Here is a 228,116-nt window from a genome sequence, read left to right as displayed (position 1 = left end):
CGCCGCGATCCCGGCCGCAGCGCGAGGTCCTGCGCGGCGCCGGCGAGTCTGCCGTGCAGTGGGACCACATCGACCGCGTCGAGGTCACGCAGCAGGCCCGCCGTCCGGTTGATCTCGCCGACGCCGGGCAGGAAGACCAGGACGTCACCGTCTGTTCCGGCCAGCGCACCCCGCGTCGCCCGCGCCACCTGCCCCTCGATCCGCTCGCGCGGCAGCGACGGCACGTATCCGATCTCCACGGGATACGCGCGCCCACGAACCTCGACCACCGGGGCGGGCTCCTCGTCCCCGCCGAGCAGGATCGCGAGCCGATCAGCCGCGACGGTCGCCGACGTGGCGAGTACCCGCAGATCGGGCCGCAACCCCGACCGCGCGTCGAGCAACAGCGCCAACAACAGATCCGCGTCCAGATGCCGCTCGTGACACTCGTCGAGCACCACCGTCCCCACCCCGCCCAACTCGGGATCCTGCTGCAACCGCCGCACCAACAACCCCGAGGTCACCACCTCGACCCGCGTCCGCGCCCCCACCTTCCGATCCCCCCGCACCGCGTACCCCACTGTCTCCCCCACCCGCTCCCCCAACAACGCCGCCATCCGCGCGGCCGCCGCCCGCGCGGCCAACCGCCGAGGCTCGGCCACCACGATGCGCCCCGCCGACCCCGCCGCCAACGCCAACGGCACCAACGTGGTCTTACCGGTACCCGGCGGCGCGACCAGCACCGCGACCCCGCGCTCAGCCAACGTCGCGGTGATCCGCTCCAGCTCCGGTCGCACCGGCAGGTCGGGAAGTTCAGGAAGCTTCATCACCGACCAGTCTGCCGCCTTCGCGGCATGACCAAGCTACCGACTATCCGGTCACCCAGCCTGCCTGGAAATCGCACCGCGCAAACGCAGTTGACCTGCGCAAAGATCGCCCCTACTATGGAGCCACCAACCCAGTCCTCACGTAGGGCTGGGTCTTTTTTTGCCCGGCTCACAGAGAGTCGGCAGCGGAGCGCTCGTTCACACTGCAACTTCGGTGGGGGAATCATGCGGGTCGGCGTGTACATCGATGCATTCAATTTGTACTACGGCATGCGAGGAATCTGCGGCCGCGGAACCTCCGGCTGGCGTTGGCTCGACGTGCGCGCGGTCGCAGAATCCCTGTGCGGTTGGCAGGGATCGACGGTTCATCGCGTGGTCTATTGCACGGCGCGAGTCGATCCGAAAGACAACCCTGACGCGCACCGCGATCAAAGCGTGTATCTCAATGCGATCCAGGCGAACGGGTCCATCGATGTCCTCGAGTTGGGTCGCTATGTCGCCTGGCCGAAATCAGCACCACTCGCACGCGCGAACAAGTCGGGCAAGGCTGAGCTGATCATCGCGAACGGAAAGCAGCAGTGGTCGACAGATCTACCGATCCGCCCCGCCACCAACCCGAATGGCGACGACGTCCTGATGGCGACGGTACGAATGCGCGAAGAGAAGGGTTCTGACGTCAACGTGGCCACCCACCTGCTGACCGACGTATTCTGCGGGCAGGTCGATGGCGCGATCGTGATCTCCAACGATTCCGATCTGGCGCTGCCCGTACACACCGCACGACAGCATGTGCCGGTTGGGACGGTGAATCCCAGTTCGCGACAACTCGCGGGCGCACTGCGTGGCACCGCGACGGAGGGCGCCGGCAGACACTGGTGGGCGCGGCTGTCCGCTCAGCACTACTACTCGTCACAACTCGCAGATCCGGTGGACAACCACTGGCGGAAACCAACAGGCTGGTAGGCGTAGCCGTCTACCTTCCCAGGTGACCTGTCGCTGGTTACGCTGCGGGAGATGAGCATAGAGTTCGCGTTGACCACGCTTGTCATCGTCGCCACGCCGGGGACGGGCGCCCTTTACACGCTCGCGGCCGGGCTTTCCCGGGGAACGAGGGCGAGCGTGATCGCCGCCTTCGGGTGCACCGTGGCGATCGTTCCGCACATGCTCGCGGCGATCACGGGGCTGGCCGCGCTGTTGAACACCAGCGCGGTCGCGTTTCAGACCTTGAAGTATCTCGGTGTCGCGTATCTGCTGTACATGGCGTGGAATACATTGCGGGACAAGGGCGTGCTCGCGATTTCGGAGGAGAGCACCGAGGTGGAGCCTTCGGCGCGACAGGTCGTCACCTCGGCGGTGCTGCTGAATATCCTGAACCCGAAGGTGACGATCTTCTTCTTCGCGTTCCTGCCGCAGTTCGTGCCGACCGGAGCACCGAACGCGCTGGGTCGCATGCTCGAGCTCAGTGGGCTGTTCATGCTGGCGACCTTCGTGGTGTTCGCGGGCTACGGAGCAGTCGCCGCCGCGATGCGCACCTATGTGCTGTCGCGCCCGGTGGTGGTCCGGTGGATGCGGCGGGTGTTCGGCGTTTCCTTCGTCGCTCTCGCGGGGCGACTCGCGGTGCAGAACCAGTAGACACAGCAGTGCGGGCCCCGGAATCCGAGGCCCGCACCGACGATCGAAAGAACTAGCCGCGGCGTGCGGCCACAGCGTCTGCCAACCGGTCGAGCTGGGTGGCGGTGGTGTTCCAGTCGATGCACGCGTCGGTGATGGACTGGCCGTAGGTCAGATCGTCGGCCTTGCCGAGGGTCAGGTCCTGGCGGCCCGCGACGAGGAACGACTCCAGCATCACGCCGACCACGCCCCGCTCGCCCGCGGCGATCCGGTCGGCGATATCGGTGACGACGTCGACCTGCTTGTTGTGGTCCTTGTTGCTGTTGCCGTGGCTGGCGTCGACGACCAGGCGCTGAGCCAGCGAGGACTTCTCCAGCCGCAGCTTGGCCTCGGCGCAGGAGGCGGCGTCGAAGTTGGTGCCGTTGCTGCCGCCGCGCAGGATGACGTGGCAGTCGGGGTTGCCCGAGGTGCGGATCAGCGCGGAGCGGCCGTCGAGGTCGGTGCCGGGGAAGACGTGGCTGGCGGCGGCGGCACGCACACCGTCGACCGCGACCTGTACGTCACCGTCGGTGCCGTTCTTGATGCCCACCGGCATCGACAGCGCCGAGGACAGCTGCCGGTGCACCTGGCTGGCGGCGGTGCGGGCACCGATCGCGCCGTAGGAGACCAGGTCGGCGATGTACTGCGGGGTGATGGGGTCGAGGAACTCACACGCGACCGGCAGGCCGAGGGCGGTGATGTCGACGAGCACCTTGCGGCCGATGCCGAGGCCGGTGTTCACGTCGAACGAGCCGTCCAGGTGCGGATCGTTGATCAGACCCTTCCAGCCCAGCGTGGTGCGCGGCTTCTCGAAGTACACGCGCATCACGATGTGCAGCCGGTCGCCGAGCTCGGCGGCCTTCTCGGCCAGCTTGCGCGCGTATTCCAGCGCAGCGGCGGGGTCGTGCACCGAACACGGGCCGACGATCACCATGAGGCGGTCGTCGTCGCCGTTGAGCACGTCGACGGTGGCCTTGCGGCCCGAACGTACGACGTCGGCGAGGGCATCGGTGATCTGGTGAACCATGCGGACCTCGGCGGGCGAGCGCAGCGGGCTCACGCTGAGGGTGCGCTGGTCATCGAGATCAGAATGCCGCGAGTCGACATCGGCTGCGGTGGTCATGAGATGTGGGTCCTTTGCGTTAAGAGGCCGACCCACGGAAATCGCTACCGTCGAGCCGGGCGTTATCCGGCTCGAGGTGGAGGAAGTCAGCGCGCAGGGTCGCAGACCGGCCCACCCAGGGCCGGATAGCTAAACCAGAAATATGCGCGCTGCATGGGATGGACTGTACCACCGGTAAAACGTCGAAAGGTCTGCCACGGTTGCCCGGAGTGTGGACCGTCACATCGCGGCGCCCGCCCGCGTCGACGAGCAGGTGCTCGGCCGACCCGCGCACCTTCGCGCAGCGGGCGGCCGAGCACGGGCATCTGTTCCGTTGATCAGCCCCACTGACCGGGGACGTAGTCACCGGCGGGAGTGTGGGCGATGGCGTTGAGACGGTTCCAGGCGTTGATCATCGCGATGGCGGCGATCAGGGCTGCGATCTGGTCGTCGTCGTAGTGCTTGCGGACCTGGGCGAAGGTGTCGTCGCTGACGTGGCCGCCGTCGGCGGTGCGGGTCGCTTCCTCGGTGAGGGCGAGGGCGGCCCGTTCCGGCTCGGTGAAGACGTTGGCCTCCCGCCAGGCGGCGACCAGGTTGATCCGCACCGCCGATTCGCCCGCGTGGGCGGCATCCTTGGTGTGCATGTCGACGCAGTAGCTGCACCCGTTGATCTGCGAGGCCCGGATCTTCACCAGCTCGTAGGTGGACTTGGGCAGCGGCGAATCGTCGATGACCTTGCCCGCCATGATCAGTCGCTTGCTGAAGCTCGTGGCGATGGCGTTGCCGTAGAGGTTGAAGCGCGCTTCCATGATGACTCCTTCGTCGTGGGGTTCATAGAGACGACGAGGGAGCCCTTCGCAGTGTGACGCGGTGTGACCGCGATCACGAAATCAGATCAGGCCGCAGAGCTTCTCGGAGAGCTCCCACAGTTCGGCCGCCACCTTGCGATTGCGCGCCGTAGGCGCGCTGCCCGCACGGGCGGGGTAACCGCGCAGGCCGAGGAAACCATCGGGGCCGTAGAACGTGCCCGCCTTCACCGCGCCGGTGGCGGCGAACAGTGTGGGTAACGCGCCCTGGTCGGCGTCCTGGGCGAGCATCCGATTGCCCAGCCACATCACCGCGTCCTGGAGGGTCTCGGTGTGCGACATGAGTTCGGTCGCGGCGTAGCCCGGGTGGGCGGCCACCGAGATCACCGCGGCGCCCTCACCGGCCAGTCGACGCTGCAACTCGAAGGCGAACATCAGGTTTGCCAGCTTGGATTGACCGTAGGCGAGCCAGCGGTCGTAGTGGCGCTGCTCCCAGTTGGGGTCGGCCAGATCGATCTTGCCGATGCGGTGCGCCACGCTCGACACCGTCACCACCCGATCGGTGATGCGGTCGAGCAGCAGGTTGGTGAGCGCGAAGTGACCGAGATGGTTGGTGCCGAACTGCATCTCGAAACCGTCGGCGGTGCGGCGCAGCGGCAGTGCCATCACACCCGCGTTGTTGATCAGCACGTCGACGCGTTCGATCGAATCGGTGAAGGCGCGCACCGAATTCAGGTTCGCCAGGTCGAGTTCACGGACTTCGGTCTCGCCGCGCATCCCCTCGGCCACCCGCTGCGCCTTGGCCGTATCGCGACAGGCCAGGATCACTCGCGCGCCCGCCGCCGCCAGCGCCCGCGCGGTGGCGGCGCCGAGACCACTGTTGGCACCGGTGACGATGATCGTGCGACCGGTCTGGTCGGGCAGGTCGGCGACAGTCCACTTACTCACTGGCGGAAGTCTAGCGACGCAGGGGGAATGCGCGAATCGGCAAGAGCCGGTGCGTAGTTCGCGCCCGCCGTCGTCACGACTGGGCCAGTACCTCGTCGTCGGTCATCGCGGCGACCTCGAGATACATCGCGGCGACCAGTTCGAGTCGGCCCGTGTCGCCGGAGTCCCTTTCCCGCTCCGACATGCGCGCCGCGAGGCCCTCGATGGTGCGGGCGGTGAAAAGGTCGGCCACGACGGTGTCGGGGGCGTCTAGCCATTCGCGGATGCGGGCCACGGCGGTGGTGGCGAGCACCGAATCGCCGCCGAGGGCGAAGAAGTCGTCGGTGACGCCGATGCGTTCGGTGGCGAGCACCTCCGCGACGACCGCGACGAGTGCCCGTTCGAGATCGGTGCGCGGCTCGACGAATTCATCTGCGCTCTCGTGCTTTTCGAGCACCGCGCGGATGGCCTTGCGGTCCGGCTTGGCGTTCGGGGTGAGGGGCAGTTCGGGGAGCAGTTCCAGGCGCGTCGGCACCATGTAGGACGGGACGAGGTCGGCGGTCGCGGCGAGCACCGTCTCGATGTGCAGGGTTTCGCCCTGGCTCGGCACCACCAGGGCGACCAGCTTCGGCGCGGCCGTCCCGACCACCGCGGCCACGGCGTGGCGGACACCGGGGACCGCGCGTAGGGCGCTCTCCACCTCGCCGAGTTCGACGCGGTAGCCACGGATCTTGACCTGATGGTCGGCGCGGCCGAGGAATTCCAGACCGCCGTCGGGCAGGTAGCGGGCCAGGTCACCGGTGCGGTACCAACGCAGACCCTCGTGGGCGACGAAACGGTCGGCGGTGCGCTCCGGGTCGTTGCGGTAGCCGGCGGCCACGCCGTTACCGCCGATCCAGAGTTCGCCGCTCACCCAATCGGGGCAGTCGTTACCCGCAGGCCCGACGACGCGGCACTGCACATTGCGCAAGGGGGTGCCGTAGGGCACGGCGGTCCACTCGGCGGGGACCCGCGCGTCGACGACCTCGCAGATGGTGGAGTGGATCGCGGTCTCGGTGGCGCCGCCGAGACCGGCGAAACGGCTGTTCGGGGCCACTGCGGCGAGGCGTGCGGGGAGCGCGACATCTACCCAGTCGCCGCCGAGGATCACCGCGCGAAGCGATGTCAGCGGCTCGGACTCGGCGGCGGTGGCCGGCGCGGCGGTGAGCAGCATGTCCAGCAGGCTCGGGACGCAGTTGAGCATCGAAATACGGTGGCGGCGAATGAGTTCGACCCATACGGCGGGGTCGGTGCGCTGCGCGTCGTCGACGGTGACCACCGCGCCACCCACCGCGAGCAGGCCGAAGATGTCGTAGACGGAGAGGTCGAACTCGAGGGCCGACAGGGCAAGCGCGCGGTCGGCCGGGCCGAGGCCGAAACGCTCGTTGAGGTCGTCGATGGTGTTCATGGCGGCGCGGTGCGGCACCTCGACGCCCTTGGGCTTGCCGGTGGAACCGGAGGTGAACAGCACGTAGGCGATGTTCTCCGGGTCTCCGAAGACGGGGCGCGCCAACGGTTGCGGGTGGGTACGGGCCTGCGCCAAGTCGATCGCGCGAGCATCGGGGATCTGCGCACCGCCGACGGTGAGCACGGCGACCGCGTCCGCGGTGCCGAGGATCTCGGCGCGACGAGCCGCGGGCTGATCGAACCCGATCGGCACGTACACCGCGCCCGCCGCGAGCACGCCGAGCACCGCGACGATCTGGTCGGGACCCTTCGGAAGCTGCACCGCGACCGAATCACCAGGGGCCACACCGGCTTCCCGGAGCGCACCGGCCACCGCCAGCGCGTCGGCTGCCAGCTCGCCATAGGTCAGCTGCCCGGCAGGCTCCCAGAGCACCGCGGGCGCGGACGGATTCGTCGCCGCGTTCGCGAAGAAGCCGGTGTGCAGCAGCCCGCCGCTCACCGGCCCCGCGGTGGCGTTCACGCGCGCCCGGGTAGCGGCCTGCTCCACCGGAATCCGCACGCCTGCCTCGGCCTGCCACCCCGCTCCCCCGGCGAACCGAGCAAGTCCGGCCGAATCCGCCGCCGCGCCAGCGGGCACCACCGGCAGCGTCGCCGAGATCTCCGGCGACCGCGCGGGCTCGACCGCCGTCCGTTGCGCGCCGTCGGACTCGGCCGACGCCTCGTCGAACTGGCCGCCGAGGCGTTCGATCGCTTCGATGTAGCGGGCGAACATGGCGTCGACCATGCCTGCCGGGAAAGCGGATTCGCGGATGTCCCAGTTCAGCAGCAGACCGCCGCGGACCTCGGTGATCTGGGCGTCGAGCAGGACCTGCGGGCCCTGGGAGATGATCCAGACGGGGTCGCCGAAGGTGTCGGTGACGATGTCGGGGAAGAGTTCGCCGAGGTTGAGGGCGCTGGTGTACACGATGGGTGCCAGCACCGGTTCGCCGCGATGACGGCCGAGGTCGCGCAGGACCTCCAGGCCGGAGTACGCGGAGTGCGCGCCCGCTTCGTGCAGGCGTTGCTGGAGCGCGCGCGCACGATCGGCGACGGTGGCGGGCTCGGTGACGTCGACTTCCAGCAGGACCGAGGAGGTGAAGTCGCCGACGACGCCGTCGACCTGCGGGTGCACCGGTTCACGGTGGAACAGGGGCAGATTCAGCAGAAAACGGCGCTGGGCCGACCAGCCGCCGATGGTTTCGGCGAATACCGAGGCCAGCGCCATCGCCGGGGTGATCCCACGGGCATGGGCAGCGTCGAAGACCTGCGCTTTGGCCTGCGGGGAGAGCCAGCGGTGCAGCCGGATCGTGCGATTCGGGTCCGCGGTGTGCTGGGCGAGCGGGAGTTCCGGGGCCCCGGGCAGCTCGCTCAGGCGTTCTTGCCACCAGGCGCGGTCACGGGTGCGCTCGTCGGCGATGGCGCTCGGTCCCTGTGGGAGGACGGCGTGGGCCTCGACGCCGTCGCGCCGGTGCTCGGCCAGGTACTGACGGAAGGTGTATTCCTGCGGCGGCAGCGGTTCGCCGTGATAGAGCCGGGCGAGGTCGGTGATGAGGATGCGGTAGCTCATCGCGTCGGCGGCGAGCATGTCGACATCGAGGTGCAGTCGGGTGCGACCGTCGGCGAGGCGGGTGAGCGCGATATCGATCACCTGCCCGTCCTCCACCGCCATCCGCTGATGCGTGCGCGCGTCGCGCAGTTCCACGAGTCGCTGCTCGGCCTCGTCGGCGGATGCCTCGCGCAGGTCGGTCACGCCGAACACCGCGCGGCCGGGCCGGTCGAGAGTCTGCTGGGTGCCGTCGGGCAGGAACCGGGTGCGCAGCATCGGATGGCGCGCCAGCAGTTGTTCGACGGCCCGCTCGAGCCGTTCCGGATACACATCGGCACCGTCGAATTCGACATACAGGTGCGCGGCGACGCCACCGAGCTCCTGCGCGTCGGACCGGCCGATCCAGTACGCGTGCTGCATGGGCGCGAGCGCGAAAGGCGTCCCGTCGTCGGGGACGATCACGGATTCGCCGGCGACAGCACCGAAGTTGTCGAAACTTCCCGATCCAGCCGGGTTGTCGACCGGCGTGGCGGAGTCGGCCACAGTCGACGGATTGTCGCTTGCCGCCAGGTCATCGGGGTCGGCGCCGTTGAGGAGGGCGTACCAGGCGTCGACGGTGGGGTGGGCGGCCAAAAGCGCGAAGTTCACGGCGATGCCGCGTTTGCGCCAGGCGCCGGCAAGCTTCATCGTGCGGATGGAGTCGAGGCCGAGCTGGATCAGATCGTCGGCCTCGGCGACGGCGTCGGGGGTGAGATCGAGGTGACGGGCGATCGCGGCGCGGATCTCGGCGCGGTCGATCCCGGCGCCGCCTGCGGGTGCTTTCTCCATCTGCCGATCACTCCTTGCTCGCCGTCCATCCCGGACGGATTCGGTACTGCCCGGCGGCAGCCTACTCCATTGAGATAGGGTTGCCTAACCTTTGCAAGTGTAGCGAGACTCGAGTGAGGCAGTACGTGACGTCGACATCGGCAACCGGCCACCGCGAGGGCTACGTCCCATTTCCCGAAGCCGCCGCCCAGGAGTACCGGGCAGCGGGCTATTGGACCGGGCGCACACTCGGCGATCTACTGCGCGATACCGCACGCGTCCAGCCTCAGCGCCCCGCCGTGCTCAGCGACGCCGGTACGCAGACCTACGCCGAACTCGACGCCGCCGCCGACCGGATGGCGCACGGGCTGCTCGCCCTCGGGATCAATCCCGGTGACCGCGTGATCGTGCAGCTGCCGAACATTCCCGAATTCGCGACGGCCCTGTTCGGCGTGCTGCGTGCCGGAATCATCCCCGTTCTCACCCTGCCCGCACACCGCCGCGTCGAGATCGAGCACCTGGCCGCGCTGTCCGAAGCGGTCGCCTATCTCATCCCCGACCAGCTCGGCGACTTCGACTACCGCGAGCTGGCCGCCACGGTGCGCCAGGCGGTGCCGAGCCTGCGGCATGTGCTGGTCGCCGGTGATCCGGGCACCGGGGCGCTCGACGCCGACGGAAGCACCGCCGGGTTCCTCGCCCTCGATTCGGTTGCTCGCGACGGCGATTCGCTGCCCATCGTCGACCCGGCCGAGATCGCGGTGATGCTGGTCTCCGGCGGCACCACCGGCCTGCCGAAGCTGATCGCCCGCACCCACGACGACTACGTCTACAACGCGACCGCCAGCGCGAAGGTCTGCGAGCTCGGCCCCGAGGACGTCTACCTCGCCACCCTGCCCGCGGCCCACAACTTCCCGCTGGCCTGCCCCGGCATCCTCGGCGCCGTCGCGACCGGCGGCGCCGTCGCCTTCACCCTCGACCCGAGCCCCGAGGCCGCCTTCGCCGCGATCGAGAAGCACGGGGTAAGCGTCACCGGCGTCGTGCCGCCGCTGGCCCAGCTGTGGAGCGCGGCCGTGGATTGGGAAGAGGCCGACCTGAGTTCGCTGCGCCTGTTGCAGGTGGGCGGGGCGCGACTGGCCGAGGTGAACGCCCGCGAAGTCGAGCCCGCGTTGCAGTGCACCTTGCAGCAGGTGTTCGGGATGGCCGAGGGGCTGCTCAACTACACCCGTCTCGACGACGACAAAGAACTGGTGTGCACCACCCAGGGCCGACCGCTGTCCCCTGCCGACGAACTGCGCATCGTCGACGCCGACGGCAACGATGTGGCCCCGGGCGAAGAAGGCGAACTGCTCACCCGCGGCCCCTACACCCTGCGCGGGTATTACCGTGCGCCCGAACACAATACGCGCGCCTTCACCGCCGACGGCTTCTACCGCAGCGGCGATCTCGTCCGGCAACTACCCAGCGGCCACCTGGTCGTGAGCGGCCGGATCAAGGATGTGATCAACCGCGGCGGCGAGAACATCTCCTGCGATGAACTCGAGGAGCATCTGCTCGCCCACCCCACGGTCCGCCACGCCGCCGCGGTCGGCCTGCCCGATGCCTCGCTCGGCGAAAAGGCCTGTGTCGTCCTGGTTGTCACCGGCGAACTGCCGACGCTCGGCGAGATCAAGACCTTCCTCACCGAACGCGGCCTGGCCACCTACAAACTCCCCGACCTCGTCCGCCAGGCGGATTCACTGCCCATCACCGCAGTCGGCAAGATCGATAAAAAGGCCTTGCGTGCCATGCACGGTTGACGGTCCGAAAACTCTTGCCGACAGCGTCTTCCGGGACAACTGATTTCGCGTGAACATGGGTAACTCATCGGGAACGCCCGGCCCTGGCTACGGCCCATACCGTCGGCCCGGTGCGCAAGCCCTGCGCACCCCACGGCCGGCAGAGGTCACGGAGAGGCGGTAATAGCCTTGACCACGTAAGGCGCTACGCTGCCCAGCTTTTCGCAGGTCTCCTCGAACTCACGCTCGGGGCGCGACTGCCCCACGATTCCCGCACCGGCGCGCAACCACGCGCCTTCGCCGGTCTGATAGATCGCGCGCAGCACCAACGTCGCCTCGAGCGCGCCGGTCGGCGAAACACAGACCACCGCACCGGAATACAGCCCGCGCGGATCGTGATCGTTGCGGAATACCGAATCGACGCCGGCCCGCTTGGGGATGCCGGACGCGGTCACCGACGGGAACAGCACCTCGAGCGCGTCCCACGCGGTGCGGTCGGCGGCGAGGGTGCCGCGCACGGTGGATGCCAGGTGCTGCACGCTGCCGCGCTCGCGCACCGCCATGAAATCGGAGACCGCCGGCGTGCCGGGCACGGCCACCTCGGCAATCTCGGCGAAGGAGGTCTGCACCGAGATCGCGTGCTCGACGATCTCCTTCGGGTCGGCCAGCAGTTCGGCGCGGGCGGCGCCGTCGGCCTCGGCACCGAGTCCGAACGCGCGCGTGCCGGCCAGCGGTTCGGTGGTGACGATGCGATCGTCGTCGACCGATGCCACCAGCTCGGGGCTGAACCCCGCCGCTTCGAGCCCGCCCAGCCGCAGCAGGAACGAGCGGGCGGGGGTGTTGCTTGCCCGGCCGAGGCGATAGGTCGCGGGCACGTCCACCGCGAACGGCAGCTCGACCTTGCGCGACAGAATCACCTTCTGATATCTGCCGGACCGGATTTCGGCGACCGCCGTGGCGACCCGCTCCTCGTAGTTCGTCGGGTCCACCCGCACATCGACCGGTGTCGGGACAGGCAGGTCGACGCCCTGCGAGCCGGCGATCAGATCGTGGATATCGCACGCCTCGTTCGGGGTGGCGCCGCTGATCCGCACGCCGGTGGCATCGATGCGCACCTCGATCCGCGGAATCATCAGGTGCGCCAAGGAGGTCAGCGGATTGAGATGGTGGGTCGCCGCCAGCGAGTAGGCGCAGAATTCGAAGCCGATCCAGCCGTAGGTGTTGCGGCCGTCGATCGGCAGGGTCGCCAACGCGGTGTCGATGACGGTGGCCGGACTGCCGGACCACGTGCGAGCGGTGGTCTCACCACCCCAGGTGGTGCGCAGCTCACCGGCGTCGAGCTCCACGCTGCCGAGCGGATCGGCGGCGAACACCCACACACCGGGCTGCTCGTACATCACATACTCACCGAATCGATCAGAGACGGCCAGACGTGACATCGCTGCCGCCGGGTCGGTCACATACTCCACCCGTACGGGCTGTTCCGTCGACGACAACGATCCTCCAAGGTAAAGCTGACCTAACTTTTCTTGGTTAGGTTAGCATTACCTCGCCGTTTAGCCAGACTCGTACTGGGTATTGTTCGCCACTCCCGCTCCACACCGAGCAAACCTCCAGCACTGTAGCTCGCGCCGGACATCCGCCTCGCCGCGCGCGCCACGCAACGCGCTGTAGCCCAAGTTCGATGCGCCGAACCAGATCTGCGGCTTGAATGGAGCAATGATCGACAAAGGTGGGCGGCGCGGCCCGCAGGCAGACTCGGTGGTCGCCCTGGTCGACGCGGCCTCCGCCGTCGAACGCGAAGTGATCGGCGACTGGCTGGCCCAGGGTGGTCTCGACAGGGAGATCGACTCCACGGCCCCGGTGACCCAGCTCGACCTCGACGCGAAGGCCATCACCAAACGCCTCGTCGGCAGGAAGGACGACCCGCTGGTCGTGCCGGTCCGGGTGCTGTGGCTGCCGCCCGAACGCGACGGTGTGCGCCGGGTGACCTTCGCCGACCTGGTGATGCTCACCAACCCGCGCAAACCCAACCGGCTCGTCCAGCGCAGGCTGCTGCGCACCGAACCGGACCGCCACCGCGTGCTCGTCGGCGCGCCCGCCCGGCTCAGCGCGCTACGCACCAACAACCCAGAGGCCGCGGCGCTGCTGCGCGCGGGCTCGGCCGACCCGTTCGCGCGCGCGGTGGTGCGCGCCGCGGTGGTCGCGCTCGAACGCGCCGAGCGCACTGTCATCGGCGATCGGTACAAGGTGCCCCAGCTGGTGGCCGAGGAGATCCTCGACTCCCCGGAGTTCCAGCGCAAGCTCGACTACATCGCCGACGAGATCGGCTCCGAACCCGACCAGGTCTATCGCAACGCGGAGAAGGCGCTGCGCGAGCTGGTCGCCGCGCAGAGCAGGCTGGTCTCGGACCTGTTCACCCAGGCGATGCGCCCGGTACACGCCTCGACGTGGAAGGTCGACACCGATCTGCGCGGCCTCGACGCGCTGCGCAAGCTCAACCGCAAGCACCCGCTGGTCTTCCTGCCCTCGCACCGCTCCTATGTCGACGCGTTCGTGCTCGGCGATGTGTTGGCACGCAATGATTTTCCGCCCAATCACGTGATCGGCGGGGCGAACCTCAACTTCTGGCCGATGGGTCCGATCGCGCGGCGCACCGGAACGGTGTTCATCCGGCGCAGCTTCGGCGACGACGAGGTCTACAAGGCGGTCGTCGAGGAGTACTTCGCCTACCTGCTGGCCAAGCGCTTCAATATGGAGTGGTACTTCGAGGGCGGGCGCACCAGGACGGGCAAACTGCGCCCGCCGCGCTACGGACTCCTCAATTATCTTGCCGCCGCGGTGCGTTCACGTCGCGTCGACGATGTGATGCTCGTGCCGGTCTCCATCACCTATGAGCGACTCAACGAGCTCGGCGCGATCGCCATCGAACAGGCGGGCGGCAAGAAGAAGGCCGAGGGAATCGGCTGGCTGGCCAGATATGTGCGCAGTCAGCAACATTCGGCCGGCCGTGTGTATGTCCGCTTCGGCGAAGCCATTTCGGCGCGCGAGCGACTGGGGGTGCACGGTGATCCGCTCGACCAGCGACCGGTGACCATCCCGCTGCGCGACACCGAAACCGGTTCGGCCACCGTTCCCGACGAGAAGACGCTGGCCGACGCCGAGCACAAAGCGGTGCAGCGCTTGGCCTTCGACGTCGCGGTCGGGATCAACGAGGTCACCCCGATCACGGTCAACGCACTGGTCACCCTGGCTCTGCTCGGCGTGCACGAACGAGCGCTCACGCTCGGCCAGGTGCGAACGGTGCTCGACCCGGTGCTCGGTTATATCGTCGGTCGCAAACTGCCCAGCGGCGAGCTCACCACGCTGCGCGATGAACAGGGCCTGCGGGTGGTGCTCGAACAGCTCGCGCTGGCGGGCGTGGTCACCGTGTATCGCGGCGGGCTGGAACCGGTGTACGCGATCGAACCCGGCGCGCATCTCGAGGCGGCGTTCTACCGCAACAGCGCGGTGCACTGGTTCGTCAACCGCGCCATCCTCGAACTGGCCGCCCTCACCGCGGTGGAGCAGCCGGGTGAGGACCCGCTGCGGTCGGCGTGGAAGGCGGCGTTCGCGCTGCGCGATCTGCTCAAGTTCGAATTCTTCTTCCCGGAGCGCAAGGAGTTCGCCGACCAGATCATCGAGGAGGTGCGCATCATCGTGCCCGAATGGGACGAGCACACCCCCGACGATCGGCTGGATCGCCAATTCCTCGGCGCTGTAACCGAATCCGGGTTCGTGATGGCCCATCGCGTGCTGCGTTCGTTCTTCGACGCGCAGTTGGTGGTCGCCGAGCGGCTGGTGGCCCGACCTGCCGACGCGCCGATCGATCGCAAGGAATTCATCGACGAATGCGTGGCGGTGGGCAAGCAGATGCTGTTGCAGCAGCGTCTGAACAGCCCCGAGTCGGTATCGTCGGAACTGTTCACCAGCGCCTGGAAACTGGCCGACAACCACGGCCTCATCGCGCCCGCGGTCGAGGGCGCCGAAGCCGAATTGATCGACAAGCGACAGGAATTCGCCGATCAGCTGCGCGATCTGGGTGACCGGATCGCGCGGGCGGCCTCGCTCGATCCGTCGAACAGGAACACGAACTGATGAGCACACTCGCCGACGCCGTGGCCGCGATCCGTTCGGGTCCGCAAGGTGCGCGGATCGCCGCGGTGTTCGATTTCGGGGGCACCGTTGTCGACGGTCTGCCGCGACGTGGGCTGGTGGGCAAGGTGTTCCGGCGCGGTGAGGAGCGCATGACCACCCTGCTCGGCGGTATCCAGCGCGGCGGCAACGACGGCGACTACGGACGATTCCTGCAAGCCGTCGAACGGACGTGGGCGGGCGCGTCGGAGACCGATCTCGACCAGCTCGGCCGCAAGGCTTTCCGCAAGGAGATCTACGGGCGGCTTTTCCCCGAGGCATGGCACCTCGTACGCGCCCACCAATCGGCCGGTCACACAGTGATATTGGTCAGTGAGCTCACGCGATTCCAGGTGCGTCCCGTCGCTGAGCAACTCGGCATCGACACCGTGCTGTGCACCGAACTCGCCGTCGAGGACGGCGTACTGACCGGCCGACCGGCGGGCGCGCCGCTGTGGCGTACCGGAAAGTCCACGGCAGTAACCCGATTCGCCCCGGATCTCGAGATCGGCTATGTCTACGCCGACAGCGTGACCGACCTGCCACTGCTGGAACTCGCCCAGCGACCGACCGTGATCGACCCCGACCCGGCCCTCGCCGCGATCGCCGCCGACAACGGCTGGCCCACCCTGACCTTCCGCCTGCGTCGAGCCCCACGCCCCCTCGACTACCTGCGCACCATCGTCGGATTCGCCGGACTCATCGGCGGCGCGCTGGTCGGCGTCCTTCGCAAGTCCTACACCGGCAATCGGCAGACCATGGCCGACGCGCTCATGCACGACGCCACCACCGCGACCCTGCGCGCCATCGACGTCCAACTGCGCGTGGTCGGCGCCGAGAACGCCCGCGCGCCGCGCCCCGCGGTATTCCTGTTCAACCACCAGAGCCAGTTCGACGTGATCATCGTCCCAAAGGTCCTCGACGGCGCGGTGACCGGCATCGGCAAGAAGGAACTGCGCAATCATCCGCTGTTCGGTCCGCTGATGCGGTTCGTCGGCGTCACCTTCATCGACCGAACCGATACCGAGCGCGCGAAAGCCTCACTCGCCCCCGTCGTTGCGACCCTGCGGGACGGCCTCTCCATCGCCGTCGCACCCGAGGGGACGCGCTCGTTCACTCCGGGTGTCGGGCCCTTCAAGAAGGGCGCGTTCCATATCGCCATCCAGGCGGGGGTGCCGGTGATCCCGGTAGTGGTCCGCAACGCGGGCGAAATCGCCTGGCGGGATTCGCCTGTCGCCCGCGCCGGCATCGTCGACGTGGCGGTGCTGGCGCCGATCGATGTCTCCGGCTGGGACCCCGCTGACATGGACGCCGAGGTGGAAGGCGTCCGGCAGCTGTTCGAGAACACGCTGCTGGACTGGCCCCGAGCCTGAACCGGCCGGGCGCGGGGGTGCGCCCGACCGGATCCTCAGCTCTCGAACAGCTGTTGCCCGAGATAGTGCCCCGGACCGGGGACACCGGGCGGGATCACGAACACGGCCGACCCGATGGGTGTGGTCCATTCGTTCAGCGCATCGAATTCCGCCAGCCGCGCCTGCACCGGCAGGAACTGACGGTCGACATCGCGTTGATAGGCCACGAACAACAGGCCCGAGTTCGACACCTGCCCCGGCGCCGGGTTCTCGTCGTAGTTGAACCCGCGACGCAGGAACCGTTCGCCGTCGTGGGTGTGTCTGGCCCGCGCCACATGCGACGACGGCGGGATGACCGGGATGCCGTTGCGGTCCACCGCGGCGAGATCGGGCTCGTCGTGTTCGGCGATACCGGTCAGCGGCGCGCCGTCGGCGACCCGGCGGCCGACGGTCAGTTCGCGACCGTCGGCGTCGAGTTCGTCCCAGGTGTCGAGGTCCATGGCGATCCGGCGCAGCACCAGGGAGGTGCCGCCGGCGAGCCACGGCATCGACGCGCCGTCATCCCAGACCAGTCGGTCGAAGTCGACCGTGCGCGGGGCGATGTTGACGGTGCCGTCGACCTGACCCATGAGATTGCGCATGGTCTGGCCTTTCGGCGCGTCCCGGAATCCGCGCTGCACCCACCGCACCCGCACCAGCGATTTCACGTGCTTGGACAGCACCCGCACCGCGTGCGCGACCGTCGTCGCCTCCTCGGCGCAGACCTGGAGAACCAGGTCGGCGCCGGTGTAGGCGGGGTCGAGCCGGTCGATGGGAAACGGCGGGAGCTGGCGCAGCCACTCCGGTCTCCGCTCGGTGAGCCCTGTGACGGTGAACAGCTCGGGTCCGAAGCCGACGGTGATCGTGAGCCGGGCCGGTCTGGCGGCGAGTTCCGGTTCGGTGTCGGCGAGCGCGGGCAGGCCCATGGTCAGGCGCGCCGCGTCGTCGGTCCAGATGCGGAGCAGCCCGATCACGTCCTCGCGACCGACGCCCGGCGCCAGGTCGAAGCCCGCGAAGGCCACGTGTCCTGGCGGTGTCGTCGCCACGCCCGCCTGATGGGCGCCGTAGAACGCGACGCTGTCCAGCGCCTCGTCCCGAACGGCGTCCGGGCGAGCGAGTTCGGCCGTACCCCAGGCGACTCCGGCCGCGCCCGCCACCGCCGCTCCCCCGCCGAGCAACCGTCGGCGAGAGAGTCCGGGCCGCGAATCAGCCACCGTGCATCGGGTTGTCGGTGCCCGGCGTGTAGTTCTCCTTGCCGCCGGCGAAATCCCGCACCTGTGCGGTGACGACGGTGCTCGAGCCGTCGGCGAAGGTCAGCGTGAGCGAGGTTTCCGAGCCGGTCCGCAGCGGCTGCTTCAGGTCCATGAACATCAGGTGCTCGGCGCCCGGCTTCAAGGTCACCTCGCCGCGCGCCGGGATGGTGATGCCACCGGCCTTGGGACGCATGGTCTTCGCGCCGGTGCTGTCGGGCACCACCTCGTGGATCTCGACCCGCTCCGAGGCCGGGCTGGTGGCGGCTACCAGCGTCATCGGGGCGTCACCGGCATTGCGCAGGTTGCCGAAGGCGGCCGACATGCCGGACTCGGCGGCCTTGATCCACTGGTCGCTCATGGTGATCCGGTCCCCCACCGCCACCGACGCGGGCGGGGCGGGCTCGGAATCCGAGCAGGCGGTGGCGAATACGGCGAGGACGGCACAGGCGGCGGCAGCGCCGATACGGCGGGCGCGCAGGTGGGCATGCGGAAAGACGGACATGGGAGAACTCCGATCATCGGGGTGAGGTGTGCCCCGGACCGGCCTGTCCGCACAGCGAATCATCCACCGGAACGGCGGAATTCGTCGGCGTTGTCCTAAGCCGGAACGGGGTCGGATGTGGTCGCGCCCACCACGGGCGGACCACGCAGCCCGATGTCCGGTCGTAGGAGGAGCTGCCGGAGCACCGCACGCTCGTCGGCGGCGGGTAGCCGGACCGGACGCTCGGCGGGGCTCGCGACCCCGGCCAGCACGAGGATCAGCTGCCGCACGCCGGTGATCGCCCTGCGCACACCGACCTCGGCGGCGCGAATCGCGATGGCTCCGACGGGGATCGCCACCAGGTGAGCGAGCACCATCGCGCCCGAAATGGGGTGGTGCTGGAAATGCCCCAGCGACAGCGCGGTGTGCCCGACGCACTGGCCGACAGCCAGCACCACCATGGTCGACATCGCACTGTTTCCCCGCGGCAGCGCGGTGACGACGACACCGATCAGGGCGCACGCGGCGAACAACAGCGTCAGGGCGGATCCGGCGGGAACGCCGGTGGCGCCACCGAGTCCGTGCGCCAGAATCGCGACGGCGCCGGACGCGGAACCCACTGCCGCGCCGCGTAACCGCGCGGTGTGATCCGTCGGAGAGCCCACCCCGCCATGCTACGACCTTCTGTCGTAGGTACAGGACTCAGGGCCTGTGACCAGGGCTTCGACGATGCGGCGCAATCCAATTCGACCGAGGGCTTGACATTAACAATGGTTCAGGTTTGATGCTTGTCTCACCACCGAATGAGGGAGAACGTCATGAGCACCGTCACCGCCACCTCCACCTACACCGTTCCCGCGCTGAACCGGCCCGTCGCCGTGCTGGGCGCCGCTGCCGTCGCCGTGGTGCTGAATCTGATCGTCTGGGCCATCGGCGCCGCCGCCGGCGGGTCGTTCATCATGACCGATCAGGGCAAGGCATCCAGCGTCGCGCCCGGCGGGGTGATCATGATGTCGGCCGTGCCGCTGCTGATCGGACTGACCGTCGCCGTGCTGGTGTCGTACAAGTGGACCGGCGTGCTGCGGACCGCCGCCGTGGTCGGGTCGGTGCTGTCGCTCGCGACCATCGCGCTGACCGTGTCCACCGACTTCGACACCGCCTCCACCATCGCCCTGTCGGTGATGCACGTGGTGCTGGTGCCGGTCATGGTGATCGCCCTGGAAGGCGTGCGTCGCGGCATCACCGCGAAGTGACCCGAACACACAGCGAAGGCCCCGCCGAAACCGTCGGCGGGGCCTTTCGCGTATCGAGTTCTAGACCGAGCGGCCGAACAGCAGCTTCCACGGCATGAGCGCCGACTCGAGCTGCACCTTCAGGCTCATCTTCGACGCACCGACGGTGCGCTCCTCGAAGCGGATCGGCACCTCGGCGATCGTGTAGCCCTTCTTGATCGCGCGGTAGTTCATCTCGACCTGGAACGAGTAGCCGTTGCTGCGGATCGAGGCCACGTCGATCGCGCGCAGGGTGTCGGCCTTCCAGGCCTTGAAACCGGCGGTCGCGTCCTTCACTCCGAGGCGCAGGATCAGGTTCACGTAGAAGTTGGCCCAGGCCGACAGGGCCTTGCGGTACCACTTCCACTCCGCGGCGGTCGAACCACCCGGCACGTAGCGCGACCCCAGCGCTACGCCGACATCGTCGGAGCTCAGCTTCTCGAGCATCGACGGGATCACCTCGGCGGGGTGCGACAGATCGGCATCCATCTGGATCACCACATCGGCGCCCTCGTCGAGCGCGGCGGTGATGCCCGCGATGTAGGCGCGGCCGAGGCCGTCCTTCTCGGTGCGGTGCAGCACGCTCACCACATTCGGCAGCTCAGCGGCCAGTTTGTCGGCGACGTCACCCGTGCCGTCGGGTGAATTGTCGTCTACCACCAGCACGTGCAGATCGGACACCGGCAGAGCCGTCAGCCGCTCCACCGCCACCGGCAGATTTTCCCGCTCGTTGTAGGTCGGCACAACAACGGTAACCCTCAAGGGTCGCCCTCCCTGCTCACCTGGATAGCCCCGCGGCCCAGGATGCGGGCACGGGGCATGTCATCGATTCGTTATGACGGTACTCGATGGTCCTGACGCTTTCCTGAGTGGCCGTGCGGGCGGCTCACCACAGTCGGCCCGCGTGGACCAATGCGTCGATGATCAGTCCGACGCCGAACACGACGAAAAGCACCCTGATCGTCGGCGGCCCGAAACGGGTGATGCCCCGCACGAGCAGGCGGTAGACCCGCCGCGCGCGCGGCGTTCGCCGCATGGCCAGAGCCAGCACGACCAGTGGCAGCACCAGGGCGACCGCGCAGTAGGCCGCCACGATCACCGGCCACGCCACCGGCAGCGGGCGCTGCGCGGACAGCAGTGCGAGGGCCGCGAGATAGGGCACCGAGGTGGGCACCTTCGCCAGACCCAGCGTGAACCCGATCACCCCGAGCAGCCACGGATATCTGCGCACCGGCTCGATCCAGCGGCCGCCGGTGGACGTGGTTGTGTCGACCGGAAGCGCGGCGACCGCGATCAGCACGAGACCGATCACCAACTCACCCCAGTAGCGCAGGGCCGGGGTCAGCTCGAAGTCGAACAGCCGGACCAGGAAGTCGATGCCGAGCACGGTGCACACGCCGAAGGCCACCGAGACCGCGAAGACGCCGCCGAGGAAACTGAGCACCCCCGTCATCGGCGAACGCCGGGTCAGCCTGGCGTCGGCGACCACGGCCGTGGTGATCGCCACCAGCAGCACGTCGAGCGCATCGAGCAGAGCGAACCCGAATAGGGCGAACAGTCGATACCCATCCATGTCGTGGCCGACCCTACTCGCCGGTCATATTCGGTCGCCGACCCGTCAGTCACACCAGCACCACACCGGCTTTGCAGCGAAAGCCCTTGACCTGCGTAGTCTCGAGATCGATTCGTCCATCTGGACGGGACTCTCCCGCAATCGGCGCTCGGTCGTTACGCTTTTGAGCACCGGCCGTGCCGGGATCCGCGATCGTGAAGGGGCAGACATCGTGGCAGAAATGTCTTTCGACCCGTCAGCGCTCGACGCTTATCAGCGTGCGGCAGCTCGGGTTTCCGAACTTCTTGGCACAGCGGCCAACGATACGACGACCGCGGCCGGGGTCGATCTGTCCGGGCTCGGCGTGCTCGGGCGCGAATTCGCCGCCGCCTGGACACAGGCAGCGGGCGAACACGCTTCGACGCTGAGTACCGCGGGCAATCTGGTCACCGCCTATCAGGGCATCTTGAATCGCTTCGGCGACAGCGTGACCGGGATCGACACCGGGCTGGCGGGCGATCTGCGCGCGGTCGAGAGCGAGGTGGCGTGATGCGTACCAAGTCGCTGGCCACCGAGACCACATTGAGCACGATCACGCCCGCCGAGGCCGAGGCGAAGATCGCGCCGGTGATCGCGCTGCTCGAAGTGCCGTTGCTCGAGTTGCGTAGATCGTTGGGCAGTAATACTTCCGCCGATCCCGATGCGTCGGTGGTCGCCGCGCTGACGTCGGCCTCCGCCGCGACGACAGCTACCGAGGACCCGCATCGGCTCGGGCTGTACGCCCTCGAGTCGACCGAGACCGCCGCTCCCGCCACACCCGCGCTGCGGCAGACCGCGACCGAGGTCTCGGCCGCGGCCGACCGTGGGACCCGATTGAGTTCCCTGCTCGGGCAGGCCCATACGACCCAGTCGACCGCGGCCGCCAAGGTCGACGCGATCATCGCCGACTTCCGGGCCAAGGCGAAGAAGGCCGCCCCCGCGGTGAACAGCAACAACCTCGACGCCATCGTCGCACTCGCCGAAGAGGCGATCTCCGAAGCGGTCGGGGTGGTGGGTAATGCCAGCACCGAGATGGATCAGTACACCCGAGACACCAAGGGGCTCACCAGCGATCTCGGCGGGACCAACGGGGTGACCGTGCCCGTCGGCGCGACGGAGGTGGCGCCCGGCGTCTACGTACTCGGCACCGGCGGGTCCGACACGTCGTCCTGGGATGACGACTCGTCGTGGGATGACGACGACGACAACATCGATCCGGCGACCGCGGCGCAGATCGCGTTGCAGGAGGCCTTGATCGACGGCGGGGTGTCACTCGGGACCGCGGCGATCGATGCCGGCGTCACGTTCGGTACGCATCTGATCGACAAGATCGCCGAAGTCGCGATGCACGGACTCGACAAGGGTTCCGAGCTGGCGACGACCGGAATCGACACTCTCGCCGCGAATGCCGCAGGCACCGAGGGCGCCACCTCCTCCACGACGCCCGCGGGCACCACACCCACCGCACCGTCGACCAACGGCGGCGGCACCGGCACGAGCACCCTGTTCGGCGGATTGGGTGGCGGCACCAGTACCGGCGGCGGCGCGAACAGCGGTGGCGGCGCGAACAACGACAGCGGCGCTTCGGCGAAGCCGGAAGCACCGGCCCCGGCCGCTCCCTTCCAGAATCAGACGCCGAAAGCCGAACAGCCCCAACAGGCTCCGAGCACACCCGCGCCCGCGCAGCAGCCGATGCAAGGCGGGGTGGTGCCGCCCGGCGCTCGTCCTGCGCAGGATCAGGAGACCGAGAAACCCTCCGCCGCGCCTAAACACGGGCAACCGGGAGTCGTCCCGGCGCCGGCGTAGGACGCCCGCATGGACAATCCGTTCGGTGCCTACTTCGCGTCGCCGGATGCCACGTCGCCCGGCCGCCGTCGCCCGCAGGGTAAACGGCGGCGCAGGCGACGCCGCGAGGCCGAGCCACAGACGATCGGCACGAACCCCGAGACCTGGCCGCCGCCCGACCCGGAACCGTTCGACGACGGCCCGTTCCAGCCCGCGCCGGTCGAACCGGTGTATCGAAATCCCGACGACGACGACGGGTTCACCGGCGACTGGAACGACTGGAACGACGCCGACGTGCCGGTCGAGCCGCAGCGCGGTGACGATGTCGACTGGAACGACTGGGCCACCGCCACCGCGACCGAACAGAGCGGCGACCATGTCGAGATGCCGGTATTACCGCGCCTCAAGGACTTCGGCGGCGGCGGCCGGATCGCGCGGCGTCCCCGCAGGAACTTCGACGACGAACGCTACGACGAAAGCGGTGGCAGGGTGAAGGCCGCGGCCGCGATCAAAGGCATCATCGGAGCCGTGGTTTTCGTCGTGGTTCTCGGCTTGGCCGCCACCATCTTCCTCGGCCCCGCCGACAAGCCGACCACCACGGCACAGGCCGCTGTCTCCGGCACGCGGGCAACGACTTCCACCGTGGTGCCCCCACTGCCCGCACACGCCCTGTCCGGCTGCGAATCCTTCCGCACCCCCTCGATCACCATCAGCGCGGAACGTGGCGACACCGCCAGCCCCGAGGGCGCCATCCTCGGCTTCGAATACAGCTACTACGTCGACCGTGACGCCGCGAAGGCCCGTTCCTTCGTCACCGACAACGCCCATGTGGGCAGCGCGTCGGCCTTGGCCGAGGGCATCGGTTCGCTCCCCCTCGATGTGAAGTACTGCGTCCACATCACCAAAGCCGACGCCGCCGACGCCACTCTCTGGAACGTGACGATCCACCAGAAATGGCCGGGCGACGCCACCACCGAGAAGATCAACCAGGTCATGCGCACCACCGAGGTAGCGCCCGGTCGTCACCGCATCACCAGCATCGACCACCGCATCTGAGCAGGTCCGCTGACGCGAAAGTCCCCCGCACCGGAATCGGTGTGGGGGACTTTCGGCGTGGCGACCCTGACGGGACTCGAACCCGCGACCTCCGCCGTGACAGGGCGGCGCGCTAACCAACTGCGCTACAGGGCCTTGCTTGTGTGTATCGGGGAGCGATATTACCCGGTGGGCACCGGTTTCGGTAACCGAACAGGTCAGGTGGCAAATCGGCCGTTGACACTGACGTCAACGTCAATAACACTTGTGACGGTGACCACAAGCGAGGCGCAGGAGCGGGCGCGGTCGGCGCGCAAGGACAGCGCGGGACCGCGACGGGGCGAGTTGCTCGACGCGGCGGCACGGTGCTTCGCCGAACTGGGATACGACCAGACCTCGGTCGAGACGATCACGACGCGGGCGCGCGTCTCCCGGGCGACCTTCTACGCGTATTTCGCCGCCAAGGACGAGGCGTTCGCCGCGCTCACCGAGCGGGTGTGCGCGCAGTTCCTCGACTCGCAACTCGTGGTGGACGTCGAGGTCACCGCGCCCGCCGAGGTCATCGGGGCGACCACACGGGCGTTCGCCGAAGCCGTGTTCGCCAACGGCGCGCTGGTGGCGCTGATCGAGCACCGGGCGGGAATCGATCCCGCGATCGGCGCGCAGTGGTCTCGGGTGCGTACTCGTCTGCGCAAGCGGTTCACCGCGTTTCTCGAACGCGACGAGGTGCGCGGCGGGATCGATCCGTGCGCCCCGCCGACGCGGATCGTCGAGACCCTCGCCGACGCGCTGCTGATCGGCGCCTCCCGGCTCGCCGGAGCCGATCACCACCGCCGCGAACAGTTCATCACCGACCACATCGCCATCGCCGAACGACTGATCGGCTTCACCGGCCAGATCAGCGAACCCGCCGCCGAATTCGAGGACATCCAGTGAAACTGCTGATCGCCAATCGCGGCGAGATCGCCCTGCGCGTCATCCGCACGGCCACCGAACTCGGCATCGACACCGTGGCGGTCTACGCCGACGACGATGCCGACAACCCCGATGTGCACGCGGCGGGCGAGGCGATCGCATTGGCGGGCACCGGCGCCACGCCCTATCTCGACCAGTCCGCGATCCTGGCCGCCGCCAAGGAATCCGGCGCCGACTACATCCATCCCGGCTACGGATTCCTCAGCGAGAACGCCGCATTCGCTCGGGCTTGCGCGGCCGACGGCGTCACGTTCGTCGGGCCCGATCCCGCGGTGCTCGACCTGTTCGGTGACAAGTCCTCGGCCCGCGCGACCGCCGTGGCCGCGGGTGTGCCCGTCTTGCCCGGCACCGAGGGACCGGCCACCGTCGAGGAGGTCCGCGCGTTCTTCGATACACACTCCGGCGCGATCATGATCAAGGCCCTGGCCGGGGGCGGTGGGCGTGGCATGCGGGTGGTGCGAGCGGCCGAGGAGATCGACGACGCGTATCGGCAGTGCGGTGCGGAGGCGCAGCTCGGTTTCGGTAACCCTGCGGTGTTCGCCGAGCTGCTGCTCGAGAACGCCCGGCACATCGAAGTGCAGATCGTCGCCACCGGCGGCAGGGCGCTGGCGCTGGGAGACCGCGATTGCAGCGTGCAGCGCAGACATCAGAAGCTCCTCGAAATCGCTCCCGCGCAGGGGCTTTCGGAGACGCTGCGCAGGGACCTCCACCTCGCGGCGGCCCGGCTGTGCGCCCACGTCGGGTATCGCGGACTGGCGACCGTCGAATTCCTGGTCTCCGATGCCGAATTCGTGTTCCTCGAGGTCAATCCGCGCATCCAGGTGGAGCACACCGTGACCGAGGAGGTGACCGGGGTCGATCTGGTCGCCGTTCAGCTCGCGATCGCCCGGGGCGCACAGTTCGACGAGTTGGGGTTGCCGCGCGGAATCGTCTGCGACGGAACCGAATCCACCGGTGATCCGGCCGCCGCGGACGGCATCGCGATCCAGGCCAGAGTGAACATGGAGACGATGGCGGCCGACGGTTCGGCGGTGCCGACCGCGGGCACGCTGACCGCCTTCGCGCCGCCGACCGGGCCGGGCGTGCGAGTCGACACCTTCGGCCGCTCCGGGTCGACCCCGAGCCCGCGCTACGACTCGCTGCTGGCCAAGGTGATCACCCGCACCCGCGGACAGTCCTTCCCCGCCGCCGCCCGCAAGACCGCGACAGCGCTCGCCGAGTTCACCGTCACCGGTATCAGTACGAACATCGCCTTTCTGCGAGAGATCCTCGCCGACAGCACCTTCCAGTCCGGCCGGGCCACCACCGGTTTTCTCACCGAGCGACTGACCGACCTGGTCGCGGCGGCACAGTCCGATCAGCCCGAGGTCGCGGTCACCGCGGTCGAGCTGTATCCGGGTCAGGAAGCCGTGCGCGCGCAGCTCGCGGGCACGGTGGTCGAGGTGGCGGACGAGGGCGTCGACATCGGCGCCGGTGGTCAGCTCGTGGTGCTCGAGGCGATGAAGATGCAGCATGTGCTCGCCGCGCCGGATGCCGCCAGGGTCGTCCGGGTGCTGGTACGCCCCGGCCGGGTCGTGGCGCCGGGCGATCCGCTGGTCATCATCACCCGGACCGGCGCCGACGGAACCGGCAGCGCGCACACCGATCTCGATCCCGGCCGGGCCCGCGCCGATGTCGACGAGATCCGGGCCAGGCACCGGGTGACCCTCGACGAATCCCGCCCGGCGGCCGTGGAGAAGCGGCACCGGATCGGTCGGCGCACCGCGAGGGAGAACATCGCCGACCTCGTCGACGCGGGCAGCTTCGTCGAGTACGGCGCACTCACGTTCGCCGCCCAACGCACCAGACGCAGCGAAGCGGACCTGATCGCCAACACCCCCGCCGACGGCCTGATCACCGGCCTGGCGACCATCGGCGCCGAGCACTTCGACCATGCCGAGGCGGTGGTGATCTCCTACGACTACACCGTGCTCGCGGGCACCCAGGGCAAGAACAACCACGCCAAGACCGACCGCGCCTTCGAACTGGCCGAACGCAAACGGGTTCCGGTCGTGCTGTTCGCCGAGGGCGGTGGCGGCAGGCCGGGCGACACCGACTGGACCGGCATGGGCCTCGAGGTGACGACCTTCCGCGCGCTCGGCGCCCTGCGCGGGAAGGTGCCGCTGGTGACGATCGTGTCGGGCCGCTGCTTCGCGGGCAATGCCGCGCTGGCCGGCTCCTGTGACGTGATCATCGCGACGCCGGACGCCAATATCGGCATGGGCGGTCCGGCGATGATCGAGGGCGGCGGGCTCGGCGCCTACCGCCCGGAGGACATCGGCCCGATCGACGTGCAGCGACGCAACGGCGTCGTCGATCTGGTGGCCCGCGACGAGGCGCACGCGGTGGCGCTGGCCAAGCAGTACCTCGGCTACTTCCAGGGTCGGGTCGAGGATTTCGAAGCGCCGGACCCACGGCTGGCCCGACACGTGGTGCCGGAGAACCGCTTACGCGCCTACGACATCCATCGCGCCATCGACGCGATCGTCGACGTCGACTCGGTGCTCGAGCTGCGGCCGGACTACGGGGTCGGCGTCGTCACCGCGCTGGTGCGGGTGCACGGCGAACCGTTCGGCTTGATCGCCAACAGCAGCCATCACCTCGGCGGCGCCATCGACGCCGAGGCCGCCGACAAGATGGGCGATTTCCTCACTCTGTGCCAATCTTTCGGGCTGCCGATCGTCTCCCTGTGCGACACACCGGGTTTCATGGTCGGGCCCGAGGCGGAGAAGACCGCGACGGTGCGCCGGTTCAGCAAGTTGTTCGTGCTCGGCGCGCAGCTGAGCGTCCCGTTCGGCACCGTCATCCTGCGCAAGGGCTATGGACTCGGCGCGATGGCGATGACGGCGGGCCATTTCCGCGCGCCGAACTTCACCGTCGCCTGGCCCACCGGCGAGATCGGTCCGATGGGGTTGGAAGGCGCGGTTCGGCTCGGCTTCAGCAAAGAGCTCGCCGCCGTGGCCGATCCGGGCGAGCGCGAGACCCTCTTCCAGCAGTTGCTCACCCTGGCCTACCAGCAGGGCAAGGCGCTCACCGCCGCCACGGGCTTCGAACTCGACGATGTGATCGACCCCGCCGACACCCGCACGTGGATCGCGACCCTCGTCAACAGCCGGGCGCGCGCCGGATCCTGAACACCGGACCGGCGTGCGGGATGCTGCTCGCCGGTCCGTGTGATTGACATTACATTTCCCTTCAACGATACTAAGCAAGCGCTCACTCACTTGAAGTTGACGTCAAGTTCTAATACATTCACCCCTGCGGATTCACCGAGGGGCCTGATCACCGTGTACCGACAGATCCCTTCGAAAGGACTTCTCGTGAGAGTTACCGACAAGGTGGCCATCGTGACCGGTGGCGGCGCGGGCATCGGCGCCGCACTGGCCGCCGCACTCGCCGCGGCCGGTGCGAAGGTGGTGGTGTCCGACATCGACGAGGCCGCCGCGCTGGCCGTGTCGGAGCGGATCGACGCCGACCACCCCGGCGCCACCGTGGGTGTCGGCGCCGACGCAGCCGACACCGAGGCGATCAGAGGTCTGATCGCGGTGGCGCGGAATCACTTCGGGCCGGTCGACCTGTACTTCGCCAATGCGGGCATCGTCGGCGCCCCCGGGCTCGACGTCACCGACGACGACTGGAGCCGCGCCCTCGAGGTGAACCTGCGCGCCCACACCCGCGCCGCGCGGCTGCTGGTGCCCGAATGGGTCGAACGCGGTGCGGGCTACTTCATCAGCACCGCTTCCGCCGCGGGGCTGCTCACCCAGATCGGATCGGCCACCTACTCGGTGAGCAAGCACGCCGCGGTCGGGTTCGCCGAGTGGCTCAGCGTCACCTACGGCGACCAGGGTGTTCGCGTCAGCTGCCTGTGCCCGATGGGCGTCAACACGAAACTGCTCTACGCGGGCCGGGACTCGGGCGAGGAGATCGGCGCCACCGCGACCCGGGCCGTCGTCTCGGCGGGCGACGTCCTCGAACCCGCCGCGGTGGCCGACATCGTGCTCGCGGCCGTCGACGCCGAGGAATTCCTGATCCTGCCGCATCCCCAGGTGCTCGACATGTACCGCCACAAAGGCGCCGATTACGACCGCTGGCTGCGCGGCATGCGCCGCTACCAGTCGTCGTTGCTGACCGAAACCCACTGAGCGAGAGATCAAGTCATGACACTGTTCGATCTGAGCGATCGCGCGAAGAAGTACTCCGAAGAACTGCTCGACTTCATGGACGCCCACGTCTACCCGGCCGAGGCCGTGTACGACGTGCAGATGCGCGAATCCGGCGATCCCCATTTCCAGCCGCCCATTGTGGAAGAGCTCAAAGCCGAGGCCAAACGACGCGGACTGTGGAATCTCTTCCACCCGCACCCCGGCCGCGGCCCCGGCCTGACCAACCTCGAATACGCGCCGCTGGCCGAGATCATGGGCCGTAGCCATCTCGCGTCCGAAGCCTGCAACTGCAACGCCCCCGACACCGGCAACATGGAAGTGCTGGAGCTGTTCGGCACCGAGGAGCACAAAGAGAAGTACCTGAAGCCGCTGCTCGACGGCACCATGGCCTCGGCCTTCGCGATGACCGAACCGCGGGTGGCCAGCTCCGATGCCACCAATATCGAACTGTCGATGGTGCGCGACGGCGAAGAATATGTGCTCAACGGCCGAAAGTGGTTCGCCACCAACGCCTTGCACAAGAACTGTCGCGTGATGATCGTGATGGGCAAGACCGATCCCACCGCGGCGCCGCACCGCCAGCAAACCATGATGGTGGTCCCGATCGACGCGCCGGGCGTCACGATCATCCGCGGGCTGCCGGTGTTCGGCTTCCAGGAACGCGAAGGCCACGCCGAGATCGACTTCGCCGACGTGCGGGTGCCCGTCACCGATGTACTCAAGGGCGAGGGCGAGGGTTTCGCGATCAGCCAGGCCCGGCTCGGGCCAGGCCGCATCCACCACTGCATGCGCAGCATCGGCATGGCCGAGCGCGCACTGGAGATGATGTGCAAGCGCGCGCAGGCGCGGGTCACCTTCGGCAAGCCGGTGGCCGAGAACGCCAATATTCAGGACTGGATCGCCGAGTCGCGCATCGACATCGAGATGATCCGGTTGCTCACGCTCAAGGCGGCGTACCTGATGGACACCGTCGGCAACAAGGCCGCGCGCACCGAGATCGCCGCGATCAAGGTGGCCGCGCCGAACATCGCGCTCAAGGTCGTGGACCGGGCCATTCAGGTGCACGGCGCGGGTGGCGTCACCGACGATTTCCCGCTCGCCGCCGCCTGGGCGCACCTGCGCACGCTCCGGCTCGCCGACGGACCCGACGAAGTGCACAAGCGTGCCATCGCACGTCAGGAACTGAACAAGTACCGGGAGCGCAACTGAGATGACCGGACTGGAAGAGGAGCACTGATCAGATGAAAGCCTGGCAGTTGGCCGAACTCGGCGAACCACGGGAAGTACTGCAGTTCAACGACATCGACGACCCGGTGGCGGGAGAGGGGCAGCTGCTGGTGCGCGTTCTCGCGACGCCGGCCAACTTCCCCGATGTGCTGTTGTGCCGTGGGCAGTATCAGATCAAGCCGCCACTGCCGTTCACCCCTGGCGTGGAACTGTGCGGCGAAGTGCTGGCGGTCGGTGCGGGTGTGGACCGGTTCGCGGTCGGTGATCGGATCGTCGGCACCGCCGACCTGCCCGGCGGCGCGTTCGCCGAGCTGGCCGTACTCGATGCCGAAAACGCCTTCCCCGCACCGGAATCCCTCGACGATGCCGAGGCTTCGGCGTTGGTCATCGGCTACCAGACGAGCTGGTTCGCGCTGCACCGCCGGACTCGGCTGCAGCCCGGCGAGACGCTGCTGGTGCACGCCGCGGCGGGTGGCGTCGGCAGCTCCGCGGTGCAGTTGGGCAAGGCCGCGGGAGCACGGGTGATCGGTGTGGTCGGCGGACCGGCGAAGGCCGACTACTGCCGCGAGCTCGGCGCCGACCTCGTGATCGACCGGCACACCGAGGATTTCGTGCCGCTCGTCAAGGAGTTCACCGGTGGTCGCGGCGCCGACGTGGTCTACGACCCGGTCGGCGGCGACGCCTACGCCAAGTCCACCAAGTGCATCGCCTTCGAAGGTCGCATCCTCGTGATCGGCTTCGCCGGCGGCACCATCCCCCAGCCCGCGCTCAATCACGCGCTGATCAAGAACTATTCGATCATCGGTCTGCACTGGGGTCTCTACAAGCAGTACAACCAGCAGGCGATCCACGACTGCCATACCGAGCTGACCCGGCTCGCCGCGGCAGGCCAGGTGAAACCGCTGATCAGCGAGCGACTCTCGTTCGCCGATGTCCCCGACGGGCTCGGCCGTCTCGGCGACGGCAGCACCGTCGGCCGCGTCGTGTTCCACCCGTGAACGCCGGTATATAACTACACCATGGAACGATCCGCGGACCCCGACAGCGAGGGCGCGCTGCCCTCGATGGCACGCACCTCGCTGTTGCGCGACCTGCCCGCCACCCAGCGCGGACTGCGTACGCGGGACGCGCTGATCGCGGCGGGCCGGAAGGTGTTCGAGCGGATGGGATATCTCGATACCCGGCTCATCGACATCACCCAGGAAGCCCACTGCTCGTCGGGGACCTTCTACACCTATTTCGCCAGCAAAGAGGAGATCTTCGCCGCGATCCTCGAGCACGCCCAGGAAGACATGATGCATCCCGGGATGCCGCATGTGACGGGCGAGGACGACCCGGCCTCGATCATCGAGGCCGCCAACCTGGCCTACTTCGAGGCCTACAAGCGCAATGCGAAGCTGATGGGACTGCTCGAGCAGGTCGCCCAAATCGACCCCGAATTCAGCAAGCTGCGCCAGCACCGTGCCGATGCCTTCATCGGCCGCAATGCCCGCGGCATCGCCGATCTCCAGCGACGCGGCCTGGCCGACCCCGACATCGATCCGATGCTCACCTCACGCGCCCTCTCGGGCATGGTCAGCCGCATGGCCTTCAACTACTTCGTCATCGGCGACGGCGAGTTCGACGGCAGTCGGATTCCGATGGAAGAAGTTGTCCACACCCTGTCGCGACTGTGGACCAACGCCCTGCGGATGCCGGTCACGAGCTGACCGGCTCGCGCCGCCCACCTACGAAAAAATCCCCTCACCGTGTACTTCGGTGAGGGGATCGAAGGTGGCCAGAGCCGGGATCGAACCGGCGACCTACCGCTTTTCAGGCGGTCGCTCGTACCAACTGAGCTACCTGGCCGGAAGTACCGGATTGCTCTGGTACTACGTGCGACCCTGACGGGACTCGAACCCGCGACCTCCGCCGTGACAGGGCGGCGCGCTAACCAACTGCGCTACAGGGCCATGCATACCTGCAGTACTACTAGACACAGTCCGAAGACTGTACCCCCTACGGGATTCGAACCCGCGCTACCGCCTTGAAAGGGCGGCGTCCTAGGCCGCTAGACGAAGGGGGCTCGTTCCGAATCTCTCCGGGGCGGCTTCAACGTTTCCGTTGGGAGCTCGCATAGCTTATGACAGGTGTGCGCAGAGTTCCAAATCGCCTGGTCAGGCGCCCAAACCGAGGTCATCCAGGCGTGCTTGCTCCCGCCAGCCCTCGGTGCGGAAAGTCTGGATCCACAGCGGGGTCGCCATCGCCTCCACGATAACCTCCAGCACCTCGGCGAAGCGGGCACGCAGGTCGGCGGCGGAGCCGTTGGAGATCGGGTCGACCAGATAGCGCTGCCCGGCCAGCGCCGCGGACAGGGTCCGGGTGAAGCGGTCGGGATCGGCGTCGGCGCGCAGCTGTCCGTCGTCGATGGCGCGGACCGCGAGCACGCGAGTGGCTCGGCCGACGATGCGTCCGCCGCCGTTGCCGGTGTCGCGATGGAAGTCGGGTTCGATCACGAGGCGGTACTCCGCTTGCACGATGGTGTCGTGCTCGAGCCGAAGCGCGATCTCGTCGACCATGCCGTGCAGTACATCGAGCGGACCGAGGTCGGCGCGCGCCAGCCAGCGCTCCGCGCAGATCCGGTACCGCTCGACCGCGGTCTCCAACACCGCGCGCGCCAGATCTTCCTTGGAGTCGAAGTGGAAGTACATCGCGCCCTTGGTGGCACGCGAACCTTCCAGAATGCGGTTGAGCGATGCCGCGGCATATCCACTCTTCCCGAACTCGACGGCCGCGGATTTGATAATTGCCGCGCGTGTCCGGCGCGCCCGCTCTTGCTGCCGTGCCATCCTCGAAACGCCTCCGAACCTTCTCGACGCCGGCGGTCGAATACAGACCGCTGGTGCGAATTGTGGTTTTAATTCAAACTTTCGGTATGAAAGACTCGCGGTGCCTCGCACAGCGGCCCCGCCACCGGTGAGAACCGCCTCCTCCTGCGGCGACGACTACCCCTTTGCCGGGAGTTCGCGCACCCATCGCGATCACCTCGGCCTGCAATCTGTCGATGAATTACGAAACGCCGCACCCTGCACCGGAGCCACGGAAAACGCGGCACCGGTGATTGTTTCGAAATTCACCAGGCGATCACCGTACCCGCATTCCCGAGACGACACGCGGCGATTGGTGTACCTATCCGAACATCCGGTCCGGTTATCCACATCAGCAAACGAAGCGCAACCGGAATGGTTAGTCCGGGTACGAATTCCGTAGGCGCGCAGCCCGGTTGACCGGCTCATCGGCGCCGCCGAAGTTCGCCGAACGGTCGCGAGACCGGCGCCCACCGTGGACCACTCCATCGCTCCTGCACCCCAGCTTGTCGAAAGATGTTGCGATACAACAATATTCGACAACCATACGCAACCCATAGCGCGAACGGTGCTGGGCACCAGGTGTTTACCGAGAATCGTCGCGGACGCCCCCGCCGTTACCGGCCGCCACCAGCGGCGATCAGATGCCCGCAACGCGACCGAGGACCACGGTTCGGCCCTTCGGCACCGCGTCCGCTAGACTCCGCTGCGCGCCCCTTTAGCTCAGTTGGTAGAGCTGGTGACTTTTAATCACTAGGTCGTAGGTTCGAGTCCTACAGGGGGCACCACCAACTACCACCGTGACCATCGTCACGTGGCGACGCGCCAAGCGCAGACGCCGCCGAAAACCGTCGGGTTCATCGACCTGTGCACCTACTCTGAGCGCGACCCGGGCCCCCGGGCGCCCACAACCTCAGGCGGAGTGAGATGACTTCCTTCGACGAATTGCTCTCCCAAGTACCCATCGCCCAGATCGCCGACCAACTCGGCGTCGACCAGGCGACCGCGACCACGGCCGTGCAGGCCGCGCTGCCCACGCTGCTCGGCGGCCTCCAGGTCAATGCCGCCGAGCCACAGGGCGCGGCGTCTCTGCTCGGCGCGCTCGACAACCACGGCGGCCTCGTCGAAGGCGACGGCGCGGTCGATCTCGGGCAGGTGGACGTCGGCGACGGCGAGAAGATCGTCGACAACGTCTTCGGTGACGAGAAGAACACCGTCATCAGCGCGCTCGGCGCGGGCGGCGGGACCGGCGGCAACGATCTGATCGGCAAGCTGCTGCCGATCCTGGCCCCGATCGTGCTCGCCTATTTGGCCAAGCAGCTCACCGGCGGCGGCGCCACGGCACCGGCGCCCCAGCAGACGCAGGCCTCCGGTGGCGGTCTCGGCGATCTGCTCGGCGGTCTGCTCGGCGGCAGCAGCAATAGCGGCGGGCTCGGCGGAATGATCGGCGATGCCCTGTCGAAGAACGCGGGCGGTGCGCTGGGCAGCGTGCTCGGCGGCCTGCTCGGCGGCAAGCGCTGAGATGTTCATCTACCTGTAGTTAACGTCGCGAGGCCCGCAGCGATAGTCCCTATGCTGCGGGTCGAACACCTAGACTCGTCAGCAAGACCATCGGATCTACTGACGAGTTGTGGCGTTGCTCAATATCGTCGGAAAACCGCTCTGTTGCGTTTCGCATCACACCTACGGTGCCGTAAGGTATGGCCGCATCGCGACGTTCGACCGCAAGCACGACAGCGAAGGGTTTTTACATGGCAAGGGATCTGACTCAACTCGAACTGCTCACGGAGTTGGAGCCGGTTGCCGAGGAAAACGTCAACCGGCACATGTCGCTGGCCAAAGAATGGCATCCGCACGACTACGTCCCGTGGGACGAGGGCCGCAACTTCGCCGCCATGGGCGGCATCGATTGGGATCCTGAGCAGTCCAAGCTCAGTGAGGTCGCCAAGGCGGCCATGATCACCAACCTGCTCACCGAGGACAATCTGCCGTCCTACCACCGTGAGATCGCGGAGAACTTCTCCCAGGACGGCGCCTGGGGCACCTGGGTCGGTCGCTGGACCGCCGAGGAGAACCGGCACGGCATCGTGATGCGCGACTACCTGGTTGTCACCCGCGGCGTGGATCCGGTCGCCCTCGAAGAGGCGCGCATGATCCACATGACCAACGGCTTCGCCTCCCCCACCGAGGTCGACGCGGGCTTCCTGCACTCGGTCGCCTACGTGACCTTCCAGGAACTGGCCACCCGGGTGAGCCACCGCAACACCGGCAGGGTGTGCGACGACCCGATCGCCGACCGCATGCTGCAGCGCGTCGCGGCCGACGAGAACCTGCACATGATCTTCTACCGCAACCTCTGCGGCGCGGCGATGGACCTGAGCCCCGACCAGACCATCGAGGCGATCTCGCTGATCGTCGAGAACTTCCAGATGCCCGGCGCCGGGATGCCGAACTTCCGTCGCAACGGCGTGCTGATGGCCAAGCACGGGATCTACGACCTGCGTCAGCACCTCGAAGAGGTCGTGCAGCCGGTGCTCAAGAAGTGGAACGTCTTCGATCGCACCGACTTCACCGCACGCGGCGAGGCCACCCGTGAGCGCCTGGCCGGCTTCCTGGAGAAGCTGGGCGAGGACGTGCTCAAGTTCGAGGAGCAGCGCGACCGGATGCTCGCGCGCGAAGCCAAGAAGCGCGAGATGGCCAGCGTCTAGGTTTCACCACGAAAGCGCCGCCCACCGGGTTTCCGGTAGGCGGCGCTTCTGTCTGTCCGGGGTTACTTGATCGGCAGGGCGCCGTCGGCGCTGCCGACGTCGGTGATCTTCCAGTCCTTGCCCGCGTCGACGGTGATGTTGTAGGTCACCGTGTTGCGCAGGCCGTCGGGGTTCTGCGCGTTGGTGGTGCTCACGTCGACGAAGGCGGCGACCTTGTAGACCTCGCCCTCCTGCGAGAGCACCTTGGCGGTGATCGGCGCCGCGGTGGAGGTCCACTTCAGCGGGATGATGATCTGCTCGAGCTTGTCGCCGGTGGCATCGAACTTGTTCGACAGTTCGGGGGAGGTACCGGCCTTGAGCTCGGCGACCCAGGCGTCGACGTCCTGATAGTTCAGGGTGGCCGAGCCGACGGAGTAGTCGAGCGCGATCTGCTCGGCCTTCGCGTTGTCGGCGGCCTGGTCCTTCATGTCGGAGATCTCCGAACGCGCCGAGCCGAGCAGCACGCCGAGCACGAGGGCGATGATCGCGAGGACGGCGATCACCGCGCCGCCCACCAGCGACGAAACGCGCACGGCGACCGTGCCCTTGGTGGGCGTGGCAGGGGTTTTCGTCAGGTCGGTGGCGTCTTCGTTGCTTTCGGCCATGAGCGTCTTCTCCGATTACGTGGGGACAGCGCACCGCCGGAGGCGACGATGCCAGCAGCGTAAGGCTACTGAGGTTTCGGAACCGTTCCGGACACGGCGTAGCAGGTAAACGGTGTCGGCGGGGTCGCAGTGGCGGCGATGACCCGGTGATAAGCGTTCGGACGCGAGATCGATCACATCGGGGCGGATGAGACAATCATTCGCGTGACTACCACGCTGCCCCAGGCGCCCACCGCGCTGCGGATCGGGCCCTACCCGGTCGACCCGCCGGTTGTGCTCGCGCCGATGGCGGGCATCACCAACCGTGCCTTCCGCCGGTTGTGCCGGGAATTCGGTAGCGCGACCTCGATCTACGTGTGCGAGATGATCACCGCACGCGCGGTGGTCGAGCGCAACGAGAAGACCCTGCACATGATGTCGTTCGACGACGACGAGCATCCGCGCTCGATGCAGCTCTACGGTGTGGATCCCAAGACGCTCGGCGAGGCGGTGCGGATCATCGTCGGCGAGGGCTGGGCCGACCACATCGACCTCAACCTCGGCTGCCCGGTGCGCAAGGTGACCAAGCTCGGTGGCGGTTCGGCACTGCCGTACAAGCGCAGGCTGTTCGCCAACATCGTGCGCGAGATGGTGGCCGCGGCCGAACCGGCGGGTGTGCCGGTGACCTTCAAGTTCCGCATCGGCATCGACGACGACCACCACACCTACCTCGACACCGGCCGCATCGCCGAGGCCGAGGGCGCGGCCGCCGTGGCGCTGCACGCGCGCACCGCCGCACAGCTGTACTCGGGCGCGGCCGACTGGTCGGCCATCGCACGGCTCAAGGAAACCGTCACCTCCATCCCGGTGCTCGGCAACGGCGACATCTTCACCGCCGACGACGCGCTGCGGATGATGGACGAGACCGGCTGCGACGGCGTGGTCGTCGGCCGCGGCTGCCTCGGTCGGCCCTGGCTGTTCGCCGAACTCAGCGCGGCCCTGCGCGGCGAACCGATCCCGGAGGGGCCGACGCTCGGCCGCGTCGGGGAGATCCTGGTCCGCCACGCCACCCTGCTCACCGAGCACGACGGTGAGGACAAGGCCATGCGCGATATCCGCAAGCACATGGCCTGGTACCTGATGGGTTTCCCGGTCGGCTCGCAGCTGCGGCGCAGCTTCGCCACCGTGTCGAAGCTGTCGCAGATCGAGGATCTGGTCGGACAGCTCGACCCCACCGTGCCGTTCCCCACCGACGCGCTCGGCCCGCGTGGGCGGCAGGGTTCGCCGCAGACCAAGGTCGTGCTCCCCGAGGGCTGGCTCGACGACCCGGAAGACGACACTGTTCCGGCCGCGGCCGATGTGATGCACAGCGGCGGCTGATCAGGCGCCGATAACGGGTCGACATCAATTCGTAAGCCGTCGCTGTTTCGGCCGTCCACACCCGCTCGAACAGGGCTTTCCTGAGCCTGGCGAACCATCTCGATCAATTCGTCGGCGATTCCGCTGTGCACTGGAGTGGCCACTCGTGGCGGAATCGTTATCATTGCGGGATCGTTCGACTCTGGTTCGATCGGAGCCGGCCGATGACGCGCAGGCTGCGCCAGATAGAGGAGTGAGGTTCGTTGGTGGGTGACGATCGGCGCGGGCGTACGCCCCGGCCTGGAAATCGCGCCCCCTGGGAGCGCTATCCGACGGCCGAACCCCCCGAGCAACCTGATACCGGCTCTCGACGTTCCCGGCACGCGGACGCGGTGCCCGACGCCAACAACGCCGCGCCGCTGACGGTGGCCGATCTGGTCAACCGCGTCGACAGCGAACGCACCAGGCGCGGCAGACGGGTGCCCCCCGCCGAGAGCGCCGAGCCCGGCTCGCGCGCGGGCCGTCGAGCCCGCGAGCAGGCGCCGCGTCCCACCCCACGTCCCGACATCGCCCCCCGCACCGACGGCTCCCCCGTCGTCGACGACATCGCGGGTAAGCCGCCACACCGCGCCGAATCCCCCGCCGACCGCACCGCGACCACCGCGCTACCCGCCCAGGCGAAAGAGCAGGCACGTAAGGCTCCCCCGGCGCGGCGCGTGGCCGCCGAGCCGGTCGATCCGCCCACGGACATCCTGCCCACGGTCGCCGCCGCGGAGCCCGAGCGCGCCAGGCCCGTGAAAACCGCCTCCGCCGCACCGCCGCGTCGTCCGGGCACCGAAGGTCGGCGTAGCAAGCAGGCTCGAATGGCGGGCCGGGTCTCGCTGACGTTCGTGGCGGTGCTCGCCCTCGTCATCACCGGCGGCGGCTGGAGCTACCTACAGGCCACCAGCAACAGCTTCACGCAGGTCTCAGCTCTCGACGGCAGCACCGAAGACGTCCTTGACGCCAACCTGCAACTCGGCGACGAGAACTATCTGATCATCGGTACCGATACCAGGGCAGGCGCGAACAGCAATGTCGGTGCAGGTTCCACTGACGACGCCGAAGGCGCCAGGGCCGACACAGTTATGCTGGTGCACATTCCCAAAGATCGTTCGAGGGTCGTTGCGGTGTCGTTCCCCCGGGATCTGGACGTCAGCCGTCCCAAGTGTGAGGGCTGGGACAACGCCAAACCAGGCTACACAGGTCAGTTCTTCCCCCCTTTTGACGGAGACAAGCTCAACGCGGTCTACGCACTCGGGGGCCCCAAGTGTTTGGTCGACGTCGTAAGAAAAATGACCGGGCTCAGCATCGGTCACTTCATCGGCATAGACTTCGCCGGATTTGAAGCCATGGTCGATGAGATCGGCGGAGTCGACGTCTGTTCGACCAAACCGATTATCGACGGTGTCCTCGGTACCGTACTCGAGTCATCCGGAGTCCAGCACATCGACGGGTCAACCGCACTCAACTATGTGCGGGCAAGGCACGTGGTCGGTGAGGAACGCAGCGACTACGACCGCATCGCCAGGCAGCAGAAGTTCCTGTCCTCGCTGTTGCGGACGGCATTATCCGGCCAGGTCCTGCTGGACCTCGGCAAGCTGAACCGTTTCATCGGCGCGTTCCGCGAACACACCTTCGTCCACAAGGTCGAACCGCAGGACTTGCTGTTGCTCGGCCGATCCATGCAAAACTTGAACGCGGGCGCGGTAACCTTCATCACAATTCCGACAGCGGGGACCACCGCCTACGGCAACGAGATCCCCCGCGAATCCGACATCAAGGCGATCTTCCGATCGATCATCGATGCTCAGCCCCTGCCCGGAGAGAAGACCGCACCACCGGTCAGCAGTACTCCGACGCCGCCTCCGACTACTCCGCCCGCCCTGAACGCCGTATTGCCCAGTTCGGTCTCGCTGCTGGTTTCCAACGGTTCAGGCCAGATCGGAGCCGCCAACCGTGCGGCCACCAAACTCGGCAATCAGGGCTTCAGCATCTACACCACCGGCAACTACGCCGACGGCACCGCCCCCAACTCCAAGGTCCGCTTCGGACCAGGCCAAGAAGCAGAGGCGGCCACCGTGGCGAGCTCAGTGCCTGGCGCAAGTCTCGAGGAAGCGAGCGATTTGGGTGGCCTCATCGAGGTCGTCCTCGGTGCTGATTTCAACGGCACCATCCGACCCCCGACCGAAGTCGGCGCACAACTTCCTCGGGTCCCAATCGGCAAACCGTACAGCGCGGGGCCAGTCGCGCTGCCCTCCGACCTCGAGCACATGAATGCCGCCGACGAAACCTGCTCCTGACATCCGCGCAACCTCAACTGGCGGAACATCTTTCGTGACTACAGTCGATTATTTGGATACACTCGGCCGTGTCATCGGTGACCGATGACACCGATTGGGAGGGGATTCCATGATCAAGAAATTGGTCTTCTGTGTCACGACAACGGCTGCGGCAGTAGCGCTACTGGCCGCTCCAGCTCAGGCGAAACCGGACTGGGGCCACTACTGGCACAAGTACCCGAGCTTGCAGGAGTGCGAGGTCCAGGCGGAGCAATTCCGTAGCACCGGCACACGTGCCAGCGCTTGCGAGTACGACGGTGGCGGCAGTTGGCAGTTCTGGACTTAGCCGAGTAATTCCGACTCTGATGCCCGCACTCGCGGGCATCAGAGTCGGTCCGGGCGCTGACCTGCCACGACACTGCCATGCGGCATTAACCCAGTGTTGGGTGACAGCTGTCCGGGTACCCACTAGGGTCAGCAATCATGCGTGTCATCTACAACGAGCAAATGGCCGACCTCGCCAACCTCCTCGGCGAGATGGCCGGTCTCGCTGGCCAGGCCATGGAACAGGCCACCCAATCACTGCTGCAGGCCGACCTGAGCCTGGCCGAGCAGGTCATCGGTGAGCAGGATCGGATCTCGGTGATGATCACCGAGGCCGAGGAGAGGGCCTTCGCGCTGCTCGCACTGCAGGCACCCGTCGCGGGCGACCTGCGTCAGGTCGTAAGCGCGATCCAGATCGTGGGCGACGTCAACCGGATGGGCGCGCTCGCGCTGCACGTCGCCAAGGTGACCCGCCGCCGCCACCCCGCGCACGCCCTCCCCGAGTCGGTCAACGGCTACTTCGCCGAGATGGGCCGCATCGCGGTAAACATGGGCGCTGGTGCCAAAGAGGTGCTCGAGACCCGCGACCCTGAGCGCGCCGCCCAGCTCAACCAGGACGACGAAGCGATGGACGACCTCCACCGCCACCTGTTCACCCTCCTGATGGACCGCGACTGGAAGTACGGCGTAGCCGCCGCCGTCGACGTCACCCTCCTTGGCCGCTACTACGAGCGCTTCGCCGACCACGCCGTGGAGATCGGCCGTCGCGTCATCTTCCTGGTAACGGGCGTTCTCCCTAACGACGAGGACGTCGAAACCAGCTGAGTAAGAATATAAAAGGCCCGTGCATATCGCACGGGCCTTTTGCTTATACGAGCTGCCCAACCGCAGCCATCGCTTGGTGGCCGGGGCTGCTGCAGGATTGGGTGACAACGGTTAAGCAGCCTGTCGGACTGCTGGGGACATGATGGTTTCGAATTCGATCGGGGTCAACCGCCCGAGGCGGGTCTGTCGACGCCGGCGGTGGTAGGTGCGTTCGATCCAGGTGACGATGGCGATCCTGAGTTGATCGCGGGTGTCCCAGCGCTGCCGGTCCAGCACGTTGCGTTGCAGCAGGCTGAAGAAGCTTTCCATGGCCGCATTGTCACCGGCCGCACCGACACGGCCCATGGATCCGACCATGCGATGGCGATTGAGCGCGTGGACGAATCTCCTCGAGCGAAACTGACTTCCCCGGTCGGTGTGCAGAATGCAACCGGCGACATCACCTCGCCGGGCGACGGCATTGTTCACCGCGGCCACCGCCAGCCGGGACTTCATCCGCGAATCGATCGAGTAACCGATGATCCGGTTGGAGTACACGTCCTTGACTGCACACAAATACAGCTTCCCTTCACCGGTCCAATGTTCGGTGATGTCGCTGAGCCACAAACGATTCGGTCCCTCGGCGGTGAAGATCCGCTGTACCAGATCATCATGGACCGGCGGCCCAGGTTTGCTGTTCTTGCCGCGCCGGGGCTTGCCGAACGCGCTCCACCACCGATTGCTCGAGCAGATCCGCCATGCCGTCCGCTCGGCCATCGATTCACCGACTTCGCGGGCCTCATCGGCCAGAAATCGGTAGCCGAATTCAGGGTCGTCGCGGTGGGCATCGAACAACGCGTTGGCCCGGTACGCCTCGGCGACCTCGCCGGCCGAGACCGGATCGGCCAGCCACCGATAGTAGGACTGGCGAGCGAGCTGTAGCACCCGGCACGTCACCGCCACGGGGATCCCCTCGGCGGCAAGCTCTTTCACGAGCGGGTAGAGCCTTTTCCCGGTATCTGAGCCTGTGACAGATACGCCGCAGCGCGCCGCAGGACCTCGTTCTCCTGCTCGAGCAACCGTATCCGGCGGCGAGCATCCCGCAGCTCGACCGACTCACTGCGAGTGGTCCCGGGCTTGTTCCCGTCGTCGACCTCGGCTTGGCGCATCCATTTCGACAACGTCATCGGATGGACCCCGGAAATCGGCCGCGATCTGATCCAACGTCACGCCGTCGTCGCGGTTGCGGGCGACCCGCACGACGTCGTCGCGGAACTCTTTCGGATACGGCTTGGGCACTGCGACATCCTCTCAGGCTTACCTCTCGGCAAGCCATCTTGGTTGTCACCTACCCCTGCAGCAGCCCGCCAACGCAAACCTTCCCGTACACAGGTCTGGCCTGATTGCCGAGATGTAGATGTCCTCGCCGTTGAGCAGCACGGCACCCTCGACACGGGTGTTGGGGGTTACCTCGTGCCTGTGTTTGAGCGGGCGCAGCACGGTCATTTTCACATTCGCCACGGTGTGGAAGCTGCCGTAATAGATGTGGAGGTCTGACGCCTCACACCGGTCGGAGACTCCGCTGTGCGCGCCGACTCCACACGCTCGGCTGAGCGGACGGCCCGGATCGCGCTGACCTGTGAGCGAGTGAGGAATCGCGGCTCAGCAGCACTCCTTCAACGGTGCCACAGCCACAAGCAACAGCTATTTCCTCAATGCCCACACAAGCAGATCAGGATGGCCGAGTAGATCGCTCGGGGTAAGGGTGCCGGGCGTCTGCTTCCGAGTTTCTGGATGCCGGTCATGGGTGACTCGTCGTCTTTGCCGCTCTTGGATAGCCAGTTCACGCGAAGTCGATTTGGCACGCTGGTCGATTTGTTCGAATCGATCCTGAATACGTTTCACGGCTGATGCGTGCTGGTCGGCGATAGCTTCCAGCCGGGCAATCGGATTCATGACTGGACCTCCTGTTGCTCGCTCGTAGCCGAAATGGGGGTCGTGAAGCGCAGGTCTCGGCGGTGTTCGCCCTCGCTCTCGGATTGCGGGCGGACCGGTGGTAGCCCCATGAGTGAGGATGGCTGGGAACTGCTCGCCGGAGCAGTGGCCGGAGTGCCACCACCAGACGGAGTGCCACCACCAGACGGAGTGCCACCACCAGACGGAGTGCCACCACCAGACGGAGTGCCACCACCAGACGGAGTGCCACCACCAGACGGAGTGCCACCACCAGACGGAGTGCCACCACCAGACGGAGTGCCACCACCAGACGGAGTGCCACCACCAGACGGAGTGCCACCACCAGACGGGGTATCACCACCAGACGGAGTGCCACCACCAGACGGGGTATCACCACCAGACGGCTTTCCACCGCCGCCGTCGGCAGCAGCGGCACCGGCGGTCGTCTGGTCGTCCATTTTGTCGACGGAGTCGAGCACCGTCGCGATGCCTTGGCCGCCCGACTTGATGGCCTCGCCTCCGGCCTTGATGATGTCGTCGACATCATCATCCAATGAGCCGATAGCCTTGATCAGGTCAGGAATGTTGCCGGTGATTTTGCTAGCCGAATCAATTACGTTTGCGATGTCTCCTGGCCGCCACACGCCAGCCGTGCCCATGTCTTTAGTTCCGCCAGAACTATTCTGGTTTGCCGACTGCTGGTTTGCCGACTGCTGGGTCGTCGACTGCTGGTTTGCCGACGGCTGAGTCGTCGACTGCTGGGTCGTCGACTGCTGGTTCGCCGACGGCTGGGTCGCGGCACCAGTACCAGCCGCACTATTCATCTGGCTCGCGACCGTCTGCAATGACCCCGACACGGCACTGTCGGTTGCTGTATTCAAACCTGAGACGAGTTGAACCTTGTTCTCGACATCGGGTTTGAACACCGTGTTGAGCCATTGAGTCGCGTACTGCTGAGGATCAAGCGACATCGGAACCACCGCCCGGGTATTCAGGAAGGATCGCGCGTAGCTTCGCTGCTGCCTCTTCGGAGGTCGATCCGCCGAAACCGTTCTTGGCGTACTCCACCAGTTGGCTGACCTGCTGAAACGATAGGCCGGCGACGTTGTCGCTGAGGCTTTGCTCGATCGCGGAGGCCTTCTGCGAAACCATACGCTCGAGGGTGTCGGCCGCCACGGTGACGGTGTTCGCGGTGAGGGAAAGCGACTCGGTGTCAGCAGATAGACCGACGCCCAGCTGCGACTGCGCCTGCGCCGCTGCTGACGATCCCGTCGATTCGTTCCAGACCGAGTCCAACTGGGTGACCTGTGACTGCTGATCCACGGCAAGGTCATTCAACGTCGCCGTCAGCTCGTTGCCCAGGGCGGTCGCATAGGTGCGAAGCGCTTCCACGCTCATACCCTGCTGTTGCTGATAGCTATCGATCAGCGTGCTCGGACTGGTCTCGTTCGGATACTTTCCGGTCCAGTCCTGATACAGAGACATGAACTGTCCAAGGGTATCCAGTTTGTCGAGTCCCTGAGCCAGGATCCGGTCGACATCGCTGCCGCCCTGAGCCGCCTGCATTATTGTGCTCCTTCGATCGAGTTGATACCGGCAGCCGTTGTACCGTCCGAGTCAGCGATCACGTTCGCGCTTGTGGCTAGGCTGCTGCCGTTATGCTCGACGGCGGCCGCCCAGCCGGTCACCCGCACGCCGATAGCTTCCATCGCTGCCTGAATCTGCGCCCCATGATCCTGGTAGTCGCGGCCTGCCTGCGCCGGAACGAATTCAGCGGCGGCACTGGTCAAACGCCCTGCGCTTGTCCACAGCAGCTGGCTGGACGCATTCTGGCCCCCCGCCAGCAGATGGACACCTTCACTGTTCATCTCCATGACAATCCCCTTACCGCGCAGCTGTTCGGTTCGATCGGTCGCACGCATCCTCCGAGAGCAGGCTGGGCGCGCGCCCCGTGACGGCTGAGACCGACTTCCTGGTGGTACTCATGACGTTGTCCCCCGAGATCTGTTGTGTCACTAGGTATGACGCGGCAGACTCGGAAGTGGTTCCCTCGATTCCGAATAATCTTCGGAACCGGCCGCCGACGAACGGGGGTGGCAGCGAGTTCAGAGCCGGGTGTGGCACTCGATGGACGATCGTGTCGTGCATGACAGCCTGCTTCCTCGCCACAAGCGTCATGTCGACTGCCGTGCAGGAGAGTTCGCTCGGCTTTCGCCGAAACTGGAGTGAGGTTCGTCATGGAGGAAGCCGCCGAGCACGCCCGTATCGAGCGTTTGCAAGAAGCCTTGCTGCGGATTCGGGGAACTGCCTCTTCCAGCGATCAATCGGTCACTGTCGAGGTGGGCGCCAATGGGTCGCTGCACGATATTCAGCTCAGCGAGGTCGGCCTGCGCTTGGATCCAAAACTGCTGGTGGAACTGATTATCGGCTTACACAGACTCGCACACGCCGAAGCCAGCGACGTCATGCGTGCAACAGTCGAAGACTTGCAGGCTGAAACCGCGGCGGAAGATGAATCCGAGCCGATAGGCAACGATCTCGACAGCCCGGACATCGAGCCGGACGCCCAGCCACCGGCTTCGCCGGAGCCCTCGTCACCGGCCGACGAACAGCCGCGAGAGGAGAACCCACCGCTGGCAACAGATCCCCTTCCGAACGAGGCGCCTGAGCCGCCGGATCCCAGCCCCGATTCGCGAGATCAAATCCACGACGTACCGCCGGTTGCCGTTGCACGCAGGGGAGATTCAGAAGGTCGGATGGCGCATGTGATCCGGCCGCATGAGCCTCCTGGCGATGGCGGCATCTACGACCTGATAGGGCCCGGTGAAGACAACCCCTACGCGACCGTCATTGCGAGTCCACCGTTGCCGAGAAGAGTCCCGTCGCCCCGTCCGACGTCCTCGACGTCAGATCTCGATGCCTCCGATCGACCGGTGCCACAACCAATCGGTCCGCCCTGGCACGACACGACCTTGTTGCCCGACCCAGCATTGCCGCCTAATAATGACTACCCGAAATACGACTATCCCGGATACGACGATCTGGAGTACCGCTACTCCTGGGACAACTGAGGGCCTCTAGATCCGAGTAGTCGGTCAACGGCTACTTCGACGAGATAGGCCGTCAACAGCGACTGACCACTCACGAGCGGCCAGATCCGTGACGTCGCTACCGACCCGAGTGCTCACACCGGCCAGTAGCGCGTGCGCGTCTGCCTGTGCCATCGGCCCACGCCTTCTCTACCGTACGGTCCATGTTTCCAATGAGGCCTGCTCCTTCTGGGCACGATCAGCTGAGCTTTGCGCGCTCCAGCGAAGCCGCTCAACCCGGTCCCAAATCCAACCGACCTCGGCCCCGTACGCCTCTCGCAGACCGGCGCAGGCAATTGCAGGTCAGACAATCCTTGACATTGCGCGGTCACCTATCGCTGGCGCCGGAGGAATTCGGTTTCGGTCAGGGCCGTATTTCAAGATCAGCGGAGAAAGCGCGTGCATCTTCAGCATGCTGACCGTGGCCATCCGTGGGCTCGCAGAATTTATTCGCGAGCCTACGGACGGGCCGGAATTCAGACTGCAGGCGATAGCATCGCTACCCAGCCGCTGTTAGTGGTCGTAACCCCAGGCACTGTGCTGAGTCGCCCAATCGGAGCACCCGACGCCGTTCTCGCACACACGGAGGCTTATATTCAGGGGACGAGCGCCGCCCTCAGAAAACATCACGTCCTGGGCAAGCTGGCTGCTACCGAAGGCAACCGTCTTTACCTCACCACTCCCCTTCATCTTGAATTCGGACCTGGCCTCAAAACTGCACGCTGCACCAGAGTTGTCGTTTCGGCCGGTCTTTACCAGCCAGTTGTAAGCGTAGCCATCCATCGGAACTCCCCCGATGGATACGACATCGGCGCTCCACGTGCACGGCCCATAGCTCTGACTGACCACCGGGCTCGCAGACGCACTACCCGCCCCCAAGAGCACCCCAGCCGTCATCGACGCAATAGCCAGACCAGCCGCAGAGAATGCGCGAAAGTTCTTCATTTCCGACCTCCATAATTTGTCTTCATTGGGCATGAAAAACATAACCCGACCACAGGCTTACTCAACAGGAAGTATCATCGGCAGAAAGAGCGGAAGTTTATTCGCCACACGATCGAGCGGTGTGCAGATCTGCCGGTCGAGCACCAGCAAGGTCAGCATTCCGAAGCAATAGCAGCGTTGTACACATAATATCTGAACCGACAAGGCTGTACGCACGCATGGGAAATCAGCCCCGCTGCCGTCGGCATGATAGAGGCCGATCTACCATCCGCAGCAGAACTTCCCCTTCCTCGTCCGTCAATTGCAGCGCACTGGTGAGCCGCCTAACGGATTTAATGTGCGGATATCTGGTGCATCCGCGTTCGATGTTCCGCAATGCACGCACACTCAACTGCGCCTTGTCCGCCAACTCCTCTTGACTCAGATTAGCGCGCAAGCGGTACTCCATAAGCGCGCTCGCAATTAACTCCATCTTGCCCTCCTCACCACTAGCCGCATACTGCGTCGTAGCGACACAGCTCAGCGCCTGAGCCTTACGAATCGCCGGGCCCCGCCTGTCCAGTAGCGATTCTCCAGACCAACTCGATCGACTGACTTCCGTTGCCTTACAATCAAATTAGACGGCTCAAGAGCGTCTTCGGTTCCGTCGCAAGATGATTAAACATCATGACCGTTGTCACATTGCAATCTATTCAACGAAAAGGTATGGATGCCCGAGTCCGAGGCGTCTAGGTGCGCGAATTCACCTGCCTACTAGAGGCGGCCGTTGCAGTAGCTGCGCTTTACCGCAATTGCTGTCCTGTTCCTCCATCAACGAGAAAAGCCCCCGCACTCCCTTTCAGAAGGAGTGCGGGGGCTTCCCGGTGTGATTTAACCGAAGCGGCCGGAGATGTAGTCCTCCGTGGCGCGCTGGGTGGGGTTGGAGAAGATCTTCTCGGTGTCGTCGATCTCGATCAGGCGGCCGGGCTTGCCCTGGGCCTCGAGGTTGAAGAAACCGGTCTGGTCGCTCACCCGCGCGGCCTGCTGCATGTTGTGGGTGACGATGACGATCGTGAACTCTTTCTTGAGCTCGGTGATCAGGTCCTCGATCGCCAGGGTGGAGATCGGGTCCAGCGCCGAACACGGCTCGTCCATCAGCAGGACGTCGGGCGAGACCGCGATGGCGCGGGCGATGCACAGACGCTGCTGCTGACCACCGGAGAGGCTGCCACCGGGCTTGTCGAGCCGGTCCTTGACCTCGTTCCAGAGGTTGGCGCCCTTGAGCGAGCGCTCGGCGACCTCGTCGAGTTCCTTCTTGTTGCGCACACCCTGCAGCTTCAGCCCGGCCACCACGTTGTCGCGAATCGACATGGTGGGGAACGGGTTCGGGCGCTGGAACACCATGCCGATGGTGCGACGCACGCCGACCGGGTCAATCGAGGAGCTGTAGATGTCCTCGCCGTCGAGCAGCACGGCGCCTTCGACGCGGGCGTTGGGGGTCACCTCGTGCATGCGGTTGAGCGAGCGCAGCACGGTGGACTTGCCACAGCCGGAGGGACCGATGAAGGCGGTGACGCTGCGCGGCAGCACCGTCAGTTCCACATTCGCCACGGCGTGGAAGCTGCCGTAATAGATGTTGAGATCTTTGACGTCGATCCGCTTGGCCATCTGAGTATTCCGTTCGCTTCTATCGGTTCCGGGTGAGCAGCTTGTTGACGCCGGCGGCAGCCAGGTACAGCAGTGCGATCATGAGGATCAGCGTGAACGCCGCACCCCAGACACGTTCGCGGCCGGCAGCCTCCGGGTTGGCCAGCTCTTGGTAGATCAACAGCGGCAGCGAGGCCATGTTGCCGTCGAAGATGTTCTGGTTGATCGACTTGCTGTAGCCGACCAGCACGAGCACCGGGGCCGTCTCTCCCATGACGCGGGCCACGGAGAGCAGGATGCCGGAGATCATGCCGGGCGCCGCAGTGGGGATGACAATCCGCAGGATGGTCTTCCACTTCGGCACACCGAGTGCGTAGGAAGCCTCACGCAGCTCGTCGGGCACCAGCTTCAGCATTTCCTCGGTGCTGCGCACCACCACCGGCAGCATCAGTAGCACTAGCGCCAGCGAGACGGCGAAGGAGCTCTGCGGCATGCCGAAGGTGGCGATCCAGAGCGCGAAGATGAACAGCGCGGCGACGATCGAGGGCACACCGGCCAGGATGTCGACCATGAACGTGGTGACCTTGGCGAGTCGACCGCGACCGTATTCGACCAGGTAGACCGCGCCCATGATGCCCAGCGGCACCGCGATGATCGAGGCGACCAGCGACTGCACGATCGTGCCGTATATCGCGTGGTAGACGCCGCCGCCGGTCTGATCCGGCAGGATGCCCTTCTGCGAGTTCATCCACCAGTCAGCGGACGCGACCGCGGTGATGCCCTTGGTGACAACGAGTCCGAGCACCCACACCAGGGGGATCAGCGCGATGACGAAGCAGAGCGTGACCAGGCCGGTGGCGACGTTGTTCTTGATCCGCCTGCTGGTGCTGACCTCACGAAAGGTCCGAGCCTTTACCGGCTTGTCGAGCGAAGTTGTGGTCATCAGCCGTTCACCTTTCCACCGGAGGCCAGGCGGGCCAGTGCGTTGACGACGAAGGTCAGCGCGAAGAGAACGAAACCCGCGGCGATATAGGCGCCGGTCGGCAGCGGCGAGCTGAATTCCGACGCAGCCGAGGCGATCTTGGAGGCGAAGGTGTAGCCGCCGTCGAACAGCGACCAGGTGCCGGGCACCGACGCCGTCCGCAGCACGACGAGCACGGCGATCGTCTCACCGAGCGCGCGACCGAGGCCGAGCATGGAACCGGCGATCACACCGCTGCGGCCGTACGGCAGGACAGTCATTCGCACGACTTCCCACTTGGTCGCGCCGAGCGCCTGCGCTGCCTCGATGTGGGCACGCGGAGTCAGCGAGAAAACCTCGCGCGACACCGAGGTGATGATCGGCAGGATCATGACAGCGAGCACTACGCCGGCGGTGAAAATCGTGCCGCCCCCGCTGATCGAGATTCCGCCTTCGGTGTGGGAGAACAGGAAGAACCAGCCGAGGTTCTCGTTCAGGAATTCCTGGACCGGCACAATCTTGGGTGCCAGCACCAGGAAGCCCCACAGACCGAACACGATGGACGGCACCGCAGCGAGCAGGTCGACCAGCATCGTGAGCGGCTTACCCAGCCGCGACGGCGCGTAATGCGTCAGGAACAGCGCGATACCGACACCGATCGGCACCGCGACGACGAGCGCGAACACCGAGCTCAGCACCGTGACCATGAACAGGTCGCGGATACCGAAGCGCAGGTTGTTCGCGTCACCGGTCGAGAATTCGGTACTGGTGAAGAAGTTGACCTCGTCAGCCCTGATCGAGGGGACCGCGCGGATCAGCAGGAACAGCGCGATCAACGCGATGGCCGCGACGATCGTCGCGCCGGCCGCGGTGGCCGTCCACCGGAAGATCGTCTCGGCGTTCAGGCGGCCGGTACGACCCCCGTCAGGGGCCTTGTCGATTTTCGGTTCGGTCGGCATATTCGCAGTATCTCCGGCCGCCCGTGGGCTCGTCGAGTTCGACGGGCCCACTGCGGTCACCTCAGGGTGCATGGTCATGGCCAGGACGCGATCAGGAAATGGCGTTGATCGCGGTGGTCAGCTTGGTCTTGAACGCGTCGGGCAGCGGCACGTAGCCCGCCTCGGTCAGACCGTTCTGGCCGTTGGTGACCGCCGAGGTCAGGAAGGCCTTGACGGCCTTGCTGGTGTCGGCGTCGGCGTACTTGGAGCACACGACCTCGTAGGTGGCCATGACGATCGGGTACGAGCCCGCGACGGTCGGCTTGTAGAACGAGCTGGTGTCGAGGACCAGGTCGTTGCCCTCACCCTTGACCTTCACGCCGTCGATGGCCTTGGCGGCCGACTCGGCCGACAGCTTGACTGGGTCCTTGCTCGCGGAGGTGATGATCTGCGCGATGGACAGGTTCTGCGCCTTGGCGAAAGACCACTCGTTGTAGGTGATCGAGTTCTTCGTGCTCTTGATGGCGGCCGAGGTGCCCTCGTTGCCCTTGGCGCCTTCACCGACGCCACCGTTGAAGGACTTGCCGCCGCCCTTGCCCCACGCGCCGTCCGAGGCCGCGTCGAGGTAGAGCTGGAAGTTGTCGGTGGTGCCCGACTCGTCGGAGCGGAAGATCACGGCGATCTTCTCGGCCGGGAGCTTGGCGTTCGGGTTGAGCGCCTTGATCTCGGGGGCATCCCAGGTGGCGACGGATCCGTTGAACACCTTGGCGGCGGTCGGGCCGTCGAGCACCAGGTCGGTGACGCCGTCGACGTTGTAGGTCACCGCGATCGGGCCGAAGACGGTCGGCAGGTTCCACGCGGGGGCGCCACAACGCTCCGCGGCCTTGGCCGGCTCTTCCTTCTTGGAGCTCAGCGCGGAGTCGGAGCCGCCGAAATCGGTCTGGCCACCGATGAACTCGTTGACGCCGGCGCCCGAGCCGCTCGAGGTGTAGTTCAGGGTGAAGCCGTCGCAGTTGTTCTCGTAGGCCGCGACGAAGCGCTCCATGGCGTTCTTCTGCGAGGAAGCGCCCGACGCCTTGAGCGCCTTCTTGCCACCACAGGCAACGCTGGTGTTGGCGGCGTTGCTGGTGTCGCCACCGGTGCTGTTGTCATCACTGCCACAGGCGGCCAGGGTCATGGCGCCCACGGCGAAGACGCCGACCAGGGCACTGGTGCGCTTGAAGTTCACTTTTCCTCCGACAATGCTGGGTGTCTCGCTCGGTCCCTCACCGGCCCGAGCGAGGCTGGGTGGTGCGGGCGATCCCCGAAGGAATGCGCGCACCAGGCGACGACTGTGCCGCCCAGAAGTAACCTAAGGTCGCCCGGTTGACAGTGGGCCCGACGTGGGTTAACGGAAAATGAACAGCCCGGCGCGATCAATGCGGCGAATGTGACGTTAGCCCCAGTTTTACTCGCACGTACCCGGTCATCCGCGCAATATTCTCCTCGCGCACCAGAATTCACCTCGCGTGTGAGGTGGATCGCATCAGGGCAGCGCGTACGCGACGTCGATATGGGCGGGTGCGAAGCCGAGCTTGGTGTAGGTGTGCACCGCGGCGGTGTTGTCGGCTTCGGTGTAGAGCAGGACGTCCGAGGATCCGGTCGCGCGCAGGTACCGCAGACCGGCCAGGGTCAGCAGTCGGCCGAGGCCACGCCCTTGCGCGGACGGGTCGACCCCGACCACGTACACCTCACCGGCGGGGGCGGCGTCGGGGTGCTGTTTGGTCCAGTGGAAACCGAGCAGCCGGCTCGGATCGGCGGCGTCGAAAGCCAGAAAGAGACCGGACGGTTCGAACCAGGATTCCGCGCGCCGAGCGGCGATCTCGCGCTCGGTCCAGCCGCCCTGTTCGGGATGCCAGGCGAACGCCGCGTTGTTCACCCGCAGGATTTCGAGGTCGTCGGCCGGGCCCGCGTAGGTCCGCAGGATGAGGTCTTCGGGGACCTCGAGGTCGGGTAGCTCCGGGGTAGCCAAGGATCGGCGCATCTGCCACAGCTCACGGGCGGTGACCAGTCCGAGGCCGGTCGCCAGCGCCTTGGCCGCGGGCAGGTCGCCGTGCGCCCACACCCTCGCGCCCGCGCCGCCTTCGGCCAGCGCGGCACGCACCAGATCCGCGCCGATGCCTGCGCCACGCGCGGCCGGGTCGACGGCCACCTCGGCCATCGCGGGGTGTTCGTCATGTGCCGCAACAAGATTCGCGTAGCCCACCAGCTCACCGGCGCGGACCGCGAGCAAATGCCTGGTCGAGGGGTCGACTTCGGCGAGAGAGAGCACCGCCTGCTCGGAGACCGGGGCCACGCCGTCGACGTCAGCCGCGCGTTCGAGCAGTGCGCGCACCGCGCTCACGGTGTCGGGGTCGACCTGATCGGTCCAGGTCAGGGTTGCTGTGTCCGACATCGCGTCCTCCTCGAAGCGTGGCACGGTCACCGTATTGCGCCGCGCCGACGAGCGCTACTGCGCGGAGCCGTTCACCGGTGCGAAGGAGTCGTCGCCGTCGATGTCCTCGTCGACGAAGGTCACCACCTCGCCCTTGGCGGCGGCTGTCCGAGCCGGGCGCACAGCCTTGTAGCCGACGTTGCGCACGGTGCCGATCAGCGACTCGTACTCGGTGCCGAGCTTGGCGCGCAGGCGTCGCACGTGCACGTCGACGGTGCGGGTGCCACCGAAGAAGTCGTAGCCCCAGACCTCTTGCAGCAGTTGGGCACGGGTGAACACCCGGCCCGCGTGCTGAGCGAGGTACTTGAGCAGCTCGAATTCCTTGTAGGTGAGGTCGAGCGGGCGACCACGCAGCCGGGCGGTGTAGGTGCCCTCGTCGATCACCAGCTCACCCAGGGTGATCTTGCCGGTGTTCTCCGGGCTGGCGACCCCACCGTTGCGTCCGACCAGCAGCCGCAGGCGCGCATCGAGCTCGGCGGGGCCGGTGCCGGGCAGCAGGATGTCGTCCAGGCCCCAGTCCGCGTTGACGGCCACCAGGCCGCCCTCGGTCAGGACCGCGACCACCGGAACCGAGGACCCGGTGCTGCCGAGCAGACGGCACAGACCGCGCGCGGCGGCCAGGTCCGTTCTCGCGTCGACCAGGGCGACATCGGCACTACTCGCCTCCAGCAGGGACGACACCTCGGTCGGCGCGGGCCGGACGTTGTGCGCCAGCAGCGTCAACGACGGCAGGACCGCGTCGGGGTTGGGGTCGGAGGTCAGTAGGAGCAGCTCCATGGGGCTCTCCTCCTATCTCGTTGCTCCGCGGACGACAGCAGCCGCGTAGCTACGTCGCCGAAACACAGGTTAAGTCGTGTGCAACATTAGCGCCTCCACAGCCACTACCTCGCAACACGGCGTCCGTTTTGTGTCCTTCGCGCTCGCCCTGGTCGCGGGCGGGGCCCGCGACCCTCGGCGCCAGCCGCTAGTGTCACATCATGCGCAAGCTGATCATCGGGCTTCTCTGCCTGGCCGGTTTGGCGGTGGTCATCGATTTCGGCGCCGCCGCCTATTCGGAGTACCACGTCTCCCGTCAACTGCGGGCGGGCGCGGATCTGTCGGCCGACCCGGAAGTGACGTTCCACGGATTCCCGTTCACCGCGCAGGCGATGAGCGGCCGCTACGACGACGTGACGATCCGCGCCCGCGGCGTGCGCCCCGACATCCCCGGCGAGGTCGGCATCGAGGCCAAGCTGCAGGGCTTGCACGCCCCCGCGAGCGAGTTGCTCGACGGCGCGGCGCGCAAGGTGCAGGTCGACCGGATCGACGCGTTGATGCGGTTCGAGCCCACCGAGCTCGGCAAACTCTTCGGCATCCCGGACCTGCAGGTCCACACTCCGCCGGCCGACAAGTCCGACGGAACCGGCGGCTCCGGCGGGTCGGGCATGACGACCGCGGGCGTCCTCGTCCTGAAGGGCACCCTGCCGACCGCCGCGAACGGGCGCGTGCTCCCCGTCGGCGTCACCCCGTCCAGTTCGGCCACCCGCGTGCCGGTGCAGATCCAGGCCGACCTGTTGCTCGAGGGCGACAAGGTCCGCATCCAGGCGACCGGTTTCTACACCGACACCACCAGCACCGCCGACACGACCGCCGCGGTGACCACCGATTCCAAGATCCCCGAGACCGATCACGCCGCTGTCCTCGCTCGGTTCAGCCGTACGATCGATATCAAGGAGTTGCCGTTCGGTGTCGCACCGACCGAGGTGTCGGCGCTCGGCGGCCAGATCGTCGTCGAGGGTGTCGGCCGCAACGTCACCATCGACCTGGACCGATTGCAGCAACCATGATCGAGATCGTCATCCTGGCCGTCGTCATCGCGGCCGCCGTCGCGGTCGGCTTCGTGCTGTCGCGTAAGCAGGGGCAGGTTCGTCCCGCCGCCCTCGACCCCGAGACCCCACAGCGCGCACTGCTGCTAGACGCCGCCGGTGTGACCGGCGAGGCCCCCGCGGTGCTGCACTTCTCCGCCGACTGGTGCGGCCCGTGTGACGCGGTCCGCCGGGTCGTGGCCGGCGTCACCGCCGAGCTGGCGGAGTCCCCGAATGCCCCGCGCGACATCGAGATCGATATCGACGCCGATCCCGCACTGGCCCGCGAGCTCAATGTCCTGTCCCTGCCGACGACTTTCGTCTTCGACGCCGAGGGCAAGGAACGCTTCCGCATCTCCGGCGTCCCGAAGGCGGGCGACCTGCGTACCGCCCTCGAGCCTCTGACTGTGTGATCAAGCCCCATATCCAGGGGGGCCGAGACATTCTCCGGGGAGACCGGGTAAACTACTTCTCGTGCAAACCGACCACGAGCTGATGCTCACCCGACGCCGCACAGTTGACCTGTGTCGCCTCGGTGGTTGTTGCTGCCTGTGCTGCTGAACGATCGGCTCGTTCTCTCCCGAGATTTCTGACGTCGATCTATGCCCGCCGCGCGAGTGATCCTCATGGATCCCCCGGCGAACAGGTAGATCCCCCTGGAAGTGCTCATCTGAAGCGCAGGAGTTCGCACAATGACCGATTCTGATCCCTCACCTCGCGTAGACGTCCGAGGGCCGCGTTTCGTGGCCTGGATCACCACCGGCGTCCTCGTCCTGGTGCTCCTCGTCAGCGCCTTCTCGGCCGTCGCCGCCGCGATCCTGATCGGCCTGCAGGCCGTCGTGTTCGCGATCGGCGCGATCGCGGGCCCCGCCAAGCACCCTTACGGCCGGATCTACGCCGCGCTCGTCGCGCCGCGCAACGGTCCGCCCACCGAGACCGAGCCCGTGCCGCCGCTGCGTTTCGCGCAAGCGCTCGGCTTCGTGTTCGCCGGTCTCTCCCTGCTGGGCTTCGCGCTCGGCTCCTCGATCGTCGGCGCGGTGTTCGCCGGCTTCGCCCTGTTCGCGGCGTTCTTGAACGCGGCGTTCGGGGTCTGCCTGGGCTGCCAGATCTATCCGCTGGTAGCTCGCTTCCGCCGGTCAGCTCCACACATTGGCGGAACTGGCCGCCCCTCCGTGGTTACGCAGGCTGCCTCCTCCGGGCCTGATGCCAACTCCGCCGCTCCGGCACCGAACTGACCCCCTTGCACGTCTCTGAAAGGAACAACATGGCTCGCTCCGATGTCCTGGTCTCCGTTGACTGGGCCGAAGAGAACCTCAACGCCCCCGGCGTCGTCTTCGTCGAGGTCGACGAGGACACCTCCGCCTACGAGGGTGGCCACATCGAAGGCGCCATCCGCCTTGACTGGAAGACCGACCTGCAGGATCAGGTCCGTCGCGACTTCGTGAACCAGGAGCAGTTCTCCGACCTGCTCTCGGCGCGTGGCATCGGCAACGATGACACCGTGGTGCTCTACGGCGGCAACAACAACTGGTTCGCGGCCTACGCCTACTGGTACTTCAAGCTCTACGGCCACAACGACGTCAAGCTGCTCGACGGCGGTCGTAAGAAGTGGGAGCTCGACGGTCGTCCGCTCTCGCGTGACGCGGTCTCGCGCCCGGCCACCCAGTACAAGGCCGCCGCTCCCGACCTGAGCATCCGCGCGTTCCGTGACGAGGTCATCGCGGCCATCGGCACCAAGAACCTGGTCGACGTGCGCAGCCCCGACGAGTTCTCGGGCAAGATCCTCGCCCCCGCGCACCTGCCGCAGGAGCAGAGCCAGCGTCCCGGCCACATCCCGGGCGCGATCAACGTGCCGTGGAGCAAGGCCGCGAACGAGGACGGCACTTTCCGCAGCGACGCCGACCTGGCCGAGCTGTACAAGGACGCGGGCCTGGACGGCGAGAAGGAAACCATCGCCTACTGCCGCATCGGCGAGCGTTCCTCGCACACCTGGTTCGTGCTGCAGGAGCTGCTCGGCCACCAGAACGTCAAGAACTACGACGGCAGCTGGACCGAATACGGTTCCCTCGTCGGAGCGCCTATCGAGTTGGGAGCGTAATCAATATGTGTGCAGCACCTACCCAGGGTCAGGCCATCCCGGCCGGCGTCGATGTGGAGAAGGAAACGGTCATCACCGGCCGTGTCCTGAGCACCGACGGCCAGCCCGTCGGCGGCGCGTTCGTGCGTCTGCTCGACGGCAACGGTGACTTCACCGCCGAGGTCGTGGCCTCGGGCACCGGTGATTTCCGCTTCTTCGCCGCGCCGGGTTCGTGGACCCTGCGCGCGCTGTCCTCGTCGGGCAACGGCTCCGCCGAGATCAGCCCCGAGGGCGCGGGCATCCACGCTGTGGATGTCGCGGTCGCGAAGTAAGAAAGCTCACAACGGCCCTGGTAGTTCCTGTGCGGGAACTACCAGGGCCGTTTTCGTATCCGTTGCCGGGAGTAGCTAGACTCCGATTGTGGTCATCTTCTTCGAGGTACTCCTTGTTGCCGTGTCGATTCTCATCGGCTGGTTCGGCCTTTACGTCCTCTACCGCCTCTTCACCGAGTCATGAGCGGGCTCGCTGGCGAAGGTAACGAACCGGCCGAGCGAGCGAGCAACGAGCAAGGCGCTCCGGCCGAGCGTCGTAGTGGCGACGAGGCAGTGAATGTCGCGGCGGAACGGGCCAAAGAGACCGGCGCCCGCAACATTTCGGTGCTGCCTGGTCTTCCCCTGCCCGAGGACACGGCCAACCTGCGCCTCGGCCCCGACCTGAACCACGCCATGCTCGCCCTGCTGCCGCTGGTCGGCGTGTGGCGCGGCGAGGGCGAGGGCAACCACCCCGCCGAGGGCGACTACCGCTTCGGCCAGCAGATCATCGTGTCCCACGACGGCGGCGACTACCTGGCCTGGGAATCACAGACCTGGAAACTCGACGCCGAGGGCGAGTACGCCGGCCCCGACCTGCGCGAGAGCGGCTACTGGCGAGTGGGCGGCGAGGGCGCCGACGAGCTGCTCGAGCTGCTGCTCACCCACAGCAACGGCGTCATCGAGCTGTACTACGGCCAGGCCCGCAATCATGCCTCCTGGGAGCTCGCGACCGACGTCTCCATCCGCAGCACCTCCGGCGTGGTGGTCGGCGGCGCGAAGCGCCTCTACGGCATCGTCGACAACGGCGACCTCGCCTACGTGGAAGAACGGGTAGACCCCGACGGCGCGCTCGTCCCCCGCCTGTCGGCGCGGCTGGTCCGCTACATCGGCTGAGATTCTTCGCGAACGGCCCGTCCAGATCGTTCTGGGCGGGCCGTTCTCGTCCTGACATGGAGCGACCCCCGAGCCTTTCCACTGCGTTCGATGAACGCGATGGTCCCGGTTGGATCGTCCGGGGGCTCGGGGGTCGGGTGACTGCCTGGGATTCGCTCAGCGCACCGCTGGGGAATCTCCCGCAGTGGAGCTGCTAGCGGGCAGCCACCTCACGCATCCGATGAACATACATTCTTCAGACCACCTCCTCTCTTGTGTACTGATGAATCTAGCCCCGCTCGGCGCGGTCGGCAATCGAATTAATTGTGATGCTGACCTGGGTGTATGCGTCAGGTCGTCGAGGATGTGGCGGTGTGGGGATATTCGATGTGGCAGGCGCCGGTCGCATCCACGGTGACGACGGTGTCGGCTCCGTGCCCGACCGGGAGCTGGTGGGTGACAACTACAACGGTGCGCTCGGGGCCGACGAGGCCGCTGTCCACATCGAGCAGTTCGCGCAGGAGTCGATCGCCTTCGGCGGCGGACAGGTGTTCTGTCGGCTCGTCGAGGAGCAGCGTGTGCGCGGGGGCGACGAGGGCGCGGGCCAGCAGGATGCGTCGACGTTGACCACCGGATACGGCGGCCGCACCCGCGGTGAGCGAGGTGTGCAGACCGTCCGGCAGCGAATCCAGCCACGGGCCGAGACCGACTGTGCGCATCGCGCTCTCCGCCTCGTCGAGGGTGAGGTCGCCACGTGCCACTCGCAGATTCTCCAGAAGCGAGGTGCCGAACAGGTGCGCGTCCTCCGCGAAGAACGTGACCCCGTCCCGAGGCGTATCGAACAGGCCCGCCCACGCCATCAGCAACGTCGTCTTGCCCGCCCCGCTCGGCCCGACAACAACCACCCGCGACCCCGTGGGCATCGGTATCCGCCTGGCTGTGGCCACCGGTCCCTCGTCAGCGACCTCCGACCGCGCGCATTCCCGAATCCCCAGAGATCCCCGGTCGACGTCAGCCGGAGCAGCCTCGACCGCCGCCCACTCGCGGCGCTCGCTCCCGCCGCTGTCAGCGCCGACAGCGCCGCGGGTTCCCGCCGAGATCCCGCGGAGGCGATGCAGGGCCGCACGGGACGTGGTGAGGGTGGTCGCGGCGGCGGGAAGCGCGCCCACGGCTTCGAAGGCCGACAGCGGGACCAGCACCAGGATCGTCAAAGCCATCGGGGTCATGCCGCCGGCAAGCCCACCGGTCGGCCCGTACACGGCGATGCCGACCAGCAGCGCACCGAACGTGCTGACCCCGATCGACAGCGGAGTGGCCGCGGCCGCCCACGCGCTCCGCGAGGCAGCCGAATCCTCCGCGATCACCGCACGCTGAGAAGCCTTGTCCGCCACTACGAGGGCCGCGTCCAGCCGCCCCGCGACACGGAGCTCGGCGGCGTGATCGAGCACCGTGAGCCCCTCGGCGGTGAACTCGGCCCGATCGACCCGCACCGCCCGCTCGGCCTCTCGCGCGGCCACCGCCGACATCCACGGCGCGACAATCCCCGAAACACCCAGCGCGACAGCGAGGATCACCGCCGCCAACGGCGAGATCGTCGCGATCAGCCCCACGGCGGCCAGCGACAACACCACGGCGACGGCCACCGGCACCAGTACCCGAACAACCACCGCCCCGAGATCGTCGATATCGGCGCCGATCCGGACGAGCACATCCCCGCGCCGCAGCCCTCGACCCGAGCCCGATGGCAGGTCAGCGCGGCTCCGGTCTCGCCACCACCAGACGTCCGACTGCGCCAGCGTGCGATACACCGAGGTCCGGGCCGTTGTCATCGCCCGCAGCGCCACATCGTGGGTGGCCAGTCGCTCCAGATACCGGCACAGCCCCCGCGAGATACCGAGCGCCCGCACCGCGACCACCGCGACGCTCAGATCCAGCACCGGCGGCATCTGCCAGGCCCGCGCGATCAACCACGCGGCCAGCGCGGCCAGCCCGAGCCCACTGCCCAACGCCGCCACGCCCCAGGCGATCGCCACCGCGACCCGCGCGGGCGACAACGCGAGCAGCCGCCACATCTCCCGCAGATCGCCGATCACGAGACCTCCACCCCGTCCCCGCGACCCGCTGACTTACCGGAGGAGCCCACCTCGCGCCGTGCCTCCGAGTCGGCGCCAGGCGGGGGTTCGCTCGCTGCCACAGGATCTGAGGCGTCGACCGTGCGGGCGGAAGTCGGCCGGATGGTGTCGGTGCCAGGTGCGGAACTGCGCGTAGCCACCGAATCCGGCGTGACAACTGCAGGCGTGCGACCCGCGACGACCTCGATCACCACATCGCCCGCTGCCAGCACGGTCGGACGGTGGGCGACGACCACGACGGTCGCACCGGCGGCGGCGTAGTCGCGCAGGGTGGTGAGCACACGCTGCTCGCTCTCGGGGTCGAGGTGGGCGGTGGGTTCGTCGAGGAGCAGGATCGGGCGGTGAGCGGCCAGGACGCGGGTGAGAGCGAGGCGTTGGCGTTGTCCTAGGGACAGGCCGGTGCCGTTCTGACCGACGACGGTGTTCCAGCCGTCGGGGAGCTCGGCCAGCACGCTCTCGAATCCCGTTGCGGCGCTGACGGCTCGAAGATCATCGGCGGTCGGGTCCGGGATGGCCCCGAGCAACTCGACATTCTCGCGCAAGGTCCCGGGAACCAGCACCGGCCGCTGCGGCAACCAGGCGATCCGACTCCACCAGCTGTCGAGGTCGAGTTCACGAACATCGGCGCCGTCGACGAAGACCGCGCCTTGATCGGGTTCGACCAGCCCCAGAATCGCTTGCACCGTGGTCGATTTCCCGCACCCGTTCGGCCCGGTCAGGACGGTCACCAGTCCGGGTTCGAGCACCGCCGTCAGTTGATTGGGCGCGACTCCTGTCCTGGCGGCAACAGACAAACCGCGCAAGGTGATTCGCGCCGGCCCGACACCCCTGTCAGGAAGTCCGGCCACGGCCGTCCGGCTGCCGGAGGCGATGACCTCGCCCCAGGCGGCACGAGGAGGCGCCGACTCGGCCCGCCGGGGCGGTTCGAGCACCGCGAAAGCCCGGTCAGCCGCGGCCATTCCGTCCTGCGCCGCATGGAACTTCTCCCCCACCTGCCGCAGCGGCCAGTACACCTCCGGCGCGAGAATCAACGCCACCAACCCGCTGTACAACGCCATCTCCCCGAACACCAACCGCAGCCCGATCGCCACCGCGATCAACGCCACACTCAGCGTCGCGAGACTTTCCAGCACCATCGAGGACAGGAAGGCGATCCGCAGCGCGCGCATGGTCCGCTGTCGCAGCGAATCGCCCAGGGCCTGCACCTGATTCACCATCGACGGACCGTCCGCCCCCTCGCGGCCGAGGGCGCGCAGGGTGGGCATGCCCGCGAAGAGGTCCAGGATCTGGTCCGACAACCGGGTGGTCGCCGCCAGCGTCGCCTCGGCCCGCCCCTGGGTGAGCAGCCCGATCAGCACCATGAACACCGGGATCAACGGCACGGTGATCACCGCGATCAGCGCCGAGGTCGGATCGTGCAGGGCGATGACCACCAACACCACCGGCGGCACCAGACAGGCCAGCAGCAGCGCGGGCAGATAGCCGGTGAACCAACCGCGCAAACCGCTGAGACCGTTGCCGACGACGACCGCGATCTCCGTTCGCCGCACGTCCAGTTCCCGCGGCGGCAGTTCGGCGCCTGCCCGCAGCACCGCCGTCTCCAGCTCCGCGACCACCGCGCTGCCGGCTCGATGGGCCAACCGCGCCTGCCACCAACTCGCCACTCCCCGCACCGCGACGGCTACCGCCAGGACAGCCAATTCCGTGGTCCACGCACCGAACTCACGCCGGCTCGGATCCGTGATGACCCCGGCGAGCACGCGTCCCAACACGATGGCGATCACCACGATCGTCGCCGTGATCACCAGCGCCAGCGCGACAGCGATCACCAGATGCGGCCGCGCCGACCGCGCGTACCGCCACAACCGCGGATCCACCGGTCCGCGCCTCGACCGTTTCGGCGTCCCCTCGCCCGGCCCCGGTCCATCCTGCGACAAGCTCTCCGACACCACAGCGTCCGACCTTTCGCGAGCGACCATTTCCCGAGACAGGGCCGACGCCATCGGTCAGCCCTTACCGCTGCGCGGCAAACCCACCGGCGGCGGAATCTGTTCGACCCGAATCCGCTGCCGGAATACCCAATAGGTCCACCCCTGATAAATCAGCACCACCGGCGTCGCGATCACCGCCGCCCAACTCATCACCTTCAACGTATACGGCGTGGACGACGCGTTGTAGATGGTGAGGTCGTAGAGCGGGCTGATGGTCGAGGGCAGCACATTCGGAAACATCGACCCGACGATCAACACCGTCACCGAGACAACAGTAAGTGTGGTGCCGACAAAGGCCCATCCGTCACGCCCCGCGATATTCGTCACCGCGGCGAGCACGAGTCCGAGCACGGCAGTCGCCAGCACGATCCAGGTCCACCCGGCGCCGTAGGCGAGCTGAGTCCACAACCCGAATCCGCCGACCACTACTACAGTGGGAATCAGCAGCGACTTGGCAATTCGCACAGCGTCGGTCCGAACCTCACCGGCGGTCTTGAGCACCAGGAATACCGCACCGTGGAGCGCGAACAGCACAGCGGTAGCCAACCCGCCGAGCAGCGCGTACGGGCTGAGCAGATCCCCCACCGATCCGACCATCTGCTTCTCCGCGTTCAACGGCACGCCACGCACCATATTCGCGAACACCCATCCCCAGAGCAGCGCCGGAATCCACGACCCGATCCCGATCCCGATATCGCACCAGGCCCGCCACTGCGGATCATTGATCTTGCCCCGGTATTCGATCGCGCACACCCGCAGGATCAACGCGACCAGCAGGAGCAGCAGCGCCAGATAGAACCCCGAGAACATGCTGGCGTACCACTCGGGAAACGCCGCGAACAGCGCACCGGCGGCGGTGATCAGCCACACCTCGTTGCCGTCCCAGACCGGCCCGATCGTATTGAGCACCACGCGCCTGCGCGTATCGGAGCCCTTACCGAGAATCGGCATCAACATGCCCACCCCGAAGTCGAATCCCTCCAGCACGAAGTAGCCGGTGAACAGCACGCCGATCAAGAGGAACCAGAACTGTTGCAGACCCATCGTCGGCTCCTAGTACGCGAAGGAAAGTTGGGGAGTATCCGAGTCGGTCGAACTCTCGGCATGTGTCTGCGTGTCCGGCCCCGCCACGACGTACCGGCGCATCAGGTAGAACCACACCAGCGCGAGCGCGCCGTAGAGCAGGGTGAACACCGCCAGCGAGAACAGCACGGTCGTGGCATCGTGTTCGGAGACCGCCTGCTGCACCGTCATCCGAATATTCGGGTCGCCGGTCGGATTGGGCGCCACCGCCCACGGCTGACGCCCCATCTCGGTGAATACCCACCCGGCGGCATTGGCCAGGAACGGCGTGGGGATCGCGAGCAGGCTCAGCCAGGAGAACCACCGCTGATTCGGCACCCGGCCACCGCGCGTCACCCAGAACCCGGCCAACAGCAGCAGCACCGACCCGCCTGCCAGCCCGATCATGGCGCGGAAGGACCAGTAGGTGACGAACAGGTTGGGCCGGTAGTCGCCGGGCCCGTAGGCGACGTTGTAGGTCTTCTGTAGATCGACCACGCCGTCGAGCGTCACCCCACTGAATTCGCCCTTGGCGAGGTAGGGCAGCACGTAGGGCACCTCGAGCACGTGGATCACGCCGTCGCAATTGTTGTGTGTGCCCACGGTGAGAACGGAGAAGTCGGGGTCGGTCGCGGTGTGGCACAACGATTCCGCCGAGGCCATCTTCATCGGCTGCTGCTCGAACATCAGCTTGCCCTGAATATCGCCGGTGAAGATCAAGGCGACGCCGGAGAGCGCGACCACCACCAGGGCGAAGCGCCCGACCGGCCGCCACATTGTTTGCGCCTCTTCGAGTTTCGCCGGATCGGCACTGCGCGCGTTGCGCACCATCCACCAACCCGCGATGCCCGCGACGAAAGTTCCCGCGGTGAGAAAGGCGCCCGCCACCACATGCGGAAACGCGGCCAGAGCCGTGTTGTTGGTCAACAGCGCCCAAATACTTTCCAGCTCAGCGCGTCCGGTCTCCGGGTTGTACCGAGCGCCCACCGGATGCTGCATGAACGAATTGGCCGCGATGATGAAGAAGGCCGATGCGTTCACCCCGATGGCGACGATCCAGATCGTCGCCAGATGCACCAGTCGGGGCAGCCGGGTCCACCCGAAGATCCACAACCCGATGAATGTCGACTCCATGAAGAAGGCGATCAGCGCTTCCAACGCCAGCGGCGCACCGAAGACGTCGCCGATGAAGCGGGAGTATTCGCTCCAGTTCATCCCGAACTGGAATTCCTGCACGATGCCCGTCGCGACCCCGAGGGCGAAGTTGATCAGGAACAGCTTGCCGAAGAATTTGGTGAGCCGGTACCAGCGCTCATTGCCCGTGACCACCCAGGCGGTCTGCATCATCGCGATCAGCGGAGCGAGTCCGATGGTCAGCGGGACGAACAGAAAGTGGTAGACGGTCGTGATCCCGAACTGCCACCGGGAGACATCAAGGGTGTCCATCCGACCTCCACCGATCTACTACGACAACTTGTAGTAGATGGTACGCCGGGATTCACCCCGTTCGAGCGTGACAACCGCCACGGCACGCGGAAACCGTTCCCGCAGGGGCACGCCCACCCGTGCCCCACACAGGGATCACCAGTCCCCGATTGTCCCCGGCCGTTCGATGCCGAGATCGACCATATCGATGATCTCCTGGGCATTGTCGGGCGCCGACATGCGCACGCCGTCGAGCTGGTTCACTCGCGCGGCGAGGGTGATACTCGACAGCAGCCAGATGCTGTCACAGTCGAAGAGGTCCGCGGTGAACAGCGTCTGGTACTTGCACTCCCAGCCCGCCTTCTCCGCCACGTTGAACAGCGCGCGCTGCGTGACGCCGGGCAGCACGCCGCTCTTGGCGGGCACGGTGATCAGTTGCTTGCCGCGAGCGATCACCACCGACGAACGCGGCCCCTCGAGAACCTTGTGTTCGGTGCTGTGGAAGATCACGTCCTCGGCGCCCATACGCCGGGCGAACCGCAGCGCGGCCATATTGGTCGCGTACGACAGCGTCTTCGCGCCGAGCAGCTGCCACGGCGCCGCCTGCGCGAGGTCGACCGAGATGCCACGCGCCAGCGACATCACCTTCACGCCCTCGGCGCGCGCCGTCTCGACCCGCGCGGGCACCGGGGAGACGAGCACATACGCGGTGGGCTGCGGGTCCTCCGGCGCCAGTTCCGAGCGCGGCGCGTCGAATTCCGAGTCGCGACCGCGCGTGTAGATCAGCCGCAACATTCCTTCCTCTTCCGAGCCCCATTCCTTCACAGCCAGCTCTACCGCCGTGCGCCATCTCGACAGTCCCGGCTCCGGTAGTTCCAGCGCCTGCGCCGAACGACGCAGCCGCGCCAGGTGGAATTCCAGCGCGGTGGCCGTGCCGCCGCGCACCAAAATCGTTTCGAATACTCCATCGCCGCGAAGGGCGCCGATGTCGTCGGCATAAAGCGACGGCACGTTCGCGTCAGCGACCGTCCCGTCGAGTGTCACAAGAACCCGTTCTCCCATGCGCCGAGCGTAGGCGTTATCGCTCTGTTATGCCTATGGCTGCAGCGAATCGAGCTCGCGACGCGCGTCGCGAAGAAGACCGCGTGCGGCGCATGTCGGCAGACGCGCCTACAGTGGGTGTCGTGTCACAGGTCGTCGTCCCCAGTCCTGTTCTCCATACGCCGGGTGCCGTCGCGGGTGTTCCCGACACTCCGGACGCCGCGGTCGCCTGGCATTACGGTGACCCTTTCGGTGAGCAGAAGGCTGCCGCGCAGCAGGTCGCGGTCGTGGACCGCTCCCACCGCAGCCTCGCCACGATCACCGGCGCCGAGCGCCTGAGCTGGCTACACACCATCACCAGTCAGCACATCGCCGCGCTGCCCGACGCGCACAGCGCCGAGACCCTCGACCTCGATCTCAACGGCCGAGTCCTCAATCACTTCGTCCTCACCGACCTCGACGGCACGCTGTGGCTCGATACCGAGGCCGACCGCGGCGCCGAACTGCTGGCGTTCCTCAAGAAGATGGTCTTCTGGGCCGATGCCAAGCCGGAGGACGCGCCGGATCACGCCGTGCTGAGCCTGCTGGGCCCGCGCGTGGACACGCTGCTCGACGCGCTCGGCATCGCGGAACTGCCGGAGACCTACGTCGCCGTGGCGCTGCCCGGTGGTGGATTCCTGCGGCGGATGCCGGACTCCTTCGATCTGATCGTGCCCCGTGCCGAGCTCTCGACGTGGTGGGCCAGGCTCACCGCGGCGGGAGCCGCTCCGGCGGGCATGTGGGCCTACGAGGCGCTGCGCGTGGCCGCGCTGCGGCCCCGCATCGGCATCGACACCGACGAACGCACCATCCCGCACGAGGCCCGCTGGATCGGCGGCATCGACGAGCACGGGGCCGTCCACCTCAACAAGGGGTGCTATCGCGGCCAGGAAACCGTGGCCAGGGTGCACAACCTCGGCAAGCCCCCACGCAATCTCGTGCTGCTGCACCTCGACGGCTCGGCCGACGAGCGCCCGGCGACCGGTGACGACGTGACAGCCGCTGGCCGCACCGTCGGCCGCCTCGGCACCGTCGTCGACCACTACGAACTCGGCCCGATCGCCCTGGCGCTGATCAAGCGTTCGGTCCCCGCGGGCACCGAATTGGTGGTCGGCACCATGGCCGCGGCCATCGACCCCGACTCGATCCCCGCCGACGACACCGAGCAGGCGGGGCGCGCCGCCGTCAACCGGTTGCGCGGGCGATGAACCGTCCGGTCATGCGCGTCGGCGATACCGGCCGCGTCGAGGCCGTGTGCGTCGTCCACGCCGAGATCGAGGTGCGCACCCGCGTCGGCCGCACGGCCATCGACAAGCGTCCGGTCGACGGCCGGGTCGCCGTGGCCGCGCTCGGCCTGCACGGTGACCACGTCTGCGACACCGCCCACCACGGCGGCATCGACCAGGCCGTCTACGCCTACGCCGACGAAGACGCCCGCCGCTGGGCGAGCGAACTCGATCGCGAACTGCCCGCAGGGTGGTTCGGCGAGAACCTACGGCTGACCGGTCTGCCGGTCAGCGACGCGGTGCTCGGCGCGCACTGGGCGATCGGCGACACCCTGCTCGAGGTCAGCGCGCCGCGGGTGCCCTGCGCGACCTTCCAGCAGTGGTCGGGCGAGCAGCGGTGGGTGAAACGCTTCGCCCTGCGATCCGACACCGGCGCCTACTTCCGGGTTCTCACCGAGGGCACGATCGGTGCGGGCGACGAAGTCCGCGTCGTCCACGTTCCCGAACACGGCATCACCGTGCGGGATCTGTTCACCGGCGCCGACCCCGCGCGCCTGGAACGCCTGCGCGCGGAGGAACCGACCATCTCCGCCGACGTGCGCATGCAGATCGACCGCCACACCCGAACCCGCACCGACGTCACCGTGGAGGCCCGCGCATGAGCGTCGAACTGGTCGAAGTCGTCCGTTCCGGCTTCCGTGAGTGCGTCCACCGCGGATCCGTCGTCATCCTCGACGCCTTCGGCACCCCCACCCTCGAACTCGGGGAGATCCACGGCCCGATCTTCCCGCGCTCCACCAACAAACCGATGCAGGCATTGGCCCTGCTGCGCAACGGTTTCGACCCCGTCGACGACGACGAGCTCGCCATCGCCACCGCCTCCCACTTCGGCGAGCCCGACCACATCGCCCTGGTCCGTCGTCTGCTCGACCGCTTCGGCTTCACCGCCGAAGACCTCGCCTGCCCACCCGACCTGCCCTTCGAGGAAAAGGCCCGCGCCGCCGCGATCACCGGCGACGGCCAGAGCCCGCTGTACATGAACTGTTCGGGCAAACACGCCGCGATGCTGGCGACCTGCGCGATCAACGACTGGCCGCGCACCGGGTACCTCGAGATCGAGCACCCGATCCAGCAAGCGGTACTGGCCACCGTCGCCGACGTCACCGGCGAACCGGAGACCGATCTGGGTATCGACGGCTGCGGCCTGCCGATCGTGCCCGTCTCGCTGATCAACCTCGCGCGCGCCTTCGCCGGCTTCACCACGGCCGAGTCCGGTACCGCGCCGCGCCGGATCGCCGACGCCGTTCGGGCGAATCCACGAGTGATTTCCGGCACGAGCGGGCCGGATCTACTGGCCATGTCGGCAACCCCCGGACTGTTCTGCAAGATCGGCGCCGACGGCGTGCACGCGGGTGCGCTACCCGACGGAAGGGCCTTCGCGTACAAGATCGAAGACGGTCACGATCGGGCCCGGATGCCGCTGACGCTGGCGATTCTGCGCGAACTCGGCGTCGAGTGGACCGATCAGCACACCCGGCTCGCGGCCACCGCGGTGCTCGGCGGCGACGCCAGAGTCGGTGTGATCCGCGCGATTCCGGGAGTCTTCTGAGACCGGGCAGTCTGGGCGAAGTAGGGGCAAACCGGGGCGCTTCGACAGGTCTTCACCCACTCCTGGGAGCGCGACGCTCTGACACACGCTAAAGTGTCTGTCAGGAAGAGTATTAATTCGAACGGGGCCGCCAACAAACCCCAGGCCGCCCCGCAGTGACGCGAGGGGGTCAGCCATGGGCCGTGGCCGGGCTAAGGCAAAGCAGACCAAAGTCGCACGTGAGCTCAAGTACAGCTCCGCGCCGACCGACTTCGCGAGCCTTCAGCGCGAGCTGTCGGATAGCGATGCTCCGCCCTACTCCCAACCCAGGAGTAGTGCAGTGCTGTCCGATGAGCATGATGCGGACGAGTCGCCGTCTCGTTGGAACGACGAGGACGACGGCTACGACAGCTGGCGCCGCTGACCTGACAGCGACGAAGGGGGAGGCCTGAGGGCCTCCCCCTTCCAGCCGTTCTCAGGTGAGTGACGACAGGCTCGTAGTAGCAGTTACGGCGAATACCTGAATACACGACGAGCGTCCTGTGCACACACAGGACGCTCGTCGTGTTCGCCGCCTCGAGGCCCCGACCACCCCGAGCCGACGGGCACGAACCCTCCAGCTATGGGTTAGCCACTCGGTGGCCGGAACAAACCCGGGACGCACACGAGCCGGGCCGCTCATCGCGACCCGGCTCGGTGGTAAATCGAAAGATCAGAACCTGGGGTGATCGCCCAGCAGCACCGCACGCGGCGCGGCGACATCGGCGGCCTTCTTGACCTGGCCCAGCGTCCAGCAGTCGATGTGGCGGGCAGTGAGCACCGCCAGCGCGCGATCGGCGTCCTCGGGCGCCACGATCGCGACCATGCCGACGCCCATGTTGAACGTCTTCTCCATCTCGATCCGCTCCACGCGTCCGCGCTGGGCGATCATCTTGAACACCGGCGCCGGGTTCCAGGTGCCACGATCCAGCTCGGCCACCAGGCCCGCGGGCAGCACGCGCGCCAGGTTGGCGGCCAGGCCGCCGCCGGTGACATGCGAGAAGGTGCGCACATCGGTCTCGGCGATCAGCGCGAGGCAGTCCTTGGCGTAGATACGGGTCGGCTCGAGCAGTTCCTCACCGAGGGTGCGGCCGAACTCCTCGACGTAGCCGGTGAGCGACATCCGGTCGATGTCGAGCAGCACCTTGCGCGCCAGGCTGTAGCCGTTGGAGTGCAGACCCGAGGAGCCCATCGCGATGACGACATCGCCGGGACGCACCCGGTCGGGGCCGAGCACCGCGTCGGCCTCGACGACGCCGACGCCGGTGGCGGACAGGTCGTAGTCATCGGGATCCATCAGACCCGGGTGCTCGGCGGTCTCGCCGCCGAGCAGCGCGCAACCGGCCTTGATGCAGCCCTCGGCGATGCCGGACACCAGCTCGGCGACCTTCTCCGGGATGACCTTGCCGATGGCGATGTAGTCCTGCAGGAACAGCGGCTCCGCGCCACACACCACCAGGTCGTCGACGACCATGGCGACCAGGTCGAGCCCGACGGTGTCGTGCTTGTCCAGCGCCTGGGCGACGGCGATCTTGGTGCCGACACCGTCGGTGGAGGCGGCGAGCAGCGGCTCCCGGTATCCGCCCTTGAGCGCGAACAGCCCGGCGAAGCCGCCGATACCGCCCTGCACCTCGGGTCGGCTGGCCTTCCTGGCCAATGGTCCGAACAATTCGACGGCGCGGTCACCGGCTTCGATGCTCACGCCTGCCGCAGCGTAGGAAGCGCCTGCACCGCTGGGTGTCTGTTCAGTCATTGTGGGGGAAAGCTCCAAACCGAATCGGCGGATAGATGCCTAGTAACTCTAAGTGATCCGCCCATCCCGTCGTCGTGCGGCTCTCGCTCCTTGCCCAGTCCGACGCAGAGCGCGGCCCCAGCATCTGCCCGAACCGCTGGCCCCGTCAGCCATCGCGTCAGCCCGGAGGGAGATCCAGACCGTTCGTCAGTTCATCGAATCCGCCGCCCATCAGATTGTCGGCGCCCCGCATCTCCTGCGCATAACGCCTGAGCGTATTGGCCAGATCCACCATATCGGCCAGCAAAGTGGCCCGCTGCTGCGTCAGCACCGCGACGTATTCCGGAAAAACCAGGCTCGCATCATCAACCCATGCTGCGCCGCCCTGCCCGATCGCATCGAGCGGAGCGATGGTCTTCCGATGAAACGTCGCCCACACTTCCGTCTCCAGATAGCCGGCGGCCGCTTCGATATCTTCAGGGCTTGCCGATAAGTTGCTTTCAGGCTCTGGTGCCACGATTACCCCTCCCCAATCTGTCGTGCACGCGCTAGACTACCCGCCGTCACTCGTTGAGTCCAGACATAAGCCCTGGGGGGTAAAGCAATGCAATTCGGCGACGCACGCAACTGGAAGCATGAGAATATCGAGTCGCTAGGACGGGACCTCAACAGGTTTTATATTGCACAGAATATTGCGTATCTAGGTTTGCAAGATGTTCGAAATAGATTATCGGGCTGGTCCGGACCGTCGACGACCGCCGCGTTTCAAAGAATCGACGAATTGATACGGATCACCCAGGGGCAGGAGAACCGAAATATCTTCGCCCACACCAGATTTGGCGAGATCAGCACCAAGGTCGAAGAATTCGAGCTCGGTATCAAGAGGTTGCTGGAAATTGCTGAAACATCCGGCTACGACCTGATGGACGACGGGACAGCCATTCGTAAAGAAGGTTCGTCGAGCACTGGCGCCACCCAGGAAGAACTCGAGGTCAGTGCCCGCGCCTATGTGTCGGATGCAGATGAGCAGGACCTGATAGCTACCGATCTCCTACGCGGCATGGTGGAGTGATGATCGTAATGCGCAAGAACGGGTGGCCGCCAATTCTGGCCGCTGTCGCGATATCACTCGTATCGACTTCGTGTGGAAATAGCGAGCCGTCTTCTATGACGGAAAAGACGCTCTTCGCGTATTCCACTGCGGAGTCGGTCGTCGTCAACGACGGGCCGACGGAGGTGGTGCGACATAAGACCCGAATGGGCTCGCGGTCGAGTCCTGCCTTCACCTCCGATTCTCGGTTCGTGAGCTGGGTCGTGGAAGCAGCGGGCAGCGGCCTCGTCAACGTACTGGCAACGGGTAACGGCGAATTGACCACGGCGCGTTGTCGGTGCGATCGGGTCGTCGCGGTCGCCGACGGCGCCCTTGCCTGGTTGGAGAAACCGACGGATACACGCCTGCCCGAGCACGTGATGCGGTGGAACCCGGCGGAGGAGACCTCGGCGCCGGAAATTTGGCGCACGCTGCCGGTGTGGTCGGTGCCGCGGACGGATGAGGAGTACATGGCGCGGCAGAGCTTCCTCATCGATTCGTTCGACGATCGACTGTTGCTCAGTGGCACCGCCTTCGCACGAGGCGACTTCAGTGCGAGCAATCTACTGTTCGAGCTGGCAGCGGACGGCTCGATCAAGCAGCTCGGCGCGCTCGACGGCATGACCGCCCAAGTCGACGGTGTCTACAGCCCCGATGGCAGCTCGGTTCTGCTCTACAGCAACAACGACGTGGACAGTAGCTGCGTTACCGCACGGATCATGACTGTCGATCTGATTACCGAGTCTCGACAGCATGCCGATCCCGCCTTCGGCGGATGTGCGTCCGTGAAATGGGTCCGCTGGCCCACATCGGGACCGGTGGCCACCGTTTCCGATAAGGCGACGGGCTACCAGCAGTGGCAGCGGCGCGATGCCGTCTGGCAATCGAGTACGGCATCCGTCGCCGACACGATGACGTCACCCGGCGTGGTGGTCGAGCTCTCCCCCACCCGCGAGCTACACCTGGTGCGGGAGGGGGAGAGAACACTGCTCGGCAAAGCTGTCGACACTGTCACCCTTGCCGGAGCCTGATTCGAGCCTCGCTCGTCAGTCGGACGCTCCCGAACCGATCTCGGCGCGGCGGCGTCGCTGTTCGACCGGGTCGGGGACCGGGACGGCGGCGACCAGGCGGCGGGTGTACTCGTGTTGGGGGTTGCGCAGGATCTGTTCGTTGTCGCCTTCCTCGACGCAGGCCCCCTCACGCAGCACCATGATCCGGTCCGCGAGCTGGTCGACGACGGCGAGGTCGTGGCTGATGAACAGACACGCCCAGCCGCATCCACGCTGCAGTTCGGCGAACAGTTCGAGTACCGCCGCCTGCACCGAGACATCGAGCGCGCTGGTCGGCTCGTCGGCGACGAGCAGATCCGGGTCGAGCACCAGCGCCCGCGCCAGGCTGGCCCGCTGACGCTGTCCGCCGGACAGTTCGTGCGGATACCGATTCTCGGTGCCCGCGGGCAGCCGCACGTCGTCGAGCATGTGCCGCACCCGCGCGCGGACGCTCGCCTTGTCGCCGATGCGGTGTACGACCAGTGGCTCGGCGACGCATTCGCCGACGGTCAGGCGCGGGTTGAGCGAACCCGCCGGGTCCTGGAACACGAACCCGAACCGCCGCCGGATCGGGCGCAGTTTGCGCTGGGACAGATCCGCGATGTCCTGCCCGCGAATCAGCACGTGCCCCTCGCTCGGCCGTTGCAGCGCGGCCACACAGCGCCCGATGGTCGACTTGCCCGACCCCGACTCGCCGACCAAGCCGAGGGTCTCCCCCGGCCTGATCCGCAAGCTCACGCCGTCGACCGCACGAAACGCCGGCCGACCGAACGGCCCGGGGAACGTGACGACCAGATCCTTCACCTCGAGCACCGGCTCGACGGTCCGGTCGATCGTGGGCCGCTCGATGGTCGCCGCACCGAGATGCGGAACGGCATCGAGCAGCGCCCTGGTGTAGTCGGCCTTCGGACTGGCGAACAGTTCGTGCACCGGCGCCTGTTCGACCACCTCGCCCGCGCGCATCACCACCACCCGGTCGGCGAGGTCGGCCACCACACCCATGTTGTGGGTGATCAGCACGATCGCACTGCCGAGTCGATCGCGCAGATCGCGCAGCAGTTCCAGGATCTCGGCCTGCACGGTGACATCGAGCGCGGTGGTCGGCTCGTCGGCGATGATCACCTTCGGTTCGCACGAGATGGCGATCGCGATCATCACGCGCTGCTTCTGCCCGCCGGAGAGCTGATGCGGGTAGTAGTCGACCCGATGCTCGGGATCGGGCAGTCCGACCGTGCGCAGCAGCTCGATCGCCTTGGCCTTGGCTGCTTTTCGGCCCATGCCGCTGTGGGCGCGCAGGGCCTCGCAGATCTGGAACCCGACGGTGAACAGTGGGTCGAGCGCACGCGCCGGTTCCTGGAACACCATCGACACCTCGCCACCGCGCAGGGCGGTGAGCTGTCGCTCGGTCATGGAGGTGACGGGCCGATCGCCGATGGTCACCAGCCCGCGCACCGAAGCCGAATGCGGCAGCAGCCCGATCGCGGTGCGCGAACTCACCGACTTACCCGACCCGGACTCGCCGACGATCGCGAGCACCTCGCCGGGGAACACCTCGTAGGACACATCGCGCACCGCGTTCACGGGTCCGCTGTCGGTCGAGAAGGTGACCGACAGTCCCGAAACAGCCAGTGCGGCGGTCTTTTCACTCATCGACTGTGTCCTTGTCTGCCGAGGTGACCGCACGCCTGGTGCGCAACAGCGGGTTCAGCGTTTCGTCGAGGCTCTCGCCGACCAGCGTCATCCCGAGCACGACCAGCACGATCGCGGTTCCGGGGAAGATCGAGGTCCACCAGATGCCGTTGGAGACATCGTTGAGCGCCTTGTTCAGGTCGTAGCCCCATTCGGCGGCCTGGGTCGGCTCGATGCCGAACCCGAGGAAGCCGAGCGCGGCGAGGGTGAGGATGGCGTCGGCGGCGTTGATCGTGACGATCACCGGCAGCGAGCCGGTGACGTTGGACAGGATGTGGCGGAACATGATTCGCGCCGTCGAAGCACCGGTCACCCGGGCGGCGTCCACATACGGCTCGGTCTTCACCGCGACCGTCGCGTTGCGCACCACCCGGAAGTACTGCGGCACATAGACAACCGTGATCGCGATGGCCGCCGACAGCATGCCGCCGAGACTGCTCGACGTACCACCGGCGACGACGATCGACACCACGATGGCCAGCAACAACGACGGAAACGCGTAGACGGCGTCCATGATCAGCACCAGCGTCTTGTCGATCCAGCGCCCCACGAACCCCGACAGCAGGCCCAGCGGCACGCCGACCAGCAGCGACAGCGTCACCGAGATCGCGATCACCAGTAGCGCGGTGCGCGCGCCGAACAGCACCCGCGAGAGCACATCCTCGCTACGCACCGACGTACCGAACCAGTGCTCGGCCGACGGACCCTGCTGCGGCACGAAAGCCACACCGTCAGCAGAGTTCTGGGCCAGTCCGTAGGGTGCGAGCAACGGCGCGAACGCCGCCACGAACACGAACGCACCGACCAGCACCAATCCGGTGATGAGCGTGACTCGTTGCAGCCCCGATGTTTTCGACAGCAGCTCGGCGCCGGGTAGACGCCGACGTTGCACAGCGGTGGTCATCTAGAACCTCACCCTCGGGTCGATCAGCGCGACGATGGCGTCGACGACGAAGCTCATCACCGCGACGACCAGCGCGATGAACGCCACGATGCCCTGCACCGCGATGAAGTCGCGCGCCCGCAGATACTCGGCGAGCTGATAGCCCAAGCCTTTCCATTCGAACGTGGTCTCGGTGAGCACCGCACCGCCGAGCATCATCGCGATGCACATGCCCATCACCGTGATGATCGGGATCAGCGCGTTGCGCACCGCGTGCCTGCCGGTGACCACCCGCGTGGACAGCCCGCGCGCCCGCGCCGCCTCGACGAAATCACTGCGCAGCGTCTGGATCAGGTTCACCCGCACCAGCCGCAGGAAGATGCCGCCGGTGAGCAAGCCGAGCGCCACCGCGGGCAGCACCGCGTGTTCGAGCACGTCGAGCACATAGGACGGTTCGCCGTAGAGGATCGCGTCGATGATCAGGATGTTGGTCTTCGGCGAAACATGTTGCAGCGCGAGCTCTACATCCGTGCTGGCACGGCCGCCGACCGGGAACCAGCCGAGCCACACCGAGAAGATCAGCTTGAACAGCATGCCCACGAAGAACACCGGCGCCGCGTAGGCCAGCACCGCGGAGAACCGCAGGAAGGCGTCCGAGGCTGTATCCCGATGTGTCGCAGCGTATCTGCCCAGTGGCACACCGACGGCGAAGGCGACGAGCAGACCCCAGAAGACGAGTTCGAAGGTGGCGGCACCATAGGTGATCACCACATCGCTGATCGCCTGATTGTCCTGTGTCCGTCCGAAGTCTCCGTGCAGGAAGCCGGTGATGTACTCCCAATACTGCGTCAGGATAGGGCGATTGAGCCCCGCGGCTTCCTTGCGATCCTCGATCTGGTCCTGGGTCAGTCGGCCACCCATGGCCGCGCTGATCGGGTCACCGATCACCCGCATCAGGAAGAACACCACTGTCACCAGCAACCACGCGGTCGGCAGAATCAGCAACAGCCGAATCAGCAGGTACCGCAGCAAAGCCACCTGGCGGGAACCCCCGCCGCGCATCCACCCGAAACGCTGCGCCCGGATCGGTGATCCGGGCGCAACGGCAACGTCACTCACTTGCCTAGGACCGTGAACCGGAACTTGAAGGAGCCGTCGAGGGTCTGATCCACACCGCTGACGCCCGGCTTCGACACCGCGACCTGCTTACCCGAGAGCAACGGCAGGGTCGGCAGATGGTTCTGCGCGAGATCGGTCTGGATCTTCTTCAGCAACTCGATCCGCTTGGTCGCGTCGGACTCGGTGGCCTCGGCGGTGAGCTGGGCGTTGATGCCGGGGTTCTCGAAGTGCGACTGCAGGAAGTTGTTCGGGCCGAAGAACGGCGTCAGGTAGTTGTCGGCGTCCGGGAAGTCCGGGAACCAACCGAACTGGTACATCGGGTACCCGTCGGAGGCCCGCTCCTTCTGGTAGGTCACCCACTCGGTGGACTGCAGGTTCACCTTGAACAGACCCGAGGCCTCGAGCTGGGACTTGACCGCCGCGTACTCCTCCGAGGAGCTGGAGCCGTAGTGGTCGGGGTTGTACTGCAGGTTCAGCGTCACCGGGGTGGCGACGCCCGCTTCGGCGAGGTACTTCGCGGCGGCGACCTTGTCGGGCTTGGCGCCGTAGAGATCCTTCAGCGGCTCGGCCGACCCGGCCATGCCCGAGGGGACGTAGCCGAAAGCGGGCTGGTAGGTGCCCTTGTAGACACCGTTGGCCAGCGCCTCACGGTCGACGGAGGACGCGAATGCCTTGCGCACGGCCAACTTCTGCGCCGACGTATTGCCCGGCATGGTGTTCATGTTGAACACCACGTAGCGCAGCTCGCCGCCGGGGCCGTCGGTGACCTTCACCTTGGAGTCGGCCCGCAGGGAGTCGATGTCGGTGGGGGTGAACGAGCGGTAGCCGACATCGATGGCGCCGTTCTGCAGGTCCAGCTTCAGGTTGTCGGAGGTGGCGTAGTACTTGGTCGACACCGTCGCGGTCTTCGGTGCGCCGAGGATGCCCTGGTAATCGGGATTGGCCCGGTATTCCACCAGCTTGTTCTTGTCGTAGCTGGAGATCGTGTACGGGCCGGAGTAGCCCTTGGCCGCGACGACCTCGTCGTCGGTGGCGACCTTGTCGGCCGGGAACACCGCCTCGTCGACGATGGGGCCCGCCTGGGTAGGCAGGATGGTCGGGAAGGTCTGATCGTTGGCGACCTTCAGGGTGAACGCGACGGTGAGATCGTCGACCACGTCGGTCTTGTCGAGATTGCCGAGCAGCGACGCGGGACCGTGCGGATCGTTGATCTTCACCATCCGGTCGAAGGAGAACTTCACGCTCTTGGCGGTCAACGGGTTACCGCTGGCGAATTTCAGTCCGGATTTGATCTTGCAGGTGTAGACCGTCGGAGTGGTGAATTCGCACTTTTCCGCCGCATCGGGTTCGGGCGTGGTATCGCCCGGTGCGAAGTTCAGCAGATACGAATAGATCTGGTTCTCCACCAGCAGCGAACCGTTGTCGTACGCCGCGGCCGGGTCGAGCGAGAAGATCTTGTCGGTGGTGCCGACGACCAGGCCCGCACCGGAGCCCGCTTCATCGGTGCGGCCGGAGCCACAACCGGCCAGCGCGGCGGCGACAGCGGCGGTAATCCCCACCGCGGCAATTCGTTTCGCGCGCATGCTTCGTGCCTTGTTCAACATCAGGTCCCATTCTCGAACGCCGCGCAGTCGTCGCCCCCGGATCACAGGAGCGACGACTACATGGTGAGCTAGCGATATAACGAGGGACCGTACAGGTGAACCATTACCGCCCAGTTTCAAATGGTCCGAATTATTGCCGCCATGTTATGAACTAATCTTACGAAATTACCGGTTACCGGAATTACCTTCGTACACAACACAAAAGGGGCCGACCAGGTTTATCCTGTCCGACCCCTCTTGGGAGGTGTTGGTGCGACGCGTCTTACGGTCGACGCGCGTCAGGGACGACTGAGCGCATCCACATTGGCGTTCTCGCCGAGCAGCTTCGACTCGGCCTTGCCCGAGAGCATCCCCTCGAGCACGTTCTTGCCGATCGCGGCCTCCGGCGGCAGTTCGATCGGGTAGTCGCCGGTGAAGCAGGCGGTGCACAGGCGCGAGCGCGGCTGTTCGGTGGCGGCGATCATGCCCTCGGTGGAGACGTAGCCGAGGGTGTCGGCGCCGATGGACCGGCGCACGTTCTCGACCATGTCGGCGTAGCTGTCGTCGGCGCCGGTGCCGTTGGCGATCAGCTCCGCGCGCGAGGCGAAGTCGATGCCGTAGAAGCAGGGCCACTTCACCGGCGGCGACGCGATGCGCACGTGGATCTCAAGCGCACCGGCCTCGCGCAGCATGCGGATCAGCGCGCGCTGGGTGTTGCCGCGCACGATGGAGTCGTCGACGACGATCAGCCGCTTGCCGCGGATCACTTCCTTCAACGGGTTGAGCTTGAGCCGGATACCCAGCTGACGAATCGTCTGGCTGGGCTGGATGAAGGTGCGGCCCACATAGGCGTTCTTCATCAGGCCCTGGCCGTAGGGAATGCCGGAGCCCTGGGCGTAACCGACCGCGGCGGGCGTGCCCGACTCGGGCACCGGGATCACCAGATCGGCGTCGACCGGATGCTCCTTGGCCAGCTTGCGGCCGATCTCCACGCGGGTGGAGTGCACCGAACGACCGGCGATCGTGGTGTCGGGACGGGCCAGGTACACGTACTCGAAGACGCAACCCTTGGGTTCGGGGTTGGCGAAGCGCATCGAGCGCACGCCCTCGGAGTCGATGGCCAGCAGCTCGCCCGGCTCGATCTCACGGACGAACGCGGCGCCGACGATGTCGAGCGCGGCGGTTTCGGACGCGACCACCCAGCCACGATCGAGTCTGCCCAGTACCAACGGGCGCACACCGTGCGGGTCACGCGCGGCGTAGAGGGTGTGCTCGTCCATGAAGGTGAGGCAGAACGCGCCGCGCAATTGCGGCAGCAGCTCCATCGCGGCGGCCTCGATGCTGGAGTCCGCCGAGGCGTGCGCCAGCAGCGCGGTGACGATGTCGGAGTCGGAGGTGGCGCCGGTCATCTGCGGGCGGCCGTCGATCACACCGGTGCCGATCAAGCCGAGTTCGCGTGCGCGACCGGCCAATTCGGCGGTGTTCACCAGGTTGCCGTTGTGGCCGAGCGCCAGGCCGGAGCCGACCGAGGTGGTGCGGAATATCGGCTGCGCGTTCTCCCAGGTGACTCCACCGGTCGTGGAGTAGCGGCAGTGTCCGACGGCGATATGCCCCGGCATGGCCGCGAGGGTCTGCTCGTCGAAGACCTGGGAGACCAGGCCGAGATCCTTGAAGACGAGGATCTGGGAACCATCGGAAACGGCGATTCCGGCCGCCTCCTGCCCGCGATGCTGCAGGGCGTACAGGCCGTAGTAAGTGAGCTTGGCCACGTCTTCGTCGGGAGCCCAGACGCCGAAGACGCCACACTCCTCGCGAGGGTCGTGTTCGATCTCGTCGGGGGTATTGGGCGTGGGGACGATCGTGGGATCGACGTCGGTCACCGTTTGCTCCCTGTTCGGGCGGGCTGGGGGCACTAGTCAGTCTACGGGTGATTCATGGGCAGGTACTACGCGCGCTCGCATCCCGGCAGCAATCCACCGGTCACGAACCCGCCGATAGCCACAATGAGCTGTTACGGTGCGGATCGTGACGACGGACGACAGTGCACACGTTGCAGCCGGTGGAACCGGGTCGGATAGTGAGAACACCAGCGCGAAGCCGAGTGATCCCGAGCAGACGCCCGCAAGCGAAGCGACGTTCGCCACACCGATCCTCGGTCGGCGTCACTGGGCTCGGATCGTGCTCTCGCCGACCGCGGTGCTGACCCTGCTCACCGCGCTGCTCGGGGTGATGTATCTCGGCTATATCGCCGACCCGGAGGAGAATCTGCACGACTTCCCGATCGCGCTGGTCAACTCCGATGTCGGCGACGTCATGGGTTCGGGCGAGCAGACCAAGCAGGTCAATTTCGGCAAGCAGGTCGCGGACGCCCTCGTCGCCGGTATCCCCGCCGACAAGGTAGCCCTGCACGTCGTCGGAAAATCGGAGTCCGAACAGCTGCTTCGCACCGGACAGATCTACGGCGCGATCGTCATCCCCGGCGATTTCAGCAAACGCCTCGGCATTCTCGGTCAGGGCAGCATCGTGCCCGGCGAGATGGAACGGCCGATCATCACCCTGCAGGCCAACCCGCGCATGGGCGCCTACGGCGTTGGGATCATGCAGCGCATCGGCGACCAGGCGCTGACCGAGGTCGACAAACAGGTCGGCCGCCAATTGACCGAGCAGGTACGGGCCACCCTGGCCGAGACGCCGGCGGGCGCACCGCCGCCGCAGGTGTCCGGCGCGGCGATGCTCACCCTCGAGAGTCCGATCGATGTGGTCGAGCAGGACTTCCGTCCGCTACCGAGCGGCACCGGCATCGGGCTGACGGCGTTCTTCTTCTCGCTGCTCCTGCTGCTGGCAGGCATGGTCGGGGCGATGGTGATCCACACGATGGTCGATTCCCAACTCGGTTTCCTCCCCACCGAGTACGGCCCGTGGTCGGTGCACAATCCGCCGACCCCGATCTCACGCTTCCGCACGCTGCTCATCAAGTGGGGGATCTCGGCGCTGGTCGCGGTCATCGCCTCGCTGATGTTCATGCTGGTAGGCAAGGCGGTCGGCATGCCGATCGACAATCCGCTCGCCCTGTTCCTGTTCTCGGTGCTCGCCATGATCGCGGTCGGCTGGACCGCCCTGATGACGCTGGCCGCCCTCGGCACCGCGGGGCTGCTGGTGAACCTGACGCTGTTCGTCATCCTCGGCCTGCCGTCCTCCGGCGGTACCGTCCCGATCGAGGCGACCCCGACCTACCTCGCGTGGCTCGCCGAATTCGAGCCGATGCACCAAGTGTTCCTCGGCGTCCGCTCGATCCTGTACTTCGACGCCGGCTACGCGGCCGGTCTCGACCGCGGCATCTGGATGTCGCTGCTCGGCATCACGATCGCCGTCGTCGCGGGCACGATCGTCACCCGCTACTACGACTCCAAGGGCCTGCACCGCAAGCACACCACCGCCGCTTGAGCCCCGACCCGGTTGCCGCTACCCGGCAGCCGGGTCGGAGTGCGCGGACAGCGGCACGATCGGTAGCCACCCCGCGATCTCCCCCGCCCTGGTCCCCGAGGCCGTCAGCGCACCGGACTCGGCCGCCGCCTCGAACGTCAACAGCCCCGTGGCCAGCAACAACCACGTCCGCGGATCGGTCTCCACCACATTCGGCGGGTTCCCCCTGGTATGCCGAGGCCCCTCGATGCACTGCACGGCGACGAACGGCGGCACCCGAACCTCCACCGAATGCCCCGGCGCACTCCCCGCCAACGCCCGCACCGTCCCCTTCACCGCGGCCCCCAACTCCCGCCGCCCCGGCTCCGGCAACGCCGGATCCCGCAACCACTCCCCCACACCCAACACCGCCGCCCGCACCTGCGCGGGATCGACCACATTCCGTCCAGCCATACCTCGAGACGCTACCGAGGGCCGGTGACAGTCCGGCACCCGAGCATCAGCGACGCCGAACACCTGAGCGGGACCGAGTCCGCCGGCTGACACGGCAACACCGCCGACCGATCGAATGCCCGGCGATGCCGGAACGTGGACCGCGTCGTACATTCGTCCTATGAGTGTCACCGGTCCCCTCGAGCCGACCACGTTGCGATTGCGCAGTGCTGACGGGCTCACCCTGGTCGCCGACAGCTTCGGTGCGGAGAACGGCCCGTTGGTCGTGATGCTGCACGGTGGTGGACAGAATCGGTATTCGTGGAAGCGGACCGGGCGGGCGCTCGCGGCGGCGGGGATGCGGGTGGTCACCGTGGACGCGCGCGGGCACGGTGACAGCGATTGGTCGCCGACCGCCGACTACGGCAGGACCGCGATGGTGGGCGACCTGCACGCCGTCCTCGAACAGCTAGGCGCGACACCGGACGCGGGCGCGGTGGTGGTCGGGGCGAGCATGGGCGGGATCACGGGGCTGCTCGCGACGGCGAAACCGGGCGGCAGCGCGATCCGCGCGCTCGTTCTGGTCGACATCGTGCCCCGCTCGGAATCCGCGGGCGTGAGCCGCGTGATGGACTTCCTCGGCAAGCACCGCGACGGCTTCGACACCCTCGACCAGGTGGCCGACGCCGTCGCCGCCTACCTGCCGCACCGTCCGCGCCCCGACAACGCCGACGGTCTCCTACGCAATCTGCGCGAGCGTGACGGTCGCTGGTACTGGCACTGGGACCCGGACCTGATCAGCGACGTCAACGAAGACCCGGACGCCCGCATCGTCGAGATGGAGGCCGCCGCCGAGGCCCTGACCATCCCGGTCCTGCTGATCCGCGGCGGCAAGTCCGATGTCGTCAGCGACGAGGGCGCCGCGGCCTTCCTCGCTCTCGCACCGCATGCCCGCCTCGCCGAGATCAGCACGGCCGCCCACACCGCGGCGGGCGACGACAACGACGCCTTCACCGAGGCCGTCGCCGGTTTCGTCGCCACGGCCTGAGCCGCGCTAGCGCCTCAGCCCGTCGACCCACCGGGCTGCGGTGGGCGCGAGCGCTCCCCCGGCGTTGATCGCCAGATGCAGGAGCGCGGGTGCGGTGGCACTGCCCGACCGACGGCGAAGTTCGGTGAAGACGAGCCCGGCCAGCGTGGTGGCCGCGACCGTCGGGAGTACCGGGTCTTCCGCGGCTCTCGCCGGTTGGATGTGCCAGAGACCGAAGTCGACGGCGCTCATCGCGCGAGCCGGTGCGCCGACGCTCTCGGCGAGCAAGGGATCGAGCGTTCCCCGGAAGATCGCTTCCTCGGCCAGGACGGTACCGACCGGGATGTGGAGGGCTATCCATTCGAGGGTCGAGGTTTCTGGTGCGCGGACGGCGATTTCGAGCGGGAGACGTCGCAAGGACGGGATAGCCAGGGCAACGCCGTACCCGATGAGGACGATGCCCGCGCTCCCGAGTCCCCACCGGAAACCACTGGGCGACAACCAGTTCGGACTACCACGAAAGAGCTTGGTATATCCCGTCGCGAAGGCCGCGTTCGCGACGGTACGGCCGCGCAACGGCAGATCGAGAGCGGGCAGGACCCGGTTGCTCCACAGCAGCGGAAGGATCAGCGCCGCAGCACTGTCGAGTCGCCTCACTTCACCTCGCGCTCGTAGGTTTCCGCTGATTCCAGTGCGGCACGGATCCTTTCGATGACAGCGCCGTCCACCCCGGGCGGTGCCGCGACGGCCAACCATCCGTCGAGAACCAGGCTCCCGTACCGATGCCCGTGCCCGTCGACGACCCCCTGCGCGTTCGTGAGATCGGCCGTGACCTGCCAGAACGTCACGAAAGGCGCCCACCGCATCTGGGTCGACACATCGGAACCGCGTGGCTCGCTCAACCAATCCGGTTGGGTGAAGATCAGATCGGCCGACCACCACACGATCGGGTCGGAGGGATGTTGCAGGTAGGCGATGCGAGGTTCGCGCCACGGCTCCGCACTGTCGAAATCCGTCGCGTCATCGGCGAAGCGAACCACGAGCCCGTCCGCGTACACCGGCGCCACCTCGGGCGAGCCCGGATCGCGGCGATCGACGAACTGCCGCCACAGCCGATTCGAGTTCGGCGGGCCGACCCACAATGCGCCATCGACCTCCTCGCGCAGTTCGGCCAGCCCGTCGAAGGCCTCCTCCGACCCCTGCGAACCGAGACTCTCCCCGTAGACGAACAGCTTCGGCCGATGCCCTTCCGGCTGCGCCGACCATCGCGCGTACACCGCGTCGAACAGCTCCCGGCTGGCCGAGGCCGCCTTCTCCCGGTCCGACAGGAACGAGAGCACGCTGGGCAGATACGAGAACTGGGTCGCGACGATCGCCGTATCACCGCCGTAGAGGTATTCCACGGCCGCCGCGGCCATCCCGTTGACCCACCCGGTTCCGGTAGTCGTGACCACCACCATCGCCGCACGATCGAAGGCGCGGGTCCGCTCGAGCTCGGCGACGGCCAATTGCGCCGCCGTCTGCCCCTTGGCCATCGACTCCAACCCCACGTACGCCCGAACGGGTTCGCGCGCCGGTTTCCCCGTCACCTCGGTGATCGCGGCCGCGCTCGGACCGTTGGACACGAACCACCGCCCCTCGAACCCCAGCGTCTGCCACGGCGCGAGCGACTCAGGACTCCCCGAACGCTCCGGCGCGACCGGCTGCACCGCGTGCGGCGTGGTCCGGTCGTTGCGCACGCTGAACGCCGAGTTGGCCACTGCGAAGAACGCCTGCGAGGCGACGCCGTTGACGATCGTCACCGTGAGAACGACCAGCACCAGCAACCCGGCGGCCGGCGCCAGTTCTCGCGGCACCCGCACCCACCGATTGAGCTGACGAGCCAGCCCGAGCACCAGCACGCGCACCGTCCGATACGCGGCCACCACGGCCACCCCGACCGCCACGCTGAGCAGCCCGGTGCGCAGATACGCGGGCGTGGTGGTCCCGGCCATCCCCATCAGCGAGGTGATCTCACGCTGCCACCGCGCCGACTGCACCAGCATCACCGCAGCGACCAGCGCACACCCCACCAGCAAGGTCGCCTTGAGCACGTATCGCACCCGATCGGACGGGCTCGGAATCGGAATCCGAGACCGCACCCACCGCCGGAACACCCATTCGAGCACACAGCCGAGCCCGTACCCGATCGCGGCGTTGATCCCGCTGATCAGACCCTGGAACAGCCAGTCGCGCGGTACCAGCGATGGCGTCACCGACAGCCCGAAGAACAGCGTCGCCAGCACCAATCCGACGTAATTCAGATCGACCACGGCCTCCACGCGCCGCACGACAACGCCGCCGCGCGCACGCAGCATCGCAGAAGTCGAAGCGCGCTCGGTCACCGCCTCAGTATGGCCGCCGCTACCGACAATCACCGGATTTGTCACTGCGGAGCCGCTCACAAACTACGTACCGCGCTCGAGTAGTTGTACGCGCGATCGCGAAGCCGCGGCTGAGCACACTGAGAACCATGAGCACTAACACCAAGCCGAAGAACACCTCGGCCTACATGGCCCAGGCCGCGATCGCTTTCGCTGTCAGCCTGTTCGGGACCGGCGCCGGAATCGCCTACCTGCCGTTGGACGGCTGGCAGCGCGCGTTCCTGGCGATGTCGGGCCTGTTCCTGGTGACCAGCTGCTTCACCCTCGCCAAGGTCGTGCGCGACCAGCAGGAGACCCAGTCACTGATCGGCCGGATCGACGAGGCGCGGCTGGAACAGCTGATCGCCGAACACAATCCGTTCAAATCGGTGTCGTGAACCGAGCCACGCGGCGCCGATCGAGGGGTTCGGCGCCCGTGGTCCGTCACTTCAACTGACGCTCGGTGGCCATGGATTCCTCGATGAACGCGCTGATCCGGGCCGCCAATTCCGGTGTGTAGTCAGGCGGTTGGGCCACCGCGGCCCAGGCGTCGGGCAGCAGATTGCCGTAGTTGTGACCGTGTCCGTCCGAAACCGTCTGCGCGCGCGGCAGATCCGCCGCCACCTGCCAGAACGTGACGATCGGGTACCACGACATCGCCGGTGACACATCGGGTCCGCGCTTCTCCCGCAACCAGTCCGGACTGCTGAACAGCAGATCCGGCGACCACCACACCACCGGATCGGAGGCATGCTGCAGGTAGACGATGCGCGGGTCGTTCCAGACCGGCGTCGGCCGGGCGAGCTGATCGGCGCTCGCGGCGAACCGCACCGACATCCCGTCAGCGTAGATCGGGGTGATCTCCTCGGTGCCGGGGTCGCGCCTGACCACGAATTCCGACCACAGCCGGTTGGAGTTGGGCGGCCCCACCCACAACACGCCGTCGGTGCGGTTGCGGATATCGGCCAGACCGGAGAACGCACCCTCCGAGCCTTGCGACCCCAGGCTCTCGCCGTAGACGAGCAGCTTGGGCCTGGCGTCTTCGGGCAGCGCCGACCAGCGGTCGTACACCTTGTCGAACAGCGTGCGCCCCATGGTCATCGACTTGTCCCGGTCGGACAGGAACGACAGCGCGCTGGGCAGATACGAGTACTGGGTCGCCACCAGCGCGGTGTCGCCGTTGAACATCAGCTCGACCGCCTCGGCGCTGGCCGTGTCGACCCAGCCGGTGCCGGTGGTACTGATCACCACGAGCACTTCGCGTTCGAAAGCCTTGGTGCGCTCCAGTTCGGCGACGGCCACATCGGTCTGCGCCTCGACGCCGTCCGCGGATTCCAGGCCCGCGTAGACCCGGATCGGTTCGCGCGCGGGCTTTCCGGTGACCTCACCGATCGCCAGGGCGGTCGGCGCGTTCGCCACGAACCATCGGCCCTCCGACCCCAGCGTTTCCCACTTGGCCAACGACTCGGGACTGCCGGAACGTTCGGGCAGCGTCGGCTGGACCGCGTTCGGCGAGGTATGACTGTTGCGCGCGCTGAACGCCGAGTTGGCCACGGCGAAGAAGCCTTTCGCCAACACACCGTTGAACAACAGCACCGCGGCCACCAGCACGACGATCGCCCCGAGCGGCCGCGCGAACGAAGCCGGAATCCGCACCCACTGGTTCAGCGCTCGCGCCACCGTGCGGACCAGCCGAACCACCAGACGCGAGATCCAGATCAGCAGACCCACCACCACCGCGCCCAGCAACACCGTGCGCGGATACCCGGCGTCGGACACCGGTTCCATGCCCATCAGATCGGTGATCTGGCGCTGCCACTGCGAGGACTTGATGCTCATCAGCACCGCGAAGACCAGGCACGCCACCACGATCGCGCCCTTCACCGCCACCAGCAGCCAGCCGGGCCGCCGGCTCCAGGCCGAGGAAACCTGGGCGGGCCAGGTGATCCGGGGCGCGATCCACTTGCGCCAGATCCAGGACAGCGCGCAGCCGAGCCCGTAGCCGATCGTCGCGTTGATCCCGCTGAGCAGTCCCTGGAAGAACCAGTCACGCGGCAGCAGCGAGGGCGTCAGCGACAGTCCGAAGAACATCGTGGCCACGACCAGGCCGACGTAATTCGGATGAAAAAACCTCTCCACCAGGTGAATTCCCCTGACGAAGAGGTTGTTGTGCGCGGGGTCCTCGCGCGCCGCGGACAGAGAAGTCGAGCCCGTACTCTCAGTGGTCAAGCTCGACTCCTCGTCCGATCGATCAGGCGGTATGCGCTCCGAACAGCTTAGGCAGCGTGCCTTCGAATGCCTCTCGCAATTCGGCGAGTGTCACGGAGAACTGCCCCTGCACCTCGACCGAATCCGAACCCTGGTCCACCACGCCGATGCGCACCCACGGCAGCTGCCGCGCGTCGCACATCTTGGTGAACCGGGTCTCCTCCGAACGTGGCACCGCGACGAGCACGCGCCCCGCCGACTCGGAGAACAGCTGCACGAACGGGTCCGAACCCTCGGGAAGCACGATGCGGCAGCCGGTTTCGCCTGCCAGCGCCGCCTCGATGACGGTCTGCGCCAGACCACCCTCGGACAGGTCGTGCGCGGCGGAGATCATGCCGTCGCGCGAACCCGAGGTGAGCACCTCCGAGAGCAACTGCTCACGGGCGAAGTCGACCTGCGGCGGCACGCCACCGAGGTGATCGTGGACCACCTGCGACCAGATCGAGCCGTCCAGCTCGTCGCGGGTCTCGCCGAGCAGGATCAGCGACTCGCCCGGCTCGAGGCCGAGGCCGGTCGGGATGCGGCGGTGCACATCGTCGATCACGCCGAGCACGCCGACCACCGGGGTTGGCAGGATGGCGTCCTTGCCGGTCTGGTTGTAGAAGCTCACGTTGCCGCCGGTCACCGGAATGCCCAGCGCCGCACAACCATCCGCGAGACCGCGCACGGCCTGCTGGAACTGCCACATCACGCCCGGATCCTCCGGCGAACCGAAGTTCAGGCAGTTGGTGACGGCCTTGGGGGTGGCGCCGGTGGTGGCGACATTGCGGAACGCCTCGGCCAGCGCCAGCTGCGCACCGGTGTACGGGTCGAGCTTGGTGTAGCGGCCCGACGCGTCGGTGGCCAGGGCGATGCCGCGGCCGGAGGACTCGTCGATGCGGACGACGCCCGCGTCGGCGTGCTCGGCCAGCACGGTGTTGCCGCGCACGTAGCGGTCGTACTGCTCGGTGATCCACTTGCGGCTGCACAGCTGCGGGCTGGCGATCATCGTGAACAAGGTCTCGCGCAGCTCGTCGCCGGTCTTCGGCCGGGTCAGGGTGGCGGTGGTGTCGGCGATCAGCGCGTCCTGGGTGTCGGGACGCTGCACGGGGCGCTCGTAGACCGGGCCCTCGTGGGCGACGGTGCGCGGCGGCACGTCCACCACGGTCTCGCCGTGCCAGGTGATGACGAGGTGGTCGCCGTCGGTGACCTCACCGATGTCGGTGGCCAGCACGTCCCACTTCTTGCAGACGGCCATGAACGCGTCCACGTTCTCCGGCGTCACGACCGCGCACATGCGCTCCTGCGATTCACTCGACAGGATCTCGGCGGGGGTCATGTTCTTGGCGCGCAGCGGGACCCTGGTCAGGTCGATGTGCATGCCGCCGTCGCCCGCCGCGGCGAGTTCGGACGTGGCACAGGACAGCCCGGCGCCGCCGAGGTCCTGGATGCCGACGACCAGCCCGGCCGCGTACAGGTCGAGACAGCACTCGATGAGCACCTTCTCGGTGAACGGGTCGCCCACCTGTACGGCGGGCAGCTTCTTGCGGCCGGTGCCGGACTCGTCGCCGGAGAAGGAGTCCGAGGCGAGCACGGACACGCCGCCGATGCCGTCGAGGCCGGTGCGCGCACCGAACAGGATGATCCGGTTGCCGTTGCCCGAGGCGAAGGCCAGGTGCAGGTCTTCCACGCGCATCGCGCCCGCGCACAGCGCGTTCACGAGGGGGTTGCCCTGGTAGGAGGCATCGAAGACGGTCTCGCCGCCGACATTGGGCAGGCCGAGCGAGTTGCCGTAACCGCCGACGCCGCGCACCACACCGTCGACCACGCGACGGGTGTCGGGGGCGTCCGCCGCGCCGAAGCGCAGCTGGTCCATCACCGCGATCGGGCGCGCGCCCATGGCCATGATGTCGCGCACGATGCCGCCGACGCCGGTGGCCGCGCCCTGATACGGCTCCACGTAGGAGGGGTGGTTGTGGCTCTCCACCTTGAAGGTGACGGCCCAGCCGTCGCCGATATCGACCACGCCGGCGTTCTCGCCGATCCCGGCCAGCATGGAGGCCTTCATCTCGTCGGTGGTGGTTTCACCGAAGTAGCGAAGGTGCACCTTGGAGGACTTGTAGGAGCAGTGCTCGCTCCACATCACCGAGTACATCGCCAGCTCGGCATCGGTGGGCCGACGGCCCAGAATTTCCTTGATGCGGGCGTACTCGTCGTCTTTGAGACCGAGTTCCTTGTACGGCTGCGGAGCATCCGGGGTGGCTGCGGCGGTAGCGACGGTGTCGACCTGCAGTGTCACGGGAGACCAGGGTCCTTTCGGCCGGGGGGAACTTGATCTGCAGAGTCTAATGGTTGCTGGGTAGCCGCCTGCCGCCCGTACTGCCCTCACGCTGGGGAGGTGGCCGGATTCGGTCTGGTCACACTTGCGGTTGGGGCATCGGAGTACCCGTTACTCTGGCGCCGTGAACGAAAGTCCGGGGGTTGCCGAGCAGGTCGAGCCGCGTATTCCCGATCCCGGCCATCTGGAGCGCCAACGACGCCGGCTGACCGCGGCCGTCGGATTGTTCGTCGTCTCCGCGGCCGTCGCGCTTCTCGCGCACTGGTGGCACGGGTTCATCGACCTGCAGGTCTACCGCAACGGCGCGCGGGTGTGGCTCGACGGCGGCGACCTCTACGGCCCGATGCCGCCGGTCCACGGCCTCGGCCTGCCGTTCACCTATCCCCCGCTGGCCGCGATGTTCTTCGTCCCACTGGCCCTGATGCCGCTGGTGGTCGCCGAGGTCGTCGTCCTGTCGACCTCGCTGGCGAGCCTGGCGATCGTGCTGTGGCTGGTCCTGATTCGCGTGCGTCCCGAGCTCGACCGGATCTCGGTCCTCACCGTGTTGATCGCCGGGCTCGGCCTGGCCCAGTTCCTCGAACCGGTCCGCCAGACCTTCAACTTCGGCCAGATCAACCTGATCCTGATGGCCGCGGTCACCCTCGACATTCTCGTGCGCAAGCCGTTCTGGCCACGCGGGATGCTGATCGGCATCACGGTGTCGATCAAGCTGATTCCGGCCGGCTACCTGCTGTATTTCCTGCTCCGCCGAGACTGGAAGGCCGCGGCCACCATGGTCGCGTCGGCCGCGGCCGCGGTGGGCGTCGGCTTCCTGCTGTTCCCGAAGGACTCGGTCGAATACTGGTTCCACACCGTCTCCGACACCGGCCGCATCGGCACCCCCTACTTCGCGGGCAACCAGTCGATCAAGGGCACGCTGTTCCGCCTCGGCATGGACGAATCGCTGGCGACGGGCCTGTGGCTCGGCCTGTCCGCGCTGACGATCGCGCTGGCCTCGGTCTGGATGTACCGCCTGATCGGCGCGGGCAACGATGTCGGCGCGCTGCTGGTGAACGCGGCCGCGGTGTTGTTGGTCTCGCCGGTGTCGTGGTCGCATCACTGGGTCTGGGTGGCGCCCGCGCTGGTCGTCGCCGTGAGCCTGGCCGTGCGCCGCCGCTCTCGCGCCTTCACCACTGTCGTCATCTTGTTCACACTGATGTTCATCGTCGGCCCGCAGTGGGTTCTGCCGCATTCGGGCGACAAGGAACTCGCCTGGGCCTGGTGGCAGCAGATCATCGGCAGCAGTTATGTGTGGACCACGTTCGCCGTGATCGTCTTCGCGGTGATCACCTACCGCCCGGCCCGGAAGCCTTCGGCTACCTCGGAACTCGCGACGAACTGAGCCGGGCCGAGCCGGTCAGTCCGTCGCTTCCGGGGTCAGGAACGCCGCGAGAGCCGAGGCATAGGCGGGCACATCGGCCGCGCCCATGAGTTCGCGGCACGAGTGCATGGCGAGCTGGGGTGCGCCGACATCGACGGTCGACATCCCCGTGCGGGCGGCCGTCATCGGGCCGATGGTCGAGCCGCACGGCAGGTCGGCGCGGTGGACATAGCGCTGCAGCGGCACGTCGGCCTGCGCGCAGGCGAGCGCGAACGCGCCCGCGCCCGCCGCGTCGGTGGCGTAGCGCAGGTTCTGATTCACCTTGAGCACCGGTCCACCGCCGACCTCGATGCGGTGCGCGGGCTCGTGCCGGTCCGGATAGTTCGGGTGCGTCGCGTGTGCCATGTCGCCGGAGGCGACCACCGAACCGGCGAGCGCGGCAAGGTAATCGGCACGCCCGCCACCGCGGGCCAGCACGATCCGCTCCAGCACCGCGGGCAGCAGATCCGATTGCGCCCCACGGTCGGACTGGCTCCCGACCTCCTCGTGGTCGAACATCACCAGCACCGCCGTCGCCGCTCCCGGCTCGTCGGCGGCCGCGAGGAACGCCTGCAATCCGGCGTAGCAGGTGCCCTGGTTGTCGAGCCGCGGCGCGCTCACCAGATCGAGATCGCGGCCGACGATCGTGCTCGACGCGAGGTCGTGGGTCATGAGTTCCCAGCCGAGCACATCGGCGCCGTCGACCCCGGCCCGCTCGGCGACGAAGTCCAGGAACGACGCGGGTGCGTCGCCGATCCCCCAGATCGCGTTCACGTGCCGTTGCGGGTCGAGGGTGACCCCGCGACGGTCCTCGGACAGGTGGATGGCCAACTGCGGCACCCGCAGGATCGGCTCGTCGATGCGCACCAGCACATCGCGCATCCGCGCGCCCTCGCGCACACTGAGCCGCCCCGAGAGACCGAGCTCCCGGTCCAGCCAGGAGTTCAGCCAGGCCCCGCCGTACGGCTCCAGCCCGACCAGCTGCCATCCGGACCCCGCGAGGTCCGGATGCTGCTTCACCCGCAGATTGGGGCTGTCGGTATGCGCGCCGACCACCCGGAAGGGAGCGGCGGGCACCGCGTCGTAATCAGCCCACGCGATCAGCGAACCACCGCGCACCACATAGTGTTTGCCGCCCGCGTCGTCCCACGCCGACGCCTCGGTCAACGGTGTGAACCCGTTGCCGTCCAGCTCGGCCGCCACCGTCGCACACACATGGAACGGCGAGGGTGACGCATCGATGAAGGCACACAATCCGCTGGCCGTGGCCGCTGTCAAGGAAACCGGCATCCTGCGATCCTAGGCACGATGCCGCGCCCCGGCATCCCGCCCCGGAATACCGCGCTCGGATCAGTCGTCGCGTTCGGCGACAACCGCGAGCGCGGCCAGTAATTCGCCGTAGCGGCGAATTCCGAGGCGCGAGCGCAGTTCGTCCTCCGCGAGCTTTTCCTGCGCGCGGATCCTGGCGGCCAGTTTGGCGCCGAGGCTGCTCAGCCCGATCAGGATCCGACGCCGATCGTCGGTGGCGGCGACCCGGAAGATCAGCCCGCGTTCGGCCAGATTGTCCGCGTGCCGGGTGGCCGAGGACGGGGCCAGCCGCGCCTGGGCGGCCAGTTCCGACATCGTCATCCCGTCGTCGGTGGACAACTGCGACAGGATCGCCCAGTGGTCGGCCGTGAGATTGTCAGCCGACAGCGCCGATTCGAGCCGACCTACCCAGTTTCGCTCCGCGGAGCGCAGGGCCCCGTGCAGCGTGGAATACCCACTTGTGATGGACACCGATTGCATTCCCACCTGCCGAGAAATTCATTAGAACAATCCTGTTCGCGCTAGGCGATAGAGTACAGAGTGCCTTTCTACGGTCAGAGCCGGGAGGAAACGGTCGAGATTCTCTCGATCGTCCCCACGCAGGGCCCCGGTGGGATCATCGCACCATCGTGTACCGCCGCGATTTCCCTGGCTGTAGACGAAATCAATAGCGGCACAGGAATTCTCGGCCGAGAAATACGCCTCACCACCATCGACGGCGGTCGCGAACCACACGAGGTAGCGGCCGAGGTTCAGGCCTTCCTGGCCACCGGAATGGTCGGTGCGATCACCGGCTGGCACACCTCCGCGGTGCGCCGGGCGGTCGCCACGGCCGTGGACGCCCGCGTCCCCTATCTCTACGCCACCGATCACGAGGGCCTGCCCGACGAACGCCCCGGCGTCCTACTGGTCGGCGAACACCCCGACCACCAAACAGTTCCCGCGGCGGCCTGGATGGCGCGCGAATTGGGGGTGCGTCGCTGGGCGGTGATCGGCAACGACTACATCTGGCCGCGCCGAACAGCTCGCGCCCTGCGCCGGACCCTGCCCAACCCGTACGACATCATCCTCGAGCACTATGTCCCCCTCGGCACCACCGATTTCCGCCGTTTCCTGGAGAACCCCACGCTGCTGCTCGCCGATGCCGTCCTGATCCTCATGGTCGGCGCCGACACGGCCCGCTTCAACCGGCAGTTCACCGCCACCGGCCTTCCCGCCGTGATGCCCCGCCTGAGCCCGGCGGTCGACGAGAACGTCCTACTCAGCGCGGGCCCGTCGGCGAACACCAACCTCTACGTGGCCTCGAGCTTCTTCCTCGACAGCAACACCGCCGAGGGCCGATCCCGGCGCGCCCGTTACCACCGCCACCAGGGCCGATTCGCGCCGGCGCTGACCACGTTCAGCAACTCCACCTACGAAGCGATCCACCTGCTGAACGCCATGTCCGAAGCAACGGGCACCCTCGACGTGGAAACCATCTCCGCGGCGACGGAAACCGGTCTGGTGCTGGACGGACCGGCCATCCGCCGGGGTTTCCTGGGCAATCAAGCAGTCGGCCCCGCCCACCTGGCAATGGCGAACGGGGTCGACTTCGACATCATCGACACTCTCTAGTGTCGAACGGGGACTACCGAGTTATCAGGCCCCGACAAAACTATCGATCACCGAGAAGAACATTCCGAGACCGTCGTCGCTGGGCCCGGTCAATGCCTCGGTGGCGTGCTCGGGGTGCGGCATCAAACCGACGATCCGCCCGTCGGCCGAGGAAATCCCGGCGATCCCGCGCTGCGATCCGTTCGGGTTCTCACCCGCGTACCGGAACACCACGCGACCTTCGCCTTCGAGCTCGTCGAGCACCTTCTCCGAAGCCTGGAAACGCCCCTCGCCCGACTTCAGCGGAACAAGGATCTGCGCGCCCGGCTCATACCGCGAGCTCCACGCGGTATCGGTCCCCTCGACCTTCAACCACTCGTCGCGGCAGATGAAGTGCAGTCCCTCATTGCGGGTCAGCGCGCCCGGCAGCAGCCCGGCTTCGCACAGCACCTGGAAGCCGTTGCAGATACCGAGCACCGGCAGCCCCTGTCCGGCGGCGCGCACGACCTCGCCCATCACCGGTGCGAACCGTGCGATCGCCCCGCACCGCAGGTAGTCCCCGTAGGAGAATCCACCGGGCACGATGACAGCGTCGACACCCTTGATATCGGCATCGGCATGCCACAGGCTCACAGCCTCGGCGCCGGCCAACCGAACCGCGCGAGCGGCGTCGACATCGTCGAGCGTGCCGGGGAAAGTAATAACGCCAATGCGAGCGCTCACGAGACCCGAACGACCTTCCAGTCCTCGATCACCGTGTTCGCCAGCAGCGCCTCGGCGATCTGCTCGAGCTGGGCGTCCGACACACTGTCGTCCACCTCGAGCTCGAATCGCTTGCCCTGCCGCACATCCGAGATCCCGGCGAATCCCAAACGCGGGAGCGCGCCGACCACGGCCTGCCCCTGGGGGTCCAGAATCTCGGCCTTCGGCATGACCTCGACCACGACTCGTGCCACGCGTTGCTCCTCAAGTGGTGTGTGGGTTACCTCAGAAATCCTAGTTGACACCGACGTCGTGCCCGCGTTCCGGGGTCACGGCGGCTTAGCATCGGGTATGCGCATCGCCCACTTCGGACATTCCTGCATCCTCGTGGAACTGCACGGCGTAAAAGTGCTGTTCGACCCCGGCACCTTCGCGCACGGGTTCGAGGGCATCACCGGCTTGGACGCGATCGCGGTGACGCACCAGCACCCCGACCACATCGATCCGAACCGGATCGGCGAGCTCATCGAGCACAATCCCGGTGCCCGCCTGCTGTCGGATCCGCAGACCGCGCAGCAGCGCAGCGAGGGCTGGGAGCCGGTTTCGGCTGGTCAGGTGCTCGATATCGGCGAGTTACAGATCACCGGCGGCGGTGGCAGGCACGCGGTGATCCATCCGGAGATCCCGGTGGTCGACAACACCGTCTTCCAGCTCGGCACCGCTTCGGACCCCGCCCAGCTGGTCCACCCCGGCGACTCGCTGTGGGTGCCGCCGGTCCCGGTGGGCGTGCTCGCCATCCCGGCCGTCGCCCCGTGGATGCGGATCTGGGACACCGTCGACTACCTGCGCGCGGTGAATCCGCGCACCGCGATCCCCATCCACTTCGGCATCGTCGAGCCGTCCGCGCAAGGCATCTACTTCGGTCGATTGAGCGACATGGCGCCGGCCGGCACAGAATTCCGGGTGATCGACCCCGAGGACCAGGGCCACTTCTAGGTCAGGGCGCCGGGATCGACGATCCGAAACTGCCCGAACCGCTACTGCTGCCGCCGCCGGAGGTGCAGCCCTCGACGACCAGTTGCTGCGGAGTGGGCAGCCGATCCGGTGCGCTCGGCCCGGTCTTCACCCGGTAGTAGAGCGTGAGCTTGTTGTCCACCGGAGTCGGCATGTCGGGCACCGCGCGCAGGTCGACGGTCCGTGCGGTCACTTCCCCGGCGGGCTGGGCATTGCGGTTGTAGCCCACCGTGGGAGGGTTGAAGACCGGAACGCCGTCGGCCACCCCCGAGGTCAGCGGCGGATCACCGACCCACCGGGCGATCGGCCACGGAACGCCGTTCACCGCGCGCCACGGCGGCGGCATGTCCGCGACGGGGCCGGTGGCGTTCACCATCGCCGGGTCGTTCTCGGCCTCGAACCACCAATCCGGTTGATAGTTGCGCGAATTGGTGTAATTGGTCAGCGTGAGGGTGAAGGAGCAGTTGGTGTGCGCCTCCCCGACGAGGCTGATCCCACCGGTCTGCGCGGCGGCCGAACCTACGCCGGTCACCGTTCCCGCTGCCAGTACCGCGCTCGCGAACAGGGTCCCGGCGCCCGCGCGAATCCACTCGTTGCTCATGGCCCACCTTCCGATGCGGCCACCACGACCTTCGCGAATGCCACCCTCGCCGCAGTAGCTGAACCTAATCCGTGTCGGCGAATTCTCGGCGAGCACCGCCGCGACCAGGTCGAATCGACGCACGTCCGTGACGGGATGACCTTCCTCATCGGGATGTGCTCAGGCGCGGTAGCTGGTCAGGAACAGCGCTTCGGCCAGTGCCATGTGCTCGATCTCGCTGGGGTCCACGCTCTCGTTGGGCGCGTGGATCAGGCACTTGGGTTCCTCCACCCCGATCAGCATGATCTCGGCCTCCGGGTAGGTGTCAGCGAAGACGTTGCACAACGGGATCGACCCGCCCTGCCCTTCGGTCGTCACGTCGCGACCGTAGGAGGTCGCCATCGCCTTTTCCATGGCCGAGCGGGCGGGGCCCTGTGTGGACGCGACGAACGGCTCGCCGAGCGCCTCGACCTCGATGTCGAGTTCGGCGTTCCACGGCACGTGCGCGCGCAGGTGCTTCTCCAGCAGGTCACAGGCCTGCTTCGGCTCAGTACCCGGCGGAATGCGCAGGTTGAGCCGGGCGCGGGTGCTCGGCTGGATCGCCGCCGACGACCCGACCACCGCGGGCACGTCCATGCCCAGCACGGTGAGTGCGGGCCGCGCCCACAGCAGGTCGGACACGGTTCCGTCGCCGAGCAGGTCGACACCGTCGAGCACACCCGCGTCCGATCGGAAGTCCGCCGACGGATACTGCGCACCCGCCCACTTCTGATCGCCGGTGAGCCCATCGATCGTGGTGTTGCCCTCGGCATCGCGCAACGACGACAGCAGCTGGATCATCGCGGCGAGCGCGTCCGGCGCCGGTCCGCCGAACATCCCCGAATGCATGGGACCCTCGAGGGTTTTCACCGTCAGCACCACATTCACCATCCCGCGCAGGGTCTGGGTGAACGTCGGCACCCCGACAGCGAAGTTGCCGCAGTCGGCGACCACGATCGCATCCGATCGCAGCAGTTCGGGATCGGCGACGACGAACTTCTCCAAGCCGCCGGTACCCTGCTCCTCCGAACCCTCCGCCACCACCTTGATCCCGATCGGGAAGTCGGGTCCGATCGCGCGCAGGGCCGTGAGATGGGTGACGATATTGCCCTTGCAATCGGCCGCGCCGCGCCCGTACCAGCGCCCGTCCTTGTCGGTCAGCGTCCAGACCGGCGTCTTCCACGCGGCATCGTCGAGCGGGGGTTGCACGTCGTAGTGGCAGTACAGCAGCACCGTCGGCGTGCCGGGCGGCCCCGGCTTCGACGCGATGACAGCCTTACTGCCGTCCGGCGTCTCGTGCAGGCCGACCTCGGTCAATCCCGCCGCGGCGAACGCGTCGGCCACCCACTGCGCCGTCTGCTCACAGCCTTCCGGCGGAAACTGGCGCGGGTCGGCGACTGATTTGAACGAAACGAGCTGGGCCAGATCCTTTTTCGCCTGTCCCATCAGTCCGGAAACCTTGCCGCGCAGCGCCGTCACATCGTCGGTCATCTTCGGGCCTCACTTCGTGGTGTCGTCCAGCTTCAGGGTTTCGAGATGCGAAAGGTAGTCCTGCAGACGATCCGGGCAATAGGTGGCGATCGTGATCGCCACCGCCTCGGCGGTATCGCGCGGGCCGATCACCGGACGCTGCCCCGGCCCGGCCGCGCCGTTGGTGATCGAGGCCTGGTATTTCGCCTTGATCATCGGCGAACTCGGGTCCTGGCAGACCGACCCGCCGTCCTCCCCGAGCGCGTCGGCGATCACCTTCGTCTCCGGCGCGGGCAGACCCGCGGCCACCAGATTGTTGTGCAACTGCTCGGCCTTCGCGGTTGCCTGCGTGCTCTCGCGGATCGCGCTGAAGGTGAGGAGCCCGATCAGGGCGAACACCACGAGCAGCACACCGGTCGTGATGTAGATCCAACGTCGCTTGCGCTCGGGGGCGTCTCCGGTCGTCATGCCTGCTGCCCTTCCGGTACGTCGAACTTCCAACTCTCCCTGCGGTTTCGGTAGAACAGGTACGGAATGAGCAGCCCGACGATGCCGAGACCGCCACCGACGATGAGCAGGTACACCCACGGACTGCCCGAGCCGAACTGCGAGGGCGGCACGAAGCCGATCGTGAACGCGGCGATCGAGGAGGCCGCGCCGAGCGCGCACAGCGCCATCAGCGCGGGCGCCCGATAGCCGCGCGGGTGTTCCGGATGATCTCTGCGCAGCTTGGCGGCCGCGGCGAACATCAGCACATACATGATCAGATACACCTGCGTGGTGATCACCGACAGAATCCAGTACGCGCTGGAGACATTGGGGATGAAGGCGTAGAGCAACGCGATGAACGTGGTGAACACGCCCTGGGCCACCAGCATGTTCTGCTGCACGCCGTGCTTGTTGAGCCGGGTCAGGAACGGTGGCAGATACCCCTCGCTGCGCCCGATCAGCAACAGCCCCTTCGACGGTCCGGCCAGCCAGGTCAGCATCCCGCCGACCGCGGCGGCCACCAGCGCGATGCCGACGATCGGGGTGAGGAAGCCGATTCCGAAATGGCTGAAGAAGGCGTCGAAGGCCTGCATCACGCCCGCGGTGAGACTCAAGCTGGCCGAGGGGACGACCCAGCTGATCGCCAGCGCGGGCAGGATGAAGATCACCAGCACCAGGCCCATGGCGAGGAACATCGCCTTCGGGAATTCCTTGGCCGGGTTCTTCAGCGATGACACATGCACCGCGTTCATCTCCATGCCCGCGTAGGACAGGAAGTTGTTCACGATCAGCACGAGGCTCGCCAGACCGGCCCACGCGGGCAGCAGATGGTCCGAATTCATCGGCGCGGCAGAAGGATTACCCTGCGCGAGGAACACCAGGCCGAGTACGACCAACAGCGTGCCGGGAATCAGGGTGCCGATCACCAGGCCCATACTCGACAGGCCTGCCACCGTTTTCGTCCCCTGCGAGGACACGTACACCCCGGCCCAATACACAGTGATGATCACGATCGCCACATAGAGACCGTTGGACGCCAGCGACGGATGAATGATGTACGCGAAAGTGCTTGCTACATAAGCGAGCAAACTCGGATAGTAGAAAATCGTCATGGCGAATTGGCACCAGACGGCAAGGAATCCGAGCGGCTTACTCAACCCCTCGCTGACCCATTGATACACCCCGCCCTGCCATCCCGACGCGAGTTCCGCGGCGACCAGCGAGGTCGGCATCAGAAACAGAATCGCGGGAATGACGTAAAGGAATACGCAGGCCAATCCGTAGACGGCCATGGTGGGCGCCGATCGAAGACTGGCCACCGAACTCGTGGTCATCAGCGCCAAGGTCACCCAGGACAGATATTTCGTCGTAGTCGCGGCTTTCGTCGCGGTGCCCGTCATCAGCGCTGCCTCCTGCTGCGTTTACACAACTAGCGGAAACCACTCGATCAACTGATGAATGATAAATCGCGTAAGGAGGTATCTGGGCCACCGCCGCGCGTTGATCGCCATTCCACGCGCGGCGGCGGCCCGGTCAGGCAGCCCTGGCCGCCGAGTAGGGCTCCCAGCGGTATACGTCGCTGTGGGCGCCGTGATAGAGCGCGAGATCGACCGCGTCGAACATCGCCTGGCGCGGCCCCGACCGCTGCAACTGCGCCGCCGACACCGCCAGGCGCAGTACTCCGCCGCGCCGAGCGGTGCGCGCCGCGCCCATCACCAGCGCCCGGCACCACCACGGTTCGGCCCGGAATCCTTCGCCGATCCCGTACACCCGAGCACGTTGGGCCACATCACGTTCCAGGTCGAGCATGCTGGTGAGCCCGAAGGCCATCCGGAACCCCACGTCGGGCAGCGCCGCCAGCGCACCGGAGGAGGCGTCCCAGCGCGGCGCGGCGAACAGCCGGGTGCGCAGTTCCACCCGCTCCATCACCCGATCAGCGGCTTTGAGCCGCAACGTCGCCTCGTGCCGCGGCAGATCGGCGAACTCCGCGCGCCGGGCCTTGGTGGCGGCCTGGTCGTAGCCGTGCAGCACGATCGCGTCGCCTTCGAGCCGACGTCCGCGCAGCCACGACTGCGTCGCCGGATCGTCGACCAGTCGATACTTGCCCTTCAAACGCGGCGCGACCAGCAACGACAGCCGCACGCCGCGCGCGTCCATCTCCCCGGCGAATTCGATCGCGGCATCGCGAGTCGTATCCCGGATCCCCGACACCGAAACGATCAACTCAGCGTTCATGCACCAACGGTGGCAGCCCGAGGTGACGCAGGCGTGCTGCCCCGATGACGCCCCGACGAATTTCGGCGCACCACTCACCACCCCTGCCAGTGCAATACCTCCTCGCGCGGCACCCGCACCGCGGGTTTGAAATCGGTCCCGATGGTGAACGCGAGCGGCAGGAACGCCGCCAGCATGACTTCGTCGTACGGCACACCGAGCACCGCGGCGAGTTCCCGTTCCAGGGGTGCCTGCGCGGTGGTCCACACGGTGCCCAATCCGCGAGCCCGCGCGGCCAGCATGAAGCTCCACACCGACGGCAGGATCGAGCCCCACGTGCCCGCTTGGACTTCCACCGAGGCGCGATCGGTACGACCCTCCACCGCCGGGATGACGAACGCGGGCACCCGGTGGATATTGGCATTCAGGTAGCGCAAGCCGTCGAAGACGCGCTCGGTGGAGCGCGGGGACACATTCATCCGCTCCGCGTCACGTGCGGTGAGGGGTGTCCCCTGGCTGAGCGGCAGCGAGCGCCGGAAGATATCGGCCAGCTCGCCACGTCGCGCCTTGTCGGTGACCACCAGGTAGTGCCAGCGCTGGCGGTTGCGCCCGGTCGGCGCCTGCGTGGCCAGGTCGACGCACTCTTCGATGAGCGAGCGGGGCACCGGCCGATCGAAGTCGAGCCGTTTGCGCACCGCGCGGGTGGTCGACAGCAGCTGGTCCGGGGTCAGATCGAGAGTCATGGGCGCTCCTCGTGCCACGCAGGAATCGTCTGGCAGCGGACAATCTGTGCTCAGACGATTCAGACGGTAGAGCGCTAACCGTCTGCCGTCAAACAATCTGTTCACAGATGATTTAATGGATCGCATGCCGCCCAAGCCCACCTATTTCCCCCAGCTCGCCGCCGAACGGCCCGACATCGCCCTGTGCCGGGCATCGACGGCGGTCGCGCGCGCGGCGGAAGCGCACGCGAGCGCGCAGGGCCTCGGCGTCGGCCAGCACCTGGTGCTGAAGATGCTCGCCGAGGTCGGCGCCTGCTCCCAGCAGGCCCTCGCCGAGGAATTGCGCATCGACCGCAGCGTGATGGTGACCGTCTGCGACGATCTCGAATCCTCGGGATATGTCCGGCGCGAACGCAATCCGCTCGACCGCCGCTCCTACGCCGTCACCCTCACCCCCGAGGGAAGCGACCGCCTACACCGCGTCGAGGCCGCTACCCCGGCCTTCCTCGACGACACCTTCGCCGCCCTGACCGGCGCCGAACGCACCCAGCTCACCACCTTGCTCGGCAAACTCCTCACCCCGAAACCCCTGCCCTGACAAAGAAATGGGCCCCGGCCGAAGCCGGGGCCCATTTCGATCACGCGTCCGCGAGACCTACTCGGTCGAGCACCCACGCGTACTCGAAGCCGACTTCCTTCCACTTCTCGTAGCGTCCGCTCACCCCGCCGTGGCCCGCCGTCATCTCCGTTTTCAGCAGCACCTCGTTGTCGCCGGTCTTGGTGGCGCGCAGCTTGGCGACCCACTTGGCCGGTTCCACGTAGAGCACGCGGGTGTCGTTCAGGCTGGTGATGGCCAAGATGGCCGGGTAGTTCTTGGCCTCGACGTTCTCATACGGCGAGTACGACTTCATGTACTCGTAGACGTCCTTGTCCGCCAACGGGTTCCCCCACTCGTCCCACTCGATCACCGTCAGCGGCAACGACGGATCGAGGATGGAGGTGAGGGGGTCGACGAAGGGGACGTTGGCGAGGATGCCGTTGAACAGCTCGGGGGCCAGGTTGGCGACCGCGCCCATCAGCAGCCCGCCCGCGCTGCCGCCGTCGGCGATCAACCGGTCGGGCGCGGTCGCGCCGGTGTCGATGAGATGGCTCGCGCAGGAGACGAAGTCGGTGAAGGTGTTCTTCTTCAGCAGCGTCTTGCCGTGCTCGTACCAGAGCCTGCCCATCTCGCCGCCGCCGCGCACATGCGCTACCGCGAACACCATGCCGCGATCGAGCAGCGACAGCCGCGAGACCGAGAACGACGGATCGATGCTGGCCTCGTAGGAGCCGTAGCCGTAGAGCAGGGTGGGTTTCGGCCCGTCGGGCAGCCCGCTGCGCCTGATGATCGAGATCGGGATCCGGGTGCCGTCGGCGGCGACGGCCCAATCACGATGCTGCTCGTAGTCGTCGGCGTCGTAACCGCCGAGCACCGGCTGTTCCTTGCGCAGCAACAGCTCACCGGTGGCGGGCACGTAGTCGAACACCTGCATCGGCGTGATGAACGAGGTGACTCCCACGCGCAGCGTCGGCTGCTCCCACTCCGGGCTCGAACCCGCGCCGGCGGAGAACAACTCGAGGCCGAAGTCGAGCTCGGTCAGCTCACCGAAGCCGTCCGGGGTGAGCGGCCACACCGAGAGGCGCGGCAGCGCGTCGCGCCGGTAGCCGAGCACCAGGTGGTTGGCGAAGGCGTCGATGTCCTCCAGCCGCACGTCCTCACGATGCCCGATCAGGGTCGTCATGTCCGACGGGTCGGTGGCGGGTGCGACGGCGAGCACGAAGTTCTCGGCCTTCACCCCGTCGACCACATCGTTGTGCAGGATCAGGAACTTGTCCTCGCCCGCGATCACCGCGTGCTCGGCCGAGTACTCCACGCCTTCGCGACGCGGCAACAGCACCCGGAACTCGCCCTCGGGGTTGTCCGATTCCAGGACCCAGCCCTCGGTGGTGATCTTGGAACCGAGCCAGACCATCAGGTACTTCTCGGAGCGGGTCGCGCCGACGCTGACCCAGTAGCGCTCGTCGGGCTCGTGGAACACCGTCACATCGGCGTCGGAACCGGTGCCGACGCGGTGGCGCCACACGGTGTCGGGGCGCCAGGACTCGTCGACGGTCTGATAGAAGATATGCGTGCCGTCCAGCGACCAGGTCGCTCCCGGGGCCGCGCCCGCCACCTCGTCGGGCAGCATCTCGCCGGTGCGCAGGTCCTTGATCCGCAGCGTGTAGCGCTCGTCGCCGGAGCTGTCGACGGAGTAGGCCAGCAGGTTGCCGTCGTGGCTCAGCGAGAACGCGCCGAGCGCGAAGAAGTCCAGACCCTCGGCGAGGATATTGCTGTCGAGCAGGACCTGCTCACCCTCGATCGCCGAGCCCGCTTCCAGCTGCGGCGGCGTCCACGCGTCGATACCCTCGGCTTTCGCGTCGACCGGACAGCGGCAGTGGACGCCGTACTGTTTGCCCTCGAAACTGCGCGAGTAATACCAGTAGTCGCCCAGCCGGGTCGGCACCGAGAGATCGGTTTCCTGCGTCCTGGCCTTGATCTCGTCGAAGATCTTGTCCCGCAGGGGCTGCAGCTGGTCGGTCTGCGCCGCCGTGAAGGCGTTCTCCGCCTCCAGATACGCGATGACCTCGGGGTCTTCCTTGTCCCGTAGCCACTCGTAGTCGTCGACGAACGTGTCACCGTGGTGGACCCGCTCGAAGGGCGCCCTCTTCGCGATCGGCGCCGACACAGTCTCATTCTCGCCAGCCATTGGTCCACCGTAGCCGCCCCACTCCAACCGGGCCCGCCAACTCGGCCGCGGGCGCCCGACAGCACTGCGCTCGCACCCGATGACTGAGTATTTCTGCGCATCTTCGCGAGGCCCGTTCTGCGTAATCTGACCGCATGGGGATGCGGTACGCAGTTCGATCGTTGATGCTGGCTGCCGGGGTGGCGCTGGGAGCGGGAGCGGGGGCGATGATGCCGGCCGACGCGTGTGCGTGCGGCGGCGTCGTCAGCGGGGACAGTTCGGCGCGGGTGAACAGCGAAACGGCGGTCCTTGGCTGGGACGGGCGGCGCGAGACCGTGCTGATGCGGTTGGGGATGCGGTTCGCCGGCGCCGACGCGGCGCTGATCGTGCCGACGCCCACACCCGCGACTGTCTCAGCAGGGGATTCGGACTCGTTCGCCGAGCTCTCACGCCTGACCGCGCCGGAGCGGGTCACCGAGTACGACTGGTTCGGCAGTGGTTCGCTGGGTGGCGACGCATCCGGCGCCGCTCCGGGTTCGGGCCCCGATGTGCTCGGCCGGGTGCAGCTGGGTCCGTTGGAGGCAACCACCTTGCGCGGCGGAGATCTCACCGGTATCCGAGAGTGGCTCGACGCCAACGGTTATCAACTCCGTCCCGAGGTGAGCGCCACCCTCGACCCCTACCTCCGCGAGGGTTGGTCTTTCGTCGCCATGCGCCTCACCAGCGCCGAACCCCTCTCCGGCGCTCTCGACCCGGTCCGTCTCACCTTCGATTCCGACCGCCTCGTGTACCCGATGCGCATGTCGGCCGCCGCGACCACACCGCAGTCGGTGCACCTCTATGTCTTCGGTAATTACCGGGTGACGCGTATCGACCCCGACGCCGATCTCCACACCGTCACCACCAAATTCGCCTCTCCTGTCGCCGAACCCGGCGACCCGGATCTGAAAGCGCTTGCCGCGGGCGGCAACTACCTCACCGAACTCTCGGTCTACATCCCCGATCCCGCCGCGATCACCAGCGATTTCCTTTTCGGCCCCGCCGCCGAGGACGTTCCCGTACGGGACCGCGTGGTGAGTAAGGAGTACGTCGAAATCCTCGGCCTTCCGGCGGGTTACGTACTGATCGTGGCCGGGCTGTCGGTGATCGGCGTGATCGCGAGCGCGGTCCTGCGACGACGGTCCGCGAAGTAGCTCAGGCCCCGAGCGCGGGTGCGATGACTGGCCACGAAGCGTGCAGGGCGTCCTGCCAGTAGGACCAGGAGTGGGTGCCCACCGGGTGGTAGTCGATCCTGGCGCCGATGCCCGCACCGCGCAGCCGCTGGTCGAAGGCCACCATGCAGGTGTTGACGCCGAGTTCGATGGGTCCGCCGAGGAAGATGTTCTCGGCCAGCGTCGGCTTGAGTTCGGCCTCGTGCGGACCGGGGATGCCGGTGCCGGTCGACAAGTACAGCGCCTTGCCGCGCAGCCGTTCGATCATCAGAGCCGGGTCGTGCGAGGCCCAGTCGGGGCTGCCGGGCGCCCCCCACATATTGACCGGGTTGCCGCCGCGATTGACGATGGAGAACATCATCGCGCCCGCCGCCATCGCGATGTCGGGGCAGGCACTGTAACCGGCGACCGCGCGGTAGAGGCCGGGGTGACGGGCCGCCAGGATGTAGGCCGCGTTGCCGCCCATCGACAGCCCGCCGATGCCGTTCAGGCCGTTGCCGTTGAACTGTCCGTCGATCAGACCCGGCAGTTCCTGGGTGAGGAACGTTTCCCACTTGTACCGGCCGAAACGCGGATCGTCGACGATCCAGTCGGTGTAGTAGCTGGCCTGGCCGCCCATCGGGAGCACCACATTGACGTTCTTGTCGCGGAAGAAGGCTTCGGCGTCGGTGGCGTTGGTCCAGGTGCTCTGGCCGATGCCGGGGTCGAGGCCGTCGAGCAGGTAGTAGGTGCCGCGTGAGCCGCCGCCGGCCGGATGCAGGACCTGCAGATCGACATTGCGGCCCATCGCGGGCGAGGTGACGGTGATCGCTGTCCGGTGCGGAGTCAGTTCGTTGACACCGATGATCTGTGCGGCGGATGCCGTCGTGGGGTGAGCCACCGTCGGTCCGAGCACACCGAGAGCAATTGCCAGCACTGCCGCAGCAACTCCTGTACGACGCACGATGTACCCTCCGTAACCGCATGCCAATGACAGTCCAAGGTAACCCATAGGGCAGCGAACCGGAAGCATTCAGCGTTTCGGGCGTTTCTCCAGCAAACTCTCGGGTCCGCGATGACCGCTTCGTCCGGAATTCGGGTCAGCGGGTGAGCGCGCCCCGAATCGAGCCGGCCAAATAGTCGAGATCCGCCCGCGCGGGTGACGTCGGCCGCGCGCGCAAGCCGAAACCGTCACCGGGCGTCCGCGGGATCACGTGCAGGTGCACATGGAACACCTCCTGCCCGGCCGTCACCCCGTCGGCGAGAAAGAAGTTCACCCCGTCGGCCGCCACCTCACTGCTGCGCAGCGCGGCGGCGATCTGCTGCCCGACCTGAAAGAGCTTGCCGCCCAACGCGGGATCGAGATCGGCCAGACTCGGCGCGGGCGCCTTGGGCACCACCAGGACATGACCCGGCGTCACAGGACGAATGTCCATGAAAGCGAGGACCTCGTCGTCCTCGTAAACCTTCGAGGACGGGGCGGCCCCGGCGATGATGTCGGCGAAGATCGTGTACGGATTCACCCGCGTACGGTATCGACCTTTGCGCACGAAAGCCCGCCACCTGCGCCGAAAAAGCGGCAGTGGCGGGCTGATTCGCACGGCTCTACAGAATCGGCGACGGCGAGTAGCGCGCGGCTTCCGGATTGGCTTCGACCAGCTTCTGCACCTGCGCGACCACCTCGGACACCTGGTCGGCGGCCGCGCCGATGAACGCGGCCTTGTCGGCCAGCGCCGCGTCGAGACCGGCCCGGTCGAGGGGCATCCGCTCGTCGGCGGCCAGACGATCCAGCAGATCGGGTTCGCGGCCCTGCTCGCGCATGGCCAGCGCCACCGCCACCGCGTGCTCCTTGATGACCTCGTGCGCGGTCTCGCGACCGACGCCCGCGCGCACCGCCGCCATCAGGATGCGAGTGGTCGCCAGGAACGGCAGGTACCGATCGAGCTCACGCGAGACCACCGCCGGGTAGGCGCCGAACTCGGCGAGCACGGTCAGGAAGGTCTCCATCTGCCCGTCGATGGCGAAGAACGCGTCCGGCAGCGCGACCCGGCGCACCACCGAGCAGAACACGTCACCCTCGTTCCACTGCGCGCCCGCCAGCTCGGCCGCCATCGAGCCGTAGCCGCGCAGGATCACCTGCAGGCCGTTCACCCGCTCGCACGACCGCGTGTTCATCTTGTGCGGCATCGCCGACGACCCGACCTGCCCCGGCTGGAAACCCTCGGTGACCAGCTCGTGACCGGCCATCAGCCGAATCGTGTGCGCGAACGACGACGGCCCGGCTCCCAGCTGCACCAGCGCCGACAGCACGTCGTGATCCAGCGAACGCGGGTACACCTGACCCACGCTGGTGAACACGTTCGCGAAGCCGAGGTGGGTCGCCACCTGCTGCTCGAGTGCGGCGAGCTTGTTCGCGTCACCGTCGAGCAGGTCGAGCATGTCCTGGGCGGTGCCCATCGGGCCCTTGATCCCGCGCAGCGGGTAGCGCTCGATCAGCTCACGCACGCGGGCGAGCCCGACCAGCATCTCGTCGGCGGCCGAGGCGAAGCGCTTGCCCAGCGTGGTGGCCTGCGCGGCGACATTGTGCGAGCGCCCGGCCATCACCAGGGTCTGGTACTCGGCGGCCCGCTCGGCCAGCCGCGCCGCGATGGCGATGCCGTGGTCGTAGACGTGCTGGAGGGAGAGCCTGATCTGCAGCTGCTCGACGTTCTCGGTGAGGTCGCGGCTGGTCATGCCCTTGTGCACGTGTTCGTGCCCGGCCAGAGCGTTGAATTCCTCGATACGCGCCTTCACGTCATGGCGGGTGACCCGCTCACGCTCGGCGATCGAGGCCAGGTCCACCTGGTCGATGACGCGTTCATAATCCTCGACAACCCCTGCGGGGACATCGATTCCGAGTTCGGCCTGCGCACGCAGCACCTCCAGCCACAGCCGGCGCTCGAGCACGATCTTGTTCTCGGGCGACCAGAGCGCGACGAGCTCCGGGCTGGCGTATCGGGTGGCGAGGACATTCGGGACGAGGCTCACGAGCACTCAGTCTAATTGCCGCACCCGTTCGGGCTGGGAGGGCATCATGTTCGGGACCACGGGCGGGGCGACGATGTCGATCATTTCCAGCAAACCGGCCCGTGCCGGTCGGCGTGGTTCGGGGTGGCCCTCGATCAGCGCGGCGACCACCGCACCGTCGACAACGGCCACCATCCTGCGTAACTGCTCGGGGCGCACCACCCGGTCGGAGCGGCGCAGCACGTCGGCGAGCAGTTCCTCCAGCTGGGTACGTAGTCGGAGCTGGACCTCGCGTAACTCGGGGTGACGGGCCGAGGCCACCGAACGCTCGTAGCGGGCGATGAGCTGGCCGCGGGCGTCGAGGTCGCCGTCGTCGGGGCCCACGAGCACGTCGAGCACGAGCTCGACCGTCGCCTCGGTGCCGCGCCTGCGATGACTGACCTCGCCGACCCGGCGGCGCATAGCGTCGAGTTCGATCGCGCCGCTGAACTCGACGGCGCGGGCGATCAGATCCTCCAGCGATTCGAAGTAGTAGGTGGTCGAAGCGAGTGGAAGATCGGCTCGCGAGGCCACCGAACGATGTCGCACGGCGTCGAAGCCGCCTTCGAGCAACAGCTCAGCCGCCGCCGCCACCAGAGCCTGCCGACGTCGTTCGCCTTTCGGGGTCGTTGCGGTGGTCACCGTGCAGGAGTGCCAGTCATCATCAGTTCAACCGTGCGCAATCGTCATCGGGGAAACACTGGGAATTCGGGATAACTGAGTTTTACCGTATCCCGGCACAGATGTGTTCGTACTACGCAAAGTTGTTGTCCCACATCACTGTTGACAAGGGGTCGAATCAGCCCTTCAGGAACCGTCCCAGACGCTCCAGCGCTGCGGCGATGTCGTCGGTGGCGCCCGCGAAGGAAAAACGGACCGTGTGGTTTCCATTTACAGTGTCGAAATCCAGTCCGGGCGCCAGTGCGACACCGGTTTCGGTGAGCACCGCGGCGCACCAGGCGCGTGAATTGTCGGTCAAATGTCCAATATCGGCATAGGCGTAGAAGGCCCCGTCGGCGGGTGCGAGATCGGTGATTCCGATCGCGGGTAGGCCCTCCAGGAGCAGCGACCGGTTGCGCGAGTAGCGGCGCACATGCCCGTCCAGTTCATCTTTGGCTTCCGGCCCGAACGCGTGCACGGCCGCGTACTGGGAGATGGCGGGCGGGCACACCGTCATATTCGACGCCAGCCGTTGCAGTGCCGGGCGCAGGTCGGCCGGGGCCAGCATCCAGCCCAGCCGCCAGCCGGTCATCGAGAAGTACTTCGACACCGAACCGATCACCACCGATTCGCGGGAGAACTCCCATGCCGAGGAGGTCGGCGTGCTCGCACCCGCATAGGTGATGCCGTGATAGATCTCGTCGGAGATCAGCAGCGTGCCGTGCCGCTCGCACCAGTGCGCCAGCGCGGCGAGCTCGGCGGGGTCGATCATGGTGCCGGTCGGGTTGGCCGGGCTGGCGACCACCAGACCTTTGGGTGGCTCCGGTAGCGCTTCGAGCATCGCCACGGTCGGCTGGAATCTGGTCTGCGGGCCGCAGTCCAATTCGACGACCGTACAACCGAGCGCGGACAGCGTGTTGCGGTAGGCGGGGTAGCCGGGGCGCGCTACCACCACGGTGTCACCCGCGTCGAAGGCGGCGAGGAAGATCAGCGTGAACGCGCCCGACGACCCGGTCGTCACCACCACCTCGTCCGGGTGCACGTCGTAGCCGTAGGTCTCGCTGTGATGCCCCGCGATGGCCTCGCGCAGCGGCAGAATGCCGAATGTCTCGGTGTAACCGAGCAATTCGTGATCGATGGCGGCTCTGGTCGCCCGCAGTACCGGCGCGGGCGCCTGCGTCGACGGCTGCCCCGCCGCGAGCACCAGCACATCGCCGTGCGACCTGGCGCGTTCAGCAGCCGCTTTCCACACATCCATGACGTAGAAAGGGGCAATGGCCGACCGGCGCGATTCTCTGGACACCCGAAAGACGGTAGAGCACCCGATTGCGGGCGTTCACGGATATGGTCGGCACAATGGCTCCGACAGCGATTACGCAGCCACCGACGCGACCCCCGCGGTCACGTCGGGGCCGGGGCGCGGGGGCGAGATGAAGCGGACACCGACGGCGCGGAGCGTGGGCGAAGACACCCGCGCGGATGACGAGCGCGCGGAATCCGTCCCCGCTGTCGGCACGGAAATCGGGGACGAGGCGTCGGCGGGCGGCGACACCGAAACGACCCGCGACCACGAGCCGTCTCGCCGTCGACCTGTCAGCGTCAACGGCCGTATTCTGCCAGCGAATTGGCGCGAACAACTGCCGGCCAAGGTCGCCGCGCGCGATCGGATGACCGAGTGGGCCGCGCGGTATCCGGTGGTCGGTGAGATAGCGGGCGAGCTTCGTAGCGGTGAGGTGCGCAAGGTCTTCTGGCGGCGGCCCAAGGCGCAGGCCGAGGGGATGTGGGCGCGTAGGCCCAGTCGCGAGCGGGTGCGTCAGGTACTGCTCGAACGACGCGTGCTCATCGCCGGGGTGCTCGCGGTCGCGGTGTTCGTGGCGGCCGACGGACAGTTCGGCGGCGCCGTCGACGAGCGGCCGCTCGCACCGGGCGAGGCGCTGCACGTGGCCATCGCCTATCCCCCGCAACTGCTGCCCAACCCGCAGTCGGTGACCCCGATGCTGGACGCCATCGCCGCAGGTGAGAAGCGCCGCGAGGCGCACGTGGTCGCCGCGGCGGCCCGTGCCACCCTCGAACGTGCCAAGGCGGAGGCGGCGGCCGCGGCGTCGGGTGAATGGCAGGACTGGATGGGCCCGCGCGCACCGGTGGTCCCCGGCGTGCTGGTGCCCGGATCGACCCCGTCCGTCGGCGGGTTCAGCCTGCCCGCGAAGGGCGCGTTCACCTCCGGCTTCGGCTCCCGCTGGGGCACCATGCACCGCGGCATCGACATCGCGGGCCCCATCGGCAGCCCCATCTACGCCGTCGCCGACGGCACTGTGGTGGAAGCGGGCCCCGCGCAGGGTTTCGGCCTGTGGGTCCGGATCCGCCACGACGACGGCACCATCAGCATCTACGGCCACATGTACGACTTCTTCGTCTCCCAGGGCGAGCGCGTTCCCGCCGGAATGCAGATCGCGCGCATCGGCAATCGCGGCGATTCCACCGGGCCGCACCTGCATTTCGAGATCGTCCAGAACGGTCAACATGTGGATCCACAAGCCTGGCTCGCAATGCACGGATTGCGTCTCGATTGACATTGCGCCGAGAGCACCGGCATCACGGCAATGTTGATGTGAAACCTGTCGAGTGTTTCCTCCGAGGCGGGAAAGTTCCGTTTCCACCTGAAGGCCGGTAACGGCGAATCGTCCTCGATCTCAGCGCCTGATCCGCGCAGCCGCGCGACATTCCTCGACCACCCGTTTCCGATCGATCGGTGATCAGCGGTCGCGCACCGCTGATCACCGATCGCGCGAATTACCCCGCGACGCTGTTGCGTTCCGGCACAACAACTTCGGTCGCACCGATATCGGTCCGGAAATGGCTGCCGGTGAGCTTGATTCCGGCAAGCCGCGCATAGGCCCGCTCCCGCGCCTGCGCGAGATCCGCACCGACCCCGACCACGTTCAGCACGCGCCCACCTGCCGACACCAGCGCCTTGTCCTCGCGCTGATCCGTACCGGCGTGCAGCACCAGCGTTTCGCCCTCCAGCGCGCCGTCGTCGGCGCCGGTGATCACATCGCCGGTGCGCGGCCGCGCCGGGTAGTTCTCGGCGGCGAGCACGACGGTGATCGCGGAACCGTCCTTCCAGCGCGGTGCGTCGACCTCGGCCAGTCGCCCGGTCGCGGTGGCGTGCAGCAGTTCGGCGAACGGGCTGTCCAGCAGCGCCAGCACCGCCTGGGTCTCGGGATCGCCGAAGCGGCAATTGAATTCGACGACAGCGGGGCCGTTCGCGCCGATCGCCAGACCCGCGTACAGCAGGCCGGAGAACGAACTGCCGCGCGCGACGAGTTCGGCGGCGACCGGCTTCACCACGTCGTCGATGATCTCGGTGAGCGTCTCCTCCGGCAGCCACGGCAGCGGCGTGTAGGCGCCCATGCCGCCGGTGTTCGGGCCGGAATCGCCGTCGCCGACCCGCTTGTGGTCCTGCGCGGGCAGCAACGGAATCACGGTTTCGCCGTCGACCAAGCAGAACAGCGACACCTCGGGACCGTCGAGGAACGACTCCAGCAGCACCGGGTGGCCCTGCTCGAGCAGTTCGGCACCGTGATCACGGGCCGCGCGCCGGTCGGCGGTCACCACCACGCCCTTGCCCGCGGCGAGCCCGTCGTCCTTGACCACCCAGGTCGGGCCGAAACGGTCGAGGGCCGCGTCCAGCTCGGCCGGGCTGTCGACGATCTCGCTGTGCGCGGTCCGCACACCGGCTACCGCCATCACGTCTTTCGCGAACGCCTTCGACCCTTCGATCCGCGCCGCGTCGGCCGACGGACCGAACACCGGGAATCCGGCCGCGCGCACGACATCGGCGACGCCGAGCACCAGCGGCACCTCGGGACCGATCACCACCAGGTCAGCGGCTACTTCGGCGGCCAGCGCGGCGACGGCTTCGCCGGAGCAGGGATCGACCGGGCGTAGCTCGGCCTGCTGGCCGATGCCGGGATTTCCCGGGGCGGCGATCACCGCCGTCACGGACGGATCCCGGCGCAGCGCCAGGACGAGGGCATGTTCACGGGCTCCGGAACCGATGACGAGTACGCGCACGGCCAAAGAATAGTCGCGCCGCCCTCGGTCTCCGCGATAGGGCCGACCGCGCTGAGCGTTCACCGATCCTCGCAATGGCGCAGCGCAACCCGCTCGCGGCCTGGCTTCACCTGCGCCACAATGAAAACCAGGAGCGGCGCGGCAGCCGCCACCGAAACGGGGGAAAATCATGGGACTGCTCGACGGGATGATGGGCAATGCCGGTCGCATAGATCCGGCCGCCGCCCAGCAGGAGTACGCGAAGCTGTTCGGCCAGGGAGAACAGGTGTATGCCGCGTTCATCCTGGTCCGCGACGCGATGCTGTTCACCAACCGCCGCCTGGTCATGGTCGACAAACAGGGCGTCACCGGTCGCAAGGTCAGCTACCACAGCATCCCCTACCGCTCGATCAGCCACTTCTCCGTCGAGACCGCAGGCACCTTCGACCTCGACGCCGAGCTCTACATCTGGATCGGCAGCGACAACGAGCCGGTCAAGCAGCGTTTCAACCGCCAGGTCGACATCTACGAGGTGCAGGGCATCCTGTCGCATTTCGTCTCGGTCTAGCTACGCTCACCCGTATGGCATCCGTCTTCAGCGCGATCATCGCAGGTCAGATCCCCGGCCGTTTCGTCTGGGAGGACGACGAGTTCGTCGCCTTCCTCACCATCGCGCCCGTCACCCAGGGCCACACCCTCATCGTGCCGCGCGCGGAGATCGACCAGTGGCAGGACGTGGATCCCGCCGTGATGGCCAGAATGACGGCCCTCGCCCAGAAGATCGGCCAAGCCGTCCGCGCCGCCTTCGACGCCCCCCGTGCGGGCCTGCTCATCGCCGGCCTCGAGGTCCCCCACCTGCACACCCACGTCTTCCCCGCCCACACCATGGGCGACTTCGACATCTCCGGCGCCAACACCGACCCCACCCCCGAATCCCTCGACGAGGCCCAGACCAAGATCAAGGCCGCCCTCCGCGACCTCGGCTACGGAGCCAACGTCCCCGCCTGATTTTGCCCTGGATGGAACCGAAACGGCCGGGCGTGCGTCTAAGACAGCGAGTGGTTGTTGTGCGCGAAAGAGGAGAGACGATGCGACTGGTTGGCTTTGCCGCCGGAGTGTGCGCTGTTGTGGCGCTCGCCGGATGTTCTACAGCGGTCGATGGGCAGCCCGAGGCCAGTGGGGCTCCGCTGACCAAGGAGCAGCTGTTCGATCCGTGCACGGTGTCGGACAGTGTGTTGCAGGCGGCGGGTGCCGATCCTGCAAAGAAGGATGATAATCCATTCTCAGTGCCACGGGCAGAGTGGAAGGGGTGCAACTGGCTTGCGGGCGACTTTTTCCTCTCGTTCTACTCGACGACATACACCATGCAGAAATTCCAAGAGAACACTCACCTTCACGACTTCAAAGATGTCACGGTAGGGGGAAGAGCCGCCAAGCAGTATCTCATCGGCGACCTTTCCCCCGCCGAGGAATGCGGGATCGTCTTCGAATCCAGCCAGGGCAGGATAACCCTACAAGCCAATAAGGCATCGAGCAGCAAGTCGACGACTGACCCCTGTGCCGTGGTAACCGATGCAGCGCCGCACTTTGTTGAAATCATTCCGAAGTAACGACTGCACACGAAAGAGATCGCAGCGATGGCAGATACAAACGAAACTGCAAAGGAATTCCAGCGCCTGGCAGGGGAGGCGGCCGCAGGAACGCTGATAATCGAGTATGACGCAGCTGAACGGTGCGCGAGGTGGTGTGATGACTACAGCGCCCAACTTACCTCACTTAGCCAGCGCGCAAAGGCCATGGTGTTCGCCGAATCCTTCGGAGACCTGAGGTCGGCAACAACACTCGGTGAAAAATTTGCACGGCTGGCACAGGGCGGCCCGGGCTCCGGCTCCTACACGGATGCCATCACTAAGCACCAGGAAATCCTTGCCGCTATGGCTGACATGTACCGCAAAGCCGGCGCGGCCTACAAGGCCTGCGACGAAGCCACCCAGCTTGCCATAAAGCAGCAGACCAACAAGCTTGATTGATTTCAGGGGGATAATATGTCGTTCGGAGAATTCCTTGCCGGAATTTCCAATACAAGCACCTTCTTGCCCACGGTCGCAGATCGTGTAGGTTCTCTGTTCGATTACAACATTGAGCCGACGCAGTCAGAACTGGACGCGCAATCGGACGGCAACAAAGAGCGCGCACAGATCTATGGCGACAACAAGGCGCTCTCGTCCGGCTTCTCCGGCGAATACGCTTCTCAAGTGTTTCCGCAGGCGATGGAGTCATTCGTCGACATGGACCATTCACGCATTATTAAGTTTGTCGAATCGATAAACATTGGCCAGATGACCACAAGCATCGACGGCTGGACGGCCCTCGCGGATAACACGAGAGATAAGGCGAAATTGTTTCGCGATAATATCCAGAATGAAATGGAACGCGGATGGGCAGGTTCTGCCGCAAGTTCGGCCCTGTCGAGCACCAACAGCTACCTCACCGAAATCAACAAGGTTGAGCAGGCCGCGCGGTTGATCGGCAACAAGATGGCCGAAGCTCGTTCCGGCTTCCAGCAGGTGAAGTACTCGGTGCCCCATGAGTCCGACAAACAGAGCACCACTGTTGCGGGGATAGTCGTTTCCGCTCTCTCCAACGTGGTAGCGCCCGGGCTCGGCTCCACCACAGCCTTGGTCATGGACAGCACCAGCGCGGGCCGTGCCGACGCCGCCGAGGCAGCTGCCCGCCAGGTGATGACGACCGTCTACAAGCCGGTCGCGGAGCAGTCCGACACGCAGGTACCGAAGGTCCCGACGCCGACGAAACCCCAGTCCGACAAGCCAACCGGCGACACCACCAAGGACGAGCTGACCGGCACCACCACGGACAACAACAACAACAACAACAACAACAACAACAAGAAGCCGAGCACCGAGGACACCACTCCATCCACCACGGAGCCGGAAACCCCCACCACCGACCCCGGTGACGACGACACCACAGACGACCAGACCACCGACGACACCACTGGCGACGAGACCACCGCAGCCACTACAACTCCGGAAACCCCGACTGCCACTACCCCGTCAGGAACAACCCCGGGCACGACCCCGGCCGGTACGTCCCCTGGCGGGCTCGGCTCCGGCGGCGGAGCAGGCGCTGGTGCAGGTGCGGGTGCGAGCGGCGGAGCAGGCGCGGGCACCCCCGGCGCGGCAGTCCCCGGCACCGCCGGTCAGAAGCAGGGCGCGGGCACGGGAGCGGGCGCGGGTTCCGGCGCATCCTCGGGCCGCGCAGGCACATCCGGCATGGGCGGAATGGGCGCGCCCGGTGCACGCGGCGGCGGCAAGGACGACGAGAACGAGCACCAGGCCCCCGACTACCTGCGCGGCGTTCACGAAGAACTGCTCGGCCCCGAACGCCTGCACGTTCCGCCGGTGATCGGCGGTGACGCATGACCGACACCTGGGAGCTGACCCCGTTCGAGTTCTGGGTCGCCTGGGAAACGCTCGGCCGCGACCGCATGCCCTGGCCCCTCACGTTCACCGCGGGCGTCGAAACCCAGGTCGAATTCGACCTGGAATGCCGTCGCGCCGCGGACGCGCTGATCGCCAAAATGGGCACCGACGAATCCCTCTACCACGCCCTACACGCCCTCGCGCACCCCGAAATCCGCATCGAACTGTTCGGCCACCGGCTGGACGGCCGCACCCGGATGGTCCGCGCCTGCGCCACCACCGAGGCAGGCAACGGCGTAGTCGCCGCCCAACTCCCCGGCCCCGAATACGGCCAGGGCGGCAACATCCTGATCTCCCTGCGCCCCGCCCACGCCATCACCGCCCGCCTGCTGGCCATCCTCCCGAAAACCCCCGCGGGCACCACCGGCGGCTTCAACGTCCACCGCGACGACTTCACCAGCACCCCCGACCCCTACGCCCGCCACCGCACCCCAGCCGAACAAGCCCTCAAATTCCTCAAACGCCCCTTCACCACCTACGCCGAATTCCGCGTAGCCGCCGGCCCAGCCCTCGACGGCTGGCAAGAAGGCGGCACCACCATCCAAATGGTCGACTACACCAACGACGGCCGCTACCTCATCCACGAAGGCGAACGAATAGAAGCCACCCCTGCCACCGCCGACAGAATCGAAGCCGACCTCCAACGCCTGGTCGACCAAGCAACCGCCACCACTCGCCAATCAGTCTGGTAGACAGCACCACTCGCTGAATCGACAGGTAGATCGTGTACAGCCACGGGGCGTCTGTACACGACCACCTCCGCCATCGCATCCGGACAACGGCGACTCCGTCATTCAGGCGAGACCTGATGAACGAGCCGAGCGGCGACCACCGGGACGACGATCGCGGCGGCGACGAGGTGGGTGAGCATCAGGGTGAGCTTGGTGTCGGCGGCTGCGTTCACGATCAGGTCGGGGACGAGCGACAGCGCGGTCAGGGCGATCGTGGTGCGCACGAACACCGTGCGGGGGTTTCGGGCCCACTTGCGTAGGGCGGCGGCGAAGAGGATGCCGATCGCGGCGAAGATCAAGGTGAGCTGGGTGAATCCGGCGAGGGGGATCTGTTCGCCTTCGATTGCGAGGGAAACACCGGCGGCGTGGGCGATAGCGGCTACGGCCGTTGTCGCGGCCGCGGCGACGACAGCCGCCAGTGCGGCCGGACGCCAGAAGGTGGAGCTGCTGCGGACGGTGGACGCGGCGTAAGCGGAAGTGGTCATGTCGAGCTCCTATGTGGTGTGGGCAGCCCGTTGCCGCCTCTCCTCAGTTCCACGAACAGGACCGGTCGAATACGACAGGTCTCGGAAAGTTCTTTCGGCGGCACGGATCGGTATCCCGTGACGGCCGGGGCACGGTTCGCCTGACCGACGCTTAGGCACCTCCGGCCTGTCGGCGGGCCAGACCATGCAGTGTTCCGGCGCAGACCTCTCCGTGGCGTAGCGCTCGTCAGCTGGCCGGATCATCGAGTGGCGGGCGCTTGCGGCGTTCAGTGCGGTTTGGGCAAGTTGTTCGACTTTCGCGACAAGGGTTGCGAGAGTTGGGCAGCACCGAATCCGAGGAGGGAAACGTGCCGCGCTCACGGATCGGCGACCAGTTCCACGACATTGTCCTGACGAACGGCAGCTGATGAACACTCCGCTTCTGCACCAACGCTTTCCACGTCTACGTGAAACCCTGCCGCATATCGGACTGAGCTCGGGCCCGACGCCGGTCCGTCGACTCGATGCGCTGCCTGCCGGTGGCGCGCCGATCTGGCTCAAGGACGACTGCGCCTTCGGCGACGGCGGGTGGGGTGGCAATAAAGTCCGCAAGCTGGAATGGATTCTCCCCGATGCGCACCGGCGCGGCTCCCGGACCATCCTCACCGTCGGCGGAGTGGGTACGAACTGGGGACTGGCTGTCGCCCTGTATGGACGCGACCACGGACTCGGCACCGTTCTCGCCCTCGTCGACCAGCCCGTGGACGAGCACGTCCGCGCACAGCTGAGTCGACTCGAGAACAGCGGCGCCACGCTCTATTTCACGCGTTCGAAGGCGCGGACCATTCTCACCGCGCCGCTGCTGTTCGCCCGGCATACCAGCGGGCGGCATCTGCCCTACTACCTGCCGCCCGGCGGATCCTCGCCGGTCGGCGTCCTCGGATACGTCGAGGCCGCGCTCGAACTGGCCGGACAAGTCCACCGCGGCGAGCTACCCGAGCCCACCCACATCGTGACCGCCGTCGGATCCGGCGGCACGATCGCGGGGCTGCAGCTCGGTTTGCGAATGGCGGGCTTGACGACCCGAGCAGTCGGTGTCGTAGTCAACGACACGCTGCGGTTGGACCCGGCGACGATTACCGGGCTCGCCCGCCGTACCGCGCGACTGCTGCGCGAGCGAGGCGCGGACCTGTCGGATCTCGAACCACGAGTCGAGGACATCGATATCGTCACCGACTGGCTCGGCAGCGGCTACGGCCACCCCACCGCGGGAGGCGAACGCGCCCAGACCTTGTCCGCCGACCATGAGCACCTGAACCTCGAACCCGTCTACACAGCCAAGGCCATGGCGGCACTGCTGTCGATGAACGAGCAGGGCAGATTCGGCGACGGCCCAGTCCTCTACCTCAATACGAACGGACCGCGCTGACCGGGCGTGTGACGACCCCAGCACTACCGCCATCCCCGGCTACACGAGATGCTCGCGCCTCCTGGTCAGGTACGCGCGCTCCGCCGGGTTCTGGGTGGCGGCGATCGCGGCGTCGTAGGCGGACTTCGCCTCGGCGCCGCGCCCCAACCTGCGCAGCAGATCGGCGCGCGCGGCGTGCCAGGCGTGGTACCCGTCGAGCGGCAGTGCATCTATCTGCGCCAGAGCTACATTCGGACCGTCGAGTTCGGCGACGGCGACGGCTCGATTGAGGGCGACTATCGCGGTCGGGGTCACGGCATAGAGCTGGTTATAGAGGGCGACGATCTGGTTCCAGTCGGTATCGCGGAAGTCCGATGCGTCGGTGTGCACGGCGTTGATCGCCGCCATGAGCTGATAGCGGCCGGGTCGAGCCCCGCCCGCAGCGACGCGACCCAGGCACTCACGCACGAGCGCGTGTCCCTCGGCGATGAGGGCGTGATCCCAGCCGCCACGGTCCTGCTCGTCGAGCGTCACCAGTTCTCCGCCCGCGAAGCGCGCCGCACTGCGCGCGTCGATGAGCAACATCAGCGCGAGCAACCCGGCAACCTCGCCGTCGTCGGGCAGCAGATCTCGCATGATGCGACCGAGCCGGATCGCCTCGGCCATCAAATCGGTTCGAATCGATTGCGCGCCGGCCAGATATCCCTCGTTGAAGACCAGATAGATGACGGCCAGCACCCCGCCGAGCCGATCGGTGACGTCATCGCGATCGGGAACTCGGAACGGGATGTGCGCGGCCTTGATCTTGGCTTTGGCGCGGGTGATACGTTGCGCCATCGTCGTTTCGGCAACAAGGAACGCACGAGCGATCTCGCCGACCGTGAGCCCGCCGAGCAGGCGGAGTGTCAGCGCGACTCGCGCCTCCGGCGCCAATGCCGGATGGCAACAAGTGAATACGAGCCGGAGGCGATCGTCGTTGACCGGTCCGGTCGGTTCGTGCGGTGTGTGATCGTCGATGATCATGGCTGCCTGGTGTTTCGCGTCGCGCAGTGATTCACGGCGGATCCGGTCGATCGCGCGGTTGCCCGCGGTCTTCGTCAGCCAGCCGCCCGGGTTGGGCGGTATGCCGTCGACCGGCCACCGTTCGATGGCTGTGAGCAGGGCCTCGCCCGCGGCGTCCTCGGCGATGTCGAGATCACCGAAACGGCGAGCGAGCGAGGCGACCACCCGGCCGTACTCCTCGCGATAGATCCGATCGATCCGCGCGCGAGTGTCGTCGCTCATGCGCCGTCGAAGGTCCTGATCTCGATCTTCTGCTCGCAGACCTTCGACGCCCTGGCGGCGATCTTCAGCGCGGCGTCGAGGTCGGGGACCTCCACGACCCAGAACCCGCCCAGGCATTCCTTGGTCTCGGCATACGGCCCGTCGGTGACAACCACGTCAGCTCCGGTGTTGTCCACCGTGGTCGCCTCGTCGACCCGCCCGAGCCCGCCCGCGAACACCCACACGCCCTCGGCCTGGAGCTCGTCGTTGAACCTCCCCGTGGCGTCGTACTGCGGCTGCGCCTGCTCCTGCGGAATGTCGTAGACACTCGGGTCGACAACAACGGAAAGCAGGTACTTGGTCATGGCGATCTCCCTTCGTCGGTGGCCGCCGAACGGCTGCCTCTACTCACACCACGAACGGCCGGACACGAATACGACAACGCACCCCGAGATTTCTGAAACTTTCTTACCCGGGCATGAAAAAAGGCCCCGACCTGGGTCGGAGCCTTCATCAATAGTGAGCCCCCTGTCAGGATTGAACTGACGACCTTCGCTTTACAAGAGCGGTGCTCTACCACTGAGCTAAGGAGGCGGGTACTGCGGCGACCATCATAACCGCGCACGCCGACCGCGTGACACCGGATGGGTGTCACGCGGTGGCGGAGGAGATCAGGACTGGGCGCGAGCTGCGTCGTCGGCGGCCATCGCGTCACGCAGGCTCTTGGGCCGCATGTCGGTCCAGTTCTTCTCGACGTACTCGACGCACGCTGCCCGGCTTTCTTCGCCGAACACGACACGCCAGCCCGCCGGGACCTCCGCAAACGCGGGCCACAGGGAGTGCTGCTCTTCATCGTTGACCAGAACGAAGAAGCGGCCGTCCTCGTCGTCGAAGGGGTTGGTGCTCATTTCACCTCACTGGATACTGGCGCTGTGTACAGGATCACTGCGCGGCCGCTAAGCCACGAGCGTTGTGTCGACCCTAGCAAGGCATACGTTACTGGTAGGGAGTTACCCGATGCTGTTCCGGTCAGAGTGTCATGCGGCGAAGAAATCGAGCAGGATCTTGTTGACCGCCTCGGGACGCTCCAGGTACCCGTAATGTCCGGTATCCGGAATCTCCTGATAGCGGGCGCCGGGAATGGCCTCGGCCACCTCACGCGACAGGTACGGCGGAATCATCCGATCGTCGGCGAACCCAATTGCCAAGCAGGGCACCGTAATCGAACGGTAGGCGGCGACCCGGTCGAACTCGTGGTCCATGGCCCGCTGTGCCCGGACACCGGGCGAAGGGGCCCCCACTGTGAACTCGAACAGGTCGAGCCAGTCGCGTGCCGCATTGGTGTCGGCCATCGTCGCCGGTGACAAATTCATCACCGCGCTCAAGGCCGCCTCGAACTTCGCGGGCAGCTTCACGGCCGACGCGTCGAGCTCCTGCTCACCGGCCGACAGCGTCTTCTGGAACTGATCGAGCCTGCCGTGACCGGCCATGAACACGGCCTTGCGCACCAGATCGGGCCGGGCCAGCGCCAGTTCCTGTGCCACCCGCGCGCCCATCGAGGTCCCCGCGATCAGCGCGGGACCCTCGTCGAGGAACTCGATCAGCGCGGCGGTGTCGGCGACCAACTCCTCGATCCGCATTCCGCCCGCGGCCTCGAAAGTCGGCGCGATCCCCCGGTTGTCGAATACGCAGACCCGATAACCCGCCGCGACCAGCGCGGGAACCTGATGCAGCTCCCACACGCGCCCCGGCGACCCGGTCCCCATGATCAACACCACCAGCGGACCACCGCCCTTGACGTCCGTGCCCTTGGTACGGTCGCCCTTGACCTGATAATTCAGTGCGATGCCGTTCACCGTGGCCAGTGGCATGAAACAAACCTCTCTGCGGGGTTGATCGTGTGCTACCCCACGGTAACGGGACCGCCACGACACGGCACCGGGGCGGGGTGTTCCGCGTCGCTACTTCATCGGCCGTGCGCCGGCGCCCGATAGTATTGATCACTCGCAGGTAGAGCGCAGGGAAACCGGGAGGACGAACCCATTATGGCCGCGAAGAGCACCGCCAACGACATCGCCGACGACGAACTCGAGCCGCTTGCCGACGAAACCGCCCGCCAGGCACAGAAGGTCGTCGCGGCACACGCCGAAGACGCCGACGAGTGCCGCATGCTGCTGTCCATGCTCGGCATCGCCCCCGCCTGACACAGCGCACCCCTGCGACGCATAAGGATGCGTGAGTGGACCAAATGATCGACCAACCGTCCAATGACCGTCCGTCCGAAAGCAGTGAACCCCTCGCACCGACCGGTGCGGGTTCGGGATTCGTTGTCGTCGCCAACCGGCTTCCGGTCGACCTCGAGCGCCTGCCCGACGGCACCACCCGATGGAAGCGCAGCCCCGGCGGGCTGGTGACCGCGCTGGAACCGGTGTTGCGCAGCAACAAAGGCGCCTGGGTCGGCTGGGCCGGCGTGCCCGATGTCGAGGTCGAACCGATTATCGAAGACGGGCTCGAGCTGTATCCGGTGCCGCTCACGGCGCAGGAGGTGGAGGACTACTACGAGGGGTTCTCCAACGGCACGCTGTGGCCGCTCTACCACGATGTGATCGTGCGCCCGGTGTACGACAGGGCGTGGTGGGCGGCCTATGTCGAGGTCAACCGGCGCTTCGCCGAGGAGACCGCGAAGGTGGCCGCCGAGGGCGCGACAGTCTGGGTGCAGGACTACCAGCTGCAGTTGGTGCCCAAGATGCTGCGCATGCTCCGCCCCGATCTGACCATCGGCTTCTTCCTGCACATCCCCTTCCCGCCGGTCGAACTGTTCATGCAGATGCCGTGGCGCACCGAAATCGTCGAGGGCCTGCTCGGCGCCGACCTGATCGGTTTCCACCTGCCGGGCGGGGCACAGAACTTCCTCTACCTGGCCCGCAGACTGGCCGGTCAGCCCACCTCACGCGGCACCATCGGGGTTCGCTCGAAACTGGGTGTCGTGCAGGTCGGTTTCCGCACGGTCCGGGTGGGCGCGTTCCCCATCTCGATCGATTCCGCCGAACTCGACGAGTCCTCCCGCCGTCGTTCGGTGCGCGAGCGGGCCGCGCAGATCCGGGCCGAGCTGGGCAATCCCAAGAACATCATGCTCGGCGTCGACCGCCTCGACTACACCAAGGGCATCGACATCCGGCTCAACGCGCTGCAGGAACTCCTCGAAGAGGGCCGCGTCGACCCGACCGAGACGGTGATGGTGCAGCTGGCCACTCCCAGCCGCGAACGCGTGCAGAGCTACATCAAGATGCGCGGCGACATCGAACGTCAGGTGGGCCGGATCAACGGTGAATTCGCCCGCGTCGGCTACCCGGTCGTGCACTATCTGCACCGCCCGATCCCCCGCGACGAACTGATCGCCTTCTTCATCGCCGCCGACGCCATGCTGGTGACGCCCCTGCGCGACGGCATGAACCTGGTCGCCAAGGAGTACGTGGCCTGCCACAGCGACCTCAACGGCGCCCTGGTGCTGAGCGAGTTCACCGGCGCGGCGGCGGAGCTGCGCCAGTCCTACCTGTGCAACCCGCACGACCTGGACAGCGTGAAGGACGCGATCATCGGCGCACTCGACGACGATCGCGACACCAAACGCCGCCGGATGCGGTCGCTGCGCCGTCAGGTGCTGACCCACGACGTCGAACGCTGGGCGCGCGCCTTCCTCGACGCGCTGTCGCACAGCAATATCGCCGGATCGGCCCTGATGAGCGACGAGCAGACCTTCCCCGCCGACCAGCGCTGAGGCACACAGCGACCTCACAGCGTCGGTCCAGCCACTTCCCAGCGGGGTGGTGGAGCATAGGGGCATGAGTGGTGTGCCTGAGGTGCCCGAGGCGCGGGTACTCGTCGTCGACGACGAACCGATGATCGTCGAACTGCTGGCGGTGAGCCTGCGCTACCAGGGGTTCGAGGTGGCGACGGCCGCCGACGGCGCCGAGGCGCTGGATCGGGCGCGCACGTTCCGGCCGCAGGCGCTGATCGTCGACGTGATGATGCCCGGCATGGACGGCTTCGGTCTGCTGCGCAGGCTGCGCGCCGACGGGATCGACGCGCCGGTGCTGTTCCTGACCGCGCGCGACGATGTCGACGACAAGATCACCGGGCTCACCCTCGGCGCCGACGACTACGTCACCAAGCCGTTCAGCCTGGAGGAGGTGGTGGCGCGGCTGCGGGTGATCCTGCGTCGCGCCGGCCACGCCGAGCCCGAGCGGGCGAGCACCCGGTTGCGCTTCGCCGATATCGAACTCGACGACGACACGCACGAGGTGTGGAAGGACGGCGAGCCGGTTGCGTTGTCTCCCACCGAGTTCACGCTGTTGCGCTATTTCATGGTGAACGCGGGTAGCGTGCTGAGCAAACCGCGGATCCTGGATCACGTGTGGCGCTACGACTTCGGTGGTGAAGTCGGCGTGGTGGAGACCTACGTGTCGTATCTGCGCAAGAAGGTCGACACCGGCGACCAACGATTGATCCACACGTTGCGTGGGGTCGGCTATGTGATGCGTGAGCCGAAGCGGTGAGCAGACTCCCCCTGCGGGTGACGTTGGTGCTGATGTTGGTCGCGTTGGCCGGATTCGGTTTGGTCGCTTCGAGTTTCGTGGTGACCAAGGCGATGGAGAACTCGCTGCAGAACCGCACCGATCAGCAGTTGCAGGACGCGGCGATGGAATGGGAGCGGCGGGTGGGGCTGCCCGCACCGAATCTTCCACCGCCCTCCTCGGAGTCCGGGCAGCCGCCCGGGCGCTACTTCGTGACGGCCGAGAGCACCGACGGCACCCGAAAGGTACGCCTCGACAATGTCTTCGGCACGAATGCCGAGCCCGATCTCCCCGACCCTCCCGCACTACAGCCGGCCACGGTCGGCTCGCTCGACGACTCGGGCGACCAGTGGCGAGTGCTCACGGTCAACGGCCATCGTGCGACGGCGACGGTCGCGTGGCCGCTGGCCGAGAACATCGAGACGCTGCGCAATCTCGTTGTGCTGCAATTGATCGTCGGCGCCATCGTGCTGATCGCCTTGGCCATCGCGGCCTATTTCGTGGTGCGCGCCAGCTTGCGACCGCTGCGCCGGGTCGAAGCGACGGCGGCGGCGATCGCGGGCGGCGAGCTGCATCATCGAATTCCGGTGCACGGCAATGTCACCGAGGTGGACCGACTGTCGCGCTCGCTGAACAGCATGCTGACCCAGATCCAGCAGGCTTTCGCGGCCACCGAGGCCTCCGAAACCGCCGCGCGCGAATCCGAGGCGAAGATGCGCCGTTTCGTCGCCGACGCCAGCCACGAACTGCGCACGCCCCTCACCACGATCCGCGGCTTCGCGGAGCTGTACCGGCAGGGCGCGACCACCGACCCGGCAATGTTCATGAACCGCATCGAGCACGAGGCCCAGCGCATGGGGTTGCTGGTCGAAGACCTGCTCATGCTGGCCCGCCTCGACGCCCAACGACCCATCGAGCTGCGCCCGGTGGATCTGCTGGCGATGGCGGGCGACGCCGTCCACAGCGCCCGCGCGGTCGAAGCCGCCGAAGGACAACACCGCCCGATCACCCTCGAGATCGCCGAAGGCGCGGGCACCCTGGAAATCCTCGGCGACGAACATCGCCTCCGCCAGGTCCTCACCAATCTCCTCGGCAACGCCCGCACCCACACCCCCGACGGCACCTCGATCACCGTCCGCCTGACCCCCGCCGCCGACGAGGTCCAGCTCGAGGTCGTCGACACCGGTCCAGGGCTGTCCACCGAGGAAGCCGACCACGTCTTCGAACGCTTCTACCGAGCCGACGCCTCCCGCACCCGCCGCGTGCACACAAGCGGCAGCGGGCTCGGCCTGTCCATCGTGGCCGCGCTCGTCGCGGCGCACGGCGGCACAGTGCGCGTCGAATCGACCCCGGGCGGCGGCGCCACCTTCGTGGTGCGCCTACCGCGCGGCGAGTAGGTCAGACCGGCGTGACCTGGGCGACCAGCCAGCGGTTGTCGGCCTTGTCCAGCGAGACCCGCACGCGGCTGCCCGAGGTGGTGCCCTCCGGCGAGTCCTTGCTGGTGGTGAGCTGGTTCAGGTAGAGCAGGACGACCGCCTTCTCAGGGTCGGCGGAGACGATGCCCTCGGCCTGGGTGGTGGCCTTGACGGTGAGCTGCTTCTCCTTGGCGCCCGGCGCGATGGCCTGCTGGATCAGTGTGAGGTATTCGGCCCTGAACGACTCGGTGAGATTGTCGGCGGCCCTCGGTAGTTCGGTGTCGACGGTGGCGGGTTCATAGGTGAACATCGCGCTCACCGTCCGGCTCGCGGTGGTCATCGCATCGGCGCGTGCCTGCTCGGTCTTGTCCTGCTGCCACAGATGATAACCACTGACCCCGAGGACAAGGGCCGCGATCAGACCAGCCGCCGCGAGGGCTCCGAAGACGATCTTGATTCGATTGCTCATCCCACGAACTCCACTTTCGACACGGTCATCCCGGAATCGCCGTTCGACACCGTGATCCGGAATCGGTACTGCCGCGACTGCGGTTCGGCCGAACCGGTATTGCTCACCATCTGCTTGGCGGCGACCAGAACCTTGGCCGAATTCTCGTCGACGGACTCGATGCCCGACTCGACGACCTCGCCGGTGGAGACCACCTTCGCCTGCTTCACCACATCCATGAACGGATCGACGCGACCGTCGAACTCGTTCTTGAACTCCCCCGAGGCCACCGCCAGGATCCGGTCGATGTCTTCCTTGGCGGAGTCGGCGCGAATGGTGGTCAGGTTGATGACCGCCTGACGCGCGGTCTGGGTGTACTGCGCGCGCAGATCCTCGTCCTGGCTCCCCGACCGCGCGGCGAACGCGGCGAACCCGGCACCGACGACCAGCGCCAACACCAGTACCGCGGCGGCGGCGAGCCCGATGATCTGCCCGAGCCGCGTCAGCTTCGCATCTTCTTCGTCGAGCTCGGCCGAATCGTCGTCGTCCTCGGCGACCACATCGGACTTGCGCAGCTCGACAGGAGCCGCGACCACCGTGGCGGCCTCGTCGGGAGCCACCTCGGCACTAACCGACTCGGTCGGTTCCACCGCACCCGCGTCGACGTTCCCATCGACGACCTTCACATCATCTACCGGCGGACCGGCCGAACGCGCTGCCCGCCGACGTGGACGGCGGTTGCTGTTCTCACTCATCGTTGCTGCTCCTCCAACATCGCCTGCCAGCTGGCCGGGACAGTGCCCGAACCGTCGGAGGCGATATCACCTTGGCGGTACATGCGACCGTCCGGGCCGAGATAGCTGCCGGTGGACGGATCGTAGGGGCGCGCGGCGGCGGGGGTGACCCCGCCGGTGGACGCGCCGGTGGGTGCCGACGCCGGCGCTACCGGCTGCGGCGCACCGAACGGCGGGTTCGTGCCCTGCGGCACGTACCCCGTTCGGCACAGTTCGGGAGTGGGCGCCCTGACTCCGGGAAACTCCATGCACGGCGAGTTGCGGATGCCGCGCACTTCGATCGGAGAATCCTGAGCCACCTTGCAGTAAAGCCCTTCGGGGGTGTCCACCGGGGAGAAATCGCTCGGCTGACGCCACTGATCGGCAGGCAGGAAGCCTGTCGTGCAGGCGGGCGGGTCATTGATGACGGTCATGAAGTCGACCATCACGCCGTACAGCGCGGGCCCGCGAATGACGGTCCGCAGTGCCGCGATCAACGGCGGGAAGACGACCAGAAGCTGTTCGACACCAGCGTGATACGTCACCCCGACCTGACCGAGGCTGACCAGGTTGCTCATCAGCAGCGGCAGCGTCGGGCGCAGACTCTGGAACTGCTCGTTGACCTTCTGCATCGCCGACGGGCTGTTGTACAACAGGTTTCGCAACGTGGGGTCGTGTTCGCGCAGCTGATCGGTGAGGGTCGCGAGATCTGTTGTCCAGGAACGGATATCGGCTTCGGTCTGGATCTGGGTGTCCAGCAGCGGGCCGATCTGATCGAGCAGCTTCTTGGTCGGCTCCACATCGGTCTCGGCCTGCTGCACCAGCAGCGCCGCCGAGTCGATGAACCGCTGCAGGTCGGGCCCGGCGCCGTTGAACGCCGCGAACGCCTCGTCGATCACCTGACGCAGCCGGGTATCGGCGACGGTGGACAGCAGCTTGTCGGACTGGTCGAGCAGCGCGCCGACATCCTGGGGCAGCCTGGTGCGCTGGACCGGAATCACCGAACCGTCGCGCAGGGTGCCGGAGTCGGCACCGACCTCGGGCACCAGGTCGACGTACTGCTCACCGATCGCCGAAACACTGCGCACCCAGGCGGTCGAGTCCGACGGCACCTTGTAGTCGCTGTTGATCGACAGATCCGCCTCGACCCCGGCGGGGGTGAGCCGCACAGCTTCGACCTTGCCGATGTTGGTGCCGCGGTAGGACACATTGGCGGTCGGATACAACCCGCCGGTGGCGGCGAGCTGCACGACCACGTTGTAGCGGCCGATGCCGAACATCGCGGGCAGCTGCACATACGTCCCGCCCATCACGACCAGGCCGATCACGGTGAGGACCGCGAAGATCGCGAGCTGAACATGGACGAACTTGGTGAGTTTCATCGTCCCGCCCCTTCCTGGCCGGGCAGCGGCACGGTGATACCGGGAATGGACGGCAAGCCGGGAATGGAGGGCAGTCCGGGCAGTGCGGGCGCGGGTCCCGCGGCCGGCGCGGGCGCCGACGGGAGCTTGGTCGGGTCGCCCGCGTCAGTGGCGGTCGACGGCGCGAAACTACCGACCACGCCCTCGACGCCACCGAAGCGTCCGCCGAGCGGAGTACCGGTGAGCCAGTTGCTGTCCAAGCGCTTACCGGTCAGGTCGAAGGTGATGAAGAGGTTGAGGTAGTCGCCCTTGATCGCGTTGCCGATGTTCTTGATCGGGAACGGGAAGGTGGGCAGGATGCCCATCGCGTCGATGAGGTTGGTGCCGGTGTTCGCCAGGGTCTCGAGCACCGGGCCGAGGCTGGCCAGGTTGGCCTTGAGATCGTCACCGCTGGTCTGGATGATCCGCTCGGTGACATCGCTGAGCTCACCCAGCGAGGTGATCGCCCTGGTGATGTTGGCGGTGCGGTCGGCGAGCACGGTCAGTGCCGGGTGGATCTCGTCGATCGCGCGGGCCAGCACGTCCTTCTGGTCGGCGAGGTTGCCCGCCAGCCGGTCGAGGCCCTCCATCGCGGCGATGATGTCGCCGGTCTGCTTGTCCAGGCCGGTGACGAGCTGGTCGAGCTGCGGCAGCAGATCGGCGATCTCGGCCTCGCGGCCGTTGAGCGCCGCGTTCAGCTCGCTGGTGATGGTCTCGAGCTGGGCGATGCCACCGCCGTTGAGCACTACCGACAGCGAGGACAGCACCTGCTCGGTGGTGGGGTACGCCCCCGCCCGCTCGAGCGGGATCACGTCGTCATTACGAAGCTCACCCTGCGGCGGCGTCGAGGTAGGCGCGGACAGCTCCACGTGATTGCTGCCGAGCAAGCTGGTCTGGCCGATCTTGGCGATCGCGTTGGCGGGGAGTTTCACCTCGGGATTCAGCGACACCGTGACCAGCGCGTGCCACCCCTCGACCTCGATTCCGGTGACATTGCCGACCTCGACGTCGTCCACTCGCACCGGCGAATTCCGGGTGAGCGTCGTGACATTGGGCATCTGGATCCGCACGGTGTACGAACCGGGACCCCGACCCTCCGAGCCGGGCATGGGCAGCGAGTTCAGTCCGTCCCACTGACAGCCGGTAGCGCCGAGCGTCACAGCGACGCCCACCGCCAGCCCGGCGAGCTTGCGTTGGGGCCTCATCGCTGTCCTCCTGGAACCGCAAGTCCGGCAAGACCGTTCGGCACAGTGACGGGCGCCGACGACGACCGTTCGGGTGCTACCTCTGCGGCCAGACTCGGCGGGCTGTACGTCAACTGTTCGGGGAAGGCCGTCACACCGCTGCCGGGGTTGAGCATGATCGGCGCGTAGTTCATCGCCAACGAGCTGATCACCGGGGCAAGGAATTCCGCGCACAGATCCGCCGACCGGTCCGAGTCGTTGTTCTCGAGCGCACGGACGGAACCACACAGGAAGCTCATCGGATTGGCCGTATTGTTCAGCGCCACAGCGCCGGTGAGCGAGCCCTGAGCCGGCTTGTAGATCTGGTAGAAGTTCACCAGCGCGGTCGGCGCGGAATGGAGCACCCGTTCGATCTCCGGCCGCTTGTCGACCAGCGTCTGGGTGACATCGGCAAGTCGCTCGACACCCTCGGTGAGCTCGGCGCCGCTGCCTTCGAGGAAGCGCTTCACGTCCGCGAGCGCCACATCCAGGCTGTCGAGTCCCGCGACGAGTTCCTCGGACGCGCCTGCGAGCACCGAGGCCACCGAGGCCAACCGGCCACCGAACTGCACGATCTGCTCGTTGCTCGCCGAGAGCACCTCGACGAACTTCTGCAGGTTGCGAATGGTGCCGAACAGGTCGGTTCGCCCGTCGGACAACGTATTCAGCGTCGCCGACAGCTCACGCAGGGTGTCACGGAACCTCTGGCCGTTGCCGTCCAGGTTGTTCGCGGCGGTGTCGACAAAACGGCCGAAGGAGCCCTGCTCGTCATCGCCGACCGGCCCGAGAGCCGTTGCGAGATTGGACAGTTCAGCCTTGATGTCGTCCCACTCCACCGGGACCGCAGTGCGCTCGATCGGGATCTGCGCACCGTCGGCCAGCTTCGGGCCGCCGGTGTAGGCGGGCGCCAGCTGGATGAAGCGCGCCGACACCAGCGAGGGCGCGATGAGCACGGCACGCGCGTCGGCGGGCAGATCGATGTCACTGTCGATCGACATCCGCACCTGTACCCGGCCCTCGCCGGGCTCGATCGCGTCGATCTTGCCGATCTCCACGCCGAGCATCCGCACCTCGTCACCCGCGTACAGGCCGGTGGTCGAGGTGAAAGCGGCAGTGATCTTGGTCTTGCCGACGCCGAGAGTGATGTAGACCCCGACCGCGACCAGCGCGACGATCACCACCGCGGCGACCGCGAGCGTCCAGCGCGGCACGCCGCGCACTGTCGATGCGATGCTCATCGCGGCGGATCCTCCTGAGAAGGCACGATGCCCGGCGGCCTCGGATTGGTAAAGATATCGATCACGTCCTGCGGCAGATGCTCGGGCCAGACCAGCGCGTCGACCAGCGGGCGCAGTTCGGTACTCGTCGCGTTCACCACGTAGGCGTTGAACCACGGACCGCTGCCGACCTGCTCACCGAGAGCCGAAGCGTAGGGGCCGAGATTCTCGAGCGCGTTCGACAGGTTGTCCTTGTTGCGCTGCAACATGCCGAGCACCGAATTGAGCCGGTCCAGCGTCGGCTTCATCTGTGCCTCGTTGTCGGCGACCAGCCCGGAGAGCTGCTTGGCGACGGAATCGACGTAGACGATGAGCTGGTTGATCGCGGCGCGCCGGTTGTCGAGTTCGCCGAGCAGATTGTTCCCGTCCAGCAGCAGCGCGTTGATCTGTGAGCTGCGGTCGGCCAGGATCTTGGTGACGTTCTGGGCCCGGCCGAGCAGCTCGGTCAGCGCCTGGTCGCGCGTATTGATGCTGCGCGAGAGCGCGGTGACGCCGTCGAGGGCATTGCGCAGCGGACCAGGGGTGTCGGCGAAAGCGGTCGAGAGCACGTCCAGCGTCTTGTCGACCTGGTCCAGGTCGAGGTCGCGCACGGTCGCGCCGAGGTCGCTGAGCGCCTCGTTGAGCGAATACGGCGAGGTGGTCCGCTCGAGCGGGATGGTGTCGTCCGTGCGCAGCGCGCCCGGTCCGGTCGGCAGCACGTCCAGGGACTTGCGACCGAGGACCGTGTTGGTCTTGATCGCGGCAGAGGTCTTCTGGCCCAGCACGATCGACTCGTCGAGGGTGAACTTCACCAGCACCTTGGGACCGTCGAGCGAGACCTGGTCGACTTCGCCGGAACGCACACCGGCGACGTGCACCGGATCACCGGGCACCAGCCCGCCCGCGTCGACGAAGTACGCGGTGAAGGTCGCACCGGAGCGGATGAACGGCAGCTTGGTGTATTGCAGCGTGGCGAGCGAGATCGTCACCACCAGCACGATGCCGACGATGCCGACGATGACGGCCGACGAATTCTTCTCATTCATTGGGCGTACACCTTCCGGTCGCCTGCAGACCTGGCGCCAAGACCTCCATCGTCTGGCCGTTCGGGCCGTCGATCAGGAAGTTGGTGCCGCACACATACAGCTGCAGGAACGACCCATAGGCGCCGATGCGGGTGAGCTGTTTGTAGGTGTCGGGCAGCTTCCCGAGCACCCACTCGATATGGTCGGAGCCGTTGTCGAGGTTGGTGGCCAACCTGCCGGTCTGCGCGATGGTGTTGCGCAGATCTGGGCGCGCGGTGGTCAACAGGTCGTTGAGTTCCTTTGTCGCACCGGCGATCCGCGGCAGCGCTGCGCCGATCGGGTCGCGTTCGGCGGCCAATCCGCTGACCAGGCGCTGCAATTCCGCGATCGTGGTGGCGAACTGCTCGTCCCGATCGTCGATGGTGCCCAGCACGGTGTTCAGGTTGTCGATCACGCTGCCGATCAGGGCATCGCGATCGCTGAGGGTCTTGGCGAAGCTGCCGCCGCTGTTGAGCAGCGAGACCAGCGTGCCGCCCTGCCCCTGGAAGATCTGCAGCAGCGCCGAGGTCAGGTCGTTGACCTGACCCGGATCCAGGCCGCGCAGCAGCGGCTTGAACCCGCCGAGCAGCAGGTCCAGATCCAGCGCGGGCGTGGTCTGCTCCTTGCCGATGGTGGAACCGTCCGGCAGTCGACGCGCCGAGCCCGGCCCCTCCTGGAGTTCCAGATACCGGTCGCCGACGAGGTTCTCGTACTTGATCACCAGGCGGGTGCTCGAGAGCACGGAGTACTTGGTATCCACGTCGAACTCGACGTGCGCGAGGTCGTCGTCGCCGACCTTCACCGAGGACACCGAGCCGACCGGCACACCGGCGATCCGTACCTTCGACCCGGGCAGCATGCCCGAGGAGTTGGTGAACACCGCCTTGTAGCTGTTCTCGCTGGAGAACCGTGCCTGACTGAGCACGATCGCCAGGCCGGCGAACACCAGCGTCATCACCACGGTGAAGATCGCGAGCTTGACTGTCGTCGCCGTGTTCTTCACCGTGTCACTCCCGGCAGTCCTTCCAGCAAAAGCTGGAAAACCTTTGGTGCGCTGTTCAATTCGGGTGCACCGTGGCGCGGCGTGTACGGCGCGCCCTGGTTGGTATCGGTCACCACATAGTTCGAGTGGCTTTCCGGCACCCGGTCGACCACGCCCTCACAATGCGGTCCGCCGGTGGCGTTCACCTTGGGCAGGTCCTCTGGGTAGGTGTAAGGCTTGTCCCCGAGCATGAACGAGGCGTTCATGCCGACACCGGGCAGCAGGCCGCCGAACATGTCCTCCGCGATCGGCATCAGCGGGCCGAGGCCGTCGATGATGCAGCCGAGCGCGGGTGCGTATTCGAAGAGCAGGCTCGTCGTCGGCCGCAGCAGGTCGAGCGCGGTGACGAGGTCGTGTTCGTTCTCCCGCAGCACCGAACCGGTGGTATCGGACAGCCCGATCACGTTCACCAGCACATTGTCGAGTTCGGCTTGCAACTCCGAGATCGTCTTCGCGGTCACCGTGGCGTTGTCCACCGTGCGCAGCAGCGCACCGGAGGCATCGGCGTAGATGTCGGTCACCTGGGCTGTCTTGTCCAGATCCTGTTGCAGCGTGGGCAGATACGGGTTGATCTCGCGCAGGTAGCGGTCCGACCGGACGAGCAGGTCGCCGAACTTGTCGCCGCGGCCCTGCAACGCGGTGCCGAGCGCGGTCAGCGTGGCGTTGAGCTTCTCCGGTTCCACCTGAGCGAGCACATCGGACAGGTGCTGGAACAGCGTGTTGAACTCGACCGTCACCGAGCTCGCCGCGACCGTGCTGCCCGGCTTCAGCGGGCTGGACGAAGGCTGTTCGGGGACAACGAAGTTCACGTACTTGGCGCCGAACACCGTGGTCGAGCGAATATCGACTCCCGCGTTCGACGGCACCAGCTTCAGCTGTTCGGGATCGACCTCGAGCAGGATCTGCGCACCGTCGTCGCGCAGGTTGATCTCGGCGACCCGGCCGATCTCGACGCCGCGCACCTTCACCTTGGCGTCGGGGTCGAGTACGAGACCGGAGCGGGGAGCGTCGACCACTACCTTCGCGGTGGTGGTGAACGCGCCTTGGAACAGGGCGAACGCGAAGACCGCGAGCCCTACGAGCAAGCCGACCATCGTGAGCGCGGCGAGCTTGCGCCCGAGCCCGCCCTGCAATGCGGCAACGAACCGTGAAGTGTCCATCACGCTATCCCGAGAGGTGGAAGTTGCCGGAGGTGCCGTAGATGGCCAGCGAGATCAGCAGCGTCACAGTGACGACCGCGATCAGCGACGAGCGCACCGCGTTACCCACCGCGATACCGACGCCGACCGGACCACCCGCGGCGTGGAAGCCGTAGTAGGTGTGGATGAGCATCACGGCCAGTGCCATCACGATCGCCTGCGCGAACGACCACAGGATGTCGCTCGGGATGAGGAATGTCGAGAAGTAGTGGTCGTACACGCCGGCCGACTGCCCGTAGATCACGACGGTCGCGAAGCGGCTGGCGATGAACGAGGCGATCACCGCGAGTGCGTAGAGCGGCACGATCGCGATCATGCCCGCCAGCACCCTGGTGCCGACCAGGAACGGAATCGGCCGGATCGCCATCGATTCCAGCGCGTCGATCTCCTCGGCCACACGCATCGCGCCCAGCTGCGCTGTCGCACCGGCGCCGATCGTGGCGGCCAGACCGATGCCGGAGATCACCGGTGCGGCGATGCGCACATTGATGAGAGCGGCGAAGAAGCCGGTCAGCGCCTCGACGCCGATATTGCCGAGTGAGCTGTAGCCCTGCACCGCGATGGTGCCGCCCGCCATGAGCGTCAGGAAGCCGACGATCACCACGGTGCCGCCGATCACGGCCAAGGCGCCACTGCCCATGCTGATCTCGGCGATGAGCCGGATGGTCTCGGTGCGGTAGTGCACCAGCGCGCGCGGCACCGAGCCGAGCGCCTTGACGTAGAAGATCGCCTGATCTCCCAGGGAATCCACCGATTTCGACATCCGGTCGAAACGACGGACCGTACGCGGAAACTTGCTGCGAACTATGAATGCCATCGTGTCACCGCACCGTGAATTTCAGGCCGATCGCGGTGACGACCACATTCACCACGAACAGCGCCATGAATGCGAATACCACTGTTTGGTTCACGGCGTCACCGACACTCTTGGGTCCGCCTTTGACCTGGAGCCCGAGATAACAGGCGACCATTCCGGCGATCAGGCCGAACAATCCCGCCTTGATTTCGGAGATGATCAGTTCGGGCAGACTCGTGAGCAGCGGAATGCCGTTGACGAACGCGCCGGGGTTCACTCCCTGGAGGAACACCGAGAAGACGAAGCCGCCGGCGATGCCGATGGTGCAGACCAGGCTGTTGAGCATCAGCGCCACGAACATCGAGGCGAACACGCGCGGCACGACCAGTCGGCTGACCGGGTCGATGCCGAGCACCTTCATCGCGTCGATCTCTTCGCGAATCGTGCGGGCGCCCAGGTCGGCGCAGATCGCGGTGGCGCCCGCACCTGCCACGATCAGCACGGTGACGATCGGGCCGACCTGCGTGACGGCGCCGAACGCGGCGGCCGCTCCGCTGAGGTCGGCGGCGCCGATTTCGCGCAGCAGGATGTTGAGGGTGAAAACCACCAGGACCGTAAACGGAATGGCCACAAGCAGAGTCGGCACGATGGAGACGCGGGCGACGAACCAGGACTGGTCGACGAATTCGCGCCATTGGAACGGCTTGCGAACGGTGGCGCGCGCCACTTCCGCGCCGAGTTCGAAGAATCCGCCGACCGCCCGCAACGGGACAGCAAGGAGGTTTGTCATACCGAATCCTCCTCAATCGACGGGCGGACCGATTTGTCCGCGTACCCGTACTTCACCGCCACCCCGATCTGAAGACTGCCCAAAGACTAGAACATGTTCCTGCTAATGTCTGCCATTTTCGTAGACTCAGAACAGGACTTTTTGCCGTGAATCACCGTTAAAACTGAAACGGATACTTATTAAAATCCGCGCACCTCCTGTGAGCCGTCACACACTCCGATGGTCATGTCTACCAATACCTGGACCAGTGATCAACACGACAGGCGTGACAAAACGGACGGGGTGTGTGGCGGGCCAACATCGGGCAAACCGCCGACCGGGCGTCTCAGCCCAGATCGCGGAGGTCGCGCGCCGAAAACGTGTGATCCGCGGGGCGCTCTGCGAAATAGCCACCGAGGGTGGCGGCGAGGTCGGCCTCGGACCATTCGGCGCCCTCGGCATCGAAGCGCTGCTCGACCGTCGGCGCCGCCATCAGCGCCACCATCGGTCCGTAGACGACGAACACCTGGCCGTTCACCGCGTCGGCGGCGGGCGAGGAAAGGTAGGCCACGAGCTTGGCCACGTGCTCGGGAGCCAGCGGGTCGACCGCGCCTTCGGGCGCGTCGGCGAAGACCGCCTCGGTCATCGCGGTCCTGGCCCGGGGGCAGATCGCGTTGGCGCGCACGCCGTACCTGGACAGCACGCGTGACGCGGTCAGCGTGAGGGCGGTGATGCCCGCCTTGGCCGCACCGTAGTTCGCCTGGCCTTCCGGCCCGAGCAGGCCCGCCTCCGAGGAGGTGTTGACCAGCCGGCCGTAGACCGGCGCGCCGGCCGCCTTGGACGCCGCGCGCCAGTAGGCGGCGGCGTTGCGGGTGAGCAGGAAGTGTCCGCGCAGGTGCACCGCGATCACCGCGTCCCAGTCCTCGTCGGACATGTTGAACAGCATGCGGTCACGGGTGATGCCCGCGTTGTTGACGACGATGTCGAGCCCGCCCAGTGATTCCTGCGCGGTCGAGACGAGCGCGTCGGCCGTCGAGCGCTCGGCGATGGAGCCGCCGACGAATTCCGCCTTGCCACCGAGCTCGCGGATGGCGGCGATGGTCTCGGCCGCCGCGTCCTCGGTCAGGTCATTGACGACCACTGCCGCACCGGCCGACGCCAGCGCGAGAGCTTCGGCCCTGCCGAGCCCCGCGCCCGCACCGGTCACGATGGCGACCCGGCCCTCCAATGAAATCTGCGTCACACTCATTGGGCCGACTCTAGAACGTGTTCCACCATCCGACAAGAGGCGATCACGCCAACCTCAGCGCGGCCTTGGGACACTGCGCCACCGCCTCCTCGGCATCGGCGAGACGATCGGGCGCGACATCACCCTCGGCGACGGTCAACATGTCGTCGTCATCAAGTTCGAACATGTCAGGGGCGATTCCGACACAGACGCCGTTCGCTTCGCACCGGTCGAAATCGACGATGATCTTCATGAGAACTTCCTTCCACGCGGTCTTGGCGACACTAACTCAGACACCCCGGTCCACGGAGCGAAACAGACGCCGAATCACCATCAATACTGGAACATGTTCCAGTTCGTATGCAATGATCGGTTTCGGCGGGGCTCACCCCCTGCGCCCCGCCACCCGCCCTTTCAGCTCGACACCGAGGTAGGAAGCATGCGCGTCGCGTATACGCCGCAGCAGGAAGAATTGCGCGCCGAGCTGCGCGAATATTTCGCGAAGCTGATGACACCGGAACGTCGCGCGGCGCTGAGCATGACCACCGGCGAATACGGCTCCGGCAACGTCTACCGCGAGGTCGTGCGCGAGATGGGCCGCGACGGCTGGCTCACGCTGAGCTGGCCCAAGGAGTACGGCGGCCAGGACCGCACCACGATGGATCAGCTGATCTTCGTCGAAGAGGCGGCCATCGCGGGCGCGCCCGTCCCGTTCCTCACGCTCAACTCGGTCGCGCCGACCATCATGCAGTACGGCACCGAGGAGCAGAAGAAGTTCTTCCTGCCCAAGATCGCCTCGGGTGAGCTGCACTTCGCCATCGGCTACTCCGAACCGGGCGCCGGCACCGACCTGGCCTCGCTGCGGACCGCCGCGGTGCGCGACGGCGACGACTTCGTGATCAACGGCCAGAAGATGTGGACCAGCCTCATCGCCTACGCCGATTACATCTGGCTGGCCGTGCGCACCGATCCGGCGGCCAAGAAGCACAAGGGCATCACGATGCTCATCGTGCCGACCGACGTCGACGGTTTCTCCTGGACGCCGGTGCACACGATGGCGGGCCCCGACACCAGCGCCACCTACTACCAGGACGTACGGGTGCCCGTCTCGTCGGTGGTCGGTCCGGAGAACGGCGGCTGGTCGCTGATCACCAATCAGCTCAATCACGAGCGCGTCGCCCTCACCTCGGCGGGTCCGCTGAGCCTCGCGGTCGCGCAGACCGTGGAGTGGGCCAAGGAAACCACCCTGTCCGACGGCAGGCGCGTGATCGACCAGGAATGGGCCCGGCTCAATCTGGCGAAGGTGCACGCCAAGGTCGAATACCTCAAGCTGCTGAACTGGGAGATCGCCAGCCGCGCCGACCTGGGCGGCGAGGCGGCGCCGAAGCCGTGGGACGCCTCCGCGTGCAAGGTCTACGGCACCGAGCTGGCGACCGAGGCCTACCGCCTGCTGATGGAAGTCGTCGGCCCTCACGCCTACCTGCGCCAGGACTCCCCCGGCGCCGCCCTGCTCGGCCGGCTCGAGCGGATGCACCGCGCCGCACTGATTCTCACCTTCGGCGGCGGCACCAACGAGGTGCAGCGCGACATCATCGCCATGACCGCCCTGCGCCAGCCCGCATCCGCCCGCTGATCCCGAAAGCCGGTATCTCCTCATGGATTTCACTCCTACCGAAGCCCAGACCGATCTCGCCCGGCTGACCGGCGAGGTCTGCGCCAAGCTCGTCACCGCCGATCGGCTGCGTGAGCTCGACACCGCTGCCCGCTTCGACGAACAGCTGTGGAAGTCGCTCGCCGAGACCGGCGTGCTGGCCGCGGCGCTGCCGGAAGCACTGGGCGGCAGTGATTTCGGCATGCTCGAGCAGACCGCGATCCTGCGTGAACTCGGCCGCGTCGTCGCCGCGGTGCCCTACCTGTGGTCGATCGTCCTCGGGGCGGGCGCACTGGCGAAGTTCGGCGATGCCGACCAGCAGCAGCTGGCCGCGCGGGCAGGCGCGGGCGAGATCGTGCTGACCGCGGCGCTCGCCGAGGAACTGCGCGCCACCACCGACGCACCGGGGATCGTCGCCGAGGCCGCCGGTGCCGGGTGGACGCTGACCGGCACCGCGACCACCGTCGCCTACGCCGACCGCGCCGCACGAATCCTGGTGCCCGCCATCACCTCCAACGGTGTCGGCGTCTTCGTGATCGATCCGGAGCACGCGTCGGTCACCCGCACCGCCCAACAGGTCGTCGACCTGAGCCCCGAGTTCGTCGTCGAGCTCGCCGCCACGCCGAGCGAACTGCTCGGCACCATCGAGGCCGGCGCCGACATCCTCACCTGGCTGCGCGAATACGCCTGGCTCGGGCTGTCGGCGCTGCAACTCGGCACCCTGGAACGCGCGCTCGAGCTGACCGCCGAGCACACCCGCACCCGCGAACAGTTCGGCAAGCCGATCGGCTCGTTCCAGTCGGTGGCCCAGCGCCTGTCCGACGCCTATATCGACATCGGCGGCCTTCGCCTCACGGTCACCCAGGCCGCCTGGCGCCTCTCGGAGGACCTCCCCGCCGCCGAGGCCATCCACATCGCCAAGTTCTGGGCGGCCGAGGCCGGACACAAGGTCGCCCACACCGTCGTCCACATCCACGGCGGCCTCGGCATCGACCGCGACCACATCACCCACAACTACTTCACCGCCGCCAAGCACAACGAATTCGCCCTCGGCGGCGCAACTCCCCACCTGCTCGCCCTCGGCGCGGAACTGGCGAACTAACCCTTTGCCGACAGTTTGTACGAACTGTCGGCAAAGACGTACAATTCAAGCCATGACTGCAGCTCCCTCGCCCGAGAACTGGGAACTCCCGGTAAGTGAAGCCAGGGAGCGCCTCGCCGAAGTGATTGCGGCCGCCGAGGGCGGCACCGTCGTGCACCTGACCCGCCATGGCCGCCGCGTAGCGGCTGTGGTGCCGGATTCGATGGCCGAGACCGCAAACAGCCAAATCCGCGCACTATCGCGACAATTCGCCGAGCGCCACAGGAGCCTGCTCGACAGGCTCGCCGAGTGAGCGAAGCGGAGATCTACTACCTCACGGTCGCCGACCTACGAGCAATCGCCGAGGATGTGGCAGGGCCGTACGTCGTACGCGACGCGGGACTGCTCGCCTCGGCGGCCGCACGCGCGGCAACCACAGTGTTCGGCACCGACGCCTACCCAGGCATCTGGGAGAAGTCCGCGGCGCTCTTGCATTCGATCGCAGCCAACCACCCACTCGTCGACGGCAACAAGCGCCTTGCGATCGCAGGCGCGATCGTCTTCCTGGCCTACAACGGCATCGATACGAGCTCTCTCGACGAAGACCTCACCTACAACCTCATGATCGACGTCGCCAGTGGCGCAGTGGTCGATATTCCCGAGATCGCATCCCGTCTCGCTACCGCATTGAAGCACTGACACCCGGTTCTCACTGACTCTTGACGCCGCAGGCCAGCCGTGCCCAAATGGCGTCGCAAGGTACCGATGCAGTCCTGCCTAGCAATGGAGATCCAACTCCGAAGTCAGGTAGCGCTGCAGGGTGGGTGCGAGGTCGGTGACCATCTGCTGCGGTGTGAGCGCGACCACCGCGGGCAGCCGCAGGACGTAGCGGCACAGTGCCAAGCCCAGCAGTTGGGTGACGATCAGCGCGGCGCGGCGCGGAGCGTCGGTGGGGGTGCCGAAGCGGAGGACGGCGGGCAGGACCTGGTCGGCGAAGATCTCGCGGAAGCGGGCCGCGACCGCCTCGTCGGTGATCGAGGAGCGGAGCAGGATCAGCAGAACGGTGTTGTCGTTGCCCTCCCAGATCTCGAGGAAGCGGCGGATCATCAACTCGCCCATGGTGTTCGGGTCGGCGGCACTCAGATCGGGCAGGTCGAGGTCGATCTCGGCGGCGGCGGCGAAGAGGCCGTCTTTGCTGCCGAAATAGCGCATCACCATCGAGGGGTCGATCTCGGCGTCGGCGGCGATCGCGCGGATCGTGGCCTTGGCGTAGCCGTCGGCGGCGAAGCGAGCACGGGCGGCTTCGAGGATGGCGGCCTTCGTCGCGTCGGAACGCCGGGCGGGAATCTCCTGGTCAGGCATGTCAACGATTGTAGGCCAACAGTTGTTGACTTTCATTCACCGGCGGGTTTACCGTTACGCCTACAAGCGTTGGCAAACAAGCGTTGACCAGGAGTCGAAATGCCCGCCACCCCACTGCCCGAAGCCACCTCCGTCGTCATCGTCGGCGCGGGTCCCGCCGGGCTCACCGCCGCGATCGTGCTCGCCGAAGCCGGCGTCGACCATGTGCTCATCGATCGACTCGGCGCGGGCGCCAACACTTCTCGGGCCGCGGTGGTGCATGCCAGGACGCTCGAGGTGCTCGACGGGCTCGGCATCGCGAGCACACTCGTCGCACGCGGCATCGAGGTGCCGACCTTCAAGCTGCACGACGGCGCGAAGACCTTGGCCACCATCGAATTCGGCGATCTCCCCACCGAGTTCCCGTACACGCTGATGGTGCCGCAGGATGTCACCGAGCAGGTCCTCCTCGACCGGCTGCACCAGCTGGGCGGCGTGGTGCACCGACCGCTCACCGTCACCCGAGTCACCGACGAGAACGGCAGCGTCACTGTCGAATACGTCGACGAAGACGACCGGCATGGCCGACTCGTGGCCGACTACGTGATCGGCGCCGACGGCATGCACAGTGTCGTGCGCGAGCAGGCGGGCATCGGGTTCACCGGCGACACCTACCCGGCTTCCTTCATCCTGGCCGACGTTCGGATGAGCTGGCCGGCCCCACGTTCGGAGGTATCGCTGCACCTGTTCCCCGAAGGCGTCACGGTGGTCGCCCCACTCCCCGACGACGCCCACAACCGCTACCGCGTCGTCGCCACCGTCGACCAGGCGCCGGAGCACCCCACCCTCGACGACATCCAGTCGCTGCTCGACACCCGTGGCCCCGCAGGCCGGATCCATGTGGACGAGGTCCTCTGGAGCTCCCGCTTCCGCGTCCACCACCGCGTAGCCGACCACTACCGCGCGGGCCGAGTCCTTCTCGCCGGCGACGCCGCCCACGTCCACAGCCCGGCAGGCGGCCAGGGCATGAACACCGGCATCCAGGACGCCGCCCTACTCGGCACCCTCCTGGCGAAAGTCACCGCGGGCGAACCGGATTCGATCCTCGACACCTACGAAACCATCCGCAGGCCGATCGCCCTCGAAGTCGTAGCCTTCACCGACCGCATGACCAGAATGGCGACCCTGCGGTCCGTCCCCGCTCGCACCGCCCGCAACACCGTCTTCCGCCTCCTCACCCGCATCCCCGCGGTCCGCGGCAAGCTGGCCTACCAGTTGTCCGAACTCGGTAACCGCTGACTTCGCCCACACACGTCGCCCCGCCCGGCGACCTGCCGAACGGGGCGACGAACTGAGTAGGTGATGACAATCGCTCACGCGGGCGCAGTCCGATCAGGAGGCGGAGTCGGAGTTCGCGCGTTTCAACGCCGATTTCGATTCGTCGACCGGGGTGTTCTGCGCTGCGGACAGCCACCATTTCTCCTCGCGTTCCACCAGTACATACAGTGCGACCTCGGAGAAGCCACCGGGATCGAGGGCTTGCCTGCGGATCTGGGTGACGATCAACCCAGGAGCCGGACTGGCGGCAACCACGACCTCGAAACGGGAGGCCGGTGCGGGTGAGTTCGGTAGCTGCATCATGCCGCGATGGATGGCATTGATCTGGCTGTGACCGATGACCAGGGCACCGAAAGGGGTGCCCCACAGCACATCCGCGGCGAACGAGTTGTCGTAGAGATCGGCGTCGCCGGTCTCGAGAGCCCGCTGCAATTCGCCGGCGAGTTCGGCGGCCACGGCCTGCGCGGTCGGGTCGGCGGTCGGGTCGTTCAGGTTCGGTCGCATGGCTTCCTCCGCGTCTCGGTTGGTGACCACAGCCTGCTCCCTCAACCACCCTCGAGGTCCAGGTCGTTGTGACCGAAGCGACGTTCCGCGCGACAGCATTCGCGAGCCTGGCCGCCGGTGCGCGAATCCGCACCGACGGCCAGGCTCACAACGGGTACTGCGATCTATCGGCCGCGTCAGGCCGAGCCTGCCTCCGCGTGCTCGTCGGCAGGGCGCTCATCCGTCTGGGACTTGGCCCAGCGGTAGTCCGGCTTGCCCGCGGGTGAACGCTTGATCTCGTCGACGAACCACAGGCTGCGTGGCTGCTTGTAGGACGCGATCTCCTGGGTGAGGATCGGCTTGAGATCGGCCAGGGTGGGGCGGTTCTCGCCGCGACACTGCACGACCGCGCAAACCCGCTGGCCCCAACGCTCGTCCTCGACACCGACCACCAGCGCGTCGAAGATCTCGGGGTGCGCCTTGAGGGCGCCCTCCACCTCTTCGGGGTAGATCTTCTCGCCACCGCTGTTGATGCTCACCGAACCGCGGCCGAGCATGGTGACCGAGCCGTCTTCCTCGACGCGCGCGTAGTCGCCGGGGATCGCGAAGCGGACCCCGTTGAACTCCTTGAACGTCGCGGCCGACTTGACCTCGTCCTTGTAGTAGCCGAGCGGGATGTGCCCGCTGCGCGCCAGCAGGCCGACGACGCCGGAACCCGGTTCCACCGGATTGCCTTCCTCGTCGAGCACCTGGGTGGCCGCGTCGATCTTCACCCGGGGGCCGCCGGTGTGGGTGGCGCCCTTGGCGACCAGGGAGAGCCCGCCGAAGCCGGTCTCCGAGGAGCCGATGGAGTCGGAGATCATCCGGTTGGGCAGCACCTCGAGGAACTTGTCCTTGAGCGAGGGCGAGAACAGCGCCGCGCTGCTGGCCAGCACATACAGGGTCGAAAGATCGTAGGGCTCACCGGTTTCCGGGTTGCCTTCGGCGAGCGCGTCGAGCATCGGGCGGGCCATCGCGTCACCGGTGATGAAGATCAGGTTGATGCCGTGCTTGTCGACGGCCTGCCATACCCCGTGCCCGCTGAACTCCGGGATCATCACGGCCTTGCCGCCGCCGAACAGGCTGTGGAAGGTGGCCCACTGCGAGCCGCCGTGGATCATCGGCGGGATCGGGAAGCGCACCATCTGCGGGTTGGCCGCGCCGATCTTGGCCAGCTCCCATTCGTCCTTGGTGTACTCGCCGGTGACGAAGTTGATGCCGGCGCCGAGCACCCGCCACACGTCCTCGTGCCGCCACATCACGCCCTTGGGCAGCCCTGTGGTGCCGCCGGTGTAGAGCATGTAGATGTCGTCGGGCGAGCGCTCCCCGAAGTCGCGTTCACCCGACGAATCGGCCAACGCCGCCTCGTACTCCACGGTGTCCGCGCCGGTGGGGCCCTCGGTGCCGTCGTCGACGACGATCACCGTCTTCAGGGCGGGCACCTTCTCCCGCACCGCCGCCACCTTGTCGGTGTAGCGGCGCTCGTGGATCAGCGCCACCATGTCGGAGTTGTCGAAGATGTGCAGTAACTCGTTCTCGACATAGCGGAAGTTGACGTTGATCATCACCGCCCGCGCCTTGAAGACGGCCACCATCGCCTCGACGGCCTCGACGGTGTTCCTGGAATAGATTCCGACTTTGTCGCCGGGACGCACACCCTGTTCCAGCAGGTAGTGGGCCAGTTTGTTGGCCCGCTCCTCTAGTTCGGCGTAGGTCGACTCTCGATGTTCGCCGACCAGCACGATCCGGTCGGGCATCAAGTCGACGGCATGTTCGACGAGATCGGCTATGTTGTAGCTCACAAGGACAAAAATAGAACGTGTTACTGTTTCTGACAAGACTCAACTTGTCAGGAGTACGAAAATGGCCCACTGCCTGGTCGAGAAACGCGACCATGTCCTCATCGTCACCATGAACCGCCCCGAGGCGCGCAACGCCCTCTCCGGCGAGATGATGGCGATCATGCGCGACGCCTGGGACCAGGTGGACAGCGATCCCGACATCCGCGTCGCGATCCTCACCGGTGCGGGCGGGGCCTTCTGCGCGGGGATGGATCTGAAGGCGATGAGCTCGCAGCATCCTGGGGACACCGCCTCCAACGGCAGTTGGGACCCGGCCTACCTCCCCGCACTGCTGAAGGGGCGGCGCCTGGCCAAGCCGCTGATCGCGGCAGTCGAGGGCCCGGCGATCGCCGGTGGCACCGAGATCCTGCAGGGCACCGACCTGCGCGTGGCCGGCGAGAGCGCCAAGTTCGGCGTCTCCGAGGCCCGTTGGGGCCTGTTCCCGCTGGGTGGTTCCGCGGTGCGGCTGGCGCGCCAGATCCCGTACACGGTCGCCGCTGACCTGCTGCTGACCGGTCGGCACATCACCGCTGCCGAGGCCAAGGAGATCGGCCTGATCGGCCATGTGGTCCCCGACGGAACCGCCCTCGACAAGGCCATGGCGCTGGCAGGCCAGATCGCCGACAACGGCCCGCTCGCCGTCCAGGCGATGCTGCGCACCCTGCGCGAAACCGAGGCCATGCCGGAGAACGAGGCGTTCCCCATCGAGGCGAAGATCGGCATCGAGGTGTTCAGATCAGCCGACGCCAAGGAAGGGCCGCGAGCCTTCGCCGAGAAGCGCAAGCCTAACTTCACCGGTTCCTGACACGGCACAGGGCGCCGGGCTCAGTGCCGGGCGCCCTGGGGCATCGGGGGCTTATGCCCCCGGGTAATCCATGTAGAACGGCTCCCACTGGTGCCCATCCGGATCGATGAACGTGCGGCCGTGCATGCCGACCTCGGCCTCCTGCGTCCGCTTGTCCTCATTGGTCTCCTCGGTGGCGCCCGCCGCGACCGCGGCGTCGGTCAACACATCGACCTCCTCGGCACTGGCCAGCGACAGCGCGTACCCCGCGGCGGCGGTATTGATGGTGTCGGCGATCGGACGTGTGCTGAAGGTCGAGAAGAACGGCTTCGTCAGCAGCATCAGGCAGATGTTGTCGTCGATCACGATGCACGACGCGTTCTGATCGGTGAAATCCTCGTTGACCTTCCAGCCCAGCGCCTCGTAGAAGCTCTTCGAGCGGTCGAGGTCGGCGACGGGCAGGTTGATGAAGATCATCTTGTTGCTCATGGGATCAGCCTTTCGTGGCGTCGTTGCGGTCTCGAATATGTAGACGCGACGGCGAACCCGGATTCATCGCAACCGCGCGAAGTTCGCGAATCGAGATAGCTCGTTCGCACCCCTGTCAGCTGTCGGACCCCTGTGGCATCGTGAAACTATGAGCGACGCCACAACCGCCACCACCGGGCCCGATCCCGCTGTACTCGCCGAATTCGAAACGCATCGGCGCGAGTTGTGCGCCTATGCCTATCGCATGCTCGGCTCCTCGTTCGAGGCCGAGGACGCGGTGCAGGAAACCTTCACCCGAGCCTGGCGCTCCTACGATTCCTTCGAGGGTCGCGCGAGTCTGCGCTCGTGGCTGTACAAGATCGCCACCAATATCTGTCTGGACATGCTCGACCGTCCACAGAGCCGTGCCAGACCGATGGATCTCAACGGGCCGGGTCGCCCGGATTCGCCGCTGCCCATGCCGCAGCCCGACTACGTGTGGATCGAGCCGATTCCGAACGCGCTCGCCTTCGGCGCCGACCCTGCCGACCACGCCTCCACCAGAGACACGCTGCGCCTCGCCTTCGTGGCGGCCTGCCAGCATCTGCCCGCCACTCAGCGCGCGATCCTGATCATGCGCGAGGTGCTGCGTTTCTCCGCGGGTGAGACCGCCGAAGCGCTGATGATGTCGCCCGCGTCGGTGAACAGCGCGCTCCAGCGGGCCAGGGCCACCATGTCGAAGGTGCAGCCCACTGTGACCGACAGTTTCGACGAGACCGATCCCGATCAGCGCAAACTCGTCGACGATTTCGTCAAGGCGTTCGAGGCCTACGACATGGACACGCTCACCACCCTGCTCAAAGCCGATGTGGCGCTGTCGATGCCGCCGTTCGAACTCTGGATCTCGGGCCCGGAGAACGTGGCCGCGTTCATGCTCAGCACGGGCAGCGCGTGCCGCGATTCGCGGATGGTGCCGCTGGTCGGCGCCAACGGATCGCCGGCGTTCGGCCATTACAAGCCGAGCGAGGAGCCCGGCGTCTGGGTGCCGTGGTCGATCACGGTGCTCGAACTCGAGGGCAACTCCATCGCCGGCCTCAACTTCTTCCTCGACACCCAGCGCCTGTTCCCGCTCTTCGGGCTCGAGCCGGAGTGGCGCGAGCCCGTCTGAGCGAGAACGGTTTTCACAGCAGGCGGCGCTTGTACAGCTTTCCGTTGGGATCACGGGGCAGCTCCGCACGGAATTCGACCGTGCGGGGCAGCTTGTACTTCGCGAGCTGACCGGCGGCGAATTCCAGGATGTCGGCGGTGAGTTCGTCGCTGCCCTCGGTGCCGGGCACCGGCTGCACGAACGCCTTCACCTGCTGACCCCAATCCGGGTCGGGCACACCGAGTACCGCCACATCGGCGATCTTCGGGTGGCTCATCAGCACGCCCTCGATCTCTGCCGGGTAGATGTTCACCCCGCCGGACAGGATCAGGTCGGAACGACGGTCGCACAGGAACAGGTAGCCGTCTTCGTCCAGGTAGCCGATGTCGCCGACGGTGAACAGGTCACCGACGCGCGACTCCTCGGTCTTCTCCTTGGCGTGGTGGTACTCGAAACTCGATGCGCCCATCCGCATGTAGACCATGCCCTCTTTGCCGGCGGGCACCTCGGTGCCGTCGGTCTCGTCGAGCACCTTGATCACCGACCACGGCCAGGCCTTGCCCACCGAGCCGGGCTTGGACAGCCACTCGGTTCCGTTGATCACGGTGCCGCCGCCCTCGGTGGCCGCGTAGTACTCGGTGACGACCGGCCCCCACCACTCGAGCATCTGCCGCTTGGTCTGCTGCGGGCACGGCGCCGCACCGTGCACCATGCTGCGCAGCGAGGACACGTCGTAGCGGGCGCGCACGTCGTCGGGCAGGGCGAGCAGGCGATGGAACTGGGTGGGCACCATGTGACTGTGCGTCACCTTGTGCCGCTCGATCAGCGCGAGCATGTCCTGCGCGTCCCACCGGTCCATCAGGACGAGCTTGTGCCCCAACTGGATCGAGATCGTCGAGAAGTTCAGCACGGCCGTGTGATAGAGCGGCGAGCCGCAGATGTGCACGTGGTCGTCGTAGGGCGCGAGGTCGAACAGGCTGAAGAACGCCTTGTTCGGAGCGGGCACCTCATCGGGATCGGCACCGGTCAGCGGGCGGCGAACACCCTTGGGCCGCCCCGTGGTTCCCGAGGTGTAGAGCATCGGCGCGCCGACCGAACGATCCGAGGGCCTGCCGGTATCCGCCGCGCCGAGCCACGATACCGGCCGGAAGCCCGGCACCGTGCCGACCGCGAACCGGGCGTTCTCGGGCAGTTCGGCGAGGTCGGCGGCCTCGGCGGCGGTGGCCGCGAACCGCTCGCTGGCCAGGAACGCCGCGGCGTCGCTGTCACCGAGGATGTAGGCGATCTCCGGCGCGGTCAGATGCCAGTTCACCGCGACGATGTACAGCCCCGCCTGGTACGCGGCGAAATACGCGGCGATCGCCTCGACGCCGTTGTGCAGCATGCTGACAACGACGTCGCCGGTCTTCAATCCGATTCCACGTAGCCCGTTGGCGTAGCGGTTGGCCAAGGTCGCCAATTCTCGGTAGGTGATCTCCCTGCCGTCCGGGTCGACGACGGCGATCCGCTCGGGATCCGTCGCGGCGATATTCCACAGTCCGAGGACTTCCGTTGTCTGCTGGCTCACCCCTCGAATTTAGAACGTGTTCTACATGGTGACAAGGGGTTGGAGGCGACGCATTTGTTCGGCATCCGACACCGAGATCAGCATCATCGTCACGCCCGCGTCCTCCCATTCCTTCAGCCGGGTGCGCACATGCGCCTCGTCGCCGAAGATCGCGGTGTCGGTGATCAGCTCGTCGGGCACCGCCGCGGCGGCCTCGGCCTTGCGTCCGGCCTGGAACAGCGCGGAGATCTCATCGACCTCGGCGACGTAGCCCATGCGCTTGTACACCTGGGCGTGGAAGTTCAGCTCGGGAGCGCCCATACCGCCGATGTAGAGCGCGCTCACCCAGCGCATCCGCTCGATCTCGGCCGCCGGATCGTCGGTGATCACCACCTGCGCGCTCGCCGCGATCTCGAAATCGGCCCGCGAACGACGAGCGCCCGCACGCGCGAAGCCCTCGTCGAGCCACTCGTTGTACATGCCCGCCAGGCGCGGGGCGTAGTAGATCGCCAACCAGCCGTCGGCGATCTCGGCGGTCTGGGCGACGTTCTTCGGGCCCTCCGCCCCCAGCCAGATGGGCAGATCAGCGCGCAGCGGGTGCACGATCGGCTTGAGCGGTTTGCCCAGACCGGTGGCTCCTGGGCCCCCGTACGGGAGGCCGTAGTGCTTGCCCTCCGACGTCACCGGCGCCTCCCGGGCCAGCACCTTGCGCACGATGTCGACGTACTCACGCGTGCGCTTCAGCGGCTGGGCGAACGGCTGCCCGTACCAGCCCTCCACCACCTGCGGACCGGAGACGCCGAGGCCGAGGATGGCCCGGCCGCCGCTGAGGTGGTCCAGGGTGAGCGCGTGCATCGCGGCCGCCGCGGGAGTGCGAGCCGACATCTGCGCCACCGACGTACCGAGGCGCACCCGCTCGGTGGACGACCCCCACCAGGCCAGCGGAGTGAAGGCGTCCGAGCCCCAGGACTCCGCCGCGAACACCGCGTCGAAGCCCGATTCCTCGGCCGCGATCACCAGCTCGCCTGCGTTGACGGGCGGCTGCGCGCCCCAGTATCCGAGTTGCAGTCCGAATTTCATGATCGGCGCCCTTTCGGCGAATCCTTGCGAGCAGAATAAGAACCTGTTCTACTCGATATCGTGACCCAGGGGAATACCGCAGTGGAAGTATTGAGTGCACCCCTTCGGGTGCGATTCGACTACACCAGGTCCGTCGGACCCATCATCGGCGCATTTCTGACCGGACTGCGCGAACGCCGAATACTCGGCGCTCGCGGCAGCGACGGCCGGATACTCGTGCCACCGCCCGAATACGATCCACTCACCAGCGCGCCGGTAGGCGACCTGGTCGAGGTCGCGGCAACGGGCACCGTCACGTCCTGGACGTGGGTGCCGGAGCCGTTGCCCGGCCAGCCGTTCGATCGCCCGTTCGCCTGGGCGCTGATCCAGCTCGACGGCGCCGACACAGCTCTGCTGCACGCCGTCGACGTTACCGACCCCGGCCAGCTCAGCACCGGAATGCGGGTCAGTGCCCGCTGGGCCGACGAGCGCACCGGCCGCATCCAGGACATCGCCTGCTTCGCACCGGGCGAGACCACCCAGACCGCGATCTCCGCCGAAGACACCGAAGCTCTGGTCACCATGCTGACCACTCCCGTAGACCTGAACTACAAGCACACCGCCTCCCCACAGGAGAGCATCTACCTGCGCGGCCTCGCCGAGGGCAAGCTCATCGGCGGCCGGTCCGAGGCGGGCGGGCGAGTCTACTTCCCGCCGCGTGGCGCCAATCCGACCGACGGCACCCCGACCAACGACCTGGTCGAGCTGCCGGACAAGGGCATCGTCACCACCTTCTGCATCGTCAACGTGCCGTTCCTCGGCCAGCGGATCAAGCCGCCGTACGTGGCCGCCTACATCCTGCTCGACGGTGCCGACATTCCGTTCCTGCACCTGGTGCTCGGCTGCGAGGCCAGCGAGGTGCGGATGGGAATGCGGGTCGAGGCGGTGTGGAAACCCCGTGAGGAGTGGGGTCACACGATGGCCAATATCGACCACTTCCAGCCCAGCGGTGAGCCCGACGCACCGTACGAGTCCTTCCAGAACCACCTCTAGAGAGGCGACGGTGACCATTCCCGAAATCGCGGTGGTGGGGTTCGCCCACGCACCGCACGTACCGGAGACCTTCGGCACGACCAATGGCGTCGAGATGCTCGTGCCGTGCTTCCAGCAGCTCTACGCGACCCTCGGCATCACCAAGACCGACATCGACTTCTGGTGCTCCGGCTCCTCGGATTACATGGCGGGTCGTGCCTTTTCGTTCATCTCCGCGGTCGACGCGATCGGCGCGGTGCCGCCGATCAACGAATCGCACGTGGAGATGGACGCGGCATGGGCCCTCTACGAGGCGTGGGTGAAACTGCGTTCCGGCCAGGCCGAGACGGCGCTCGTGTACGGCTTCGGCAAGGCTTCGGCAGGCAATCTGCATCAGGTGCTGACCATGCAGCTCGACCCGTATCTGGTCGCGCCGCTGTGGCCGGACGCCGTCTCGGTCGCCGGGTTGCAGGCGCGAGCCGGGCTCGATTCCGGCCGGTGGACCGAGCAGGAGATGGCCGCTGTCGCCGGTGGTGACATCGAATCCTTGCTCTCCGCGCCGTATGTGGCCGATCCGCTGCGCGCCCACGACATCGCGCCGATCACCGACGGCGCCGCCGCGATCGTGCTCGCGGTCGGCGACCGGGCCAGGGAATTGTGCGAGCGCCCGGCGTGGATCACCGGAATCGCGCACAACATCGACGCCCAGGCGCTCGGTGGTCGCGACCTGACCCGCTCCCCCTCCACCACCAAGGCCGCCGCGGTGGCGACCGGCGGCAACACCACCTTCGACCTCGCCGAACTGCACGCGCCGTTCAGCCACCAGCAGCTGATCCTGGCCGAGGCGATCGGTCTGCCCGCGGGCACGCCGGTGAATACCTCCGGCGGCGCGCTCGCCGCCAACCCGATGTTCTCGGCAGGACTGGAACGGATCGGCTGTGCCGCCGAGGCCATCATCTCCGGCTCCGCCAACCGGACCCTCGCTCACGCGACCAGCGGCCCTGCGCTGCAGCAGAACCTGGTCGCCGTTCTCGAATCGGAGGCACGATGAGCTTCCCCGCGGCGGTGCTCGGCACCGGCCAAACTCATCACGTGACAAAACGTACGGACGTGTCCATGGCGGGCATGTGCCGTGAGGCCATCGATCGCGCACTCGATGACGCGGGCCTGACCATTGCCGATATCGACGCCGTCGTCGTCGGCAAGGCGCCCGATATGTTCGAGGGCGTCATGATGCCCGAGCTGTATCTGGCCGAGGCACTCGGTGCGGCGGGCAAACCGCTGCTGCGCGTGCACACCGCCGGTTCGGTCGGCGGCTCCACCGGCGTGGTCGCGGCGAACCTCGTCCAGGCCGGCGTGCACAAACGCGTGCTCGCCATCGCCTGGGAGAAGCAGTCCGAGTCGAATGCCATGTGGGCGTTGTCGATTCCGGTGCCGTTCACCATGCCGGTCGGCGCGGGCGCGGGCGGCTACTTCGCCCCGCACGTGCGCTCCTACATCCGCCGCTCGAACGCGCCACTGCACATCGGCGCGATGGTGGCGGTGAAGGATCGTCGCAACGGCGCGAAGAACCCGCTCGCGCACCTGCATCAGCCCGACATCACCCTCGATTCGGTCCTGGCATCCCAAATGCTCTGGGACCCGATTCGTTTCGATGAGACCTGCCCGTCCTCCGACGGCGCGTGCGCGCTGGTGATCGGTGATGCCGAGGCCGCGGCTGTGGTCGAAGCCGAAGGCAAGAAGGTGGCCTGGGTCCACGCGACCGCGATGCGCACCGAGCCGACCACCTTCTCCGGTCGCGACCAGGTGAACCCACAGGCGGGCCGGGACGCGGCCGCCGCCCTGTGGAAGTCGGCCGGGATCACCGATCCTCTGGAGGAGATCGATGTCGCCGAGATCTATGTGCCGTTCTCCTGGTTCGAGCCGATGTGGCTCGAGAACCTCGGCTTTGCCGCCGAGGGCGACGGCTGGAAACTCACCGACAAGGGCGAGACGGAAATCGGCGGACGCCTGCCGGTGAATCCCTCCGGCGGCGTTCTCTCGTCCAACCCGATCGGCGCCTCGGGCCTGATCCGATTCGCCGAAGCCGCCAAGCAGGTGATGGGACGCGCAGGCGATTACCAGGTGTCGAACGCGCGCAAGGCACTCGGCCACGCGTATGGCGGCGGCTCCCAGTACTTCTCGATGTGGGTCGTGGGAAGCGAGCGGCCGGAATGAAGTTCACCGTCGGTATCGCGCTGAGCCCGCTGGAACAGCTCGCAGAGCTGGCCAAGACGGCCGAGGAATGCGGGTTCACCTCCATCGGCCTGCCCGACTCGCTGTTCTATATGAAGTCACAGGCCGCCGACTACCCGTACACCCCGGACGGCAGCCGCTTCTGGGGCCCGGAGACTCCCTGGGTGGATCCGCTGATCGCCGCGGCGACGATGGCCGCGGTGACCACGAAGCTGCGGTTCTACACCAACGTCCTCAAGCTCGGCTCGCGCAATCCGCTCCTGCTCGCCCGACAGGTCGGCTCGATCGCCAATCTGTCGGGCAACCGCTTCGGCTTCGGCATCGGAATCGGCTGGGCTCCCGAGGAATTCGAGTGGTGCGGCGTTCCCTATGCCCGCCGCGGCGCGCGGGTCGACGAGATGATCGAGGTCATCCGGCTCGTGCTCGACGGCGGCATGGTCGAATTCCACGGCGAGTTCTTCGATTTCGACGAGCTGCAGATGAGTCCGGCGCCGAGCGAGCGGGTGCCGTTCTACATCGGCGGGCACACCGGTCCGGCACTGCGCCGGGCCGCCCGCATCGGTGACGGCTGGACCTCGGCGATGATGAAGTTCGACGACCTCGTCACCACCATCGGCACGCTGCGCGACCTGCGTGCCGAATACGGCCGGTCCGAGGAACCGTTCGAGATCCAGTCCGTCTGCATCGACAAGTTCGGCCGCGACGGCTATCAGGATCTGGCCGACGCGGGTGTCACCGACAACATCGTGGTGCCCTGGCTGGCCGACGGTATCGGGTTCGACGGCGAGCTGGCAGCCAAGCAGGACTCGATGCGCAAGTTCGCCGAGAAGTACATCGCCGACCCCATCATCGCGAAGGTAGCGTCATGACCGAGACCGTAGTCGAGAATTCCGCCCGTGCCGCGGGCCTGGCGTCCCAGGCCGCGGTCCGGGCCAAGGATCGGGCCGCCTGGGTCGCGCTGTTCGCCGAGGACGGCATCGTCGAAGACCCCGTCGGTCCTTCCGGTTTCGACCCCGAAGGCGTGGGCCACCGCGGCCACGAGGCCATCGGCGCATTCTGGGACAAGGCGATCGCCCTCACCGAATCCATCGAATTCCGGTTCGAGGACTCCTTCGCGTGCGGCAATGAAATCGCCTTCACCGGCCTGATCCGCACCACCATGGCGGGCCATGTCATCGATGCCGAGGGTGTGTTCACCTACAAGGTTCGCGCCGACGGAAAGATCACCGCTTTGCGCGCCTTCTGGGAAGTGGACCGCGCGGTCGCGACCACACGCCCCGTATAGCCGAAGCAGTAAACACGAGAACAGCCCGGGACCTTTCGGTCCCGGGCTGTTCTGGCTGTGACGACTCAGTGCGCGACAGGGCAACCGGCGGGCTTGTAATCGACCGGCAGCTCCTTGATCCCATTGAGCCAACCCGAACGCAGACGTTTCGGATCACCGATTTGCGTGATATCGGGCAGATGATCAGCAATCGCGTTGAAGATCAGATCCACCTCGAGCCGAGCCAGATTCGCGCCGACGCAGAAGTGCGCGCCGGTGCCACCGAAGGACAGGTGCTGGTTGTCGGCGCGGGTGATGTCGAACTTCTCCGGATTCTCGAACACGTCCTCGTCGAAGTTTGCCGAGCGGTACAGCATCACCAGCCGCTGGCCCTTCTTGATCTGCACACCGCCGAGTTCGGTGTCCTCGAGCGCGGTGCGCTGGAAGGAGGTCACCGGGGTCGCCCAGCGGATGATCTCGTCCGCCGCGGTGGCGGGGCGCTCCTTCTTGAACAACTCCCACTGGTCGGGGTTCTCCATGAAGGCGATCATGCCGTGGGTGATGGCGTTGCGGGTCGTCTCGTTGCCCGCGACGGCCAGGACGATCACGAAGAAGCCGAATTCCTCCGGCGTGAGGTGCTCGCCGTCGACGTCGGCCTCGATCAGCGTGGTCACCAGATCGTCGGCCGGACAGGCCTTCCTGGCCTCGGCCATCTGGTAGGCGTAGCCGAGGATCTCCATCGACGCGGCGACCGGATCGGCAGTGCTGTCGGGGTCGTCGTAACTGGTCATGTCGTTGGACCAGTCGAAGACCTTCATCCGGTCCTCCTGCGGCACACCGATCAGTTCGGCGATCGCCTGCAGCGGCAGCTCGCATGCCACCTGGGTGACGAAGTCACCGCTGCCGGACTCGAGGGCTCGCTTCACGATGCCCTCGGCACGGGCCGAGAGTTCGGCGCGCAGGCCGTTGATCGCGCGCGGGGTGAAGCCCTTGGCGATCAGCTTGCGCAGCTTGGTGTGCTCGGGGGCGTCCTTGTTCAACAGGACGAAGCGCTGCAGTTCGATCTGCTCGCGCTGGATGTCGTCGTTGAAGCGCGGGATCGCGGTGTTCTCGAAGGTCGAGAACACATCGCTGCGGCGCGACACCTCTTTGACATCGGCGTGCTTGCTCACCACCCAGAAGCCGTCGTCATGGAAACCGCCCACCTCAGGGGACTGTTCGTTCCACCAGATCGGGGCCTTACGACGAAGCTCGGCATACTCCTCGGCCGGAATCCGCTCGGCGTAGATAGCTGGGTCGGTAACGTCGAACCCGTCCGGCAGGTTCGGCCGGGCACCCGTCACAGGGCCGGCGTGTTCGGTGCTCGGATCTACCACCAGATGTCTCCTTCGACAAACTGAAACACGTTCTACAATCATTCAAGCACAGGGGTTGCCGCGACGGAAGAACCACGCGGTTTTACCCTGGACTCAAGATCAGAACCTGTTGCAGTTATGAGGGAGATTCAGATGGGCACACCCGTGATCGTCGAAGCCGTGCGTACTCCGATCGGCAAACGGCGAGGGCAGCTTTCCGGACTGCACGCGGCCGAACTGCTCGGCCTGGCCCAGCGCGGACTACTCGACCGGGCGGGCCTGGACCCCGCCGAGGTCGAGCAGGTGATCGGCGGCTGCGTCACCCAGGCGGGCGAGCAGTCCAACAACGTCACCCGTGTCGCCTGGCTGCACGCGGGCCTGCCGTGGCAGACCGGCGCGACCACCATCGACGCCCAGTGCGGTTCGGCCCAGCAGGCCAACCACCTCGTCGCGGGCCTCATCGCCACCGGCGCGATCGACGTCGGCATCGCGTGCGGCGTCGAGGCGATGAGCCGGGTGCCGCTTGGCGCCAATGTCGGCACCGAGGCGGGTACCCGACGGCCCGCGTCGTGGTCGATCGACCTGCCCGACCAGTTCGGCGCCGCCGAGCGCATCGCCCGCAGGCGCGGCATCACCCGCTCCGATATCGACCAATTCGGCTTGCGCTCACAGCAATTGGCGGCCAAGGCGTGGGCCGAGGGCCGCTACGACCGCGAAGTGCTGCCGATCTCGGCCCCGGTACTCGACAGCGAAGGCGTGGCCACCGGGGAGAAGGTGGAGGTTGCCCGCGACCAGGGTCTGCGCGCCACCACCATCGAAGGGCTGTCCGCGCTGAAACCGGTCATGGCCGACGGCATCCACACCGCGGGCACCTCGTCGCAGATCTCCGACGGCGCCGCCGCGGTGCTGCTGATGGACGAAACCGTCGCGCGCCGAAAGGGTTTGCGCCCGCGCGCCCGGATCCATACTCAGGTTCTCGTCGGCTCCGAACCGGAGTTCCATCTCGACGGTCCGGTTCAGGCGTGCACTCGCCTACTCGAGCGTTCGGGAATGACGATTGGCGATATCGATCTTTTCGAGATCAACGAGGCATTCGCGTCGGTCGCACTTTCGTGGGCTGCCGTACATCAACCTGACATGGACCGTGTAAATGTCAACGGCGGCGCGATCGCAATCGGGCATCCTGTCGGCTCCACCGGCTCCCGATTGATCACAACTGCGTTGCACGAACTCGAACGCACAGGTCAGGGCACTGCCATGGTGCTCATGTGCGCCGGCGGCGCACTGGCGACCGGGACCATCATCGAACGCCTGTAGACTCACCCATACCGAAACCGGGCGCCCAGGTTGAACATTCATCCCTGGGCGCCCGGAACGTGTCGTACGCCACAAAGTCACGGGGGGCAGGGGGATGATGAGATGTCAGCTATCTTTGGGTTATCGCGCGGTGAGGGCTGAAGAGCCTCGCGACGGGCACGAACCCGGGCGCCCCTGCGCTCCGCAAGAGTCGTTGGCCTGACCCGCAAACGCGTCCGCCGCCGCCTCTGCACGCAGGTGAGCGTCGGAAATCGTCGAGAAATCCCGAATCAGGCGTAGGTTTTCAGTTACTGAGCCGCTAATATCAATGATACGTATCCGAGATAACGACTGTTAGTACAGTGAAGGGAATTGGGCGGCTCACAATGGCTGATTTCGCGGCGCGGCTGAACAAGCTGTTCGAAACCGTGCATCCCCCGGGGCGCAAGCCGCATACCAACGCAGAGGTTGCGGCTGCGCTGACTGCCTCCGGGCATCCGATCTCGAAGCCGTATCTCTCGCAGTTGCGGTCGGGACAACGAACGAATCCGTCCGACGAGACGGTGGCCGCCCTGGCGAAGTTCTTCAAGGTCAAGCCTGACTACTTCTTCAACGATATTTACGCGGCCAAGATCGATCACGACCTGGAGCTGCTCGCGCAGCTGCAGGGTTACGGACTTCGTCGACTGTCGAGTAGGGCATTCGATCTGTCCGAAGAATCACAAAATCTGCTCACATCGATGGCGGAGAAGTTGCGGGCCAGCGAAGGCTTGCCCGAAATTCCTCCGGACGGAACAGAATAGGATCTACGCAACCGGTCGGCCTGACGCACCTGATGGTGTCCTGGGTACGGCCGTAAAAACGTCGGATACGCAGACAACGGGCCTGAGACGGTGGAAATCACCAGCTCAGGCCCGTTTTCTGTGTCGATCGGTCAGCTCGACGCGGCGGCGTTCTGCGGTGCCGACTTCGCGGCCGACACCGCGTCCTCGTACTGATTCGCGAGCGCGAGCACCCAGCCGCGGGGGCTGATGCCGGGCGGCGGGGCAATCCAGCGCGCGTCGACGAACAAGTCCCCCAACGGATTTCGCGCCCACTCGGCCACCACCGCGGCCCGCTTCGGCACCGAGTCCGGCGGCTCGCCCGCCGCCGGGATGACGATGCCGCTGCCCGAGAGCAGATACAGCGCGTCCATCACCTGAGCCATGTGATCGGAAGCCTTCAGCTGTGCCGACGTGGCGTTCTGCTCGGGGGCGACCACCTCGGGGAACCGACCCACCATCAACTGGTGCAGCGGCCGGATCCGGCGCAGCAGAACCTTGGCCCGCCACCAGAGCTCGATCACGATCGACACGGCACCGAGCGCGACGAGCAGTGCGGCGATCTCCCACGCGACCCATCCCCACAGCGGTTCGTCGGGCGGCGTCGGCGCGGCGTCCTGGAGGGCGCGGCCCACATTGGCCACGGCGAGCACCGCGACCAGCGCGGTGCCCGTGATGTAGACGGCGATGCCGCGACCGAGGATGGTCCAGTCCAGGTTGCGCAGACCGGTGGTCACGATGAACACCGCGCCGAGCGCGACCGCGACCCACCCGAAGGTGAACGACCACGCCAGGGTGATCGCGATCGCCACCGCGCCGATGCCGTACACGACCATCGCGACCTGGCGCAGGTTGCGCCGCGAGACCACCGGCCACGCGGCCGAGGCCACCACCGAGGTGGCCGTGGTGAACAGGATCCAGGCGGAGATGACGATGCCGGTGGACAGCCAGCCGCTGTGCACCCCGCCCTTCATCAGGTTGTCGATGGCGACGGCCATCTCCGGAATGGCGGCGGTGACCGCGAGCGCCACGGCGGCGACCGCGACGACGATGGCCACGCGGGCGGTCGTCGCGGGCTTCACCAGCACGCGACCCACTCGCGCACCCGCGGCAACCCAGACCAGCAGGGCTGTCAACCAGAGTGTCATCCGAGCGCCTCATCGAATCGAAGGACCGAGACGCCTGCGCCCCGGTTGCTGAATACGCGAAGTCGCGTCATGAGCATCGCCGCGAAGGTCTCGGCTTCCCATTCGGCGAGGTCGTCGGCGCCGTCGTCGACGATCTGCGCGTGGGCGCGCTGGCTGAGCATGTAGGCGATCAGGTCGTCGCTGACTTCGAGGGTCGTCTCCACCGCGGGCGCGCCCTCGTGGTCGAAGACGATGTGGCCGAGTTCGTGGGCGAGGGTGTGGTCGCGACTGGGGAGGGCGTCGGCGAGCACGATGATGTCGCGTTCGGGATAGAACCGGCGCTGTCCGCACACGCCCGGGCCCAGGTTCGCGCTGGTGATCTCGATTTCGCGTTTCCGCTCCAGTGAGATGGCGTGGACCACCTCGTCGAGGGTGGTGGCGTCGAAGTCGGCGGCGACCGCGCACACCGCGTCGACGGCGGCGGCGACGCGGCGATAGGACCGGGAGGTGCTCTGGGTCTTGCTCTTACTCATCGAAGATCCCCTCACGACCTCGGTCCGAAGAACTCGGCACGCGCCGCGTTCACCCGCGCTTGGGCGGCCGCGGCACCTTGGAAACTCACTGCGCCCGAACCGGTCGCGGCCAGGGTCAGCGCGATCAGGCCGCCGATCACCGACAGCAGCTCGGGTTCGGGCAGGGCGCTGTTGTCACTGGTCGGCTTGAACTCGTGGCTCGGCTTGGCCGCCGGCGCCGGCGCGGCCGCGGCGGGCGGCGCCGCGGGAGCCTGCGCCGCAGGTGGCACGGCTGCCGGAACAGGCACTGCCACAGCCACATTCGGAACACCGGGGATCGACGGTGCGGCGGGGATCGTGATCGACGGCAGCGCAGGGGCCGCCGGGACCGAGGGGATCGGGATCAGGAGCAGCAGCAGTGGCGAGGCCGAACCGACTGCCGCCGAACCGACCGCGGCCGAACCGACGGCGGCCGAACCCGCGCCCGCGGAACCGACGCCCGCGGAACCGACCGCGGCGGAACCGACTGCGGCAGAACCTGTTCCGAGGACAGCTGAGCCCGCGCCGAGTGCGGCCGAACCCGTGCCCGCGGCGGCCGAACCGACCGCGGCCGAACCCGTGCCGAGAACCGCTGCCGCACCTGCCGAACCGGTGCCGAGAACCGCTGCCGCACCTGCCGAACCGGTGCCGAGAACCGCTGCCGCGCCTGCCGAACCGGTGCCGAGGATGGCGGCCGCGCCTGCGGAGCCCGTGCCGAGTACTACGCCCAGGCCCGCCGAACCGGTGCCGAGGAGCACGCCGAGCCCGGCCGAACCGGTGCCGAGGACAACGCCCGCGGCCGCCGAGCCCGTGCCTGCCGCGGCGGAACCGACGGCTGCCGAGCCGGACAGTGGGCCCGCGACTTCCTTCTTGGGGAGGTCGTCGCTCGATTGGCCGGGGATGGTGAGGGGGGCCCATTCGCTTTCGCCGGCCACCGGGGCGCCCGACTGCGGGTTGCCGGGGTCGGGAGCCGGATTGTTCGGCTGCCCGTTGCCTTCGCTCTGACCGTGGCCCGGATTCTGGCTTCGACCATTGCCCTGACCCGGCAGGCTCAGCTCACTCGGCCCGGGGGTCGGGGACTTCTGGCCACCGTTGCCCCCGCCGCTTCCGTTGCCCTGCCCACTGCTTCCGCTGTCAGGCACCTGGGCGGCGGGTGTGGGCGGTTTCTCCGGGGCGGCCGTCGCGACAGCGGGCCCTAAGAGCGCACAGCCGGCCAGGACACTCGCAGCGGCAAACACGCGGAACATGCGACCAATGGCCATGCGCTAGATCATCCCCCTCAGTTATTCAGCGCAGAATTAACCCCCGGTCGCGACACATTCCGGGATCGACGAACAGTAGCCCATAGTAAACCCAGTGCCTCAGCCCCGCAGAAGAGAGCAAGAGTCGTCCAGCCCCCTGGACGTGTGTGACATGCGAAAGTCGCAGGCCGGGGACTTTTCCCCGGCCTGACGCCTCAGAGTTAGCTATGCGCCGTACACCGGCTCCGGCGGAGTGCTCTTCTCGATCAGTTCTTTGACGACCGGACCCAGCTCGGCGGGGTTCCAGCGAGCGCCGCGATCGACCGGAGTGCCATGGAGCCAGCCCTGCGCCAGCGCGACCTTTCCGCCCTCTACCTCGAACATCCGGCCGGTCACCCCGGCGGATTCGGTGCTGCCGAGCCACACGACCAGCGGCGAGACATTCTCCGGAGCCATCGCGTCGAAGCCCGCGTCGGGAGCGGACATGGTGTCGGCGAAGACCGTCTCGGTCATCCGGGTGCGGGCGGCGGGAGCGATGGCGTTCACGGTCACGCCGTACCGGCCGAACTCCGCCGACGCGGTCAGTGTGAGACCCGCGATACCCGCCTTGGCCGCGCCGTAGTTGCCCTGGCCGACGCTGCCCTGCAGGCCGGCGCCGGAGCTGGTGTTGATCACGCGGGCGTCCACCGGACGGCCCGCCTTCGACTCTGCCCGCCAGTACTCGGCCGCGTGCCGCATGGTGGCGAAGTGGCCCTTGAGGTGCACGCGAACCACCGCGTCCCACTCGTCCTCGCCGAGGTTCACCAGCATGCGGTCGCGCACGAAGCCGGCGTTGTTGACCAGCACGTCGAGCCCGCCGAACGTGTCGACGGCCTGACGGACGAGCCTGCGAGCGCCCTCCCAGTCGGCCACATCGTCATAGTTGGCGACGGCTTCGCCACCGGCGGCGACGATCTCGTCGACAACCTGCTGAGCGGGGGTTTCCGTGGTCGCGGCGCCATCGAGCGCGGTGCCGACATCGTTGACCACCACGCGGGCACCCGCGGCGGCGAAGGCGAGCGCGTGCGCGCGGCCGATCCCCCGGCCCGCGCCGGTCACGATCACCGTGCGTCCTGCGCAGATCAACTGGTCATCCATCTGAAGCTCCTGTGTCTATTGGCGGCTGGCGGCCGAAAATCGTGGTGGTCGGGTGGGGGTGGCGGCTAGTTGTTCGCGTTGGCGGCGTCGAGGAAGGCGGGGCGTTCGCCGCCGCCGTGGACGAGCAGGGCGGCGCCGGTGATGTGGGCGGCCAGCGGTGAGGCCAGGAAAAGCGCGGCGTTGCCGACGTCGGCGGGGCTGGCCAGGCGGCCGAGAGGGACGGTTTTCGCGACGGCGGCCACACCGTCGGCGTCGCCGTAGTGCAGGTGGCTGAGTTCGGTCTCCACCGGGCCGACGACGACGGAGTTGAGCCGGACCTTCGGCGCCCATTCCACCGCCAGCGAGGACGTGAGGTTGTCCAGGCCCGCCTTGGCCGCACCGTACGCGGCGGTGCCCGGCGAGGGCCGGTGCCCGCTGACGCTGGTGATCATCACGATCGAGCCGCCCGCGTCCTGCTTCTGCATCAGCGCGTTGGCCTGCTGGGAGATCAGCAGGGGCGCGAGCAGATTCAGCTCCACGATCTTGGCGTGGAATTTGGGGCTCGCGGCCTCGGCCATCGCGAACGGGGCGCCACCGGCGTTGTTCACCACATGGTCGACCCGGCCGTACCTCGCGAGGATCTCGGCGAACATGGCCGCGACCGCGTCGGCATCGCGCACATCGCAGGTGAGGTGTTCGGTGCTGCGGCCGCCTGCCGTGATCGGTTCGTCGGCCGGTCTGCGCGCGCAGGTCAGCACCGTCGCGCCCGCGGCGAGGAAGGCCCGGCTGATTCCGGCGCCGACGCCGCGTACGCCGCCCGTCACCAGAACGATCTGCTCGGAAAGGTCGATTTCTACAGCCACCGTGTTAACCTACCAAGCAATTGCTTGCTTTGTCTCGGGTTCGCCGGGGCGCGCACGAGGAGACATCGCGATGGGGATAAACCGTCACACCGAAGCCGACGGGGTAGAGGTCGTCACAGTCGACTATCCGCCGGTCAACGCCCTGCCCTCGGACGGCTGGTTCGCACTGGCCGATGCCGTCAGGGCAGCGGGCCGCAACCAGGAGACCCGGGTGGTCGTGCTGCGCGCGGAAGGCCGCGGATTCAACGCGGGCGTCGACATCAAGGAGATGAACGCCGACGTCGGCCATACCGCGCTGATCCGCGCCAACCACGGCTGTTTCGACGCCTTCGCCGCGGTCTACGACTGCGAGGTGCCCGTGGTCACCGCCGTGAACGGCTTCTGCCTCGGCGGCGGCATCGGCCTGGTCGGCAACTCCGACGTCATCGTCGCCTCCGACGACGCCACCTTCGGGCTGCCCGAAGTGGACCGTGGCGCGCTCGGCGCGGCCACGCATCTGTCTCGGCTGGTCCCCCAGCACCTGATGCGCACCATGTTCTACACCGCGGGCAAGCTCACCGCCCAGCAGCTGCACCACTTCGGCTCGGTGTACAAGGTGGTGCCGCGCGCCGAACTCGACGCCGCCGCGATGGACGTCGCCAAGAACATCGCCAACAAGGACGGCCGCGTGATCCGGGCCGCCAAACGCGCACTCAACGGCATCGACGTGCAGGACGTGCACCGTTCCTACCGCTACGAACAGGGCTTCACGATGGAGCTCAACCTCGCCGGGGTCGCCGACGAGATCAGGGCGCGCTTCGACGACGATCTCGCCGCGCAGAAGAAGGAGAGCTGAAAGCCATGCGCGACAAGAGAATGACCCTCGACGAGGTGGTCGGTGAGCTGCGCAGCGGCATGACCATCGGGATCGGCGGCTGGGGTTCGCGGCGCAAGCCGATGGCGCTGGTGCGCGCGCTGCTGCGCTCCGATGTCACCGACCTGACCGTGGTCACCTATGGCGGCCCCGACCTGGGCCTGCTGTGTTCGGCGGGCAAGGTCCGCAAGGCGTACTACGGGTTCGTGTCGCTGGATTCGGCGCCGTTCTACGACCCGTGGTTCGCGAAGGCGCGCACCGAGGGCGCGATCACCGTGCGCGAGATGGACGAGGGGATGGTGAAGTGCGGGCTGCAAGCGGCCGCGGCACGACTGCCGTTCCTGCCGATCCGGGCCGGGCTCGGATCCGCCGTGCTCGACTTCTGGGAGGGCGAGCTGAAGACCGTCGCGTCGCCGTATCCCGCTGCCGACGGTCGCGTCGAGACTCTCGTCGCGATGCCCGCGCTGAATCTCGACGCGTCGTTCGTGCACCTGGATCTGGCCGACAAGCACGGCAACGCGGCCTACACGGGCGTCGACCCGTACTTCGACGATCTGTACTGCCTCGCGGCCGAGCGTCGCTATGTCTCGGTGGATCGCATCGTCGAGACCGAGGAACTGGTGAAAGCTGTTCCGCAACAGTCGATCATCCTCAACCGCATGCTGGTCGACGGTGTGGTCGAGTCGCCCGGTGGCGCGCACTTCACCTTCTCCGGCAGCTACGGGCGCGACGAGAAGTTTCAGAAGCACTATGTGGCGGCCGCGAAGACGCCGGAGTCGTGGGCCGAGTTCAAGGCTCGCTACCTGGATGTCTCCGAAGAGGAATACCAGTCCGCCGTGGCCGCGTTCGCTGAGGAGCAGAAGCTATGACTATTACTCGTGCTGAGGTCTGCGTCGTCGCCGCCGCGGAGATCTTCCGCGGGGCCGGTGAGATCATGGCCAGTCCGATGTCGACGGTCACCACCATCGGCGCCCGGCTGGCCCGGCTCACCTTCGAACCCGACCTGCTGCTGTCCGACGGCGAAGCGCTGTTCTTCGCCGAGGTACCGGCGATCGGCGCCAAAGCCCCTGTCGAGGGCTGGATTCCGTTCTCCCGGGTGTTCGACGTTGTCGCCTCGGGCCGTCGTCATGTGGTGATGGGCGCCAACCAGATCGACCGGTTCGGCAACCAGAACCTGTCGGCCTTCGGTCCGCTCCAGCAACCGACCAGGCAGATGTTCGGTGTGCGCGGCGCGCCGGGCAACACCATCAACCACGCGACCAGCTACTTCGTGCCCCGGCACACCAACCGGGTGTTCGTCGACAAGGTCGACATCATCTCCGGAATCGGTTACGACAGAATCGATCCCGAGAACCCCGCGTACCGCTTCCATCACCTGCATCGGGTGGTGACCAACCTGGGCGTGTTCGACTTCAACGGTCCCGACCACACTCTGCGCGCACTGTCGCTGCACCCGGGCGTGAGCCCGGACGAGGTCGCGGAGAACACCTCCTTCGAGATCGCCGAGCTGGGTTCGGTGGGCGAGACCAGGTTGCCGACCGAGGAGGAGCTGCGGATCATCCGAACCGTGCTCGATCCCAAGGGTTTCCGGGAGAAGGAAGTCGCGGCATGAGCGCGCGCTTGCGGACTCCGCTGACCGAGCTGGTCGGCATCGAGCACCCGATCGTGCAGACCGGGATGGGCTGGGTCGCCGGTCCCCGCTTGGTCGCGGCCACCGCCAACGCGGGCGGGCTCGGCATTCTCGCCTCGGCGACCATGACTTTCGAGGAGCTCGAGGCGGCGGTCGCCAAGACCAAGTCGCTCACCGACAAGCCCTTCGGCGTGAACATCCGCGCCGATGCCACCGACGCTCCCGAACGCATCGAACTGCTCATCCGTGAGCAGGTGCGGGTCGCGTCGTTCGCGCTGGCACCGAAGAAGGAACTCATCGCTCGGCTCAAAGACGCCGGAGTGGTGGTCGTTCCGTCGATCGGCGCGGCCAAGCACGCGGTGAAGGTGGCCTCGTGGGGCGCCGACGCGGTGATCGTGCAGGGTGGCGAAGGCGGCGGCCACACCGGACCGGTCGCCACCACCCTGCTGCTGCCGTCGGTACTCGACGCCGTCGATATCCCGGTGATCGCGGCGGGCGGCTTCTTCGACGGTCGCGGTCTGGCGGCCGCGCTGTCCTACGGTGCGGCGGGCGTCGCGATGGGCACCCGTTTCCTGCTCACCCAGGAGAGCACCGTCCCCGAGGCGGTGAAGCAGGAGTATCTGGCCCGCGGCCTGCAGGACACGGTGGTATCGGTGAAGGTCGACGGCATGCCGCACCGGATGCTCAACACCGAACTGGTCGAGAAGCTGGAACACTCCGGCGGCTGGCGCGGGCTGTCGGCCGCGGTGCGCAACGCGGCCAAGTTCAAGAGCATGACCGGCATGAAGTGGTCCACGCTGATGCGCGACGGCCTGGCGATGCGAAAGACCAAGGACCTCAGCTGGTCTCAGGTCGTGATGGCGGCGAACTCGGCGATGTTGACCAAGGCGGGTCTCGTCGAGGGTCGCACCGACGCGGGCGTGCTGCCCGCGGGCCAGGTCACCGGCATCATCGACAGCCTGCCGACCGTGGCCGAGCTGATCGACGAGATCGTCACCGACGCGGTCGCCCGCATCGAGGCGATCTCGGCGCTGACCACCGAACCGGCCACCGAGACCCACTGACCCGGAGCCCCCACCCGGCTCCCTTCACGAACTCGCCCCGACCGATGGCCTGAGCCGACCGTCGGGCTCTCGGGGCGAAAAGAGCACTGGACCCGATGCCGCACTCACGAGGTGCGCATCGGGTCCAGTGCTTTTTCGGCTGGAGGGCGTCTCGTGACGCGACACGCGCTCGAAACCGAGGACGACGACGTCCGGTCGCCTAAAATTTGCCGGACATCGACATCGAGCGGGAGGTCGCATGGACGCCGAGCGCCAACGGCAGGTCCATGGCTCTCCGGTGCTGGTATGCGCGATGATTGCCGAACCCGTCGCCGCTACCTCGGCCCGCATCCGCCCCATCGCCAGCACCGAGCCGGAGGAGTAGCGCGATGACAGCCTCGGAACAGACCGCGACCAAGAAGATGCCGCTGCTGACCTTGTCGGCGATGGTGGTCGGCTCCATGGTCGGCGCGGGCGTGTTCTCGCTACCGCGCAACTTCGGCCAGGCCACCGGCGGATTCGGCGCGATCATCGCCTGGACGATCGCGGGCACCGGAATGTTGATGCTGGCGTTCGTCTTCCAGTCGCTGGCCGTGCGCAAACCAGACCTCGACGCGGGTGTCTACGCCTACGCGAAGGCCGGCTTCGGCGAGTACCTCGGTTTCTTCTCCGCGTTCGGGTACTGGGCGAGCGCCTGCGTCGGCAACGTCAGCTACTGGGTGCTGATCAAGTCCACCCTCGGGCAGGTGCTGCCGATCTTCGGCGAGGGCAACACCGTTCCCGCGGTGCTGCTGTCGACGGTGTGCATCTGGGCGTTCCATTTCATGGTCCTGCGCGGGGTCCAGGAGGCCGCCGCCATCAACCAGATCGTCACCGTGGCCAAGCTGGTGCCGATCCTGGTGTTCATCGTGGTGCTGCTGTTCTACTTCGACCCCGGTGTGTTCGCCGACAACTTCTGGGGCGGCGACGCGTATTCCGAATCGCTGGTCGAACAGGTGCGTTCGACCATGTTGGTGACCGTGTTCGTGTTCCTGGGCATCGAAGGTGCGAGCGTGTACTCCAGGTACGCGCGCAAGCGCGAGGACATCGGTCGCGCCACCGTGCTCGGATTCCTCAGCGTGCTGGCTATTTTCGCGTCGGTGACCATGGTGTCGTACGGCATCATGCCGCGTGACGAACTCGCCGTGGCCCAGCAGCCGTCGATGTCGCCGGTCTTCGAATCCGCCGTCGGTACCTGGGGCGCCTGGTTCATCAGCATCGGACTGATCATCTCGGTCCTCGGCGCCTACCTGGCCTGGACCCTGATGGCCGCGGAGGTGCTGTTCGTTGCGGCGAAAGACCGGGACATGCCGTCGTTCCTGGCCCGGGTCAACGGCGCGAATGTGCCGGTGGTGGCGATGATCTTCACCACCGTGCTGATCCAGATCGTGCTGGTCACGACGCTGTTCTCCGACGACGCGTTCACCTTCACCCTCAAGCTGTGCAGTTCGCTGTCGCTGGTGCCCTACCTGCTGGCCGCCGCCTACGCGCTCAAACTCGCCTACACCAGGGAGACCTACGAGCGGATCCAGCCCGGTGACCGCACCAAGGAACTCGTCATCGCCTTCGTCGCCACCTTCTACACCGCGTTCATGCTCGTCGCGGCCGGGCTCGAATTCCTGCTGCTGTCGTGCATCATCTACGCGCCCGGCACCATCCTGTTCGCCCTGACCCGCCGGGAGGCGGGCAAGCGGGTCTTCTCGCCGTGGGAGGCGGTCATGTTCGCGGCGGTCGCCCTCGGCGCCGTCGTCGGCATCGTCGGCCTGGCGACCGGCGCCATCTCGATCTGAGTCCGCCCGATCTTTCGAGGAGCAGAAATGACTGGAACCCCCGCCACCGCGTTCGGCGTCCATTCCGAGGTCGGCACGCTGCGCAAGGTACTGGTGTGCGCGCCCGGCCTCGCACACGAGCGGCTCACTCCGACCAATTGCGATGACCTGCTCTTCGACGACGTGCTGTGGGTGCAGAACGCCAAACGCGACCACTTCGACTTCATGACGAAGATGCGCGACCGCGGCGTCGAGGTGGTCGAGCTCCACAATCTGCTCGCCGAAACCCTCGCCGTGCCCGGCGCGAAGGGCTGGATTCTCGACCGCAAGATCGTGGCCAACGAAGTCGGGCTCGGGCTGATCGACGACACCAGGGCCTACCTGGACTCGGTGGACGACCGCACGCTGGCGACCTACCTCATCGGCGGACTCGCGACCGCGGACCTGCCCGCCGACTTCCGTTCCGGCTATCTGGCGCTGGCGCGCGAGCAGACCGGGGTGCGCGAGTATCTGATGCCCCCGTTGCCGAACACGCTCTACACCCGCGACACCACCTGCTGGCTCTACGGCGGGGTCACACTCAATCCGCTGTATTGGCCCGCTCGGCACGACGAGACGTTGCTGATGGCCGCGATCTACGCCTTCCACCCCGATTTCACCGGCGCGAAGGTCTGGTGGGGTGATCCCGAACAGGACTGGGGGCTGGCCACTTTCGAGGGTGGCGATGTGATGCCGGTCGGCAACGGGGTGGTGCTGGTCGGGATGAGCGAACGGACGTCCCGGCAGGCGATCACCCAGGTCGCCGCGTCGCTGTTCGCGGTCGGGGCCGCCGAGCGCGTGATCGTGGCCGGGATGCCGAAGCTGCGCTCGGCCATGCACCTAGACACCGTGTTCACCTTCGCCGACCGCGATCTGGTCACGGTGTACCCCGACATCGTCTACAACATCCACCCGTTCTCCCTGCGGCCCAGCGACCGCGCCCCCGGTGTCGAGGTGATCGAGGAGACCGCGCCGTTCCTCGATGTGGTGGCCGAATCGCTGAACCTGCCCAAGCTACGGGTGGTGGAGACCGGCGGCGGCTACTACGCCAACGAACGCCAGCAGTGGGACAGCGGCAACAACCTGGTCGCCGTCGAACCCGGTGTCGTGTTCGCCTACGACCGCAACACCCACACCAACGCCGCGCTGCGCAAGGAGGGCGTCGAGGTGATCACCATCGTCGGCGCCGAACTCGGCCGCGGCCGTGGCGGCGGCCACTGCATGACCTGCCCGCTGATCCGCGACGCCGTCGAGTTCTGACCGAGCCCGGCGATCAGCGGGGACGCACCTCGACGCGGTTGTCGTGGAAGACCGCGCCGCCGCCGTAGTCCGCATCACGTTCGGCGATCGTGGCATTCACGGTCGCGCCGCCGGTGAACTTGGCCCAGCGACCCTTGGTCGTGCCCGCGACGCCGGGCCGGACCCGGTCCGAGACCTCGGCGACTGCCTCGAAGGAGCCGCGGGCGTTGGACACGGTCACCGCCGCGCCGTCGGCGATTCCGCGTGCGGCGGCGTCGTCGGGGTGCAGGGTGATGCTGGATTCACCGGCGCGACGGCGCAATTCGGGGTTGGAGCCGAAGGTGGTGTTCAGGAAGTAGTGCGAGGCGGCGGAGATCAGCACCAGGCCGTCGCCGGGGTCGGCGGGCGGGGTGTACGCCGGTAGGGCGTCGTGACCGGCCAGTTCCGCTCTGGCGGAGACGAACTGGAGTTTGCCCGCCGGAACCGGGCCCGCCTGCACCTTCAGGAATCCGTCGGCCCTGAGGCGTTCGAGGTCGTGGCCCTTCAGCAGTTGCCGGGCCAGTTCCTCGTCGGAGTCGTAGAGCGCGGGCTCGGTGAGACCGAAACGCCGGGAGAGTCGACGGAAAGTCTCTGTGGTGGAAAGGCATTCGCCGGGCGGCTCGACGGCAGGCTCGTTCCAGATCAGATAGAGGTGCCCGTAACCGGCGAGCACGTCGAGGTGTTCGGGCTGCATCGTGGCGGGCAGCACGATATCGGCGTAGTCGACGGTGTCGGTCCCGAAGTGCTCGAGGACCACCGTGAACAGGTCTTCGCGGGACAGGCCCTCGATCACGCGACGCTGGTCGGGATTCGAGCCGACCGGATTCGCCCCGATCACGAACAGCGCCTTGACCGGTGGACCGTCGGTCTCGAGCAGGGCTTCGCCGAGCCGGGTCATCGACAGCGTGCGGACCGGTCGCGGCAGCAGGTCATCGCGGCGCAGTGCGGCTTCGTCGAGACGGAAGTGCCCACTCGTCGAATAGTGCAGTCCCCCACCGGGGATCGCCCAGTCACCGGTGACGCCGGGCAGGCAGGCGAGCACCCGCAGCGCCATACCGCCGCCCGCGTGTCGCTGCATACCTTGCGAGGCGCGGATGGCGGTCGGCCTGGTGCGGGCGATCCGCTCACCGAGCGCGACGATCTGTTCTGCCCGTAGGCCCGTGATCGCGGCGACGCGTTCGGGCGTGTATTCCTCGATACGGTCGCGGAATTCGGGCCAGCCCTCGGTGTGCTCGGCGATGAACTCGGTGTCCTGCGCGCCCAGCGACACCACCACGTGCAGCAACCCGAGGGCCAGCGCCGCGTCGGTGCCGGGCAACGGGGCGAGGTGTTCGTCGCAGCGCTCGGAGGTCTTGGTGCGGACGGGGTCGATGGAGACCAGGTAGGCCCCGCTGTCCTGGATGAACTTCCACAGGTGGTGCCCGGAACTGAGCGGATTGGTGCCCCACAGCAGGATCAGCTTCGACTTCGCGAAGTCCTCGGGGTCCATGCCGCCGGAGGTGCCGAGGGTGTAGCGAAGACCCGCGCCGCCCGCGACCGAGCAGATGGTCGGCGCGTGGTGCGACGCGCCGAGCAGGTTGAACATCCGGCGCCCCGGAAAGCCTTCCAGCCCTTGGATATAGCCCAGGCTGCCGGTGCCGTGGAACGGCCAGACCGCCTCACCGCCGAATTCGTCGATGATGCCGGTGACCCGGGTGGCGATCTCGTCGAGCGCGGTGTCCCAGCTGATCCGCTCGAACCGCCCCGATCCCTTCGGCCCGACCCGGCGCATCGGATACCTGAGCCGATCCGGCGCGCCGACCTGCTCGAGATAGCGGTTCACCTTCACGCACAGCGCACCGCGCGTGACCGGATGTTCCTTGTTCCCTCGTAGCCCCGTGGCGACCCCGTCCTCGACGGTCACCACCCACGAGCACGCGTCGGGGCAGTCGAGCGGGCATGCACCGAGCACCTTCACCAGGCCATCATAGGTGGGATGAATTACTCCCGCCGAGACCGGCCGTTCCCGATACGCCGCGGCGCCGGGATGTGGCGACCCGGTGGCGGCGAACGAAGAGTGGTCCCCGGCGGAATCCGCCGAGGACCACCACTTCTCGAAGTGCGGAGCTACTTCTTGTCGGCGTCGAGACGCTCGATGATCGTCACGTTGGCCGTACCGCCGCCTTCACAGATGGTGAGCAGGCCGTAGCGGCCGTTCACCCGCTCGAGCTCGTTGAGCAGCGTGGCGAACAGCTTGGCGCCGGTCGCGCCGAGCGGGTGGCCGAGCGCGATGGCGCCGCCGTTGACGTTCACCTTCGCCGGATCGGCGCCGATCTCCTTGATCCAGGCCAGCACCACCGGGGCGAAGGCCTCGTTGATCTCGATGACGTCGATGTCGTCGATGGTCAGGCCGGTCTTCTCCAGCGCCCACTGGGTGGCCGGGATCGGTGCGCTCAGCATGAAGATCGGGTCGGCGCCGCGCGCGCTGACGTGGTGGATGCGGGCACGCGGGGTCAGGCCGTATTCCTTGACCGCCCATTCGGAGGCCAGCAGGGTGGCGCTGGCGCCGTCGGAGATCTGGCTGGCGACCGCCGCGGTGAGCGGGCTGCCCTCCGACAGCGGCTGCAGCGTCGCCATCTTCTCCAGGCTGGTCTCACGCGGACCCTGATCGACGGTGAAGTCGCCGACCGGCACGATCTCGTTGTCGAAGCGGCCCTCGGTGATGGCAGTCTTGGCGCGCTGATGACTCTGCAGCGCCCAGCGCTCCATGTCCTCGCGGCTGATGCCCCACTTCTCGGCGATCATCTCCGCGCCCTTGAACTGGGAGACCTCACCGGTGCCGTAGCGCGAGTCCCAGCCCTTCGCGCCGATGAACGCGGACTCGAAACCGTACGGCTTGGCCGCGATCATCGCGGCGCCGATCGGGATGGCGCTCATGTTCTGCACGCCGCCCGCCACGACGACCTCGGCGGTGCCGCTCATGATGGCCTGCGCGCCGAAGTTGATCGCCTGCTGGCTGGAACCGCACTGCCGGTCGACGGTGACGCCGGGCACCTCTTCGGGGTAGCCGGCGACCAGCCACATGGTGCGGCCGATATTGCCCGCCTGCGGACCGAGATTGTCGACACAGCCCACGATCACGTCGTCGACGACGGCGGGGTCGATGCCGGTGCGTTCGACCAGGCCGCGCAGCGCGGCGGCGCCGAGATCGGCGGGGTGCACCTCGGCCAGCGCGCCACCGCGCTTGCCGACAGCGGTCCGTACCGCATCGATCACATAGGCCTCCCGTAGCGGGGCGTAGGGACGGCGCTCGGCGGATGCGGTCATGTTGGAACTCCTATTTCGCGGTGCCCTCGGGCACGGTCAGCCCGTCGAGCACGATGGTGAGATATTGCTGAGCAAGGGTTTGCACGGTGATCGGGCCACCGGGGGTGTACCAGCGCACCGCCACCCACACGGTGTCGCGCAGGAAGCGGAAGGCCAGTTCCACATCGAGTTCGGCACGGAAGCTGCCGTCGGCGACGCCGGCGGCGAGCACGCGGTGCCACAGCTCGCGGAACTCGGTGTTGAAGTCGCGGATGTAACCGAAGCGCTCGACATCGCGCAGGTTCTTGGCCTCGGCCTGGTAGATCGCTACGGCGGCGTGGTGCCGGTCGAACGACTCGTAGGAGGCGATCACCAAGGACTCCAACGTGTCTCGCGAGCTCAGGCCGGCGGCCGCGATCTCGCGGTAGCGGCCGAACAGGTCGTCGAGGAAGCCGCGCAGGATCTCGTCGACCATCGATTCCTTGGAATCGAAGTGGTGATAGAGACTGCCGGAGAGGATGCCCGCCGAGTCGGCGATGTCGCGCACCGTGGTGGCACGCAGTCCACGTTCGGCGAACAGGTCGGCGGCGAGACCGAGCAGTTCAGCGCGGCGGGTGCGTTTCACGGTGTCGGGTGCGGTCACACCCGTCATCGTACAACCAAGCACTTGCTTGGTTTGGGGTAACCCGCCACGGCGATCATGCGCGCTGGCTGCTCACCGAGACAACCTCGCCGGTCAGATACGAGGTGTAGTCACTGGCCAGCATGGCGATCGTCGCCGCTACTTCCCACGGTTCGGCGGCGCGACCGAAGGCCTCGCGCTCGCTGAGCGAGTCGAGCAACTCGGCCGAGCTCACCTTGTCCAGGAACGGATGACGGGCGATGCTCGGCGCGACGGCATTGATCCGCACGCCGAATTCGGCGCCTTCGACCGCACTGCACCTGGTCAGCGCCATCACGCCCGCCTTCGCGGCCGCGTAGTGCGCCTGACCGTGCTGGGCACGCCAGCCCAGCACCGAGGCATTGTTGACGATCACGCCGCCGTGGCCCGCGCCACGGAAGTAGCCGAGCGCGGCCCGGGTGCAGCGGAACGTGCCGGTGAGGGTGATGTCGAGAACCTGGTCCCACTGCTCGTCGGTCATGTCGACCACCGGGGTCTCACCGCCGAGGCCCGCGTTGTTGACCATGATGTCGATCCGGCCGAGTTGCGTGGCGGCCGCGCTGATCAGCTGGTTGACCTGCCCGGTATCACGGACGTCGCACACCACGGCGCCGACCGTGCGCTCCGGGAAATCCTTCGCGAGCAGCTCGGCGGTTTCGGTCAGACGCCGCTCGTGCCAATCGGAGACGACGACATCGGCGCCTTCCTGGAGAAGCCTGCGCGCGGTGGACGAGCCGATACCGGTGCCCGCCGCCGCGGTGATCACGGCCTTGCGTCCGGTCAGCAGGCCGTGCCCGGGGATCGGCGCAGGAGCGACCGACAGCGGGGAATTCTGCTCGGTCACGGGCGTGCCTCTCGCGGCAGACCGAGCACCCGCTCGGCGATGATGTTGCGCTGCACTTCGTTCGAACCTCCATAGATCGTGTCGGCGCGGCTGAACAGGTACAGCCGCTGCCATGCGGTCATGTCGTCGGGGCCGGTGAGCAGGCCCACCGCGCCCTGCACGGCCATCGCCAGTTCGCCGAGGTCGCGATGCCAGTTGGCCCACAACAACTTCGACACCGAGGCGCCGCCCGCGTCGTCGTGGTCCTCGCTCATGGTGCGCAGCGCGTGCGCGCGCAGCACCCGAAGTCCCACCCAGGCGCGATCGAGGCGATCGGCGATCAGGGGGTCGTCGGCGGCTCCGGTGCGCCGGGCCAGGTCTTCGATGTCGGAGAGCTCGCGCGCGAAGCGGATCTGCTGGCCGAGGGTGGAGATGCCGCGCTCGAAGGTGAGCGTGCCCATCGCGATTCGCCAGCCGTCGCCCGGCGCGCCGACCACCAGGTCCGCGTCGGTGACGGCATCGTCGAAGAAGACCTCGTTGAATTCGGAGGTGCCGGTGAGCTGCTCGATCGGCCGCACTTCGATGCCCGGCTGGTTCATCGGGACCAGCAGATAGGACAGGCCCTTGTGACGGCTCGAGCCGCGCTCGGTGCGGGCGATGACGAAGCACCAGTCGGCGACGTGCGCGAGCGAGGTCCAGATCTTCTGGCCGTTGATCACCCACTTGTCGCCGTCGAGGCGCGCGGTCGTCGCGACGGCGGCCAGGTCGGAACCGGCGCCGGGCTCGGAATAGCCCTGGCACCACAGTTCGCCGACCGAGCGCACGCCAGGAAGGAAGCGCTTCTTCTGCTCGTCGGTGCCGAAGGCGAGCACGGTGGGGCCGAGCAGTTCCTCGCCCACGTGCGAGACCCGAGCGGGCGCGTCGGCTTTGGCGTATTCCTCGTGGAAGATCACCTGCTGACGCACGCTGGCGCCGCGACCGCCGTATTCGACCGGCCAGCCGAGACAGGTCCAGCCCGCCGCGGCGAGGTGGCGGTCCCACGCCAATCGCTCTTCGAAGAATTCGTGTTCGCGGCCGGGTCCACCGGTGCCGCGCAGGTCAGCGAACTCGCCCGAAAGATTCTCGGCGAGCCAATCGCGTATTTCCGCGCGAAACTCCGCGTCGGAAGTCGCGGTATCGGAATCTGAGGTCTGGATCACGCCCACCTCGGTAGGATAACCTACCAAGCACTTGCTTTGTTAGCTGCTTCGGAAGAACAGCGAACCGCACAACGGTGAGGACCCCGTGACACCCCCTGCACAAACCACTCCGCAGGCGCTGCGACACATCGCAGCGGCGCATCCGCACGAGCCTGCCCTGATCGACGGCGCGATCCGCCTGGACTGGACCGAGCTTCTCGACCAGGTCCGGGTGGCCGCCCGCGCCCTGATCGCCCGTGGCATCGCCCCCGGCGACCGGGTCGCGATGTGGGCGCCGAACACCTATCACTGGGTGATCGCCGCCCTGGCCGCGCATTCGGTCGGGGCCGCGCTGGTACCGCTGAACACCCGGTATGTGGCGGCCGAGGCCGTCGATGTGCTGGCCCGCGTCGACGCGAAGGCGCTGTTCGTCGCCGGTCCTTTCCTCGGGCGCGATCGGGCGAGCGAACTCGCGGCGGCGGCGCCGGAACTGGGCATCGGGACCGTCGTCGTGATCCCGATCGGGGACGAACCGGCCCGTGCCGCGGGGGCGCCCACCCCCACGACCGTGACGTGGGACGAGTTGCTCGAACAGGCCGCGACGGTGTCCGAAGCGGTCGGCGAGGAGCGGGCCGCCCAGGTCTCCCCCGACGACATCTCCGACATCCTGTTCACCTCCGGCACCACCGGCCGCAGCAAGGGCACGCTCGTCGCGCACCGGCAGGCCCTGGATGTGGTGCGCGGGTGGGTCGAGTGCTCGACCCTGCGCGCGGGCGACCGCTACCTGGTGATCCCGCCGTTCTTCCACAACTTCGGTTACAAGGCGGGCATTCTCGCGTGCCTGGTCACCGGGGCCACGATCGTGCCGCAGGCCACCTTCGATGTGCCCGCCGCACTGGCGCTCATCGAGTCCGAGCAGATCACCGTGCTCACCGGTCCGCCGACGATCTACCAGACCATCCTCGAGCATCCCCAGCGCACCGAGCGTGACCTGAGCTCGCTGCGGGTGGCGGTGACCGGCGCGGCGACCGTGCCGGTGGTGCTGATCGAGCGGATGCGCGACGACCTCGCCTTCGAGGTGGTGATCACCGCCTACGGCCTGTCCGAGACGGCCGGTTTCGGGACCATGTGCCGGCCCTCCGACGACGCGGCCACGATCGCCAACACCTGCGGCGGGCCGATCGCGGGCTTCGAGCTGCGCCTGTCCGACGCCGGTGAGGTGCTGCTGCGCGGACCGAACGTGATGCTCGGCTACCTCGACGATCCCGAGGCCACCGCCGAGGCCATCGACGCCGATGGCTGGTTGCACACCGGCGACATCGGCATCGTCGACGAGCGCGGCTATCTGAAGATCACCGACCGGCTCAAGGACATGTACATCACCGGCGGATTCAATGTCTATCCCGCCGAGATCGAACAGACCCTGGCCAGGCTCGACGGTGTCGCCGAGTCTGCGGTGATCGGCGTGCCCGACGAGCGGATGGGCGAGGTCGGCAAGGCCGTCGTGGTCCGCAGGGCGGGATCCACGCTGACCGCCGACGAGGTGATCGCCTTCGCCGCGGGTCAGTTGGCGAATTTCAAAGTGCCGAGGCTTGTCGAGTTCCGCGACCAGCTGCCCTACAGCGCCGCGGGCAAGGTGCTCAAGCGTGAGTTACGTGAGGAGAAGTCGTGAGTCCCGAAACCGAGGCCGAGGTCGTCACCTACGAGGTGCGTGGACCGGTCGCCGTGGTCACCATGAACCGGCCCGACTTCCGCAACGCGCAGAACTCGAAGATGACCTACGCCCTCGACGCCGCCTTCGTGCGGGCAGTCGAGGACCCCGAGGTCAAGGTGATCGTGTTGGCGGGCAACGGGAAACACTTCAGCGCCGGGCACGACATCGGCACGCCGGGTCGCGACCACGATGTGCACTACGAGAACAAGGCCGCGCTGTGGTGGGACCACCTCGACCGTCCCGGCGGCGATCAGCGGTTCGCGCGCGAGTCCGAGGTGTATCTCGGCATGTGCAGGCGCTGGCGGGAAATCCCCAAGCCGATGGTGGCGATGGTGCAGGGCGCGTGCATCGCGGGCGGGCTCATGCTGGCCTGGGTGTGCGATCTGATCGTCTGCTCCGACGACGCGTTCTTCTCCGATCCGGTGGTCCGGATGGGCATTCCGGGCGTGGAGTACTTCGCGCATCCGTGGGTGATGGGTCCGCGCGCGGCCAAGGAGTTCCTGTTCACCGGTGACCGGTTCGGGGCGGCACAGGCCAAGGAGTGGGGCATGGTCAACCGGGTCGTGCCACGCGACGACCTGGAGGCCGAGGTGATGGGGCTGGCCGAGAAGATCTCCGCCATGCCGCAATTCGGGCTCGCGCTCACCAAGAAAGCCGTCAACCAGGCCGAGGATCTGATGGGCATGCGCTCCGGCATGGACTCCGTCTTCGGGCTGCACCATTTCGCACACGCGCACAACGCCGAGGTCGGCGCCGATTCGCTCGGCGGGATGAATGCCCGCTCGATGAAGGGCGCCGCCACCTCCGCCGAACAGAACGGGACGAAGTAAGTGGATCTCGAGATCGACCCGGCTGCCCGGGAATTCCAGCTGGAGGTGCGCGAGTTCCTCGCCGCCCATGTACCCGCCGAACCGTTGCCGTCGATGGACACGGCGGAAGGCTTTGCCGCGCACCGGGACTGGGAGGCGAAGCTGGCGCAGGCGCGACTGTCCGCCGTCTCGTGGCCGCGCGAGTTCGGCGGGCGTGACGCATCGATCCTGGAATGGGTGCTGTTCGAGCAGGAGTACTACGCCGCGGGCGCACCGGGGCGAGTCGCGCAGAACGGCATCTTCCTGCTCGCGCCGACCCTGTTCGAGCACGGCACCCCCGAACAGCTCGCGCGGATCCTGCCGCGTATGGCCCGTGGCGACGACATCTGGGCGCAGGCCTGGTCGGAACCCGAGTCGGGCAGCGACCTCGCGAGCCTGCGCTCGACCGCTCGGCGCACCGACGGCGGCTGGCTGCTCAACGGCCAGAAGACCTGGAGTTCGCGTGCGTCCTTCGCCGATTGGGCATTCGGCCTGTTCCGCAGCGATCCCGAGGCGCAGCGCCACCACGGACTCACCTACGTGATGTTCCCGCTCACCGCCGAGGGGGTGAGCGTGCGGCCGATCCCCCAGCTCGACGGCGAACCCGGCTTCGCCGAGATCTTCCTCGACGATGTCTTCGTGCCCGACCACGATGTGATCGGCGGGGTGAACGAGGGCTGGCGCGTCGCGATGGCGACCTCGTCCAACGAACGTGGCCTCTCGCTGCGCAGTCCCGGCCGGTTCAGCGCCACCGCGCAGCGGCTCATCGAGCTGTGGCGCGAGACCGCCGACCCGAGCGATACCGCGGCCCGGAACTCGGTGGTCGACGCCTGGCTCGGCGCCGAGTCCTACCGCCTGCACACCTTCGGCACCGTCACCCGCCTCACCGACGGCGGCCAGCTCGGCGCGGAGTCGTCGATCACCAAGGTGTACTGGTCCGAACTCGACATCGCCATGCACGAGACGGCGCTCGATCTCCTCGGCACAGCAGCCGAGCAGCGCAGCAACTGGACCGACGGCTATCTGTTCTCGCTCTCCGGCCCGATCTACGCGGGCACCAACGAGATCCAGCGCAACATCATCGCCGAGCGCATCCTCGGCCTGCCCCGCGAGAGCAAGCGATGAACATGCATTTCTACTCAGGAGGCGTGCGATGAGATTCGCGCTCAGTACCGAACAGCTCGACTTCGCCGCCGAGCTGCGCAAGATCCTCGAGGCAGGACAGGCGCCCGCCGCGGTGCGCGCCTGGGCGGCCGGTGACCCCGCCAAGGGCCGCGCGCTGCTGCGGCAGATCGCCGAGATGGGCGTCTTCGGCTTGATCGTCGACGAGAAGTACGACGGCGCGGACGCGACGCCCGTCGATCTGGTCGTGGCGCTGATCGAGCTGGGACGTGGCGGCGTGCCCGGCCCGGTGATCGAGTCCACGGCCGTGATTCCCGCGCTGCTGCAACGCCTTCCGGATGACTCCCCCGCGCAGCGCTGGTTGTCCGCGCTCGCGAGCGGCGACGCGCTCGGCACCGTCACCTTCGAACCGCAGCGCGGCATCGCTCTCGACGCCGATATCGCCGAGCCGGTCCTCGTCGCCTCCGGCGGTCGACTGGCGCTCGGCCTGTTGTCCAGCTCTGACGGCGACGCAACAGAGCCGGTGACCTCGATCGACCCTGCCCGCAAGCTGTTCCGCGTCACGGCCGACGAACTGCTCGCCGAGGGTCCCGAGGTCGAAGCCGCCCTCGACTACGCCTTCGACCTCGGCGTTCTCGCCTGTGCCGCACAGCTCCTCGGTGCAGGCCGCTCGATTCTCGAGCAGACCACCTCGTACGCGAAGCAGCGCAAGCAGTTCGGTCGTGCGATCGGTGAATTCCAGGCGGTGAAACAGCAACTCGCCGATGTGCTGATCGCCTTGGATCTGGCCGAGCCGCTGGTGTACCGCGCGGCGCTCACCCTGGATTCCGCCGACCGCGCTCGCGATGTCTCGGCAGCCCTGGTGACCTGCGGCGACGCTGCTCATCGCGCGGCGCGCGCCGGGCTCCAAGTGCACGGTGCCATCGGCTACACCGCGGAGTTCGACCTGTCGCTGTGGCTCACCAAGGTCGCCGCCCTGCGCACTGCCTGGGGCACAGCCGATTTCCATCGCGGCAGGATCGCCGACGCCCTACGCGCCGCCGAACCCGCTGCCGCCACGAGCTGAGACCGCGATGCCACCGCCGACCGAGGCCGAACACCGCGCCATCACCGAGCCTTACGAGGAACTCCATGTCATCGAATGAACTACTCGAATTCCGGACCTCCGTGCGGGCCCTGCTCGGCAAGCACGCGACGTCGGCCGCGCTGCGTACCGCGATGGACACCGACCTCGGGTACGACCCGAAGTTGTGGCGGATGCTGTGCGAGCAGGTCGGTGTTGCCGCGCTCGCGGTGCCGGAGGAGTGGGGTGGCGCGGGGGCGGGCCTCGTCGAATCACTCATGGTGGTCGGCGAGTTGGGACGGACGCTGAGCGGGGTGCCGATGCTCGGGTCGGCGGTGCTCGGGGTGCAGGCGATCTTGCTGGCCGACGACGAGCAGTCCTGCGCCCGACTCCTGCCCGATCTGGCCGACGGGTCGCGCACGGCGGCGCTGTGCTGGGCCGATGCCAACGGCTGGGATTCGCTCGGCGTCGTCGTGACCGACGGGAAGCTCAGCGGCGCGGCCCATTACGTGCTGCACGGCGCGCAGGCCGACCTGCTGTTGGTACTCACCGACGAAGGGCTGTTCGAGACGACAGCCGACGCCCCCGGCGTGGTCGTCACCGCGGCTCCCGCGCTCGACCCCACGCGCAAGCTCGCCACCATCACCTTCACCGATGCCCCCGCCACCCGGATCGGCACCGGCGACCCCGCGACGCTGCGCCGCCGGTTGCGCGAAATCGCCTGGGCGGCACTGGCCGCTGAGCAGGTCGGCGCGGCTCGACACTGCCTCGAGATGACGGTCGAGTACACGGCGTCGCGCGTGCAGTTCGGGCGCCCGATCGGCAGCTTCCAGGCGCTCAAGCACCGGATGGCCGATATGTACGTGCTGGTCGAGTCGGCCGAATCGGCGGCGCTGGCCGCTGCCATGGCGGTCGCCGAGAACAGCCCGTCGGCCGCGGAGGATGCCTGGGTCGCGCGCAAGCACTGCACCGAGACGTTCTCCACGGTGGCGGCCGAGACCATCCAGCTGCACGGCGGCATCGCCATCACCTGGGAGCACGACGCCCACCTCTACTTCAAGCGGGCCCACGCCACCGCCGAGCTGTTCGGTACCGGCAAGCGCCCGATCGCGGCCTAGCCAACACTCACCGAAAGCCCTGGCCGCAGCCCTGCGGCCAGGGCTTTCGGCATCCTGTGCGCCATGTCACCGGCCCCGGACTGGAACCCCACTGGTTTTAGATAGTTAGCTTATGTAATATAAAACTTCGTGAAGCAGACACCGCAGCCATCAGCGGACGACATCGTGGTCGACCTGTTGGTCACTGCCGGTCGGCTCACCCGACTGGCCGGGGCGATCAGCGACGACGACCTGCCCCGCGCGGTCCTGCGGGCCCTGGCCGTGCTCGACGAGCACGGCAGTCTGCGGGTGAGCGATTTCGCTCGGATCGACAGATGTTCCCAACCGGCGGCAACGGCGCTGATCGGTCGACTCGTCACCGACGGATTCGCCACCCGCACGAAGGACCCGCAGGACTCCCGGGCAGCGCTCATCGAGCTCACCCCGGCCGGCCGGTCCCGACTCACCGAGGCCAGACGCGCGTTCGCCGCCGCCATGGCGCCCGGACTCGCCGATTTCGATCTCGACCGGCTGATCCGTCTCGATACCGACATGAACGACCTGCTGACAGCCCTTCGCTCGGTTGCCCGCGGTCACCAGTGAAGCAACCAGGAGCGCCAGTGAGCATCCCCCAGTTGACTCGCGACAACACTGCCGCAGCCACCTCCCCGTCCGGCCAGCCCAAAGCCGTATGGGCCGTCGCCTTCGCGAGCGTGATCGCGTTCATGGGCATCGGCCTCGTCGATCCCATTCTCAAGCCGATCGGCGAACAGCTGAACGCCACGCCGTCACAGGTGTCGCTGCTGTTCACCAGCTACATGGCCGTGACCGGCGTCGCCATGCTGGTCACCGGCGTGATCTCGAGCCGCTTCGGCGCGAAGAAGACGCTGCTGACCGGGCTCGCGATCATCATCGTGTTCGCCGCGCTGGCCGGCATGTCCGGCAGCATCGGCGAGATCATCGGCTTCCGCGCGGGCTGGGGCCTGGGCAACGCCTTGTTCATCGCGACGGCGCTGGCCACCATTGTCGGCGCGGCCACCGGCGGCGTCGCCAAGGCGATCATCCTCTACGAGGCCGCGCTCGGCATCGGCATCGCGACCGGCCCGCTGCTGGGCGGTGTGCTCGGTGGCATCAGCTGGCGTGGACCGTTCTTCGGAGTATCGGTGCTGATGGCCGTCGCCTTCATCGCGATCATCGTGCTGCTGCCCGAAATGCCGAAACCGGCGCATCCGACCTCGATCACCGCGCCGTTCAAGGCGCTGCGGCACAAGGGATTGCTGACCGTCAGCATCACCGCGCTGCTCTACAACTTCGGCTTCTTCACCCTGCTCGCGTTCACCCCGTTCCCGCTGGACATGGGCACCTACGCGATCGGCTTCATCTTCTGCGGCTGGGGCATCCTGCTCGCCCTGTCCTCGGTGTTCCTCGCCCCGAAACTGCAGGCGCGCTTCGGTTCGCTGCCGATGATGGCCCTGTCGCTCGGCCTGTTCGCGCTCGATCTGGCGGTGATGGGGATGTTCACCGAGCACAAGATCGTGCTGATCGTCGGCGTCGTGATCGCCGGTGCGTTCCTCGGCGTGAACAACACGCTGATCACCGAGGCCGTGATGATCTCGGCGCCGGTCGAGCGCTCGACCGCGTCGGCGGCGTACAGCTTCGTGCGATTCGGTGGCGGCGCGGCCGCGCCGTGGGTGGCGGGCAAGCTCGGTGAGCACAATATGTCGCTGCCGTTCTGGCTCGGCGCGGCCTTCACCGCCGCCGCGGTCGCGGTGCTGTTCCTCGGGCGCGGCGCACTGGCCCACATCGACGACCACGACCCCGCCCCGCACTCCGTCGAGGAAGCGCAGGCCATCACCGTCGGCGATTGATGGTGTTATCGGAGCGCCGGCGCGCTCGGGTTCGCGGCCACCGCCGGTCCCGGCCGCTGCGCGTCCGGCCCCTCCCCAGGGGTCGGGGTTCCGGAGTTCTCCCTAAAGGTCGGGGGTCCGGGGTTCGGATTCGGGTAGCGTCGGGGCATGACCGAGGACCGGCGTGGGCTTGTCAGGGTTGAGACCGGGCAGAAGCGAGTGCGGGTCTATCTGCGCGGGAAGCTGGTGGCCGACACCTTGCGGCCGCTGCTGGTCTGGGAAGTCCCGTACTACCCGACCTACTACGTGCCGCTCACCGACGTGCGCGCCGACCTGGACCCGAACGGGATCAGCGAGCACTCCCCCAGCCGCGGCGACGCGACCGGATACGACGTGGCGGTCGAGGGCCTGCGGGCCGAGGGTGCGGCGCTGCGCTATCTCGACTCGCCGCTCACGGAGCTGAAAGACGCTGTGCGACTGGATATCGCCGCGTTCGATTGGTTCGAGGAAGACGAGCAGGTGTTCGTCCATCCCCGCGATCCGTATTCGCGCGTGGACATCCTCGGCAGTTCGCGACACGTGCGGGTGGAGATCGACGGGGTCACCGTGGCGGACTCGCGCTCGCCGCGCATTCTGTTCGAAACCGGTTTGCCCGCACGGTATTACCTGCCGTTGACCGATGTCCGGATGGATCTGCTCATCGCGTCCGACACCCACACCAGTTGCCCGTACAAAGGCACCGCGGACTACTGGAATGTCCGGGTCGGCGACACCAGTCACCTGGACGTCGTCTGGATCTATCGCACGCCGCTGCCGGAGAGCCAGAAGGTGGCCGGGTTGGCGTGCTTCTACAACGAGAAGGTCGACATCTACCTGGACGGTGTGCGACAGGATCGCCCGCACACACCGTTCAGCTGACTATTCGCCGACCTCGAGGACGCCCTCATCAACCGCCCACTTGATCGACTTCTCCAGTGACGGACACGATTCCGGCCGACCCGGCCGCGCACCGTGTGCGACCAACTGCGCGAAGATCGGGCAGTGCGCGTCGGGCCGCTCGGTCCACTGCACCGAGGTCTGGTGCGCGCTCGCCTTGCGCACCAGCACCTGCGCCGAACACGTCTGGCACCGCAGTGGCGTCATGCCCGAGTCGAGGTAGTGCTGTTTGTCGACCACGGTTTGCGCCCGCACCGCAGCCCGTCGCACGGGCTGATCAGCGAAATCAGGTGCCTTGGCCCAGGTCGGAGCGGGCCGCGACGGATCGCCGGACCTTTGCGGCTCGCCCGACCTGGAACTCATACGCCCGCTTCTTCGGACTCGGCCTTGCGGCGCAGGTTCTCCGCCACCTCGGCCTCCCACGCCTGATTCGCCTTGGTCGTATCGACCTCGAATTCGAAGCGCTGGGTCATCTTCTCGGTGACGTCGGCGACGTCGACGTAGAACTGGTCGTACCAACGGCGCAGCTGATAGACCGGGCCGTCTTCCTCGCAGAGCAGCGGATTCTCGACCTTGGACTTGTGCTTCCAGATCTCCACGTCCTGCAGGAAACCGTCGCCGAAGAACTTGGCCATCGTGTCGGCCAGCTTCTTCGCTGCGTCGTCGGGCAGACCCTTGGGCTTCTCGACGCTCAGGCCCCACTGCAGCACGAACGAATCCTGGCTGACCGGGTAGTGGCAGTTGATCAGCTGAACCTTGATCTCGTACCCGCTGTAGATGTTCACCAGCGGATTGATCATGTAGGACGGTCCGAAGTAGGACGCCTCCGACTTCAGCAGCGTGTCACCGCCGTGCTTGGCGGCCATGCCGACGTCGGGACGGCCCTTGGTCTCCAGGAACTGCGTCGCCACATGCCCTTCGAAGACGTTCTTGAAGAACGTCGGGAAGGCGTAGTGGATGTAGAAGAAGTGCGCCATGTCCACGACGTTGTCGATGATCTCGCGGCAGTTGGCGCCCTCGATCAGCAACGAGTCCCACGTCCAGTCGGTCCAGCCGCTGTTGTGGGTCTCGGTCGGATTGCCCTGCTCGTCGGTGAACGGACCCTCGATATACGGGATCGTGACCTCCGCGGGCGGTTCGTTGCCCTCGTGATCGTGCCAGATGTAGAGCTGACCGTTGCGCTCGAGCGTGGTCCACTTCCTGGTGCGGGCCAGCGGCGGCACACGGCGCGCGTACGGAATCGCGGTGCACTTTCCACTCGCGCCCCAGCGCCAGTCGTGGAACGGGCAGGCGATGTCGTCGCCCTTCACCGTGCCCATGCTCAGATCGCCGCCCATATGCCTGCAGTAGGCATCGAGCACGCGGATCTGGTCGTCGGTATCGGTCCACACGACGAGCTTGGTACCGAAGATCTCGACCGCGTGCGGTTTGCCGTCGCGGAACGTCGCCGCGAGACCGACACAATGCCAGCCGCGTGCGAACCTCGTCGGCGGTGCACCGACGTCGAGTTCCCTCACCTTGGGGTTGATCGCCATCCCGAACCCTCCTCGTTCACTAGAACACGTTACAAAACCGAGCCACTTCACGCCAGTTATCCAGCGAACTTCTCTGTTGACTCCTGTTATATCCGAGGTAGGGCGATCTTCTCGACATAAACGAGAACCTGTTCTAATCTCAGAGACGAATAGAACCGGTTGTCGATCCGACACAGGCAGGAGCGGGCTCCGAAATGACGCAAGAAGTGACCGAACGGGTCGAGGCACTGCTGCCGACGCTGCGTGAGCGCGCGCAGGAGGCCGAGGACCTGCGCCGCATTCCCGAAGAATCCATGAAGGCGCTGCAGGAGACCGGTTTCTTCCGGCTGCTCCAGCCCAAGCAGTGGGGCGGCCACGCCGCCGATCCGGTGGTCTTCTACGACACCGTGCGCAGGATCGCGAGCGCGTGCGGCTCCACCGGCTGGGTCGCGGGCATCATCGGCGTGCACAACTGGCACCTCGCGCTGTTCGATCAGCAGGCCCAGCAGGACGTCTGGGGCGACGACACCGATGTGCGCATCTCGTCGTCGTACGCGCCGATGGGTGCGGGACAGGCCGTCGACGGCGGCTACATCGTGCGCGGCTCGTGGGCTTGGTCCTCGGGTTCCGACCACGCCACCTGGGCGGTCCTCGGCGGTCCGGTGATCAAGAACGGCAAGCCGGTCGACTTCGGCAGCTTCCTGATCCCCCGCTCGGACTACCGCATCGATGACGTGTGGAACGTCGTCGGCCTGCGTGGCACCGGCTCCAACACCGTGGTCGTCGAGGACGTCTTCGTCCCGTCGCACCGGTTCCTGAGCTTCCGCGCGATGAGCGAGGGCCGCGCGCCCGGCCTCGAGCAGAACACCGACGCCGTCTTCAAGATGCCGTGGGGCACCATTCACCCCACCACCATCTCCACGCCGATCGTGGGCATGGGCTACGGCGCCTACGAGGCGCACGTCGAGCACCAGGGCAAGCGCGTGCGCGCGGCCTACGCCGGCGAGAACGCCAAGGACGATCCGTTCGCCAAGGTGCGCGTCGCCGAGGCGGCCAGCGACATCGACGCCGCGTGGCGTCAGCTCTCGGGCAATGTCGCCGAGGAGTACGCACTGCTGCTGGCGGGCGAGGAAGTGCCGTTCGACCTGCGCGTGCGCGCCCGTCGCGACCAGGTGCGTTCCACCGGACGCGTGATCGCCTCGATCGACAAGCTCTTCGAGTCCTCCGGCGCGACCGCGCTCGCCAACGGCACCCCGCTGCAGCGCTTCTGGCGTGACGCGCATGCCGGACGGGTGCACGCGGCCAACGATCCCGAGCGCGCCTACGTCATGTACGGCACGCACGAGTTCGGGCTGCCCGTCACCGACGCCATGGTGTAGCCGATGACCCAGACCGCTGAACTGACCTACGCATCGACCTCACGCTTCGCGCAGGTCACCCCCGACCTGAAGCTGCACTATCACGAAGCCGGGGTGGGCAACCCGACCACGATCGTGCTGATGCACGGCGGCGGACCCGGCGCCTCGGCGTGGTCGAACTTCGCCCGCAACATCCCGGTCCTGGCCGAGCGCTATCACGTGATCGCGCCCGACCAACCGGGATACGGCAAGTCCGACAAGCCGATCGACCACCCGCAGTACTTCGTGCACAGCTCCGACGCACTGCTCGCGCTGCTCGATCACCTGGAGATCACCGACCGGGTGCACCTGCTCGGCAACTCCCTCGGCGGCGGCGCCTCGGTGCGGTTCGCGCTCGACCACCCCACGCGCGCGGGCAAACTCGTGCTGATGGGCCCAGGCGGGCTGAGCACCAACCTGTTCGCGCCCGACCCCACCGAGGGCGTGAAGCTGCTCTCGAAGTTCACCTACGAACCGACCAGGGACAACCTGGAGAAGTTCCTGCGGATCATGGTCTTCGACCAGTCGCTGGTCACCGAGGAACTCATCGACGAGCGGTTCGCCTTCGCGAGTACCCCCGAGTCGCTGGCCGCGATGCGGGCGATGGGCAAGTCCTTCGCCGGCGCCGACTTCGAGAAGGGCATGCTCTGGCGTGACGCGTACAAGCTGCGTCAGCCGGTACTGCTGATCTGGGGTCGCGAGGATCGAGTGAACCCCCTCGACGGCGCGCTCGTAGCCACCAAGGTGATCCCGCGCGTCCAGCTGCATGTGTTCGGCGGCTGCGGGCACTGGGCGCAGCTGGAGAAGTTCGACGAGTTCAACCGGCTCACGGTCGATTTCCTCGGGGAGAAGTAATGAGCATCCGCGCCCTGGGCTACATGCGCATCGAGGCCACCGACATGGCGGCCTGGCGCGAGTACGGCCTCAAGGTTCTCGGCATGATGGAGGGCACCGGGCTCGATCCCGACGCGCTCTATCTGCGCATGGACGATTTCGCCGCGCGACTGGTGATCGTCCCCGGCGAGCAGGACCGGCTGCTGGTCTCGGGCTGGGAGGTCACCGACGCCCCCGGCCTGCAGCAGCTGCGCGAAACCCTGAGCAAGGCCGGGGTCGCCTTCACCGAGGGCACCAAGGAAGAGCTGGGTGAGCGCCGTGTCGAGGGCATGATCCGGTTCCAGGATCCGTCCGGGAACACGCTGGAGGCGTTTTACGGCGCGCAGTACCTGGGCCGCCGCTTCGTGAGCCCCTACGGCCACAAGTTCGTCACCGCCGAGCAGGGTCTGGGTCACGTGGTGCTGACCTGCACCGACGATGCCGCGGCGCAGGCGTTCTACCAGGACATCCTCGGCTTCCGACTGCGCGACTCCATGCGGCTACCGCCGCAGATGGTCGGCCGTCCCGCCGACGGTGACCCGGCCTGGCTGCGCTTCTACGGCTGCAACCCGCGCCACCACGCGCTGGCGTTCCTGCCGCTGCCGAACCCGACCGGCATCGTGCACCTGATGGTCGAGGTGGAGAACTCCGACGACGTCGGCCTCTGCCTGGACCGCGCCATCCGCAAGAAGGTGAAGATGTCGGCCACGCTCGGTCGGCACATCAACGACAAGATGCTGTCCTTCTACATGAAGACTCCCGGCGGATTCGACATCGAATTCGGTTGTGAAGGACTGGAAGTCGACGACCACGAGTGGATTGCCCGCGAATCGACCGCGGTCAGCCTGTGGGGTCACGATTTCACTGTCGGATTTCGGCAGCAATAGGAACGGCGGCGAAGGACATGACTGAACAGAGACCGGCTATCGACGGCCGGCAGTTCCGCACTGTGCTGGGACAGTTCTGCACCGGCATCACCGTGATCACCGCGCTCGATCCGGACGGCGCGCCCATCGGGTTCGCCTGCCAGTCCTTCGCCGCGCTCTCCCTCGACCCGCCCCTTGTGCTGTTCTGCCCCACCAAGGGGTCGCGGTCGTGGGCGGCGATCGAGGCGGCGGGCAGGTTTTGTGTGAACGTGCTCTCCGAGGAGCAGCAGCCCACGTGCGCGCGCTTCGGCTCGCGGGAGACCGACAAGTTCGCCGGCGTCGCCTGGCACACCTCCGAACTCGGCGTCCCGGTGATCGACGATTCGCTGGCCACCATCGAATGCACGGTCGACTCCGTCGTCGACGGCGGCGACCACTACATCGTGATCGGCCGGGTCCACGCGCTCTCGGAATCGGCCACCACCGGCGGCCGGCCGCTGCTGTTCTACCGCGGGCAGTACACCGGCATCGAGCCGGACAAGACCACTCCCGCCCCCTGGCGTGCCGACCTGGACCACTTCCTCACCACCACCAGCCTCGACACCTGGCTGTAAGCGACGAAGGCGCGGCTGGTCGTCCAGCCGTGCCTTCTTTTCATTTTAAGTGCTCATTCGGTGAGCACTTTGCGGCGGATCATAATTCTCATGACCATCGAATTCATCACCTGCGCCGACGCGAACGCCTGGGAATCGTGGCTTGCCGCCCATCACGACACCGCGGGTGAGGTCTGGGTGCGGATCGCGAAGAAGAACGCCCCGCGACCATCGGTGACCATCACCGAAACCCTCGACGGCGCTCTGTGTTACGGCTGGATCGATAGCCACCGCCGCGGCCTCGACGCCCACCACTACCTGCAGCGGTACTCGCCCCGCCGAGCCCGCAGCCCCTGGTCGCAAGTCAACGTCGCCAAGGCCGAAGCCCTCATCGCCGCAGGCCGCATGCAGCCCGCCGGGTACGCGTCCATCGAATCGGCCGTCGCCGACGGCCGCTGGGCCGCCGCGTACGAGCCGCAACGCACCGCCGAACCACCCACTGACCTCCTCGTCGCCCTCACCCCCGAGGCCGACGCCGCCTACCGAACCCTCACCCGCACCGACCGCTACCGACTGATCCTCCCCATCCTCAAAGCAACCACCCACACCGAACGAGCCACCCGCATCGCCCAGGCGATCACCGCGCTGGAATCAAGATCATCAGGCCCTCAGGGATTTTCGCTCTCGGCCGATAGTGCCGTGATGGCCTGGTGATCCGATGTTCAACTGGGCGCCCTGTGCCTCGAGGGCAGCGATCACGCGATCGATGACGACGTAGGGGCGGTTGCGCAGCAGGTCGGCGCCGACGCGGACGATCGACCAGCCGTGCGCGGCGAGGACGGCGTGCCGGTCGATGTCCTTCGTACGCTGCGCCGGGTCGGTCCAGTGCTGGGCGCCGTCGTATTCGACTGCCACCCGCCATCTTTCCCAGCCCATGTCGAGGCGGGCGAGAAATGCGCCGCCTCCGTCGCGCACCACGATCTGGGTGGTCGGCACCGGCAATCCGTGGTCGATCAGCAGCAAACGGGTCAGCGATTCCGGTGGCGACTCCGCGCCCGGATCGACCGACGCGAGCACGGCTCGCGCCCGCGTACAGCCGCGCACACGTCGGTGCGCATCGGCGCAGTTCAGAGCCGTCGACGGGTCGAGACCGGTAGCTCGACACAGCGCGTCCAGAGCTGGGATCGCGACATCACGCGGAAGGCGGCAGGCAAGGTCGAACGCCGTGCGGGGCGGTGTCGTGACCGGATATCCGTCGACCTCGCATCGCTCGCGCCGACTGATCTCGGACTGCACGACAACGATGCCCGGCACCGGACGACGGTGCCGCGGCAAGGCGATCTCGACAGGTTGATCGGCGTCCACATAGGCGCTACCCAGCAACGCGGCGGCAGACGTACCGACCAGCACTCCCTCCCCCTTGGTCCAATGGACCGCCGCCTTGGCTCGACCGACCGAATCGAGCTGTCGGCCTTTGCGCGCGTACACATCCGGCACAACCCGCTCGAAGTCATGGCGCAACTGGTGCCGCGTGAGCAACCCCGCCGCCAACGCCCACGACCCCACGAACGGCTCTTCGAATACCCCCATGCCGCAAAATAGTCCCCCACCCCACCGACAACCCCGACCCCCACGAACCCGACGCGGGTTCACCGGGTTGGACGCGTGATCACCAGGTCACCAGGGATTTTCGCTCTCGGGCGATAGTGCCGTGATGGCCTGGTGATCGGCGGTCCAAGTCAGGCGATACGCAGGGCGACGTCGCTGAGGACGGGGGCGTCGTCTCGTTCGACCACGGTGACGACCGCGATCAGGTGATCGGCCTCGCGCCAGACCTTGGTGCGCAGGGTTTCACCCGGGTAGAGGACGCCGGCGAACTTGGCGCGGAAACCGCCGACCCGGGTGGCGTCGCTGTCGAGCAGGGCGTCGGTGATCGCTTTGCAGACCGTGCCGTAGGTGGACAGCCCGTGCAGGATCGGGGCGGGAAAGCCTGCGCCACGGGCGAATTCGGGGTCCGAGTGCAGGGGGTTGCGGTCGCCGGAGAGGCGGTACAGCAGGGCCTGCTGCGGCAGGGTCGGGGTGAGCAGCTCCGCGTCGGGGGCGCGATCGGGCAGTTCGGTGCGGGTGCTCGGGCCGCGCTCGCCGCCGAAGCCGCCCTCGCCCTTGGCGAAGATGGAGGACCGCACGGTCCACAGCGGTTCGCCGTCGGACCCGGTGACGGTGTGCTCCTGCACGATCACCGCGTTGGCGCCCTTGTCCCAGATCTCGGCGATCCGGCCGACCGAGACCGCCTTGCCGGTGGCGGGAATCGGCTTGTGCACCTCCACTTCCTGGTGACCGTGCACGACCTTGGCCAGGTCGATCTCGATACCGGGGAAGCTCACTCGCGGCGGCTCGGTCTCGCCGAGGGTCGGCGCCACCGTCGCGAACGTCGGCAGCACCTGGGGTGCGCGATCGTCGAGGTAGGCCAGCTCGGCGGGGTCGGTCGGGCGCGCACCGGCGCCCAGACCCAGGTGATAGAGCTGCACGTCGGTGGGCGTCCAACTGAACTCGCGCGCAGGCAGTGCCGCGCCGAGGGCGGTCGCTAGATCAATGGGCATCGGTTACTCCTGCGTGTCTGCTGAACAGTGTGGATGGCTCGCCGCGGAGGTGGCGTGAGCGTGCACTCGATCGCGCGAACACACCACTTCCGATCATGCGTCGACCTCGTCCGCCGGCTCGGTAGCCGAGACGTCGAGGACCGCCAGATAGCCGATCGTGATCGTCGGGCTGACGCTCACGCGTTCGTCTTCGCGGATTCGGCCGTCTTCCTGGCGACGATGTCGAGCACCGCCAGGTAGGCGAAGGTGATCGCGGGGCCGATGGTGGCGCCGGGGCCGGCGTAGGTGTGGCCCATCACCGGCGAGCTGGTGTTGCCCGCGGCGTAGAGGCCGTCGATGACGGAATCGTCTTCGCGCAGCACCCGTGCGGCGGTATCGGTGACGAGGCCGCCCTTGGTGCCGAGGTCGCCGGGCACCATCTTCGCCGCGTAGAACGGGCCCTGCGACAGCTCGGCCAGGCACGGGTTCGGCTTCACGGTCGGGTCGCCGTAGTAGCGGTCGTAGTGGCTGTTGCCGCGACCGAAGTCCTCGTCCTTGCCCGCGGCGGCGAAGCCGTTGAACCGCTCGATCGTCGAGGTCAGGTTCTCGACGGGCACGCCGATGCGCTCGGCCAGCTCTCCGATCGTGTCGGCCTTGACGATGTAGTCGTTCTCCATCCAGCGCGACGGAAAGCGCTGCCCCGGCTGCAGACCCGCGAAGATGTAGCGGTTGCGGTAGCGCTGGTCGAACACCAGCCAGGACGGCACGTTCTCGCCGGGGCCCGCGCCCTGGCCGTACTCACCGCCGTACATGGTGTGCACCGCCTCGACGTAGGGCGCCGACTCGTTGCCGAACCGTTCGCCCCGGTCGTTGACCATGATGGTGCCGGGCAGATTGCGCTCGGCCAGCGCGAACCAGGGCTTGCCGCCCTTGAAGATCGTCGGACCCCACCAGGCGTCCTCCATGAAACCGACCGTCGCACCCGCTGCCATGCCCGCGACGATGCCATCGCCGGTGTTGGCCGCGGCGCCGGTTGTCCACTCAGTGGTTATCGGCTGACGCTGGTACTTGGCCCGCATGTCGGCATTGTGTTCGAACCCGCCGGCGCCGAGCACCACGCCGTAGCGCGCGGTGAAGGTGACCGGTTCGCCGTCGACGGTGGCCTTGACCCCGGTGACCTTGCCGTCGGTGACCACCAGGTCGGTGAGCGGGGTGTTGAGCAGCACCGGCACGCCCACGTCGAGCAGGCCCTTGCGCATGGCGGCGATGATGGCCTGCCCCATGCCGAGCAGATGCTTGCCGGTCCACTTGGCCAGGTAGGTGCGCGCGCCGACGCGCAGCGCCCGCATCGCGCCCTTGGGATGACGGCGGATCAGGTTCAGCCGCACGAAGTCGGCCTGCATGACGACCACGTTCAGCGGCGCCTTGGCGTAGGGCGGTTCCAGATTGACCAGTTCCGCGCCGAGTACCTTGCCGTTGAACGGCGTCGGTTCGCACGAACGGCCCTGACCGAGGCCGCCCGGCGCCTCGGGGTAGTAGTCGGAGTAGCCCGGAACCCACTTCATCTTCAGCGGGGTGTGGTCGAGGACGAAGTCGAACGCCTCGGCGCCGCGATCGAGGTAGGTATCGATCTTCTCGGCGGGCACCGCGTCGCCGATGATGCTGTGCAGGTAGGTGCGCGCGTCCTCGCGGTCGTCGGGGCGGCCCGCGGCGAGCAACGCCTTGTTGCCCGGAATCCAGACGCCACCACCGGATCGGGCCGTCGACCCACCGTAGTGCGCGGCCTTCTCCAACAGCACAACGCTCAGTCCCTTGTGCGCCGCCGCGAGGGCGGCGGTCATCCCGGCGGCGCCGCTACCGACGACCACGACATCGTATTCCCGATCACTCATGTAGAACACGTTATAGAAGGGTCCGGTCGTTGGACAGATAAAAATAGAACTAAGTAGAACATGTTGCAGAAATCACCAGATGTAGCGTTGTATTGTCAGGTGAACGGCTGATGCTGGACTGGAAAACCGGTTACAGTTTTGACGTCTAGATTCTTCCGACCGTGCTGCCAAGGAGGTCCGCGTGCTGCCTGACGCGGTACGAACCCATCTCGCCGACGAACTGGCCCGCGCCGAAGACGAGCGTGTCGCCGTGTTGCCGCTCGTCGACCGGTTCCCCGATATCGATGTGGTCGATGCCTACGAGATCCAGCTGCTCAATATCCAGCGTCGGCTCCGGTCCGGCGCGAAGGTCGTCGGGCACAAGGTGGGGCTGTCGTCGAAGGCGATGCAGGAGATGATGGGCGTCGACGAGCCCGACTACGGTCACCTGCTCGCCGACATGGAGGTCTTCGAGGACGTCCCCGTCGACACCTCGAAGTTCCTGCTGCCGCGCGTAGAGGTCGAGGTCGGATTCGTACTCGGCGCCGACCTGCCCGGCGAGGACTGCACCGAGGCCGACGTGCTGGCCGCGACCGTCGCGTACGCGCCCTCGATCGAACTCATCGACTCACGTATCAAGGACTGGAAGATCGGCCTGACCGACACCATCTCCGACAACGCCTCCTCGGCCGGTTTCGTGCTCGGCAAGGAGCGCGTCGCACCCGGCGACATCGACATCAAGGCAATCGACGCCGTGCTCACCCGCAACGGCGAGGTCATCGCCGAGGGCCGCAGCGACGCGGTGCTGGGCGATCCGGTGATCGCCGTCGCGTGGCTGGCGCGCAAGGTCGCGACCTTCGGGGTGCGGTTGAAGAAGGGCGACATCGTGCTACCCGGTTCCTGCACCCGCGCCATCGACGCCCGCCCCGGTGACGACTTCCTCGCCGAGTTCACCGGACTCGGTTCCGTCCGTTTGCGTTTCAGCTGAACCAGACTTCCCTAGGAGTACACCGTGACCAGCAAAGTCACCGCCGCGATCGTGGGGTCCGGCAACATCAGCACCGATCTGCTCTACAAGCTGCTGCGCTCGGACAAGATCGAGCCGCGCTGGATGGTCGGCATCGACCCGGATTCGGAGGGGCTGAAGCGGGCACGGGGGCTGGGTCTGGAAACCTCCGCCGAGGGCGCGGACTGGCTGCTCGCCCTCGACGAGAAGCCCGATCTGTTGTTCGAGGCCACCTCCGCCTACGTGCACCGCGCGTACGCGCCGAAGTACGAGGCCGCGGGCATCCGCGCCGTCGACCTCACCCCGGCCGCGGTCGGCCCGGCCGTGATCCCCCCGGTGAACCTGGATTCGCTGCGGGACGCGGCGAACGTCAACATGATCACCTGCGGTGGCCAGGCAACGATTCCGATGGTCAACGCGGTCTCGCGGGTCGTCCCGGTGTCCTACGCCGAGATCGTGGCCTCGGTGTCCTCGGTGTCGGCCGGTCCGGGTACCCGCGCGAACATCGACGAGTTCACCAAGACCACCTCCAAGGGTGTGGAGACCATCGGTGGCGCCGAACGCGGTAAGGCCATCATCATCCTGAACCCGGCCGAGCCGCCGATGATCATGCGCGACACCATCTTCTGCGCCATCCCCGAGGATGCCGATCGCGACGCGATCGCCGAGTCGATCTTCCGGATGGAGAAGTCCATTCAGGAGTACGTGCCCGGCTATCGGCTGCTCAACGACCCGCAGTTCGACGACCCATCGCTGGTATCCGGCGGCTTGGCGAAGGTGTCGATCTTCGTCGAGGTCGAGGGAGCGGGCGACTTCCTTCCGCCGTACGCGGGCAACCTCGACATCATGACGGCTGCGGCCACCAAGGTCGGCGACGTGCTGGCCGATCAGATCCTCTCAGCTCGGGTGTAAGGAGATTCGACCATGAACAACATCCTGCAGCCCTTCTCGGGCGAACTCGATGTGCGCGTCACTGATACTTCGCTGCGTGACGGCTCGCACCACAAGCGCCACCAGTTCACCGTGACCGAGGTTCGCGACATCGTCGGCGCACTCGACGCGTCCGGAGTCCCGGTCATCGAGGTCACCCACGGTGACGGCCTGGCCGGGTCCTCGTTCAACTACGGTTTCTCCAAAACCCCTGAGCAGGAACTGATCAAGGCTGCCGCGGAAACCGCCAAGCAAGCCAAGATCGCCTTCCTCATGCTGCCCGGCGTCGGCATCAAGGAAGACATCAAGATCTCCCAGAGCAACGGCGCCTCCATCTGCCGGATCGCCACCCACTGCACCGAAGCCGACGTCTCCATCCAGCACTTCGGCTACGCCCGTGATCTCGGCCTCGAGACCGTCGGATTCCTCATGATGGCCCACTCCACCACGCCGGAGAACCTGGCCAAGCAGGCCCGCATCATGGCCGACGCAGGCTGCCAGTGCGTCTACGTCGTCGATTCCGCGGGCGCGCTCGTTCTCGAGCAGGTGTCCGACCGTGTCTCCGCCCTGGTCGCCGAACTCGGCGACGACGCCCAGGTCGGCTTCCACGGCCACGAGAACCTCGGCCTCGCCGTAGCGAACTCGGTCTATGCCGTGCGCGCCGGCGCCACCCAGATCGACGGCTCGGCTCGCCGCTTCGGCGCAGGCGCGGGCAACCTGCCGGTCGAAGCCTTCATCGGCGTCTGCGACAAGCTCGGGATCAAGACCGGCGTCGACTTCTTCGCCGTCACCGACGCCGCCGAGGACGTGGTCCGCCCGGCCATGCCGTCGGAATGCCTACTCGACCGTCAGGCACTGATGATGGGCTACGCGGGTGTCTACTCCAGCTTCCTGCGCCATGCCGAACGCCAGGCCGAACGCTACGGCGTCTCCGCCGCCGAAATGCTCGTCCGCGCGGGCAAACGCAAGCTCGTCGGCGGCCAGGAAGACCAGCTCATCGACATCGCTCTGGAACTCCAGCGCGAAGCCTCCGTCACCGCCTCGGCCTGACAACACACCCCTGACGGCGTGACCCGGCACCCCGGGTCACGCCGTTCGGCGTTGCGGGCCGACAACATCGGTCACCGCGTGAGCGCACCGGCGGCGAGATAGTCGTCTCCCCCGACGAAGTACGTGTGGCCGTCGGCGACCGCTTCGGTGCCTGCCCGAACGATCACGCGCGCGAAATCCTCGACGGTGGGCAACGGGCCCGCCGCGCGGCGGGACTCGACGCTGTCCGGATCACGCCGTTCCAGCAGGCGGACGATGATCGTCCCGTCGATCATGTCGCCGGACACCACCGTGAAACCGACTCCGCGCTCCTGAAATTCGGGAATCAGCGCTCGTAGCGCGTCCTCGCCTGCCCGCTTGCTGCGCGCTATCGGCGTATACCCCTGTGGCACATTGTCGTTCTCGTGGATGAAGTGCGCCTGATGGCTGGTGACGAACACGATCCGGCCACCCTCCGGCATCAACGGCAGCATCGCCGTCGCCAGGTTCACCTGCGCGTCCCGGTTGAGCCGGAGTGCGTACCCGGGATCGGCATCCCGTTCGAGCCCGCCGGATGCGTTGAGCACCAGGGTATCCAGCCGCCCGAAGGTCCGGCCGACCTCCGCGACCATCCTCTCGACAGCCGCCGGATCGGAGACATCCGCGCCGAGCACCGAAGCGCTCCCACCCGAGGCCACGATCGCGTCCACGACATCCTGGGCCCGCTTGCGCTTCTCCCGAAAATTCACAACGACATGTGCCCCGGCCGCGCCGAACTGCGCCGCCGCCTCCGCCCCGATCCCCCGCGAAGCCCCGGTGACCAGCACGATCCGCTGATCCTGCCGCACTGTCGAATCCATCGTCGATCTCCTCGTCCATCCCGACCGGCCGTAACGCTTCTGATTCAGAAGCAACTATCGTGCTTCTGAATGAGAAGCGCAACCGGCGACGAGCCCTCGCAAGCGATCCTGGCCGCGATCGACCTGCTCGGTCAGCGCTGGATGCTGCGCGTGATCTGGGAACTGGAGCCCGGCCCCCTCGGCTTCCTCGACATCCGCCGACGCATGGGCAACTGCTCGTCGAGCATGCTCTCGGACCGACTCCAGCAACTCCAGTCCGCGGCACTGATCCGCAAGAACGGGCAACGCGGCGCTTACGAACTCACCACCGAGGGCGCCCTTCTCGCCGAATCCCTGCAACCCCTGTGGGACTGGTCCGAGAACCGGACGTCCTCCGGCGACGGCAACGGCCGCATCCCGTGGCGTCCCGACCGCTAGTCCACTGGTCTCCGGAAAACCGCTGGACAGCGGCGATATAACTGGCTCATGAGCGAGGATACGGCGACATTGTTCTGCGATACCGGCATGGCTGCCCGGATCGAACGGATGGAGATCGATGCCATCACCGGCGGGGTGAGCGCGGGGCTTCGTCGGGGGAAAGCGGAATTCGACGGGTTCGCGCACGAGATCGCCGGTGGGGCGGCATGTTTCGCGGGGCCCGGCTCTCCGCTGAACAAGGTGGTCGGGGTCGGCTTCGCCGGGGTGCCGACGGTGGCGCAGTGGGAGGCGGTCGAACGGGCTTATGCCGAGGTGGGGGCGCCGGTCCAGGTGGAATTGGCGCATCTCGCCGACCCGCGGATCGGGGCCGACCTGACCGCCCGCGGGTATCGGTTGACCTCGTTCGAGAACGTGCTCGGCCTGCGTCCGCGAGGACGCGTCTGGCCGGCGTCGCAGTCGGTCGAGGTACGTCGCGATGACGAAGACGGGTTCGATACCTGGCTCGATACGGTCGTCGACGGCTTCGCTCACCCCGACGACAACGGTCTACCCGCCCACGAGGAGTTCCCCCGCGACATCCTCGCCGCTGTCATCCGCGACCTCGCCGCCACCGGCGACACTCACCGCTACCTCGCCTACCGAGACGGCGTTCCCGCAGGCGGCGCGACCCTCCGCGTGTCCGACGGCATCGCCGCGCTCGCCGGGGCGGCGACCCTGCCCGAGCACCGCCGCAAAGGCGTCCAGACAGCACTGCTCTCGGCCCGCCTCGGCGCCGCGACCGCGGCCGGCTGCGACCTCGCGGTCGTCACCACCGAGCCCGGATCGACATCCCAGAAGAACTCCCAGGCCCAAGGCTTCGCGCTGCTCTACACCCGGGCGGTGCTGGTCAAAGACCCCGCCTGAGGCCCGAGTCCTCGTCGATGCGGATCTCTTCGACGGTCGGGCCCTTGGCCGACAGGCCGCTCACCAGCAGGGCGTAGATCGCGACGACGAGGATGGGCGCGGCCAAGGGGGCCCAGATCAGTTGGACGGGGACCCAGGCCGCGGTAGCCGCGGCGATGGTGAACAGCACCGCGCCGCCGACCGAGGGGATGGTGGTGGGGACCACGCCTTCGGGGGCGTGCAGGACGGCGGCGTTCAGCAGGTAGGTGGTCGCGACCAAACCTGTTGCCGCCGAGGCTATGACGCCGACGTCGGAGACGGCCAGCGCGGCGATGGTGATCAGCACCGCGCCGACCGAGGCCGGGCGCCACCACCAGCTCGCGATGATCAGCGCCAGCGCGGGCACTCCGGCGATGGGGTTGATCAGCGCGACCGCGGCGACCAGCAGCAGGCCGGCCAGGAGGGCAAGGAATCTCGTCATCGGCGTACCCGTACTGCTCGGCGGTGTTCGGGGAGCAGGCGCATGGCTTGGTCGAGGCGGGTGTCTTCGGGCCAGGCGATGATGTCGACGCCGACGGTGCCCATATCCCGATACATCGAGGCGCGCTCGAGCTGCCACATCTTGGCCATGGTGGGGTCGAGGCCGTCCGCGAAGGGAGTGCCGCGCAAGACGTCGACCGCGACCACCACGTGGCCGCGTTTGCGCAGGTCGATCAGGGCGAGCGCGAACTGCGTGTCGAGCAGGGTGGAGAAGGCGACCACGATCGCGCCGATCGGAACGGCGGCGTGGGGCGCGAGGGTGCCGGTGGTCGCGACGTGTTCGTCACCGACGCCGAGGACGGTGTCGACGATGCGATAGAACTGCCTGCGGCCGATATCGGGGCGCAGCCAGCGAGGTGCTTCGCCGAGGCAGACCACGGCGGTGCGGTCGCCGGATTGCAGCGTCGACTGCACCACTTGCGCCGCGCCGCGCACCGAGAGTTCCAGCGAGGCGCTGGCCGGGCCCGGCGCCTGTAGGGAGGTGTCGACCATGACGACCACGTCGGCGGAGCGGTTGGTGAACCGCTGGGTGACGTAGAGCCTGCCGCGCCGCGCGCTCACCGGCCAGTTCACCGCGCGCAGCTGATCGCCCGGCGTGTAGGCGCGAATGTCGGCGTATTCGACACCCGGACCGTGCTTGCGGGTCAGGTGGGTGCCGATCCGGTCGGGAAGTTCGGTGCGCGGCATGCGCATTCGCTGCGGATCGGCGATCGGATAGACGTAGAGTTTGGCCGCGGGCAGCTCGGTCGTCGCGACCGCCAGACCGGCCGGGCTCAGCGCGGATACCTTCACCTGCACCGGATACCGTCCCCAGCGGGTGGCGGAGAGCCCGAGCCGCATGCCCGCGGGCGCGCCGCCGGAATCGTGGGATTCCTCGACCTCGAGTTCCAGGCCGGGCAGCGGCAGGGCAGTCATCCGTAGCAGCGCGTGCCCGCTTTCGACGAAAGCGACAGCGCTGCAACCGATCACCTCGTTCTCGAAACAGCGCACGGTGCCGCTGCCGTCGACCTGGACTCTGGTCGGCGCCTGCTGCCACGGCGCGGTGGCGAGCACGCCGAGCATCGGCGCGGCGAAGACGACCAGCTGCCACTGCCCGAGCAGCACCGCGACGACCAGTGCCGCTGCCGCGCAACCGGCCAGGATGAACACCAGCGGCGCGGGCCGCCACCGGAGGTCGACCTCGACCGTTCTGGATTCGTCGCGATGCTTCATGTGCTCGTGGCGCGGGGCACCGGTAGCCGGCGGAGCAGTTCGGTGATGACGTCCTCACCGCGAATGCGGCGGACCCACATCTCGGGGCGCAGGGTGATGCGGTGCGACATCGCCGCCACCGCGAGCGCTTTCACGTCTTCGGGGATCACGTAGTCGCGCCCGAGCAGCAGCGCCCTCGCCCGTGACATCTGCACCAGATCGAGTTCGGCGCGCGGGCTGGCGCCGACCTCCACCTGGGGATGGCTGCGGGTAGCCGAGGCCAGCGCGACGACGTAGCTCACCACGTCGGGGTGCACGGTGACGAACTCGACCGACTGACGCATCTCCATCAGACCCTGCGCGTCGACGACCTGACCCACCTGCGGCGCGGTGGAACCGCGTTCGAGCCTGCGCCGGATCATCTGCGTCTCGTCGGCCTCGGAGAGGTAGCCCAGGCGCAGCTGGATGGCGAAGCGGTCGAGTTGGGCCTCGGGCAGCGGGTAGGTGCCCTCGTACTCGATCGGGTTGTCGGTGGCCAGCACCACGAACGGCTGTGGGAGCAGGAAGGTCTCGCCGTCGATGCTCACCTGCCCCTCGGCCATGGCCTCGAGCAGGGCGGCCTGGGTCTTGGGCGGAGTGCGGTTGATCTCGTCGGCGAGCAGCACATTGGTGAAGACCGGACCGCGACGGAAGTTGAACCGGCCCGACGCCATGTCATAGATCGTCGAACCCAGCAGGTCGGCGGGCAGTAAATCCGGCGTGAACTGCACGCGGGTGAAGTCGAGTCCGAGCGCGGCCGCGAAAGACCGCGCGATCAAGGTCTTCCCGAGGCCTGGCAGGTCCTCGATGAGTACGTGCCCTCCGGCCAGCACGGCAATCATGATGAGCTGCATCTCATCTCGCTTGCCGACCACGACACGGCCCAGCTCACGCAGTACGGCATCGGAGCGCTGGACGGTCACGTTCAACGGCATTGTCATCGGTGGCCTCTAACCCCTCACATCGTCTGCAAACGGCGCAGGATCTCATCCAGCGCCTCTTTACCCGGTGCGCGTCCGGTTTGATCGCGCAGCGCGGAGTTCGCCGGATCCACCCAGCGCCACAGTTCGGGTCCGAACTGCAGCTGACCGGCGGCCTCGGTGGCCCGGCGATTCTTGGAAACCCTCAGCCCCGTCGACAGCTCGAATTCCTTGGCGAGCAGGGGCCGCAGGTGGCGGTCCCAGTCGGCACGGGTGCCGTCGGCGCGAGCGGTGAGCATCTCGGCGCGCGCGTGCCAGCGAACAAGCATCTCGGCGGGGCCGTTGTCGATGTATTCGGTGAGCGGTTCCTCGCGGATCACGCGGTGGCGCAGCGACCAGACCAGCATCGCGAGCGCCGCGGCCACCGGAACGGCGACCGCGAGCAGCACCGAGTCACGATCCAGACGCACCAACGCCACTTCGATCACAGCGACCGCGAGCACGGCGGTGACGATCACCGAGGTCCGATTCATGCCGTCACCAGCCTGCGCTGTAGATCGGTGAGCACGATGCGCAGCAGCTGTTCGGCGCGCATGCGCTGCCATTCCAGCATCGAGTGCGGGCTGAACCGCGCCTCCTCGAACAGCGCGACCAGCTCACGGGCCGAAGCATCGTGCAGCACACCGCTTTCGAAGGCCCTGGCCAGCACTTCCATCGGGGTGTCGGAGGCCAGCGGGCGGGCGGCGCGGTCGCTGGACAGGCCGCGCTCCATCGCCACATAACAGGCGATGATGGCGGTGCGCGGGTCCTGACCCGGGGCGTTCATCGCGGCCAGGCCCATTTCGGCGGCGCGCGTGAGCGAATCGACTTCGCTGGCGGTCGGTTCGTTCTCGACGGGCGCGGCAGGGGCCGGTTCGCGGCGCGCGGCCACGGCGACGACGACCAGACCGACCAGCGCGACCACGATCAGCACGATGGCCAGGATCGCCGCGATCACCAGGGCGGTGCCGGTGAGTTCCGTGGGTCCGGTCGTCGGGTCCGCGGCATGGGTGTCGGTGGTGGGGACGGGGCCGGAGCCCTCGGCCAGCGTTTCGGCGGCCGGGCGCATCGGGCGGGCGCCGGGCAGCAGGAACAGCGCGGTGACGCCACCGGCGAAGATCAGCGCGACCGCGGCCACGGCGATCGGGACCAGCAGAGCCATCCTGCGCCACTGGATGCGCGGCATAGCTTCGCGTTCGGCTTCCGGCATCGCCAGCGGCAGTCGGTGCTGGCTGGCGATCACGCCCGCCACGAGGATGACGATCGAGACCAGCAGCAAGACCGGCATCACGGCGACGAGCAGCGGCGAAGGGGCGCCGGTCGAGTTCGGTCCGGCGCCGGGCAGACTGCCCTGCAACGCGATCGTCGCGGCGACGACCAGTGCGATCACGACAATCGCCCGCGTAATGGGCTGATTCACCCCGATCACAGCTGTACCACCAAACCCCGAGAGACTGCACAAAACAGCCACATAGTTACATGCCGAGTGGTCCGCTCGAGAGAAAATCGATGCTTTTGGATCCTCTCCTAATATTGTCCCCCTGGGATCAAGGGCATGCTACGCAGTACGAACGTTTAAACCGCCAGTTAATGACAACTCACCGAGACGGCTGGCGGTGCGCGCCAGATCGGGAATCGCGGGGACGCCCGCTGTGAGCTCGTGTGGGGCTTCGTGGGCGTGGACGGTGAACGGGAGATCAGCGTCGTAGAGGACGTCGACGAGGTTCACCAGGCGCATGGACCAGTCGGGCGGGATTTCGCGGAGCGGCGGGACCTCGAGCAGGGTCCAACGGCGGTAGCGCTCGGTGAGACGGAGATAGTCGGCCGCGCTGGTGGGGGCGGCACAGATGTCGTGGAAGCCGACGGTGATGGCGTCTGCGGTGGCGTAAGCGCGGATGGTTCGGCCGTCGCCGATGGGCACGTCGACGCGCGGCAACGCTGATCCGATATCCGCGGTGACCACGTATCCGCCTGCGAGGAACCCGGTATCGCGGTGTGCGGTCCGGGTGCGGTAGTCGAGCGGTCCGTCGAGGGCGATGATGTCGAGCTCGGCGACGATCCGCGCGATGGTGGGCAGGAAGTGGTCATGGAACAGGGGGTTGGGCAGCAGGTCCTCGGGCCGGTAGTTGGAGGTGACCACGAGGGCGCGGCGCTCGGCGAAGAGGGTGTCGAGCATGCGGGCGACGAGCATGGCGTCGCCGATATCGCTGACGTGGAATTCGTCGAAGCAGACCAGGTCGGCGTCGCCGAGGAGTTCGCCGATCGCGCGTTCGATGGAGCCGAGGGCGTGGGTGACCGTGTGCAGGGACGCGAAGAAGGCATGGAAGTGGAAGCGGCGCTTGCGCTCGGTGTCGGCCGAGGCGAAGAAGCGGTCCATCACCATGGTCTTGCCCCGACCCGGGCGGCCGTGCAGGTAGATGCCGGACCGGTCCGTGCGCAGGTCGGCGGGTCGACCAGCATCGCCGCGTTCGAAGGGACGCGGGAGCGCAGCGCCGAACCAGCCCGTGCGCCGTTCGGCGGGGCGTCGGGCACCGAGAGGGCGGCCGACCGGGTCGAGCAGTGATTCGAGCGCACGCAGGGCCGCGTGTTGTGCGGGGTCGAGCACCACGGTCTCGGGTTTCATGCGAACTCCTTCGTCCTCTACAGTTGTAGAGGACGGGCGTCGCGGACGGCCAGGAGAGGTGACGATGTCCACAGACCGGCGGGCGCGGATCGTGGCGGGTGCTGTCGAACTCATCGCGACACAGGGAATCCGCGCACTCACCCATCGCGCGGTGGATAACCGGCTGGCATTGCCACCGGGTTCGACCTCCTATTACTTCCGCACGCGACACGCGTTGATCGAGGCGGTGGCGGACGGGATCACCGCTCGATCGCGCGCGGATTTCCTTGCCGCACAGCCGGAATTCGCGAACCGACAATCACTGGACCCAGCCCAGGTCGCGGGCGATATCGCGACGTGGCTAGAGCAACTGCTCACGCATCGCCGCACCGATCTGATCGCCCGACACGCCTTGATCATCGAAGTCCTGTCCGACCCTGAACTACACGCCCGCCTGGCAGGCAGCCTGTTCTCGCTGGACCGCGCCACCGCGCTGTTCGCCGCGCTCGGCGCCGTCGATCCCCGCGCGTCGGCCCACGACTTCCTCGCGCTACTGGAAGGACTCGTCTTCGATCGGTTCGCGGGACTGCGCGCGGGATCGGCGGCCACCGTCGATCAACTCGCCCGACCGCTGGCCGAGTTCCTCACAAGCGGTCGTAACTATCAGCCCCGCCAACCGAATTCGGAATAAGGCTCGGCCGAATTCAACGCCGCCAATCCGAGCGCGGAATATTCGATCAGATCGTCGGGTAGTTCACTGAGCAAAAACCATTGCAGCGCATAGCATTTATCAGGCTCGCGATTGAAAGGTTCACCGCACCAATCCTCGACGCGAAAGAACAGGCCGAGACGGGAGTCATAGCCCGGCGCGGTGACATGGGCGACGTGCACCAGGCGCAGGGCCGCGGGATCGATGTCGACCCCGACCTCCTCCGCGGCTTCGCGGACCGCGGCCGTCGCCACCGATTCGTCGGCCTCGAGTTTTCCCGACGGCAGGTGCCAGCGGTGATCGAACCCGTCGCCGCTGCGGCGCAGGCTCAGCAGGACCTCGTCGCCGCGGATCAGCAGGATGTGCACGTCGACCAGGTGGCGGGGAGTCACCTGGTCGAGCGTAGAAGGGCAGAGGCTATGACGTCAGCACCAGCCCGGAGGTGGGGACGCCGGTGCCGGCGGTGACGACGATGCGTTCCAGAGCGTCCACCTGGTTCACCGAGGTGCCGCGGATCTGGCGGACCGCCTCGGCGATGCCGTTCATGCCGTGGATGTAGGCCTCACCGAGCTGGCCGCCGTGGGTATTGAGCGGAAGACGGCCGCCGATCTCGATGGCGCCGTCGGCGATGAAGTTCTTGGCTTCGCCGCGGGGGCAGAAGCCGAGCTCCTCGAGCTGCATGAGGACGAACGGGGTGAAGTGGTCGTAGAGGATCGCGGCCTGCATGTCGGCGGCGGTCAGGCCGCTCTGGGCCCACAGCTGGTCGCCGACGAGTCCCATTTCCGGCAGGCCGGTCATGGCGTCGCGGTAGTAGCTGGTCATCACGTACTGGTCGGCGCCGCTGCCCTGTGCGGCGGCCGCGATGATCGCGGGGCGCTGGGGGAGGTCGCGGGCGCGTTCTGCGCTGGTGACCACGATGGCGACGCCGCCGTCGGATTCCTGGCAGCAGTCGAGCAGGTGCAGCGGTTCGGCGATCCAGCGCGAATCCTGGTGCTGTTCCAGGGTGATCGGCTTGCCGTAGAAGAAGGCGTTGGGGTTCACCGCGGCGTGCTTGCGGTCGGCGACCGCCACCGCGCCGAAATCGGCACTGGTCGCGCCGGTCACGTGCATGTACCGGCGGGCCACCATCGCGACCTGCGCGGCGGGCGTGCCGAGCCCCTGTGGGTAGGCCCAGCCCGCGTCGATCCCCGATGACGTGGGCGCGGCGGCCAGCGCGGGCGAGAACTGTCCGAACCGAGCGCCGGACCGTTCGTTGAACGCGCGATAGGCCACCACGACATCGGCCACCCCGGTGGCCACGGCCATCGCGGCCTGCTGCACGGTCGCGCAGGCCGCGCCGCCGCCGTATCCGATGTGGCTGAAGAACTTCAGGCTCGGAATGCCGACCGCCCTGGCCACCGCGGCCTGGGTGTTGGTGTCCATGGTGAAGGTGGTGAGGCCGTCGACATCCTCGGGCGTGAGGCCGGCGTCGGCCAGCGCCGCGCTCACCGCCTCCGCGGCCAACCGCAATTCGCTGCGACCGGAGTCCTTGGAGAAGTCGGTGGCGCCGATGCCGACAATGGCGGCGTGTCCGGAGAGACCGGCCCTGGCAGTGGTGCTCATTTCGGCTCCAGATCGGGAAGGGCGATGACGGCCGTGGCGGTGATGTGCTCGCCGAGGCTGTCTTTGCCGTGCACGTCGATGGTGACCTGGGTGCCGTCGATCTCGGTGACCGTGCCGGAAAGGGTCAGGGTGTCACCGGCGTACAGCGGCACGCCCAGACGCAGTGCGATGCGCTTGACCAATGCACGTGGACCGGCCCAGTCGGTGACGAAGCGCTGCACCAGACCGGTGTCGGTGAGGATGTTGACGAAGATGTCGTTCGACCCGCGCTCGACCGCCTTGTCGCGGTCGTGGTGCACATCCTGGAAGTCCCTGGTGGCAATGGCCGTACTGACGACGAAAGTCGGGTCGGCGTGGATCACCAACTCCGGCAGAGTGGTTCCCACCGCGAGGGTGGCGAACTCGACGGTGGGGGTCATCGTGGCGTCCTTTCCGGACGGGCGGAGCGAGTCGGCACGGCGCGGCGGGCGCCGAGGCGGCGATCGGCGGTGGTCATCACACGGCCTGCCAGTAGGGCAGCACGGTGCCGTCGGCGAGCTTCTCGAAGGCGGCGCGCACCGGCAGGTCGATGGCTACCTCGTTCGGCTCGACGCCACGCAGTTCGCCGAGCATTCGCACGCCCTCGTCGAGTTCCACCAGGGCGACCACGAAGGGCAGATCGCGCCCCGGCACCTTGGGCGCGTGGTGCACGACGAAGCTGAACACCGTGCCGGTGCCCGCGGCGACCAGGTAGTCGGTGGTCTCCGATTTGTCCTGCCACAGTGCGGGAACGGGCGGGTGACGCAGCGAACCGTCGGGCAAGCGCTGAATACGCAGTTCCCCGACTTCGGTTCCCGCCCAGAAGAACTCGGTATCGCGCGAGATGACCGGACCGACCCGACCTTCCGGTGCGATGCTCGGCGCCGACTTCTGGCTATCTGTCGTCGCACCGGATTCAGCGGTCGCCGACTCGGCGGTGGCGGCGGGAATCGGCGCGAACTTCAGAATGCGGAACAGCATTTCGGTGACGACCTCGTCGCCGACCGACCAGGTGGTGGCGAAGGTCAAAAACCAGCCGTCACCTAGTCCGGTTCGCTTGGGGCCCTTGAACTCCGAGAGTTTGCTGGTAACCGTCACCTCCTCGCCCGGCTCCAGGTAGCGGTGGTAGGTCTGTTCACAATTGGTGCCGACAACGGAGGTATAGCCCGCGTCGTCGAGCAGCTGTGTCGCCAGCCCGAGCGGATCGTCGGCGGTGCGTGTACCGCGCAGGCCGTTCATCGTCCACACCTGCGCCATGGCGGGCGGGGCGACGATACCGGGATGACCTGCTGCCCTTGCGGCTTCGGCATCGACGTAGATCGGGTTGGTATCGCCCAGCGCCTCGACCCAGTTGTGAATCATCGACTGGTTCACCGGGTCACGGCCCGCGCGCGGCGCCGATTGCCCCGCCGCCGACAATTTCGCCAGCGCTTCCGGGAGATCTTCGGGGGTGATGCTGTCCGGCACGCGCCGCTCCTTGTTCATCGGGGCACGCGCGGGAGGTCGAGGCCCGCGGTGGCCACCAGTTCGCGCATGATCTCGTTCACGCCGCCACCGAAGGTGACGACGAGGTTCTGCTTGGTGCGCCGGTCCAGCCAGCCGAGCAGCTCGGCGGTGCCGGACTCGGCCGGATCGCCGTAGCGGCCGATGATTTCCTCCACGATGCGACCCGCCTCCTGCAGCGATTCGGTGGAGAAGATCTTGGTGGCCGAGGCATCGGCGATCACCTCGTTCTGCGCCGCGGTGGTGTCGGCCGCCGCGACCTGCCAGTTCAGCAATTCGTTGAGCCGCACCATGGTTCGCACCCGGCCGAGCGCGCGCCGAACCTCGGGCTCACCGAGCAGGCCGTGCTGCGCCGACCAGTCACGCAGGCGGTCGTAGAGCTGTTCGATCTTGCCGGAGGGTCCGAGGCTGACGCGCTCGTGGTTGAGCTGGGTGGTGATCAGCCGCCAACCGCGGTTCTCCTCACCCACGAGCATCTCCGCGGACACCCGCACATCGTCGAAGTACGTGGCGTTGGTGTGGTGGGCGCCGTCGCAGGTGATGATCGGGGTCCACGAGTAGCCGGGGTCCTTGGTGTCCACGATGAGGATCGTGATCCCGCGGTGGCGGGACTCGACCGAGCCGGTGCGGCACGCCAACCAGACGTAGTCGGCCTCGTGAGCGCCGGTGGTGAAGATCTTCTGCCCGTTGACGATCCAGTCACCGTCGCCGTCGCGCACCGCGGTGGTGCGCAAGGCGGCGAGGTCGGTGCCCGCCGACGGCTCGGAGTAGCCGATGGCGAAATGGATGTCGCCGGAGAGGATTCCGGGCAGGAACTTCTTCTTCTGCGCGTCGGTGCCGTACTTCTGCAGGGTCGGCCCCACGGTCAGCAGGGTGACCAAGGGCAGCGGAACATCGGCGCGGACAGCCTCGTTGAAGAAGATCTGCTGTTCCATCGGGCCGAAACCCTGGCCGCCGAACTCCTTGGGCCAGCCGACACCGAGCCAGCCGTCGCGGCCCATCCGGCGCACCACCTCGCGGTAGGTGTCGCCGTGCCGGTCCACCGCCATCGCCGCGGCCTCGGCCGGGCTGATGAGATCGGCGAAATAGGAACGCAATTCTTCGCGCAACCGCCGCTGTTCAGCGGTCAGATCGATGAACATCTTGCTCCCAGAAGGTCGAGCCGCAGACCCGCTCCGCCGAGAAGCCGGGCGAGGTCCTTGGCCTGCGAGTAGTAGCGGTGCATCGGATGAGTGATATCCACACCGAGTCCACCGTGCAGGTGGTGACATTTCTGCATGGCGCGCGGAACTTCGGCCGCTGCCCAGTACGCGAGCACGTCGAGGTCCTCGTCGATGCGGTCCTGGAGCTCGGGCGACGGATCGGGCTGCGCCAGCGCCCAGCATGCCGACTCCGCCGCGACGTGCAACGTGCGCGACACCACGTACAGATCGGCGATCTGCTGAGCCACGGCCTGGAATTCGGCCAGCGGCCTGCCGAACTGTTCCCTGGTGCGCACATGCTCGGCGGTGAGCGTGAGCGCGCCCTTCAACAGGCCGTCGGCGACCGCGCCGATACAGGCGAGGGCGTGACGGTGCAGAACGGGCAGCACGTCGGGCAACAGTTGGTCGGCCGGGATCTCGACATCGTCGAGCACCAGCGTCGCCTCCGGAATGCCCGCCGAACCGGCCACCGGGATGATCTCGAGGCCCGGCGCGACCGAATCGACCAGTGCCACACCGCTATCGGTGGGCACGAGAATCCACCGGGCCTCCGTCGCGTAGATCACGCCGGACTTGCGGCCGGTGATCCGCACGGTATCGCCGTCGCGCACCGCCTTGGTGGTCGGCGCGGTGGTGAACGGCGCCCCCGGTTCGGTGAGCGCGGCGGTGAGCACGGTGCCCTTGCCGACTTCGGCGAGCACGCGCTCGGCCAGTTCGTCCGACAGCACGTCGAGCAGCGGCAGCACCCCGAACCCGAAGGTCGGCAGTGCCGCCACGGCGGCGGCATCGGTGGCCAGCTCCATGAGCAGGGCCGATACCTCGAGCAATCCCATACCGTCGCCGCCGAATCGCTCCGGCACCGGCACGGCGAGCAGGCCGGAGTCGATCAGGCTCGGCCACAGGGCCATATCCCTGGCCGACTCACGTTCGAGCAGGCTTACCACTACCTCGGCTACGGCGTCGGCGCTTTCGTCGCGGGTGAAATCCACGGCGTCCTCCCTCATCGAGCTAACTGTCCGCATCGCGCGGCAGGCCGAGAATCCGTTCGGCGGCCACGGTCAACAGGATCTGCTCGGTACCGCCCGCAATCGAGAGACACCGTGTAAGCAGGAATTCTTTCAGAGCATCGCTGTCCAGAGAACCTTCTGGGCCGACTAGTTCGAGCGCGTATTCCGCCAGCTCCTGCCGATGCCGGACGCCGACCAGTTTGCGGACGCCGGCTTGGGCCCCCGCATCGACTCCGGCCACCGTCGCCACCGCGATTCGCTGTTCCAGCAATGATCCAGCAATCGACGATGTGATCAGCGCGCCGAAACGGTCCTCACGCAGTTCCGTTCCCCATCCACCGACCGGGAACCGATCGAGCAGGGCTTCGAGCGCGCCGCCGATGCCGCCGCCACCCATGGCCACCCGTTCGGCCGAGAGCGTGGTGCGTGCGATCTTCCAGCCGTTGTTCAGCGCGCCGACCAGGCAATCGTCGGCAACGAAGACGTCGTCGAGGAAGACCTCGCTGAACTTCTCCTCACCGGTGATCTGCACCAGCGGCCGCACCTGTACGCCCGCGGCGCGCATATCGACGAGGAAGTAGCTGATGCCGCGGTGCTTGGCCGCCGACGGATCGGTGCGGGCCAGGCAGATGCCCCAGTTGGCGGTGGAGCCGAGCGAGGTCCACACCTTCTGGCCGCGCAGCACCCAGCCGCCGTCGACCTTCTCGGCGGTGGTGCGCAGGGCGGCGAGATCGGAGCCCGCGCCGGGCTCGCTGAACAGCTGGCACCAGATGACCTCGCCGTGCAGGGTCGGCCAGACGAAGCGTTCGATCTGCTCCTCGGTGCCGAACCGCAACAGCGTCGGCACGGCCCAGCCCGCGACGGCGAGGTCGGGGGTCGCCAGGTCGACGCGGCGCAGCTGTTCGGCGATCTGCAGGCAGGTCATCGGATCGGCGGCGCGGCCGTAGGGTCGCGGCCAATGCGGCATCACCAGGCCCGCCTCCACCAGCGCACGCGGCCGCTGGGCCGGGTCGAGGGCGGCGATGGCGGTGATCTCGGCGGCCAACTCGGTGTCGACGGTGGCATCGCCGAGCACCCGTTCGGCGCCGGTGGTGCGGCGCTGACCAGCCCTGGTGAGCTCGGCGACGCGGGCGCGCCAGCGGGCCGAACCACCGAGGAGCTGGCGCAGCGAGCTCGCCCGGCGCAGGTAGAAGTGCGCGTCGTGTTCCCAGGTGAAGCCGATGCCGCCGAGAACCTGGATGGCGTCCTTGGCGTTGTCGACGGCGGCGTCCAGCGCCACCGACGCGGCGACAGCGGCGGCGATCGGCAGCTCGTCACCGCCTTCGTCGATCGCGGCGGCGGCGTCGGCGGCGACCGCGCGGATCAGCTCGGTGCGGCACAGCATCCAGGCGCACAGGTGTTTGATCGCCTGAAAGGTGCCGATGGGTTTGCCGAATTGTTCACGGACACGGGCATATTCGACAGCGGTGCGCAGGCTCCAGCCGGCCACACCGGCCAGCTCGGAGACCGCGAGCGCCACGAAGAGATCGGTGACATCGGCCGTCGGCGCGAAACCGTGCTCGGCGGCGACAGCCACCTCGGCGGCGCTCACCCGTGCCAACGGCACGGTGTGGTCACCGTGCGTCAGCGGCGTAATCGTCACTGCCGCAGCCGGAATCAACATCCAGCGGGTGCCGTCGATGGTGTCGGCAGGTACCAGGACCTGCGTATCGGCATCGGCGCCGTAGACGAAATCCCAAGTGCCGGTGACGTTCCAGCCCGTATCGGTGGCCGTCGCCTTCGCGGCCCGCTCTTCGCCGGGCACCGCGACCGCACACGGACCGCCCTCGGCGAGCGCGCCCTCGGTGATCAGTCCGGCCAGCGCGGTGGCCAGCACCGGACCGCCGACCAGGTCGTCGCCGGTCTGCTCGAGCATCACCGCGAGGTCGGCGACCGTGCCGCCGAGCCCGCCATTGTCCTCCGATAGCGCGACTTCGAACAGCCCGAACTCACCGAGCGCGGGCCAGTAGTCGCGCCAGGCGCCCGCACCGCCTGCCCGCATTGTTTCAATCGGCGCGACCGTACTCGCCCAGCTCCGCAGCGACGCCGCGACGGCTTTGTGCTCGTCAGTGGTGGCGATGGTCACAAGAAGATCCGCCCTTCCGGCGTGGTTCCCACTCCTAGAACATGTTCTAATATCTGTGCCGGGTATAAGTCAAGAGCGCTACACTCGCTCCACACTTCTGCGCGGCTCAGCCGTTGAATTTGCACTGAAGCGAAAGGGTTTCCACGATGGACAGTCCCGCACCAACGCCCACCGTGACCACGCTGTCCGAGGAAGAACTCAGCTCCAGCGCGCAGCGTGACCGGCGCAAGCGCATCCTCGACGCCACCCTCGCGCTCGCCTCCAAGGGCGGCTACGACGCCGTGCAGATGCGTGCGGTCGCCGAACGCGCCGACGTCGCCGTCGGCACCCTGTACCGCTACTTCCCGTCCAAGGTGCACCTGCTCGTTTCGGCCCTGGCCAGGGAATTCGAGATGTTCGAGGGCAAGCGAAAGCCGCTACCCGGCGACGGCCCCTCCGAACGAATGCACACCCTGCTCACCCAGATCACCCGGATGATGCAGCGCGATCCACTGCTCACCGAGGCGATGACGCGCGCGTTCATGTTCGCCGACGCCTCGGCCGCCGCGGAGGTCGATCGGGTCGGCAAGGTGATGGACCGGGTCTTCGCCCGCGCGATGAGCGACGGCGAACCCGACGAGCGCCAGCTCGCGATCGCCCGCGTCATCTCCGATGTATGGCTGTCGAACCTGGTGGCCTGGCTCACTCGACGGGCGTCCGCGACCGATGTCACGGAACGACTCGAGCTCACCGTCGACCTGTTGCTGGGCGATCGCGGATAACCCAGCAACCCGGCAAACCTCGTTGCCGCATCATCACAAATCGCCCATCGCTGTTGACACCTGTCGGCTGCGCGACTTCCAGTAGGAAGATGCATAGCCGACATCGCATATGCGAAACAGCGCATCTACCGGCCTCGCGCGCCTCACCGACCGCCACGTGCCCGGTGAGCTCGACGGATCCGGCGCACGACGGAAGGCAACCGGTCGGTAATTTGCCGTAAAGTCGCGAGCAAACGACCGGGGGTCGTGCGCACAACGTGCCGCGCCGCTCGCGCGGCAAAATTGACGCAGTATTGTTTTTCGCGCCCCCTGATCAACTCCTCCCATCACTAGGTTGGATGCGTGAGCGCACAGGAACTGCCCTTGGATGTCCGCCGTGCACTGGCGTCGGTTGCGCGCGTGCCACGGCTCTTGGTTGCCTCGGACTACGACGGGACTATCGCCCCGATCGTGTCCGACCCGTCGAAAGCGTTTCCCCAACGGGAATCGGTGAGCGCGTTACGCGCGCTGGCGGGGTTGGCGAACACTACTGCGGCGGTGATTTCCGGTAGAGCGCTACGCGATCTGGCCGCGCTGTCGCGCCTGCCGGTCGAGGTGCAGCTGATCGGTAGTCACGGCTCGGAGTTCGACGTCGGCTTCGTGCACGCGATCGACAACGACGCCAAACGGCTACTGACAGAGATCAATTCGGCGTTCTCGACGATCGCCGCCGAGAACGCGGGCGTGACCGTCGAGATGAAGCCGGCCAGCGCCGCGCTGCACGTTCGTAACGCCGACCCCGAAATCGCCGGGCGCGCACTGGCTTCCGCGCGTCAAGGTCCCGCTCGCTGGGCGGGCGTGCAGGTGACCGAGGGCAAGGCGGTGATCGAGCTCGCGGTGATCCCGACCGACAAGGGCACCGCGCTCGACACCATCCGTCATCAGGCAAGCGCCTCTGCCGCAGTGTTCTTCGGCGACGACGTGACCGACGAGAAGGCATTCCGCGTGCTGTCGGGACCCGACGTCGGCATCAAGGTCGGCGAGGGCGAGAGCATCGCCAAGCTGCACGTGAACTCCACCGAGGACGTGGCGCGCGCGCTGGCGTTCCTGGTCGAGGAGCGGCGCACCTGGCTGGCCGGGGCGAGCGCCCCTCGGATCGAGCGGCTGAGCATGCTGGCCAGCCCGCGCTCGGTCGCGCTGCTCACCCCCGACGCGACGGTCACCTGGTTCTGCCATCCCGAGCCGGATTCGGCGGCGGTGTTCGCCCACCTGCTCGGCGGCGCGGCGGCCGGGCACTTCACGGTGGCGCCGGAGCGGCCGAGCCTGCCGCTGTCGCAGCGGTATGTGGACGGCACGATGACAGTCGAAACACGATGGGCCAGTTTGCAAGTGGCCGACTATCTGCCGCACGACGTGGCCGCCGACCGCACCGACCTGACCCGGGTGATCACCGGCGCCGCGAAGGCCGTGGTCGTCTTCGCGCCGCAGCCCGAGTTCGGCCAGGTGCCGGTGCGCATGGAGGTCGTGCGCAACGGAATCCAGGTCAGCGGCACCAACGATCCGATGGTGCTGCGCTCCCCCGGCGTGGAGTGGGAGATCCTGTCCGACGGCACCAACGACCAGGCCCGTGCGGTGGTCGATCCGTCGATCGGGCCGGTCGTGCTCGAATTGCGCTGTGGCACTGCTGATCTCACGCCCTCGATGACGCCGGAGCCGCAGCGCCGCCAGCTCGCCGAGCAGTACTGGTCGCAGTGGGCGGCGGGGTTGCAGCTGCCGCCGCTCAAGCCGGATCTGATGAAGCGCTCGGCGCTGACGCTGCGCGGCCTGGTGCATCGCCCGTCGGGATCGATCCTGGCCGCGGCGACCACCTCGCTGCCGGAGGACATCGGCGGCGTGCGCAACTGGGACTACCGCTACTGCTGGCTGCGTGACGCGTCGCTGACCGCGCAGGCACTGGTGACGCTCGGCTCGCTGACCGAGGCCGAGGAGTTCCTCGGTTGGGTGCACAAGGTCCTCGACACCCTGCCGGGGCCCGAGCGCCTGCACCCGCTGTACACGATCTACGGCGAGACCCTGCCGCCCGAGGCCGTGATCGACCTGCTGCCCGGTTACGCCGGTTCGCGGCCGGTGCGGGTGGGCAACGCGGCCAATATGCAGGTGCAGCTCGATGTGTTCGGGCCGATCGTCGACCTGATCACCTCGATGGCGCACGAACGCGAGCGGCAGGGCATCACCGCCCCCGCCAAGGCGCTGCCGGACGCCGACTGGGAACTGGTGCACGCGATGGTGTCGGCGGTGCAGCGTCGCTGGACCGAACCCGACCACGGCATCTGGGAGATCCGCGGCAATCCCCGCCACCACGTGTACTCCAAGGTGATGGGCTGGCTCACCATCGACCGGGCCCTCACCCTGGCGGAGCGCTTCGATCGTGGGGCCGATCCCGACTGGGCGACGCTGCGCGACACGATCGCCGACGAGGTGCGGGCGAAGGGCTGGAACGACGAGGTCCAGTCCTACACCGCGGCCTACGACGGCACCGATCTGGACGCGGCCACCCTGCACATCGGCCTGAGCGGCCTGATCGACCCCGCCGACCCGCGCTTCGCCGCGACGGTGGTGGCCACCGAGGCCGAGCTGCGCAGTGGCGCCACGGTGTACCGCTACCACCACGACGACGGACTGCCCGGCGGCGAGGGCGGCTTCCACCTGTGCGCCGCCTGGCTGGTGGAGGCCTACCTGCTGATCGGCAGGCGCTCCGACGCCGAGGCGCTCTTCGCACAGCTGGTCGCGGCGGCAGGCCCCACCGGCCTGCTCAGCGAGGAATACGATCCCGTCGCCGAGCGTTCCCTCGGTAATCACCCCCAGGCTTACAGCCACCTGGGCCTGCTGCGCTGCGCCCAGTTGCTGAGCCAGCCGGTCAACGCCCTGGTCTGACAGCACTCGACAAAGCCGGGTTCGAATTCTCGAGCCCGGCTTTTCGATGCGGTTCGTACCGGGTTTTCGCAGCTGCTAATCTAAAACGGTAACGATTTCCATTATGATCTAGTGCTTGTACGCCAGGAGTGCCGCGTGAACCCTCGATTCGCCCGCTTGTTTGCCGGTCTCACGGCGGGAGTGGCGGCCGTGGTCGTCCTCAGCGCCTGCGGCACCAGCTCCACCGATTCCGATACCCCCCAGATCGTCGCCTCCACCAATGTGTGGGGTTCCGTCGCGACCGCCGTCGCCGGGCCGGACGCGCAGGTGACCTCGATCATCAGCGATCCCGCCGCCGACCCGCACTCGTTCGAGACCTCGGCCACCGATACCGCCAAGATCAGCGACGCCGATCTGGTGGTGTTCAACGGCGGGCACTACGACGAGTTCATCGAGAAGGCCATCTCGGGCAAGGACAAGCGGACCGTCGAGGCCTTCGAGCAGCGCCCGAACAAGGGCGACGACAACGAGCACGTCTGGTACGACGTGAGCACGGTGTCCGCCGTCGCCGACCGGATCGCCGCCGAGCTCGGGCAGGTCGACGCCGCGCACGCGAGCGCCTACACCGAGCGCGCGGTGGCCTTCAAGAACCAACTGATCGGCGTCAGCACCATCACCGGCACCATCGCCACCCAGACGCCGAACGCGCCGGTCGCCCAGTCCGAGCCGCTGGCGCACTACCTCTTGCTGGCCGCGACCGCGCAGGACAAGACCCCGCGCGAATTCCAGGAAGCGATCGAACAGGAGACCGACCCGGCCCCGGCCGCCGTCGCCGCCACCCGCGACCTGATCACCGCCAAGCAGGTCAAGGCACTGATCTACAACACCCAGACCGAGGACAAGATCACCCAGGACCTGCGGGCCACCGCGCAGTCCGCGGGCATCGCCGTTGTCGAGGTCACCGAAACCCTGCCCGCCGGAATGGATTACATCCAGTGGCAGACCGCCAACGCCAAGGCGCTCGCCGCGGCCCTGCGCTGAGGACGCCCATGACCGAGGCCACCGCACTGTCGGAAACCACCGCCGCGCTCGATGTCGACGCCACCGACGCGGCGATCCGGCTGCGCGCGGCGACCATGGCCTTCGGCGACCGCACGCTCTGGCGCGACCTCGACCTCGACGTGCGTCCGGGTGAATTCATCGCCGTCCTCGGACCCAACGGCTCCGGTAAGACCTCACTGCTGCGGGTACTGCTCGGCACCCTCGCCTTGAGCTCGGGCCACGCGCAGATCGCGGGACGCCGCGCCGGGGTCGGCAATCCGGGCATCGGCTACATCCCGCAACAGAAGACCATCGACGCCGGGGTACAGCTGCGCGGGATCGACCTGGTGGGGCTCGGCGTGGACGGGCACCGGTGGGGGCTCGGCTGGCGTGGTCGACGCAGCAGGGCCGAGAAGGTCGACAGCGCCATCGCCGCGGTGGGTGCCGGGTCGTTCGCACACGCGCCGCTGGAGACGCTGTCCGGTGGCGAGCAGCAGCGGTTGCGGGTCGCGCAGGCGCTGGTCGGCGATCCGTCGGTGCTGCTGTGTGACGAACCGCTGTTGAGCCTCGATATGGCGAATCAGCGCCTGGTCGCCGAGTTGGTCGACAAGCGTCGCCGCGAACACGACACGGCGGTGCTGTTCGTCACCCACGAGATCAATCCGATCCTGCCGCTGGTGGACCGGGTGCTGTATCTGGTCGACGGCGGCTTCCGGATCGGTACGCCCGATGAGGTGATGACGTCGGCAACGCTGTCGGAGTTGTACGGCACCGAGGTCGAGGTGTTGCGGGTACGCGGACGCCTGGTCGTGGTCGGAACCGGTGACGATATGGACGCGCTGGGCGGGACGGCCTGATGGACAAGCTCACCAAGGTGTTCGAGCAGATGTTCAACTTCGGCACCACCGCGAATCTGCTCGGCTACGACTTCGTGCAGCAGGCGCTGTTGGCCAGTGCCCTGCTGGGGTTGCTGGCGGGGTTGATCGGGCCGCTGATCGTCGCCAGGCAGATGTCGTTCGCGGTCCACGGCACCAGCGAGCTGTCGCTGACCGGTGCGTCGGCGGCGCTGCTCGTCGGGGTCGGGGTCGGATTCGGGGCGATCGCCGGGTCGGTGGTCGCGGCCGTGCTGTTCGGATGGCTGGGTTCTCGTGCGCGCGAACGTGATTCGGTGATCGCGGTGGTGTTGTCGTTCGGGCTCGGGCTCTCGGTGTTGTTCCTGTGGCTCGCGCCGGAGCGGGCCGGGTCGAAGTTCTCGCTGCTCACCGGGCAGGTGGCCGGGGTCGGCTATGACGGGCTCGCGCTGCTGGTCACGTGTACCGCGGGCGTGCTCGCCGTGCTGGCTGTGGTGTACCGGCCGTTGCTGTTCGCCAGTTCCGATCCCGAGGTCGCGATCGCGCGCGGCGTGCCGGTACGGGCGCTGTCGGTGGTGTTCGCGGTGCTGCTCGGGATCACCGCCGCGTTCGGCGTGCAGATCGTCGGCGCGCTGCTGGTGCTCGCGTTGCTGATCACCCCGGCCGCGGCGGCCGCACAGGTGACCTCGAGCCCGATGCGGGCGACCGTGCTTTCGGTGATCTTCGCCGAGGTCGCCGCCGTGGGCGGGCTGTTGCTGTCGCTGGCGCCCGGAGTTCCGGTGTCGACCTTCGTCACCGCGATCTCGTTCAGCATCTACCTGGTGTGCCGGTTCGTCGGACATCGCAATCGGCAACTCGTACCCGCGCGCTGAACCGATAGAACACAATCGATTCATGATCGATTTCTCAGTGCCGGACGATCTCGCAGCCCTTCGTGACCGAGCCCGGAACTTCGTCGTCGAGCAGATCGTGCCGTTCGAGCGCGATCCCCGCCTCACCGCGCACGGCCCGACCGACGCCTTGCGGGCCGAACTCGTGGAGCTGGCGCGCGCCGAGAAGCTGCTGACCGTGCAGGCGCCGGTGGAATACGGCGGCCTGGGACTCAGCCACATCGAGCAGGCGCTGGTGTACGAGGCGGCGGGGTGGTCCACGCTCGGGCCGGTCGCCATGAACTGCGCCGCGCCCGACGAGGGAAACATGTTTCTGCTCGGCAAGATCGCCGATCCGGAGCAGATCGACCAGTATCTGATGCCGGTGATCCGGGGCGAACAGCGTTCGGTCTTCGCGATGACCGAGCCCGGCGGGGCGGGTTCGGATCCCGGACAGCTCAGCACCGAGGCGGTGTTCGACGGCGAGAATTTCGTGATCAACGGTCGCAAATGGTTGATCACCGGGGCCGACGGCGCCCAGACCTGGATCATCATGGCGCTGCTCGCCGAGAACCCGCACCTGCCCGCGGGGCCCACACTGTTCATCACCGACGGTGACGCGCCGGGCATCGTGATCGAGCGGATCATGAACACGATGGACCGCAACTACGTCGGCGGGCACGCGGTGGTGCGGTTCGACAACCTCACGCTGCCGCCGACGGCCGTGCTCGGGCGCACCGGACAGGCCCTGCGCTACGCCCAATTGCGGCTCGCTCCCGCCCGGCTCACGCACTGTATGCGCTGGCTCGGCGCGGCCGCTCGCGCCCAGTCCATCGCGCTGGACTACGCGCGCACCCGCACCGCCTTCGGTAAGCCGATCGGCGAACACGAGGGCGTGTCGTTCATGCTCGCCGACAACGAGGTGGCGCTGCACCAGTGCAGGCTGACCATCTGGCACGCCTGCTGGCTGATGGATCAGGGACAGCAGGCACGGCACGAATCGTCGATGGCCAAGTCGTACGTGTCCGAGGAACTGTTCAAAGTCACCGATCGCTGCGTGCAGGTGCTCGGCGGGATCGGGATCAGCGACGAGACGGTCGTGGAGATGTTGTTCCGGGATATGCGCGCGTTCCGTCTCTACGACGGGCCGACGGAAGTGCACAAGTATGCGATCGGCAGACACTTGCTGTCCGGTCGCTAGTACGATTCGGTCCCATGAGTTCGGAATTGCTCGTCGATGTCGAAGGCGGCGTCGCCTTGTTGACGCTCAACCGACCTGCCAAGCAGAACGCCGTCACCCCCACGATGGCGGCCGAGCTGAGCGCCGCGCTCCGCCGCTGCGATATCGAGGACGCGATCCGCGCCGTCGTCATCACCGGAACCCCACCGGCCTTCTGCGCCGGCGCGGATCTGGCGGCGCGCGGCGGCGACGTGAGCGCGACCCTCGATCCGCCGCCCTGGCAGGTGCGTAAGCCGGTGATCGCCGCGGTGAACGGACACGCGGTCGGCATCGGCCTGGCCCTGGCGCTGCAGTGCGACCTGCGGTATTTCGCGCGCGACGCCGTCTACGGGCTGAACCAGGTGCGGCGCGGGGTGCTCGCCGACGGGTTCGCGCACTGGACGGTGCCGCGGCTGGCCGGACTGGCCAACGCCGCCGACATCATGCTCACCGGGCGCACGTTCGACGGTGACGAAGCCAAGTCGCTCGGTTTGGGCAATGCCTCGCTGCCCGCCGACGAAGTACTGACGACGGCGATGTCGGTAGCCCACGACATCGCCACCGGGACCGCTCCCCTGCCGGTCGCGCTCACCAAGCGGCTGATCTGGGAGAGCCTCGGCATGACCCCGGCCGTGGTCGGGCAGCTCGAATCCGAGCTCAACGCGCAAGTTGCCAAGAGTGTCGACGGTGGCGAGGCGATGGTGGCGTTCAAGGAGCGTCGCCCGCCGAACTGGACCGGCAGTGTCAACGACGAATGGCCGGCCTGGGACGCTCCCGGCGAGCGCCCGAGCCTGGACTGAACTCAGAAGTTCCCGTTGCAGGAACCGGCCAGATACAGCAAGGCGAACATCAGCATGAGGATCGTGCCGATGATGCCCGCGATGTAGCCGATCATCACCTGTGACCGGCCACTGAGCCCACCGTAGGACGCGTCGATCTCGTTGAGTGCCCGCTTGCCGAGCACCCACGCCACTGGCCCGAAGATCCCACAGCAGAACGGGCTGAGCAGCCCGAGCACAAGGATCATATTGGCCTGCGGGTGCTCGACCGTTTCGCCGATCGGCTGATTAGGGATCGCCACAGCACGAATTGTACGGTGACAGAGCGGTTTTGCCCGTCAACCGCGCGGACTCAGCCCAGACGGCGCTGACGGGCGATGTCGGCGAGGACGACGCCCGCGGCCACGGAGGCGTTGAGCGACTCGACCGGGCCCGCCATCGGGATGCTCAGGATCGAGTCACAGTTCTCGCGCACCAGACGCGACAGGCCCTTGCCCTCCGAACCCACGACCACGACCGTCGGGACGCTGCCGTCGAAGTTGTCGAGGGTGGTGTCGCCGTCGGCGTCGAGGCCGATCACCTGGATGCCCTGTGCGGCCCAATCCTTCAGTGTGCGAGTCAGATTGGTGGCCCTGGCGACGGGGAGGCGGGCAGCCGCACCCGCGCTGGTACGCCACGCCACGGCGGTGACGCTGGCACTGCGACGCTGCGGGATCACCACGCCCTGACCGCCGAACGCGGCCACCGAGCGGATGACGGCGCCGAGGTTGCGCGGGTCGGTGATGTTGTCGAGCGCGACCAGCAGGGCGGGCTCGGCGGTGGACTTCACCCGGTCCATCAGATCGTCGGGGTGGGCGTAGCGGTACGGCGGCACCTGCAGGGCCACGCCCTGGTGCATGCCGTTGGCGCTGAGCCGATCCAGATCGGTGCGCGGCACCTCGAGGATGGAGATGCCCATATCGGCGGCGCGCTGCACGCTCTCCGAGAGCCGGTCGTCGTTCTCGGTGCCGACCGCCACGTACAGGGCGGTCGCGGGCACCTCGGCGCGCAGACACTCGAGCACGGGGTTACGGCCGAGCACCAACTCGGGACCCTCGTCGGACTTGCGGCCGACGCGCGGCACACCGGACTTACCGGTCGGACGGCCCTGTGCCGCATTGGCTTTGGCCTTCTCGGCCGCTCGGGCCCGCTTGGCGGCGGGGTGCTTGGTGCGCGCGATGGCGGGCGGGGTCGCGCCCCTGCCCTCCAGCCCGCGGCGATGCTTGCCACCGGAACCGGCGACCTGCCCCTTCTTGGTACCGCCCTTGCGTACCGCTCCGCGTCGCTGTGAATTGCCTGCCATCAGTTCGCCTTTCCGCTCGATGCGCCCAGCGACCATTCCGGCCCCTGCGGGGTATCGGTTACCTCGATACCCGCGGCGATGAGCCGATCCCGTGCGGCATCGGCTTCTGCCCAGTTCTTGTCGGCCCGCGCGTTCGCCCGGCGATCGAGCTCCGTGCGGACGAGCACGTCGAGCGCATCGATCGCCGCCGAATTGTCGGCGGGGGTGTACCACTGTTCGTCGAGCGGGTCGACGCCGAGAATTCCCAGCATCGCCCGCACCTGACCGGCCAGCTCGACCGCGGTCTCGACCGCACCCGCTTCCAGCGCGCGATTGCCCTCGTGCACCACGTGGTGAATTTCGGCGAGCGCCTTCGGGACTGCCAGATCGTCATCGATCGCGGCGGCGAATCCGTCGGTCCATTTTCCGATCGGCACCTCGCCCGCTCGGTCCAGCACTCGCTGCACGAAGGCTTCGATGCGCTGATACGAGGCGACCGCGTCGTCGAGTGCCTTGTCGGAGTATTCGAGCATCGAGCGGTAATGCGCGCTGCCCAAGTAGAAACGCAATTCTACCGGGCGCACCCGGGTGAGAACATTCGGCACCGAGAGCACGTTGCCGAGCGACTTCGACATTTTCTCCCCGCCCATCGTCACCCAGCCGTTGTGCAGCCAGTAACGCGCGAACCCGTCGCCCGCCGCTTTGGACTGGGCGATCTCGTTCTCGTGGTGCGGGAAAATCAGATCCATTCCACCGCAGTGGATATCGAATTCCGCGCCGAGATAGAACTCGGCCATCGCCGAGCATTCCAGGTGCCAGCCGGGGCGACCGGGACCCCAGGGCGAGGGCCAGCTCGGCTCGCCCGGCTTGGCGGACTTCCACAGCGTGAAGTCGCGAGGATCACGTTTGCAGCGGGTCGGAGTTTCGCCCTGGTGCACGTCGTCGAGGCGGTGCCCGGACAGCTCGCCGTAATTCGGCCAGCTCATCACGTCGAAATACACATCGCCCTCGGCGGCGTAGGCGTGGCCCCGCTCGATCAGGCGCTGCATGAGGTCGACCATCTGGGTGATGTGACCCGTGGCGCGCGGTTCGGCCGAGGGCGGCAGGACCCCGAGGGTTTCGTAGGCGGAGTCGAAAGCGCGCTCGTGCGTCGCGGCCCATTCCCACCACGGCCTGCCCGCTTCAGCGGCCTTGTTCAAGATCTTGTCGTCGATATCGGTGACATTGCGGATGAACCGCACGTCGTAGTCGTGCGCGAGCAGCCAGCGACGCAGCACGTCGAAGGCGACGCCACTGCGCACATGACCGATATGGGGTTGCCCCTGCACGGTGGCCCCACACAGATACACCGAGGCACGGCCGGGGACCAGCGGGGTGAATTCCCGCATGGTTCGCGTGTCGGTGTCAAAAAGGCGCAAGGTCACGGCATTCGATCCTAGTCGGTGGGATTGTGGTGGGGTTGACCGGCCGGTTCGTGGCGCCGTGATGAACGGAACAGCTGATCGAATCGGCGAAAAGCGATGCGCGGAAAGAAAGGTTCAGTGGCCCGTGGGGGCTACGAACATGCCGCGATCAGACAGGTGGCGATGGCGGCGATACCCTCGCCGCGACCGGTGAGGCCGAGACCGTCGGTCGTGGTGCCGGACACCGAAACGGGGGCGTCGAGAAGTTCGCCGAGTACTTTTTGCGCCTCGGCGCGGCGCGGGCCGATCTTCGGGCGATTACCGATCACCTGCACCGCGGCGTTCACGACCTCGAAGCCATCTTCGGCCAGCAGCCTGCGGACCTCGGTGAGCATGGCGGCGCCGGTGACGCCCGCCCATTCGGGGCGGCCGACGCCGAAGACAGCGCCCACGTCACCCAGGCCGGCGGCGGAGAGCAGGGCGTCGCAGAGGGCGTGGGCGGCCACATCGCCGTCGGAGTGGCCTGCGCAACCGTCGGCATCGGCGAACAGCAGACCGGCCATCCAGCAGGGGCGTCCCGGCTCGATGGGGTGCACGTCGCTGCCGATTCCGACTCTCATCGGGCAACCGCCTGCTCGACGGCGGGCGCGTCGACGCCGGCGGGCCGGTCGGCCGTGGACCGGCTGCCGTCGGCGAGAAGCGCCTCGGCGAGGCGTAGGTCGAGGGGGGTGGTGATCTTGAACGCGAGTGGGTCACCGGAGACGGTGTGCACGGCGACACCGAGCCGTTCGACCAGGCCCGCGTCGTCGGTGGCGCCGACGTCGGTGGCATAGGCGCGGCGAAGCAGGTCGGCGGCGAAGCCCTGGGGGGTCTGGATGGCGCGCAGATGGGCGCGATCGGGGGTCCCGGTGACGATGCCCGCGTCGTCGACCGATTTCACGGTGTCGACAACGGGCGACGCGGGGACCACGGCCTGACTGCCGGCCTGTAGTTCGGCGGCCACCCGCGCGATCAACTCCGGCGGTGTGAGCGCGCGTGCGGCATCGTGCACGAGGTAGAACGCGGCGTCGGGTGCGGCGGCGATGCCCGCGCGCACCGAATCGGTACGCTCGGCGCCGCCCACGACCACCTGCACCGGCACAGGGGGCATCGAACCGCCGGTCAGCGAGGTGGTGGTGGACAGCAACGAGGATGCGGCCTCGACCAGTTCGGCGGGTACGACCACGACAACCCGGTGCACCGCACCGGACGCGATCAGCCCGTCGACGGCCAACCGGACCATAGGTATGCCGCCGACCGGAACGAACGCCTTCGGGGTGGGTTCACCCAGGCGCACGCCACGACCGGCGGCAGGGACCAGTGCTACGACAGGTCGCACTTGTTGTTTGTTTCTAGGAAGCCGCGGCGAGGACCTCGTCGAGCAGCGATTCAGCCTTGCCGTCGTCGGTGCCCTCGGCGAGCGCGAGCTCACCGACGAGAATCTGACGAGCCTTGGCAAGCATTCGCTTCTCACCGGCGGACAAGCCGCGGTCCTGCTCACGACGCCACAGGTCACGAACCACTTCGGCCACCTTGTTCACATCGCCGGAGGCGAGTTTCTCGAGGTTGGCCTTGTAACGGCGGGACCAGTTGGTCGGCTCCTCCGTGTGTGGCGCGCGCAGCACCTGGAAGACGCGGTCGAGACCTTCTTGGCCGACGACGTCACGGACGCCGACGTATTCAGCGTTCTCTGCGGGAACCCGAACGGTCAGGTCGCCTTGCGCAACCTTCAGGACCAGATACTCTTTCTGCACACCCTTGATGGTGCGGGTCTCGATTGCTTCGATCAGCGCCGCTCCGTGGTGGGGGTAAACGACGGTGTCTCCGACCTTAAAAATCATGTGTCCCGTGCCCCTTTCGATGTTCACAGTTTAACATGCGACTCGATAACGGCGCGATCAACTGTGCAGGTCAGGGCCACAACGAGGCCATCGCAGGGGTTGACATTGCAGAATTGATGTGCATTGTGTTGCGCCAGAACGGGTTAACTACCAGCATAGCGACCGGTTATCGCACAACGGCAACCCGGCATCGATCCGGCAAACCCGCTCGAGACACCGAACTGTTACTTCCGCGCCCGCGCGTCGCGAGCCCGAACGTCACCCGCGCGGAGTGAACTACTACGCTGCCTAGTTACTACCCTCCGGTCCCCGCGTGGACCGGAGTAGCCCGGTCGACATGGAGGACAAACCGTGACTGCCCTGAAAGCTGTGACCGCCCAGTCGGCGCGACGTCGCATGGTGACGGTTGCCGCGCTCGCCGCTGCCGCGGGCATCGCCCTGACCGGCTGCAGTGCCGGCCAGATCACCCAGACCTCGTCGCAGGAAGCCGCCATCAACGGCAACCACGCCGATGTCGGCGAGATCGCCCTGCGCAATGTGCACATCGTGTACCCCGAGGCCGACGCCGAGCACGACAAGGGCGGTAAGGCGAAGCTCTCGCTGTCGATCATCAACAACAGCGAGATCATCACCGATGAGCTGACCAGCGTGAGTACCGACCTGGGCCAGATCAAGATCACCGGCCCCAATGGCGACCCCAAGTTCGTGCTGAAGCCGCAGCAGACCGTGTTCGTGGGGACGGGCGAGACCAAGCCCGCCGCGGCCGACGATCACCACGGCACCACCTCGGCGGCGCCGACCACCACCTCGGCCGCCCCGACCGGTGCCGCCGCGGGCGTCGATATCCCCTCGAACGATCCGGTGAAGGTCCCGGCCACGATCGAGATCACCGGCCTGACCAAGGACATCGTCCCCGGCCTGACCTACAACGTCACCTTCAACTTCAAGGACGCGGGCACCGTGCAGGTGTCGGTCCCGGTCGACGCCGCCGCGGTCTCGCGCGTCGAGAACGAGAAGTCCGGCCCCGCGCCCGAGGGTGCCGGCGGTCACTGAGACCCGCAGTAGACAAGAGCCGTCGCGAACTTCGCGGCGGCTCTTCTCTTTGTGTCGGTCTCGGTCCGTAGGGTGCGCGTGTGGCCAAGACCAAAGCAGTCTTCCGGTGCTCCGCGTGCACGCACGAGGTGTCCAAATGGGTGGGTAAGTGCCCTGATTGCGGCGCCTGGGGAACGGTGAACGAGGTGGCCGTCTCGGCGTCCGCCGCGGCGCCGGGCCGCCGGGCGATGCTGCCGAGTACGGCGGCGGCGCCGTTGTCGCAGATCGACGCCAAGGTCACGCGGGCGCGGTCGACAGGGGTGAGCGAGCTCGATCGGGTTCTCGGGGGCGGTGTGGTGCCGGGCTCGGTGGTGCTGCTGTCGGGCGAGCCGGGGGTCGGCAAGTCGACGCTGCTGCTCGAGGTCGCGTTCCGGTGGGCGGCGGCGCGCGAGGAGACCGCGCTGTATGTGACCGCCGAGGAATCGGCCGGCCAGGTGCGGTTGCGGGCCGATCGGACCGGCGCGGTGCACGACCGGGTGTATCTGGCGGCCGAATCGGATCTGTCGATCGTGCTCGGGCATGTGGAGCAGGTGCGGCCGACGCTGCTGGTGGTGGACTCGGTGCAGACCATGCTGGCGCCGGAGGTGGACGGTGTGATCGGCGGTGTCACCCAGGTACGCGCGGTCACCGCGGCACTCACCTCGCTGGCCAAGGCGACCGGGATCGCGGTGCTGCTGGTCGGCCACGTCACCAAGGACGGGAACGTGGCGGGCCCGCGCACCCTCGAGCACCTGGTGGACGTGGTGTTGCAGTTCGAGGGCGACAAGAACTCGTCGCTGCGGATGGTTCGCGGCATCAAGAACCGCTTCGGTAGCGCCGATGAGGTCGGCTGCTTCGAACTGCACGACGACGGCATCGCCTGCGTCGACGATCCCTCCGGGCTGTTCCTGCACCATCGCACCGACACCGTCCCCGGCACCGCGGTGACCGTCGCGATGGACGGCAAACGGCCACTGGTGGCCGAGGTGCAAGGGCTCACCGTGAAGACCGAGATCCCGCAGCCTCGCCGGGCCGTGAGCGGGCTGGACTACAACCGCGTCGCCATGGTGCTCGCGGTGCTGCAGAGCC

At 67.2% G+C, this 228,116-nt stretch carries 218 protein-coding genes, 6 tRNA genes and 2 pseudogenes (2 of these 226 cut by a window edge); 103 read left to right on the top strand and 123 right to left on the bottom strand.

Annotated features, from left to right (window positions below; translation table 11 throughout):
* Positions 1–806, bottom strand: partial view of an ATP-dependent helicase HrpB gene (gene hrpB / locus QX204_RS01435; RefSeq protein ID WP_301904826.1) — the beginning only. 1,678 nt of this gene lie to the left of the window's left edge; 806 of the gene's 2,484 nt are visible here — the first part of the coding sequence; the start codon lies at positions 804–806; its stop codon lies beyond the left edge, outside the window.
* Between the two features lie 225 nt (positions 807–1,031).
* Here hrpB and QX204_RS01430 point away from each other — a divergent pair, with 225 nt between their 5' ends.
* Together QX204_RS01430 and QX204_RS01425 are read left to right on the top strand one after the other, a co-directional pair.
* Positions 1,032–1,769: an NYN domain-containing protein gene (locus QX204_RS01430; RefSeq protein WP_301904825.1), complete on the top strand. Its 738-nt coding sequence runs from the start codon at positions 1,032–1,034 to the stop codon at positions 1,767–1,769.
* A gap of 51 nt (positions 1,770–1,820) precedes the next feature.
* The gene (locus QX204_RS01425; protein ID WP_301904824.1) at positions 1,821–2,438 is read left to right on the top strand and encodes a LysE family translocator; all 618 of its coding nucleotides are present in this window, start codon (positions 1,821–1,823) and stop codon (positions 2,436–2,438) included.
* Between the two features lie 52 nt (positions 2,439–2,490).
* Here the strand turns inward: QX204_RS01425 and QX204_RS01420 are convergent, their stop codons facing one another.
* The 4 genes from QX204_RS01420 to QX204_RS01405 all read right to left on the bottom strand — a co-directional run bounded on the left by QX204_RS01420 (position 2,491) and on the right by QX204_RS01405 (position 9,150).
* Positions 2,491–3,579 carry a 3-deoxy-7-phosphoheptulonate synthase gene (locus QX204_RS01420; RefSeq protein ID WP_301904823.1) on the bottom strand — a complete coding sequence of 363 codons (1,089 nt, stop codon included), beginning with the start codon at positions 3,577–3,579 and terminating at the stop codon, positions 2,491–2,493.
* 317 nt (positions 3,580–3,896) lie between these two features.
* Positions 3,897–4,367, bottom strand: coding sequence for a carboxymuconolactone decarboxylase family protein (locus QX204_RS01415; protein ID WP_301904822.1), 471 nt, complete (start codon positions 4,365–4,367; stop codon positions 3,897–3,899).
* Positions 4,368–4,448: 81 nt separating this feature from the next.
* Positions 4,449–5,312 (bottom strand): oxidoreductase, encoded by an 864-nt coding sequence (locus tag QX204_RS01410; RefSeq protein ID WP_301904821.1) that lies wholly within the window; start codon positions 5,310–5,312, stop codon positions 4,449–4,451.
* A gap of 73 nt (positions 5,313–5,385) precedes the next feature.
* Positions 5,386–9,150: a non-ribosomal peptide synthetase gene (locus QX204_RS01405; RefSeq protein WP_301904820.1), complete on the bottom strand. Its 3,765-nt coding sequence runs from the start codon at positions 9,148–9,150 to the stop codon at positions 5,386–5,388.
* Between the two features lie 125 nt (positions 9,151–9,275).
* On the opposite strand from QX204_RS01405, the gene QX204_RS01400 reads away from it, so the two are divergent.
* Positions 9,276–10,925 (top strand): (2,3-dihydroxybenzoyl)adenylate synthase, encoded by a 1,650-nt coding sequence (locus tag QX204_RS01400; RefSeq protein WP_301904819.1) that lies wholly within the window; start codon positions 9,276–9,278, stop codon positions 10,923–10,925.
* A gap of 146 nt (positions 10,926–11,071) precedes the next feature.
* On the opposite strand, the gene QX204_RS01395 is transcribed toward QX204_RS01400, so the two are convergent.
* Positions 11,072–12,400, bottom strand: coding sequence for a salicylate synthase (locus QX204_RS01395; RefSeq protein ID WP_301904818.1), 1,329 nt, complete (start codon positions 12,398–12,400; stop codon positions 11,072–11,074).
* A gap of 223 nt (positions 12,401–12,623) precedes the next feature.
* Here QX204_RS01395 and QX204_RS01390 point away from each other — a divergent pair, with 223 nt between their 5' ends.
* On the top strand, positions 12,624–15,041 hold the full coding sequence (locus QX204_RS01390; protein WP_301904817.1) for a glycerol-3-phosphate 1-O-acyltransferase: 2,418 nt from the start codon (positions 12,624–12,626) through the stop codon (positions 15,039–15,041).
* On the top strand, positions 15,041–16,450 hold the full coding sequence (locus QX204_RS01385) for an HAD-IB family hydrolase (protein WP_301904816.1): 1,410 nt from the start codon (positions 15,041–15,043) through the stop codon (positions 16,448–16,450). The genes QX204_RS01390 and QX204_RS01385 overlap by 1 nt, the downstream gene beginning before the upstream one ends.
* A gap of 35 nt (positions 16,451–16,485) precedes the next feature.
* Here the strand turns inward: QX204_RS01385 and QX204_RS01380 are convergent, their stop codons facing one another.
* The 3 genes from QX204_RS01380 to QX204_RS01370 all read right to left on the bottom strand — a co-directional run bounded on the left by QX204_RS01380 (position 16,486) and on the right by QX204_RS01370 (position 18,867).
* Entirely contained in the window at positions 16,486–17,682 is a 1,197-nt protein-coding gene (locus QX204_RS01380; RefSeq protein WP_301904815.1) for a Dyp-type peroxidase, read from the bottom strand.
* On the bottom strand, positions 17,675–18,223 hold the full coding sequence (locus tag QX204_RS01375; RefSeq protein ID WP_301904814.1) for a copper chaperone PCu(A)C: 549 nt from the start codon (positions 18,221–18,223) through the stop codon (positions 17,675–17,677). Before QX204_RS01375 ends, QX204_RS01380 begins: the two co-directional genes overlap by 8 nt.
* Before the next feature lie 95 nt (positions 18,224–18,318).
* Positions 18,319–18,867, bottom strand: a complete 549-nt coding sequence (locus QX204_RS01370) for a hypothetical protein (protein WP_301904813.1) — start codon at positions 18,865–18,867, stop codon at positions 18,319–18,321.
* Positions 18,868–19,020: 153 nt separating this feature from the next.
* On the opposite strand from QX204_RS01370, the gene QX204_RS01365 reads away from it, so the two are divergent.
* Positions 19,021–19,455 (top strand): DUF6069 family protein, encoded by a 435-nt coding sequence (locus QX204_RS01365; RefSeq protein WP_301904812.1) that lies wholly within the window; start codon positions 19,021–19,023, stop codon positions 19,453–19,455.
* 60 nt (positions 19,456–19,515) lie between these two features.
* Here QX204_RS01365 and QX204_RS01360 read toward each other — a convergent pair whose 3' ends face one another.
* Both QX204_RS01360 and QX204_RS01355 read right to left on the bottom strand, forming a co-directional pair.
* On the bottom strand, positions 19,516–20,217 hold the full coding sequence (locus tag QX204_RS01360; RefSeq protein WP_056818686.1) for a polyprenol monophosphomannose synthase: 702 nt from the start codon (positions 20,215–20,217) through the stop codon (positions 19,516–19,518).
* Positions 20,218–20,359: 142 nt separating this feature from the next.
* Positions 20,360–21,046, bottom strand: coding sequence for a GAP family protein (locus QX204_RS01355; protein WP_301904811.1), 687 nt, complete (start codon positions 21,044–21,046; stop codon positions 20,360–20,362).
* Between QX204_RS01355 and QX204_RS01350 the strand changes: the two genes are divergently transcribed.
* Genes QX204_RS01350 through QX204_RS01340 form a run of 3 tightly spaced genes read left to right on the top strand, consistent with a single transcriptional unit; the run spans position 21,045 to position 23,905 of the window.
* Positions 21,045–21,575, top strand: coding sequence for a hypothetical protein (locus QX204_RS01350; RefSeq protein ID WP_301904810.1), 531 nt, complete (start codon positions 21,045–21,047; stop codon positions 21,573–21,575). The two genes, QX204_RS01355 and QX204_RS01350, sit on opposite strands and share 2 nt — an antisense overlap.
* Positions 21,575–22,870, top strand: coding sequence for a hypothetical protein (locus QX204_RS01345; protein ID WP_301904809.1), 1,296 nt, complete (start codon positions 21,575–21,577; stop codon positions 22,868–22,870). The genes QX204_RS01350 and QX204_RS01345 overlap by 1 nt, the downstream gene beginning before the upstream one ends.
* 9 nt (positions 22,871–22,879) lie before the next feature.
* Positions 22,880–23,905 carry a DUF8176 domain-containing protein gene (locus QX204_RS01340; RefSeq protein ID WP_301904808.1) on the top strand — a complete coding sequence of 342 codons (1,026 nt, stop codon included), beginning with the start codon at positions 22,880–22,882 and terminating at the stop codon, positions 23,903–23,905.
* Between the two features lie 58 nt (positions 23,906–23,963).
* On the opposite strand, the gene QX204_RS01335 is transcribed toward QX204_RS01340, so the two are convergent.
* Positions 23,964–24,040, bottom strand: a tRNA-Asp gene (locus QX204_RS01335).
* Between the two features lie 117 nt (positions 24,041–24,157).
* Here QX204_RS01335 and QX204_RS01330 point away from each other — a divergent pair.
* From QX204_RS01330 to QX204_RS01305, 6 genes are all read left to right on the top strand, one after another.
* Complete coding sequence (locus QX204_RS01330) at positions 24,158–24,820, top strand: TetR/AcrR family transcriptional regulator (RefSeq protein WP_301904807.1); 663 nt, start codon at positions 24,158–24,160, stop codon at positions 24,818–24,820.
* Positions 24,817–28,032 carry an acetyl-CoA carboxylase family protein gene (locus tag QX204_RS01325; protein WP_301904806.1) on the top strand — a complete coding sequence of 1,072 codons (3,216 nt, stop codon included), beginning with the start codon at positions 24,817–24,819 and terminating at the stop codon, positions 28,030–28,032. Before QX204_RS01330 ends, QX204_RS01325 begins: the two co-directional genes overlap by 4 nt.
* Positions 28,033–28,218: 186 nt before the next feature.
* Entirely contained in the window at positions 28,219–29,040 is an 822-nt protein-coding gene (locus QX204_RS01320) for an SDR family oxidoreductase (RefSeq protein ID WP_301904805.1), read from the top strand.
* Positions 29,041–29,055: 15 nt separating this feature from the next.
* Entirely contained in the window at positions 29,056–30,270 is a 1,215-nt protein-coding gene (locus tag QX204_RS01315; RefSeq protein ID WP_301904804.1) for an acyl-CoA dehydrogenase family protein, read from the top strand.
* 32 nt (positions 30,271–30,302) lie between these two features.
* Entirely contained in the window at positions 30,303–31,286 is a 984-nt protein-coding gene (locus tag QX204_RS01310) for an NADPH:quinone oxidoreductase family protein (RefSeq protein ID WP_301904803.1), read from the top strand.
* Between the two features lie 21 nt (positions 31,287–31,307).
* A complete protein-coding gene (locus QX204_RS01305) occupies positions 31,308–31,997 on the top strand; it encodes a TetR/AcrR family transcriptional regulator (protein ID WP_301904802.1) in 690 nt (229 codons plus the stop codon).
* Positions 31,998–32,062: 65 nt separating this feature from the next.
* Here QX204_RS01305 and QX204_RS01300 read toward each other — a convergent pair.
* The 4 genes from QX204_RS01300 to QX204_RS01285 all read right to left on the bottom strand — a co-directional run bounded on the left by QX204_RS01300 (position 32,063) and on the right by QX204_RS01285 (position 33,116).
* Positions 32,063–32,136, bottom strand: a tRNA-Phe gene (locus QX204_RS01300).
* A 30-nt stretch (positions 32,137–32,166) separates the two neighbouring features.
* Positions 32,167–32,240 (bottom strand) — tRNA-Asp (locus QX204_RS01295).
* Between the two features lie 40 nt (positions 32,241–32,280).
* Positions 32,281–32,353: transfer RNA gene (locus tag QX204_RS01290), tRNA-Glu, on the bottom strand.
* Positions 32,354–32,444: 91 nt separating this feature from the next.
* Positions 32,445–33,116 (bottom strand): TetR family transcriptional regulator, encoded by a 672-nt coding sequence (locus QX204_RS01285; RefSeq protein ID WP_056818701.1) that lies wholly within the window; start codon positions 33,114–33,116, stop codon positions 32,445–32,447.
* 730 nt (positions 33,117–33,846) lie between these two features.
* On the opposite strand from QX204_RS01285, the gene QX204_RS01280 reads away from it, so the two are divergent.
* The 3 genes from QX204_RS01280 to QX204_RS01270 all read left to right on the top strand — a co-directional run bounded on the left by QX204_RS01280 (position 33,847) and on the right by QX204_RS01270 (position 35,842).
* Positions 33,847–33,922: transfer RNA gene (locus QX204_RS01280), tRNA-Lys, on the top strand.
* A 139-nt stretch (positions 33,923–34,061) separates the two neighbouring features.
* The gene (locus QX204_RS01275; RefSeq protein ID WP_301904801.1) at positions 34,062–34,655 is read left to right on the top strand and encodes a DUF937 domain-containing protein; all 594 of its coding nucleotides are present in this window, start codon (positions 34,062–34,064) and stop codon (positions 34,653–34,655) included.
* Between the two features lie 230 nt (positions 34,656–34,885).
* The gene (locus tag QX204_RS01270; protein WP_301904800.1) at positions 34,886–35,842 is read left to right on the top strand and encodes an acyl-ACP desaturase; all 957 of its coding nucleotides are present in this window, start codon (positions 34,886–34,888) and stop codon (positions 35,840–35,842) included.
* Positions 35,843–35,904: 62 nt separating this feature from the next.
* Here the strand turns inward: QX204_RS01270 and QX204_RS01265 are convergent, their stop codons facing one another.
* Positions 35,905–36,486, bottom strand: a complete 582-nt coding sequence (locus QX204_RS01265; RefSeq protein ID WP_301904799.1) for a hypothetical protein — start codon at positions 36,484–36,486, stop codon at positions 35,905–35,907.
* Positions 36,487–36,771: 285 nt separating this feature from the next.
* Between QX204_RS01265 and dusB the strand changes: the two genes are divergently transcribed.
* The 3 genes from dusB to phoU all read left to right on the top strand — a co-directional run bounded on the left by dusB (position 36,772) and on the right by phoU (position 41,294).
* Positions 36,772–37,845: a tRNA dihydrouridine synthase DusB gene (gene dusB, locus QX204_RS01260; RefSeq protein WP_301908221.1), complete on the top strand. Its 1,074-nt coding sequence runs from the start codon at positions 36,772–36,774 to the stop codon at positions 37,843–37,845.
* A 371-nt stretch (positions 37,846–38,216) separates the two neighbouring features.
* Positions 38,217–40,166: an LCP family protein gene (locus tag QX204_RS01255; protein WP_367620150.1), complete on the top strand. Its 1,950-nt coding sequence runs from the start codon at positions 38,217–38,219 to the stop codon at positions 40,164–40,166.
* A gap of 462 nt (positions 40,167–40,628) precedes the next feature.
* A complete protein-coding gene (gene phoU, locus QX204_RS01250; RefSeq protein WP_301904797.1) occupies positions 40,629–41,294 on the top strand; it encodes a phosphate signaling complex protein PhoU in 666 nt (221 codons plus the stop codon).
* 111 nt (positions 41,295–41,405) lie between these two features.
* On the opposite strand, the pseudogene QX204_RS01245 reads toward phoU, so the two are convergent.
* From QX204_RS01245 to QX204_RS01225, 5 genes and pseudogenes are all read right to left on the bottom strand, one after another.
* Positions 41,406–42,572, bottom strand: a pseudogene (locus tag QX204_RS01245) (IS3 family transposase).
* A gap of 405 nt (positions 42,573–42,977) precedes the next feature.
* Positions 42,978–43,229, bottom strand: a complete 252-nt coding sequence (locus QX204_RS01240) for a hypothetical protein (RefSeq protein WP_301904796.1) — start codon at positions 43,227–43,229, stop codon at positions 42,978–42,980.
* On the bottom strand, positions 43,226–44,200 hold the full coding sequence (locus QX204_RS01235) for a hypothetical protein (RefSeq protein WP_301904795.1): 975 nt from the start codon (positions 44,198–44,200) through the stop codon (positions 43,226–43,228). The genes QX204_RS01240 and QX204_RS01235 overlap by 4 nt, the downstream gene beginning before the upstream one ends.
* Complete coding sequence (locus QX204_RS01230; protein WP_301904794.1) at positions 44,190–44,795, bottom strand: hypothetical protein; 606 nt, start codon at positions 44,793–44,795, stop codon at positions 44,190–44,192. The genes QX204_RS01235 and QX204_RS01230 overlap by 11 nt, the downstream gene beginning before the upstream one ends.
* Positions 44,795–45,151, bottom strand: coding sequence for a hypothetical protein (locus QX204_RS01225; RefSeq protein ID WP_301904793.1), 357 nt, complete (start codon positions 45,149–45,151; stop codon positions 44,795–44,797). The genes QX204_RS01230 and QX204_RS01225 overlap by 1 nt, the downstream gene beginning before the upstream one ends.
* Positions 45,152–45,466: 315 nt before the next feature.
* On the opposite strand from QX204_RS01225, the gene QX204_RS01220 reads away from it, so the two are divergent.
* On the top strand, positions 45,467–46,300 hold the full coding sequence (locus tag QX204_RS01220) for a YbaB/EbfC family nucleoid-associated protein (RefSeq protein WP_301904792.1): 834 nt from the start codon (positions 45,467–45,469) through the stop codon (positions 46,298–46,300).
* Between the two features lie 1,189 nt (positions 46,301–47,489).
* Here the strand turns inward: QX204_RS01220 and QX204_RS34375 are convergent.
* The 7 genes from QX204_RS34375 to QX204_RS01190 all read right to left on the bottom strand — a co-directional run bounded on the left by QX204_RS34375 (position 47,490) and on the right by QX204_RS01190 (position 54,038).
* Positions 47,490–47,711 carry a helix-turn-helix transcriptional regulator gene (locus QX204_RS34375; protein ID WP_367620211.1) on the bottom strand — a complete coding sequence of 74 codons (222 nt, stop codon included), beginning with the start codon at positions 47,709–47,711 and terminating at the stop codon, positions 47,490–47,492.
* Between the two features lie 422 nt (positions 47,712–48,133).
* Positions 48,134–48,910 (bottom strand): phosphate ABC transporter ATP-binding protein PstB, encoded by a 777-nt coding sequence (pstB, locus tag QX204_RS01215; RefSeq protein ID WP_056818713.1) that lies wholly within the window; start codon positions 48,908–48,910, stop codon positions 48,134–48,136.
* A gap of 19 nt (positions 48,911–48,929) precedes the next feature.
* Complete coding sequence (gene pstA / locus QX204_RS01210) at positions 48,930–49,832, bottom strand: phosphate ABC transporter permease PstA (RefSeq protein ID WP_301904791.1); 903 nt, start codon at positions 49,830–49,832, stop codon at positions 48,930–48,932.
* Positions 49,832–50,809 carry a phosphate ABC transporter permease subunit PstC gene (gene pstC, locus QX204_RS01205; RefSeq protein ID WP_301904790.1) on the bottom strand — a complete coding sequence of 326 codons (978 nt, stop codon included), beginning with the start codon at positions 50,807–50,809 and terminating at the stop codon, positions 49,832–49,834. Before pstC ends, pstA begins: the two co-directional genes overlap by 1 nt.
* Before the next feature lie 91 nt (positions 50,810–50,900).
* Entirely contained in the window at positions 50,901–52,016 is a 1,116-nt protein-coding gene (pstS, locus tag QX204_RS01200; RefSeq protein ID WP_301904789.1) for a phosphate ABC transporter substrate-binding protein PstS, read from the bottom strand.
* Positions 52,017–52,313: 297 nt separating this feature from the next.
* Positions 52,314–53,222, bottom strand: a complete 909-nt coding sequence (gene mshD, locus QX204_RS01195) for a mycothiol synthase (protein ID WP_301904788.1) — start codon at positions 53,220–53,222, stop codon at positions 52,314–52,316.
* 54 nt (positions 53,223–53,276) lie between these two features.
* Complete coding sequence (locus tag QX204_RS01190; protein ID WP_056818720.1) at positions 53,277–54,038, bottom strand: winged helix-turn-helix transcriptional regulator; 762 nt, start codon at positions 54,036–54,038, stop codon at positions 53,277–53,279.
* A gap of 200 nt (positions 54,039–54,238) precedes the next feature.
* Between QX204_RS01190 and QX204_RS01185 the strand changes: the two genes are divergently transcribed.
* The 6 genes from QX204_RS01185 to QX204_RS01160 all read left to right on the top strand — a co-directional run bounded on the left by QX204_RS01185 (position 54,239) and on the right by QX204_RS01160 (position 58,387).
* Positions 54,239–55,087, top strand: coding sequence for an LmeA family phospholipid-binding protein (locus QX204_RS01185; RefSeq protein ID WP_194825736.1), 849 nt, complete (start codon positions 54,239–54,241; stop codon positions 55,085–55,087).
* Positions 55,084–55,518 carry a thioredoxin family protein gene (locus QX204_RS01180; RefSeq protein WP_301904787.1) on the top strand — a complete coding sequence of 145 codons (435 nt, stop codon included), beginning with the start codon at positions 55,084–55,086 and terminating at the stop codon, positions 55,516–55,518. Before QX204_RS01185 ends, QX204_RS01180 begins: the two co-directional genes overlap by 4 nt.
* Before the next feature lie 279 nt (positions 55,519–55,797).
* Positions 55,798–56,340 carry a DUF4395 domain-containing protein gene (locus QX204_RS01175; protein WP_301904786.1) on the top strand — a complete coding sequence of 181 codons (543 nt, stop codon included), beginning with the start codon at positions 55,798–55,800 and terminating at the stop codon, positions 56,338–56,340.
* Positions 56,341–56,369: 29 nt separating this feature from the next.
* Entirely contained in the window at positions 56,370–57,203 is an 834-nt protein-coding gene (locus tag QX204_RS01170; protein ID WP_056818725.1) for a sulfurtransferase, read from the top strand.
* 5 nt (positions 57,204–57,208) lie between these two features.
* Positions 57,209–57,514, top strand: coding sequence for a DUF1416 domain-containing protein (locus QX204_RS01165; protein ID WP_056818727.1), 306 nt, complete (start codon positions 57,209–57,211; stop codon positions 57,512–57,514).
* 180 nt (positions 57,515–57,694) lie between these two features.
* Complete coding sequence (locus QX204_RS01160; protein ID WP_301904785.1) at positions 57,695–58,387, top strand: heme-binding beta-barrel domain-containing protein; 693 nt, start codon at positions 57,695–57,697, stop codon at positions 58,385–58,387.
* A gap of 329 nt (positions 58,388–58,716) precedes the next feature.
* Here QX204_RS01160 and cydC read toward each other — a convergent pair whose 3' ends face one another.
* The 5 genes and pseudogenes from cydC to QX204_RS01135 all read right to left on the bottom strand — a co-directional run bounded on the left by cydC (position 58,717) and on the right by QX204_RS01135 (position 66,038).
* Positions 58,717–60,438, bottom strand: a complete 1,722-nt coding sequence (cydC, locus tag QX204_RS01155) for a thiol reductant ABC exporter subunit CydC (RefSeq protein ID WP_301908220.1) — start codon at positions 60,436–60,438, stop codon at positions 58,717–58,719.
* A gap of 17 nt (positions 60,439–60,455) precedes the next feature.
* The gene (gene cydD, locus QX204_RS01150; protein ID WP_301904784.1) at positions 60,456–62,375 is read right to left on the bottom strand and encodes a thiol reductant ABC exporter subunit CydD; all 1,920 of its coding nucleotides are present in this window, start codon (positions 62,373–62,375) and stop codon (positions 60,456–60,458) included.
* 129 nt (positions 62,376–62,504) lie between these two features.
* Positions 62,505–63,533 carry a cytochrome d ubiquinol oxidase subunit II gene (cydB, locus tag QX204_RS01145; protein WP_301904783.1) on the bottom strand — a complete coding sequence of 343 codons (1,029 nt, stop codon included), beginning with the start codon at positions 63,531–63,533 and terminating at the stop codon, positions 62,505–62,507.
* Between the two features lie 75 nt (positions 63,534–63,608).
* Positions 63,609–64,997: pseudogene (locus QX204_RS01140) on the bottom strand (cytochrome ubiquinol oxidase subunit I); the annotation flags it as partial.
* Between the two features lie 135 nt (positions 64,998–65,132).
* A complete protein-coding gene (locus QX204_RS01135) occupies positions 65,133–66,038 on the bottom strand; it encodes an aminodeoxychorismate lyase (protein ID WP_056818736.1) in 906 nt (301 codons plus the stop codon).
* Positions 66,039–66,130: 92 nt separating this feature from the next.
* Between QX204_RS01135 and QX204_RS01130 the strand changes: the two genes are divergently transcribed.
* From QX204_RS01130 to QX204_RS01115, 4 genes are all read left to right on the top strand, one after another.
* Complete coding sequence (locus QX204_RS01130; protein ID WP_301908219.1) at positions 66,131–67,264, top strand: CAF17-like 4Fe-4S cluster assembly/insertion protein YgfZ; 1,134 nt, start codon at positions 66,131–66,133, stop codon at positions 67,262–67,264.
* A gap of 11 nt (positions 67,265–67,275) precedes the next feature.
* A complete protein-coding gene (locus QX204_RS01125; protein ID WP_301904782.1) occupies positions 67,276–67,944 on the top strand; it encodes an MOSC domain-containing protein in 669 nt (222 codons plus the stop codon).
* A complete protein-coding gene (locus QX204_RS01120) occupies positions 67,941–68,891 on the top strand; it encodes an asparaginase (RefSeq protein ID WP_301904781.1) in 951 nt (316 codons plus the stop codon). Before QX204_RS01125 ends, QX204_RS01120 begins: the two co-directional genes overlap by 4 nt.
* A gap of 175 nt (positions 68,892–69,066) precedes the next feature.
* Complete coding sequence (locus QX204_RS01115) at positions 69,067–69,294, top strand: DUF3073 domain-containing protein (RefSeq protein ID WP_301904780.1); 228 nt, start codon at positions 69,067–69,069, stop codon at positions 69,292–69,294.
* 288 nt (positions 69,295–69,582) lie between these two features.
* Here the strand turns inward: QX204_RS01115 and purM are convergent, their stop codons facing one another.
* Together purM and QX204_RS01105 are read right to left on the bottom strand one after the other, a co-directional pair.
* Entirely contained in the window at positions 69,583–70,662 is a 1,080-nt protein-coding gene (purM, locus tag QX204_RS01110; RefSeq protein WP_056818742.1) for a phosphoribosylformylglycinamidine cyclo-ligase, read from the bottom strand.
* A 157-nt stretch (positions 70,663–70,819) separates the two neighbouring features.
* Complete coding sequence (locus QX204_RS01105) at positions 70,820–71,158, bottom strand: hypothetical protein (RefSeq protein WP_301904779.1); 339 nt, start codon at positions 71,156–71,158, stop codon at positions 70,820–70,822.
* A gap of 87 nt (positions 71,159–71,245) precedes the next feature.
* On the opposite strand from QX204_RS01105, the gene QX204_RS01100 reads away from it, so the two are divergent.
* Both QX204_RS01100 and QX204_RS01095 read left to right on the top strand, forming a co-directional pair.
* Positions 71,246–71,713 carry a hypothetical protein gene (locus QX204_RS01100; RefSeq protein WP_301904778.1) on the top strand — a complete coding sequence of 156 codons (468 nt, stop codon included), beginning with the start codon at positions 71,246–71,248 and terminating at the stop codon, positions 71,711–71,713.
* A gap of 8 nt (positions 71,714–71,721) precedes the next feature.
* Entirely contained in the window at positions 71,722–72,762 is a 1,041-nt protein-coding gene (locus QX204_RS01095; RefSeq protein ID WP_301904777.1) for a hypothetical protein, read from the top strand.
* Between the two features lie 15 nt (positions 72,763–72,777).
* Here the strand turns inward: QX204_RS01095 and QX204_RS01090 are convergent, their stop codons facing one another.
* The 5 genes from QX204_RS01090 to purF all read right to left on the bottom strand — a co-directional run bounded on the left by QX204_RS01090 (position 72,778) and on the right by purF (position 79,934).
* A complete protein-coding gene (locus tag QX204_RS01090; protein WP_301904776.1) occupies positions 72,778–74,430 on the bottom strand; it encodes an ABC transporter ATP-binding protein in 1,653 nt (550 codons plus the stop codon).
* Positions 74,423–75,373 (bottom strand): ABC transporter permease, encoded by a 951-nt coding sequence (locus tag QX204_RS01085; RefSeq protein ID WP_301904775.1) that lies wholly within the window; start codon positions 75,371–75,373, stop codon positions 74,423–74,425. The genes QX204_RS01090 and QX204_RS01085 overlap by 8 nt, the downstream gene beginning before the upstream one ends.
* Positions 75,374–76,414 carry an ABC transporter permease gene (locus QX204_RS01080; protein ID WP_301908218.1) on the bottom strand — a complete coding sequence of 347 codons (1,041 nt, stop codon included), beginning with the start codon at positions 76,412–76,414 and terminating at the stop codon, positions 75,374–75,376. It abuts the gene before it with no gap.
* 53 nt (positions 76,415–76,467) lie between these two features.
* On the bottom strand, positions 76,468–78,054 hold the full coding sequence (locus tag QX204_RS01075) for an ABC transporter substrate-binding protein (RefSeq protein ID WP_301904774.1): 1,587 nt from the start codon (positions 78,052–78,054) through the stop codon (positions 76,468–76,470).
* A gap of 299 nt (positions 78,055–78,353) precedes the next feature.
* Positions 78,354–79,934 carry an amidophosphoribosyltransferase gene (gene purF / locus QX204_RS01070; protein ID WP_056818750.1) on the bottom strand — a complete coding sequence of 527 codons (1,581 nt, stop codon included), beginning with the start codon at positions 79,932–79,934 and terminating at the stop codon, positions 78,354–78,356.
* 145 nt (positions 79,935–80,079) lie between these two features.
* On the opposite strand from purF, the gene QX204_RS01065 reads away from it, so the two are divergent.
* Positions 80,080–81,498, top strand: a complete 1,419-nt coding sequence (locus tag QX204_RS01065; RefSeq protein ID WP_301904773.1) for a YhgE/Pip domain-containing protein — start codon at positions 80,080–80,082, stop codon at positions 81,496–81,498.
* A gap of 18 nt (positions 81,499–81,516) precedes the next feature.
* On the opposite strand, the gene QX204_RS01060 is transcribed toward QX204_RS01065, so the two are convergent.
* Positions 81,517–81,930, bottom strand: a complete 414-nt coding sequence (locus QX204_RS01060; RefSeq protein WP_301904772.1) for a sterol carrier family protein — start codon at positions 81,928–81,930, stop codon at positions 81,517–81,519.
* Positions 81,931–82,090: 160 nt separating this feature from the next.
* On the opposite strand from QX204_RS01060, the gene QX204_RS01055 reads away from it, so the two are divergent.
* The gene (locus QX204_RS01055) at positions 82,091–82,957 is read left to right on the top strand and encodes an alpha/beta fold hydrolase (protein WP_301904771.1); all 867 of its coding nucleotides are present in this window, start codon (positions 82,091–82,093) and stop codon (positions 82,955–82,957) included.
* Positions 82,958–82,963: 6 nt separating this feature from the next.
* Here QX204_RS01055 and QX204_RS01050 read toward each other — a convergent pair whose 3' ends face one another.
* Together QX204_RS01050 and QX204_RS01045 are read right to left on the bottom strand one after the other, a co-directional pair.
* Positions 82,964–83,593: a CPBP family intramembrane glutamic endopeptidase gene (locus QX204_RS01050; protein WP_301904770.1), complete on the bottom strand. Its 630-nt coding sequence runs from the start codon at positions 83,591–83,593 to the stop codon at positions 82,964–82,966.
* Positions 83,590–85,293 carry an alpha/beta hydrolase gene (locus tag QX204_RS01045; RefSeq protein WP_301908217.1) on the bottom strand — a complete coding sequence of 568 codons (1,704 nt, stop codon included), beginning with the start codon at positions 85,291–85,293 and terminating at the stop codon, positions 83,590–83,592. The genes QX204_RS01050 and QX204_RS01045 overlap by 4 nt, the downstream gene beginning before the upstream one ends.
* 155 nt (positions 85,294–85,448) lie before the next feature.
* On the opposite strand from QX204_RS01045, the gene QX204_RS01040 reads away from it, so the two are divergent.
* A complete protein-coding gene (locus QX204_RS01040; protein ID WP_056818759.1) occupies positions 85,449–85,736 on the top strand; it encodes a YiaA/YiaB family inner membrane protein in 288 nt (95 codons plus the stop codon).
* Between the two features lie 46 nt (positions 85,737–85,782).
* Here the strand turns inward: QX204_RS01040 and QX204_RS01035 are convergent, their stop codons facing one another.
* A complete protein-coding gene (locus QX204_RS01035) occupies positions 85,783–87,567 on the bottom strand; it encodes an alpha/beta hydrolase (RefSeq protein ID WP_367620149.1) in 1,785 nt (594 codons plus the stop codon).
* 22 nt (positions 87,568–87,589) lie between these two features.
* Complete coding sequence (gene purL / locus QX204_RS01030; protein ID WP_301904769.1) at positions 87,590–89,884, bottom strand: phosphoribosylformylglycinamidine synthase subunit PurL; 2,295 nt, start codon at positions 89,882–89,884, stop codon at positions 87,590–87,592.
* A gap of 163 nt (positions 89,885–90,047) precedes the next feature.
* On the opposite strand from purL, the gene QX204_RS01025 reads away from it, so the two are divergent.
* Positions 90,048–91,304, top strand: coding sequence for a glycosyltransferase 87 family protein (locus tag QX204_RS01025; protein WP_301904768.1), 1,257 nt, complete (start codon positions 90,048–90,050; stop codon positions 91,302–91,304).
* A 15-nt stretch (positions 91,305–91,319) separates the two neighbouring features.
* On the opposite strand, the gene QX204_RS01020 is transcribed toward QX204_RS01025, so the two are convergent.
* Positions 91,320–92,612: a M18 family aminopeptidase gene (locus tag QX204_RS01020; RefSeq protein ID WP_301904767.1), complete on the bottom strand. Its 1,293-nt coding sequence runs from the start codon at positions 92,610–92,612 to the stop codon at positions 91,320–91,322.
* Between the two features lie 60 nt (positions 92,613–92,672).
* Positions 92,673–93,110: a MarR family winged helix-turn-helix transcriptional regulator gene (locus tag QX204_RS01015; RefSeq protein WP_301904766.1), complete on the bottom strand. Its 438-nt coding sequence runs from the start codon at positions 93,108–93,110 to the stop codon at positions 92,673–92,675.
* Between the two features lie 60 nt (positions 93,111–93,170).
* On the opposite strand from QX204_RS01015, the gene QX204_RS01010 reads away from it, so the two are divergent.
* Positions 93,171–94,244, top strand: coding sequence for a substrate-binding domain-containing protein (locus QX204_RS01010; protein WP_301904765.1), 1,074 nt, complete (start codon positions 93,171–93,173; stop codon positions 94,242–94,244).
* 24 nt (positions 94,245–94,268) lie between these two features.
* Here QX204_RS01010 and purQ read toward each other — a convergent pair whose 3' ends face one another.
* Both purQ and purS read right to left on the bottom strand, forming a co-directional pair.
* Positions 94,269–94,946, bottom strand: a complete 678-nt coding sequence (gene purQ, locus QX204_RS01005; protein ID WP_301904764.1) for a phosphoribosylformylglycinamidine synthase subunit PurQ — start codon at positions 94,944–94,946, stop codon at positions 94,269–94,271.
* Positions 94,943–95,179: a phosphoribosylformylglycinamidine synthase subunit PurS gene (purS, locus tag QX204_RS01000; protein WP_056818769.1), complete on the bottom strand. Its 237-nt coding sequence runs from the start codon at positions 95,177–95,179 to the stop codon at positions 94,943–94,945. Before purS ends, purQ begins: the two co-directional genes overlap by 4 nt.
* Before the next feature lie 97 nt (positions 95,180–95,276).
* Between purS and QX204_RS00995 the strand changes: the two genes are divergently transcribed.
* Positions 95,277–95,921 (top strand): MBL fold metallo-hydrolase, encoded by a 645-nt coding sequence (locus tag QX204_RS00995; RefSeq protein ID WP_301904763.1) that lies wholly within the window; start codon positions 95,277–95,279, stop codon positions 95,919–95,921.
* 1 nt (position 95,922) lies between these two features.
* Here QX204_RS00995 and QX204_RS00990 read toward each other — a convergent pair whose 3' ends face one another.
* The 6 genes from QX204_RS00990 to QX204_RS00965 form a co-directional block, all read right to left on the bottom strand.
* A complete protein-coding gene (locus QX204_RS00990; RefSeq protein WP_301904762.1) occupies positions 95,923–96,540 on the bottom strand; it encodes a hypothetical protein in 618 nt (205 codons plus the stop codon).
* Positions 96,541–96,699: 159 nt separating this feature from the next.
* Entirely contained in the window at positions 96,700–98,049 is a 1,350-nt protein-coding gene (locus tag QX204_RS00985) for a dipeptidase (RefSeq protein WP_301904761.1), read from the bottom strand.
* Positions 98,050–98,058: 9 nt separating this feature from the next.
* On the bottom strand, positions 98,059–98,496 hold the full coding sequence (locus tag QX204_RS00980) for a hypothetical protein (protein ID WP_301904760.1): 438 nt from the start codon (positions 98,494–98,496) through the stop codon (positions 98,059–98,061).
* A complete protein-coding gene (locus tag QX204_RS00975) occupies positions 98,493–99,917 on the bottom strand; it encodes a glutamate/gamma-aminobutyrate antiporter GadC (protein WP_301904759.1) in 1,425 nt (474 codons plus the stop codon). The genes QX204_RS00980 and QX204_RS00975 overlap by 4 nt, the downstream gene beginning before the upstream one ends.
* A gap of 133 nt (positions 99,918–100,050) precedes the next feature.
* The gene (locus QX204_RS00970; protein ID WP_301904758.1) at positions 100,051–100,752 is read right to left on the bottom strand and encodes a DUF2334 domain-containing protein; all 702 of its coding nucleotides are present in this window, start codon (positions 100,750–100,752) and stop codon (positions 100,051–100,053) included.
* A 74-nt stretch (positions 100,753–100,826) separates the two neighbouring features.
* Positions 100,827–101,474, bottom strand: a complete 648-nt coding sequence (locus QX204_RS00965) for a nitroreductase family protein (protein WP_301904757.1) — start codon at positions 101,472–101,474, stop codon at positions 100,827–100,829.
* A gap of 124 nt (positions 101,475–101,598) precedes the next feature.
* Between QX204_RS00965 and QX204_RS00960 the strand changes: the two genes are divergently transcribed.
* Positions 101,599–102,051, top strand: coding sequence for a MarR family winged helix-turn-helix transcriptional regulator (locus QX204_RS00960; RefSeq protein ID WP_301904756.1), 453 nt, complete (start codon positions 101,599–101,601; stop codon positions 102,049–102,051).
* A gap of 40 nt (positions 102,052–102,091) precedes the next feature.
* Here QX204_RS00960 and QX204_RS00955 read toward each other — a convergent pair whose 3' ends face one another.
* Positions 102,092–104,239, bottom strand: coding sequence for a S9 family peptidase (locus QX204_RS00955; protein WP_063004828.1), 2,148 nt, complete (start codon positions 104,237–104,239; stop codon positions 102,092–102,094).
* Between the two features lie 134 nt (positions 104,240–104,373).
* Between QX204_RS00955 and QX204_RS00950 the strand changes: the two genes are divergently transcribed.
* Positions 104,374–105,411: a DUF2330 domain-containing protein gene (locus tag QX204_RS00950; protein WP_301904755.1), complete on the top strand. Its 1,038-nt coding sequence runs from the start codon at positions 104,374–104,376 to the stop codon at positions 105,409–105,411.
* Position 105,412: 1 nt separating this feature from the next.
* On the opposite strand, the gene QX204_RS00945 is transcribed toward QX204_RS00950, so the two are convergent.
* The 5 genes from QX204_RS00945 to QX204_RS00925 all read right to left on the bottom strand — a co-directional run bounded on the left by QX204_RS00945 (position 105,413) and on the right by QX204_RS00925 (position 110,416).
* Positions 105,413–106,345, bottom strand: coding sequence for an alpha/beta hydrolase (locus tag QX204_RS00945; protein WP_301904754.1), 933 nt, complete (start codon positions 106,343–106,345; stop codon positions 105,413–105,415).
* A 163-nt stretch (positions 106,346–106,508) separates the two neighbouring features.
* Positions 106,509–106,931 (bottom strand): HIT family protein, encoded by a 423-nt coding sequence (locus tag QX204_RS00940; RefSeq protein WP_301904753.1) that lies wholly within the window; start codon positions 106,929–106,931, stop codon positions 106,509–106,511.
* Between the two features lie 82 nt (positions 106,932–107,013).
* Positions 107,014–108,435 carry an adenylosuccinate lyase gene (gene purB / locus QX204_RS00935; RefSeq protein ID WP_301904752.1) on the bottom strand — a complete coding sequence of 474 codons (1,422 nt, stop codon included), beginning with the start codon at positions 108,433–108,435 and terminating at the stop codon, positions 107,014–107,016.
* Positions 108,436–108,441: 6 nt separating this feature from the next.
* Positions 108,442–109,095, bottom strand: coding sequence for a TetR/AcrR family transcriptional regulator (locus QX204_RS00930; RefSeq protein WP_301904751.1), 654 nt, complete (start codon positions 109,093–109,095; stop codon positions 108,442–108,444).
* A gap of 157 nt (positions 109,096–109,252) precedes the next feature.
* The gene (locus QX204_RS00925; protein ID WP_301904750.1) at positions 109,253–110,416 is read right to left on the bottom strand and encodes a pyridoxal phosphate-dependent aminotransferase; all 1,164 of its coding nucleotides are present in this window, start codon (positions 110,414–110,416) and stop codon (positions 109,253–109,255) included.
* Positions 110,417–110,570: 154 nt separating this feature from the next.
* Here QX204_RS00925 and QX204_RS00920 point away from each other — a divergent pair, with 154 nt between their 5' ends.
* The gene (locus QX204_RS00920; protein ID WP_301904749.1) at positions 110,571–111,683 is read left to right on the top strand and encodes a M23 family metallopeptidase; all 1,113 of its coding nucleotides are present in this window, start codon (positions 110,571–110,573) and stop codon (positions 111,681–111,683) included.
* Positions 111,684–111,903: 220 nt separating this feature from the next.
* On the opposite strand, the gene purD is transcribed toward QX204_RS00920, so the two are convergent.
* Positions 111,904–113,187 (bottom strand): phosphoribosylamine--glycine ligase, encoded by a 1,284-nt coding sequence (gene purD, locus QX204_RS00915; RefSeq protein ID WP_301904748.1) that lies wholly within the window; start codon positions 113,185–113,187, stop codon positions 111,904–111,906.
* A gap of 169 nt (positions 113,188–113,356) precedes the next feature.
* Here purD and QX204_RS00910 point away from each other — a divergent pair, with 169 nt between their 5' ends.
* From QX204_RS00910 to QX204_RS00885, 6 genes are all read left to right on the top strand, one after another.
* On the top strand, positions 113,357–113,734 hold the full coding sequence (locus tag QX204_RS00910; RefSeq protein ID WP_056818801.1) for a PH domain-containing protein: 378 nt from the start codon (positions 113,357–113,359) through the stop codon (positions 113,732–113,734).
* Positions 113,735–113,748: 14 nt separating this feature from the next.
* A complete protein-coding gene (locus QX204_RS00905) occupies positions 113,749–114,174 on the top strand; it encodes an HIT family protein (protein ID WP_301904747.1) in 426 nt (141 codons plus the stop codon).
* A gap of 80 nt (positions 114,175–114,254) precedes the next feature.
* Positions 114,255–114,776 carry a DUF3558 domain-containing protein gene (locus QX204_RS00900; RefSeq protein WP_301904746.1) on the top strand — a complete coding sequence of 174 codons (522 nt, stop codon included), beginning with the start codon at positions 114,255–114,257 and terminating at the stop codon, positions 114,774–114,776.
* 27 nt (positions 114,777–114,803) lie between these two features.
* Entirely contained in the window at positions 114,804–115,196 is a 393-nt protein-coding gene (locus tag QX204_RS00895; protein WP_301904745.1) for a hypothetical protein, read from the top strand.
* A gap of 15 nt (positions 115,197–115,211) precedes the next feature.
* Positions 115,212–116,609, top strand: coding sequence for a hypothetical protein (locus tag QX204_RS00890; RefSeq protein ID WP_301904744.1), 1,398 nt, complete (start codon positions 115,212–115,214; stop codon positions 116,607–116,609).
* Positions 116,606–117,361: an ESX secretion-associated protein EspG gene (locus QX204_RS00885; protein WP_301904743.1), complete on the top strand. Its 756-nt coding sequence runs from the start codon at positions 116,606–116,608 to the stop codon at positions 117,359–117,361. Before QX204_RS00890 ends, QX204_RS00885 begins: the two co-directional genes overlap by 4 nt.
* Before the next feature lie 98 nt (positions 117,362–117,459).
* Here QX204_RS00885 and QX204_RS00880 read toward each other — a convergent pair whose 3' ends face one another.
* The gene (locus QX204_RS00880; RefSeq protein WP_301904742.1) at positions 117,460–117,885 is read right to left on the bottom strand and encodes a DUF6069 family protein; all 426 of its coding nucleotides are present in this window, start codon (positions 117,883–117,885) and stop codon (positions 117,460–117,462) included.
* A gap of 406 nt (positions 117,886–118,291) precedes the next feature.
* Here QX204_RS00880 and QX204_RS00875 point away from each other — a divergent pair, with 406 nt between their 5' ends.
* The gene (locus QX204_RS00875; protein ID WP_301904741.1) at positions 118,292–119,293 is read left to right on the top strand and encodes a 1-aminocyclopropane-1-carboxylate deaminase/D-cysteine desulfhydrase; all 1,002 of its coding nucleotides are present in this window, start codon (positions 118,292–118,294) and stop codon (positions 119,291–119,293) included.
* 39 nt (positions 119,294–119,332) lie between these two features.
* Here QX204_RS00875 and QX204_RS00870 read toward each other — a convergent pair whose 3' ends face one another.
* From QX204_RS00870 to QX204_RS00850, 5 genes are all read right to left on the bottom strand, one after another.
* The gene (locus QX204_RS00870; protein WP_301904740.1) at positions 119,333–120,556 is read right to left on the bottom strand and encodes an RNA polymerase sigma factor; all 1,224 of its coding nucleotides are present in this window, start codon (positions 120,554–120,556) and stop codon (positions 119,333–119,335) included.
* Positions 120,553–120,900, bottom strand: a complete 348-nt coding sequence (locus QX204_RS00865; protein WP_301904739.1) for a YciI family protein — start codon at positions 120,898–120,900, stop codon at positions 120,553–120,555. Before QX204_RS00865 ends, QX204_RS00870 begins: the two co-directional genes overlap by 4 nt.
* A 157-nt stretch (positions 120,901–121,057) precedes the next feature.
* Positions 121,058–121,129 (bottom strand) — tRNA-Thr (locus QX204_RS00860).
* 77 nt (positions 121,130–121,206) lie between these two features.
* Complete coding sequence (locus QX204_RS00855; protein ID WP_022565839.1) at positions 121,207–121,443, bottom strand: MbtH family protein; 237 nt, start codon at positions 121,441–121,443, stop codon at positions 121,207–121,209.
* A 129-nt stretch (positions 121,444–121,572) separates the two neighbouring features.
* Positions 121,573–122,406, bottom strand: a complete 834-nt coding sequence (locus tag QX204_RS00850) for an alpha/beta fold hydrolase (RefSeq protein WP_301904738.1) — start codon at positions 122,404–122,406, stop codon at positions 121,573–121,575.
* 174 nt (positions 122,407–122,580) lie between these two features.
* Here QX204_RS00850 and QX204_RS00845 point away from each other — a divergent pair, with 174 nt between their 5' ends.
* From QX204_RS00845 to QX204_RS00830, 4 genes are all read left to right on the top strand, one after another.
* Complete coding sequence (locus tag QX204_RS00845) at positions 122,581–122,739, top strand: hypothetical protein (protein ID WP_165610244.1); 159 nt, start codon at positions 122,581–122,583, stop codon at positions 122,737–122,739.
* A gap of 44 nt (positions 122,740–122,783) precedes the next feature.
* Positions 122,784–124,313 (top strand): alpha,alpha-trehalose-phosphate synthase (UDP-forming), encoded by a 1,530-nt coding sequence (locus QX204_RS00840; protein WP_301908215.1) that lies wholly within the window; start codon positions 122,784–122,786, stop codon positions 124,311–124,313.
* Positions 124,314–124,377: 64 nt separating this feature from the next.
* Positions 124,378–125,091: a response regulator transcription factor gene (locus tag QX204_RS00835; protein ID WP_301904737.1), complete on the top strand. Its 714-nt coding sequence runs from the start codon at positions 124,378–124,380 to the stop codon at positions 125,089–125,091.
* Between the two features lie 32 nt (positions 125,092–125,123).
* Positions 125,124–126,506 (top strand): sensor histidine kinase, encoded by a 1,383-nt coding sequence (locus QX204_RS00830; RefSeq protein WP_301908214.1) that lies wholly within the window; start codon positions 125,124–125,126, stop codon positions 126,504–126,506.
* A 1-nt stretch (position 126,507) separates the two neighbouring features.
* Here the strand turns inward: QX204_RS00830 and QX204_RS00825 are convergent, their stop codons facing one another.
* The 12 genes from QX204_RS00825 to QX204_RS00770 all read right to left on the bottom strand — a co-directional run bounded on the left by QX204_RS00825 (position 126,508) and on the right by QX204_RS00770 (position 137,975).
* A complete protein-coding gene (locus QX204_RS00825) occupies positions 126,508–126,993 on the bottom strand; it encodes a h domain protein (protein ID WP_301904736.1) in 486 nt (161 codons plus the stop codon).
* On the bottom strand, positions 126,990–127,727 hold the full coding sequence (locus tag QX204_RS00820; protein WP_301904735.1) for an Rv1363c family protein: 738 nt from the start codon (positions 127,725–127,727) through the stop codon (positions 126,990–126,992). The genes QX204_RS00825 and QX204_RS00820 overlap by 4 nt, the downstream gene beginning before the upstream one ends.
* The gene (locus tag QX204_RS00815; protein WP_301904733.1) at positions 127,724–129,127 is read right to left on the bottom strand and encodes an MCE family protein; all 1,404 of its coding nucleotides are present in this window, start codon (positions 129,125–129,127) and stop codon (positions 127,724–127,726) included. The genes QX204_RS00820 and QX204_RS00815 overlap by 4 nt, the downstream gene beginning before the upstream one ends.
* Complete coding sequence (locus QX204_RS00810) at positions 129,124–130,350, bottom strand: MCE family protein (RefSeq protein ID WP_301904731.1); 1,227 nt, start codon at positions 130,348–130,350, stop codon at positions 129,124–129,126. Before QX204_RS00810 ends, QX204_RS00815 begins: the two co-directional genes overlap by 4 nt.
* Positions 130,347–131,606 (bottom strand): MCE family protein, encoded by a 1,260-nt coding sequence (locus tag QX204_RS00805; protein WP_301904729.1) that lies wholly within the window; start codon positions 131,604–131,606, stop codon positions 130,347–130,349. The genes QX204_RS00810 and QX204_RS00805 overlap by 4 nt, the downstream gene beginning before the upstream one ends.
* A complete protein-coding gene (locus QX204_RS00800) occupies positions 131,603–132,670 on the bottom strand; it encodes an MCE family protein (protein WP_301904727.1) in 1,068 nt (355 codons plus the stop codon). The genes QX204_RS00805 and QX204_RS00800 overlap by 4 nt, the downstream gene beginning before the upstream one ends.
* Positions 132,663–133,691: an MCE family protein gene (locus QX204_RS00795; protein ID WP_301904726.1), complete on the bottom strand. Its 1,029-nt coding sequence runs from the start codon at positions 133,689–133,691 to the stop codon at positions 132,663–132,665. Before QX204_RS00795 ends, QX204_RS00800 begins: the two co-directional genes overlap by 8 nt.
* Complete coding sequence (locus QX204_RS00790; protein WP_301904724.1) at positions 133,688–134,890, bottom strand: MCE family protein; 1,203 nt, start codon at positions 134,888–134,890, stop codon at positions 133,688–133,690. Before QX204_RS00790 ends, QX204_RS00795 begins: the two co-directional genes overlap by 4 nt.
* A gap of 4 nt (positions 134,891–134,894) precedes the next feature.
* A complete protein-coding gene (locus QX204_RS00785; protein WP_062982725.1) occupies positions 134,895–135,746 on the bottom strand; it encodes an MlaE family ABC transporter permease in 852 nt (283 codons plus the stop codon).
* Positions 135,747–135,750: 4 nt separating this feature from the next.
* Positions 135,751–136,515, bottom strand: coding sequence for an MlaE family ABC transporter permease (locus tag QX204_RS00780; RefSeq protein WP_062982727.1), 765 nt, complete (start codon positions 136,513–136,515; stop codon positions 135,751–135,753).
* A gap of 325 nt (positions 136,516–136,840) precedes the next feature.
* Complete coding sequence (locus QX204_RS00775; RefSeq protein ID WP_301904722.1) at positions 136,841–137,743, bottom strand: 3-oxoacyl-ACP reductase; 903 nt, start codon at positions 137,741–137,743, stop codon at positions 136,841–136,843.
* Positions 137,744–137,786: 43 nt separating this feature from the next.
* Positions 137,787–137,975 carry a ferredoxin gene (locus tag QX204_RS00770; RefSeq protein WP_056819344.1) on the bottom strand — a complete coding sequence of 63 codons (189 nt, stop codon included), beginning with the start codon at positions 137,973–137,975 and terminating at the stop codon, positions 137,787–137,789.
* Between the two features lie 186 nt (positions 137,976–138,161).
* On the opposite strand from QX204_RS00770, the gene QX204_RS00765 reads away from it, so the two are divergent.
* Genes QX204_RS00765 through QX204_RS00750 form a run of 4 tightly spaced genes read left to right on the top strand, consistent with a single transcriptional unit; the run spans position 138,162 to position 141,153 of the window.
* A complete protein-coding gene (locus QX204_RS00765; protein ID WP_301904719.1) occupies positions 138,162–139,355 on the top strand; it encodes an acyl-CoA dehydrogenase family protein in 1,194 nt (397 codons plus the stop codon).
* A 22-nt stretch (positions 139,356–139,377) separates the two neighbouring features.
* Positions 139,378–140,475, top strand: a complete 1,098-nt coding sequence (locus QX204_RS00760; protein WP_301904717.1) for an acyl-CoA dehydrogenase family protein — start codon at positions 139,378–139,380, stop codon at positions 140,473–140,475.
* Between the two features lie 52 nt (positions 140,476–140,527).
* Positions 140,528–140,767, top strand: coding sequence for a type II toxin-antitoxin system Phd/YefM family antitoxin (locus QX204_RS00755; RefSeq protein ID WP_301904716.1), 240 nt, complete (start codon positions 140,528–140,530; stop codon positions 140,765–140,767).
* Positions 140,764–141,153 (top strand): type II toxin-antitoxin system death-on-curing family toxin, encoded by a 390-nt coding sequence (locus QX204_RS00750; protein ID WP_301904713.1) that lies wholly within the window; start codon positions 140,764–140,766, stop codon positions 141,151–141,153. The genes QX204_RS00755 and QX204_RS00750 overlap by 4 nt, the downstream gene beginning before the upstream one ends.
* Before the next feature lie 78 nt (positions 141,154–141,231).
* Here the strand turns inward: QX204_RS00750 and QX204_RS00745 are convergent, their stop codons facing one another.
* Entirely contained in the window at positions 141,232–141,816 is a 585-nt protein-coding gene (locus QX204_RS00745) for a TetR/AcrR family transcriptional regulator (RefSeq protein WP_301904711.1), read from the bottom strand.
* A 99-nt stretch (positions 141,817–141,915) separates the two neighbouring features.
* Here QX204_RS00745 and QX204_RS00740 point away from each other — a divergent pair, with 99 nt between their 5' ends.
* A complete protein-coding gene (locus QX204_RS00740; protein WP_301904710.1) occupies positions 141,916–143,094 on the top strand; it encodes an FAD-dependent oxidoreductase in 1,179 nt (392 codons plus the stop codon).
* Positions 143,095–143,187: 93 nt separating this feature from the next.
* On the opposite strand, the gene QX204_RS00735 is transcribed toward QX204_RS00740, so the two are convergent.
* The gene (locus QX204_RS00735) at positions 143,188–143,667 is read right to left on the bottom strand and encodes a nuclear transport factor 2 family protein (RefSeq protein WP_301904709.1); all 480 of its coding nucleotides are present in this window, start codon (positions 143,665–143,667) and stop codon (positions 143,188–143,190) included.
* A 146-nt stretch (positions 143,668–143,813) separates the two neighbouring features.
* Entirely contained in the window at positions 143,814–145,457 is a 1,644-nt protein-coding gene (locus QX204_RS00730) for an acyl-CoA synthetase (protein WP_301904707.1), read from the bottom strand.
* A gap of 61 nt (positions 145,458–145,518) precedes the next feature.
* On the opposite strand from QX204_RS00730, the gene QX204_RS00725 reads away from it, so the two are divergent.
* Positions 145,519–146,301: a crotonase/enoyl-CoA hydratase family protein gene (locus QX204_RS00725; RefSeq protein ID WP_301904705.1), complete on the top strand. Its 783-nt coding sequence runs from the start codon at positions 145,519–145,521 to the stop codon at positions 146,299–146,301.
* A gap of 51 nt (positions 146,302–146,352) precedes the next feature.
* On the opposite strand, the gene QX204_RS00720 is transcribed toward QX204_RS00725, so the two are convergent.
* Positions 146,353–146,769 (bottom strand): VOC family protein, encoded by a 417-nt coding sequence (locus QX204_RS00720; RefSeq protein WP_301904704.1) that lies wholly within the window; start codon positions 146,767–146,769, stop codon positions 146,353–146,355.
* Positions 146,770–146,917: 148 nt separating this feature from the next.
* Here QX204_RS00720 and QX204_RS00715 point away from each other — a divergent pair, with 148 nt between their 5' ends.
* On the top strand, positions 146,918–147,916 hold the full coding sequence (locus QX204_RS00715) for a sigma-70 family RNA polymerase sigma factor (RefSeq protein ID WP_301904702.1): 999 nt from the start codon (positions 146,918–146,920) through the stop codon (positions 147,914–147,916).
* Between the two features lie 13 nt (positions 147,917–147,929).
* Here QX204_RS00715 and QX204_RS00710 read toward each other — a convergent pair whose 3' ends face one another.
* Positions 147,930–149,462 carry an acyl-CoA synthetase gene (locus QX204_RS00710; RefSeq protein ID WP_301904700.1) on the bottom strand — a complete coding sequence of 511 codons (1,533 nt, stop codon included), beginning with the start codon at positions 149,460–149,462 and terminating at the stop codon, positions 147,930–147,932.
* 21 nt (positions 149,463–149,483) lie between these two features.
* The gene (locus QX204_RS00705; protein WP_301904699.1) at positions 149,484–150,521 is read right to left on the bottom strand and encodes an LLM class F420-dependent oxidoreductase; all 1,038 of its coding nucleotides are present in this window, start codon (positions 150,519–150,521) and stop codon (positions 149,484–149,486) included.
* A gap of 60 nt (positions 150,522–150,581) precedes the next feature.
* Between QX204_RS00705 and QX204_RS00700 the strand changes: the two genes are divergently transcribed.
* The 5 genes from QX204_RS00700 to QX204_RS00680 are packed head-to-tail and all read left to right on the top strand — an operon-like array spanning position 150,582 to position 155,052.
* Entirely contained in the window at positions 150,582–151,553 is a 972-nt protein-coding gene (locus tag QX204_RS00700; protein ID WP_301904698.1) for a Zn-ribbon domain-containing OB-fold protein, read from the top strand.
* 16 nt (positions 151,554–151,569) lie between these two features.
* Entirely contained in the window at positions 151,570–152,583 is a 1,014-nt protein-coding gene (locus QX204_RS00695; RefSeq protein WP_301908213.1) for a thiolase family protein, read from the top strand.
* Positions 152,580–153,749, top strand: coding sequence for a thiolase family protein (locus QX204_RS00690; protein WP_301904696.1), 1,170 nt, complete (start codon positions 152,580–152,582; stop codon positions 153,747–153,749). Before QX204_RS00695 ends, QX204_RS00690 begins: the two co-directional genes overlap by 4 nt.
* Positions 153,746–154,636, top strand: a complete 891-nt coding sequence (locus QX204_RS00685; protein ID WP_301904694.1) for a TIGR03619 family F420-dependent LLM class oxidoreductase — start codon at positions 153,746–153,748, stop codon at positions 154,634–154,636. The genes QX204_RS00690 and QX204_RS00685 overlap by 4 nt, the downstream gene beginning before the upstream one ends.
* Positions 154,633–155,052, top strand: a complete 420-nt coding sequence (locus QX204_RS00680; protein ID WP_056818869.1) for a nuclear transport factor 2 family protein — start codon at positions 154,633–154,635, stop codon at positions 155,050–155,052. The genes QX204_RS00685 and QX204_RS00680 overlap by 4 nt, the downstream gene beginning before the upstream one ends.
* Positions 155,053–155,117: 65 nt before the next feature.
* On the opposite strand, the gene QX204_RS00675 is transcribed toward QX204_RS00680, so the two are convergent.
* Complete coding sequence (locus QX204_RS00675; RefSeq protein ID WP_301904692.1) at positions 155,118–156,407, bottom strand: cytochrome P450; 1,290 nt, start codon at positions 156,405–156,407, stop codon at positions 155,118–155,120.
* Between the two features lie 132 nt (positions 156,408–156,539).
* On the opposite strand from QX204_RS00675, the gene QX204_RS00670 reads away from it, so the two are divergent.
* Entirely contained in the window at positions 156,540–157,703 is a 1,164-nt protein-coding gene (locus tag QX204_RS00670; RefSeq protein ID WP_301904691.1) for a steroid 3-ketoacyl-CoA thiolase, read from the top strand.
* Positions 157,704–158,068: 365 nt separating this feature from the next.
* Positions 158,069–158,485, top strand: a complete 417-nt coding sequence (locus QX204_RS00665) for a helix-turn-helix domain-containing protein (RefSeq protein ID WP_019044759.1) — start codon at positions 158,069–158,071, stop codon at positions 158,483–158,485.
* A gap of 131 nt (positions 158,486–158,616) precedes the next feature.
* Here the strand turns inward: QX204_RS00665 and QX204_RS00660 are convergent, their stop codons facing one another.
* From QX204_RS00660 to QX204_RS00640, 5 genes are all read right to left on the bottom strand, one after another.
* Positions 158,617–159,651 (bottom strand): hypothetical protein, encoded by a 1,035-nt coding sequence (locus QX204_RS00660; protein ID WP_301904689.1) that lies wholly within the window; start codon positions 159,649–159,651, stop codon positions 158,617–158,619.
* Complete coding sequence (locus QX204_RS00655) at positions 159,648–160,163, bottom strand: ImmA/IrrE family metallo-endopeptidase (protein ID WP_301904688.1); 516 nt, start codon at positions 160,161–160,163, stop codon at positions 159,648–159,650. The genes QX204_RS00660 and QX204_RS00655 overlap by 4 nt, the downstream gene beginning before the upstream one ends.
* 11 nt (positions 160,164–160,174) lie before the next feature.
* Positions 160,175–161,323 (bottom strand): hypothetical protein, encoded by a 1,149-nt coding sequence (locus tag QX204_RS00650; protein ID WP_301904687.1) that lies wholly within the window; start codon positions 161,321–161,323, stop codon positions 160,175–160,177.
* 324 nt (positions 161,324–161,647) lie between these two features.
* Positions 161,648–162,559 carry an SDR family oxidoreductase gene (locus QX204_RS00645; RefSeq protein ID WP_301904685.1) on the bottom strand — a complete coding sequence of 304 codons (912 nt, stop codon included), beginning with the start codon at positions 162,557–162,559 and terminating at the stop codon, positions 161,648–161,650.
* Between the two features lie 65 nt (positions 162,560–162,624).
* The gene (locus QX204_RS00640; RefSeq protein ID WP_301904683.1) at positions 162,625–163,401 is read right to left on the bottom strand and encodes an SDR family oxidoreductase; all 777 of its coding nucleotides are present in this window, start codon (positions 163,399–163,401) and stop codon (positions 162,625–162,627) included.
* A 70-nt stretch (positions 163,402–163,471) separates the two neighbouring features.
* On the opposite strand from QX204_RS00640, the gene QX204_RS00635 reads away from it, so the two are divergent.
* From QX204_RS00635 to QX204_RS00605, 7 genes are all read left to right on the top strand, one after another.
* Complete coding sequence (locus QX204_RS00635; protein WP_056818882.1) at positions 163,472–164,236, top strand: enoyl-CoA hydratase family protein; 765 nt, start codon at positions 163,472–163,474, stop codon at positions 164,234–164,236.
* Positions 164,233–165,123 carry a CoA transferase subunit A gene (locus tag QX204_RS00630; protein WP_266297857.1) on the top strand — a complete coding sequence of 297 codons (891 nt, stop codon included), beginning with the start codon at positions 164,233–164,235 and terminating at the stop codon, positions 165,121–165,123. The genes QX204_RS00635 and QX204_RS00630 overlap by 4 nt, the downstream gene beginning before the upstream one ends.
* Positions 165,120–165,866, top strand: coding sequence for a CoA-transferase subunit beta (locus QX204_RS00625; protein ID WP_301904682.1), 747 nt, complete (start codon positions 165,120–165,122; stop codon positions 165,864–165,866). Before QX204_RS00630 ends, QX204_RS00625 begins: the two co-directional genes overlap by 4 nt.
* Positions 165,863–166,948 (top strand): NAD(P)H-dependent flavin oxidoreductase, encoded by a 1,086-nt coding sequence (locus QX204_RS00620; RefSeq protein ID WP_301904681.1) that lies wholly within the window; start codon positions 165,863–165,865, stop codon positions 166,946–166,948. The genes QX204_RS00625 and QX204_RS00620 overlap by 4 nt, the downstream gene beginning before the upstream one ends.
* A 238-nt stretch (positions 166,949–167,186) precedes the next feature.
* Positions 167,187–167,312 carry a hypothetical protein gene (locus tag QX204_RS00615; RefSeq protein WP_301904680.1) on the top strand — a complete coding sequence of 42 codons (126 nt, stop codon included), beginning with the start codon at positions 167,187–167,189 and terminating at the stop codon, positions 167,310–167,312.
* Positions 167,313–167,316: 4 nt separating this feature from the next.
* Positions 167,317–168,756, top strand: a complete 1,440-nt coding sequence (locus tag QX204_RS00610; protein ID WP_301904679.1) for a basic amino acid/polyamine antiporter — start codon at positions 167,317–167,319, stop codon at positions 168,754–168,756.
* A gap of 27 nt (positions 168,757–168,783) precedes the next feature.
* Entirely contained in the window at positions 168,784–170,034 is a 1,251-nt protein-coding gene (locus QX204_RS00605) for an arginine deiminase (protein ID WP_301904678.1), read from the top strand.
* 13 nt (positions 170,035–170,047) lie between these two features.
* Here QX204_RS00605 and QX204_RS00600 read toward each other — a convergent pair whose 3' ends face one another.
* The 5 genes from QX204_RS00600 to QX204_RS00580 all read right to left on the bottom strand — a co-directional run bounded on the left by QX204_RS00600 (position 170,048) and on the right by QX204_RS00580 (position 176,026).
* Positions 170,048–172,009, bottom strand: coding sequence for a molybdopterin-containing oxidoreductase family protein (locus tag QX204_RS00600; protein WP_301904676.1), 1,962 nt, complete (start codon positions 172,007–172,009; stop codon positions 170,048–170,050).
* Positions 172,010–172,158: 149 nt separating this feature from the next.
* Positions 172,159–173,358, bottom strand: coding sequence for an acetyl-CoA C-acetyltransferase (locus tag QX204_RS00595; RefSeq protein WP_301904675.1), 1,200 nt, complete (start codon positions 173,356–173,358; stop codon positions 172,159–172,161).
* Between the two features lie 10 nt (positions 173,359–173,368).
* Positions 173,369–173,989 carry a TetR/AcrR family transcriptional regulator gene (locus QX204_RS00590; RefSeq protein WP_062982761.1) on the bottom strand — a complete coding sequence of 207 codons (621 nt, stop codon included), beginning with the start codon at positions 173,987–173,989 and terminating at the stop codon, positions 173,369–173,371.
* Between the two features lie 46 nt (positions 173,990–174,035).
* The gene (locus tag QX204_RS00585) at positions 174,036–174,842 is read right to left on the bottom strand and encodes an SDR family oxidoreductase (protein ID WP_301904674.1); all 807 of its coding nucleotides are present in this window, start codon (positions 174,840–174,842) and stop codon (positions 174,036–174,038) included.
* Positions 174,839–176,026: an acyl-CoA dehydrogenase family protein gene (locus QX204_RS00580; protein ID WP_084465504.1), complete on the bottom strand. Its 1,188-nt coding sequence runs from the start codon at positions 176,024–176,026 to the stop codon at positions 174,839–174,841. The genes QX204_RS00585 and QX204_RS00580 overlap by 4 nt, the downstream gene beginning before the upstream one ends.
* A 79-nt stretch (positions 176,027–176,105) precedes the next feature.
* Between QX204_RS00580 and QX204_RS00575 the strand changes: the two genes are divergently transcribed.
* The 8 genes from QX204_RS00575 (at position 176,106) to QX204_RS00540 (ending at position 184,608) form a co-directional block, all read left to right on the top strand.
* Positions 176,106–177,671, top strand: coding sequence for a FadD3 family acyl-CoA ligase (locus QX204_RS00575; protein ID WP_301904672.1), 1,566 nt, complete (start codon positions 176,106–176,108; stop codon positions 177,669–177,671).
* The gene (locus QX204_RS00570; protein WP_301904671.1) at positions 177,668–178,543 is read left to right on the top strand and encodes an enoyl-CoA hydratase; all 876 of its coding nucleotides are present in this window, start codon (positions 177,668–177,670) and stop codon (positions 178,541–178,543) included. Before QX204_RS00575 ends, QX204_RS00570 begins: the two co-directional genes overlap by 4 nt.
* Positions 178,544–179,686, top strand: a complete 1,143-nt coding sequence (locus QX204_RS00565; RefSeq protein WP_301904670.1) for an acyl-CoA dehydrogenase family protein — start codon at positions 178,544–178,546, stop codon at positions 179,684–179,686.
* Between the two features lie 28 nt (positions 179,687–179,714).
* Positions 179,715–180,749 (top strand): acyl-CoA dehydrogenase family protein, encoded by a 1,035-nt coding sequence (locus QX204_RS00560; RefSeq protein WP_301904668.1) that lies wholly within the window; start codon positions 179,715–179,717, stop codon positions 180,747–180,749.
* A gap of 65 nt (positions 180,750–180,814) precedes the next feature.
* Positions 180,815–181,864, top strand: a complete 1,050-nt coding sequence (locus tag QX204_RS00555; protein ID WP_301904666.1) for an acyl-CoA dehydrogenase family protein — start codon at positions 180,815–180,817, stop codon at positions 181,862–181,864.
* Positions 181,865–181,993: 129 nt separating this feature from the next.
* Positions 181,994–182,446 carry a MarR family winged helix-turn-helix transcriptional regulator gene (locus QX204_RS00550; protein ID WP_301904665.1) on the top strand — a complete coding sequence of 151 codons (453 nt, stop codon included), beginning with the start codon at positions 181,994–181,996 and terminating at the stop codon, positions 182,444–182,446.
* A gap of 17 nt (positions 182,447–182,463) precedes the next feature.
* Positions 182,464–183,711, top strand: coding sequence for an MFS transporter (locus QX204_RS00545; RefSeq protein WP_301904663.1), 1,248 nt, complete (start codon positions 182,464–182,466; stop codon positions 183,709–183,711).
* Between the two features lie 147 nt (positions 183,712–183,858).
* Positions 183,859–184,608, top strand: a complete 750-nt coding sequence (locus QX204_RS00540; protein WP_301904662.1) for a DUF427 domain-containing protein — start codon at positions 183,859–183,861, stop codon at positions 184,606–184,608.
* Here the strand turns inward: QX204_RS00540 and QX204_RS00535 are convergent, their stop codons facing one another.
* A complete protein-coding gene (locus QX204_RS00535; protein ID WP_301904661.1) occupies positions 184,609–184,989 on the bottom strand; it encodes a hypothetical protein in 381 nt (126 codons plus the stop codon). It abuts the gene before it with no gap.
* Positions 184,986–186,161 (bottom strand): 3-ketosteroid-9-alpha-monooxygenase, oxygenase component, encoded by a 1,176-nt coding sequence (locus QX204_RS00530; RefSeq protein ID WP_301904660.1) that lies wholly within the window; start codon positions 186,159–186,161, stop codon positions 184,986–184,988. The genes QX204_RS00535 and QX204_RS00530 overlap by 4 nt, the downstream gene beginning before the upstream one ends.
* A 194-nt stretch (positions 186,162–186,355) precedes the next feature.
* On the opposite strand from QX204_RS00530, the gene hsaA reads away from it, so the two are divergent.
* The 5 genes from hsaA (at position 186,356) to QX204_RS00505 (ending at position 190,583) form a co-directional block, all read left to right on the top strand.
* The gene (hsaA, locus tag QX204_RS00525; RefSeq protein ID WP_301904658.1) at positions 186,356–187,519 is read left to right on the top strand and encodes a 3-hydroxy-9,10-secoandrosta-1,3,5(10)-triene-9,17-dione monooxygenase oxygenase subunit; all 1,164 of its coding nucleotides are present in this window, start codon (positions 186,356–186,358) and stop codon (positions 187,517–187,519) included.
* Positions 187,520–187,522: 3 nt separating this feature from the next.
* Positions 187,523–188,392: a 4,5:9,10-diseco-3-hydroxy-5,9,17-trioxoandrosta-1(10),2-diene-4-oate hydrolase gene (gene hsaD, locus QX204_RS00520; RefSeq protein WP_301904657.1), complete on the top strand. Its 870-nt coding sequence runs from the start codon at positions 187,523–187,525 to the stop codon at positions 188,390–188,392.
* Positions 188,392–189,297 (top strand): iron-dependent extradiol dioxygenase HsaC, encoded by a 906-nt coding sequence (gene hsaC / locus QX204_RS00515; protein ID WP_301904656.1) that lies wholly within the window; start codon positions 188,392–188,394, stop codon positions 189,295–189,297. The genes hsaD and hsaC overlap by 1 nt, the downstream gene beginning before the upstream one ends.
* Before the next feature lie 17 nt (positions 189,298–189,314).
* The gene (gene hsaB / locus QX204_RS00510) at positions 189,315–189,890 is read left to right on the top strand and encodes a 3-hydroxy-9,10-secoandrosta-1,3,5(10)-triene-9,17-dione monooxygenase reductase subunit (RefSeq protein WP_062982782.1); all 576 of its coding nucleotides are present in this window, start codon (positions 189,315–189,317) and stop codon (positions 189,888–189,890) included.
* A 90-nt stretch (positions 189,891–189,980) separates the two neighbouring features.
* Complete coding sequence (locus QX204_RS00505) at positions 189,981–190,583, top strand: YdeI/OmpD-associated family protein (protein WP_301904655.1); 603 nt, start codon at positions 189,981–189,983, stop codon at positions 190,581–190,583.
* Here the strand turns inward: QX204_RS00505 and QX204_RS00500 are convergent.
* The 3 genes from QX204_RS00500 to kstD form a co-directional block, all read right to left on the bottom strand.
* Positions 190,530–191,459, bottom strand: coding sequence for a type IV toxin-antitoxin system AbiEi family antitoxin (locus QX204_RS00500; RefSeq protein ID WP_301904654.1), 930 nt, complete (start codon positions 191,457–191,459; stop codon positions 190,530–190,532). The two genes, QX204_RS00505 and QX204_RS00500, sit on opposite strands and share 54 nt — an antisense overlap.
* 149 nt (positions 191,460–191,608) lie before the next feature.
* On the bottom strand, positions 191,609–192,469 hold the full coding sequence (locus tag QX204_RS00495) for an enoyl-CoA hydratase ChsH3 (RefSeq protein WP_301904653.1): 861 nt from the start codon (positions 192,467–192,469) through the stop codon (positions 191,609–191,611).
* Positions 192,470–192,645: 176 nt separating this feature from the next.
* A complete protein-coding gene (gene kstD / locus QX204_RS00490) occupies positions 192,646–194,349 on the bottom strand; it encodes a 3-oxosteroid 1-dehydrogenase (RefSeq protein ID WP_301904652.1) in 1,704 nt (567 codons plus the stop codon).
* Positions 194,350–194,521: 172 nt separating this feature from the next.
* Here kstD and QX204_RS00485 point away from each other — a divergent pair, with 172 nt between their 5' ends.
* The 3 genes from QX204_RS00485 to dmpG are packed head-to-tail and all read left to right on the top strand — an operon-like array spanning position 194,522 to position 197,305.
* Complete coding sequence (locus tag QX204_RS00485; RefSeq protein WP_194825626.1) at positions 194,522–195,307, top strand: 2-keto-4-pentenoate hydratase; 786 nt, start codon at positions 194,522–194,524, stop codon at positions 195,305–195,307.
* A 24-nt stretch (positions 195,308–195,331) separates the two neighbouring features.
* On the top strand, positions 195,332–196,237 hold the full coding sequence (locus QX204_RS00480) for an acetaldehyde dehydrogenase (acetylating) (RefSeq protein ID WP_301904649.1): 906 nt from the start codon (positions 195,332–195,334) through the stop codon (positions 196,235–196,237).
* Between the two features lie 12 nt (positions 196,238–196,249).
* Positions 196,250–197,305, top strand: coding sequence for a 4-hydroxy-2-oxovalerate aldolase (gene dmpG / locus QX204_RS00475; RefSeq protein WP_301904648.1), 1,056 nt, complete (start codon positions 196,250–196,252; stop codon positions 197,303–197,305).
* Positions 197,306–197,376: 71 nt separating this feature from the next.
* Here the strand turns inward: dmpG and QX204_RS00470 are convergent, their stop codons facing one another.
* Positions 197,377–198,144, bottom strand: a complete 768-nt coding sequence (locus QX204_RS00470; RefSeq protein WP_301904646.1) for an SDR family oxidoreductase — start codon at positions 198,142–198,144, stop codon at positions 197,377–197,379.
* A 69-nt stretch (positions 198,145–198,213) separates the two neighbouring features.
* Between QX204_RS00470 and QX204_RS00465 the strand changes: the two genes are divergently transcribed.
* Entirely contained in the window at positions 198,214–198,561 is a 348-nt protein-coding gene (locus QX204_RS00465) for a winged helix-turn-helix transcriptional regulator (RefSeq protein ID WP_056818933.1), read from the top strand.
* 48 nt (positions 198,562–198,609) lie between these two features.
* The gene (locus QX204_RS00460) at positions 198,610–199,464 is read left to right on the top strand and encodes a GNAT family N-acetyltransferase (RefSeq protein WP_301904645.1); all 855 of its coding nucleotides are present in this window, start codon (positions 198,610–198,612) and stop codon (positions 199,462–199,464) included.
* Here QX204_RS00460 and QX204_RS00455 read toward each other — a convergent pair.
* The 6 genes from QX204_RS00455 to zapE all read right to left on the bottom strand — a co-directional run bounded on the left by QX204_RS00455 (position 199,448) and on the right by zapE (position 204,795).
* Positions 199,448–199,924 (bottom strand): hypothetical protein, encoded by a 477-nt coding sequence (locus QX204_RS00455; RefSeq protein WP_301904643.1) that lies wholly within the window; start codon positions 199,922–199,924, stop codon positions 199,448–199,450. The two genes, QX204_RS00460 and QX204_RS00455, sit on opposite strands and share 17 nt — an antisense overlap.
* Positions 199,921–201,195, bottom strand: a complete 1,275-nt coding sequence (locus QX204_RS00450; protein WP_301904642.1) for a DUF58 domain-containing protein — start codon at positions 201,193–201,195, stop codon at positions 199,921–199,923. The genes QX204_RS00455 and QX204_RS00450 overlap by 4 nt, the downstream gene beginning before the upstream one ends.
* Positions 201,192–202,154 carry an AAA family ATPase gene (locus QX204_RS00445; protein ID WP_056818940.1) on the bottom strand — a complete coding sequence of 321 codons (963 nt, stop codon included), beginning with the start codon at positions 202,152–202,154 and terminating at the stop codon, positions 201,192–201,194. The genes QX204_RS00450 and QX204_RS00445 overlap by 4 nt, the downstream gene beginning before the upstream one ends.
* A 17-nt stretch (positions 202,155–202,171) precedes the next feature.
* Complete coding sequence (locus QX204_RS00440; RefSeq protein ID WP_301904641.1) at positions 202,172–202,666, bottom strand: hypothetical protein; 495 nt, start codon at positions 202,664–202,666, stop codon at positions 202,172–202,174.
* Complete coding sequence (locus QX204_RS00435; RefSeq protein ID WP_301904639.1) at positions 202,663–203,592, bottom strand: DUF4129 domain-containing protein; 930 nt, start codon at positions 203,590–203,592, stop codon at positions 202,663–202,665. Before QX204_RS00435 ends, QX204_RS00440 begins: the two co-directional genes overlap by 4 nt.
* 138 nt (positions 203,593–203,730) lie before the next feature.
* Positions 203,731–204,795 (bottom strand): cell division protein ZapE, encoded by a 1,065-nt coding sequence (gene zapE, locus QX204_RS00430; RefSeq protein WP_301904638.1) that lies wholly within the window; start codon positions 204,793–204,795, stop codon positions 203,731–203,733.
* Between the two features lie 64 nt (positions 204,796–204,859).
* Here zapE and QX204_RS00425 point away from each other — a divergent pair, with 64 nt between their 5' ends.
* Entirely contained in the window at positions 204,860–205,465 is a 606-nt protein-coding gene (locus tag QX204_RS00425) for a TetR/AcrR family transcriptional regulator (RefSeq protein WP_301904636.1), read from the top strand.
* Here QX204_RS00425 and QX204_RS00420 read toward each other — a convergent pair.
* The 7 genes from QX204_RS00420 to QX204_RS00390 all read right to left on the bottom strand — a co-directional run bounded on the left by QX204_RS00420 (position 205,438) and on the right by QX204_RS00390 (position 212,940).
* On the bottom strand, positions 205,438–205,851 hold the full coding sequence (locus QX204_RS00420; protein WP_301904635.1) for an NUDIX hydrolase: 414 nt from the start codon (positions 205,849–205,851) through the stop codon (positions 205,438–205,440). The two genes, QX204_RS00425 and QX204_RS00420, sit on opposite strands and share 28 nt — an antisense overlap.
* Positions 205,852–205,900: 49 nt before the next feature.
* Positions 205,901–207,085 carry a lipid-transfer protein gene (locus tag QX204_RS00415; protein WP_301904634.1) on the bottom strand — a complete coding sequence of 395 codons (1,185 nt, stop codon included), beginning with the start codon at positions 207,083–207,085 and terminating at the stop codon, positions 205,901–205,903.
* Complete coding sequence (locus QX204_RS00410; protein ID WP_301904633.1) at positions 207,082–207,504, bottom strand: MaoC family dehydratase; 423 nt, start codon at positions 207,502–207,504, stop codon at positions 207,082–207,084. The genes QX204_RS00415 and QX204_RS00410 overlap by 4 nt, the downstream gene beginning before the upstream one ends.
* Positions 207,505–207,580: 76 nt before the next feature.
* Positions 207,581–208,570, bottom strand: coding sequence for a bifunctional MaoC family dehydratase N-terminal/OB-fold nucleic acid binding domain-containing protein (locus tag QX204_RS00405; protein ID WP_301904632.1), 990 nt, complete (start codon positions 208,568–208,570; stop codon positions 207,581–207,583).
* 14 nt (positions 208,571–208,584) lie between these two features.
* Positions 208,585–209,748: an acyl-CoA dehydrogenase family protein gene (locus tag QX204_RS00400; protein WP_301904630.1), complete on the bottom strand. Its 1,164-nt coding sequence runs from the start codon at positions 209,746–209,748 to the stop codon at positions 208,585–208,587.
* On the bottom strand, positions 209,733–210,797 hold the full coding sequence (locus QX204_RS00395; RefSeq protein WP_301908212.1) for an acyl-CoA dehydrogenase family protein: 1,065 nt from the start codon (positions 210,795–210,797) through the stop codon (positions 209,733–209,735). The genes QX204_RS00400 and QX204_RS00395 overlap by 16 nt, the downstream gene beginning before the upstream one ends.
* 19 nt (positions 210,798–210,816) lie before the next feature.
* Positions 210,817–212,940 (bottom strand): acyl-CoA dehydrogenase family protein, encoded by a 2,124-nt coding sequence (locus tag QX204_RS00390; protein ID WP_301904629.1) that lies wholly within the window; start codon positions 212,938–212,940, stop codon positions 210,817–210,819.
* A gap of 146 nt (positions 212,941–213,086) precedes the next feature.
* Between QX204_RS00390 and kstR the strand changes: the two genes are divergently transcribed.
* The 7 genes from kstR to QX204_RS00355 all read left to right on the top strand — a co-directional run bounded on the left by kstR (position 213,087) and on the right by QX204_RS00355 (position 221,373).
* Positions 213,087–213,701: a cholesterol catabolism transcriptional regulator KstR gene (gene kstR, locus QX204_RS00385; protein WP_301904628.1), complete on the top strand. Its 615-nt coding sequence runs from the start codon at positions 213,087–213,089 to the stop codon at positions 213,699–213,701.
* Between the two features lie 342 nt (positions 213,702–214,043).
* Positions 214,044–216,614: a trehalose-phosphatase gene (gene otsB, locus QX204_RS00380; protein WP_301904626.1), complete on the top strand. Its 2,571-nt coding sequence runs from the start codon at positions 214,044–214,046 to the stop codon at positions 216,612–216,614.
* Positions 216,615–216,749: 135 nt separating this feature from the next.
* Positions 216,750–217,634, top strand: a complete 885-nt coding sequence (locus tag QX204_RS00375; RefSeq protein WP_301904625.1) for a metal ABC transporter solute-binding protein, Zn/Mn family — start codon at positions 216,750–216,752, stop codon at positions 217,632–217,634.
* Positions 217,635–217,729: 95 nt separating this feature from the next.
* On the top strand, positions 217,730–218,491 hold the full coding sequence (locus tag QX204_RS00370) for a metal ABC transporter ATP-binding protein (protein WP_301908211.1): 762 nt from the start codon (positions 217,730–217,732) through the stop codon (positions 218,489–218,491).
* Positions 218,491–219,357 carry a metal ABC transporter permease gene (locus tag QX204_RS00365; protein ID WP_174551977.1) on the top strand — a complete coding sequence of 289 codons (867 nt, stop codon included), beginning with the start codon at positions 218,491–218,493 and terminating at the stop codon, positions 219,355–219,357. Before QX204_RS00370 ends, QX204_RS00365 begins: the two co-directional genes overlap by 1 nt.
* A 22-nt stretch (positions 219,358–219,379) precedes the next feature.
* A complete protein-coding gene (locus tag QX204_RS00360) occupies positions 219,380–220,555 on the top strand; it encodes an acyl-CoA dehydrogenase family protein (RefSeq protein WP_301904624.1) in 1,176 nt (391 codons plus the stop codon).
* Positions 220,556–220,569: 14 nt separating this feature from the next.
* Positions 220,570–221,373 (top strand): enoyl-CoA hydratase/isomerase family protein, encoded by an 804-nt coding sequence (locus QX204_RS00355; protein ID WP_301904623.1) that lies wholly within the window; start codon positions 220,570–220,572, stop codon positions 221,371–221,373.
* A 2-nt stretch (positions 221,374–221,375) separates the two neighbouring features.
* Here QX204_RS00355 and QX204_RS00350 read toward each other — a convergent pair whose 3' ends face one another.
* From QX204_RS00350 to carD, 6 genes are all read right to left on the bottom strand, one after another.
* Positions 221,376–221,654, bottom strand: a complete 279-nt coding sequence (locus QX204_RS00350) for a DUF4190 domain-containing protein (RefSeq protein WP_301904621.1) — start codon at positions 221,652–221,654, stop codon at positions 221,376–221,378.
* Positions 221,655–221,704: 50 nt separating this feature from the next.
* Positions 221,705–222,694 (bottom strand): 23S rRNA (guanosine(2251)-2'-O)-methyltransferase RlmB, encoded by a 990-nt coding sequence (rlmB, locus tag QX204_RS00345; RefSeq protein ID WP_301904620.1) that lies wholly within the window; start codon positions 222,692–222,694, stop codon positions 221,705–221,707.
* On the bottom strand, positions 222,694–224,097 hold the full coding sequence (cysS, locus tag QX204_RS00340) for a cysteine--tRNA ligase (RefSeq protein WP_301904619.1): 1,404 nt from the start codon (positions 224,095–224,097) through the stop codon (positions 222,694–222,696). The genes rlmB and cysS overlap by 1 nt, the downstream gene beginning before the upstream one ends.
* 131 nt (positions 224,098–224,228) lie before the next feature.
* Entirely contained in the window at positions 224,229–224,696 is a 468-nt protein-coding gene (gene ispF / locus QX204_RS00335; protein WP_301904618.1) for a 2-C-methyl-D-erythritol 2,4-cyclodiphosphate synthase, read from the bottom strand.
* Complete coding sequence (gene ispD / locus QX204_RS00330) at positions 224,693–225,454, bottom strand: 2-C-methyl-D-erythritol 4-phosphate cytidylyltransferase (RefSeq protein WP_301904617.1); 762 nt, start codon at positions 225,452–225,454, stop codon at positions 224,693–224,695. The genes ispF and ispD overlap by 4 nt, the downstream gene beginning before the upstream one ends.
* Before the next feature lie 13 nt (positions 225,455–225,467).
* The gene (gene carD, locus QX204_RS00325) at positions 225,468–225,956 is read right to left on the bottom strand and encodes an RNA polymerase-binding transcription factor CarD (protein ID WP_019044685.1); all 489 of its coding nucleotides are present in this window, start codon (positions 225,954–225,956) and stop codon (positions 225,468–225,470) included.
* 351 nt (positions 225,957–226,307) lie between these two features.
* On the opposite strand from carD, the gene QX204_RS00320 reads away from it, so the two are divergent.
* Together QX204_RS00320 and radA are read left to right on the top strand one after the other, a co-directional pair.
* Complete coding sequence (locus tag QX204_RS00320; protein ID WP_301904616.1) at positions 226,308–227,009, top strand: copper chaperone PCu(A)C domain-containing protein; 702 nt, start codon at positions 226,308–226,310, stop codon at positions 227,007–227,009.
* 80 nt (positions 227,010–227,089) lie between these two features.
* Positions 227,090–228,116, top strand: the 5' portion of a protein-coding gene (gene radA / locus QX204_RS00315) for a DNA repair protein RadA (RefSeq protein ID WP_301904615.1). The gene runs 374 nt beyond the window's last position; 1,027 of the gene's 1,401 nt are visible here — the first part of the coding sequence; the start codon lies at positions 227,090–227,092; the stop codon falls past the right edge of the window.

The organism is Nocardia sp. PE-7 (assembly GCF_030486425.1).
GTDB lineage: Bacteria > Actinomycetota > Actinomycetes > Mycobacteriales > Mycobacteriaceae > Nocardia > Nocardia salmonicida_A.
This window is presented reverse-complemented; position numbering and strand designations above follow the sequence as displayed.

Bases quoted from the DNA above. Each gene is read 5' to 3' on its own strand.
- QX204_RS01430 (WP_301904825.1), top strand. From the start codon at position 1,032: ATGCGGGTCGGCGTGTACATCGATGCATTCAATTTGTACTACGGCATG.
- QX204_RS01425 (WP_301904824.1), top strand. From the start codon at position 1,821: ATGAGCATAGAGTTCGCGTTGACCACGCTTGTCATCGTCGCCACGCCG.
- QX204_RS01420 (WP_301904823.1), bottom strand. From the start codon at position 3,579: ATGACCACCGCAGCCGATGTCGACTCGCGGCATTCTGATCTCGATGAC.
- QX204_RS01415 (WP_301904822.1), bottom strand. From the start codon at position 4,367: ATGGAAGCGCGCTTCAACCTCTACGGCAACGCCATCGCCACGAGCTTC.
- QX204_RS01405 (WP_301904820.1), bottom strand. From the start codon at position 9,150: ATGGAGAAAGCACCCGCAGGCGGCGCCGGGATCGACCGCGCCGAGATC.
- QX204_RS01390 (WP_301904817.1), top strand. From the start codon at position 12,624: ATGATCGACAAAGGTGGGCGGCGCGGCCCGCAGGCAGACTCGGTGGTC.
- QX204_RS01385 (WP_301904816.1), top strand. From the start codon at position 15,041: ATGAGCACACTCGCCGACGCCGTGGCCGCGATCCGTTCGGGTCCGCAA.
- QX204_RS01375 (WP_301904814.1), bottom strand. From the start codon at position 18,223: ATGTCCGTCTTTCCGCATGCCCACCTGCGCGCCCGCCGTATCGGCGCT.
- QX204_RS01365 (WP_301904812.1), top strand. From the start codon at position 19,021: ATGAGCACCGTCACCGCCACCTCCACCTACACCGTTCCCGCGCTGAAC.
- QX204_RS01350 (WP_301904810.1), top strand. From the start codon at position 21,045: ATGTCGTGGCCGACCCTACTCGCCGGTCATATTCGGTCGCCGACCCGT.
- QX204_RS01355 (WP_301904811.1), bottom strand. From the start codon at position 21,046: ATGGATGGGTATCGACTGTTCGCCCTATTCGGGTTCGCTCTGCTCGAT.
- QX204_RS01345 (WP_301904809.1), top strand. From the start codon at position 21,575: ATGCGTACCAAGTCGCTGGCCACCGAGACCACATTGAGCACGATCACG.
- QX204_RS01340 (WP_301904808.1), top strand. From the start codon at position 22,880: ATGGACAATCCGTTCGGTGCCTACTTCGCGTCGCCGGATGCCACGTCG.
- QX204_RS01315 (WP_301904804.1), top strand. From the start codon at position 29,056: ATGACACTGTTCGATCTGAGCGATCGCGCGAAGAAGTACTCCGAAGAA.
- QX204_RS01310 (WP_301904803.1), top strand. From the start codon at position 30,303: ATGAAAGCCTGGCAGTTGGCCGAACTCGGCGAACCACGGGAAGTACTG.
- QX204_RS01305 (WP_301904802.1), top strand. From the start codon at position 31,308: ATGGAACGATCCGCGGACCCCGACAGCGAGGGCGCGCTGCCCTCGATG.
- QX204_RS01285 (WP_056818701.1), bottom strand. From the start codon at position 33,116: ATGGCACGGCAGCAAGAGCGGGCGCGCCGGACACGCGCGGCAATTATC.
- QX204_RS01275 (WP_301904801.1), top strand. From the start codon at position 34,062: ATGACTTCCTTCGACGAATTGCTCTCCCAAGTACCCATCGCCCAGATC.
- QX204_RS01270 (WP_301904800.1), top strand. From the start codon at position 34,886: ATGGCAAGGGATCTGACTCAACTCGAACTGCTCACGGAGTTGGAGCCG.
- QX204_RS01265 (WP_301904799.1), bottom strand. From the start codon at position 36,486: ATGGCCGAAAGCAACGAAGACGCCACCGACCTGACGAAAACCCCTGCC.
- dusB (WP_301908221.1), top strand. From the start codon at position 36,772: ATGGCGGGCATCACCAACCGTGCCTTCCGCCGGTTGTGCCGGGAATTC.
- phoU (WP_301904797.1), top strand. From the start codon at position 40,629: ATGCGTGTCATCTACAACGAGCAAATGGCCGACCTCGCCAACCTCCTC.
- QX204_RS01240 (WP_301904796.1), bottom strand. From the start codon at position 43,229: ATGAATCCGATTGCCCGGCTGGAAGCTATCGCCGACCAGCACGCATCA.
- QX204_RS01235 (WP_301904795.1), bottom strand. From the start codon at position 44,200: ATGTCGCTTGATCCTCAGCAGTACGCGACTCAATGGCTCAACACGGTG.
- QX204_RS01230 (WP_301904794.1), bottom strand. From the start codon at position 44,795: ATGCAGGCGGCTCAGGGCGGCAGCGATGTCGACCGGATCCTGGCTCAG.
- QX204_RS01225 (WP_301904793.1), bottom strand. From the start codon at position 45,151: ATGCGTGCGACCGATCGAACCGAACAGCTGCGCGGTAAGGGGATTGTC.
- QX204_RS01220 (WP_301904792.1), top strand. From the start codon at position 45,467: ATGGAGGAAGCCGCCGAGCACGCCCGTATCGAGCGTTTGCAAGAAGCC.
- QX204_RS34375 (WP_367620211.1), bottom strand. From the start codon at position 47,711: ATGGAGTACCGCTTGCGCGCTAATCTGAGTCAAGAGGAGTTGGCGGAC.
- pstB (WP_056818713.1), bottom strand. From the start codon at position 48,910: ATGGCCAAGCGGATCGACGTCAAAGATCTCAACATCTATTACGGCAGC.
- pstA (WP_301904791.1), bottom strand. From the start codon at position 49,832: ATGACCACAACTTCGCTCGACAAGCCGGTAAAGGCTCGGACCTTTCGT.
- pstC (WP_301904790.1), bottom strand. From the start codon at position 50,809: ATGCCGACCGAACCGAAAATCGACAAGGCCCCTGACGGGGGTCGTACC.
- mshD (WP_301904788.1), bottom strand. From the start codon at position 53,222: ATGTCGGACACAGCAACCCTGACCTGGACCGATCAGGTCGACCCCGAC.
- QX204_RS01190 (WP_056818720.1), bottom strand. From the start codon at position 54,038: ATGGAGCTGCTCCTACTGACCTCCGACCCCAACCCCGACGCGGTCCTG.
- QX204_RS01185 (WP_194825736.1), top strand. From the start codon at position 54,239: ATGCGCAAGCTGATCATCGGGCTTCTCTGCCTGGCCGGTTTGGCGGTG.
- QX204_RS01180 (WP_301904787.1), top strand. From the start codon at position 55,084: ATGATCGAGATCGTCATCCTGGCCGTCGTCATCGCGGCCGCCGTCGCG.
- QX204_RS01175 (WP_301904786.1), top strand. From the start codon at position 55,798: ATGACCGATTCTGATCCCTCACCTCGCGTAGACGTCCGAGGGCCGCGT.
- QX204_RS01170 (WP_056818725.1), top strand. From the start codon at position 56,370: ATGGCTCGCTCCGATGTCCTGGTCTCCGTTGACTGGGCCGAAGAGAAC.
- QX204_RS01165 (WP_056818727.1), top strand. From the start codon at position 57,209: ATGTGTGCAGCACCTACCCAGGGTCAGGCCATCCCGGCCGGCGTCGAT.
- QX204_RS01160 (WP_301904785.1), top strand. From the start codon at position 57,695: ATGAGCGGGCTCGCTGGCGAAGGTAACGAACCGGCCGAGCGAGCGAGC.
- cydC (WP_301908220.1), bottom strand. From the start codon at position 60,438: ATGTGGCGGCTGCTCGCGTTGTCGCCCGCGCGGGTCGCGGTGGCGATC.
- cydB (WP_301904783.1), bottom strand. From the start codon at position 63,533: ATGGGTCTGCAACAGTTCTGGTTCCTCTTGATCGGCGTGCTGTTCACC.
- QX204_RS01135 (WP_056818736.1), bottom strand. From the start codon at position 66,038: ATGGGAGAACGGGTTCTTGTGACACTCGACGGGACGGTCGCTGACGCG.
- QX204_RS01130 (WP_301908219.1), top strand. From the start codon at position 66,131: ATGTCGGCAGACGCGCCTACAGTGGGTGTCGTGTCACAGGTCGTCGTC.
- QX204_RS01125 (WP_301904782.1), top strand. From the start codon at position 67,276: ATGCGCGTCGGCGATACCGGCCGCGTCGAGGCCGTGTGCGTCGTCCAC.
- QX204_RS01120 (WP_301904781.1), top strand. From the start codon at position 67,941: ATGAGCGTCGAACTGGTCGAAGTCGTCCGTTCCGGCTTCCGTGAGTGC.
- QX204_RS01115 (WP_301904780.1), top strand. From the start codon at position 69,067: ATGGGCCGTGGCCGGGCTAAGGCAAAGCAGACCAAAGTCGCACGTGAG.
- purM (WP_056818742.1), bottom strand. From the start codon at position 70,662: ATGACTGAACAGACACCCAGCGGTGCAGGCGCTTCCTACGCTGCGGCA.
- QX204_RS01100 (WP_301904778.1), top strand. From the start codon at position 71,246: ATGCAATTCGGCGACGCACGCAACTGGAAGCATGAGAATATCGAGTCG.
- QX204_RS01095 (WP_301904777.1), top strand. From the start codon at position 71,722: ATGCGCAAGAACGGGTGGCCGCCAATTCTGGCCGCTGTCGCGATATCA.
- QX204_RS01090 (WP_301904776.1), bottom strand. From the start codon at position 74,430: ATGAGTGAAAAGACCGCCGCACTGGCTGTTTCGGGACTGTCGGTCACC.
- QX204_RS01085 (WP_301904775.1), bottom strand. From the start codon at position 75,373: ATGACCACCGCTGTGCAACGTCGGCGTCTACCCGGCGCCGAGCTGCTG.
- QX204_RS01080 (WP_301908218.1), bottom strand. From the start codon at position 76,414: ATGCGCGGCGGGGGTTCCCGCCAGGTGGCTTTGCTGCGGTACCTGCTG.
- QX204_RS01075 (WP_301904774.1), bottom strand. From the start codon at position 78,054: ATGCGCGCGAAACGAATTGCCGCGGTGGGGATTACCGCCGCTGTCGCC.
- QX204_RS01060 (WP_301904772.1), bottom strand. From the start codon at position 81,930: ATGGCTGGACGGAATGTGGTCGATCCCGCGCAGGTGCGGGCGGCGGTG.
- QX204_RS01055 (WP_301904771.1), top strand. From the start codon at position 82,091: ATGAGTGTCACCGGTCCCCTCGAGCCGACCACGTTGCGATTGCGCAGT.
- QX204_RS01045 (WP_301908217.1), bottom strand. From the start codon at position 85,293: ATGCTGCGTGCGCGCGGCGGCGTTGTCGTGCGGCGCGTGGAGGCCGTG.
- QX204_RS01040 (WP_056818759.1), top strand. From the start codon at position 85,449: ATGAGCACTAACACCAAGCCGAAGAACACCTCGGCCTACATGGCCCAG.
- QX204_RS01020 (WP_301904767.1), bottom strand. From the start codon at position 92,612: ATGCCGGTTTCCTTGACAGCGGCCACGGCCAGCGGATTGTGTGCCTTC.
- QX204_RS01015 (WP_301904766.1), bottom strand. From the start codon at position 93,110: ATGCAATCGGTGTCCATCACAAGTGGGTATTCCACGCTGCACGGGGCC.
- QX204_RS00995 (WP_301904763.1), top strand. From the start codon at position 95,277: ATGCGCATCGCCCACTTCGGACATTCCTGCATCCTCGTGGAACTGCAC.
- QX204_RS00990 (WP_301904762.1), bottom strand. From the start codon at position 96,540: ATGAGCAACGAGTGGATTCGCGCGGGCGCCGGGACCCTGTTCGCGAGC.
- QX204_RS00985 (WP_301904761.1), bottom strand. From the start codon at position 98,049: ATGACCGACGATGTGACGGCGCTGCGCGGCAAGGTTTCCGGACTGATG.
- QX204_RS00980 (WP_301904760.1), bottom strand. From the start codon at position 98,496: ATGACGACCGGAGACGCCCCCGAGCGCAAGCGACGTTGGATCTACATC.
- QX204_RS00975 (WP_301904759.1), bottom strand. From the start codon at position 99,917: ATGACGGGCACCGCGACGAAAGCCGCGACTACGACGAAATATCTGTCC.
- QX204_RS00970 (WP_301904758.1), bottom strand. From the start codon at position 100,752: ATGAACGCTGAGTTGATCGTTTCGGTGTCGGGGATCCGGGATACGACT.
- QX204_RS00965 (WP_301904757.1), bottom strand. From the start codon at position 101,474: ATGACTCTCGATCTGACCCCGGACCAGCTGCTGTCGACCACCCGCGCG.
- QX204_RS00960 (WP_301904756.1), top strand. From the start codon at position 101,599: ATGCCGCCCAAGCCCACCTATTTCCCCCAGCTCGCCGCCGAACGGCCC.
- QX204_RS00955 (WP_063004828.1), bottom strand. From the start codon at position 104,239: ATGGCTGGCGAGAATGAGACTGTGTCGGCGCCGATCGCGAAGAGGGCG.
- QX204_RS00950 (WP_301904755.1), top strand. From the start codon at position 104,374: ATGGGGATGCGGTACGCAGTTCGATCGTTGATGCTGGCTGCCGGGGTG.
- QX204_RS00910 (WP_056818801.1), top strand. From the start codon at position 113,357: ATGGGACTGCTCGACGGGATGATGGGCAATGCCGGTCGCATAGATCCG.
- QX204_RS00905 (WP_301904747.1), top strand. From the start codon at position 113,749: ATGGCATCCGTCTTCAGCGCGATCATCGCAGGTCAGATCCCCGGCCGT.
- QX204_RS00900 (WP_301904746.1), top strand. From the start codon at position 114,255: ATGCGACTGGTTGGCTTTGCCGCCGGAGTGTGCGCTGTTGTGGCGCTC.
- QX204_RS00895 (WP_301904745.1), top strand. From the start codon at position 114,804: ATGGCAGATACAAACGAAACTGCAAAGGAATTCCAGCGCCTGGCAGGG.
- QX204_RS00890 (WP_301904744.1), top strand. From the start codon at position 115,212: ATGTCGTTCGGAGAATTCCTTGCCGGAATTTCCAATACAAGCACCTTC.
- QX204_RS00885 (WP_301904743.1), top strand. From the start codon at position 116,606: ATGACCGACACCTGGGAGCTGACCCCGTTCGAGTTCTGGGTCGCCTGG.
- QX204_RS00880 (WP_301904742.1), bottom strand. From the start codon at position 117,885: ATGACCACTTCCGCTTACGCCGCGTCCACCGTCCGCAGCAGCTCCACC.
- QX204_RS00875 (WP_301904741.1), top strand. From the start codon at position 118,292: ATGAACACTCCGCTTCTGCACCAACGCTTTCCACGTCTACGTGAAACC.
- QX204_RS00870 (WP_301904740.1), bottom strand. From the start codon at position 120,556: ATGAGCGACGACACTCGCGCGCGGATCGATCGGATCTATCGCGAGGAG.
- QX204_RS00865 (WP_301904739.1), bottom strand. From the start codon at position 120,900: ATGACCAAGTACCTGCTTTCCGTTGTTGTCGACCCGAGTGTCTACGAC.
- QX204_RS00855 (WP_022565839.1), bottom strand. From the start codon at position 121,443: ATGAGCACCAACCCCTTCGACGACGAGGACGGCCGCTTCTTCGTTCTG.
- QX204_RS00850 (WP_301904738.1), bottom strand. From the start codon at position 122,406: ATGCCACTGGCCACGGTGAACGGCATCGCACTGAATTATCAGGTCAAG.
- QX204_RS00845 (WP_165610244.1), top strand. From the start codon at position 122,581: ATGGCCGCGAAGAGCACCGCCAACGACATCGCCGACGACGAACTCGAG.
- QX204_RS00840 (WP_301908215.1), top strand. From the start codon at position 122,784: ATGATCGACCAACCGTCCAATGACCGTCCGTCCGAAAGCAGTGAACCC.
- QX204_RS00835 (WP_301904737.1), top strand. From the start codon at position 124,378: ATGAGTGGTGTGCCTGAGGTGCCCGAGGCGCGGGTACTCGTCGTCGAC.
- QX204_RS00830 (WP_301908214.1), top strand. From the start codon at position 125,124: ATGTTGGTCGCGTTGGCCGGATTCGGTTTGGTCGCTTCGAGTTTCGTG.
- QX204_RS00825 (WP_301904736.1), bottom strand. From the start codon at position 126,993: ATGAGCAATCGAATCAAGATCGTCTTCGGAGCCCTCGCGGCGGCTGGT.
- QX204_RS00820 (WP_301904735.1), bottom strand. From the start codon at position 127,727: ATGAGTGAGAACAGCAACCGCCGTCCACGTCGGCGGGCAGCGCGTTCG.
- QX204_RS00815 (WP_301904733.1), bottom strand. From the start codon at position 129,127: ATGAAACTCACCAAGTTCGTCCATGTTCAGCTCGCGATCTTCGCGGTC.
- QX204_RS00810 (WP_301904731.1), bottom strand. From the start codon at position 130,350: ATGAGGCCCCAACGCAAGCTCGCCGGGCTGGCGGTGGGCGTCGCTGTG.
- QX204_RS00805 (WP_301904729.1), bottom strand. From the start codon at position 131,606: ATGAGCATCGCATCGACAGTGCGCGGCGTGCCGCGCTGGACGCTCGCG.
- QX204_RS00800 (WP_301904727.1), bottom strand. From the start codon at position 132,670: ATGAATGAGAAGAATTCGTCGGCCGTCATCGTCGGCATCGTCGGCATC.
- QX204_RS00790 (WP_301904724.1), bottom strand. From the start codon at position 134,890: ATGGACACTTCACGGTTCGTTGCCGCATTGCAGGGCGGGCTCGGGCGC.
- QX204_RS00785 (WP_062982725.1), bottom strand. From the start codon at position 135,746: ATGGCATTCATAGTTCGCAGCAAGTTTCCGCGTACGGTCCGTCGTTTC.
- QX204_RS00780 (WP_062982727.1), bottom strand. From the start codon at position 136,515: ATGACAAACCTCCTTGCTGTCCCGTTGCGGGCGGTCGGCGGATTCTTC.
- QX204_RS00775 (WP_301904722.1), bottom strand. From the start codon at position 137,743: ATGAGTGTGACGCAGATTTCATTGGAGGGCCGGGTCGCCATCGTGACC.
- QX204_RS00770 (WP_056819344.1), bottom strand. From the start codon at position 137,975: ATGAAGATCATCGTCGATTTCGACCGGTGCGAAGCGAACGGCGTCTGT.
- QX204_RS00765 (WP_301904719.1), top strand. From the start codon at position 138,162: ATGCGCGTCGCGTATACGCCGCAGCAGGAAGAATTGCGCGCCGAGCTG.
- QX204_RS00760 (WP_301904717.1), top strand. From the start codon at position 139,378: ATGGATTTCACTCCTACCGAAGCCCAGACCGATCTCGCCCGGCTGACC.
- QX204_RS00755 (WP_301904716.1), top strand. From the start codon at position 140,528: ATGACTGCAGCTCCCTCGCCCGAGAACTGGGAACTCCCGGTAAGTGAA.
- QX204_RS00745 (WP_301904711.1), bottom strand. From the start codon at position 141,816: ATGCCTGACCAGGAGATTCCCGCCCGGCGTTCCGACGCGACGAAGGCC.
- QX204_RS00740 (WP_301904710.1), top strand. From the start codon at position 141,916: ATGCCCGCCACCCCACTGCCCGAAGCCACCTCCGTCGTCATCGTCGGC.
- QX204_RS00725 (WP_301904705.1), top strand. From the start codon at position 145,519: ATGGCCCACTGCCTGGTCGAGAAACGCGACCATGTCCTCATCGTCACC.
- QX204_RS00720 (WP_301904704.1), bottom strand. From the start codon at position 146,769: ATGAGCAACAAGATGATCTTCATCAACCTGCCCGTCGCCGACCTCGAC.
- QX204_RS00715 (WP_301904702.1), top strand. From the start codon at position 146,918: ATGAGCGACGCCACAACCGCCACCACCGGGCCCGATCCCGCTGTACTC.
- QX204_RS00705 (WP_301904699.1), bottom strand. From the start codon at position 150,521: ATGAAATTCGGACTGCAACTCGGATACTGGGGCGCGCAGCCGCCCGTC.
- QX204_RS00690 (WP_301904696.1), top strand. From the start codon at position 152,580: ATGAGCTTCCCCGCGGCGGTGCTCGGCACCGGCCAAACTCATCACGTG.
- QX204_RS00685 (WP_301904694.1), top strand. From the start codon at position 153,746: ATGAAGTTCACCGTCGGTATCGCGCTGAGCCCGCTGGAACAGCTCGCA.
- QX204_RS00680 (WP_056818869.1), top strand. From the start codon at position 154,633: ATGACCGAGACCGTAGTCGAGAATTCCGCCCGTGCCGCGGGCCTGGCG.
- QX204_RS00670 (WP_301904691.1), top strand. From the start codon at position 156,540: ATGGGCACACCCGTGATCGTCGAAGCCGTGCGTACTCCGATCGGCAAA.
- QX204_RS00665 (WP_019044759.1), top strand. From the start codon at position 158,069: ATGGCTGATTTCGCGGCGCGGCTGAACAAGCTGTTCGAAACCGTGCAT.
- QX204_RS00660 (WP_301904689.1), bottom strand. From the start codon at position 159,651: ATGACACTCTGGTTGACAGCCCTGCTGGTCTGGGTTGCCGCGGGTGCG.
- QX204_RS00655 (WP_301904688.1), bottom strand. From the start codon at position 160,163: ATGAGTAAGAGCAAGACCCAGAGCACCTCCCGGTCCTATCGCCGCGTC.
- QX204_RS00645 (WP_301904685.1), bottom strand. From the start codon at position 162,559: ATGGATGACCAGTTGATCTGCGCAGGACGCACGGTGATCGTGACCGGC.
- QX204_RS00635 (WP_056818882.1), top strand. From the start codon at position 163,472: ATGGGGATAAACCGTCACACCGAAGCCGACGGGGTAGAGGTCGTCACA.
- QX204_RS00625 (WP_301904682.1), top strand. From the start codon at position 165,120: ATGACTATTACTCGTGCTGAGGTCTGCGTCGTCGCCGCCGCGGAGATC.
- QX204_RS00620 (WP_301904681.1), top strand. From the start codon at position 165,863: ATGAGCGCGCGCTTGCGGACTCCGCTGACCGAGCTGGTCGGCATCGAG.
- QX204_RS00615 (WP_301904680.1), top strand. From the start codon at position 167,187: ATGGACGCCGAGCGCCAACGGCAGGTCCATGGCTCTCCGGTGCTGGTA.
- QX204_RS00610 (WP_301904679.1), top strand. From the start codon at position 167,317: ATGACAGCCTCGGAACAGACCGCGACCAAGAAGATGCCGCTGCTGACC.
- QX204_RS00605 (WP_301904678.1), top strand. From the start codon at position 168,784: ATGACTGGAACCCCCGCCACCGCGTTCGGCGTCCATTCCGAGGTCGGC.
- QX204_RS00595 (WP_301904675.1), bottom strand. From the start codon at position 173,358: ATGACCGCATCCGCCGAGCGCCGTCCCTACGCCCCGCTACGGGAGGCC.
- QX204_RS00590 (WP_062982761.1), bottom strand. From the start codon at position 173,989: ATGACGGGTGTGACCGCACCCGACACCGTGAAACGCACCCGCCGCGCT.
- QX204_RS00560 (WP_301904668.1), top strand. From the start codon at position 179,715: ATGAGATTCGCGCTCAGTACCGAACAGCTCGACTTCGCCGCCGAGCTG.
- QX204_RS00555 (WP_301904666.1), top strand. From the start codon at position 180,815: ATGTCATCGAATGAACTACTCGAATTCCGGACCTCCGTGCGGGCCCTG.
- QX204_RS00540 (WP_301904662.1), top strand. From the start codon at position 183,859: ATGACCGAGGACCGGCGTGGGCTTGTCAGGGTTGAGACCGGGCAGAAG.
- QX204_RS00535 (WP_301904661.1), bottom strand. From the start codon at position 184,989: ATGAGTTCCAGGTCGGGCGAGCCGCAAAGGTCCGGCGATCCGTCGCGG.
- QX204_RS00530 (WP_301904660.1), bottom strand. From the start codon at position 186,161: ATGGCGATCAACCCCAAGGTGAGGGAACTCGACGTCGGTGCACCGCCG.
- hsaA (WP_301904658.1), top strand. From the start codon at position 186,356: ATGACGCAAGAAGTGACCGAACGGGTCGAGGCACTGCTGCCGACGCTG.
- hsaD (WP_301904657.1), top strand. From the start codon at position 187,523: ATGACCCAGACCGCTGAACTGACCTACGCATCGACCTCACGCTTCGCG.
- hsaC (WP_301904656.1), top strand. From the start codon at position 188,392: ATGAGCATCCGCGCCCTGGGCTACATGCGCATCGAGGCCACCGACATG.
- hsaB (WP_062982782.1), top strand. From the start codon at position 189,315: ATGACTGAACAGAGACCGGCTATCGACGGCCGGCAGTTCCGCACTGTG.
- QX204_RS00505 (WP_301904655.1), top strand. From the start codon at position 189,981: ATGACCATCGAATTCATCACCTGCGCCGACGCGAACGCCTGGGAATCG.
- QX204_RS00500 (WP_301904654.1), bottom strand. From the start codon at position 191,459: ATGGGGGTATTCGAAGAGCCGTTCGTGGGGTCGTGGGCGTTGGCGGCG.
- QX204_RS00495 (WP_301904653.1), bottom strand. From the start codon at position 192,469: ATGCCCATTGATCTAGCGACCGCCCTCGGCGCGGCACTGCCTGCGCGC.
- dmpG (WP_301904648.1), top strand. From the start codon at position 196,250: ATGAACAACATCCTGCAGCCCTTCTCGGGCGAACTCGATGTGCGCGTC.
- QX204_RS00470 (WP_301904646.1), bottom strand. From the start codon at position 198,144: ATGGATTCGACAGTGCGGCAGGATCAGCGGATCGTGCTGGTCACCGGG.
- QX204_RS00465 (WP_056818933.1), top strand. From the start codon at position 198,214: ATGAGAAGCGCAACCGGCGACGAGCCCTCGCAAGCGATCCTGGCCGCG.
- QX204_RS00460 (WP_301904645.1), top strand. From the start codon at position 198,610: ATGAGCGAGGATACGGCGACATTGTTCTGCGATACCGGCATGGCTGCC.
- QX204_RS00455 (WP_301904643.1), bottom strand. From the start codon at position 199,924: ATGACGAGATTCCTTGCCCTCCTGGCCGGCCTGCTGCTGGTCGCCGCG.
- QX204_RS00450 (WP_301904642.1), bottom strand. From the start codon at position 201,195: ATGAAGCATCGCGACGAATCCAGAACGGTCGAGGTCGACCTCCGGTGG.
- QX204_RS00445 (WP_056818940.1), bottom strand. From the start codon at position 202,154: ATGACAATGCCGTTGAACGTGACCGTCCAGCGCTCCGATGCCGTACTG.
- QX204_RS00440 (WP_301904641.1), bottom strand. From the start codon at position 202,666: ATGAATCGGACCTCGGTGATCGTCACCGCCGTGCTCGCGGTCGCTGTG.
- zapE (WP_301904638.1), bottom strand. From the start codon at position 204,795: ATGAAACCCGAGACCGTGGTGCTCGACCCCGCACAACACGCGGCCCTG.
- QX204_RS00425 (WP_301904636.1), top strand. From the start codon at position 204,860: ATGTCCACAGACCGGCGGGCGCGGATCGTGGCGGGTGCTGTCGAACTC.
- QX204_RS00415 (WP_301904634.1), bottom strand. From the start codon at position 207,085: ATGAGCACCACTGCCAGGGCCGGTCTCTCCGGACACGCCGCCATTGTC.
- QX204_RS00410 (WP_301904633.1), bottom strand. From the start codon at position 207,504: ATGACCCCCACCGTCGAGTTCGCCACCCTCGCGGTGGGAACCACTCTG.
- QX204_RS00400 (WP_301904630.1), bottom strand. From the start codon at position 209,748: ATGTTCATCGATCTGACCGCTGAACAGCGGCGGTTGCGCGAAGAATTG.
- kstR (WP_301904628.1), top strand. From the start codon at position 213,087: ATGGACAGTCCCGCACCAACGCCCACCGTGACCACGCTGTCCGAGGAA.
- QX204_RS00370 (WP_301908211.1), top strand. From the start codon at position 217,730: ATGGCCTTCGGCGACCGCACGCTCTGGCGCGACCTCGACCTCGACGTG.
- QX204_RS00365 (WP_174551977.1), top strand. From the start codon at position 218,491: ATGGACAAGCTCACCAAGGTGTTCGAGCAGATGTTCAACTTCGGCACC.
- QX204_RS00360 (WP_301904624.1), top strand. From the start codon at position 219,380: ATGATCGATTTCTCAGTGCCGGACGATCTCGCAGCCCTTCGTGACCGA.
- QX204_RS00355 (WP_301904623.1), top strand. From the start codon at position 220,570: ATGAGTTCGGAATTGCTCGTCGATGTCGAAGGCGGCGTCGCCTTGTTG.
- rlmB (WP_301904620.1), bottom strand. From the start codon at position 222,694: ATGGCAGGCAATTCACAGCGACGCGGAGCGGTACGCAAGGGCGGTACC.
- ispF (WP_301904618.1), bottom strand. From the start codon at position 224,696: ATGAGAGTCGGAATCGGCAGCGACGTGCACCCCATCGAGCCGGGACGC.
- carD (WP_019044685.1), bottom strand. From the start codon at position 225,956: ATGATTTTTAAGGTCGGAGACACCGTCGTTTACCCCCACCACGGAGCG.